Origin of the sequence: Myxococcus hansupus (assembly GCF_000280925.3) — a bacterium.
GTDB lineage: Bacteria > Myxococcota > Myxococcia > Myxococcales > Myxococcaceae > Myxococcus > Myxococcus hansupus.
Genome location: NZ_CP012109.1, coordinates 8,272,021 through 8,502,706 on the forward strand (window position 1 = coordinate 8,272,021; position 230,686 = coordinate 8,502,706).

General features: G+C 69.8%; 191 protein-coding genes and 1 tRNA gene (1 of these 192 cut by a window edge). 91 read left to right on the forward strand and 101 right to left on the reverse strand.

The genetic code is table 11. The annotated features are described in order from the left end of the window. The 6 genes from A176_RS32575 to A176_RS32600 all read right to left on the reverse strand — a co-directional run bounded on the left by A176_RS32575 (position 1) and on the right by A176_RS32600 (position 4,105). Complete coding sequence (locus A176_RS32575; RefSeq protein ID WP_002640204.1) at positions 1 to 525, reverse strand: DUF6484 domain-containing protein; 525 nt, start codon at positions 523 to 525, stop codon at positions 1 to 3. 147 nt (positions 526 to 672) lie between these two features. Further along, positions 673 to 1,647 (reverse strand): TolB family protein, encoded by a 975-nt coding sequence (locus A176_RS32580; RefSeq protein WP_002640205.1) that lies wholly within the window; start codon positions 1,645 to 1,647, stop codon positions 673 to 675. A gap of 90 nt (positions 1,648 to 1,737) precedes the next feature. Then, positions 1,738 to 2,265, reverse strand: a complete 528-nt coding sequence (locus tag A176_RS32585; protein ID WP_002640206.1) for a non-proteolytic archaemetzincin-like protein — start codon at positions 2,263 to 2,265, stop codon at positions 1,738 to 1,740. Positions 2,266 to 2,325: 60 nt separating this feature from the next. Continuing rightward, positions 2,326 to 2,399, reverse strand: a tRNA-Gln gene (locus A176_RS32590). Between the two features lie 192 nt (positions 2,400 to 2,591). After that, entirely contained in the window at positions 2,592 to 3,749 is a 1,158-nt protein-coding gene (locus A176_RS32595; RefSeq protein ID WP_002640207.1) for an RtcB family protein, read from the reverse strand. Further along, positions 3,746 to 4,105 (reverse strand): ribosome-binding factor A, encoded by a 360-nt coding sequence (locus A176_RS32600; RefSeq protein ID WP_044890176.1) that lies wholly within the window; start codon positions 4,103 to 4,105, stop codon positions 3,746 to 3,748. Before A176_RS32600 ends, A176_RS32595 begins: the two co-directional genes overlap by 4 nt. Positions 4,106 to 4,621: 516 nt before the next feature. On the opposite strand from A176_RS32600, the gene A176_RS32605 reads away from it, so the two are divergent. From A176_RS32605 to A176_RS32640, 9 genes are all read left to right on the forward strand, one after another. Continuing rightward, positions 4,622 to 6,013 carry a dihydrolipoyl dehydrogenase family protein gene (locus tag A176_RS32605; RefSeq protein ID WP_002640209.1) on the forward strand — a complete coding sequence of 464 codons (1,392 nt, stop codon included), beginning with the start codon at positions 4,622 to 4,624 and terminating at the stop codon, positions 6,011 to 6,013. Between the two features lie 193 nt (positions 6,014 to 6,206). Continuing rightward, complete coding sequence (locus tag A176_RS40725) at positions 6,207 to 6,770, forward strand: glycosyltransferase family 87 protein (protein WP_250635850.1); 564 nt, start codon at positions 6,207 to 6,209, stop codon at positions 6,768 to 6,770. Beyond that, entirely contained in the window at positions 6,764 to 7,369 is a 606-nt protein-coding gene (locus A176_RS40730; RefSeq protein ID WP_420811421.1) for a hypothetical protein, read from the forward strand. Before A176_RS40725 ends, A176_RS40730 begins: the two co-directional genes overlap by 7 nt. 83 nt (positions 7,370 to 7,452) lie before the next feature. Then, positions 7,453 to 8,223: an energy transducer TonB gene (locus tag A176_RS32615; protein ID WP_002640211.1), complete on the forward strand. Its 771-nt coding sequence runs from the start codon at positions 7,453 to 7,455 to the stop codon at positions 8,221 to 8,223. Positions 8,224 to 8,268: 45 nt separating this feature from the next. After that, positions 8,269 to 9,021, forward strand: a complete 753-nt coding sequence (locus tag A176_RS32620) for a MotA/TolQ/ExbB proton channel family protein (RefSeq protein ID WP_002640212.1) — start codon at positions 8,269 to 8,271, stop codon at positions 9,019 to 9,021. Beyond that, positions 9,005 to 9,412, forward strand: a complete 408-nt coding sequence (locus A176_RS32625) for an ExbD/TolR family protein (RefSeq protein ID WP_002640213.1) — start codon at positions 9,005 to 9,007, stop codon at positions 9,410 to 9,412. The genes A176_RS32620 and A176_RS32625 overlap by 17 nt, the downstream gene beginning before the upstream one ends. Positions 9,413 to 9,423: 11 nt before the next feature. Beyond that, on the forward strand, positions 9,424 to 9,849 hold the full coding sequence (locus A176_RS32630) for an ExbD/TolR family protein (protein ID WP_002640214.1): 426 nt from the start codon (positions 9,424 to 9,426) through the stop codon (positions 9,847 to 9,849). Positions 9,850 to 9,926: 77 nt separating this feature from the next. Beyond that, positions 9,927 to 13,082 carry a TonB-dependent receptor domain-containing protein gene (locus A176_RS32635; protein ID WP_044890179.1) on the forward strand — a complete coding sequence of 1,052 codons (3,156 nt, stop codon included), beginning with the start codon at positions 9,927 to 9,929 and terminating at the stop codon, positions 13,080 to 13,082. A 22-nt stretch (positions 13,083 to 13,104) separates the two neighbouring features. After that, the gene (locus A176_RS32640) at positions 13,105 to 14,484 is read left to right on the forward strand and encodes a hypothetical protein (RefSeq protein WP_002640216.1); all 1,380 of its coding nucleotides are present in this window, start codon (positions 13,105 to 13,107) and stop codon (positions 14,482 to 14,484) included. Between the two features lie 144 nt (positions 14,485 to 14,628). Here the strand turns inward: A176_RS32640 and A176_RS32645 are convergent, their stop codons facing one another. The 4 genes from A176_RS32645 to A176_RS32660 all read right to left on the reverse strand — a co-directional run bounded on the left by A176_RS32645 (position 14,629) and on the right by A176_RS32660 (position 19,372). Further along, positions 14,629 to 15,801 (reverse strand): Fic family protein, encoded by a 1,173-nt coding sequence (locus tag A176_RS32645; protein ID WP_044890180.1) that lies wholly within the window; start codon positions 15,799 to 15,801, stop codon positions 14,629 to 14,631. 616 nt (positions 15,802 to 16,417) lie between these two features. Further along, on the reverse strand, positions 16,418 to 16,933 hold the full coding sequence (locus A176_RS32650) for a hypothetical protein (protein ID WP_002640218.1): 516 nt from the start codon (positions 16,931 to 16,933) through the stop codon (positions 16,418 to 16,420). Between the two features lie 97 nt (positions 16,934 to 17,030). After that, entirely contained in the window at positions 17,031 to 18,143 is a 1,113-nt protein-coding gene (locus A176_RS32655; RefSeq protein ID WP_002640219.1) for a metallophosphoesterase family protein, read from the reverse strand. Beyond that, positions 18,143 to 19,372 carry a hypothetical protein gene (locus A176_RS32660; RefSeq protein WP_044890182.1) on the reverse strand — a complete coding sequence of 410 codons (1,230 nt, stop codon included), beginning with the start codon at positions 19,370 to 19,372 and terminating at the stop codon, positions 18,143 to 18,145. The genes A176_RS32655 and A176_RS32660 overlap by 1 nt, the downstream gene beginning before the upstream one ends. 211 nt (positions 19,373 to 19,583) lie before the next feature. Between A176_RS32660 and A176_RS32665 the strand changes: the two genes are divergently transcribed. Continuing rightward, positions 19,584 to 22,400: a serine/threonine-protein kinase gene (locus A176_RS32665; RefSeq protein ID WP_002640221.1), complete on the forward strand. Its 2,817-nt coding sequence runs from the start codon at positions 19,584 to 19,586 to the stop codon at positions 22,398 to 22,400. 227 nt (positions 22,401 to 22,627) lie between these two features. On the opposite strand, the gene gyrB is transcribed toward A176_RS32665, so the two are convergent. Then, on the reverse strand, positions 22,628 to 25,075 hold the full coding sequence (gene gyrB, locus A176_RS32670) for a DNA topoisomerase (ATP-hydrolyzing) subunit B (RefSeq protein WP_044890183.1): 2,448 nt from the start codon (positions 25,073 to 25,075) through the stop codon (positions 22,628 to 22,630). A 157-nt stretch (positions 25,076 to 25,232) separates the two neighbouring features. Next, positions 25,233 to 25,691, reverse strand: a complete 459-nt coding sequence (locus tag A176_RS32675) for a hypothetical protein (RefSeq protein ID WP_002640223.1) — start codon at positions 25,689 to 25,691, stop codon at positions 25,233 to 25,235. Positions 25,692 to 25,791: 100 nt separating this feature from the next. Between A176_RS32675 and A176_RS32680 the strand changes: the two genes are divergently transcribed. Next, complete coding sequence (locus A176_RS32680; protein ID WP_021781295.1) at positions 25,792 to 26,547, forward strand: GNAT family N-acetyltransferase; 756 nt, start codon at positions 25,792 to 25,794, stop codon at positions 26,545 to 26,547. A gap of 204 nt (positions 26,548 to 26,751) precedes the next feature. On the opposite strand, the gene A176_RS32685 is transcribed toward A176_RS32680, so the two are convergent. The 6 genes from A176_RS32685 to A176_RS32710 all read right to left on the reverse strand — a co-directional run bounded on the left by A176_RS32685 (position 26,752) and on the right by A176_RS32710 (position 34,029). Continuing rightward, positions 26,752 to 27,570 (reverse strand): helix-turn-helix domain-containing protein, encoded by an 819-nt coding sequence (locus A176_RS32685; protein ID WP_002639717.1) that lies wholly within the window; start codon positions 27,568 to 27,570, stop codon positions 26,752 to 26,754. Beyond that, positions 27,570 to 29,717, reverse strand: coding sequence for a cation:proton antiporter domain-containing protein (locus A176_RS32690; protein ID WP_002639716.1), 2,148 nt, complete (start codon positions 29,715 to 29,717; stop codon positions 27,570 to 27,572). The genes A176_RS32685 and A176_RS32690 overlap by 1 nt, the downstream gene beginning before the upstream one ends. Before the next feature lie 101 nt (positions 29,718 to 29,818). Beyond that, entirely contained in the window at positions 29,819 to 30,187 is a 369-nt protein-coding gene (locus A176_RS32695) for a response regulator (RefSeq protein WP_002639715.1), read from the reverse strand. Positions 30,188 to 30,541: 354 nt separating this feature from the next. Then, positions 30,542 to 31,153 carry a DUF2378 family protein gene (locus A176_RS32700; RefSeq protein WP_002639714.1) on the reverse strand — a complete coding sequence of 204 codons (612 nt, stop codon included), beginning with the start codon at positions 31,151 to 31,153 and terminating at the stop codon, positions 30,542 to 30,544. 214 nt (positions 31,154 to 31,367) lie between these two features. After that, entirely contained in the window at positions 31,368 to 32,528 is a 1,161-nt protein-coding gene (locus A176_RS32705; protein WP_002639713.1) for a pyridoxal-phosphate-dependent aminotransferase family protein, read from the reverse strand. A gap of 205 nt (positions 32,529 to 32,733) precedes the next feature. Next, a complete protein-coding gene (locus tag A176_RS32710) occupies positions 32,734 to 34,029 on the reverse strand; it encodes a M20/M25/M40 family metallo-hydrolase (RefSeq protein WP_002639712.1) in 1,296 nt (431 codons plus the stop codon). 177 nt (positions 34,030 to 34,206) lie between these two features. On the opposite strand from A176_RS32710, the gene A176_RS39175 reads away from it, so the two are divergent. Then, positions 34,207 to 34,359: a hypothetical protein gene (locus tag A176_RS39175; RefSeq protein ID WP_158513120.1), complete on the forward strand. Its 153-nt coding sequence runs from the start codon at positions 34,207 to 34,209 to the stop codon at positions 34,357 to 34,359. Beyond that, positions 34,359 to 35,306 (forward strand): ATP-grasp domain-containing protein, encoded by a 948-nt coding sequence (locus A176_RS32715; RefSeq protein WP_044890184.1) that lies wholly within the window; start codon positions 34,359 to 34,361, stop codon positions 35,304 to 35,306. The genes A176_RS39175 and A176_RS32715 overlap by 1 nt, the downstream gene beginning before the upstream one ends. A 7-nt stretch (positions 35,307 to 35,313) precedes the next feature. Here A176_RS32715 and A176_RS32720 read toward each other — a convergent pair whose 3' ends face one another. From A176_RS32720 to A176_RS32740, 5 genes are all read right to left on the reverse strand, one after another. Further along, positions 35,314 to 36,690, reverse strand: coding sequence for a hypothetical protein (locus A176_RS32720; RefSeq protein ID WP_002639709.1), 1,377 nt, complete (start codon positions 36,688 to 36,690; stop codon positions 35,314 to 35,316). Positions 36,691 to 36,901: 211 nt separating this feature from the next. Continuing rightward, positions 36,902 to 38,089 (reverse strand): MlaD family protein, encoded by a 1,188-nt coding sequence (locus A176_RS32725; protein WP_002639708.1) that lies wholly within the window; start codon positions 38,087 to 38,089, stop codon positions 36,902 to 36,904. After that, positions 38,086 to 38,904: an ABC transporter ATP-binding protein gene (locus A176_RS32730; RefSeq protein WP_002639707.1), complete on the reverse strand. Its 819-nt coding sequence runs from the start codon at positions 38,902 to 38,904 to the stop codon at positions 38,086 to 38,088. The genes A176_RS32725 and A176_RS32730 overlap by 4 nt, the downstream gene beginning before the upstream one ends. Before the next feature lie 6 nt (positions 38,905 to 38,910). Continuing rightward, positions 38,911 to 39,720, reverse strand: a complete 810-nt coding sequence (locus tag A176_RS32735) for an MlaE family ABC transporter permease (RefSeq protein WP_002639706.1) — start codon at positions 39,718 to 39,720, stop codon at positions 38,911 to 38,913. Further along, on the reverse strand, positions 39,717 to 40,223 hold the full coding sequence (locus tag A176_RS32740; protein WP_002639705.1) for a hypothetical protein: 507 nt from the start codon (positions 40,221 to 40,223) through the stop codon (positions 39,717 to 39,719). Before A176_RS32740 ends, A176_RS32735 begins: the two co-directional genes overlap by 4 nt. A gap of 283 nt (positions 40,224 to 40,506) precedes the next feature. Here A176_RS32740 and A176_RS32745 point away from each other — a divergent pair, with 283 nt between their 5' ends. After that, positions 40,507 to 40,899 carry a hypothetical protein gene (locus tag A176_RS32745; RefSeq protein WP_002639704.1) on the forward strand — a complete coding sequence of 131 codons (393 nt, stop codon included), beginning with the start codon at positions 40,507 to 40,509 and terminating at the stop codon, positions 40,897 to 40,899. Position 40,900: 1 nt separating this feature from the next. Here A176_RS32745 and recF read toward each other — a convergent pair whose 3' ends face one another. Together recF and A176_RS32755 are read right to left on the reverse strand one after the other, a co-directional pair. Next, positions 40,901 to 42,043, reverse strand: coding sequence for a DNA replication/repair protein RecF (gene recF / locus A176_RS32750; RefSeq protein WP_002639703.1), 1,143 nt, complete (start codon positions 42,041 to 42,043; stop codon positions 40,901 to 40,903). Positions 42,044 to 42,083: 40 nt separating this feature from the next. After that, on the reverse strand, positions 42,084 to 44,027 hold the full coding sequence (locus A176_RS32755) for a PAS domain-containing sensor histidine kinase (RefSeq protein WP_002639702.1): 1,944 nt from the start codon (positions 44,025 to 44,027) through the stop codon (positions 42,084 to 42,086). A 173-nt stretch (positions 44,028 to 44,200) separates the two neighbouring features. Here A176_RS32755 and A176_RS32760 point away from each other — a divergent pair, with 173 nt between their 5' ends. Further along, on the forward strand, positions 44,201 to 45,316 hold the full coding sequence (locus tag A176_RS32760) for a DNA alkylation repair protein (protein WP_002639701.1): 1,116 nt from the start codon (positions 44,201 to 44,203) through the stop codon (positions 45,314 to 45,316). 501 nt (positions 45,317 to 45,817) lie between these two features. Here A176_RS32760 and sitI6 (A176_RS32765) read toward each other — a convergent pair. The 3 genes from sitI6 (A176_RS32765) to A176_RS32775 all read right to left on the reverse strand — a co-directional run bounded on the left by sitI6 (A176_RS32765) (position 45,818) and on the right by A176_RS32775 (position 47,578). After that, positions 45,818 to 46,540 (reverse strand): SitI6 family double-CXXCG motif immunity protein, encoded by a 723-nt coding sequence (sitI6, locus tag A176_RS32765; RefSeq protein ID WP_044890186.1) that lies wholly within the window; start codon positions 46,538 to 46,540, stop codon positions 45,818 to 45,820. A 6-nt stretch (positions 46,541 to 46,546) separates the two neighbouring features. Then, complete coding sequence (gene sitA6 / locus A176_RS32770) at positions 46,547 to 47,206, reverse strand: SitA6 family polymorphic toxin lipoprotein (protein WP_044890187.1); 660 nt, start codon at positions 47,204 to 47,206, stop codon at positions 46,547 to 46,549. Positions 47,207 to 47,284: 78 nt separating this feature from the next. Beyond that, entirely contained in the window at positions 47,285 to 47,578 is a 294-nt protein-coding gene (locus A176_RS32775; protein WP_002639698.1) for a hypothetical protein, read from the reverse strand. 132 nt (positions 47,579 to 47,710) lie between these two features. Between A176_RS32775 and A176_RS32780 the strand changes: the two genes are divergently transcribed. Both A176_RS32780 and A176_RS32785 read left to right on the forward strand, forming a co-directional pair. Further along, positions 47,711 to 48,319, forward strand: a complete 609-nt coding sequence (locus A176_RS32780; RefSeq protein ID WP_226994058.1) for a DUF1990 family protein — start codon at positions 47,711 to 47,713, stop codon at positions 48,317 to 48,319. Between the two features lie 5 nt (positions 48,320 to 48,324). Continuing rightward, entirely contained in the window at positions 48,325 to 49,599 is a 1,275-nt protein-coding gene (locus A176_RS32785; protein WP_002639696.1) for a DUF1990 family protein, read from the forward strand. Between the two features lie 251 nt (positions 49,600 to 49,850). Here A176_RS32785 and A176_RS32790 read toward each other — a convergent pair whose 3' ends face one another. Further along, positions 49,851 to 51,131 carry a hypothetical protein gene (locus A176_RS32790; RefSeq protein ID WP_002639695.1) on the reverse strand — a complete coding sequence of 427 codons (1,281 nt, stop codon included), beginning with the start codon at positions 51,129 to 51,131 and terminating at the stop codon, positions 49,851 to 49,853. Positions 51,132 to 51,216: 85 nt separating this feature from the next. Then, positions 51,217 to 52,323, reverse strand: coding sequence for a DNA polymerase III subunit beta (gene dnaN / locus A176_RS32795; protein ID WP_002639694.1), 1,107 nt, complete (start codon positions 52,321 to 52,323; stop codon positions 51,217 to 51,219). 401 nt (positions 52,324 to 52,724) lie between these two features. Between dnaN and A176_RS32800 the strand changes: the two genes are divergently transcribed. Then, positions 52,725 to 53,048, forward strand: a complete 324-nt coding sequence (locus tag A176_RS32800; RefSeq protein WP_226994059.1) for a DUF6748 domain-containing protein — start codon at positions 52,725 to 52,727, stop codon at positions 53,046 to 53,048. Positions 53,049 to 53,069: 21 nt separating this feature from the next. On the opposite strand, the gene A176_RS32805 is transcribed toward A176_RS32800, so the two are convergent. From A176_RS32805 to A176_RS32815, 3 genes are read right to left on the reverse strand one after another with little or no spacing between them, the layout of a single operon-like run. After that, a complete protein-coding gene (locus A176_RS32805; protein WP_044890189.1) occupies positions 53,070 to 53,681 on the reverse strand; it encodes a hypothetical protein in 612 nt (203 codons plus the stop codon). Next, positions 53,681 to 54,472 (reverse strand): hypothetical protein, encoded by a 792-nt coding sequence (locus tag A176_RS32810; protein WP_002639691.1) that lies wholly within the window; start codon positions 54,470 to 54,472, stop codon positions 53,681 to 53,683. The genes A176_RS32805 and A176_RS32810 overlap by 1 nt, the downstream gene beginning before the upstream one ends. Further along, positions 54,469 to 54,954: an RNA polymerase sigma factor gene (locus A176_RS32815; RefSeq protein WP_002639690.1), complete on the reverse strand. Its 486-nt coding sequence runs from the start codon at positions 54,952 to 54,954 to the stop codon at positions 54,469 to 54,471. Before A176_RS32815 ends, A176_RS32810 begins: the two co-directional genes overlap by 4 nt. Positions 54,955 to 55,247: 293 nt before the next feature. Here A176_RS32815 and A176_RS32820 point away from each other — a divergent pair, with 293 nt between their 5' ends. From A176_RS32820 to A176_RS32835, 4 genes are read left to right on the forward strand one after another with little or no spacing between them, the layout of a single operon-like run. After that, positions 55,248 to 55,910 carry a cobalamin B12-binding domain-containing protein gene (locus A176_RS32820; protein ID WP_002639689.1) on the forward strand — a complete coding sequence of 221 codons (663 nt, stop codon included), beginning with the start codon at positions 55,248 to 55,250 and terminating at the stop codon, positions 55,908 to 55,910. A gap of 7 nt (positions 55,911 to 55,917) precedes the next feature. After that, complete coding sequence (locus tag A176_RS32825; RefSeq protein WP_002639688.1) at positions 55,918 to 56,622, forward strand: hypothetical protein; 705 nt, start codon at positions 55,918 to 55,920, stop codon at positions 56,620 to 56,622. Beyond that, the gene (locus A176_RS32830) at positions 56,619 to 58,667 is read left to right on the forward strand and encodes a hybrid sensor histidine kinase/response regulator (protein ID WP_002639687.1); all 2,049 of its coding nucleotides are present in this window, start codon (positions 56,619 to 56,621) and stop codon (positions 58,665 to 58,667) included. Before A176_RS32825 ends, A176_RS32830 begins: the two co-directional genes overlap by 4 nt. Continuing rightward, positions 58,660 to 60,186, forward strand: coding sequence for a response regulator (locus A176_RS32835; protein WP_002639686.1), 1,527 nt, complete (start codon positions 58,660 to 58,662; stop codon positions 60,184 to 60,186). Before A176_RS32830 ends, A176_RS32835 begins: the two co-directional genes overlap by 8 nt. Positions 60,187 to 60,210: 24 nt before the next feature. Here the strand turns inward: A176_RS32835 and A176_RS32840 are convergent, their stop codons facing one another. Further along, positions 60,211 to 60,570, reverse strand: a complete 360-nt coding sequence (locus A176_RS32840; protein WP_002639685.1) for a helix-turn-helix transcriptional regulator — start codon at positions 60,568 to 60,570, stop codon at positions 60,211 to 60,213. A 484-nt stretch (positions 60,571 to 61,054) separates the two neighbouring features. On the opposite strand from A176_RS32840, the gene A176_RS32845 reads away from it, so the two are divergent. Genes A176_RS32845 through A176_RS32860 form a run of 4 tightly spaced genes read left to right on the forward strand, consistent with a single transcriptional unit; the run spans position 61,055 to position 64,233 of the window. After that, complete coding sequence (locus tag A176_RS32845; RefSeq protein ID WP_044890190.1) at positions 61,055 to 62,686, forward strand: methyl-accepting chemotaxis protein; 1,632 nt, start codon at positions 61,055 to 61,057, stop codon at positions 62,684 to 62,686. A gap of 34 nt (positions 62,687 to 62,720) precedes the next feature. Further along, positions 62,721 to 63,359, forward strand: a complete 639-nt coding sequence (locus A176_RS32850; RefSeq protein ID WP_002639683.1) for a hypothetical protein — start codon at positions 62,721 to 62,723, stop codon at positions 63,357 to 63,359. Next, complete coding sequence (locus A176_RS32855; protein WP_002639682.1) at positions 63,356 to 63,769, forward strand: flagellar basal body L-ring protein FlgH; 414 nt, start codon at positions 63,356 to 63,358, stop codon at positions 63,767 to 63,769. Before A176_RS32850 ends, A176_RS32855 begins: the two co-directional genes overlap by 4 nt. Then, positions 63,766 to 64,233, forward strand: coding sequence for a hypothetical protein (locus tag A176_RS32860; RefSeq protein WP_044890191.1), 468 nt, complete (start codon positions 63,766 to 63,768; stop codon positions 64,231 to 64,233). The genes A176_RS32855 and A176_RS32860 overlap by 4 nt, the downstream gene beginning before the upstream one ends. A 67-nt stretch (positions 64,234 to 64,300) precedes the next feature. Here the strand turns inward: A176_RS32860 and A176_RS32865 are convergent, their stop codons facing one another. Beyond that, positions 64,301 to 65,818 carry an acyl-CoA synthetase gene (locus A176_RS32865; RefSeq protein ID WP_044890192.1) on the reverse strand — a complete coding sequence of 506 codons (1,518 nt, stop codon included), beginning with the start codon at positions 65,816 to 65,818 and terminating at the stop codon, positions 64,301 to 64,303. 186 nt (positions 65,819 to 66,004) lie between these two features. Between A176_RS32865 and A176_RS32870 the strand changes: the two genes are divergently transcribed. The 3 genes from A176_RS32870 to A176_RS32880 are packed head-to-tail and all read left to right on the forward strand — an operon-like array spanning position 66,005 to position 68,471. Beyond that, positions 66,005 to 66,880, forward strand: coding sequence for a TIGR04222 domain-containing membrane protein (locus A176_RS32870; RefSeq protein ID WP_002639679.1), 876 nt, complete (start codon positions 66,005 to 66,007; stop codon positions 66,878 to 66,880). Further along, entirely contained in the window at positions 66,877 to 67,962 is a 1,086-nt protein-coding gene (locus A176_RS32875; RefSeq protein WP_002639678.1) for an MbnB/TglH/ChrH family RiPP precursor modification enzyme, read from the forward strand. Before A176_RS32870 ends, A176_RS32875 begins: the two co-directional genes overlap by 4 nt. After that, the gene (locus A176_RS32880; RefSeq protein WP_002639677.1) at positions 67,959 to 68,471 is read left to right on the forward strand and encodes an SCO6045 C-terminal-like domain-containing protein; all 513 of its coding nucleotides are present in this window, start codon (positions 67,959 to 67,961) and stop codon (positions 68,469 to 68,471) included. The genes A176_RS32875 and A176_RS32880 overlap by 4 nt, the downstream gene beginning before the upstream one ends. A 37-nt stretch (positions 68,472 to 68,508) precedes the next feature. Here the strand turns inward: A176_RS32880 and A176_RS32885 are convergent, their stop codons facing one another. Beyond that, positions 68,509 to 69,546 carry a synaptic vesicle VAT-1 family membrane protein gene (locus A176_RS32885; protein ID WP_021781298.1) on the reverse strand — a complete coding sequence of 346 codons (1,038 nt, stop codon included), beginning with the start codon at positions 69,544 to 69,546 and terminating at the stop codon, positions 68,509 to 68,511. Between the two features lie 155 nt (positions 69,547 to 69,701). Between A176_RS32885 and A176_RS32890 the strand changes: the two genes are divergently transcribed. Further along, positions 69,702 to 70,700: a lipase family protein gene (locus A176_RS32890; RefSeq protein ID WP_002637589.1), complete on the forward strand. Its 999-nt coding sequence runs from the start codon at positions 69,702 to 69,704 to the stop codon at positions 70,698 to 70,700. A gap of 65 nt (positions 70,701 to 70,765) precedes the next feature. Here A176_RS32890 and A176_RS32895 read toward each other — a convergent pair whose 3' ends face one another. The 6 genes from A176_RS32895 to A176_RS32920 form a co-directional block, all read right to left on the reverse strand. Beyond that, positions 70,766 to 71,956: an alpha/beta fold hydrolase gene (locus A176_RS32895; RefSeq protein WP_002637590.1), complete on the reverse strand. Its 1,191-nt coding sequence runs from the start codon at positions 71,954 to 71,956 to the stop codon at positions 70,766 to 70,768. Between the two features lie 2 nt (positions 71,957 to 71,958). Next, the gene (locus A176_RS32900) at positions 71,959 to 73,620 is read right to left on the reverse strand and encodes a hypothetical protein (RefSeq protein WP_002637591.1); all 1,662 of its coding nucleotides are present in this window, start codon (positions 73,618 to 73,620) and stop codon (positions 71,959 to 71,961) included. Between the two features lie 207 nt (positions 73,621 to 73,827). Next, complete coding sequence (locus tag A176_RS32905) at positions 73,828 to 74,469, reverse strand: hypothetical protein (protein ID WP_002637592.1); 642 nt, start codon at positions 74,467 to 74,469, stop codon at positions 73,828 to 73,830. A gap of 101 nt (positions 74,470 to 74,570) precedes the next feature. Then, the gene (locus A176_RS32910) at positions 74,571 to 76,130 is read right to left on the reverse strand and encodes an acyl-CoA synthetase (protein WP_002637593.1); all 1,560 of its coding nucleotides are present in this window, start codon (positions 76,128 to 76,130) and stop codon (positions 74,571 to 74,573) included. 26 nt (positions 76,131 to 76,156) lie between these two features. After that, a complete protein-coding gene (locus A176_RS32915; protein ID WP_002637594.1) occupies positions 76,157 to 77,152 on the reverse strand; it encodes a 3-oxoacyl-ACP synthase III family protein in 996 nt (331 codons plus the stop codon). Positions 77,153 to 77,161: 9 nt separating this feature from the next. Further along, positions 77,162 to 77,896 carry a TetR/AcrR family transcriptional regulator gene (locus A176_RS32920; RefSeq protein ID WP_002637595.1) on the reverse strand — a complete coding sequence of 245 codons (735 nt, stop codon included), beginning with the start codon at positions 77,894 to 77,896 and terminating at the stop codon, positions 77,162 to 77,164. A 363-nt stretch (positions 77,897 to 78,259) separates the two neighbouring features. On the opposite strand from A176_RS32920, the gene A176_RS32925 reads away from it, so the two are divergent. The 4 genes from A176_RS32925 to A176_RS32940 all read left to right on the forward strand — a co-directional run bounded on the left by A176_RS32925 (position 78,260) and on the right by A176_RS32940 (position 82,314). Further along, positions 78,260 to 79,198, forward strand: a complete 939-nt coding sequence (locus A176_RS32925) for a TraB/GumN family protein (RefSeq protein WP_226994060.1) — start codon at positions 78,260 to 78,262, stop codon at positions 79,196 to 79,198. 497 nt (positions 79,199 to 79,695) lie between these two features. Further along, positions 79,696 to 80,172 carry an Lrp/AsnC family transcriptional regulator gene (locus tag A176_RS32930; RefSeq protein ID WP_002637597.1) on the forward strand — a complete coding sequence of 159 codons (477 nt, stop codon included), beginning with the start codon at positions 79,696 to 79,698 and terminating at the stop codon, positions 80,170 to 80,172. 3 nt (positions 80,173 to 80,175) lie between these two features. After that, positions 80,176 to 81,396, forward strand: a complete 1,221-nt coding sequence (locus A176_RS32935) for an aminotransferase-like domain-containing protein (protein WP_002637598.1) — start codon at positions 80,176 to 80,178, stop codon at positions 81,394 to 81,396. Positions 81,397 to 81,567: 171 nt separating this feature from the next. Then, entirely contained in the window at positions 81,568 to 82,314 is a 747-nt protein-coding gene (locus tag A176_RS32940) for an SDR family oxidoreductase (protein WP_002637599.1), read from the forward strand. Between the two features lie 283 nt (positions 82,315 to 82,597). Here A176_RS32940 and A176_RS32945 read toward each other — a convergent pair whose 3' ends face one another. Continuing rightward, positions 82,598 to 84,988: a lytic transglycosylase domain-containing protein gene (locus tag A176_RS32945; protein WP_002637600.1), complete on the reverse strand. Its 2,391-nt coding sequence runs from the start codon at positions 84,986 to 84,988 to the stop codon at positions 82,598 to 82,600. A gap of 350 nt (positions 84,989 to 85,338) precedes the next feature. Between A176_RS32945 and A176_RS39180 the strand changes: the two genes are divergently transcribed. Then, the gene (locus tag A176_RS39180) at positions 85,339 to 86,022 is read left to right on the forward strand and encodes a hypothetical protein (RefSeq protein WP_002637601.1); all 684 of its coding nucleotides are present in this window, start codon (positions 85,339 to 85,341) and stop codon (positions 86,020 to 86,022) included. A 131-nt stretch (positions 86,023 to 86,153) separates the two neighbouring features. Here the strand turns inward: A176_RS39180 and A176_RS38410 are convergent, their stop codons facing one another. After that, complete coding sequence (locus A176_RS38410) at positions 86,154 to 87,059, reverse strand: M91 family zinc metallopeptidase (protein ID WP_002637602.1); 906 nt, start codon at positions 87,057 to 87,059, stop codon at positions 86,154 to 86,156. A 219-nt stretch (positions 87,060 to 87,278) separates the two neighbouring features. Between A176_RS38410 and A176_RS39185 the strand changes: the two genes are divergently transcribed. Further along, positions 87,279 to 87,452 (forward strand): hypothetical protein, encoded by a 174-nt coding sequence (locus A176_RS39185; RefSeq protein WP_002637603.1) that lies wholly within the window; start codon positions 87,279 to 87,281, stop codon positions 87,450 to 87,452. 697 nt (positions 87,453 to 88,149) lie between these two features. Here A176_RS39185 and popD read toward each other — a convergent pair. Together popD and popC are read right to left on the reverse strand one after the other, a co-directional pair. After that, complete coding sequence (gene popD, locus A176_RS32960; RefSeq protein ID WP_193409815.1) at positions 88,150 to 88,566, reverse strand: PopC secretion inhibitor PopD; 417 nt, start codon at positions 88,564 to 88,566, stop codon at positions 88,150 to 88,152. Positions 88,567 to 88,632: 66 nt separating this feature from the next. After that, on the reverse strand, positions 88,633 to 90,063 hold the full coding sequence (gene popC / locus A176_RS32965) for a subtilisin-like protease PopC (RefSeq protein ID WP_002637605.1): 1,431 nt from the start codon (positions 90,061 to 90,063) through the stop codon (positions 88,633 to 88,635). Positions 90,064 to 90,722: 659 nt separating this feature from the next. On the opposite strand from popC, the gene A176_RS32970 reads away from it, so the two are divergent. Then, a complete protein-coding gene (locus tag A176_RS32970) occupies positions 90,723 to 91,529 on the forward strand; it encodes a prolipoprotein diacylglyceryl transferase (RefSeq protein ID WP_002637606.1) in 807 nt (268 codons plus the stop codon). A gap of 201 nt (positions 91,530 to 91,730) precedes the next feature. Continuing rightward, positions 91,731 to 92,309, forward strand: a complete 579-nt coding sequence (locus tag A176_RS32975; RefSeq protein WP_002637607.1) for a class I SAM-dependent methyltransferase — start codon at positions 91,731 to 91,733, stop codon at positions 92,307 to 92,309. A 3-nt stretch (positions 92,310 to 92,312) separates the two neighbouring features. Here A176_RS32975 and A176_RS32980 read toward each other — a convergent pair whose 3' ends face one another. Next, entirely contained in the window at positions 92,313 to 93,278 is a 966-nt protein-coding gene (locus A176_RS32980; RefSeq protein ID WP_002637608.1) for a sigma-70 family RNA polymerase sigma factor, read from the reverse strand. Between the two features lie 454 nt (positions 93,279 to 93,732). Next, positions 93,733 to 95,028 (reverse strand): phytoene desaturase family protein, encoded by a 1,296-nt coding sequence (locus A176_RS32985; protein WP_002637610.1) that lies wholly within the window; start codon positions 95,026 to 95,028, stop codon positions 93,733 to 93,735. A 295-nt stretch (positions 95,029 to 95,323) separates the two neighbouring features. On the opposite strand from A176_RS32985, the gene A176_RS32990 reads away from it, so the two are divergent. Then, positions 95,324 to 96,274, forward strand: coding sequence for an alpha/beta fold hydrolase (locus tag A176_RS32990; protein ID WP_002637611.1), 951 nt, complete (start codon positions 95,324 to 95,326; stop codon positions 96,272 to 96,274). A gap of 22 nt (positions 96,275 to 96,296) precedes the next feature. Here A176_RS32990 and A176_RS32995 read toward each other — a convergent pair whose 3' ends face one another. Both A176_RS32995 and A176_RS33000 read right to left on the reverse strand, forming a co-directional pair. Then, entirely contained in the window at positions 96,297 to 97,211 is a 915-nt protein-coding gene (locus A176_RS32995; RefSeq protein WP_002637612.1) for a DMT family transporter, read from the reverse strand. 57 nt (positions 97,212 to 97,268) lie between these two features. After that, positions 97,269 to 97,550, reverse strand: coding sequence for a rhodanese-like domain-containing protein (locus A176_RS33000; protein ID WP_002637613.1), 282 nt, complete (start codon positions 97,548 to 97,550; stop codon positions 97,269 to 97,271). Between the two features lie 85 nt (positions 97,551 to 97,635). Between A176_RS33000 and A176_RS33005 the strand changes: the two genes are divergently transcribed. Further along, positions 97,636 to 98,151, forward strand: coding sequence for a GreA/GreB family elongation factor (locus A176_RS33005; protein ID WP_002637614.1), 516 nt, complete (start codon positions 97,636 to 97,638; stop codon positions 98,149 to 98,151). A gap of 71 nt (positions 98,152 to 98,222) precedes the next feature. Next, entirely contained in the window at positions 98,223 to 100,739 is a 2,517-nt protein-coding gene (locus A176_RS33010; protein WP_002637615.1) for a sensor histidine kinase, read from the forward strand. 7 nt (positions 100,740 to 100,746) lie between these two features. Here the strand turns inward: A176_RS33010 and A176_RS33015 are convergent, their stop codons facing one another. Beyond that, complete coding sequence (locus tag A176_RS33015; protein ID WP_226994061.1) at positions 100,747 to 102,444, reverse strand: sensor histidine kinase; 1,698 nt, start codon at positions 102,442 to 102,444, stop codon at positions 100,747 to 100,749. Between the two features lie 260 nt (positions 102,445 to 102,704). Here A176_RS33015 and A176_RS33020 point away from each other — a divergent pair, with 260 nt between their 5' ends. The 3 genes from A176_RS33020 to A176_RS33030 all read left to right on the forward strand — a co-directional run bounded on the left by A176_RS33020 (position 102,705) and on the right by A176_RS33030 (position 108,266). Next, entirely contained in the window at positions 102,705 to 105,569 is a 2,865-nt protein-coding gene (locus A176_RS33020; RefSeq protein WP_002637618.1) for a PAS domain S-box protein, read from the forward strand. Positions 105,570 to 105,698: 129 nt separating this feature from the next. Beyond that, positions 105,699 to 107,135: a vWA domain-containing protein gene (locus A176_RS33025; protein ID WP_002637619.1), complete on the forward strand. Its 1,437-nt coding sequence runs from the start codon at positions 105,699 to 105,701 to the stop codon at positions 107,133 to 107,135. A 21-nt stretch (positions 107,136 to 107,156) separates the two neighbouring features. Beyond that, entirely contained in the window at positions 107,157 to 108,266 is a 1,110-nt protein-coding gene (locus tag A176_RS33030) for a hypothetical protein (protein WP_002637620.1), read from the forward strand. Between the two features lie 10 nt (positions 108,267 to 108,276). Here A176_RS33030 and A176_RS33035 read toward each other — a convergent pair whose 3' ends face one another. Next, complete coding sequence (locus A176_RS33035) at positions 108,277 to 108,537, reverse strand: hypothetical protein (protein ID WP_002637621.1); 261 nt, start codon at positions 108,535 to 108,537, stop codon at positions 108,277 to 108,279. Positions 108,538 to 108,838: 301 nt separating this feature from the next. On the opposite strand from A176_RS33035, the gene A176_RS33040 reads away from it, so the two are divergent. The 5 genes from A176_RS33040 (at position 108,839) to A176_RS33060 (ending at position 114,259) form a co-directional block, all read left to right on the forward strand. Continuing rightward, positions 108,839 to 109,666: a sterol desaturase family protein gene (locus A176_RS33040; protein ID WP_002637622.1), complete on the forward strand. Its 828-nt coding sequence runs from the start codon at positions 108,839 to 108,841 to the stop codon at positions 109,664 to 109,666. Between the two features lie 139 nt (positions 109,667 to 109,805). After that, positions 109,806 to 110,201 (forward strand): BlaI/MecI/CopY family transcriptional regulator, encoded by a 396-nt coding sequence (locus A176_RS33045; protein WP_002637623.1) that lies wholly within the window; start codon positions 109,806 to 109,808, stop codon positions 110,199 to 110,201. After that, positions 110,198 to 112,546, forward strand: coding sequence for a M56 family metallopeptidase (locus A176_RS33050; RefSeq protein ID WP_002637624.1), 2,349 nt, complete (start codon positions 110,198 to 110,200; stop codon positions 112,544 to 112,546). Before A176_RS33045 ends, A176_RS33050 begins: the two co-directional genes overlap by 4 nt. A gap of 102 nt (positions 112,547 to 112,648) precedes the next feature. Then, positions 112,649 to 113,707, forward strand: a complete 1,059-nt coding sequence (locus A176_RS33055) for a hypothetical protein (protein WP_002637625.1) — start codon at positions 112,649 to 112,651, stop codon at positions 113,705 to 113,707. Between the two features lie 111 nt (positions 113,708 to 113,818). Then, positions 113,819 to 114,259 carry a fibril protein gene (locus tag A176_RS33060; protein ID WP_226994062.1) on the forward strand — a complete coding sequence of 147 codons (441 nt, stop codon included), beginning with the start codon at positions 113,819 to 113,821 and terminating at the stop codon, positions 114,257 to 114,259. Between the two features lie 9 nt (positions 114,260 to 114,268). On the opposite strand, the gene A176_RS33065 is transcribed toward A176_RS33060, so the two are convergent. Continuing rightward, on the reverse strand, positions 114,269 to 116,047 hold the full coding sequence (locus A176_RS33065; RefSeq protein WP_002637627.1) for a DUF885 domain-containing protein: 1,779 nt from the start codon (positions 116,045 to 116,047) through the stop codon (positions 114,269 to 114,271). Positions 116,048 to 116,349: 302 nt separating this feature from the next. Between A176_RS33065 and A176_RS33070 the strand changes: the two genes are divergently transcribed. From A176_RS33070 to A176_RS33100, 7 genes are all read left to right on the forward strand, one after another. After that, entirely contained in the window at positions 116,350 to 117,828 is a 1,479-nt protein-coding gene (locus A176_RS33070) for an ELWxxDGT repeat protein (protein WP_226994063.1), read from the forward strand. Between the two features lie 428 nt (positions 117,829 to 118,256). After that, the gene (locus A176_RS33075) at positions 118,257 to 120,959 is read left to right on the forward strand and encodes a DUF748 domain-containing protein (protein ID WP_002637629.1); all 2,703 of its coding nucleotides are present in this window, start codon (positions 118,257 to 118,259) and stop codon (positions 120,957 to 120,959) included. 219 nt (positions 120,960 to 121,178) lie between these two features. Continuing rightward, positions 121,179 to 122,450 (forward strand): NAD(P)/FAD-dependent oxidoreductase, encoded by a 1,272-nt coding sequence (locus A176_RS33080; protein ID WP_002637630.1) that lies wholly within the window; start codon positions 121,179 to 121,181, stop codon positions 122,448 to 122,450. 43 nt (positions 122,451 to 122,493) lie between these two features. After that, complete coding sequence (locus A176_RS33085; protein WP_044890198.1) at positions 122,494 to 123,801, forward strand: sigma-54 interaction domain-containing protein; 1,308 nt, start codon at positions 122,494 to 122,496, stop codon at positions 123,799 to 123,801. A 257-nt stretch (positions 123,802 to 124,058) separates the two neighbouring features. Then, positions 124,059 to 124,757 carry an MBL fold metallo-hydrolase gene (locus A176_RS33090; RefSeq protein WP_002637632.1) on the forward strand — a complete coding sequence of 233 codons (699 nt, stop codon included), beginning with the start codon at positions 124,059 to 124,061 and terminating at the stop codon, positions 124,755 to 124,757. A gap of 11 nt (positions 124,758 to 124,768) precedes the next feature. Continuing rightward, positions 124,769 to 125,446 carry a rhodanese-like domain-containing protein gene (locus A176_RS33095; RefSeq protein WP_002637633.1) on the forward strand — a complete coding sequence of 226 codons (678 nt, stop codon included), beginning with the start codon at positions 124,769 to 124,771 and terminating at the stop codon, positions 125,444 to 125,446. Next, entirely contained in the window at positions 125,446 to 126,309 is an 864-nt protein-coding gene (locus A176_RS33100; RefSeq protein WP_002637634.1) for a sulfite exporter TauE/SafE family protein, read from the forward strand. Before A176_RS33095 ends, A176_RS33100 begins: the two co-directional genes overlap by 1 nt. 3 nt (positions 126,310 to 126,312) lie before the next feature. Here the strand turns inward: A176_RS33100 and A176_RS33105 are convergent, their stop codons facing one another. After that, the gene (locus tag A176_RS33105) at positions 126,313 to 127,875 is read right to left on the reverse strand and encodes a sensor histidine kinase (RefSeq protein ID WP_002637635.1); all 1,563 of its coding nucleotides are present in this window, start codon (positions 127,873 to 127,875) and stop codon (positions 126,313 to 126,315) included. A gap of 157 nt (positions 127,876 to 128,032) precedes the next feature. Between A176_RS33105 and A176_RS40360 the strand changes: the two genes are divergently transcribed. After that, entirely contained in the window at positions 128,033 to 128,446 is a 414-nt protein-coding gene (locus A176_RS40360; protein ID WP_002637636.1) for a hypothetical protein, read from the forward strand. Between the two features lie 11 nt (positions 128,447 to 128,457). On the opposite strand, the gene A176_RS33115 is transcribed toward A176_RS40360, so the two are convergent. Beyond that, positions 128,458 to 129,231 carry a tetratricopeptide repeat protein gene (locus A176_RS33115; protein WP_144429660.1) on the reverse strand — a complete coding sequence of 258 codons (774 nt, stop codon included), beginning with the start codon at positions 129,229 to 129,231 and terminating at the stop codon, positions 128,458 to 128,460. An 80-nt stretch (positions 129,232 to 129,311) separates the two neighbouring features. On the opposite strand from A176_RS33115, the gene A176_RS33120 reads away from it, so the two are divergent. Next, entirely contained in the window at positions 129,312 to 130,967 is a 1,656-nt protein-coding gene (locus tag A176_RS33120; RefSeq protein ID WP_002637638.1) for a formate--tetrahydrofolate ligase, read from the forward strand. A gap of 51 nt (positions 130,968 to 131,018) precedes the next feature. Here the strand turns inward: A176_RS33120 and A176_RS33125 are convergent, their stop codons facing one another. Further along, positions 131,019 to 132,608: a methyl-accepting chemotaxis protein gene (locus tag A176_RS33125; protein ID WP_002637639.1), complete on the reverse strand. Its 1,590-nt coding sequence runs from the start codon at positions 132,606 to 132,608 to the stop codon at positions 131,019 to 131,021. Positions 132,609 to 132,908: 300 nt separating this feature from the next. Next, positions 132,909 to 133,298 (reverse strand): hypothetical protein, encoded by a 390-nt coding sequence (locus A176_RS33130; protein WP_002637640.1) that lies wholly within the window; start codon positions 133,296 to 133,298, stop codon positions 132,909 to 132,911. A 182-nt stretch (positions 133,299 to 133,480) separates the two neighbouring features. On the opposite strand from A176_RS33130, the gene A176_RS33135 reads away from it, so the two are divergent. After that, complete coding sequence (locus A176_RS33135; RefSeq protein ID WP_044890199.1) at positions 133,481 to 134,842, forward strand: sigma-54-dependent transcriptional regulator; 1,362 nt, start codon at positions 133,481 to 133,483, stop codon at positions 134,840 to 134,842. A gap of 119 nt (positions 134,843 to 134,961) precedes the next feature. Further along, positions 134,962 to 135,429 carry a hemerythrin domain-containing protein gene (locus A176_RS33140; protein WP_002637643.1) on the forward strand — a complete coding sequence of 156 codons (468 nt, stop codon included), beginning with the start codon at positions 134,962 to 134,964 and terminating at the stop codon, positions 135,427 to 135,429. A gap of 76 nt (positions 135,430 to 135,505) precedes the next feature. On the opposite strand, the gene A176_RS33145 is transcribed toward A176_RS33140, so the two are convergent. The 12 genes from A176_RS33145 to A176_RS33200 form a co-directional block, all read right to left on the reverse strand. Further along, positions 135,506 to 136,015, reverse strand: a complete 510-nt coding sequence (locus A176_RS33145) for a type II toxin-antitoxin system MqsA family antitoxin (RefSeq protein ID WP_002637644.1) — start codon at positions 136,013 to 136,015, stop codon at positions 135,506 to 135,508. Next, positions 136,012 to 136,311 (reverse strand): DUF4258 domain-containing protein, encoded by a 300-nt coding sequence (locus tag A176_RS33150; protein WP_002637645.1) that lies wholly within the window; start codon positions 136,309 to 136,311, stop codon positions 136,012 to 136,014. Before A176_RS33150 ends, A176_RS33145 begins: the two co-directional genes overlap by 4 nt. A gap of 198 nt (positions 136,312 to 136,509) precedes the next feature. Beyond that, positions 136,510 to 138,357: a HAMP domain-containing sensor histidine kinase gene (locus tag A176_RS33155; protein ID WP_002637646.1), complete on the reverse strand. Its 1,848-nt coding sequence runs from the start codon at positions 138,355 to 138,357 to the stop codon at positions 136,510 to 136,512. Next, positions 138,354 to 139,523 (reverse strand): sensor protein KdpD, encoded by a 1,170-nt coding sequence (locus A176_RS33160; protein ID WP_002637647.1) that lies wholly within the window; start codon positions 139,521 to 139,523, stop codon positions 138,354 to 138,356. Before A176_RS33160 ends, A176_RS33155 begins: the two co-directional genes overlap by 4 nt. An 87-nt stretch (positions 139,524 to 139,610) precedes the next feature. After that, the gene (gene kdpC, locus A176_RS33165) at positions 139,611 to 140,246 is read right to left on the reverse strand and encodes a potassium-transporting ATPase subunit KdpC (protein ID WP_002637648.1); all 636 of its coding nucleotides are present in this window, start codon (positions 140,244 to 140,246) and stop codon (positions 139,611 to 139,613) included. Positions 140,247 to 140,260: 14 nt separating this feature from the next. Next, positions 140,261 to 142,321, reverse strand: coding sequence for a potassium-transporting ATPase subunit KdpB (kdpB, locus tag A176_RS33170; RefSeq protein WP_002637649.1), 2,061 nt, complete (start codon positions 142,319 to 142,321; stop codon positions 140,261 to 140,263). Position 142,322: 1 nt separating this feature from the next. Beyond that, entirely contained in the window at positions 142,323 to 144,044 is a 1,722-nt protein-coding gene (gene kdpA / locus A176_RS33175) for a potassium-transporting ATPase subunit KdpA (protein ID WP_002637650.1), read from the reverse strand. Positions 144,045 to 144,053: 9 nt separating this feature from the next. Next, the gene (gene kdpF, locus A176_RS33180; protein WP_044890200.1) at positions 144,054 to 144,143 is read right to left on the reverse strand and encodes a K(+)-transporting ATPase subunit F; all 90 of its coding nucleotides are present in this window, start codon (positions 144,141 to 144,143) and stop codon (positions 144,054 to 144,056) included. A 107-nt stretch (positions 144,144 to 144,250) separates the two neighbouring features. After that, entirely contained in the window at positions 144,251 to 145,354 is a 1,104-nt protein-coding gene (locus A176_RS33185; protein ID WP_044890201.1) for a porin, read from the reverse strand. Positions 145,355 to 145,539: 185 nt separating this feature from the next. After that, entirely contained in the window at positions 145,540 to 146,556 is a 1,017-nt protein-coding gene (locus A176_RS33190) for an NAD-dependent epimerase/dehydratase family protein (protein ID WP_044890202.1), read from the reverse strand. Beyond that, positions 146,553 to 149,264 carry an SDR family oxidoreductase gene (locus tag A176_RS33195; RefSeq protein ID WP_002637654.1) on the reverse strand — a complete coding sequence of 904 codons (2,712 nt, stop codon included), beginning with the start codon at positions 149,262 to 149,264 and terminating at the stop codon, positions 146,553 to 146,555. Before A176_RS33195 ends, A176_RS33190 begins: the two co-directional genes overlap by 4 nt. A 17-nt stretch (positions 149,265 to 149,281) precedes the next feature. Further along, the gene (locus A176_RS33200) at positions 149,282 to 151,195 is read right to left on the reverse strand and encodes an FAD-binding oxidoreductase (RefSeq protein WP_002637655.1); all 1,914 of its coding nucleotides are present in this window, start codon (positions 151,193 to 151,195) and stop codon (positions 149,282 to 149,284) included. 558 nt (positions 151,196 to 151,753) lie between these two features. On the opposite strand from A176_RS33200, the gene A176_RS33205 reads away from it, so the two are divergent. Both A176_RS33205 and A176_RS33210 read left to right on the forward strand, forming a co-directional pair. Next, the gene (locus A176_RS33205) at positions 151,754 to 152,431 is read left to right on the forward strand and encodes a cytochrome b/b6 domain-containing protein (RefSeq protein ID WP_044890203.1); all 678 of its coding nucleotides are present in this window, start codon (positions 151,754 to 151,756) and stop codon (positions 152,429 to 152,431) included. Next, positions 152,424 to 153,122 (forward strand): molybdopterin-dependent oxidoreductase, encoded by a 699-nt coding sequence (locus A176_RS33210; RefSeq protein ID WP_044890204.1) that lies wholly within the window; start codon positions 152,424 to 152,426, stop codon positions 153,120 to 153,122. Before A176_RS33205 ends, A176_RS33210 begins: the two co-directional genes overlap by 8 nt. Before the next feature lie 19 nt (positions 153,123 to 153,141). Here A176_RS33210 and A176_RS33215 read toward each other — a convergent pair whose 3' ends face one another. The 3 genes from A176_RS33215 to A176_RS33225 all read right to left on the reverse strand — a co-directional run bounded on the left by A176_RS33215 (position 153,142) and on the right by A176_RS33225 (position 155,137). Further along, entirely contained in the window at positions 153,142 to 153,576 is a 435-nt protein-coding gene (locus A176_RS33215) for a hypothetical protein (RefSeq protein WP_002637658.1), read from the reverse strand. An 11-nt stretch (positions 153,577 to 153,587) separates the two neighbouring features. Further along, positions 153,588 to 154,373 carry an alpha/beta fold hydrolase gene (locus tag A176_RS33220; RefSeq protein WP_002637659.1) on the reverse strand — a complete coding sequence of 262 codons (786 nt, stop codon included), beginning with the start codon at positions 154,371 to 154,373 and terminating at the stop codon, positions 153,588 to 153,590. Between the two features lie 92 nt (positions 154,374 to 154,465). Further along, on the reverse strand, positions 154,466 to 155,137 hold the full coding sequence (locus A176_RS33225; RefSeq protein WP_002637660.1) for a tetratricopeptide repeat protein: 672 nt from the start codon (positions 155,135 to 155,137) through the stop codon (positions 154,466 to 154,468). 40 nt (positions 155,138 to 155,177) lie between these two features. Between A176_RS33225 and A176_RS33230 the strand changes: the two genes are divergently transcribed. Then, positions 155,178 to 155,930, forward strand: coding sequence for a DNA methyltransferase (locus A176_RS33230; protein ID WP_002637661.1), 753 nt, complete (start codon positions 155,178 to 155,180; stop codon positions 155,928 to 155,930). Between the two features lie 12 nt (positions 155,931 to 155,942). On the opposite strand, the gene A176_RS33235 is transcribed toward A176_RS33230, so the two are convergent. Together A176_RS33235 and A176_RS33240 are read right to left on the reverse strand one after the other, a co-directional pair. Beyond that, positions 155,943 to 156,602 carry a hypothetical protein gene (locus A176_RS33235; RefSeq protein WP_002637662.1) on the reverse strand — a complete coding sequence of 220 codons (660 nt, stop codon included), beginning with the start codon at positions 156,600 to 156,602 and terminating at the stop codon, positions 155,943 to 155,945. A 98-nt stretch (positions 156,603 to 156,700) separates the two neighbouring features. Beyond that, positions 156,701 to 157,591: an EamA family transporter gene (locus A176_RS33240; RefSeq protein WP_044890254.1), complete on the reverse strand. Its 891-nt coding sequence runs from the start codon at positions 157,589 to 157,591 to the stop codon at positions 156,701 to 156,703. 173 nt (positions 157,592 to 157,764) lie between these two features. Here A176_RS33240 and A176_RS38415 point away from each other — a divergent pair, with 173 nt between their 5' ends. The 7 genes from A176_RS38415 to A176_RS40835 all read left to right on the forward strand — a co-directional run bounded on the left by A176_RS38415 (position 157,765) and on the right by A176_RS40835 (position 166,409). Further along, entirely contained in the window at positions 157,765 to 158,193 is a 429-nt protein-coding gene (locus tag A176_RS38415) for a hypothetical protein (protein WP_002637664.1), read from the forward strand. After that, positions 158,190 to 159,548 (forward strand): sensor histidine kinase, encoded by a 1,359-nt coding sequence (locus tag A176_RS33250; protein WP_044890205.1) that lies wholly within the window; start codon positions 158,190 to 158,192, stop codon positions 159,546 to 159,548. The genes A176_RS38415 and A176_RS33250 overlap by 4 nt, the downstream gene beginning before the upstream one ends. Continuing rightward, on the forward strand, positions 159,545 to 160,282 hold the full coding sequence (locus A176_RS33255) for a hypothetical protein (protein WP_002637666.1): 738 nt from the start codon (positions 159,545 to 159,547) through the stop codon (positions 160,280 to 160,282). The genes A176_RS33250 and A176_RS33255 overlap by 4 nt, the downstream gene beginning before the upstream one ends. Continuing rightward, positions 160,279 to 161,160, forward strand: coding sequence for a class I SAM-dependent methyltransferase (locus tag A176_RS33260; protein ID WP_044890206.1), 882 nt, complete (start codon positions 160,279 to 160,281; stop codon positions 161,158 to 161,160). The genes A176_RS33255 and A176_RS33260 overlap by 4 nt, the downstream gene beginning before the upstream one ends. 145 nt (positions 161,161 to 161,305) lie before the next feature. Beyond that, entirely contained in the window at positions 161,306 to 161,641 is a 336-nt protein-coding gene (locus A176_RS33265) for a hypothetical protein (RefSeq protein ID WP_002637668.1), read from the forward strand. Positions 161,642 to 161,925: 284 nt separating this feature from the next. Beyond that, entirely contained in the window at positions 161,926 to 163,179 is a 1,254-nt protein-coding gene (locus A176_RS33270) for a metallophosphoesterase family protein (RefSeq protein WP_002637669.1), read from the forward strand. Then, positions 163,176 to 166,409, forward strand: a complete 3,234-nt coding sequence (locus A176_RS40835) for an AAA family ATPase (RefSeq protein ID WP_002637670.1) — start codon at positions 163,176 to 163,178, stop codon at positions 166,407 to 166,409. Before A176_RS33270 ends, A176_RS40835 begins: the two co-directional genes overlap by 4 nt. 98 nt (positions 166,410 to 166,507) lie before the next feature. On the opposite strand, the gene A176_RS33280 is transcribed toward A176_RS40835, so the two are convergent. The 9 genes from A176_RS33280 to A176_RS33320 form a co-directional block, all read right to left on the reverse strand. Further along, positions 166,508 to 166,975 carry a hypothetical protein gene (locus A176_RS33280; protein ID WP_044890207.1) on the reverse strand — a complete coding sequence of 156 codons (468 nt, stop codon included), beginning with the start codon at positions 166,973 to 166,975 and terminating at the stop codon, positions 166,508 to 166,510. Positions 166,976 to 167,156: 181 nt separating this feature from the next. Then, the gene (locus A176_RS40370; RefSeq protein ID WP_226994064.1) at positions 167,157 to 167,573 is read right to left on the reverse strand and encodes a hypothetical protein; all 417 of its coding nucleotides are present in this window, start codon (positions 167,571 to 167,573) and stop codon (positions 167,157 to 167,159) included. Between the two features lie 110 nt (positions 167,574 to 167,683). Then, positions 167,684 to 168,154, reverse strand: a complete 471-nt coding sequence (locus tag A176_RS38420; RefSeq protein WP_082282880.1) for an NUDIX hydrolase — start codon at positions 168,152 to 168,154, stop codon at positions 167,684 to 167,686. Beyond that, complete coding sequence (locus A176_RS33295) at positions 168,151 to 169,266, reverse strand: DUF2380 domain-containing protein (protein WP_002637672.1); 1,116 nt, start codon at positions 169,264 to 169,266, stop codon at positions 168,151 to 168,153. Before A176_RS33295 ends, A176_RS38420 begins: the two co-directional genes overlap by 4 nt. A gap of 409 nt (positions 169,267 to 169,675) precedes the next feature. Continuing rightward, positions 169,676 to 171,028 (reverse strand): hypothetical protein, encoded by a 1,353-nt coding sequence (locus tag A176_RS33300; RefSeq protein ID WP_021781304.1) that lies wholly within the window; start codon positions 171,026 to 171,028, stop codon positions 169,676 to 169,678. Between the two features lie 120 nt (positions 171,029 to 171,148). Next, the gene (locus A176_RS33305) at positions 171,149 to 172,399 is read right to left on the reverse strand and encodes a serine/threonine protein kinase (protein WP_002637674.1); all 1,251 of its coding nucleotides are present in this window, start codon (positions 172,397 to 172,399) and stop codon (positions 171,149 to 171,151) included. 170 nt (positions 172,400 to 172,569) lie between these two features. Continuing rightward, on the reverse strand, positions 172,570 to 174,387 hold the full coding sequence (locus A176_RS33310) for a serine/threonine protein kinase (protein ID WP_002637675.1): 1,818 nt from the start codon (positions 174,385 to 174,387) through the stop codon (positions 172,570 to 172,572). A gap of 5 nt (positions 174,388 to 174,392) precedes the next feature. Continuing rightward, a complete protein-coding gene (locus A176_RS33315; protein ID WP_002637676.1) occupies positions 174,393 to 175,310 on the reverse strand; it encodes a DUF2381 family protein in 918 nt (305 codons plus the stop codon). Between the two features lie 210 nt (positions 175,311 to 175,520). Continuing rightward, positions 175,521 to 175,706 carry a DUSAM domain-containing protein gene (locus tag A176_RS33320; RefSeq protein ID WP_021781306.1) on the reverse strand — a complete coding sequence of 62 codons (186 nt, stop codon included), beginning with the start codon at positions 175,704 to 175,706 and terminating at the stop codon, positions 175,521 to 175,523. 259 nt (positions 175,707 to 175,965) lie between these two features. Here A176_RS33320 and A176_RS33325 point away from each other — a divergent pair, with 259 nt between their 5' ends. The 8 genes from A176_RS33325 (at position 175,966) to A176_RS33360 (ending at position 194,867) form a co-directional block, all read left to right on the forward strand. Further along, positions 175,966 to 176,652, forward strand: coding sequence for a lysophospholipid acyltransferase family protein (locus A176_RS33325; protein WP_002637678.1), 687 nt, complete (start codon positions 175,966 to 175,968; stop codon positions 176,650 to 176,652). Positions 176,653 to 176,733: 81 nt separating this feature from the next. Then, positions 176,734 to 179,982, forward strand: a complete 3,249-nt coding sequence (locus A176_RS33330) for an MSCRAMM family protein (RefSeq protein ID WP_044890211.1) — start codon at positions 176,734 to 176,736, stop codon at positions 179,980 to 179,982. 49 nt (positions 179,983 to 180,031) lie between these two features. Beyond that, positions 180,032 to 180,886 carry a phospholipid scramblase-related protein gene (locus A176_RS33335; RefSeq protein WP_002637680.1) on the forward strand — a complete coding sequence of 285 codons (855 nt, stop codon included), beginning with the start codon at positions 180,032 to 180,034 and terminating at the stop codon, positions 180,884 to 180,886. A 19-nt stretch (positions 180,887 to 180,905) separates the two neighbouring features. Continuing rightward, a complete protein-coding gene (locus tag A176_RS33340) occupies positions 180,906 to 183,638 on the forward strand; it encodes a hypothetical protein (RefSeq protein WP_002637681.1) in 2,733 nt (910 codons plus the stop codon). Between the two features lie 15 nt (positions 183,639 to 183,653). After that, positions 183,654 to 184,541: a cupin domain-containing protein gene (locus tag A176_RS33345; RefSeq protein WP_002637682.1), complete on the forward strand. Its 888-nt coding sequence runs from the start codon at positions 183,654 to 183,656 to the stop codon at positions 184,539 to 184,541. 84 nt (positions 184,542 to 184,625) lie between these two features. Beyond that, on the forward strand, positions 184,626 to 191,162 hold the full coding sequence (locus A176_RS33350; RefSeq protein WP_002637683.1) for a HEAT repeat domain-containing protein: 6,537 nt from the start codon (positions 184,626 to 184,628) through the stop codon (positions 191,160 to 191,162). Beyond that, positions 191,159 to 193,012 carry a hypothetical protein gene (locus tag A176_RS33355; protein ID WP_002637684.1) on the forward strand — a complete coding sequence of 618 codons (1,854 nt, stop codon included), beginning with the start codon at positions 191,159 to 191,161 and terminating at the stop codon, positions 193,010 to 193,012. Before A176_RS33350 ends, A176_RS33355 begins: the two co-directional genes overlap by 4 nt. 400 nt (positions 193,013 to 193,412) lie before the next feature. Further along, positions 193,413 to 194,867, forward strand: coding sequence for a reverse transcriptase family protein (locus tag A176_RS33360; RefSeq protein ID WP_002637685.1), 1,455 nt, complete (start codon positions 193,413 to 193,415; stop codon positions 194,865 to 194,867). Positions 194,868 to 194,870: 3 nt separating this feature from the next. On the opposite strand, the gene A176_RS33365 is transcribed toward A176_RS33360, so the two are convergent. Continuing rightward, positions 194,871 to 195,764 carry an alpha/beta hydrolase gene (locus A176_RS33365; RefSeq protein WP_002637686.1) on the reverse strand — a complete coding sequence of 298 codons (894 nt, stop codon included), beginning with the start codon at positions 195,762 to 195,764 and terminating at the stop codon, positions 194,871 to 194,873. A 183-nt stretch (positions 195,765 to 195,947) separates the two neighbouring features. Between A176_RS33365 and A176_RS33370 the strand changes: the two genes are divergently transcribed. From A176_RS33370 to A176_RS33380, 3 genes are all read left to right on the forward strand, one after another. Further along, entirely contained in the window at positions 195,948 to 197,438 is a 1,491-nt protein-coding gene (locus A176_RS33370; RefSeq protein WP_338042854.1) for a GMC oxidoreductase, read from the forward strand. Between the two features lie 51 nt (positions 197,439 to 197,489). Continuing rightward, positions 197,490 to 198,374: a hypothetical protein gene (locus A176_RS33375; protein WP_002637688.1), complete on the forward strand. Its 885-nt coding sequence runs from the start codon at positions 197,490 to 197,492 to the stop codon at positions 198,372 to 198,374. Positions 198,375 to 198,441: 67 nt separating this feature from the next. Next, positions 198,442 to 199,053 (forward strand): SMI1/KNR4 family protein, encoded by a 612-nt coding sequence (locus tag A176_RS33380; protein ID WP_002637689.1) that lies wholly within the window; start codon positions 198,442 to 198,444, stop codon positions 199,051 to 199,053. Positions 199,054 to 199,182: 129 nt separating this feature from the next. Here A176_RS33380 and A176_RS33385 read toward each other — a convergent pair whose 3' ends face one another. After that, positions 199,183 to 200,517: a hypothetical protein gene (locus A176_RS33385; RefSeq protein WP_144429661.1), complete on the reverse strand. Its 1,335-nt coding sequence runs from the start codon at positions 200,515 to 200,517 to the stop codon at positions 199,183 to 199,185. Positions 200,518 to 200,655: 138 nt separating this feature from the next. Here A176_RS33385 and A176_RS33390 point away from each other — a divergent pair, with 138 nt between their 5' ends. Then, positions 200,656 to 202,356 (forward strand): GmrSD restriction endonuclease domain-containing protein, encoded by a 1,701-nt coding sequence (locus A176_RS33390; RefSeq protein ID WP_002637692.1) that lies wholly within the window; start codon positions 200,656 to 200,658, stop codon positions 202,354 to 202,356. 84 nt (positions 202,357 to 202,440) lie between these two features. Here the strand turns inward: A176_RS33390 and lnt are convergent, their stop codons facing one another. Further along, positions 202,441 to 204,066 carry an apolipoprotein N-acyltransferase gene (lnt, locus tag A176_RS33395; protein ID WP_002637693.1) on the reverse strand — a complete coding sequence of 542 codons (1,626 nt, stop codon included), beginning with the start codon at positions 204,064 to 204,066 and terminating at the stop codon, positions 202,441 to 202,443. Next, positions 204,063 to 204,716, reverse strand: a complete 654-nt coding sequence (locus A176_RS33400) for a hypothetical protein (RefSeq protein WP_002637694.1) — start codon at positions 204,714 to 204,716, stop codon at positions 204,063 to 204,065. Before A176_RS33400 ends, lnt begins: the two co-directional genes overlap by 4 nt. 95 nt (positions 204,717 to 204,811) lie before the next feature. Here A176_RS33400 and A176_RS33405 point away from each other — a divergent pair, with 95 nt between their 5' ends. Next, positions 204,812 to 205,717 carry a hypothetical protein gene (locus tag A176_RS33405; protein ID WP_002637695.1) on the forward strand — a complete coding sequence of 302 codons (906 nt, stop codon included), beginning with the start codon at positions 204,812 to 204,814 and terminating at the stop codon, positions 205,715 to 205,717. A gap of 100 nt (positions 205,718 to 205,817) precedes the next feature. Here the strand turns inward: A176_RS33405 and A176_RS33410 are convergent, their stop codons facing one another. Beyond that, entirely contained in the window at positions 205,818 to 206,873 is a 1,056-nt protein-coding gene (locus A176_RS33410; protein WP_044890216.1) for an SGNH/GDSL hydrolase family protein, read from the reverse strand. Positions 206,874 to 207,094: 221 nt separating this feature from the next. Here A176_RS33410 and A176_RS33415 point away from each other — a divergent pair, with 221 nt between their 5' ends. Then, positions 207,095 to 208,396, forward strand: a complete 1,302-nt coding sequence (locus tag A176_RS33415; RefSeq protein WP_002637697.1) for a chloride channel protein — start codon at positions 207,095 to 207,097, stop codon at positions 208,394 to 208,396. Between the two features lie 3 nt (positions 208,397 to 208,399). Here the strand turns inward: A176_RS33415 and A176_RS38425 are convergent, their stop codons facing one another. The 5 genes from A176_RS38425 to A176_RS33435 all read right to left on the reverse strand — a co-directional run bounded on the left by A176_RS38425 (position 208,400) and on the right by A176_RS33435 (position 214,945). Continuing rightward, positions 208,400 to 210,253: a putative metal-binding motif-containing protein gene (locus tag A176_RS38425; protein WP_002637698.1), complete on the reverse strand. Its 1,854-nt coding sequence runs from the start codon at positions 210,251 to 210,253 to the stop codon at positions 208,400 to 208,402. Continuing rightward, positions 210,250 to 211,110, reverse strand: a complete 861-nt coding sequence (locus tag A176_RS33420) for a hypothetical protein (protein ID WP_044890217.1) — start codon at positions 211,108 to 211,110, stop codon at positions 210,250 to 210,252. Before A176_RS33420 ends, A176_RS38425 begins: the two co-directional genes overlap by 4 nt. A 60-nt stretch (positions 211,111 to 211,170) precedes the next feature. Further along, positions 211,171 to 213,213, reverse strand: coding sequence for a putative metal-binding motif-containing protein (locus A176_RS38430; protein ID WP_002637700.1), 2,043 nt, complete (start codon positions 213,211 to 213,213; stop codon positions 211,171 to 211,173). A 132-nt stretch (positions 213,214 to 213,345) separates the two neighbouring features. Then, positions 213,346 to 214,665: a CapA family protein gene (locus A176_RS33430; RefSeq protein ID WP_002637701.1), complete on the reverse strand. Its 1,320-nt coding sequence runs from the start codon at positions 214,663 to 214,665 to the stop codon at positions 213,346 to 213,348. 58 nt (positions 214,666 to 214,723) lie between these two features. Further along, positions 214,724 to 214,945 (reverse strand): hypothetical protein, encoded by a 222-nt coding sequence (locus A176_RS33435; RefSeq protein ID WP_002637702.1) that lies wholly within the window; start codon positions 214,943 to 214,945, stop codon positions 214,724 to 214,726. Positions 214,946 to 215,130: 185 nt separating this feature from the next. Between A176_RS33435 and A176_RS33440 the strand changes: the two genes are divergently transcribed. Next, entirely contained in the window at positions 215,131 to 216,447 is a 1,317-nt protein-coding gene (locus tag A176_RS33440; protein WP_002637704.1) for a ferredoxin reductase family protein, read from the forward strand. Positions 216,448 to 216,464: 17 nt separating this feature from the next. Next, complete coding sequence (locus A176_RS33445) at positions 216,465 to 217,028, forward strand: c-type cytochrome (protein WP_049872421.1); 564 nt, start codon at positions 216,465 to 216,467, stop codon at positions 217,026 to 217,028. 51 nt (positions 217,029 to 217,079) lie between these two features. Here the strand turns inward: A176_RS33445 and A176_RS33450 are convergent, their stop codons facing one another. From A176_RS33450 to A176_RS33475, 6 genes are all read right to left on the reverse strand, one after another. Continuing rightward, positions 217,080 to 217,619 (reverse strand): MXAN_0125 family MYXO-CTERM protein, encoded by a 540-nt coding sequence (locus A176_RS33450; protein ID WP_044890219.1) that lies wholly within the window; start codon positions 217,617 to 217,619, stop codon positions 217,080 to 217,082. A 111-nt stretch (positions 217,620 to 217,730) separates the two neighbouring features. Further along, entirely contained in the window at positions 217,731 to 218,366 is a 636-nt protein-coding gene (upp, locus tag A176_RS33455) for a uracil phosphoribosyltransferase (protein ID WP_002637707.1), read from the reverse strand. Between the two features lie 34 nt (positions 218,367 to 218,400). Continuing rightward, positions 218,401 to 219,612 (reverse strand): DUF1688 family protein, encoded by a 1,212-nt coding sequence (locus A176_RS33460; protein WP_002637708.1) that lies wholly within the window; start codon positions 219,610 to 219,612, stop codon positions 218,401 to 218,403. Next, positions 219,605 to 220,858 carry a GTP cyclohydrolase II gene (locus A176_RS33465; RefSeq protein ID WP_002637709.1) on the reverse strand — a complete coding sequence of 418 codons (1,254 nt, stop codon included), beginning with the start codon at positions 220,856 to 220,858 and terminating at the stop codon, positions 219,605 to 219,607. Before A176_RS33465 ends, A176_RS33460 begins: the two co-directional genes overlap by 8 nt. A gap of 78 nt (positions 220,859 to 220,936) precedes the next feature. Continuing rightward, positions 220,937 to 222,463, reverse strand: a complete 1,527-nt coding sequence (locus A176_RS33470) for a CoA-acylating methylmalonate-semialdehyde dehydrogenase (protein ID WP_002637710.1) — start codon at positions 222,461 to 222,463, stop codon at positions 220,937 to 220,939. A 148-nt stretch (positions 222,464 to 222,611) separates the two neighbouring features. Then, complete coding sequence (locus tag A176_RS33475) at positions 222,612 to 223,022, reverse strand: hypothetical protein (RefSeq protein WP_002637711.1); 411 nt, start codon at positions 223,020 to 223,022, stop codon at positions 222,612 to 222,614. 72 nt (positions 223,023 to 223,094) lie between these two features. On the opposite strand from A176_RS33475, the gene sitA6 (A176_RS33480) reads away from it, so the two are divergent. After that, a complete protein-coding gene (gene sitA6, locus A176_RS33480; protein ID WP_044890258.1) occupies positions 223,095 to 223,763 on the forward strand; it encodes a SitA6 family polymorphic toxin lipoprotein in 669 nt (222 codons plus the stop codon). Next, positions 223,760 to 224,485 (forward strand): SitI6 family double-CXXCG motif immunity protein, encoded by a 726-nt coding sequence (sitI6, locus tag A176_RS33485; protein ID WP_044890220.1) that lies wholly within the window; start codon positions 223,760 to 223,762, stop codon positions 224,483 to 224,485. The genes sitA6 (A176_RS33480) and sitI6 (A176_RS33485) overlap by 4 nt, the downstream gene beginning before the upstream one ends. 83 nt (positions 224,486 to 224,568) lie before the next feature. Here the strand turns inward: sitI6 (A176_RS33485) and A176_RS38960 are convergent, their stop codons facing one another. Further along, positions 224,569 to 224,796, reverse strand: coding sequence for a hypothetical protein (locus tag A176_RS38960; RefSeq protein WP_044890221.1), 228 nt, complete (start codon positions 224,794 to 224,796; stop codon positions 224,569 to 224,571). Positions 224,797 to 225,285: 489 nt separating this feature from the next. On the opposite strand from A176_RS38960, the gene A176_RS33490 reads away from it, so the two are divergent. The 3 genes from A176_RS33490 (at position 225,286) to A176_RS33500 (ending at position 230,313) form a co-directional block, all read left to right on the forward strand. Next, positions 225,286 to 228,045, forward strand: coding sequence for a serine/threonine-protein kinase (locus A176_RS33490; RefSeq protein WP_002637716.1), 2,760 nt, complete (start codon positions 225,286 to 225,288; stop codon positions 228,043 to 228,045). 58 nt (positions 228,046 to 228,103) lie between these two features. Beyond that, complete coding sequence (locus A176_RS33495; protein ID WP_044890222.1) at positions 228,104 to 229,444, forward strand: sigma 54-interacting transcriptional regulator; 1,341 nt, start codon at positions 228,104 to 228,106, stop codon at positions 229,442 to 229,444. A gap of 89 nt (positions 229,445 to 229,533) precedes the next feature. Beyond that, positions 229,534 to 230,313, forward strand: coding sequence for a cysteine peptidase family C39 domain-containing protein (locus A176_RS33500; RefSeq protein WP_002637718.1), 780 nt, complete (start codon positions 229,534 to 229,536; stop codon positions 230,311 to 230,313). Positions 230,314 to 230,503: 190 nt separating this feature from the next. Here A176_RS33500 and A176_RS33505 read toward each other — a convergent pair whose 3' ends face one another. Then, on the reverse strand, positions 230,504 to 230,686 hold the 3' end of the coding sequence (locus tag A176_RS33505) for a lytic transglycosylase domain-containing protein (RefSeq protein WP_002637719.1). The gene runs 975 nt beyond the window's last position; only the last 183 of its 1,158 coding nucleotides appear in the window; its start codon lies off the right edge, out of view; its stop codon occupies positions 230,504 to 230,506.

A 230,686-nucleotide genomic window follows, 5' to 3' on the forward strand; every position in this document is an offset into this window, starting at 1 on the left:
TCAGTTGATTTCGACCGTGCCGCCCTTGATGCGGTGGGTGCCCGTGGCGCGCGACTCCAGGTAGGTCCCCTTCACGATGACCTTCCCGTTGCGGCGCAAGGTGATGCTGGCCTCGCCGCACTTGAGGACGACCTCGTCCTGCCCCTCGATGACGACGCGCTTGCCGTCCACGTGCGCCTCGGTGGGGCGCAGCACCGGCTCCGGGGCGGCCGGCTCCAGCAGCGCATCCAGCAGCGGCGTCGCGCTGGGCTCCTGGATGAGCCCCATGACGAAGGGCTGGCGCGGGTCGCCGTTCTCGAAGAGGAGCACCACCTTCTGCCGCTGGGCCACGGCCGCCTGGAGCGCCTTGGGCTCCACGACGACGGCGAGCCGCGCGGGCACCGGGCCCGCGGCGTTGCCCGGGAAGTCCACGAGCACCGCGCCGCTCACATCGAATCCGGTGAGGTGACCGGCGCGGCTCCCCAGGATGGGCTCCTCGGAACGCGCGCCGGAGGCGAGAGACTTGCTGTCGGGTGACACGCTCATGCCGGCATCTCCATGCGTCAGGCTACCGCAGGCGCCCCCCACGGCGCGAATCAGCCCCCGACGCCTCCCTCGTATGCTCGGAGGGCGGCGCCGGCGCCACCCCACCTGACCTGGACACGGCCACGCGGGGGACGCACCGAGCCCGGGTCAGAAGGGCCCGTACGACGGCTCGGCCGCGCTGGGCACCGCGAGCGACACCGAGCCGGTGGAGCCCGCGCCCACGCTCGCGCGGTAGATGCCCGTGTCGCTGCCGCCCGCGCTGACGAGGAAGCCAAGCTGGCTGGCGCCCGTCCACGTCGGCCACGACTCCTCGGAGCCCGGCCCGCTGTTGGTGACGCGCTGGAGCGCCCCCACGTTGGAGCCCGAGAGCTGCCCGACGAAGATGCGCGTGCCACCCGACGTCAGCCGCCCGTCCAACGCCACCTGGGCGCCGCTGGACGACACCGCCACGCGGTTCTCCACGAACTGCACGCCCGCGCTCAGGAAGCTGTAGGTGATGGTGCCGCCGTTGAGCGGAACGTAGGCAATCTGGTCCAGTTGATTGAGGCCGCTGCCCGCGCCCGCCACCACCGCGCTGCCGTTGGGCACGAACGAAGGCGCGCCGTAGGCGATGACGTTGTTGGGCGTGAGCTCCTGGAAGCCACTGCCGTCCGTGTTGATGCGCGCCAGCGCCGTCTGGGAGCTGTTGCCCGGCGAGAAGACGAAGACGACGCTGCGGCCGTCCGGGCTGAAGGTGGGCGTGCGGAAGTTGGCGCAGCCGCGCGCGCACGTCGGGTCGTTCGAGCGGAACAGCGTGGAGGGCGCGCCGCCCGAGGTGGGCACCGTCAGCAGCGCCGTGTCGCCGCCGCTGCGCTGGACGAACACCACGCTGCGGCCATTGCGCGACACGGAGGGCCAGTACGCGCCGCCCACGGTGGTGAGCCGCTGGGGGCTGTTGGCGTCGCCGTCATCGTCCACCACGAAGACGTTGCGGTCGTTGTCTCGCACGAAGGCGAAGCCCCGGGTGAACAGCACGTCCCCGATGCCACCACCGCCACCGTCGTCCAGGGGCTCGCACCCGCCCAGCATCCCCACCGCCAAGACCGCCCCGAGAAACCGCCTGTTGCCCGTCATCGTCGTCACTCCGCTTCCCGGCCGAAAGAGAGCCCCGTACTACAGGGCGCACCGGGTCCGACGTCAACGCGCCGCGGGTGATTCAATGCCCGGCGGCTGTCAGCGATTGAGCTTCTGAAGCTCGTTGCGGCAGAGGTTGCAGAGCGAGAGCTGCTTGCGGTCGCAGTCCTGCGGCGTCTGGGCGAAGAACATCACGCACCGCGGGTCCTCGCAGTAGGACAACCCGAGCAGGTGCCCCGCCTGGTGAACCACCTCCACCTGCGCGCGGCGGCGGAGCGTGTCGCCGGTGGCGCCCTGGGACAGACGGTTGAGGCTCATCACCGCCGTCTTGGACTCACGGTCCGCCTCGCCGAAGACGAAGGGAGAGTCGGGCACGAAGAGGTCCACGTCGGTGATGCCCATCACCGCGAACTGGCCGGCCTCCAGCATGGGCGTGAGCCGCCGCATGATGGCGTTGCAGTGGTACTGGCCACGGTCCTTGTTGAAGGCGTAGGCGGGCGACTGGAGCACCGTCTTCGACACCGCGACGGAGACACCCATGTGTGCCGCCAGCGGGTCCTGCAAATCCCGCTGAAGCGAAGCGGGCGGGCTACCCACGGAGACCAGAAGGAGTGTCTTCTGCGGCATCGGCCCACCGTCCTTCGTGCACGGACAGACGCGTGGCTACCGCGTCCCCCCGGAGCGGAGTGGCTGGGGCGCAAGGATTCGAACCTTGATACTCAGAGTCAAAGTCTGATGTCCTGCCATTAGACGACGCCCCAGCAGGTTCTCTCGTGTACTTCTGGTGGCCGAGTGTACGGCATCCCGACGGGTGCGGGGAACTCCCCTGACGCGGTTCCCTTCACCTGTCAGCCACTGGACCCCTGGCCCGGGCCAAAAGCCGGGCGGGTTGTCGCTCTTTCTTGACACCGGGAGTAAAGCCCCCCGCTTTCACGGGGGGCCCAGGCCCTCGGTCAGCCCTTCAGGACGGCGAGCGGCGTGAGGCGCACCAACGGCCGGACCAGGTCCGCCTCGTCCTCCAGCACCTCGGTGATGTCGCGGTAGGCGGCGGGGGCCTCCTCCACCAGCGCGGCGGTGCGCCCCCGCTCATACACCACGCGTCGCAGCGCCTGCTCCAACGCCGCCGGGCGGATGCGGGCTCGCGCCTCCGTCCGCGTGAGGACGCGCCCGGCGCCATGCGAGCAGGAGCCGAAGGCTCGCGGCTCCCCCAGTCCTTCCACGACGTACGACGCCGTGCCCATGGAGCCGGGGATGAGCCCTCGCTCGCCGGCCTGGAGCCCGACGGCGCCCTTGCGGTGGACCCACACCTCGCGGCCCGCGTGGACCTCCCGGGCCACGTGGTTGTGGTGGACGTCCACGGCGGAGCCGGGCTCGGCGGCCACGCCCAACGCGTCTTCCAGGACCGCCAACGCCCGCGCGGCGAGGGTGTCCCGGTTCGCCCGGGCGAAGCGGCAGGCCCACTGTGTGTCCGCGAGGCAGGCGGCGCCCTCGTCGGTGTGGAGGCTCAGGGCGGGCAGGTGCCCCTCCCCGAGCGCCCGCGCCACGCGGCCGTGGTGGTCCGCGATGGCCGCGCCCACGCCCCGGGAGCCGGTATGCAAGAGGAGCCAGAGGGCGCCCTCCGCGTCCCGGTCCAGCTCGAGGAAGTGGTTGCCACCCCCGAGCGTCCCCAGGTGCCTGGGCGCCAGCCGCTCCCAGGCGTGGCACAGCTTCCGGGTGGACAGGGGTGGCGACGCCAGCGCGGCGGGCAGCGGCAGCCCCTTTCCCCGGTGGACCGCGTCGCCCACGGGCACCACCTCCGCCAGCCGCGCCAACACGCGCTCCAACACGTCGCGGCCGGGCAGCCCTTCGGTGAGCGGGAAACGCCAGGCGCTCACGCCGCAGCCCAGGTCGCCCCCCAGCGCCCCCGGCACCACGTGGTGGTCCGTGGCGAAGACGGTGCCCACGGCGATGCCCGAGGCGACGTGGAGGTCCGGCATGGCGGCGACGTGCTCCACCACGTAGGGCTGGGCGGCGAGGTACCGCAACTGCTTCTCCGCGCCCGGCGGCAGCGCGCGGGCCCAGACGAGGATGGGCCGGCCCCCGGGCACGGCGGGAAGGACGCGAGGCATCATGACTCGCCCTCCGCCGCGCCGGGGACCTGCGCCGAGACGCCGATGAAGATGAAGCGCAACTGCGGCGCGCGCTTGAGGTCGAGGTGCTCCGCGAGCTGCGAGCGCAGGTAGCCGCTGGCGCGGTCCAACGCCTGTTGCACGGGACGCAGGCCGGCGGATTCGACCTCCGGCGTGACGGTGTAGCCAATGCGGACGAGGCGGCCATCCGGCGCCAGCTCGAAGGACGTCAGCGCGACGCCTTCGAGCATCGGGTCGGACAGCTCACCTCGGAAGGTGCGGGCCACTTCTTGAGACAAATGGGACTGCACGCGCAGATGGCGCGCGGCCGGTTGACGGCGATTCCTGGAAGAAGACATGAGCGGACGAACGGTTCCCAAGAGGCCGCGCGGTGCCCCGGCGCGCGCACGGATTCAAACCGTGGGCGACGCACAGGACACACGCCGGCCCGTGGTACGGCGGAAAAGGCTCCGCGCACCTTGGCGTGTCCGAGAACGCTGGGAACGCACTCCGTCCCGCTCAGCTCGAGCGGCTCAGCGAGGGAGGCGGTCCACGCGGTCCAGCACGTTCAGCGCGAAGCGACCCGAGACTCCGTTCGTGACACGTCCCATGGCACACCTCCCGCCGCGCGCGAGACTCCGGCGCGAACCGTGACGCTTCGCGGGAAGGATGCGACCGGCCTCCTGTCCCCGTCAAGCGGCCCACCCCGACGTCAGGACGCGAGCAGACCTGACAGCCAGCCACCTTTCCGACCCAGGCCCTGTGGCAGGTGTCGGCGGGTGACCAACCTCACTTTCCAGCAGCGAACGTGCGTCCCAACGAGGCATGGGCCGCGCCCGCCTTCGCGCTACGGAGCGGGCACGAGGTGAATGCACATGGCGGATGCTTTCGACGTGGTGGTGATTGGCGCGGGGCCCGCGGGCGAGGTCGCCGGTGCACGCGCGGCGGAGGCCGGGCTGTCGGTGGCGTTGGTGGAGCACGAGCTGCTCGGCGGCGAGTGCTCGTACTGGGCCTGCATCCCCAGCAAGGCCCTGCTGCGCCCGGGTGACGCGCGGTGGCTCGCAGAACACGCCGCTGGCGTCCGCGAGACACTCAAGGGCCCCATCGACGCGCGCGCCGTGTTGGCCCAGCGCGACGCCATGGTGAGCCACTACAACGACGACTCCCAGGTGAAGTGGGCCGAGGACGCGAAGCTGAAGGTGATTCGCGGCACGGGCAAACTCACCGGCCCGCGCAAGGTGCGGGTGGAGAGCAAGGACGGCACCGTGCGCGAGCTGGAGGCCCGCAAGGCGGTGGTGCTGGCCACCGGCAGCCGACCCCGCATCCCCGATGTCCCCGGCCTGCGGGACGCGAAGCCCTGGGACAACCGTCAGGGCACCGGCGCCCAGCAGGTGCCCAAGCGGCTGGTGGTGCTGGGCGGCGGCGCGGTGGCGGTGGAGCTGGCCCAGGCCTGGCGCTCACTGGGCGCCGAGGTGACGCTGGCGCAGCGAGGAAAAGGCCTGCTGTCCCGCGCGGAGCCCTTCGCCGGTGAGCAGGTGGCCCAGGCCCTGCGTGACGCCGGCGTCCAGGTCCGGCTCGGCGTGGAGGCCACGCGCGTCCAGCGCCCCGGCGGCAAGGGCGAGGTGACGGTGACGCTGTCCAACGGCGAGGAGGTCCGCGCCGACGAAATCCTGGTGGCCATGGGCCGAGTACCCCGCACGGACGGATTGGGACTGGAGACGGTCGGGCTCCAGGGTGGCAAGCCGGTGGCGGTGGATGACCAGCTCCGCGCCAAGGGCGTGGAGGGCGGCTGGCTCTACGCCTGCGGCGACGTCAACGGCCGCAACCTCCTCACCCACATGGGCAAGTACCAGGCCCGCATGGTGGGGGACGTCATCGCGGGCAAGCAGGCCAAGGCCTGGGCGGACGCCAAAGCCACGCCCCAGGTCGTCTTCACCCATCCGCAAGTGGCCTCCGTGGGACTCACCGAGGCCAAGGCCCGCGAGGCGGGCATCCCGGTGCGCACGGTGGAGAAACACCTCCAGGATGTGTCCGGTACCTCATTGATGGGCAAGGGGCTCACCGGCACCGTGAAGTGGGTGGTGGATGAGAAGCGCCGGGTCCTCGTCGGCGCCACCTTCACCGGGCCCGAGGTGGGCGAGATGCTCCACGCGGCCACCATCGCCGTCGCGGGGGAGGTGCCGCTCGACACGCTCTGGCACGCGGTGCCTTCGTTCCCCACCATGAGCGAGGTGTGGTTGAAGCTGATGGAGGACTACGGCCTGTAGCGCGCCGGGCCCCTCCGTTGCGTGCGCGGCGACGGGCGTGGAATGGTGCCGCTCCCCACCCCACCCCACCGCCCACATGACCGCTGCCGACCCAGGCCCCCTCGGGCCTGCCTCTCCCGTTCCGGACGCCGCGCCGGTTGGCACCGCCGGCTCCGAAGCACAGGCCCCGTGGGCGCGGAGGGCCTGGTGGCTCGTGCTGCTCGTGCTCGCGGTGGCCGCCGTCGCCGTGGGCCAGCACCCTCGCCGGGGCGTGGACTTCCGCGTCTACCTCATGGCCGCGGAGCGCTTCCTCGAGGGCACGGACATCTACCGCCTGTCCGACGGCACCATGCCGTTCAAGTACGCGCCCATCACCGCGCCCCTCTTCCTCCCCTTCACCCTGCTGCCCGCGCGCGCCGCCGTCGCGCTGTGGAACCTTTGCTCCATCGCCGCGCTCGTCCTGGTGGCCCGGCTCACCACCCGCGCCCTCCCCGGAAAGGGAGAAGCCACGCCCTGGACTTGGGCCCCCGTCCTGACGACGCTGGCCCTGCTGCCGGCCTTCACCTACGAGCTGTTCTATGGACAGGTGGACGCCGTCATCCTCCTCCTCATCCTCCTCTCCACGCGCGGCGCCGAGCGCGGACAGGTGTGGCGCCCCGGGGTGGCCTTCGCCATCGCCTTCCTCCTCAAGCCCCCGCGGCGCTCGTCGGACTCTTCTTTCTGTGGCGCCGCCACTGGCGCGTGCTGGGCGCCACCGCCGTGGTGGGCGCCGTGCTGACCCTGCCTTTGCTGATTCACTACGGCGGGGATGGAACATTCCTCCAATTCCACCTCTGGCGAGACACCCTCGCGCGCACCACCCCACCCTGGGCGCTGCAATCCAATACCCAGGGGCTGCCCACTTTGTTGTTGTCACTGGTGTATCCGCCCGAAACCGTGGTGCTGCCGGGTGCGATGTCCTTGGCACAGGCCGCGGCGTTGGGCTTTTTCGTCGCCGCGGTGGTGTGGGCACGCCCCGGACCCGCGGACCTCATCGCCATGTGTTGCCTTGGCGTCACGCTGCTGTCACCGCTGGCGTGGCGCGCGAACTACGTGCTGGCGTGGCCGTTGATCCGCGCGGCGGTGGAGAGCCGGCACCGGCCCAACCTGGTGCTGGTGGGGCTCGTGGCGCTCACGGGCGTCCTGGTTTCCGACTCGGTGCTCGGCGTGGAGTGGAGCCGTCACGTCCTCCTGTGGCGGCCCTTCGCCCTGGTTTACGCCGCGTTGTTGTTGGCGCTGCTGTTACAGACTCGGCGCATGGGCGCACCTCGCGCCACGGTTGAACACAATGTCGTGGCACGCCTGCCACGCTGCTTTGGTGGCCGCCTGTCGCCGTGACGCGTCCGTGATTTTGATGAAGGCAAAGTGTCACGGGCTTCGGACGGGTCCGACACATGGCGTCGCTATATGCGCGTCCAGTCATGTTCGAGACCTTCGACAGTGGCCCGGACGTCCATTCGGCGCGGCGGTTCGCGCTTTCCACCACGGCCTCCGTCGCCGTGTTCGCGCTGATGGGCATTGCCGCCATCACCGCCGCAGGCAAGGTGACGGAAGTCATCAAGGAGAAGAAGGGCACGGATGTGGTGTTCCGTCCGCCGCCCCCTCCTCCGCCCCCCGTCGTCGAGGTGAAGCCTCCACCTCCTCCACCCAAGCCGAAGCTGGCGCCCAAGCCCGCGCCGCCGGCCGCCGCGATGGCGCCGCCTCCCGCCGCGCCCGCCGTGGCGCCGGCCAACATCGTCGTTCCCAAGGAAGTGCCGCTGGAGAAGCCTCCCGAGGCCGCCACGGAGACGGTCGCCGCGGCGCCCATCGCCGTGGGTGGCACCGGCACGCTGGTGCCGGGCGGTGTCGTGGGCGGTGTTCCCGGTGGTGACACCCTGGCGGGCGGTGGCGGGCGCGCCGCGCCCATCAACCTGCCCGAGTCCGGCACGCCGCCGGAGCCGCTGACCTCCAACCTCACACCCGAGTACCCCGCCGAGGCCCGCTCCAAGGGCCTGGAAGGCATGGTCATCCTCAAGGGCGTGGTGGGCGTGGATGGCCGCGTCAGCAATCTGAAGGTGATGCGCGGTGACGAGCCCTTCGCCAGCGCGGCCATGGCCGCCGCGAAGACGTGGCGTTTCAAGCCCGCCATCGTCGCCGGTCAGCCCACCGCCGTGTTCCGCATCTTCAAGGTTCCGTTCCGTCTCAAGTCGTAGGCCGTCACGCCACACCCGCACCTGCCCCCCAGGAGCAAACCCGTCATGAATTTCAATCTCAGGGACATCTACAACCACATGGGTGTGTTCGCGCTGGGTATCGCGTGGACGCTCATCCTCTTCGCCATCGCGTCCCTCGCGGTCTTCTTCGAACGCCTCTTCGTCTTCTTCCGCTCGCGCTCCATCTCCAAGCGTTTCGCGTCCCGCGCCGGCCCGCTGCTCACCCAGAACCAGCACGAGGCGCTGGTGAAGGAGGCCGAGGCCACCAAGGGCAGCCACCTGGCCATGCTGCTGGGCGGCGGCATGAAGCACTACCTCGCCAAGTCCCGCGCTCCGGCCGGCAAGCTGGGCCCGGTGGAGCTGACCCGGCGTGAGCTGGTCCGCGTCAACGAGCGCGTCAGCGCGGACGTGCGCCGCGGCATGTCGGTGCTCGCCACCGTCGGCTCGGTGGCCCCGTTCGTCGGTCTGCTCGGCACCGTCGTGGGCATCATCGAGGCCTTCTCCGGTATCGCCAAGGAGGGCTCGGGCGGCCTGGGCGCGGTGTCCGCCGGTATCGCCGAGGCGCTCGTCGTCACGGCGCTGGGTCTGCTCGTCGCCATCCCCGCGGTGCTGATGTTCAACTTCCTGTCCACCCGCGCGGACGCGCTCCAGCTCTCCCTGGACGCGGCTCGCAGCGAGTTCATGGACTACCTGGAGGACTTGAGCCCCCAGAAGGCCGCCGCCACCAGCGGCGCCGCCGTGGCCACGGGGCCGGAGCTCGCCGCTCGCAAGGAATCCCGCGATGTCCACCCCGCGTAGGAGCCTGACGCCGGAGATGAACGTGACGCCCCTGGTGGACGTCGTGCTCGTCCTCCTCATCATCTTCATGGTCGTCACGCCCCAGATTGAGTCCGGCGCCGCGGTGGAGCTGCCCACCGCGACGAACCCGGACAAGGAGAACAAGGAGCTGACGCCCACCACGGTGAGCCTCTCCGCGACAGGCGCGTTCTACCTGGACCGCAAGGAGCTCAAGCGTGACGCGCTCATGGCCGAGCTGAAGGCCGTGCGCGCCAAGGACCCGGACTCCCCGGTGGTGCTCAAGGCGGACCGCGGCGTGCGCTACTCCGAGGTGCGCGGCCTCTTCAAGGCCATGCAGGAGCTGGGTTTCCCCGGCATCAACCTTCAGGTCGTCGACAAGCCGAAGAACTAGGAGCGCACGCCATGGCATTCGACCTCGGAGGCGGAAAAGGCGGTATCCGCCCGGCGATGAACGTGACGCCCCTGGTGGACGTGGTGCTCGTCCTCCTCATCATCTTCATGGTCGTCACGCCTTTGATGACCAAGCAGATGTGGATGACGGTGCCCGCCAAGGGTGATGACCAGGAGGCGCCTCCGCCTCCTCCCGATGCAGTGCCACCGGTGGTGCTCACGGTGGACAAGTCCGGCGTGCTGCGCATCAACCGGGAAGAAGTCGCCCGCGACCAGGTCGTGGCCCGGCTGCAACGCATGCTCAACGCGCGTCCGGACAAGATTGTGTTTTTCGACGCCAGTGATGATGTGCCGTACGGCGCCGCCATGGACGTGCTGGACCTCGCGCGAGGCGGGGACATCACGGTCGGCGTGTTGCCGGACAAGCTCGCGGATTGATGCAGCGCCGCGGCGGACCGTGACACCAAGTTTGCGGTCCGCCGCCTGAATCGTCACAGCCCCTTCATCCAGATGCCATGCGTGTCGCGTTCTCTACGCGCACCTCGGTAAGGAGTGTCGTGTTGTCTCGCACTGCCAACCTGCGCGCCTTCTTGGCTGCGCTTGTCATTACAGCTACGCCCGTGTTCGCACAGGCGCCCGGTGTTCCGGCCACGGCGCCCGCTCCCGCGGTCGACCCTGTCACGCAACCCCTCCCCGAACCCGAGGAAACCCAAACTCCGCCCGCGACGCAGCAGACTCCCGCCGCGGCTGATCCTTCCGGTACGCCCCCCGCCGCGCAGCAGCCGGGTACGGAGACGTCTCCCACCGCCGCGCAGCCGGGCACTGAAACGCCGCCCACCGCGCAGCAGCCGGGCACGGAGACCGACCCCACCGCCGCGCAGCCGGGCACGGAGACCGACCCCACCGCCGCGCAGCCCGCCGCTCCCGCCGACGACGGTGCCCTGGGCGCCGAGGGCATGGACGACGAGATGCTCGCGGAGTCCTCCGTTCCGCCGCCGGGCTTCACCGGCATCTACGGCCGCGTGGTGGACGAGACGAACGGCGAGGGCCTCATCGAGGCCACGGTGAAGGTCGTCACCGGCGCGCAGAAGCAGGTGCTCACGGACCTGGACGGCTACTACCGGGTGGCGCTGCCTCCCGGGAAGTATGACCTGCGCGTCTTCTATGACGTGTACCAGGGCCGCCGCATCACCGGCGTCGTGGTGACGCAGGGCAAGGCGACCAAGCTGGACGTCGCGCTCAGCGCCGACGAAGGCGCCGTGCAGGAGGTCGTCGTCGAGGCCCGCGCGGACCGCCGTGCCGAGGGCGCGCTGCTCCAGGAGCGCAAGAAGGCCGCCGCCGTGTCGGACGCCATCAGCGCGCAGGAAATCGCGCGCACGCCGGACTCCAGCGCCTCCGACGCCGTGAAGCGCGTGGTGAGCGCCACGGTGGTGGACGGCCGCTACGTGCTGCTGCGCGGCCTGGGTGGCCGCTACAGCACCACGCTGCTCAACGGCGCGCTGCTGCCCAGCCCCGAGCCGGACGAGCCCAGCGTCCCGCTGGACATCTTCCCCACCAACCTGCTCGCCAACCTCAACATCGTGAAGAGCTACACGCCGGACCTGCCGGGCACCTTCGGCGGCGGCACGCTGCTCATCGAGACCAACTCCTACCCCAGCGAGTTCGAGCTCAAGCCGCGCATCACCCTGGGCGGCGACTCCGTGACGACGTTCCGCGAGCGCAACAGCCAGGCCCAGGGCGGCTTCGGCGAGGCGCTGGGCTTCCCCAGCAGCAGCCGCCAGCTTCCGGGCGCGATTCCGCGCAACGCCCAGCTCGGCGCGTCCGGCGAATCCCGCGAGGTGCTCGCGCAGCAGTTCCGCAGCTTCCCCAACATCTGGGAGGCCCGCCGCACCACGGCGCTCCCCAACATGGGCGTGGGCGTGTCGGTGGGTGACACCCTGCGCTTCGGAAACAGCCGCCTGGGCTACCTGGTCAGCGGCAACTACGGCCACCGCGACGGCGTCCAGGAAGGCACCTTCGCCCGCGCCTCCCGCGACGAGAACGACCAGCTCTACGCCTTCGAGTCCGCCAACAACAGCCAGGGCTTCGAGACGGCCAGCCTCAGCGGCCTGGGCAGCGTGGGCTTCCAGATTGACCGCGACAACGAGCTGACCTGGTTTGGCCTCTACACCCGCGGCACCGACACGCGCACGCACACCGCGGTCGCCTCGAACCTCATCCGGAGCGAGCGCCAGGAGAGCACGCGGCTCCAGTTCGTCAGCCGTCAGCTCTTCTTCAACCAGCTCCGAGGCTTCCACCGCCTGGGGCTGCTGGGCGACGCGGAGCTGGACTGGCAGGCCAACGTGTCCCGCGTGGACCGCGACGAGCCCGACACCCGCGACACGCTCTACCTCAACAACTTCAACGTCCCCGACACGGTCCCCACCTTCCCCAACCAGCCTAACAGCGGCGAGCGCTTCTTCGCCGAGCTGGGTGAGACGTCCACGGGCGGCAGCCTCAACGTCACCGTGCCCCTGTCCGCCGTCAAGCTGAAGGCCGGCGGCCTGGCCCAGGTGTCCTTCCGCGACTTCGGCGCGCGCCGCTTCCGCTACCTGCTGGGCACCACGCCGGTGGACCGCAGCCTCCCGCCCGAGCAGCTCTTCGCGCCGGAGAACCTGGGCACCAGCATCAACGTGCGCGACTCCACCCGCGCGGACGACGCGTACGACGCCTACCTGGGCATCTTCTCGGGGTACGTCTCCGCGGACGCCCAGCCCCTGGAGGCCCTTCGCCTGGTGGGCGGCCTGCGCCTGGAGACCTCCAGCCAGGTGCTGACGGTCAAGGACCCGTTCACGGGCGCCCGCGGTACGGAGAGCCGCTCCGACTACGCGAACCTGCTGCCGTCCCTCAACGCCATCTACGCGCTCACCCCGTCGGTGAACCTGCGCGGCGGCTACAGCTACACGCTGGCGCGGCCCACCTTCCGCGAGCTGGCGCCCTTCATCTACTTCGACTTCGTGCGCCGCCGGAACGTGTCCGGCAACCCGGACCTGCAGCAGACGCGCCTCCACAACGTGGACGCCCGCATCGAGTGGTTCGCGGGTGAGAACGAAGTGCTGGCCGCCAGCGCCTTCTACAAGCGCTTCGAGAACCCCATCGAGCGTGTCATCAACAACCCGGAGGCGCAGGACCTCAGCTACCGGAACGCCGCGGGCGCGGACACGTACGGCGTGGAGCTGGAGGCCCGCACCTCCCTGGCGCGCCTCACCGAGACGCTGCGCGACGTGCGCGTGGGCGCCAACCTCACGCTCATCCGCTCCGAGGTGGACCTGGGCGACAGCAACGTGGGCTCGCAGACGAACCGGCGGCGTCCGCTCCAGGGCCAGTCGCCCTACGTCATCAACTTCAACGCCGGCTACCTGCGGCCGGAGAGCGGCACCGAGTTCACCGTCCTCTACAACGTCTACGGCGCGCGCATCAGCGAGGTCGGCGTCCAGTACCTCCCCGACGTCTACGAGCGTCCCTTCCACCGCCTGGACATCTCCGTGGCCCAGCAGTTGGGCTCCGCGCAGCTCAAGCTCACCGCAGCCAACCTCCTCAACTCCTCCGTCACGCTCCGCCAGGAATCGGTGGTCGTGCAGTCGTACAAGCCCGGCATCGCCTTCAGCGCGTCGCTGGGTTGGTCCCTCTAAACCCGCGAAAGGAAGCACTCCCATGAAGCGCCTCTTTGCATCCCTCCTGACGCTCTCCGCTCTTGCCTTCACGCCCGCCTGCGGCGACGACAACACGCCCGACAACCCGAACCCGCCCCCGACCGACACCACCGAGGACGTGTCCTCCAACATCACCCAGGACACCACCTGGAAGGCTGGCTTCACGTACACCCTGAAGAACTACATCTTCGTGGAGAGCGGCACGCTCACCATCGAGCCGGGCGCCCGCATCCTGGGTGACCAGGGCAGCGCGCTCGTCATCACGCGCAACGCGCGCATCCACGCCGTGGGCACGGCGGCGGCCCCCATCGTCTTCACCAGCTCGCGCCCCGTGGGCAGCCGCGCGTCGGGTGACTGGGGCGGCGTGGTGCTCCTGGGCAAGGGCCACGTCAACGTCGCCGGTGGCGAGAACGCCGTGGAGGGCTTCTTCGCCTCCGAGAGCAACCCGCTGACCCGCTACGGCGGCGGTGCCACCCCGGACGCGTCGCACAACTGCGGCTCGCTGAACTACGTCCGCATCGAGTTCGCCGGCTTCGAACTGTCCGAGGACAACGAGCTCAACGGCCTCACGGTGGCCGGCTGCGGCTCCGACACCGACCTGGACTACATCCAGGTGCACCTGGGCGCGGACGACGGCATCGAGTTCTTCGGCGGCTCGGCCAACCTGTCGCACGCCGTCGTCACCCAGGCGGATGACGACTCGCTGGACTATGACCTGGGCTACAACGGCAAGATTCAGTTCTTCATCGCCCAGCAGAACGCGGTGGTGGGCAACTACGGCATCGAGGCGTCCGGCAACCGGAACCAGAACGCGGCCACGCCGCGGTCCACGCCGGAAATCTGGAACGCGACGTTCATCGGCTCGGGCCGTCCGGCGGGCACCAGCCCGGTGCAGTCCGGCATGGTGTTCAACACCGGCGCGGGCGGCAAGCTGAACAACATCATCGTCGCGCACTTCGCCGACTTCGCCATCGACGTGAGCGGCACGGCCTCCGCGGCCCTGTGGAACCAGGCCACGCCGGAGCTGTACCTGCGCAACACGTTCTTCTGGAGCAACCGCGGCGACACGTCCTCCATCCAGTTCGTGCCGAACCCCTCGGTGGACTCCAGCGGCAACATCACCAACCCGGACGTGTCCAACTTCAACGAGCAGGAGCGCGTGCTCGCCTCCGGCCTGAACAACCGCGTGCTGGATCCGCAGCTCACCGACGCTCGCAACCTGACGGCGCCGAACTTCATGCCGGCGGCCGGTTCGCCCGCGCTGAACCCGGACAACGCCGCGTCGCCGCCGGGCGGCTTCTTCGACCCCTCCGCCCGCTTCGTGGGCGCGCTGGGCACCGAGAACTGGCTGGCCGGTTGGACGGCGTTCCCGGAGAACTGAGCAACCTTCGCTGAGTTGAGCCGGGCGCCTCCGCCGAACGCGGGCGGAGGTCCCGGCCCCATGGCCCGGTCGAGTGCGGCGCGCGGAGGGGGGCTCCGGCGACCGCACGCGGCTGGGCCGTGGCCTTTTCGTGAGACGGGTGCGTCAGCGCTCCGCTGGACGCCCCTCTCCGTCACGCTCTTGCGTGCCCAGTCCGTGCTGCTCGAAAAGAGCGAGGTAGGGGTCATACCGATACAACCGGTTGCGCTTCTGACCGGTGGTCTCCCGGAGGAGCCCCGCTTGTTCCAGTTGCTCGATGGCCGTGGCGGCCGTCACATACGAGCACGCCAGGAACTGCTCCGCGGCGCGCACCGAGAGCAGCGGGTATTCGAAGAGGTGGTCCAGGAGGCGCACGGCCTGTGCGTTGCTGGAGAGCTTCTGCCGGGACGCTTCTCGAAGCTTCAGAATGGAGCGCGCGGTGTTCGTCGAGGCGGCACTCACTTCCACGACGCCACGCAGGAAGAAGCGCAGCCAGCCTTCCCAATCGCCTGCGGTCCGGACTGCCGTCAACCTGTCGTAGTACTCGGCCCGATGCGCCTTCAGGTAGACGCTGAGATACAGCAACGGGCGTTCGAGAATGCGGCGCTCACAGAGAAGCAGCGGAATGAGCAGCCGCCCGACACGACCATTGCCGTCGAGAAAGGGGTGAATGGTCTCGAATTGAGCATGGGCGAGCCCACACACGATGAGCGTGGGCAAGTCACCCGGCGCATGGAGGAACTTCTCCAGGTGGCTCAACGCGGCCTCCATCTCATGAGGAGGCGGTGGAACGAAGGTCGCGGTCTTCAGCGTGCAGTTGTGAGGGCCAATCCAGTTCTGGCTCGTTCGAAACTCGCCTGGACTGCGTTCACTGCCGCGCACCCCCTCCATCAACTTCGAGTGGATTTCGCGCAGCAGGCGAAGGGAAAGCGGCAGTGTTTCGAGGCGCTTCAGCCCGTGGTTCATGGCCGCGATGTAGTTGACGACCTCTTCTGCATCATCCTTGGCGCGCTTGGCGCCACGCTCGTCCAACTCGTACTCGAGGACGTCCTCCAACGTGCTCTGCGTTCCCTCAATTTGTGAGCTGAGGACCGCTTCATGCCGCACGTACATGGCGACGAAGAGGTCCGGGTTGGGGAGGATCGATGACACCCCATCCAAGCGCCCCAGTGCACGGTCCGCCTGGCTCAGAAGGGAGGCCAACTCGCCATCGAACCGAACGCTGGGGTCCGGCGGCAACGGCGATGGAATGAAAGCTCGGTACCCCTGAAACTGCCGCACGTACCTACCCGCTCGCATCCCGCCTCCCCCGCCCCTCTTGCGCAACGCGCGCGGTACGACCTGAAGCTCCGCCCCTTATTTCAATAAGGGGCCTCGAGTTAAAATAGCGACCTCCTGAGCGCCTCCTTGTTTCAAACCGCAGCACCACGTTCTTGAGGAGGCACGTTCCCGGCAGAAGCGACCTCCGCTCCAACAGGATTCAGGCACGGCGCTGCACCAAGCAGATGGCGTGCCAGTCAGCACCCTCCCCCGTACAAGCAGGGCTCCCTTGATTCGTCGGAGGGCGTCTTTCATTCCGTGGGGACTCGGTCGCCACGCGCTTCCGGATGCGCGTCCACGGGCCAGGACGGCGAGGTGCCAGTGCCCGACAACATGCGTCGCATCTTGTTGGAACGTGGCGAAGCTTCCCGAGCGCACCGCAGGCCTGCACTTCGGAAACATCCACGGCACGTGTGCGGCGCGACACGCACCGCGTTGGCGCATCCGCCTGATGGAGCAGCGACGACACTTCGGGACGGGACAGAGCGCCTACGCATCCGTCCAGCAGCGACCCGGCTCAACTCGCCCCATGACGTTCATGAGGCCGTCCGACAGCCGAGACCTATCGGACGGCCGTGTACCGCAGGTGGGCCGATCAGGCCTCGGACAGCATGCCGTTGCCCGTCTGGTGCGCGTGGGCGGCGAGCGCCTCCGGCGTGGCGCCGTCCGTGAACAGCGACGCCCCGGACGCGGCGCGGGCCTTGGGCGGACGGCCACGGCGACGGGGCGCGTTCTCGTCATTCCCCTGCGCCGCGCTGACCGTCTCCACCCCACCCGTGGCGCCCTTGCGTGTCGGCTTCGGCAGGTGGATGCCCTCCAGCCGCGCGGCGAGCTCCGCGTTCTCCTCGGAGAAGACGCGCGCGTACGCCAGCGCCCGCTGGCCCTTCTGCAGCAGCGCCTCCTGGCTCTCCTGCAGCGCCTGACGCGCGGACTCCAGCGCCGCCTGGGCGCGGGCCACCGCCTCCGCCTGCTCCCGCACCTGCTCGGCCGCGGCGTCCAACACCTCGCCGTTCATGTCCGGGAAGCGGACCTCCGCCAACTCCGTGGAGAACAGCTCGAGCAGCGCGCGCAGCGCCGGGGAAATGGGGTCGTTCTCGTTCGAGTCGAACATGGGCGGGCCTCCTGGCTCCGTGCGGGAAGGAGGCCCCTATCTGCCCAGATGTTCAGTGTCAGATCAAGAGGGTAGGCTAAAACAGCCTCCCTGCGGATCAATCCACGCGCACCAACGCCGCCTGCTGGAGCCCGTCGTCCGCGCTGACGTCCACTGCCAGATAGTGTCGGCCCACACCGTCGAACGTCTCCGGCAGGGCACCACCGCCCCCCGCGATGAAGGCGGGGATGCCCGCGTTGGTGAACGAGTAATAGGAGTGGATGTGCCCGTAGAGCGTCAGGTCCACGCCCGCGCGCGCCATCTTCCCCACCAGCCCCGCAGCCTCGCCCCGGTTCGCGAAGCCGCCGCCGCGCAGGCCCACCGGGTCCTGCGGCGGCACGTGCATGGACACCACGTGCGTGCCCTGCCGCCCCGACTCCAGCCACCCGTCGAGCTGCTCCTCCACCCACGGGTCCAACGTGCCGTTGCTGGAGTCCAGCACCGTGAAGCGCACGCCCTTGAAGACGAAGCTCTGGCTGCCTCGGCCCACCAGCGCGTGGTACTCGGCCGCGTCGCGGGTGAACGTCTCGTGGTTGCCCAGGGTGGCGTACAGCGGAATCCGTGAGCCCGCCTCCAGCCGCTCCTGGAACTCCAGCAGCTCGTCGCGCGTGCCGGACTCCGTGAGGTCTCCCGCGAAGAGGATGAAGCGCGCCGAGTCATCCCGCCGCATGCGCTCATAGATGTCCCCGACGCGCGGCAGCGCCTCCTGCACGTCCGCCAGCGAGAGGAAGCGGAACGGCTCCCGCGTCTCCGCGTCCGGCGGCGCCACGGAGAGGCGCACCGTCGACCCCGAGCGCAGCGCCACGCGCCACACCTTCACCGTGGGCAAGGCCTGCGGCAGCGCCTCCAGCGTCAGCGCCGCGCCACCCTCCTCCTCGGCCACCAGCACCGCGTCTGGCATCGCGTTGCGCACCGTCACCATCCAACTGGACGGCGCGTCCGCGCCCACCTCGATGCGGGTGGAGAACGCCGGCGCGTTGCCCCAGAACACGAGCGAGCCCGGCGCCAGCTCACGCACCGACGCCAGCCCGTCCGCCACCGCCACCGTCAGGCCACCCTGCTGGGCCTGGCCCACCTTTGAGTCCACGATGGCGCGGTTCTCCGAGGGCCGCATCCCGCACCCCGCCACCACCAGCGACGCCAGCACCCACCCCTTCGCTCCCACGCGCATCACCGCTCACCTCCCAGGGCGTAGATCAAGGACAGCCGTCCCACGAGCGCGCCACCCGCTTGCACCTCGGCGGCCACGCCCCACGACTCCGTCAGCAGCGCGCGGCCTCGCAGGCCAAAGGCGCCGACGATGCCGCCACCTCGAGAGCGGATGCCTCCGGCGAAACCGTCCTTCCGGTGGTCGTAATAGAGCATCGCCTCGCCTCGGAACGGTCCGCCGCCCCGGCCCAGCCACACGCCGTAACCAAAGGTGTAGAGGAGCTGCTCGTGCAGGTTCCCGTCACTCACCGCGCCCGGATAGGTGAACGTCTCCAAGGAGGTGCCCAGGCTGACCTCCGCGAACGAGCCCGCCAGGGCCGGGCTGAGGCGTGACATGGCCAGACGTCCGCGCAGGCTCACCTCGCCGCTGACCATGGCGAAGCCTTCCGTGGGGTAGCGGTGGAACTGGCCAAAGGCCTCCACGTCCAGCGCGCTGCCGTCCGTCCCCACCAGCGAGCGCTCCGGCGCGCCCATCAGACGCCATGCGCCGCCCAGGCGCACCTGCGTGTTGCCTTCGGAGGGGTCCACCCGAACGGTGCCCAGCAGCCGCAGCGATTCAAAGCGGGCCTGCGCTCCCACCGTGAGGAAGTGGCGGTAGTCGAAGGACGTGTCATTCACGTGCTGGTAGCCCACCTCCAGCTCCAGCGGCGGCAGCATGGGCGGCGCCACGCCCGGGTCGAAGGCTGGCGACGTCACCGCATAGAGGTTGGCCAACGCGGAGATGCCCAGCGTGCTGAAGCCCGCCAACGTCACCGCGTACAGCGGAGCGATGGTGCGCCGCGACGCCCCCGTGAGGACGATGGGCACACCGCCCAGCGCGATGAGCCCCAGGCCCGCGCCCTCCAGCGCGAAGAGCCGCTTCGCGGTGTGCGTGTCCCCCGCCACCAGGGGCGCGAGCCCGTGGAAGAGCAACCCGGGCACCACCGCCACCGGCACCGCCCACGGCTTGAAGTCCGGGCGCCTCGGTACGGCCTGGGCATCCAGGGACACCTCCGTGCGCGGTGGCGCGTCGGCCGCCACCGCCGGGTTCCCGAGCGATGACGCGGGCGCGGGCGGGGCCTGGACGGGCGCATCCGCGGGATGGGCGGTGTCCGGCGTCCCCTCCTGGGCCAGGCCCGGAGTCGAGAACAGCCACACTGCAATCAAAGACAGGGAGGCCCACCGCGAACGCAGGGGGTGCTCGGACGCCATCAGCTCCGCCTTTTTCTCAGCGAGGGACCGGCCGCCCCCACCCTCCGGCCGGGCCGGACACAATCTCGTAAATAACCGGAGGGGAGCCTCTCACAGCCGCCCCTTCGATGAAGAAGTGTGAAGGTACGAGACCGGTGGTCGCTGAAAAACTTCGCAGGGAGTGCAATCCGGATCCGGGACTTTCCCCGGAAGGAGGGTATGCTCACGTCCCGTGGCGGAAAACAGCCCTCAGCACTTCGGCAAATACGTCCTCCTCTCGAAGATTGCCGCGGGAGGCATGGCGGTCACCTACCGCGCACGGATGACGGGCGCGGCGGGGGTCACCAAGCCCTGCGTCATCAAGCAAATCCTCCCGCACTTCGTCGACGACACGGACTTCGTCGAGATGTTCATCGGAGAGGCGCGGCTCGTGGCCAGCATGAGCCACAGCAACATCGCGCAGGTCTTCGACTTCGGCGAGGTGGACGGGCAGTACTTCATCGCCATGGAGTTGGTGCAGGGCCAGCCCTTGTCCAAGGTGCTGCGCCGCGCCCAACGCATGGGGATGGGCGTCTTCCCGGAGGCATTGGCCCTCCACGTGGCCAGCAAGCTGTGTGACGGCCTGGACTACGCGCACCGCCACATTGGCGAGGACGGCCAGGCCATGGGCCTGGTGCACCGCGACGTGTCGCCAGACAACGTCCTCATCTCCTACGAGGGCGAGGTCAAGGTCATCGACTTCGGCATCGCCAAGGCGACCAGCGCGGTGGAGGCGAAGACGTCTCCCGGCACGCTCAAGGGCAAGTACCCGTACTTCTCCCCGGAGCAGGCCCAGGGCCGGCAGGACCTGGACGCCCGCACGGACGTGTACGCCGCGGGCGTCGTCCTCTACGAAATGGTGTGTGGCAAGCGCCCCTATGAAGGGGAGTTCGTCACCGTCCTGCCCCGAATCCTCGTCGGAGACTGCCTGCCGCCGTCCGTCCTCAACCCCGCCGTCAGCGCGGACGTGGAGACGGTCATCTCCCACGCGATGGCGCTGGACCGCGAGGCGCGCTACCAGACGGCGAAGGACTTGAGCGAGTCGCTGGTGGAGCTGCTCTACCGCGACAACCCGCGCTTCACCCCCACCCTGCTGTCGCAGCTCATGGCGCACCTCTTCGCCGAGGAGTTGACCGCCGAGGGCCGCAAGGTGGAGCTGTCCGCCGCCTTCCAGGAGCAGCTCGCCGCGTGGCAGACGGGGGCCGTGGAGCCCTCGCAGGGCCGCGCGCGGCTCCCGTCCAGCAACAGCCAGCGGGCCTCCAGTCCCGGCATCCGCAGCCGGCCGGGCAGCGACAGCGGCAAGCCCGGGAGCGAGGGCGGACGCCGCCCCACCACGAGCAACCCGGGGGCTCGCCGGCCCACCAGCAGCGGCGTGCGGCGGGTGACGAATCCGCAGGTTCCGCGCTCCGAGGGCGGCGCGCGGAGGACCTTCACCTCCGAGCGCCCCGCGCTCCCCGCCCCCGCGCTGGACGAGGAGCCGTTCACCGACGCGGGTGACGCGCCGCCCCCCACCCTGGCCGCGCCGCACGACACCCCCGTCGAGGTGCCCGCCGTCTCGCCCACCGAAGGCAAGGAGCCCACCACCGAGGCGCATTCGGTGGGGACGTGGGGCCCGAAGGGCTACCGCACCACCGTGGACGATGCCCGCGACAAGCTGGCGCGCGAGGAGGCCGCGCGCGTGGCGCAGGGCAAGGAGAAGGCGCGCACCCTGACGGTGAGTGTCTTCGCCATCGCCGGGGTGCTGCTCGTCCTCGGCGTGTTCTACAAGCTGGTCATCGCGCGCGACTCGACGTTCGACGACATGTCCGCGTCGTCGACCACGCTGTGGCTGGCCTCCAAACCCGCGGGCGCCACCGTGCGGCTCAACGACCGGACGCTCCAGGGCGTCACGCCGATGATGATTGAAGTCCGCATTGGCGAGGCCAACACAGTGGCCCTCACGATGCCGGGCTACCTGCCCTGGACCAAGCGCTTCACGCCGACCTCCACCCTGGTGGAGCCGCTGACCGCGGAGCTGAAGCGCGCCACCGAGCCCGAGAAGCCGCCGGTCGTGGCGGTCAAGGCCACGCACGTCCCCGGAAACACGGGCGCCACCGTCAGCGACGACGCCGGCGCGACGCCCAGCGACGACGCCGGCGCGGTCGCCAGCGCCGTGACAGGGGAGGACGCGGGCGCGCCGCTGGCCGCGGACAGTGGCGGCGCGGAGCAGGCCGTGGCCCAGGGCGGCCCGGTGCAGGACTCCGCCACCTCGCCCACGGCCCGCCCGATGAACGAGGAGGACTACCCCACGCGCATGCTGGTGCTGCGGCCCCGGCACAATGCGGCGCCCATCGCCGAGTACGCCACCGCGAGCATCGAGCTGAACCCGGCCACCACGTATTCGGTGTGGACGCAGGGCACCGCCGCGCTGGCCGAGGGCCGGGGCACCGCGTCCAACACGCTGGCCTATTACATCGAAGGCGACGTCCCAGCGGACAACAGCTTCGGGCTGCTCGGCGCGTCGACGCGCACCATCAAGGGCGCGCGCAAGCTCCACGTCTTCGCGCTGGACGAGAACGGCCCGGACGACAACAGCGGCGCCGTGCGCATCAACGTGCGCCAGTCCGCCTACGTGCCGCCGCGCTCGTTCACCTTCGAAGCGAAGGAGCACGCGGTGCAGTTGAAGCCCGAGCACCAGATGCTGCTGCGCGGCCTCGACCCCAAGTCCACCTACCTGTTCACCGTTCGGGATGACCTCGCGGAGCTGCGCTCGGGCCCCAACGGCCGCGTGCGCCAGGTGCTGTGTATGGAGCGGCGTCCGGAGCCCGCCTCGGTGCGAGTCACCCACCGCATCCTCCAGGCGGGAAAGCGCTACCAGGTGTCCGGCGCGGAGGACCTGCACTGCACCTTCCCGGACGCGCAGGTGGGCGACAACCGGGGCGCCTTCGAGGTGGACATCGTCGACGTGACGGCCATGTCCCGGAAGGAGCGCGCCGAGGCGCTGAAGGGCTCGGGCCGCTCGGAGCGGTAGCAACCACCCGGGCGAGCGGCGCCGCCGGGGCCTTCGCCTGGAGTGTGGGTGACTACCCTTGGGGAATCGAGGCCCCGCGCGTCGTCCAGCGACGGGGGCCTGGCTTCCTTCCGTAAGGGCTACCGAGGGCCCGGCAACACGGAGGCCCGGTTCGACAAGGACGGGAAAGGCACGTGGGCGCGGGGCCGAGGGGGCACCGGGCCCACGCGTCTTTCCAGTCGGGCTGGCTAGATGTCCAGGTTCTGCACATCCAGGGCGTTGCGCTCGATGAACTCGCGCCGCGGCTCCACCGCCTCGCCCATCAACAGCGAGAAGATTTCGTCGCTCTCCACCGCGTCCTCCACCCGCACCTGGAGCAGCGTGCGCGTGGCGGGGTTCATGGTGGTGTCCCAGAGCTGCTCCGGGTTCATCTCGCCCAGACCCTTGTAGCGCTGCAGGCCCAGGCCGCGCTGCGCGTCCTTGCGCACGGCGGCGAGCACCTCCTGCACCGAGAAGACGGTGATTTCCCCCGCGTCCACGCGGACCTTGTACGGCGGCTTGCCCAGCGCCACGAAGGCGTCGCGCAGCGTCGACAGCTCCACGTACTCCGGCGAGGACAGGAAGGCGTGGTCGAGCACCGTCTCCCGCATGGCGCCGTTCACGTCGGTGTGGAACACCAGCTTCTTCGTGTGGTGCTCGGGGTCCTGCACCAGCTCGTGGCGCACGCGGCCCAGCACGTCCGGCATGCGGCGCTCGAAGGTGTCGTAGGCGGCCTTCACGGCCGTCCCCAGGGCGGCCTCGTCCGCCAGCGTGTCCGCCGACAGCCGCGCGCCCTGCACCAGCGCGTCCACCACCCGCGCGTCACGGCGCTTGGCCTGCTTCTCCAGGCGCTCCTCGTACGTAATCACCTTCTCCAGCAGGCCCTTCAGCTCCGCGCCGCCCAGCTCGCCGTCGGGCGTCAGCACGCGCGCGTGCTCGGACGCGCTCTTGAGCAGGTACTCGTTGAGCGCGTGCTCGTCCTTGACGTACTGGTCCTTCTTGTTGCGCGTGACTTTGTAGAGCGGCGGCTGCGCGATGTAGAGGTAGCCCTTCTGGAGCAGCTCCGGCATCTGCCGGAAGAAGAAGGTCAGCAGCAGCGTGCGGATGTGGCTGCCGTCCACGTCGGCGTCCGTCATCAGGATGATGCGGTGGTAGCGCGCCTTCTCCGGGTCGTAGTCCTCCGCGCCGATGCCCGTGCCCAGGGCTGTAATCAGCGTCACGATTTCGGCGCTGGTGAGCATCTTCTCGAAGCGGGCCTTCTCCACGTTGAGGATCTTGCCGCGCAGCGGGAGGATGGCCTGGTTGCGCCTGTCCCGGCCCTGCTTCGCGGAGCCACCTGCGGAGTCACCCTCGACGATGTAGAGCTCGCTCTCGTTGGGGTCGCGGCTCTGACAGTCCGCCAGCTTCCCGGGGAGCCCGCCGCCGTCCAGCACGCCCTTGCGGCGCACCGTCTCCCGCGCCTTGCGCGCGGCCAGACGTGCCCGGCAGGCGTCGCCAATCTTCGCCACGACCTTCTTGGCGACCATGGGCGTCTCTTCCAGGAAGGAGCCGAGCTGGTCGTTCACCATCTGCTCGACCAGGCCCTTCACCTCGCTGTTGCCCAGCTTCGTCTTCGTCTGCCCCTCGAACTGGGGGTTGGTCAGCTTGACGGAGATGACGGCGGACAGGCCTTCCCGCGCGTCCTCACCGGTGGGCGTCTCCTTGAGGTCCTTCCAGAGGCTGCCCTTCTCCGCGTAGCTGTTGAGCGTGCGCGTCAGCGCCGCCTTGAAGCCGGACAGGTGGCTGCCACCCTCGTGGGTGTTGATGTTGTTCGCGAAGGTGTAGATGCGCTCGTCGTAGCCGTCATTCCACTGCATCGCGATGTCGAGCGTGACGCCCTCGCGCTCCGTGCTGAAGGAGATGGGCTTGTCGTGGAGCGTCTGCTTCGACTTGTTCAGGTACTCCACGAACGAGGAGATGCCGCCGTCGAACTTGAAGTCGTGCTCCTTGTTCGTGCGCTCGTCGCGGATGGTGATGTGCAGGCCCGCGTTGAGGAAGGCCAACTCGCGCAGACGCTGGCTGAGCGTCTCGAAGTTGAACTCCACCATCTCCATCACCGTGGAGTCCGGCTTGAAGGCGATGTACGTGCCGCGCTTGTCGGTGGTGCCCACCTCGCGCGGCGGCGACTCCGAGATGCCCTGCGCGTACGACTGCTCGTAGACCGTGCCGTTGCGCTGGACGCGGACCTTGAACCACTCCGAGAGGAAGTTGACGCAGGTGACGCCCACGCCGTGGAGGCCACCGGAGACCTTGTACGCGCCGTTGCCGAACTTGCTGCCGGCGTGCAGCTCCGTGAGGACGACCTCCAGGGTGTCCTTGCCGGGAAACTTGGGGTGTGGGCCCACGGGGATGCCGCGGCCGTTGTCCTGCACGCTCAAGGAGCCATCCACGTGGATGACGACCTCGATGTCGGTGCAGTGCCCGGCCAGGGATTCGTCGACCGCGTTGTCGACGACCTCGTACACGAGCTTGTGGAGGCCGTAGGCCACCGTGTCGCCAATGTACATGCCGGGGCGCTTCCGGACCGCCTCGCGGCCCTCGAGCTTGGTAATGCTGTCCGTCCCATACTCCGCGGGCGGCGGAGCAACCGCCGAGCCGGTAGCGGGGGTCTTTTCCATGTGAAGCTGTCCTTGGGAAAAGGAGCCTTGCAACAGGTCCGTGCGTACCACTTCAAGGCACGTCGAACAAGGTTAACGAGGACTCGCAAGGCTGCGTAAACATTCGTGAAATCCGCCTGGCCGCCTGCCTGGGAGGCCGCCCCGGGAAACGGGGTGTTCAGGCGTCGAAACGAGGCGGCGGGAGACGCTCCTCCAGCGCCGCGATCAACTCCTCGAAAACAGCCTTCCGGGCGAAGAGATGCCGGGTGACGAGCACTCGGCCTTCCTCCTTGAGGAACAGGGCGAGCACGCCCCCCTTCCGGCCAATCCGGCGCACGTGGTCAATCTGCCCCCAGTGCAGGTCCAGCTCCCGCGGGCTGAAGGGACGGGCCACGCGCACGCCCCGCGCGTCCAGCGTGACGCCCCAACCGGAGCGCGGCCGCAGGCGGTGGAAGGACACCAGGAAGGTCAACATCAGGCCCGCCGAGACGCCGGCGCGGGCCATGGACTGGACGCCGCCTTCGGAGCGGGCATCGGCCAGGGCCCAGGCCGTCAGGACGGCCAGCACGCACGCGCCCACGAACAAGGCGATGCGGGTGGCGCGAGGGTCAAAGGCGTAGAAGCGCGGGCTGCTCATGAGTGCCCCCGCACCCTAATCCTCCCAGCGCCCGGGTGCGCGGTTTTGAGCGCCGCGTGTGTTCTCCGCCGGGCGGAGCGGTCCTACGCTCGGACGCGCCATGACGAATGCCGAGCTGACCGCGCGCCTGTTGCTGAACGTCATCGACTTCAAGCACCTGCAGCGGGAGCGGGGCACGCTGCGGCACCTGGGCCTTCCGGGCGTGGAGGCCTTCTCCATCCCGGAGCGCCCGGACCACCTGCGCTTCCATCAGGTGTACTTCCACGACGCCGGGGCGCTGGCCGTGGCCCTGCCCGCCCTGGAGGATTTTTTCCGGGGGCTGGCCATCCCCGCGTGGCGCGTGGCGCTGCTGCCCGGTGACGCCGACGGCCGACGGGTGCTGGAGGGCGCGGGCTTCCGCCCCGACCCGGTCCGGATGGATGCCATGGGGCTGGCGCTGGAGGACATCCCGGACACCCGGCCCGCCCTCCCCCTGGAGGCCTCCGAGACACAGGACGACATGGTGGCCATCAACAAGCGCACCTGGAGCGCGCTGGGCGGACAGCTCGATGTCTGGCTGCGCCCGCCCCGGCTCGCGGTGCACACGCTGGTGGTGAAGGAGGGCGGCGCCCCGCTGGCGTGTGGAATGGCCCGGGACGTGGGGGACACCACGGGCATCTACATGGTCGCCACGGTGCCCGAGGCGCGGGGCCGGGGCCTGGCCGCGCAGGTGATGCACGGCCTGCACCACCACGCCCGGGCCCGAGGGATGAAGGCCGCGGTGCTCCAGGCCACGCCCGAGGCGAAGCCCCTCTACCAACGCCTGGGCTACCGCGACCTGGGCGCTTGGGAGAACTGGGGCCGCGCGGGTGGGTGAGCCGCCGACGAGGCGAAGCCCCTCTACCTGCGCCTGAGCAACCGCGACCTGCGCGCTTGGAAGAACTGGGGCCGCGCGGGGGAATGAGCCGCCGACGAGGCGAAGCCCCTCTACCAACGCCTGGGCTACCGCGACCTGGGCGCTTGGGAGAACTGGGGACGCGCGGGAGAGTGATTCAGCCGCGGGCCCCGACCGGCGCGTGAGTCAGCGCAGCGCCTCCAGCTCCGACAGCGCGGAGAGCACCTGGGCTGGCTGGCGCAGCTCCATCAGCCGATCCGCCAGTCCGTAGGCGGCCAGCCGCGCCACGTGCGCCAGACGCACCAACCGGACGCTGCCGTGGCCACCATCCAGCGCCGCCACCACCAACCTCAAGGGCTGGCCATCCGGCGTGTCCCCCTTCAGGGGCTTGGCCAGCGTCACCAGGGCAGCCGCGGGCGCCAGCCCCGGCATGAAGGCATGGGGCACCGCCACGCCCGAGCCCACCGCGCACGAGGACTCTTCCCCACGCTCCCGCAGGCCCTTCACCAGCAGCGCCGCGTCCACGCCGGGGCGCCCTGACGCCAGACGCTCGGCGACCACGTCCAACACGTCATCCCAGCCCGAGCAGGACAACTGGAGCACCATCCGCTCCGGCGCCAGGAGCGGCGCGAGCGGCGGCACGGGGGTGTCCGTCCGGGTGCCGCGCACCGGAAACTCCGCGTCCAGGAAGTCACGCACCCGGGCGAGCTGCCCCCCGGACAGCCTCCGCCGGGCAATCTCCAGGAAGAGCGCCCCGGCGCCCGGCACCTCTTCCAGGTACCCGGCGACATAGGGGCTCACGCGGTTGGCCACGTCCATCAACAGCGCGGGCGGAACGTCCAGCTCGCGGGCGATTGCCGTCAGGCGCTCGGGCGTGGGCGGCGCGTCCACGCCGTTCTCCACGCGGCTGAGGTAGGCACTGGACACGCCGATGCGGCGGGCCAAATCCCGCAGGGACAGGCCCGCGTCCACGCGCAACAACCGGAGGGTGGCTCCCAGATGCATCAGCTCCTCACGGGCAGCGCTCGGGCCGCGTGGGGGCCATTGTCGGCGGCCTCGGGGGTGGCCTCCGCCGCCGACGCCGGCGCCGGGTCGCACACCACCAGCAGCGACCCGGGGGCGTCCCGGACGATGCGCTCGCGATGCAGACCGAAGACCTTGTCCTCGAGTCCCCACTGTGCCCCCACGCCTACGATGACCAGGTCATAGCCGTGGCGCGCCTCCTCGAGCGCGGCCTCGTCGGGCGCGTCGCTGCGAACCACCTTCAGCACCACGCCGCCCTCGGTGGACGGGAACAACTCCTCCACCTGCGCCCGGGCCCCACCATGGCCGCCCAGGTCCGCCGTCACGTGCAGCACCGTCACCTCGGCGCCGGACTGCTTCATCAGCCGCCGCGCCAACGCCAGCGCCGCGCGGTCATGCTGGCTGCCGATGAAGGGCACCAGCACGCGCTTGATGTCCGCCAACCCCCGGTCCACCAGGACCGCCACCGGGCCGCTGGCCTCCTGCATCACCTCATGCACCGTGCCGCCCAACACCGTCTGACTGAAGAGCGGCTTGTGCCAGCCCAGCAGCACCAGGTCCGCGCGCCGGGCCTTGGCCGTGCGGCAGATGTCCTGCGCCGGCTCCCCGGAGACGAACGACAGCGGCCGCACGGAGAGCCCCAGGCTTTCGGCCCGCCACAAGAGCGGCGTCAGCGCGCTGTCCTCCTCCGGGTCCCGCTGCTGCTCGGGCCGCAGCGACGCGCGCTCCGGCGACACCAGGTGCAGGGCATGCAACTGCGCACCCTCTTCCGCGCCCGTCAGCGAGCGCGCCAGCGTGGCCATGCCCGGCCCCGCCTGCCCGTGGGACACGCACATCAACACGCTGTAGGGCACAGCCCCTGGCTCCACCGGCATCGGAACCACCACGCGGTCCCGGGCCAGCTCCTCCGTCGGGTAGATCCACCGCAGCAGCGGCGTGGTGATGAACGTCGTCACCAACGCCATCAGCACCATCATGGTGAAGAGCTGGGGCGAGATGACCCCCAAATCCAGGCCGATGTTGAGCACGATGAGCTCCATCAGCCCGCGCGTGTTCATCAGGATGCCAATGGCGCTCGCCTCGCGCCATCGCAGGCCCGTCATCCGCGCCGCCACCGCGCTGCCGCCGAACTTCCCCAAACAGGCCAGCACGATGATGACGCCGCAGGTCACCCAATCCTCGGCGGTGTTCAACAGGCCGATCTGCGTGCGCAGACCGCTGAAGGCGAAGAAGACGGGCAGCAGCAACACCACCGCCACGTCCTCCAGGCGCTCCGCCAGGGACTCCGCCAGCCGGCCCTCCTTCGGAATCACCGCGCCGAAGAGGAAGGCGCCGAAGAGGGCATGGATGCCGATGAGCTCCGTCACGCCCGCGGACGCCAGCAACATCACCAGCGTGACGGCCACCACGTTCTGGGTCAGGCCCTCGCGGCTGGCCACCCGCGCGCCCAGCCGAGCGAGGAAGGGCTTCACCACCATCAACATGAAGACGATGTAGGCCAGCGCCAGCACCGTGGTGAGCCCCGCCTGCGCCAGGCTCGACGCGCGGACGATGGACACGACGAAGGCCAGCAAGCACCACGCGGTGACGTCATCCACCGCCGCACAGGCGATGGCCACCGTCCCCACCTTCGACTGGAGCAACCCGCGCTCGGTCAGGATGCGCGCGAGCACCGGGAAGGCGGTGATGCTCATCGCCACGCCCATGAAGAGCACGAACGACGAGAACGGCACCTCCGGCGACGACAGGCTCTTGTAGAGCCACAACGCGCCCGCGCCCGCGCCCAGCGCGAAGGGCACGACGATGCTCGAGTGGCTGATGGCCACCGACGTGTGCCCCCGGCCCTTGAGGAGCTGGGGGTCCAGCTCCAGGCCGATGAGGAACATGAACAGCACCAGGCCCACCTGGCTGAGCAGCGTCAGCACGGGCATGGATGAGGCCGGGAACAACGAATTCATCACATCCGGCGCCAGCCACCCCAGCAGCGACGGCCCCAGGACGATACCGGCCACCACCTCCGCGATGACCAACGGTTGCCCCAACCACCGCGCGCCACGGCCAATCAGCCGCGACAAGCCAATGATGACGATGAGCTGCAGAATCAGCAGCGCGAGTGCGTTGGTGTGCATCCGGCCCTCCACGTAAAGTGTTAAGCTGGCACTTACCAACCTGATCCACATGCGTCAACGGAGGGCGACTCGCGGCGTCGCCGGGCACACGCCCGCCTGCTTCAGGCCGTCAGATGCTTGCCGACCGCGTCCAGCAATGTCTCCACGTCCACGGGCTTGCGCAGATGTCCGCAAGCGCCAATCTCGTCCGCGACCTGGCGCGCGTTGGCGGACGCGGAGAACACGAGCACGGGGATGTCGCGCCAGGCGGGGACCTGCCGCATGGCCCGCGCGAAACCGCCGCCGTCCATGATGGGCATCATCATGTCCAGGAGGACGAGCCCGGGCAGCTCGGACGCGCCGCCCAGCACCTCCAGGGCGTGTTTGCCGTTGCTCGCTCCCAGGACGGTGTACCCCGCGTCACGCAGTACCTCCTCCAGGGCCTCCCGCAGGTCCGCGTCGTCATCCACCACCAGCAACGGCCGGCTCACTCACGCCTCTCCTTTTCTTCACCAACGGCCACGCTGGACGAGCCGTGACGCGGACCTTGGATACATCCGAGCTTATCGCTCGTCCCGCTCGCGCGAAGCAGTGCTTCGCACGCTCGCCAGGCCCAGGTCCCGCCACACGGAAACAAACACCCCGACACCGGGCACAGTAACGGGGATGCGCCCGTAGCGATGTGACGAAGCGCACGCGCAGCGATTCCGACCGATGGCTGGTGAACGTCCAGGCGGCGTCACACCGGTTTTCCAGGGCCGCACACGGCCCATGGATTCGGAAACGCCCCACGCTGAACGCGAGGCCCGAGGCGTCCGCCGCCTCGAGGGCCCTGAGACATCACGCTACTTCCAGGAAAGCTCGTACTCGCTGTCGAGCAGGCCGACTTGCCGGCCGTGGACCCGGACCTCTCGCGCCCCCACGGCCTCCAGCACGCCGTGCAACACACCCTCGTGGTAGGCGGCCGGCATGAAGTCGCGACGCATGATGAAGCGGGCGCTCGTCTCCCCCGTCCACACCGGGTAGCGCTCGCCGTACGTCACCGCGGCCAGATAGGCCTCGCCCAACGACTCCAACAGGTGCCGCGGCTTGCCGTTGGCCGTGCGCATCAGCTCGCGGCCGAACATGGAGGCCACGAAGTCCACCGTGGCCTGCGTGCCCATGCGGCGCAGCACGCCTTCGAAGCCGTCCAACTGCGGCGCCAGCAACCGCGCCGCCGTCGACGACATCCGGAGATAACGGGAGATGGGGTACAGGTGCAGGAGGTTGATTTCCCACATGCCCGCCACGCCCTTGCAGCGGGCCACGGCGCCATCGCCGCCCAGGAAACCCACGACGTCCAGCGTGCCCTGGAAGAACATGCCCCGGGCCATGTCGTCGTCCGTGGCCGCCAGCCGGCGCAATTCCAGCTCCCAGGCCGCGCCGCCACCCGAGCTCGATTCATAACCCGCGTACATGGTCATCTCCCCGAGGGGACCCAACAGGTCACCCGGGGAACACGCCGCCACCTGACCTCGCGGATGCTTCCGGGCTCCCTGGATTCCCCCCACTTCCGGGAAGCCAACAGTCGCATATTTTTACGGTACTGTCGAACCAAACTCGTTTCGCCCCGGGGGCCGAGAGAAGCATCCACCAGCCAACGTAATCCGGTGGAAAAGCCCCTTTGTCAGCTCACCCCGCAAGCAAGGACGCCTGCGCGGCGGCAACGCCAGCCCCGGGCTCGGCCCGGTGACCCGCGGCGGCCAAGGCGCGCTCCAGCGCCCCCACGGTGGATAGGACGTCCGCGGGGCCCACGCGGTTCATGTGGCCCACGCGGAAGTAGCGCGTCTTCAGGTCCGGGTGCAGGCCACCGGCCACCACGACACCCTGCCCCTTCACCCCGCCCACCAGCGCCGCGTCCACACCTTCCGGGTAGTACACGGCGCTCAAGGTGTTGGCGGCCACGGCCTCGGACGTGGGCAGCAGCCGCAGCCCCAACGCCTTCCACCCCGCACGGAAGGCCCGCGCCATGCGCTGGTGCCGGGCGAAGCGGGCCTCCATGCCCTCGGCCAGAATCTGTCCCAGGCTCACGTCCAGCGCCGCCACCAGGTTCACCGGCGGCGTGGCGAAGTAGGCCGGCTTGCCCGCTTCGTAGGCCTCCATGATGGGCAGCCACTCCGCGAAGTCCGCGTAGACACTGGCCACCGGCGCGCGACGCTTGCGCCACGCCTCCATGGCCCGGGGCCCCACGGTGAGCAGCGCCAGCCCGGGCGGCACACCCACCGCCTTCTGGCTGGCGGTGAGGTACACGTCCGCCTCCCACGCGTCCTGGCGGAAGGTCTCCGCCGCGGTGGCGCACACGCCGTCCACCACCGACAGCACCCCGTGCTTGCGCGCCGCGCGCACCAGCGGCTCCGCCGGCGCGAGCACGCCCGTGGACGTGTCCACGTGGGTGATGGACAGCAGCTTGAAGCCGCCCTGGGACAGGTGCGTCTCCACCTCGTCCAGGGAGGGCACGTCGCCCGGCGGCGCGCGCACGTGCGTCACCTTCGCGCCGTGGCGCTCGAGAATCTTCGCCATCCGGTCGCTGAAATAGCCGGTGTTCACCACCAGCGCCGCGTCACCGGGCTCCACCAGGTTGGCCACCGCCAGCTCCATGGCCAGCGTGCCGGAGCCGGAGACGACGAAGGGCTGCGCGGACGGCGCCAGGCACACCTCGCGCAGCCGCTTCAGCGCCCGGCCGAAGAGGGCGATGAAGGCCGGATCCGTGTGACTGAGCGTGGGCGCGCCGAGCGCCTGGAGCACCTCCGGCTCGAACTCCACCGGCCCCGGAATCATCAGCAAATCTCTCACGGTGTCACCGCTCCTCTCACACGTCCGCCGTGGACGGAGATGCCCACGGCCCCGGTTCGACTGTGGCGGCCCCCGGTCGCGCTGTCCACGCACATGTGCCGCCGGGGGCGGGGCGACCGGGCCACTGTTCGGAAATGTCGGGACATTCGCGGCGCAAAACCCCCGACATTTCCGAACAGCGAGCCGCCCGATGCGCTCCGGAGGCCTACAGGCGGACCAGCAGCTCGCGGAGAATCGCGAAGCCCTGTCGGAAGTCCTCCAGCCGGGCCTGCTCGTTGGGGGCGTGGTAGTACTGCATGTCCCCGAAGCCGGTGATTTGCACGTCGCAGCCCTGACGTTGCAGGTCCCTCACCAGCGGCAGCGAGCCGGTGAGCGAGAAGGGCGTCGCCGCCACGCCGCGAACCACCTGCATCGCCTCCTTCAGCGCGCGCAGGCCGTCGGAGTCCAACCGGCAGGCGATGCCCTCGGTGCCCGTCCCCTGGAAGCGGAACGCCAGCGTGCCGCGCTTGCCGCCCGCCGTGCGCGCGTGAGGAAAGTGGGCCGGGGCGTCGCCGCGCTCCAGCCGCGCGTCCAGCTCCCGCATGAAGCCCTCCACCTCCTGCTGCACCTTCGCCAAATCGTAGAAAGGCGTGAGCCGGATGTCGCCGCGGATGACGACGTCGGCGGGGACCTTCGTCTCCTTGGTATTGGGGGCCTCCACCACCGTGGCCTTGAGGCTGGAGGATGACAGAAAGCCCCAGCGCTTCTCGTCCTCCGTGGGCGGGAAGCGCTCGTGGAAGAAGCGGGCCAGCTCCAGCGACGCGGCCATGCCCAGCTCCAGCGCGTTGACGCAGTTCTGCGGCATGCCGGAGTGGCCGCCCACGCCCGTCACCTTCAGCTCCCACAACGTGACGCCCGCGGTGCCCAGCGTGGGGCCGAAGTTCGCGCTGTCGAGCCAGTACACCGGCTGCCCATCCAGCGGCTTCAACTTCCCCTGCTCGGCCACGTAGTTGAGGCCCAGGCCGGGCAGCTCGGACGACTCCTCGTTGGAGATGAGCACCACCTTCAGCGTGCGGCTGGGGCGCACCTTGCGTTCCGCGAGCTGGGCCACCAGGTCCGTCAGCACGGCGACGTGGCCCAGACAGTCGGTGACGCCACGGCCGTAGAGCACGCCGCCCGGGCCCTCCCACAACGTGAAGGGGTCGCGATCCCAGCCCTCCGCCTTCTGGTCGGCGGGGACGACGTCGAAGTGCGCGCCAACGAAGCCGATGGCGCCCTCACCCTCGCCCGGAATGGTGAGCACCAGACAGGGACGCGCTTGCTGTCCAGGCCCGGCGATGGACTCCGCCTGGATGAAGCCGCTCTCGATGTGCGGCGCCAGGGTGTCCAACACCACCTGCGCGGCCAGGCGCTCCTCGGGCACGAGCCCCGCGCCAGGGTTGTTCTGCAGCTTCGGAGTCAGGGCGATGAGCTTCCGGAGCACATCGAGGAAGCGGTCCTCACGCAGGGCAAGTGCTTTCATGGGCGGGATTGGAGCCCAGGCACCCGGGAGAAGTCACCGGAAAGAATGGCAAACCTTTCCGGGTCGCGAGGGACGAAGCCCCACGGGCGCCCGACCGACCGGTGCCTGACACATCCGAGTCACCGGACACCCCACGCCGATGCGTCCCCACGGGTGCGGCCCCATCGTGTCCTCACCATGCCCAAGCCACGTCCATCGAAGCCGCCTCGCGTGCTGTTCATCCGGGACTGGGCGCCGACGTCCGCCGGGCCTCGCCCCCAGCAGACCGACCCCGTGACGACGATGAAAGTGGGTGAGGAGTCCGACAGCGGCGACGACCTGCAACGCTGATGGCGCCCAGGCGCGGAGGCACGGTGGTGTTGGTGGGCTCGCGCGCGGATGCCCATGTCCAAGAGGTGGCGCGCAGGCTCCACGCCGAGGACGTGGACGCCTTGGTGGTGGACACGCTCGCGTTCCCCGAGGAGACGCGGCTGTCGCTCACGGAGGACCTGGCCGGCATCGTGGTGGACGGGCGCGAAGTGGGACGGCCCGCCGCCGTGTACGTGCGCGGTCTTCATGCGCACCCGCTGGCCGCGAAGGTGGAAGCGCACGACGCCATGGACGCGGACTGGCGCACCACGCTCACCGCGTTTCGAGAGAAGAGCGCGCTGCTGCTCGGCGTCTTGGGACGCTGGGAGCGCCTGGGCGTGCCGCTGTACAACCCGCCCTCCGCCGACTGGGGGATGCACAAACCCGCGCAGCTCGCCGCGCTCCAGGCCGCGGGGCTGCCCGTGCCCCGGACGCTTTGGACGAATGACGCGGAGGCCGTGCGCCGCTTCGCGCGGAGCGGACGCGTGGCCTACAAGCCCATCGCGGGGGGCGCGGCCACGCAGGAGCTGTGTGAGGACGACCTCACGGAGGAACGTCTCGCCGCGCTGGCCGCCGCGCCCGTCACCTTCCAGGAGTTGCTGCCGGGCGAGGACCTCCGCGTGTACGTGCTGGACGGCGCCGTCATCGCGAGCCTGCGCGTCGTCTCGGCGTCACTGGACTTCCGGCAGCACGAGGCACGCATCGAGCCGGTGACGCTGCCCCCGGACATAGCCAGCGCCTGTGTGAAGGCGTGCGAAGTGCTGGGCCTGCGGTGGACGGGGTTGGACCTGAAGCGGGATGGGGACGGCGTGCCCAGGTTCCTGGAGCTGAATGGCTCGGCGATGTTCCTGGGCTTCGACGCGCGCGGCGGCTCGGACGTGGCGGGACAGTTGGCGCGTGCGCTCGCACGGCACGCGCGCGACGTGTAGCGCGTGCTCAGCGACGGCCGAGGAACTGCGGGTCCTTCCAATCCCAGAGCCGCTCCGGGTGTTCGTCCACGTCGAGAGGGAAGCTGTTCCACCGGTACACGGCGCGCGAGCTGGCGCCGTGGACGTGGAGGACCAGGCTCAGCACGGCGAGCACCGCGAAGGTGGCCGTGAGTCCGCGCCGGGCCTCGGGGCCTTGCCATCGCAGCGCACGCACCACCGGCACGAGGAAGAAGACGAGGAAGGGCACCATGTCCGAGAAGAAGCGCGGACCATACGAATGCCCCGCCCACCAATGCGGGAAGGTGGAGATGGCGACCCAGTGCAGCGTCACCACCGCGAGCAGGACCGCGTGCAGCCGCGTGAAGGCGCGGGCGCGGAAGTCCAGCCACAGCCCCCAGGCGCACAGGAGCAGCACGGGGGTGTAGACGAGCAACCCGCGGGCGGGCGACACGAGGTTTCCGGCCAGGGCCTCGGCCACGCGTGACGCGGACAGCTCCAGCCGCTGCGGCTCGTAGTACGGCGCGAGCACGGAGCCGTAGTGAGCGAGGTTCACCGTCACCCACGGGATGGCCACCCCGAGCGCGCCCGCGAAGAACTTCCACGCGTGACGTGGAGAAGTCCCCAGCACGTAGAGGGATAGCAGCAGCACGGAGATGCTGTTGGTGGGCCTCATGACGTAGGCGAGCGCGAGGAGCATCCCCGCCCAGGCCACGTGGCGTGGAGCCTCACGTGCGAGCACGAGCGCCAGCAACACCCCGGTGAGGCACAGCAAGGAGGGGGCGTGCTGCCACAGCGCGCGGCTGGCGGTGGAGAGCAGCGGCGTGCAGAAGACGAAGACGGCGGCCAGCAGCAGCGCGCGGCGGCGAGACAGGTGCAGCGCGGTGCCAAGCACATACATGACGACGCCCGCGAGCGCCGTCAGCACGGAGGCAAAGAGGCGCTGGGGACCGTTCCACGCATCCAGGTCCACACGGCCCGTCGCGTCGTAGAGGTGGCGCCAGTGCGCCAGGGGATGCGCCAGCGCGGGATGGAGACTGCCCGCGGGTGTGGCGAGGCGAACGAAGCCATCCACCAGCACCACCATGGGCACCGCGGCGAGGGAGGGGCCCAGGGGGAAGTAATTGTAGAGGTGGCCGTCGCGTTCGTAGAGGCCGTGGCGATAGGACTCGAAGGTCGGCGCGTACTCGTCCAGGTCGAGGTTCCCCTCCCGCAGCAGCGACAGCGTGGTGGGGAGCGTCAGCTTGGAATCGAAGGGCGTGTGGACAGGGAATGCCGCCAACGCCGCGAAGAAGCCCACGAAGAGCAGCGCCCGCCCGGCCCAAATCCGAGACATGGCGCGCACGGGCGCGGAGGCAACGGGAGCGCAGACGGCGGATGGGTTCATCGCGGTGGAGGGCCGCCGTCTTAATGGCTCAGGCCCACGAAAGCCAGGAGCCACTGCAAAGACTGACACCTGGGCCCACCACGGCGGGCCTGAATAGACTGTCGGGTTCAGGCTTCGGCTTCCACCGGCCCTGTCAGCGCCAAAGCCTCATATCTGGAAGGCAAGTGGCGGGCGGTGCCTGCACTCCACCACCCGCGCCCAGTAAGCCGAATCAGGGCTGAGCCGCCGTCTCCCCAGCAGGCGCCGTCGCGGGCGCCTCGGTCCGGGGCTCCACGCGCTCCACCTTGCCCACCTGGTCCAAATCCTCCCGGTTGCTCAAGGAGAAGCGCACCAGCGCGCGGAGGATGCGATTGCGCTTCACGTTGCCAATCACCTCGCGCAAATCCTCGTACACCGTCGGGTCGCTGATGAGCCCGCCCACCGTGCCGTCGCCCTTCGCCACCGTGGACGTAATCTGCTTCAGGTCCGCCGCCGCGCTGCCCAGGTCCGCGAACATGCCGCTCGCGTCGCCGTACACCAACTGGTGCACCGCCCCGTTGGGGCTCTTCTTCGCGTCCTCGATGAGCCCCGCGAGCTGCCCGGCCGCCGAGCCCAGCTCGGTCAGCGCCTTCGCGCCATCCTGGCCGTAGACGAGCGCATGCGCGGTGCCATCCCCCGTGCGCACCTCGCGCAGAATCCCTTCCAGCTCACCCACCGCGCCATCCACCCGCGCCGCGGCCTGAGAGGCGTTCGCCAACAAGCCCCGCACCTCGCGCCCGGCCTGCTTGTCGTAGATGAGCGCGTGCAGCACGCCCTCGCCCTTCGCCACCTCTTCCAGGAGCGCCCGCAGCGCCGACACACCGCGCGTCACGTCTTCGGCCAGCTCCGGGTTGGCGTAGGTCTCCACCGCGGCCCGCAGCGACTTGCTGATGGCCACCGAGTTCTCCATCACCTGCGAGGCGCCATTGAGCAGCGCCGACAAATCCCCGCTCGTGGACGACTTGAGCACCCCGCCCGGCTCCACCAGCGGCGACGTGGGATTGCCCAGGGAGATGTCCACCGCCTTGTCGCCCAGCACGCCCATGCTGGACAACTGCGCCACCGAGTCCTGCCGCACGCGGTCCGTGTAGCGCGAGGCCACCTGGAACTGGACCTCCAGCCGAGGGTCCTTCGGGTCGGGTGAGAAGACAATGCCCGTCACCCGGCCCACATTGAGTCCGCCGAGCCAGACGGGAGATTCGTCACTCAGGCCCTGCACGTTGGCGAAGTAGGCGCGGTACGTCGTCTTGCTTTCGAACAGCCGCGACTGCTGGCCAATGACCATCACCACCACGCTGGCCACGGCCAGCCCGATGGCGACGAAGAGCCCCGCGCGAAACGCCAGACGGCGCTCGGTTCCAGCGGGAGAGAACAAGCTCATGGCGTCCCTCCGGGATACAGCTCCACGCGGCGCGCGTCGAGGAAGGCCCGCACCTCCGGGACGGTGGAGTGGAGCATCTCCTGCGGATTGCCCACCTGCACGATTCTCCGATTGGCCAACATCGCGATGCGGTCTCCCACGGTGAACGCGCTCACCATGTCGTGGGTCACGACGATGGAGGTACAACCGAGCCGGGTCTTCATCGAGTTGATCAACACGTTGATGGACTGCGTGGTGACGGGGTCCAGGCCCGTGGTGGGCTCATCCCAGAGGATGACCTCCGGCTCCGTGGCGATGGCCCGCGCCAGCCCCACGCGCTTGCGCATGCCGCCCGACAAGTCGGAGGGCATCAGCCGCTCCGTGTTGGGCAGGTCCACCAGCGCCAGCTTCTCCGCCACGCGGGCGCGGACCTCGTCCGCGGGCATGTCCGGGAAGTGCTCGCGCAGCGGATACGCCACGTTCTCCCCGACGTTCAGCGAGTCGAAGAGCGCCGCGCCCTGGAACACCATGGCCACGTGCCGGCGCACCGGCATGAACTGCTCCTCCGAGAAGCGCGTCAGGTCGTGCCCCTGGAAGAGGATGCGGCCGGTGTCCGGCGTCAGCAGACCGATGAGGCACTTGAGCAGCACGCTCTTGCCCGTGCCCGAGCCGCCCATCACCACCAGCGTCTCGCCGGCGCGCACGTCCAGGTCCATGTCGTCATAGACGCGCTTGGCGCCGAACGCCTTGGTCAGGTGCTCGAAATAGATGAGCTGCTCACCCGCGCGGGGCCGGAGGAACTGGAACTCGGTGGCGGACGGAGAGGAGGAGCGCATGGCGCGTCACAGGCTCAGCGTGAGCTGGGTGATGAAGAAGTCCGCCAGACACACGGAGACCGACGTGGTGGCCACCGTCTGCGTGGTGGCGCGGCCCACGCCCTCCGTGCCGCCCTCCACGGTGAGGCCCCGGAAGCAGCCCACCAGGCCGATGATGAGCCCGAACACCGCGCCCTTGAACACGCCCGAGGCGAAGTCCGGCATCAACACCGCGTCCAGCGCACCCTGGAAGAAGAGGTTCAGCGTGATGGCGTACTGGAAGTTCACCACCAGCGCGCCCGCCACCAGCCCCACCACGTCCGCGAAGACGGTGAGCACCGGCATCACGATGAGGCACGCCAGCACCCGGGGAACCACCAGCTTGCGCAGCGGGTCCGCGCCCAGCGCGCGAATGGCGTCCACCTGCTCCGTCACCGTCATGGCGCCCAGCTCCGCGGCGATGCCGCTGCCAATGCGCGCGCCCACGGTGAGCGCGGTGAGCACCGGCGCCAGCTCGCGGAACAGCGTGAGGATGACCACGCGGCCCACGGTGTACTGCACGCCGAAGCGCGACAGGAAGTAGCCGAACTGCAATGAGATGACGAGCCCCGCGAACATCGCGGTGAGCAGGGCAATGGGCAGCGAGCGCACGCCCAGCGACTCGGTGTGGTACACGAGCCCGCGCCAGTCATAGGGCGGACGCACCGCGCGGCTGAACACCTGCCCCGTCATGCGGGACAGCGCGCCCAGCGACTCCAGCCGCTCCTTCGCGCGGTCCATCAAGCTCGGGGGCGCGTGAGGGATGACCGCGTCCAGCTCGGGCTGCCGTGTGGTCATCCGCGGCGCTCCATCTCGAAGCCGGAGAGCAGCCCGTCGAAGTCCGCCATGCGCGCGTCGGCCGCGGCGCCCGGCGGGGCCACGTAGGTGAAGTCAAACACGCAGTTGTCCTTCTTCAGCACCACCAGCTCCAACTGCACGGGCACGCCGTCCAGCTTCGCCAGGTAGCGGCTGCGCAGCGCCTCGCGCCCGTTCATGGGCAGGGGAAGCGCGGAGACCTCCTGCCGGTCCGTGAAGCCCGACAGCAGGTGGCGCGTGAGCACCTGGAGCGACGGGTCATCGTGTCCCGTGCAGGTCGCGTTGACGGAGATGGCGCGGCCAGTGCCCGCCTCGGCGAAGGCGAGGTCGTTGTCCTCCAGCCACACCCGCTCCCATCGCGAGGGGAGCTCGCCAATGCGGTAGCGCACGGCGGACTTGGTGAGGACGGAATCCTTGAACGTCGTCCGATGGCAGCCCGTCAGGGGTGCGACCACCAGCAGGCACAGCAACGTCTTCCGCAGCATGGCACCGTTCTTCGTGGCTCTCTCCCGGCCCTGCGACCGAGTCATGCGTCACAAGTCGCCCCCCTGCAAGGAATTCCATGCCGTGCGGTAGGGAGCAAACGTCCACTGTCACACCTCTGAATCGCCTCGCCGCGTCACATTCCCGTCGCCGCGCGGCAACGGCCGTTCGCCGCTGCAGCAACCAATCTTCGCGGGCGCCTTGTCCCAGGCAGTCCCGGCGGAAGCCACGCGGCCCCAACTTTGTCTCGGCGCGCGCCCCGAACACGAACCCCCGGAGGACCCCATGGACGGCGGACTCGCGATTTTCGGCTTCGGCCTCTTCTTGCTGGGAATCGCCAACCTCTACACACGCCACAGCTACTGGCTGGCGGTCCCCGTGCTGCTCCTGTCCGTGGTGTCCATGGGACTGGCCTTCAGCGAGTCGAAGCGGCTGCGCGAGGTGTCGCTGGGCATGGGCATCGCGCTGCTGGTGCTGACGCTCATCGCCGTGGCCGTTGGCACGCCCTGGTGGCTGCCCATGGCGACCTTCCTCTTCGCGGCGGCATACGGCGTGCTCTGGGCAGAGTACCGCTTCCCCTTCTTCCAGCACGTGTCACCGGGCGAGGAGCCGCGCCACCACTCGGAGCGGCGCTTCCACGTCCACTGGCCCTGGCACCGGCGCCGCGTGACGCCGTGACTCAGGCGGCGGGCGGCGCCGCGTCATCCACGTGCACCGCCACCTGCCCTCCGTGCACGTCCAGCCACAGCGTGTCGTCCGCCGCCGCGCCACGCACCAACGAGCCGTCCGTGGTGGTGAGCACCGTCTGCGCGCCGCTCCGGGCCAGGTAGCCCATGAGGTACGCGTTGCGCTCGGGGTCCAGCTCGCTCGACACGTCGTCCAGGAGCAGCAACGGCAGGAAGCCCATGGCGGCCTCCAGGTTCTCGATTTCGGCAATCTTCCAGCCAAGCACCAGCGCCCGCTGCTGCCCCTGGCTGGCGTAGGCCCGCGCGCTGCGGCCCCCCAGCGTCACCGACACATCGTCCGCATGCGGGCCCACGGAGGTGAAGCCCCGCTCCATGTCCCGGCGCAGGCGCCCGGCGAGGCACTCGCGCAGCAGCGCGGCCAGCGCCGCTTCGTCCGCGTTGGCGAAGTCTCCGTCCAGGTGCGCGGGGCGGTAGCCATACACGGCGGGGTCCACCGTGCGGCCAATGGAGGCGAAGGTCGCCTGCGCGCGCGGCGCCAGCTCCGCCATCAACGAGCGCCGCCGCGAGTAGATGCGCGCGCCCGCCTTCGCCAGCGTCTCGTCGTAGGCGTCCAGGTACGCCGCGTCCACCGCGTGCCCTTCGCGCAGCAGGCGGTTGCGGTTCTTCAGGGCGCGCGCGTACTCCCGGCTCTCGCGCAGGAAGGCGGGGTAGCGGTTGAACACCGCCCTGTCCAGGAAGCCGCGCCGCGAGTCGGGCCCGCCCTTCACCACCTCCAGGTCATCCGGCGTGAAGGCCACCACGGAGACACCGCCGAAGTAGTCCTCCAGGCTGGAGGCCTTCTTCCCGTCCACGAAGGCCTGGCGCGTGCCGCCGCCCACCTCCACGGAGATTTCGCGCTCGGCGCCCTTGAGGAGGAAGCGGCCCGTCACGCGAGCGCCCTGCGAGCCCCAGCGCACCAGCTCCGACAAGCGGCCCGCGCGCAGCGGCTTGAGCGTGGCGAGGAAGTAGAGGGCCTCCAGCAGGTTCGTCTTGCCCTGCCCGTTCTGCCCCACCGCGATGGTGGCGTGGGCGCTGGGCGAAAGCTGGACCTGGGGGAGGTTCCGGAAGTCGTGGACGTGAAGCGCGAGGAGGCGCACGGCCCCCTCCGTATAACCTCTCCGCCTCGCGGTGGGGGACCTATCTCGCGGGCTGGAGCGGCAGCTCCACCAGGAAGGTGGCGCCCTCGTCGGGCTGGCTGACCACCTGGATGGTGCCGCCCAGGGCCTCCACCAGCGTGCGTGTCACGTAGAGGCCCAGGCCCATGCCGCCGTAGTGCCGCTCCGACACGGCGCGCTCGAACTTCTGGAAGATGCGCGCGTGCGCTTCCGGGCTGATGCCAATGCCCTGGTCCTTCACCCACAGCCGGGCACCCAGCCCACCAAGCGCCACGTCGATGTGGACCGGCGCCCCCGCGCCGTACTTGAGCGCGTTGGACAGCAGGTTGGACACCACCTGCTCCAGCCGCAGCCGGTCCCACGCGCCGGTGAAGCCCTCCGTCTGTGTGACGTGCAGCTCGCAGCTCGCGCGGGCGGCCTCCAGCTCGAAGCGCGCGGCCACCTCGCGCACGAGCGCGGGCAGGTCCACCGGCTCATACTGGATGCGCAGCCGGCCCGTGCTGATGCGGGACACGTCGAGCAGGCCGTCGACCAGTTCGGACAGGCGCGTCACCTGCCGGCGCATGGCCTCCACCTCGCGGCCATGACGCCGCGCGAGCTCGGACTCCGGATCCGCCAGCACGGCGCGCGCCATGGACTGGAGCCGCAGCCCCAACGACGTCAGCGGCGTCTTGAGCTCGTGGCTGGCGACGGAGAGGAACTCGTCGCGGGCGCGCACGGCCTCCTGGAGGTGCTGCTCCACCGTCTTCAACCGGGTGATGTCCAGGAAGGGAATCACCACCACGGACGGGTGGCCGTGCATGGCGGGCAGCATCTCCGAGGAGATGCTGAGCGAGCACTGCCCCGCGGGCGTGTGCCAATGGACCTCCACGCCTTCCAGCCGCTCGCCCCGGGCCGCGCGCTTGGAGGGGATGTCCTCCACGCTCAACCGCCGGCCCTCCATGTCCGTCACGTGGAAGTGCTGGGCGTAGGCGGCACGGGGCACGTCCTTGGGAATGTGCCCGCCGTAGAGCCGGTCCGCCGCGGCGTTGGAGAAGTTGAGGTCGCCGGTGCCCGGGTCCGCCATCACCACCGGGACGGGCATCAGGTCCAGCACGGCCTCCAGCCACTTCTGCTGGTTCTCCACCGCCTGCCGCGCGAGCACCTGCTCGGTGACGTCGAACGCGAACGTCACCAGGCCGTCCACCAGGTCCCGCTCGTCGCGCAGGGGCTCGAAGATGATGTTCCAGAACTTCGTCTCGACGCGCCCGTGGCCCTCGTAGTCGATGGTGACGGGGTACTCCCGCACGACGGCGCGCTCGCCTGTCTCCAGGACGCCGCGGTGCAGGCTCAAGAGCTCCGGTGACAGGTCCGGAATCGCTTCTTCCTGGGTGCGCCCGTTCAGCTCGCGTCCGCCCATGAGCTTCTGGAGGAGCGGGTTGGCGAACTCGTAGCGCAGCTCGTAGCCGCGCAGCACGTTGATGGCCACCGGGGCCTGGGTGAAGACCTGGAGCAGGTTGCGGCGCTCGGCTTGCGCCGCTTCTCGGGCCGCCAGCTCCGCCGTCATGTCCTTGTAGGCCACGGCGATGTGCGTGACGCCGCCGCTGGAGGCGACCAACGGGAAGCCGGTGCAGGAGATGGCGATGCGCCGGGCCTCGTCGGGCGCGCGCACGTGCTCCAGCTCCTTCACGTCGTACCAGAAGACGGGCGTCTGGACGCGCTCGCCGGACACCGCGCGCATGAGCAGCTTGGTGTACCCCAGCTTCACCAGCAGCTCGTCGCGGAAGAGGCTGTACTCGGGGGGCGGCCCCGCGCCGAACATCTCGAGGAAGGCGGGGTTGGTGAGCAGGCAGTGCCCATCCGCGGTGAAGATGGCGTAGGGCACCGGCGAGTGGGTGAACAGGCTTTCGAGCAGCGCGAGCGAATCCGGCACCGAGGCGAGTTGTTCGCGCAGGGAACGCGGCTCCGGGGCCACCGTTCCGCTCAAGGGGTCCTGACTCCAGTGCTGCCCGATTCGCGTCGCCACGGGCGAGGGCCTACCAGAGCCACCGCGAGCTGCCCAGTGCGCCTTCAACAGGCTTCGCCGGCAGACCCACTGGCGCCTCCTGGCACGCACATCCCACTGGAGTGCCGCAGAGCCCATGCCAGGATGCACGCACCATGGCGGACTCCCTGAAAACCTTCTTCGATGCCCGGCTCGTCGAGCGGCTCGCCGCGTCACTCCACCAGGCCGCCCCGTCCTTCCCTCGCGCGAACTTCATTCGGGAGGCGGCGAAGGGGCTGGACGGACAGGAGTTGATGGACCGGGCGCGTCATATCGCTGGCGCACTGCACCGTGCCCTCCCCAGTGATTACCCGGAAGCCGTGGAGGTGCTGCTGCGCTCGCTCGGCGCCCAGGCGAAGCTGACGGAAGGCGGCGCCATGGCGTCGTTCTTCTACCTGCCGCACACGATGTTCATCGCGGAGCACGGGCTGGCGCTGGCGCACTTCGAGGCGTCCATGCGCGCGCAGCACGCGCTGACCCAACGGTTCACCGCGGAGTTCTCCATCCGCCCGTACCTGGAGCGACACACCGCGAAGACGCTGGCGCGTTTGCGCGAGTGGACAGAGGACCCGAGCGAGCACGTGCGTCGACTGGTCTCGGAAGGTACGCGCACGCGCCTGCCGTGGGCATCACGGTTGCGTGAGTTCCAGAAGGACCCCACGCCGGTGCTCGCGCTGCTGGAGCGGCTGAAGGACGACCCGGCGCTGTACGTGCGCCGCTCGGTGGCCAACAACCTGAATGACATCGGCAAGGACCACCCCGCCCTGCTGGTCCAGGTGGCGAAGGCGTGGATGCGGGACGCGCCTCCTGAGCGGAAGTGGCTGGTCCGACACGCGCTGCGCTCGTCCATCAAGCGCGGGGAACCGGCGGCGCTGGAGGTGGTGGGCGCGAAGCCGCCGTCGGGCATCGAGGCGCGGGTGACGAAGCTGCCGCGCCGCGCGTCGCTGGGGGGAACGGTGGAGGTCCACTTCGAGGTGGCCAACCGTTCGAAGAAGCCGCAGACGCTGGTGGTGGACCTCGCCGTGCATTTCCAGAAGGCGAATGGCGAGACGCGCCCCAAGGTGTTCAAGGTGCGCGAGCTGACGCTGGGGCCGGGACAGGCGGAGGAGGTGTGCAAGCGCGTGTCCTTCGAGCAGCTCACCACGCGCAAGCACTACGCGGGCCCGCACCGCTTCGAGGCGCTGGTGAATGGGCTCGGATTGCCGCTGGGTGTGGTGGAGGTGGGCAGGTAGGCGGTGAGGAAGCGCCATCGTCCCGCGGTGCCGACTCCGTACCTCCCAGGAGGGAGGGCGGCGCGGCCTCAATAGGCTCTACCGTCGCAGCCATCGCCAATCCTCGGGGGGCGCATGGCAGCGAAGACGCAGACAGGAAGTGGGTGTGTCACCACCATCGTGACGGTGGTGTTCATCGGTTGGGTGGTCTCGTTTTGCGGTGGGAACCAAGGCACACGGCCTCCAAGCCCACCACCCCAGGCGGACAAGGCCGCCGTCCCCGCGCCGCCACCGATAGCGCCGCCGCAAGCGCCAGCCGAGCCCACCCGGCAACGAAGCACCACCACGATACCCGCGAAGTACTCAACGGAATCTCCCACCGAGACCACGCCCTCGAGCGGATGCTGCAAGGTGTGCCGCCGCGGGTGTGCCTGTGGAGACACCTGCATCTCCTGCAGCAAGACGTGCCGCCAGCCTCCCGGCTGCGCCTGCTGAATGGGCGCCCGGTAGCGGCTCTGAAAGTCAACGGACAGGCAACTCCTCAGCCGAGAGCCCTGGCAACCCAAGGCGCTTCACAGCGTCCACGAAACGGTCCGTACCGACAATCATCGTCGTGAAGTTGGCGAGCCGGAAGATGTCGACGTCGCTCGGAAGCGAGGCGGCGTCGAGCACGGGCTCTTCCGGCCTGTCAAAGGCACGCCGCCCACACGTCTCGCACGGCGGGGGCGTGTCGGAAGGGATGCAGTCTCGATGCAACAGGCCATGCGGCTCCAATTGAAGGTCCATCAACTCTGGCGGGTCCTTCTTTCGGAATCGAAGTTCCGTCCGGGCGCCCACGAGGCCGTGCACCCCTGTCGCTTGCAACCGCTCCAAGGCATCCCGGCGCACGAGCAACAACGAAGTGCCCTGCCATGTGAACGGGCCAAACTCACCCGAGGCGGTCCCCATCAACGGGCCGAAAGCCGCGCCCGGTGGCAGCACCGCATTCACGGGAGCAAGCGGGCGCACCCGTTCTCGGAGACGCGCGAACTCAGGGTATGGCTCGGGACGGGCCCTTTCGAACTCCGCGCGCTCCGGGAGCTTCGACAGGTCTACGCAGGGATAGTGACACCCCCAAGAACTCCATGTCGCGCCGCAGTCGGAGCACGTCACTCCGGGCAGACTCCACTTGTGCACGGCATTGAAGGCCCCACTGAAAGCGGACGTCGCCGCTTCGTCTTCGCGAAGCCAGAAGAATCGGGTCATGGGTCCTTATGCTCCGGGCCGGGCATAGTAGGGCTGAATGGGCCCTCCGATGAGCTCGAAGCGATGGATGAGCTCTCCTGCGAATTTGAAAATCTCATCAGGGCGCGCGTTCTGCTTCCGGTCCCTGAATTCACGCCATGCATTGTTCCAGGCGCCGCCATTTCCGCCGGGCCCGTGAATTCTCCGGTGGACCTCGCGAGGAATGGGCATCGTGTAGTCATGAATCTTCACCCCTCGCCCTTCAAACCACCGGGCGAGATCCTCCGCTTGAGGAAAAATGTGGTGCTTCTCCCAGCGTCCTGGTGTGAGCCGACGTGATGGAGGGATGACCTGCTGGGGCGCGCCGTCCCAGTTGGGGAAGACCATGACCGCGCCACGGGGAAGCGATTGCCCACCACCCCAGTTGCGCCGAGGACCTCGCCCTGGAGCTGCCGCGGCCGCGGGAGGACGCGCAGGAGGAAAGCGCGCCAACTCCACTTCAACGGGCAGCTCCTCGCAGCGGTAGAAGCCACACATGGCTCCCTGGCAAAGAAGGCCGACGCAAACGTCGTCACCCGGAGCATCGCATTCGTTCCAGGGCGGCCTATCGTGGACCTCTTGGACGGAGGCACACCCAAGCCACGGCACGGCGAACAGCAGGAGGTAAACGGCCCATGTGCGCCACATAGACGGCACACTTTAGTGTGCGCCGCCCACGCTGAATGGGAATGCGTGTGCATTCCCTTCTTGAGACAGGCCCGCGCTTCACCGCTGCCCGAAAATCTTCACCAGTTTGTTGTACACGCCCATCACCAGCAGCGGTGACACCCACTGCCCGATGAAGCGGCTCGGTCGCGAGCGGCCACTGACTTCCAACGCGAAGGACACCCCCATCGCGGCGAGGCTCGCCACCAGGAACACGTGCGATGGCACCTTCGCGGTCTGCTGTTCAATCAGCCGCGTGAAGGAAGCCTCCGCGTGCTCCCCGCGCACCACCGGCGGCGCGTCCTGATAGTCCCGCTCCGAAAGCCTGCTCGCCGGATTGACGTCCGTCTCCATGTCCTCTCCCTGGGCGGGCAGGCAAGCCCGCCGGCTCCCTCGGACTTCCCCGCGCGCCTCATGCAGCCCGGGGTCGAGGTCCCCATCATGGTGTGACCGATGGAGGCAAAGGGCGAGATGGCGAGCGGATCCATGCACACAGACGCCGGGCAGGCAGACGAGCTCCAACTCCCCGAAGAAGGTGCGGGCCCTCTGCTTCAACGCGACTACTGGGCCGTCATCCGGAACAGCCAGGCCTCCCCATCGGAGCTCATGCACTGGGTCGCCCAACGCTTCCCCGAGTTCGCCCCGTCGGACATCTGCGTGTTCGAACACCGAAGACCGGTGAGCGCGAACGCCCCGTTGCGGATGGATGACGAGCTGACCGTGAAGATTCACGGTGCGGGCACCTTCGGCGTGCGCGTCATCCACCTGGACGACCAGAGCTTCACGCTCGGCACGCTGCACGGGCACCCTGAAGCGGGCCGCATCACCTTCGGCGCTTACCGGAACCTGCGCGGCGATGTCATCTTCCACATCCGAAGCCGGGCGCGCTCCGGCTCCACGTTCCACTACCTCGGCTTCGTCACGGCGGGAGATGCGATGCAGACCAACACCTGGACCGAGTTCGTGCTGCGCGCCGCGCTCACGGCCGGCGACGGGGTGGTGGGCGCCATCCACGCCCAGACGACGGAGCTGAAGGACGAGCCCTCCGGCGGCGACACCGCGCACGGGCCCACCTTCTTGGCGCAGGGAGATTGAAGACAATGATTGAGTGGCGCTGGTTCTCCGGCTGGACGGAAGCGGAAATGGTGCCCCGGCTGGCGAAGGCCCGCACGCTGGAGCGCAACTTCCCGGAGGTCTCCGGAGAGATGACGCTGGAGGCGGGCTGGAGTCAGGTCCGCTCGGAGAGCGTGCTCGGCCACGAGGCGCCGGGGCGGCCCGTCCCAGGCAGCCTCTTCGAGCGCGCCCAGCAGGTGCTGGAGACCTTCGACTTCTCCGACCCGCGCATCGTCGCGTGGCACTTCTCCGCGCATGAACCCTTGCAGGGCCGCACGGTGCTGCTGGAGCTGCGCTCCCTGGGACAGAAACTGCGCTACCTGTGCGGCGCGCGCGTGGGCGGCACCCGCGAGGAGCATGGCGACACCTGCAGCATCTACGGCTTCAGCTTCGAAACCCTGCACGGACACATCGAGGCCGGGCGTGAGTGGTTCCTGCTCCGCAAGAACCACGAGAGCGGCGCGGTGAGCTTCCACATCGAGGCGGCCTGGCGCCCCGGCCAGTTCCCCAACTGGTGGAGCCGGCTGGGCTTCGCCATGGTCGCGCCGCGATACCAGCGCGCGTGGCACCGGCTGACGCACGTGCGGCTGCGCGAGCTGGTGTTGAAACATCCGGAGCTGGTGGGTCATCACGCCAGCAGCGGCCAGTTGGAGCACTCCGGCCACGATGTGAAGACGGCCCCGGTGCAGTTCTACGCGCAGCGGGCGCGCGGACACCGTGAAACCCAATTGGAGGAGGAGACAGAGGCCATGAATCGAGGACACGGATTGACGGCTCTGGGAATGGGCATCCTGGCGGGCATGCGGAGCATGAGCGCGCCGACGCTCGCGAGCCGATGGCTGGCGACCACGCAGCCACCACCGGAGGACCGGCTCGCGCGGGCCATGGCGCATCCGTGGGCGCCTCGCGTGCTGGGGCTGCTCGCGGTGGGTGAGCTGATTGGAGACAAGCTGCCGATGGCGCCCGCGCGGGTGATGGTCGTGCCGCTGACGGGCCGGATGCTCTCGGGTGCGCTGGCGGCGGCCAGCGTGACGCCGGAGCGCCAGCGGGGACGCAGGCTCGCGGTGGCGGCGCTTGGAGCGGTGGCGGCACTGGCGTCGAGTTGGGCCTTCTATGCGCTGCGGCGCACCGCCACGAAGAAGCTGGGCGTGCCCGACGTGGCGGTAGCGCTGACGGAAGACGCCCTGCTCGCGGGCCTCGCCTCGCGGCTGCTGCCCACCTTCGAGGCGCCGACAGGACGCGTGGTCACGCTCCCAACGTAACGCGCCGATGGCGCGCGCGATGCGCATACCGCCCGCGCTACTCCGCCGCGTGGGCGATATGCCTCTCGCGAGGCCACGCCGCCAACGTCACGAACCGCATGCGTCGCTACCGCCCACGCCACGCCGCCGCGTGGGCGATATGCCTTTCACAAGGCCACGCTGCCAACGTCACGAACATCAAGCGTCGCTACTGCCCACGCCACGCCGCCGCGTGAGATGCCTCCGCTCGCGAGGCCACGCCGCCAGCGTCACTACCGCCCACGCCACGCCGCCGCGCGCGCGGCGTGCACCAGCGTGGGCAGGTCCTTCCCATCCAGGCCCGCGTCGGCGTCAGCATCCGCTGTGGGTACCCGCACGCGCTCGGGTGAGAACAGGCGCGCGGGCGTCTGCCCCTGCCCACGAAGCAGGATGAACAGCCGCAGCGCGTCCCGCAGCCGCTCCACGTCGGGGCCCTGCTCGTCCCGCGCCCGCTGCGCCGCGGTCCACAGCCGCGCCCACGCGGTCTCCTCGTCCCAGGTCCCCACGGGCCGCTCACGCGACAACACCGCGAGCCGCGCGGCCACCTCGAACAGTCCCGCGCGGCCTTCGCCAAATGCCTCACACGCCGGAAGCCGGATGTCTCCAGACGCGTCGACCTCCGCGGACTGCGACGGCACCTCACCGCCAGCACGCCCCAGGTCACCGGACACAGCGCGCCCCAGCTTCGCCTCACGCGCCGCCAGCCACACGAGCAGCGCCGGCACCTCCGCATCGAGCGGCACCACCGGCTCCAACTGCGTCTCCATCAACGCCCGCAGCCGAGCCCAGGCCACCCCGCGCCAGAACGCCGCGTGCAGCAGCAGCTCCGGCCCGCTGCGAGGCACCCGCTGCGGCGCCCGAGACGCACGCGCCTCCAGGAACCGCTTCACCTGCCCGCGCGTATCGAAGTGATCCAGCCGCTGCCACAGCGCCGCCAGCGAGCCCTCCGCCAGGGGCAGCGCCCGCTGGAGCGCCTCCGCCTCCTCCACCGTGAAGGGAAACAGCCCCTCCGGCGCGGGCCGCTTGAACACCTGTTCGAACACGTCCGCGGCGGCGCACGCGGCGCGCAGCTCCGGCAGGTTGCGCGGCAACAGCTCCACCGCCCGCGCCCAACTGTGCCGCCCCAGGAGCGGCCCCGCCTCCAGCACCGTCTCTTCCAGCTTGAGCAGCGCCTCGCCCAGCGTCGCCGGACGCGCCGCCACGGGCAGCCGCTTGAAGGCCGCGTGTTCCACGGCCTCGCGCAGGCGCTCCACCTCGCGCATCAGCTTCAGCGGCTCGGCTTGCTCCGGCCAGCCCTCCGCGGCGGCGCGGCGCTTCAGCGCGGCCAGGGTGGCGTCCACCTCCGGCTGCGCGCGCGCCACCTCCAGCAGCAGCTCGAACTGCGCCCGCACACGGTCCTTCCAGAAGAAGGCCGTCAGCATCCCGCGCAGCGCGCGGTAGCGCAGGCGCGTGGCCTCCAGGAGGTCCGCGCGGTCCTCCAGCCGGGCGCGCAGATTGTCCGGATGCGTGGCCATGCCTTCACCATAGGAAGGCACCGGCCCCGTGTCAGGCCCCCCAGGGGGCCGATCGCCTCACGAGTGAACGGAAGGCGCCGTCCGCTCACACCCGCATGGGCATGACCACGGCGGTGAAGCTGCGGTCGCCAGGGGCGTGCAGGACGCCCGGGCTGTGCTCGTCACCCAGCTCGAAGGACACCTCGTCCGTCTCCGTGACGGCGAGCACGTCCATCAGGTAGCGCGCGTTGAAGCCGATGACGACGCTGTTGCCCTGGTAGGCCAGGTCCAGCACGTCCTTGGCCTCGCCCAGGTCCGGGTTGCTGGCGGTGATGATGAGCTGGTTCGTCTCCAGCCCGATGCGCACCGCGTTGCTCTTGTCCGCCGACAGCAGGGCGATGCGCTTGAGGCTCTCCAGCAGGCGCACCTTGGGCACCAGGACGACCTTCTCCCCTTCCTTGGGGATGACGCGCTGGTACTCGGGGAACTGGCCGTCGATGAGGCGCATCACCATGGTGAGGCCCGGCTTCTTGAACAGTGCCGAGTTCTCCGCGAAGCCCAGGTGGCACTCCGCGTCGGGCGCCTCGTCCAGCAGGCGCTTGAGCTCCATCAGGCCCTTGCGGGGGATGATGACACCGCTCTTGAGCTTGAAGTCCCCCGGCAGCTCGCGCTCCACCAGCGCCAGACGGTGACCGTCGGTGGCCACCATGCGGACCTTGCCGGTGGACTGGGGCTCGAAGAAGACGCCGTTGAGGATGTAGCGCGTCTCGTCGCTGGAGATGGCGAACTGCGTCTTCTTGATCATCTCCAGCAGCGTGTTGCCCCCCACCTGCACCAGGGGCGCGTTCTCTTCCTTCGGCAGCTTGGGGTACTCCTCGGCCGCCATGCCCACGATCTTGAAATGGGCCGAGCCGCTGGAGATGTCCACGTAGTTGTTGGCCAGCTTCTTCAGCGTGACCTGGGCGTCCGGCAGGTTCTGGACGATGTCGAAGACGTACTTGGCGCTCAGCGTGACGGCGCCCGTCTTGATGACCTCGGCCGGGTGCTCGGACACGATGCCGATGTCCAGGTCGAACGCGGTGACCGTGATGCCGCCCTTGTTCGCGGTGACGAGCACGTTCGCCAGGATGGGCATCGTCGTCTTGCGCTCCACGATGCCCTGGGCGCGGTAGAGGGCCTTCTTCAGCTCGTCGGCGGCGATGCGGAATTCCATCGGAGGGCGTCCTTACAGGTCACGGCCCTGGAGGCCGATCATGCAGGCCGGATGTAGCCCCTGCACTCCTCTCCGTCAACGCGCGGAGTGCAGCGCCACGACAACACTGTGGGAGGCGAAGCACCCCACCCACCCGCTGCAACTGACCGCCAGTCACCAATCCAGCCCCCGGGCTGGCCCCCAGCCGCGAGCCGGAGCACACTGGCGCCTCTTTTCCGCTGGAGCCCGTCATGAACAGCCGCCCGCTGCTGCTCGCCGCTCTTATCCTTGGCCTCGCATCCGGGTGCAGCAAGCCGCCCGGCGCCTCGTCCGCCCCGCCGCTGGCGAGCGAGAATGGAACCCCCTCCTCGGAGCCGGCCGGCAACGCCGCACCCCGGGACAGTGAGAACGGAACGCCCACCATGAACGCCCCCACCAACGGTTCCCAGCCCAAGCAGGGTGAGAGCACTTCCTACATCGTCAAGGACAGCGGCGTGCGCTGCTTCGCCCCGCCCTGCCCCACCTACAACGCCTTCCCGGCGGACAAGCCGGACGCGGAGCCCATCCCCGTGCACGAGCTGGAGCTGTCCAGCGTGGCGGAGGGCTCGGACGAGAAGATGGAGTCGTTGATCCGCAAGACGCTGGACGGCACGGGGCTCAAGGTCCAGGGCACCCTGGAGACGCGGCCCAACGCGGGGCCCGCCGGGGCGGCCACCGTCCTGCGCGCCAGCAAGGTGGAGAACTGAGCCAGCCCACCCGGGTGGGACTCAGATTTGGATTCCCACCTGGAGGCCGGGCCAATGCTGGAGGCGTTGATCCGGCTCCGGGTTGCTCTCACTGAAGGGCATCCGGGTGATGCTGTCGAAGTCCGACGCGCCCCAGGAGAACCAGGCGTTGTACGTGGGCCCGGCGAACACGGCCAGGCGCGGCAGGAGCTGGAAGCCCACCATCAACCGGGCCTGCCCCAGCACGTTGCCGCCGTCGCCCTCCAGGGGGTTGCGCACCGGCTGCACCGCGCCGCCGGTGACGTCCAGGTCCACCCAGAGCCGCCGGGCGAGCGTCATGTGCCCGCCCACGCCCACCGCGAAGTTGAAGCGCGCGTCGCGGCCGGGCTCCAGGCCCGCCATCAGCGTCAGGTAGATGGGGCCGCCGCCAATCTTCACGCCCATGTTGGCGACCTGGATGTCGCTGGCCCAGAACTCCATGTGCGCGCTGCCCCGACGCAGCCCACGCGAGGCGGACTCCGGGGCGCCGTCACCCGCCTGCTGCGCGAAGGTGCGCTCGCGTCCGTCGAGAAGCGTGAGGCGGTGCGCGAACAGGGACTCGGCGGACGCCGCTCCCGCCCACAACCCGAATGCGAGGAGGGCAAAGGATTTCATCACTCATGCTTTTCCAGCGTGAGGGACACCTGCGTCAAGTTCCCGGGCAATGACAGTGCTGCCGAGGATGCGTCGGGTTTTCCCGACAGCGCCCGCGCGGCGGCCAGCACCGGTTCCACGTCGAAGGGCGCGTCGGAAGCGACGAAGATGAAGCGCTCGAAATGGGGCGCCGCGTCCAACTCGTAGGCGCGGGAGAGCGCCTGCGTTCCGGAGGGCGCCAGGGGCATGGCCTGGGTGCCGCCCTCCTCCGGCGCGTGCAGGGTGACCGCGCCGTTGCCGTCCACCGAAACGATGACGCCATGCGAGCGACCCGCGGCCACGTACGCCACCTGCACCACGTCACCCGCCGCGGCGGCGGCTCCGTCTGCGAGGCGCTCCGGGCGGGCGGCGGCCTGCCGGTGGATGACGAGCTGCGGTGCCAGGCCCTTGATGCGCGTCACTTCCGGGAAATCCCCGGGCGCCGTGCGGGGCTCCACCTGTCCGGCGGGCCAGACCACCACGAAGAGGGCCACCGCGGCGAGCGCCGGGACCAGGCCCCACGCGGGCGACAGGTGGAAGGAAGGGCGCGGCGCGTCCTGGCGCGACGCGCGGGCCTCCACCTCGCGGACCACGCGCGCGGGCGGCAGCGTCTCCAGGGTGGCGCGCGAGTCCGCCTCCAACGCGGCGAGGCGGGCGGGGCCGTCGGGCTCCTCGGCCAGCCGGGCACGGGCGGCGGCCAGCTCCGTGGGCGGCAGCTCGCCCAGGGCGATTCGTTCCAGCAGCCAATCCGGGGTGCGGTGGGCGGATGTCATGCGGCCTCCAGCTCCAGCTCTTGCAACACTGCGGACAGCGCGCGCAGACGCTTGCGCACGCCGGACACGGACAGGCCCACCTCGCGGGCCGTCTCCTCCAGCGTCATTCCATCCACCAGGTGCAGCACGGCGATGTCCTGACTGGACGCGGGCACCCGGCCGAAGAGGCGATCGAGCAGCCCCCGCGCGGCGGTGCGCGCCTCCGTGTCCTCGGCCGCGGCAATCTGCAGCACCAGTTCGTCCTCCCGATCCTCCGGGCGCCGCTTCGCCCCCCGCAACTTGTTGAGACACACGGTGGTGGCGATTCGGTGCAACAAGCTGGAGGGCGCGGCGTCCTTCAGCGCGCCCTGGTAGCGGAGCAACTGGACGAACACGTCGTGCATGGCGTCCACGGCCTTCTCCTCGTCACGCAGGAGGAAACGGCAGCGCCGGAGCACCTGGGGGCCGTAACGCCGGTAGTAGGCCTCCACATCGATTGACACCGGTCTCACGCCTCCCTCGGTTGCCGTGACAAGGGGAACACCGCCCGCCCGGAGAACTGTCACCCGGGCTGTTCCTTTTCAGGGCCCACACTGGCGCGTGCGGAAGCGCGACCCTAGTACCCAGGTACAATGCGGCCCACGGAATCGGTAAAAGCTACAAGCAAGCAGGCATGCAGGCGCGAGAAAGAAGGACTGGCCTGTGTCGGGTTGGCGATGAAATCGGGGCGCATTCGCTGTAACTGAGAAACGCAATCCCGCTACCGTCACCCCTTCGCCCCCCTGCGCCCGACTCCGTGCTGACCTCTCACGACTCCGCCCTGACCGGACTGCTGAACGCGTACCTGTCCGCGCAGCTCGCCGGCAACCGGCGGGAGGCGCTGCGGCTGCTCGTGGACGAGGGACTCCTCCAGGGCATCCCCATCCAGACGCTGCACCTGGAGGTGATTCAGCCCGCCCAATACGAGATTGGCCGGATGTGGCAGGAGAACCTCATCTCCGTGGCGCAGGAGCACCTGGCCACCGCCGTCTCGCAGCTCGCGCTGGCGCACCTGTATCGGCACCTGCCTCGGGACGCCTTCAACGGCAAGGTGGTGCTCGTCTCCTGCGTGCAGGGGGAGTTGCACGAGGTGGGCGCGCGCATGGCCAGCGACTTCCTGGAGATGGCGGGCTTCGACGTGCGCTTCCTCGGCGCCAACGTCCCGCCGGAGCACCTGGCCCGCATGGTGAACGAGATTCAACCCGACCTCGTCGCCCTTTCCGTGACGATGTCGTATCACCTCCCCGCGCTCCGGGAGGCCGTGGCGCACGTGCGCAAGACACGCCCCAACGTCCCCATCGCCGTGGGAGGACTGGCCTTCCGCTGGGCCCCCGGGCTGGAGACGGAGCTGGGCGTGAACTTCTTCGGCAAGGACGCGCGGGAATTCGTCGCGTCCGCCTGCCGGGTCCTGGGAGTCTGAGAACCGCATGGAGAGCGTGAGCAAGAGCGTGGAAGCGCGGGCGGACCGGCTGGCCACCGCCTCGCAAGAGGCGCTCTACCAAGACCCCTTCTGGGCCGCCCGCTACGGCCTGGAGCGGGCGCAGCGCTTTGGTGACGAGGACGCGCGCTTCCACGTGCGCTACCTGGTGCAGGCGCTGGAAGAGCAGCGCCCCTCCGTCATGGAAGGCTACGCGCGCTGGCTGCGCACCCTGCTGGTGACTCGGGGCATGTGCTCGCGGCACCTGGATCAACACTTCGCCGGCCTGGCCACCGCGCTGGAGGCGGAAGGTTGGGGCCCGGGCACCGCGCCCCACGACTACGTGGGCGCCGCGCGACAGGCCCTGCGCTACCTGGACGGGCCTGCTCGCCTGCTGGAGGAGGAGGCGCCCGGGCTCTCGCGCGCCGCCACGTCCCGCCTCACGCTCTACATCATCCCCGAGGACCAGCCGCGCCTCGAGGAAGAGCTTCAGTTGCAGTTGTCCTACCTCGCGGACGCGCTCGCCGCCGGCAAGCCCACGCTCATGGGAGACCATGTGCGCTGGTACGCCGGCTTCTGGCCGCGACGCGGTTTTGGCCTCCTGGCATTTCCCAGTGTGCTGGGCATGTTGAAGTCCGTGCTGGGCTCACGTCACCCCGAAGCACGGGCGCTCCTCGCGGAAGCGGGAGTGTCCTGGGAGGAGACCCGTTCATGAGGCATTCCGCCTCTCCGGAGCCGCAGTTTTTCGACGACCTCAGCCGAGAGGTCGCCCTGGTCTGCGACGCGGGGGGTACGCTGACGTGGGTAGACCCCCGCGCTCGCAACCTCCTCGCCGCCGAGCCTGGACAGACGCTGCGCGCCCTGGCCGCACAAGGCACCGAGGAGAAGGTGGACCGGCTGCTGGTCCAGGCCCGCGACGAGAAGGTGGAGGGTTGGGAGCTCATCCTCTGCCGCGACCAGATGCCCGCCACCTTCGCCTTCCGCGCCCGCCCGCATGAGGGCGGCGTGTTGATGGTGGGCAGCCTGGTGCCGGAGGACTACGGCGTCGCGCTCGAGCGGGTGAGCACCACCCTGAGCGAGCTGTCCATGCTCCACCGGGAGACGGAGCGCCAGCAGCGCGAGCTCAAGCGCCGCGCGGACGAACTGGCGCGGCTCAACTCCGAGCTGGAGGAGTCCAACCGCGGCGTGCGCAGCCTCCACGCCGCCCTGGACGAGAAGGCGGAGAGCCTCCAGCTCGCCGCTGAAATCAAGAGCCGCGTGGTGGCCAACGTCAGTCACGAGTTCCGCACGCCGCTGCACTCCATCCTCGGTCTGTCGAAGGTGCTGCTCAATCCCATCAACGGCCCCTTGAGCGGCGAGCAGGAGAAGCAGGTCCAGTTCATCCGCAACTCGGCGGAGGCCCTCTTCGAGCTGGTGAACGACCTGCTGGACCTCTCCAAGATGGAGGCCGGCAAGACGACGCTGCGCCACAGCCGCTTCGTGGTGCGCGACGCGCTCAGCGCGCTGCGCGGCATGATGAAGCCGCTGCTGCCGCCCGGCTCGCCCGTGGAGCTGCGCCTGGTGGAGCCCGCCGAGCCCCTGGAGATGGAGACGGACGAGTCCCGCCTCAGCCAGGTGCTGCGCAACCTGGTGTCCAACGCGCTGAAGTTCACGGAGAGCGGCCACGTCAGCGTCTCCGCGGAGCCCGGTCCCCGCGACACCGTGGTCTTCACCGTCCAGGACACGGGCATTGGCATCGCGCCGGAGCACCACGAGCGCATCTTCGAGGAGTTCTCCCAGGTGGAGAGCCACCTGCAGCGCAAGGCGAAGGGCACCGGCCTGGGCCTGCCCCTGGCGCGCCGGCTGACGGAGCTGCTGGGCGGCACCCTCTCCGTGAAGAGCACCCTGGGCCAGGGCGCCACCTTCACCATCACCATCCCGCGCGTCCACGTGGAGATCGCGGAGATGACGGGCCTGACGGAGCGCAGCGAGCATCTGGACCCCAGCCGCGCGCCGGTGCTGGTGCTCGAGGACGACCGTCAGACGCTCTTCCTCTACGAGAAATACCTGGCCCGCTCCGGCTTCCAGGTGCTGCCGGTGCGCAGCACGGACGAAGCCCGGCGGGTGCTGGAGCGCGTGCGGCCCGCCGCCATGGTGCTGGACGTCATGTTGGAGGGGGAGACGAGCTGGAGCTTCCTCGCCGACATGAAGAACAACGAGTCCACCCGCGACATCCCCATCCTCGTCGTCACGGTGACGGACCGCGAGCAGAAGGCCCGCGCGCTGGGCGCCGACGAGTTCTGGCTCAAGCCGGTGGATGAAATCCAGCTTCAACGCAAGCTGCAGGCCATGGCCCGCACGGGGCCGGTGGAGCGCATCCTCATCATCGACGACGATGACGTGCACCGCTACCTGCTCAAGCAGCTCCTCAAGGACATGCCCTACTCGCTGCTGGAGGCCGCCGGTGGCAAGGACGGCGTCCGGCTGGCCCGCGAGAAGTCGCCGCACCTCATCTTCCTGGACTTCGTGTTGCCGGACATCACCGCCTTCGACGTGCTCGACGAGCTGAAGGCGGACCCCCGCACGCGCGACGTACCCGTCATCCTCCACACCTCGCACGAGTTGAAAGAGGACGAGCGCACCCGCCTGGCGAAGGAGACCGCCGCCATCCTTTCCAAACACACCCTGAGCCGCGAGGTGGCGATTACGCGCATCCGGGACGCCCTGTCCAAGGCGGGCCTCGGCGCGAACGCCATGATGGAAGGGAGCCGCCGTGGTTGAATCCCGTCTGGCCACCGTCCTCAACGTCAACGACGACGACGCGAACCGCTACCTCGTCAACCGGCTCCTGTCGCTGGCGGGCTACAACGTGCTGGAGGCGGCCACCGGCATGTCCGCGCTGCTGTTGGCGCAGCAGCACCGACCGGACGTCGTCATCCTGGACGTGAAGCTGCCGGACATCAGCGGCTACGAGGTCTGCGAGCGCCTGCGCGCCGACCCGAACACCTCCGCCATGGCGGTGCTGCACACCTCCGCCACCTTCGTCACCTCGGACAAGAAGGTCCGCGGCCTGGATGGCGGCGCGGACGCCTACCTCACCCAGCCCTTCGAGGGCGCCGAGCTCATCGCCACGGTGAAGTCCCTGCTGCGCCTGCGTCACGCGGAGCAGGTGGCGCGCAACCGCGCCAACGAGCTGGCCGCGATGGACCGGCGCAAGGACGAGTTCCTCGCCATGCTGGGCCACGAGCTGCGCAACCCGCTGGCCGCCATCATGACGTCCATTGGCATCCTGCAGCGCAGGCCGGCGACCGATGACAAAGAAGCGCGCATGCGCGGCATCATCCAGCGACAGACGAATCACCTGGCGCGGCTGGTGGATGACCTGCTCGACGTCAGCCGCATCACCCGTGACAAGGTGGAGCTGCGCCCCGGCCGGCTGGACCTGATGCCGGTGCTGCGGCACGTGCTCCAGGTGACGCAGCCGCTGGCGGATGCGCGCGGGCTGGCCCTGGACGTCACCCTGCCCGCCGGCTCGATGTGGCTGGACGCGGACGCCACGCGGCTGGAGCAGGTCTTCACCAACCTGCTCGACAACGCCGTGAAGTACACGGACCAGGGCCGCGTCACCCTGCACGTGGCGCAGGAGGGCGTGGACGGCTCGGCGCGCGCGGTGGTGCGGGTGAAGGACACCGGCATCGGCATTCCGCGGGACGTGCTGCCCCACATCTTCGAGCTCTTCGCCCAGGCGGACACGTCCCTGGAGCGCTCTCGCGGCGGGCTGGGCATTGGCCTGACGCTGGTGCGCAAGCTGGTGCAGCTCCACGGCGGCGAGGTGACGGCGCACAGCGGCGGCCCCGGCCTGGGCAGCGAGTTCGTGGTGAAGCTGCCGCTGGTGGACGCGGTGGGCCTGCCCCACGCCGCGCGCAACGCCGCGGACCTCCGGCGAGGCCGGCGCATCCTCCTGGTGGAGGACAACGTGGACGCGCGTCAGGCCATGCGCGACCTGCTGGAGCTGTGGGGCCACCAGGTGGCGGTGGCGCCGGATGGCCTCCAGGGCGTGGCGCTCGCGGTGTCGAACCCGCCCGAGCTGGCGCTGGTCGACATCGGCCTGCCGGGCCTGGACGGCTACCGGGTGGCGGAGACCCTGCGCCACCGCGTGGGCAACGGCATCCGGCTGGTGGCGATGACAGGCTACGGAGGCCCCGAGGGACGGGACCAGGCGATGCGCGCTGGCTTCGACCGACACCTCGTCAAGCCCGTGAAGCCTGACGAGTTGGACCGAATCCTCTCCGAGCTGTGAGGGATTGAGGCGGCGGGCCGGGGCTCAACGGCGGTTCAACGCGTTGGCCACCAGGCCCAGCAACTTCACCTTGGCGGGCTCCAGCGGGCGCACGGTGCGCAGCAGGCGCCGCACCTCGGGGCGCTCCTGCGTCGCCACCGGCGGCTCGCCGGGGCGCGGCGCGCCATTGCTGGCGAGCCCCAGCAATTCGTCCGCGGAGACGTGCAGCTCGTGGCACAGCTTCATCAGCGTCTGCACGCTCGGCAGCATTCCGCCGCGCTCCAGACGCCCATAGACCTCGGTGGCCACATCGATACGCTCCGCGACGTCCGCCTGGGTGAGCTCCAGACGGTTGCGAGCGACACGCGCTGCGGCTCCGATGGTGGTTGCGAGTTTCTTGTCCATGCCTTACCGACCCGGAACGTTTGGCCGCTGGCATAGGACGTACGGGGGCAGACAGACAGAACTTGCCGGGTCAGTCTCCCGTTGTTCACCCATAGGGTTGCTGTGCATGCGGTGGACTCGCGGGGTCCATCCACCGTGCGCGGCCCGCGCGTTTTCTCGACGGAGAAGGGCACAGGGCTGGCCCGGATGGGCCCCCGCGCCGCACCCACCGCACCTGTCAGCGAGGGGACCTGATACGTTGGGCGGCGAATCTCCTACGGTTCCGTCGAGTCCTGCACGCTGTCCCGCCCTCTAGGGTTGGTTCATGTTTTCAACGTGCGCGTAAGGGCTCAGCCGGGCTCCATATCTATCCGGAAATACAGGGCTTGGAACATCCGGGAAAACCTCACCGGGTGTGCGAAAGCCGCTGGGAACCCAGACTGGGGGTATTTCCAGACTCAGGTAACAGAGCGGCGCGGCGTGCTGGGGGCTACGCTGCGCGGCGATGTCAGTCGGCCGGAATCTGCTGGTGAAGCTGTGCGTGGCCATGGGCGTGGTGGCGTTGCCATTGCTGCTGGTCATCCTGGGGTTCGTGCTGCCGGAGCTGCGCGAGCAGCTTCGCGAGGACCGCATCCTGGGGCTGAAGCAGGCGGTGGAGACGGCCTATGGCGTGCTGGAGGTCTACGAGGCCCGGGAGCGCGACGGCTCGCTGACGCGACAGGAGGCGCAGGAGCAGGCGGCGGCGCTGCTGGCGCGGCTGCGCTACTCCGGGGTGGAGTACTTCTGGGTCAACGACCTGGACACGCGCCTGGTCATGCACCCGCACCTGCCGGACATGCTGGGCAAGGACCTGCGGGGCTACCGCGACGTGCGCGGCAAGCCGGTGTTCGTGGACATCGTCCGGTTGGCGCGGGCGCAGGGCGCGGGCGCGGTGTCCTACGAGGCCACGCGGCCGGGCTCGCCAGAGGCCATTCCGAAGGAGAGCTACGTGAAGCTCTTCGCGCCCTGGGGCTGGGTGCTGGGCACGGGCGTGTACGTGGAGGACGTCGAGCGGGAGGTCGCGGCGGTGCGCCAGCGCATCCTCGTGGCGGTGGGCGGCGCGCTGCTGCTGGCGCTGCTGGCGGGCGTGTACCTGTCGCGGCGGGTGGTGCGGCCGGTGCAGGAGCTGGCGCAGGCGGCGCGGCGCGTGGCGCGGGGGGATTTGGACGCGCGGGTGGAGGTGCGCTCCTCCGACGAGGTGGGCCAGCTCTCGGCGGCCTTCAACACCATGGTGGGCGGGTTGCACGAGGTGGTGCGCGCGCTGGTGGAGGCGGCGGGGGCCACGGCGTTGGACGCCGAGCGCATCCGCACGTCCGCGGACACGCTGACCGTGGCGACGCGGGAACAGTCGGACTCGCTGCAGCGCGCGGCGGAGACAGTGCAGGGCATGAGCGCGCGGGTGTCCCAGGGCGCGGAGACGGCTCGCACGGCGGCGAAGACGGCGGTGGCGACGGGCGCGGTGGCGCGCGAGGGCGGCGAGGCGGTGGGGCAGGCGCTGAGGAAGATGGAGGAGATGGCCGGGGTGGTGGAGCGCTCGGCGACGACGGTGGAGCGGTTGCAGGCCTCGGGCCGGGTGACGGCGGAGATGCTGCGGCTCATCCAGCAGGTGGCGGAGGAGACGCAGTTGCTCGCGGTGAACACGGCCATCGAGGCGGCGCGCGCGGGCCAGCACGGCAAGGGCTTCTCGGTGGTGGCGGGCGAGGTGCGCAAGCTGGCGAACCGGACGCGCGACGCCGCGGGGCAGGTGCAGACGATGCTGGCCCGGAGCGAAGCGGACATGCGCGCGGCGGCGGAGCTGATGCGCCAGGGCACCACGATGGTGCACGAGGGCCTGGGCATGTCCTCCACGGCGGGCAACGCGCTGTCACGGCTGCTGGCCAGCGTGAATGAGATTGGCGGGACGGTGGAGCGGATGGCGGACGAGAACACGCGCCAGTCCGAGTCGGGCGAGCACATCGCCGGACGCATCCACGCGCTGTCGGCGCGCTCGACGGAGTCGGTGGCCGGCGTGCAACAGATTGCCCGCGCAGTGGAGGACCTGCACGCCCGGGCCTCCAAGCTGAAGGAGCTGGCCGCGCGCTTCACCGCGCGGGCTTGAGAGCCGGTGGGCGCCCGCTGGTATCCTGGCGGGCATGCGCCACGAACGAGGTGTGCTGCTCGCCAGCGTCTTGCTCGCAAGTTGCTCCAGCGCACCGTGGATGCCTCGCGAAGCCGAGCACTATGGATTCACGACGTCCGCCTCCCGGCGCGTCTGGGTCCGAGGGCCGTGGGAGGCCATCGTTCCCTCCAACGACATCGACGAGGTCATCGACCAGCTCTGCCCCGCCATCATGAAGTTGCCGGGCGCGATGGACCGCGACTATGGCCAGGAGTATTGCGGCGCGCTCTACACCCTGGGCGATGGGGTCTACCACGCCAGCTTCCCCTCACCACTCGGCCCCAGACGCCCCGTGGGGCCCAGCAAGCGGAAGACTTGTTATGCCCCCATGAGCATCCGCGATGAGCGTGGGCGGGCCTCGGTCATCGCGGACTACCACAGCCACCCGTGGTTCCCGTCCCCCATGTCCGAAGAAGACCGGAGAGCGAACACCCAGCGATACTTCATTCGCATCCAGTTCGACGCCCGGTGCATCATCCACAAGCTCGTCCCCTACGCGAACGAGCCTCGGCCCGGCGAGCTGTACGTCCGGGTGGACAAGCAGTGGCGGCTCGTCGGACACATCCTGCCTGACGATAAAGCCACGGGCCGCATCACCACGGTGACGGAATGAAGCTCAAGGTGCTCCTGTCCTGCATCATGCTCGCCGGCTGCGCCACCCGGCCCGGCCCTCTACCTCGTGTTCCTCCTGCGGAAGCGGCGTGGTTCAAGTTCCCCGATGCCTTGCCCGCGGATACCCGGCGCGAGGTCCCCGCGGCAACGGCGGCCGCCATTCAACTGGCCATGGATGATTTCCGGCCACGACATGTCCGCTTGCCCGAGGACGCGTCCGCCGTGGAGGTGTGTCTGAACCAGCGGCAGTCCTACGACGTGCGCACGGCGCCTTCGACAGAGGGAATCCTGCTCGTCCGATTCTCCGTCAGCCCCGGTGCCTGCATGCAGGAAGGCGCCGTCAACGACATGGGCGCCACCTACGCGGTGGACACGCAAGCCTGGCGCATCCTGGCGGTGCAACTGCCATGACGCCCATCCGCCCCTCTTCGCTTCTCGGGCTCGGTGCCTTGTCCCTGGCCTGCGTCACGGCTCCCGCGCCCATTCCCCGGGCGCCGGCTCAAGAAGCGGCACGCTTCAGCTTCCCACTCGAGCTCCCAGCAGAAGGGATGCTCCATCTGGATGGAAACACCGCCGCCGCCATTCAGCTCGCCCTGGAGGACTTCCTCCCGCGCGGGGCGCCGCTGCCCGCCGGCATCCCACCCGACGAAGCCTGCCTCCATCAGCAGCAGTCCTACGACGTGATGTCCGCGCCAGGGCCGGAAGGCGTGGTCCTCGTCCAGTTCACCCCAAATGATGCGGTCTGCCCTCCCCCACCCGGCCTCTCTGTCGAGGCCCGCTCCGGCAAGCCACTCCTGGACGTCACGACCTACGCCGTGGATGTTCGCACCATGCGAATCCTGTCCGTCGGCGTGCACGTTCGTCCGCGCTCATGATTCACGTGGCCGCGCGCTTCACCGCGCGGGCTTGAGAGCCGGGGCGCGGGGAGAACTTGTGGGCAACTCAGGGCGCGCCGTGCGTGGCGCTCAGGGCCCGCCGGTCGACCTTGCCCGCCGAGGTCCTTGGTAGCGCATCGATGAAGCGCACCGACTTCGGCGTCTTGTAGCGGGCCAGCCGTCCGTCGCAGAACGCCAGCAGCGCCTCGGCGGACGGCGCGGTGCCCGGCCGGGCGACGACGAGCGCTCGCGGCGTCTCGCCCCACTTCGGGTCCACGACGCCAATCACAGCCACCTCCGCCACCTCGGGGTGTCCCGCGAGGACACTCTCCACTTCCGACGGATAGATGTTCTCCCCACCCGAGATGATGAGGTCCTTGCTCCGCCCCACGATGCGGAAGCACCCTTCCGCGTCCCGCACCGCCAGGTCCCCCGTGTGCAACCAGCCCCCCGCGAACGTGCGCGCGGTGTCCTCGGGCCTGCGCCAATACCCCGCGCACAGGTGCGGCCCCCGCAACAGCAGCTCCCCCACGTCCCCCGGCTGCGCTTCCCCTTCGATGCGGGCCTCGACGTGGAACAGCGGCACGCCCACCGCCCCCGGCTTGCGGCGCACGTCCTCCGGCGGCAGCCAGAAGTTGTTGGGCCCCGCCTCGGTGAGGCCGTAGCCCGTCTTGAAGTCCACGCCCCGCGCGAAGAAACGCTCGAACACGGGCTCCGGGCACGGCGCGCCGCCGCTGATGACCAACTTGACGCGCGACAGGTCCACCGCATCGAAGCGCGGGTGGCGCTGCATCTCGATGAACATGGTGGGCACGCCGAACACGAGGTTCACCACGCCGCGCTGCACGAGGTCGAACACGCCCTCCACATCGAAGCTCCGGCACACCACCGACGCGCCGCCCACGTACACCAGCGGCGCGGTGAAGACGCTCAGCCCTCCCGCGTGGAACAGCGGCGCGTTGAGCAGCGCCACATCCCCCGCCGTGAGCCCCCACCCCATGACGGTGTTCACCGCGTTCGCGGTGATGGAGCCATGAGTGAGCACCGCCGCCTTGGGCAGCCCCGTGCTGCCGCCCGTGTAACAGAGCACCCACGGCGCATCCGCCTCCAACTCCAGCGCGGGAAGGGAAACATCCTTCTGCCCGTCGCGCTCGGAGAAGGCCCGCTCCCCTAGGCCCGGTGACGCCAGACTCAGCCAGTGCTTCACGAACGCCGCCCCAGGCCGGACCGCCTCCGCCTGGGCACGGAACTCAGGGCCGAAGACGAACACGGAGGGCTCGGCGTCCGCGAGCAGGCTGCCCAGCTCCGAAGCGCTCAACCGCCAGTTGAGCGGCTGGAGGATGGCGCCCAACTTCGCGCAGGCGAAGAAGAGGTCGAGGAACTCGACGCCGTTGTACGCGAGCACCGCGACCCGGTCGCCCCGCCCCACGCCCAGCGCATGGTGCAGGAACGCCGCGGTGCGGGAGGCCGAGGCATTCCACTCCCGAAAGGAGATGTGTCGCTCACCGTGTTGGGCGTCGATGAGCGCGGTCCGCTCGGGCGCCAGTGCCGCACGGCGGGCCAGCCAGTCGTGAACGATGGGCATGGCCTCCACGCTAACCCGGTTCGTGACGGGAAGACGCGTCCCACCGCCCAGGCTATGCTGCACGATTGGCGCCACCCCGTGGCGCTCCAGTGGCACCCGGATGTCACGAAACTGTCGCGGGCGAGGACTGTCACTCCCGCCCGACAGCATTTCATCAGGGAGCGAACCGACTGGGAGGGCGCACCGATGGACTTCCTGAACCTGCCGGGCCCGCAGTTTCTGAAGGTGTTCATGGCGTTGAGCCTCGGCGCCATGGCGCTGGGCTTCACCCTGAGGTGGCTGCTGCGCGCTCCCGGGGGCAGCCTTCAGCCGCTGCCGGCAACGTGGGACCCCTTCGAGGTCGCGATGCTGTCAGGACCCAAGGCCGTCGTGCATACGGCCCTGGCCAAGCTGCTCCACCAGAAGGCGCTCAAGGTGGAGGACGGTCTCCTGGTCACGACGGGCGCTCAAAGCAAGTTCGCCTCGCCCGTGGAGCGGCTCGTTCATGAAGCGATCAAAGAGCAGGAGGACAGCAACGACAAGCTCGTCGAAAGGGTCCAGCCCGCCTTCGGGCGGCTCAAACGCAACTTGAGCCAGCGCGGCTGGTTGGTCAGCGGCACCCAGGCGCTCTGGGCCCGGTGGCTTCCGCCCCTGCCGATGCTCTTCGTGCTCCTGCTGGGATTCTCCAAGATTCTCCTGGGCGTGGAGCGCGGCAAGCCCGTCCTCTTCCTGTGCCTCCTCTGCGTCGCCGGAGTGGTAGGGCTCGTGATCCTGATGCGTCCGGTGTGGACCAGCCGACTGGGAGCCTCCGTCTACCGAACCCTGCGCGAGGAGCAGAGGCCGCTCCAGGAATCGAGCCGTGGCGCGGAGTCCCCCCAGGCCCTGAGCAGTAACGCCTTGTGCTTGGCGGTGGCCCTCTACGGCCTGGACGTGATGACCGTGGGTGACTTCGCGCTGCTGCCCCGTCACCTCCTGGGCAATTCGCTCTCGACGGGCACGTCATCGTCGAGCGGCGGCTGTGGGAGTGACAGCAGCAGTTGCGGTGGAGGGGGCGGTTGTGGGGGCTGCGGAGGTGGGGATTGACGGCGCTCGGGCTTCGGGGCGTCGGCATTGGTTGGCGCCGGGAGCTGGCGCACTTCATCGACCGCTGGCAGGGGCTCGGCTTCGTCGAGGTCCTCGCCGAGCACCTCTCACCAACGGGTCCCCTCCCCGAGCCGCTCGTCCGGCTTCGCGAGCGCGGCGTCCCCGTGGTGTTGCACGCCGTCTCGTTGGGGCTGGGCTCGGCGGAACCTCCCGAGCCGCGCCGCCTCGACGGGTTGGCGCGGCTGTCAGAGCGGCTGGGCGCCGTCTGCGTCAGCGAGCACCTGGCGTTCGTCCGCGCGGGAGGACTCGAGTCAGGACACCTGCTGCCTGTGCAGCGCTCCGAGGAAGCATTGGAGGTGCTGACCGAGAACATCCGGCTCGCCGAAGCCGCGCTGCCAGTGCCGCTCGCGCTGGAGAACGTGGCGTCGTTGTTCGAGTGGCCCGACGCCGCTTTCCATGAGGCGGACCTGTTGCGAGGGGTGCTCGCGCACACCCAGGCGTCGCTGCTCCTGGACGTGGCCAACCTCCATGCCCAGGTGCTCAACCACGGGACGGACGCGGACGCGGTGCTCGCCGCCGTGCCTCGGGAACGGCTGGCCTATGTGCATGTGGCTGGCGGCATCCAGCGCGGTGGGCTGTACCACGACACCCACGCGCATCCGCTCCCCGAGGGCCCGCTCGCGCTGCTGGAGCGACTGGCCGCGCGGCTGGGCCCCGTGCCCGTGATGCTCGAGCGCGATGACCGCTTTCCGCCCGAGGCCGAACTCGCCGCCGAGCTGACGTGGATGGAGCAGGCGCTCGAGCGCGGCATCGCTCGCCACGCAGAAGCGAAGCACGCACGCGCCCATCCGCACACCGAGCCGTCAACGACGCCCGGCGGCGCCCGGAACCCCGCGCCGCCCGCTACGCGTGATGGTGCTCATCCGCACGCCGAGCCGACAACGAAGCTCGGTGGCGCCCGCAGCACCGAGCCACACGCCACGCGTGATGGCGCTCATCCGCACACCGAGCCAACAACGAAGCTCAGTGGCGCCACCCTCGGACGCGAGTTCATCCCCGAGGACAGGGAGCGCCATTCATGAGCGCGAGGGAGCGACTGGCGCGGGAGCAGGAGGAACTGGTGCGCGCGCTCGGAGTGGGCGCTCCCGTGCCAGCCGGGTTCGACGCGTCCCGTGTCCTCGCGGCGGCGCAGTCCTTGATTTCCAAGCGGCGTCGGAGCGTGGAGCGAGCCTGGCCCGTCCTGGCGGCGGCATTGGGCCCGGACTTCGCGCACAACTTCGAGACATGGGCCCGGGCCCATCCCATCTCCGTGAACCCAGACGCACACGCGGATGGCCGCCGCTTCGCACAAGCGCTTCAAGCCGAAGGCCGACTGCCGGGCAGGCTGTCCAGGAACCTCCTCGACTTCGACATCACGTGGAAGATGACACCCGCGGGCGAGGCGGTGCGACGCCGGGGCTTCGCACTCATCATCCGACGTCACGACACGACGCACCGATTCCTGTGGGCCTTGAGGCTACCCGGAGGACGCGTGCTGCGATGGGCCCCGGAGCCTCCGTCCAGCCGCGGGGCGGCGCTTCCACAGGGATGAGCCCAAGGCGCGTCCTGGCCACACCCCGCGCCCGCGCTCACGGCACCAGCACCAGCTTCCCCACCGTGCCACCGGACTCCAGCGCCCGATGCGCTTCCGCCACCGCGTCCAGCGGATACGCCTTCACCGGCGGCGGCACCAGCTTCCCTTCGTCCAACCAGCCCAGCAGCCGCGCCATGGACTCCTCCAGCACGGCGCGCTGCTCGAACAGGTACGACAGGTTGAACGCCATCACACTGGTGTTGTCGTTGGTGAGCGAGAGCGGATCGAACCGAGGCGTCCGCAGCCAGTCCCAAGCGAGCTTCGCGTAGTTCGGCCGTCCACCGGTGCGAGGCAGCATGGAGTGGAAGCCATAGATGACCAGCTTCCCAGGCGACGCCAGGTGCTTGTAGCTGTCGCGCAGCGTGGACGGCCCGTTCGCGTCCAGCACCACGTCATACCCCTTGGGCGCCGCCAACTTCGCCGCGCGCCACAAGTCCTCCCGGCTCTTGTCGATGACGACCTCCGCCCCCTGCGCGCGGGCCGTCTCCACCTTGTGCGTCCCACCCACCACCCCCACCATCCGGCACCCGGCGATGCGCCCCAGTTGGAGCAGCGCCCCGCCCACGCCGCCCGCCGCCGAGTGCACCAGCACGTTGGCCCCCGGCCGCGGGTGCGCCAGTTCGAACAGCGCGTAGTACGCGGTGAGGAACACCGTGGGGAACCCCGCGGCCTGCTCCATGCTCAGCCGCGCGGGCAATGTGAACAACTGGTGACGGGGCACCGTGACGTGGGTGGCGTAACCCCCAAAGCGCGTCACGCCGAACACCCGCGCTCCGGGTGCCAGGTCTTCCACTCCCGGCCCCACGGCCTCCACGTGGCCGGCGAACTCGAAGCCGGGGGTGATGGGCCACCCCACGTACTCCTTCGCGGAGGCGTACAGCCCCATGCGGATGACGCAGTCCGCATAGTTCACCCCGATGGCCTCGGTGGCCACCCGGACCTCACCGAATCCAGGTGAATCCTGATTCACCTCTTCAAGGTGGAGCTGCTCGTACCCACCCGCTTTGGGGATGACGACCTTGCGTGCGCGCATGGCCCGTTGATTACCACGCGACGCAACGCGACAACGTCCGCGCACGTCCAGTCAGCGGAAGACGCGAGAGCGAGATGTCTCTAGACTGTGTATCGCGCTCGAGAACACGACTCGTTCCGGACGCGTCTTCCAAAAACAAACGAAGGAGTATGCCCATGCGACTGAGGCCTTCGCTGTATATCGCGAGCACGCTGCTGCTTGGCATCACCACTGGCTGCGGCGAGGACATCGCGCCGCACGAAGAGGAACTCGGCGCGGTGGAGGCCGCAGCGGTCTCCACCTCCGGCGCCACGACGCACTTCCGGAGCTGGCTGTCCGCCAACGGGTACAACAGCTACGACTTCGTTCGCGCGGAGCTCTCGGGCGGAAGCTTCGGCGGCAAGGAACACGCGAATGACACCGTGACGAAGCAGCCCGTCATCTTCATCCACGGCAACTCGGACAAGGCGGTGGGCTCGGTCTTCGGCCAGACGGGCTGGACGAACTCCATCGAGTACTTCCAGTCGCGGGGCTACAAGACGAGCGAGCTGTACGCGACGACGTGGGGCCCGGCGAACGCGCTCCAGTCGCCGAACCAGTACCACTCGAAGGCGAACGTGATGAAGGTTCGCAAGTTCATCGAGGCGGTGAAGGCGTACACGGGCGCCTCGAAGGTGGACATCGTCGCCCACTCCATGGGCGTGACGCTGGCGCGCAAGGCCATCATGGGTGGAACGGCCCACGACGCGGCGGACGGCGGCTCGTACAACGTGGGAGCGCCGCTCACGTCCTCGGTCGACACCTTCGTCGGCATCGCCGGCGCCAACCTGGGCCTGACGTCTTGTTACATGTCCGGCCCGTCCACGCCGACCTGCGGCTCCACCAACGGCCTGTACCCGGGCTACCTCCTCTGGGGCAGCGTCACCGGCCGCTCGACGTACCTCAATGACCTGCGCTCCAAGAGCCGGTACGAGGGCGCGTACATCTACTCCATCTACTCCACGGCGGACGAAATCATCGGCTTCGATGGCATCGTCTATGGCGAGTACACGTCGCGCATCCCCGGGCAGAACGGCGAGAAGCGCTACACGGGCTACCCCTACGGCCACTTCAACTCGAAGGACCTGACCGAGGCCGTCCAGTACGAGATGGTGGTCAACCACCGCGTCCCGTAGCCCTCCGCACCCGGCACCTCCACCCTCGATGCAGGGTGGAGGTGGACCGGTCCAACACGCCCCGGCTACGGCACGGGCAGCACGCCCGGCGTCGGCTCGCCTTCCTGGCCCGGCGTGGGCGGAGGCAGCGTGCCCGGCGACTGCGGCTCGGACGACGGCGTGGAGGGCGAGTCCGGCGTCGGCGCCTCCTGCTTCTCTGGAGCGGCCGGCACCGGAATGCTCCCCGCCACCGCTTCACGCACGAAGGCGAAGGCCGCTTCGTTGAAGCGCTCCGGGCAGTCGAGTTGCACGGTGTGGCCGCAGCCCTCCATGGCCACCAGCTTCGCCCCCGGAATGTGGGACGCGCCGTACTCCATGATGCCGCGCGCCTCGCCGCCGTGGAGGAAGGGGTTGGGGATGAGCCGGTCATCCGTGCCGTAGATGATGACGGTGGGCACGGTGACGCGGTGCAGGTTGCCGCGCACGAAGTCGTTGTTGGACAGGCCCCGCACCGTGCGCACGTTGGCGTAGGCGTAGGCGTCGAACTCGGGTGACTTCGTCAGCCGCACGCGCTCTTCAATCAACCACTCCAGCTCCGGGCGCCAGTGCATGAAGTTGCCCTGGCGCACGCTGCCCCAGATGGCGGACTCGGGCGCGGCCTTGATGAACTCGGTGCTCATCACCCGCGCGAACCACTCCTTCTCCCGCCAGGTGAACTTCTCGAAGCCGGCGGGCGACGCCAGCACCAGCGCGCTCAGCGAATCCGGGTAGCGGATGGCGTAGGAGAGCGACGTCTGCCCGCCCATGGAGTGGCCGGCCAGCACGGGCTTCTCCACGCCCAGGGTGTCCACCAGCTCCAGCACCGCGTCCGCCATGGCCTCCATGGTGTACGGGAAGCCGCCGGGCTTGTCGGACTTGCCGAAGCCGGGCAGGTCCACCGCGATGACGCGGTAGCCCTGCTGCTGGAAGGCGTCGAGCTGCGCCCGCCAGAACTTCAGGTACGAGCCCAGGCCGTGGATGAACACGACCGTCTTGGCGTCCGGGCCGCTGCCGGGCATGTCGACGTAGGCCATCTCCGGAATCACGGCCATGCCGTACTGATTCGCGGTGCGCGGCAGGGGAATCCGGTTCACCGGCCAGGGCTGCTTCGTGCCCTCGGAGGTGTAGTCCAGGTCCTGGAACGAGAGCGCGGGCTGGTGCGCGAACGAGCGCACGCAACCGGCGGAGGAGAGCCCCGCCGCGAGGAGCAGGGCGGTGAATGCGCGGGAGGTGCTCATGGTCAGAACGCGTACCAGGTGAAGGTGGTGAAGGCGGAGAAGGGATTGGTCCGGATGGTGGGCGAGCCGTCGTAGAAGCTGCCCCGGAACAGGTAGCCCGCGTGCAGGCCCACCGTCATCAGGTAGCGGATGTGGTAGCGCAGCTCCGCGTTGACCTCGGTGCCGATGTACCGGCCGCGCTCGACCTCCGGCGTCCAGCGCACGGGCGTCGCGTCGGACGTCGCGGTGCCCACGCCCAGCTTGACGTTGAACTTGTTGGGCACCACGTCCCACGCCGCGGTGGCGATGGCGGCGCGCATGCCGTAGCCCTGGTTGGAGATGTCCGTCACCGCGCCCGTGTAGTTGTTCACCGTGCTGGTGAACGGGAACAGGATGAGCATCTTGTGGTTGAACCACACCGCGCCCGGCAGGCCGTACTGGTTGAGGGTGAAGGCGCCGGTGTAACGGCTGTCGGACAAGTCATCGTCGCCGGTGGTGTACATGCCCTCCAGCGTGAGCATGTCCGCGGGGCCGCGGCCCCACTGGTACATCAGCTCCAGGTTGGCGGAGAGGCCGGAGATGGTGAGCTCGGAGAGGGCGGAGCGCTCCGGGTCGTCACTCACGAACTTGCCGCCGTTGTACATGACGAAGCCGGACGCGCCGAAGCGGCCGTTGCGGAAGTCGATGTTGTGGTTGAAGTTGGCGCCCGCGTAGACGACGTTGCCCGTGGGCCGCGTGATGTCGAAGCGCGCCGTGCCCGTGAAGGTGTTGAGGCCCGTGGAGGATGGACCGCTCTTCACCAGGCCCTCGAAGGCGTAGGCGTCACCCTTCGTCTGGTCGTTGAGCAGCCACAGCGACACGCCCACGTTGGTGTTGGGCCGCACCGGGTACACGTAGTCCGCGGTGAGGAGCCAGATGAACTTCAGGCGCGGGTCGTTGCGCGTGGCCTTGTCCGCCTGCGCGCTGCCCAGCGGCATCAGGCTCAGCTTGGCCAGGCCCTTGTAGCCGCTGAAGATGGAGATACCCGTGGCGTCGCTGCCCACGAAGCTCATCTTGTAGCCGGTGCGGGTGATGTCCGACAGCGGCGTGCGCGTGGGGTCGTAGACGTTGTCGTAGAGGGGCTGCGTGCCCACCAGAATCGTCAGCTCGCGCGGCTTGCGCGTGGGGTACAGCGCGACGTTGACGTTCTTCGTCTGGATGTTGACCTGGTCGGCGTTGAAGCCGCCGCCCTCGTTCTGCTGGAGCGCGTTGGCCGACCGGCCCCACATGTAGTCGATTTCGAACTGCGCCCGGAACGACGCCAGCCCGTCCACGAAGTGGGGGCTGTACTCGATGACGGGAATCCACCGCTGCTCGATGAAGTACGCGGACAGGCCGGGCTCGGCGCGCACCGCGCTTCCGGCGGGCAGGCCAATGGGGCCCAGCGCCACGCCGCGAAGGCCGGCCGGGTCGCCCACCTGGTTCTGCACCGAGAGCCGCGTGAAGAAGTAGTTGATGAGGGTGAACTCGCGCGGCTTCGCGTCCTCGTCGCGGTTCTCCTCGTTGTTCCACTCACCGAAATACAAGCCGGGAACCGGCGTGCTCTGCGCCGCGGCCGGGAGCGACACACCCGCCAGCGCCAACGCCAATACGCCCGCGGAGCGCCGCGCCGTCCTGCGTGCCTCGGACAACCACCACCGTGCCATAAACACCTCGGCCCCACGCCAGGGGGCGCTTCCGGCCGTCACGCCGGACTGCGAACGTCTGCGAGCTCGTTGCTTCCATGGCCCGCGGACTGCCCGCCTCGCGAGGCCGTTTTCCACCCCTGCGCCCGCGCCACACGGAAGTCCCTCCGGGCACGGGCCCCACACGGAAGGGAGGAGGAGCACGCCTCCCTTCCGGAGAGACTCAGGCTAGCTGCCGCTGATGACGTAGCTCTGCACCGCGTTGCCGGTGAACGGCTGCGAGTTGCCGCCGATGACCTGGTTCACCGAGGCCGAGCCGACGCCGCCCGCCGCGCAGTTGGCGCCCGTGGCGCCGCCCTCGAAGAAGAGCTCCAGGTCCAGCTTGCGCTGATCCGCGGAGAACGAGCCGCGGCCCACCTGACGGAAGCCCGGGAAGGTGAACGCGACGTCGAAGCACTCGCCGTCCGCGGACACGTTCTCGATGCTCACCACGGTGGAGGTGAAGGACAGCGGGTTCTGCGCGACCTCCGGGTTGCAGGTTCCCGTCTGGCCCGCGTTCGGCGCGCCTTCGATGGTGCCCGGAACGCTGTCGACGCGGAAGTTGCCGCCCTGCACCGTCATGGTGACGCTCTGGTAGCACTGCGAGCTGGCACCGAAGTTGACGTCTTCGCTGAAGCCGTTCGGATGGCTGGGAATGTCATCCCCGCGCATCGTCAGCGTCTTGCCTTCCAGGAACGTCTGGATGCCCTGCGCCGTGCTCAGGTTGGGGGAGTTGTTGCCGTCGGGGCCAGGGTTGATCGGGTCCGCCTCACCACAACCGACCAGACACAGCGCAGACGTCATCACCGCGGACAGCAGCTTCTTGTTCATGGTTGCTCCTCCTCTTCCGGCGGCATCGCCGGGCTGACGCGACAGTCGACAGGTAGCGAGCCACCGGTGGCGGTGGCCCGTCCATCAAGGTGCGTTCACACTCAATGACGCGGCTTGTCCGTGTCCGAGGCGACCGCCGCCTCGCGAAGCTCGCGCTTGAGAATCTTGCCGGCCGCGGAGATGGGCAGGCGCTCCAGCAGCTCCACGCGCTTGGGCACCTTGAAGCGCGCCACCCGGCCGCGCAGGTGCTCCAACAACGCCTCCGCCGAAACCTTCCCATCCGGTTTCAGCACGACATAGGCCCGGCCCACTTCGCCCCACTTCTCGTCGGGCACGCCGACCACGGCGCATTGCGCCACCTCGGGGTGCTCGTAGAGCGCGGCCTCCAGCTCCAGCGGGTAGATGTTCTCGCCGCCGGAGATGAACATGTCCTTCTTGCGCCCGGCGATGGTGAAGAAGCCGTCCGCGTCCATGCGCGCGAGGTCGCCCGTGTGCAACCAGCCGTCCGGGTCGATGGCCTCGCGCGTGGCCGCCTCGTCCTCGAAGTAGCCGGAGCACATGGAGGGCCCCTTGAGGATGAGCTCGCCCACCTCGCCCGTGGCCACCTCGCGGCCGTCGTCATCCACCAGCTTCGCGGCGATGAAGTAGTTGGGCCGGCCAATGGAGCCCGCCTTCGACACCGCGTACTCCGGCCCCATGCTGAACAGGCCCGGGCCGAACTCCGTCATGCCGAAGCCCTGCTTGAAGGGCACCGGGTGCACCGCCTGCCACGCCTGGATGAGCGGCACCGGCAGCGCCGCGCCGCCGCTGGTCATGAAGCGCACCGAGACGAAGTCCGTCGTCCTGAAGCGCGGCGACTCCATGAGCTGCTGGTACTGCGTGGGCACGGCGAAGAAGAGCGACACCTTCTCACGCGGGATGAGGTCCAGCAGCGCGTCCGGCTCCCACCGCCGCATCAACACCACGGTGCCGCCCACGGTGAGCAGCGGCAGCGTGTACACGAGCAAGCCGCCCGTGTGAAACATGGGCGTGTGCGTCACCGTGACATCACCGGGCCGCACTTCGTGGACGAGCGTGTTGAGCGTGTTCCACGCCACCATGCGGTAGCTGACGCGCGCGCCCTTGGAGCGCCCGGTGGTGCCGCCCGTGAAAATCAGACACAGGATGTCCTCCTCGGACACCGCGTCCTGTGTCACCGGCGACGCCGACACATGCGACAACGTTGTTTCATACACGTCCGCGCCGGGCAGCCCCTGGGGCTCCAGCGCGACCAGGCGAGGGCCGCCGCCCAGGCGCTCGCGGACGTCCGCCACGGTGTCGCGGAACTCGTCGCCGAAGAGGAGGACGCTGGGGCGGATGGAGCGCACCAGGTCCGTCAGCTCGGCGGCGTGCAGCCGCCAGTTGTACGGGACGAAGACGGCGCCAATCTTGGCGCAGGCGAACAGCGCGTCCAGGTACTCCACGCCGTTGTGGGCGACGATGCCCACCCGGTCACCCTTCTTCACGCCGGCCACGTCCCGCAGCCAGCCGCCCAGCGCGGTGGCGCGCGCGTTCATCGCGCGGTAGGTGAAGCGGCCCGCGTCGCCACGGGCCACGTCCACCACCGCGACGTGGTCGGGCCAGTACAGGGCACCACGGCCCATCCAGTCACCGATGAACATGTGAGCGCCCTCCGTCATGGCGTGACTCAGGCCGTCCAGCGGTAGAGGGCGGAGGCCATGGCGAGCCCGCCGCCGCTGGCACACAGGGCCACGAGGTCACCGCGCTGCACCTTGCCCTGCACCACCGCGTCATCCAGCGTCATCGGGATGCAGGCCGAACCGGTGTAGCCCCACTTGTCCATGGTGTAGTGGGCCTTCTCCATCGGCTGGCCCAGGATCTTCATGGTGGCTTCGATGGTGCGCAGGTTGAGCTGCGTGAAGACGAACTGCTTCACGTCGTCCAGCTTCAGGTTCTGCCGCTTGAGGAGCTGGTCCAGCAGCATGGGCCAGCGCTCGGTGTTGAACGTCGCCGGGAACTTGCGGACGAACTGCACCGCGGGCTTGCCGTTGGTCAGCTCCAGCGCCTCGGCCGTGGCCGGGCGGTTGGTGCCGCCGGTGTAGACGCCCAGCGCGTCGTGGTACTCGCCGTTGGCCAGCAGCTTCGCGCCCAGGAAGCCGGGCTTGTCACTGGCGCCCAGCACCACCGCGCCCGCGCCGTCCGCGAACAGGGTGGCGGTCTTCTTGTCCTTCCAGTTGATGTAGCGCGACATGCCGTAGGCGCCCACGACGAGGATGCGCTGGTAGCTGTCATCCGCGGCGATGGTCTTGGAGCCCACGTCCAGCGCCGTCACCCAGCCCGCGCACGCGCAGTTGAGGTCGTAGGTGCCGGCGTTCACCGCGCCCAGCTTCGCCTGCACCACGGAGGCGGTGGCGGGGCTGAGGTAGTCGGGCGTGTCGGTGGCGATGATGATGAGGTCCAGCTCCTCCGGCTTCGTGCCCGAGCGCTCCAGCGCCTGACGGGCCGCGCCCACGCACAGGTCGGAGGTGACCTGGTCATCCGCCATCATGTGGCGCTCGCGGATGCCCACATTCTGCTGGAGCCACTCATCCACCTTCTCACCGAGAATCTTCTCGACGTCGGCGTTGGTGAGGACCTTCTCGGGGACGTAGCGGCCAGTGGAGAGAATCTGGGCGTATCGCATGGGTGTTCGTCAGCTCCGGGCGCCGCGCGCCGGACGGCGGGCGGAACGCAGGGTGTTCTTCTTCGGGGTCTTCGGTTTGGGCTTCGCCTTCGAAGCCGTGGAGGACTTCACGGTGTTGCGGCCCGTGGACGGCGCACGCGGGTCCAGGCCGTGGGAGATGAGCGTCATCGCGGTGTCGAGGACGCGGTCGAGCCCCGGGTCTTCCTCCCAGAGGACCCAGCGCATGCCGAGAAAGTCACTGATGCCCATGAGGCAGTAGGCGAGCGCCTCCGGGTCCATGCGGCGCACCTCACCGGCCTCCATGGCGCGGGTGAGGCCACTCACGTAGCCGCGGGCGAAGCGGTCGTAGTAGCGGCGGTAGCACGCCTCGTCCACGAACTCCGCCTGCCGCACCACGCGATAGAGATTGGGGTGCTGGCGCACGAACTGGAAGAAGGTGCGCAGGCCCTGGCGCTCCACGTCGACACGGTTTTCGCATCCGGCCACCGACTCCGCGATGAGGCGGCGCAGGCGCGTGCCCAGCTCGTCCACCACTTCCACGAAGATGGACTGCTTGTCGGGGAAGTAGACGTAGAACGTTCCGAGCGCCACGCCACCCTTGCGCGTGATGTCCGCGATGGAGGCGCGCTCGTAGCCCTTCTCACCGAAGACCGACTCAGCAGCCTTCAACAGCTTCGCACGCGTCCGCTGGCCTCGCGGCGTGACGGGTCCGGAGCGGTCTGGAGAAGCTGAAGCCCGATTCATGTTTCACCTAGCGGTAGCACCCGGCAAGGAGGGTGTCAAAGCACGGTCGATGGCTCCGCGCGTCAAAGCGCACATACGACGCAGAGCGTCAGCGTTCGTGCGGCGCTGACGGATGCGAAGCCTACCCTGAATGTTCAGTACAGGTGGCCCCGCAAGGGGCGCCGTTCCATGTCTGGCCATGCCGCGCGGCGCGTGGCGGAACGGGCGCGACCGGCGCGTGCGCGAACCGAGGTAGAGTGAAGCTTCGCAGACGCCCCGCCACTGAACGCGGGCTCCGAGGAACGCCGCGCTCTCGCGGCGCCTCGCACGGTGCGTCCTCGTGACGTCCCCGCGCAACGGAAACACCGCCGGTCCATGCACGCCATGAAGTCATCCTCCCTGCTGACCTCCCTGCTCCTCTCGACGTGGCTTGGCCTGGGCTGCGCCTCGACTCCGGCGCCAACGCCCGACGCCGCCGCGCCCACCGACACGGGCCTCGCCTTTCTCTGGGAGGTGACGGACTCGAAGGGCGGGCTCGCCTACCTGGTGGGCTCCGTGCACCTGGGCAAGGAAGGAACCTTGCCGCTGACGCCCTCCATGGAGACCGCGTTCGAGAAGTCCGACGTGCTCGTCGTCGAGGTCGACGTGGGCAAGGTGGACACCGCGGACATGCAGCGGCTGCTGCGTGGGCTGGGCCTGCTGCCCAAGGGTCAGCGACTGACGGACCGACTGGAGCCGGAGACGATGATGCTGCTCGGCAGCACCGCCGAGCGCCTGGGGCTCGAGCTCCGCAATCTGGAGCGCCTGCGCCCCTGGCTCGTGGGACTGACGATTGGCGTGATGGAGTTCCAGCGCGCGGGCTACCAGCAAGGCCACGGCGTGGACCGCGCGTTCCTCGACCGCGCGCGCGGCGTCCAGATGGACATCGTGGAGTTGGAGACCGCGGAGTCCCAGCTTCGCCTGTTGGCCGAGACGCCGGAGCCGCTGCAGGACCTGATGCTCCGGGACCAGCTCCGCCGCGAGCGCCCTGTCGCGGAGGTGCTCGAGCTGCTCATCGGGACTTGGAAGGCCGGTGACGCGGAGCGGCTCGCCCAGTTGCTCCTCGAAGGCGCGGAGGACCCGACGTACCGCCCTGTCTACGAGCGCATCTTCTTCGAGCGCAACCAGCAGATGGCCCGCAGCATGGAAGCGATGCTCGCTGAGCCCCGCACGCACTTCGTCGTCGTGGGCGCGGGCCACGTCGTGGGGCCGGGCGGCATCGTGGACCTGCTCCAGAAGCGCGGCTTCACGGCGCGCCAGCTCCCTCGCGACGTCTCCAGGTAGTACGCGCGGCGCGGCACGCCAGCTAACGCGCGACGTCTCCGGGTAGTGCGCGCGGCGCGGCGCAGCCACCGCCCGCGCGTCGTCTCCAGGTAGTGCGCGGCGAGGCGCTCCAGCCCCCGCGCGTCGTCTCCCAGTAGCACGCGCGGCACGGCGCGCCAGCTAACTCGCGTCGTCTCCAGGTAGCACGCGCGGCACGGCGCGCCAGTGCCCGCGAGATGTTTCCAGGCAGCACGCGCGGCGCGGCACAGCGTTCACCCGCACACGCCACACGGCGTCATCACGCCCTCGGGCAGATGACGCCACGCCCTTGGCGCGACACGTTCCCGCCGTCCAGCCGAGGCCTCGCCCGGCGGCAGCCCCGCACACTCCCAGCTCCCGCCGCCCGCACCGTTTCGCGGGCGACCCTCGGCCACCCCCGGAGTTGCATCCTTGGGGCTTCAAATATAAATTATCTGAGTTCTTGCCGAAGCGCTTATAAAATCAAGGCGATGCGCCCCATGTACCTGGACGAACAAGACCTCCGCATCATCGACCTGTTGCAGCGCGACGCCCGCGCCACGCAATTGGAGATGGCGCGCGCGGTGAAATTGTCCCAGCCAGCGGTGGCGGAACGGATTCGCAAGTTGGAGGAGCGCGGCGTCATCTCGGGCTACTCGGCCCGGGTGGACGCGGCGAAGCTCGGCAAGGACATCACCGCCTTCATCGGGGTGAGCATCGAGCACCCGAAGTACTTCGACGAGTTCCTCAAGAAGGTCTTGTCGCTGCCGGACGTCCTGGAGTGCCACCGCGTGGCGGGCCAGGACTCGTACCTGCTGAAGGTGAAGACGGCGAACACGAGGTCGCTCGACTCGTTGCTGGTGGGGACGTTGCGCACCATCGCGGGGGTCACCCGCACGCAGACCACCATCGTCCTGACGTCCATGAAGGAAGACACGCATGTCCACGTGTCTCCAGAACCCCCGAAAGGAGCGTGAGCCATGAGCGCTGACGCGATGAGCGCCCCCCTCCCCCCGCCGCCCGTCTGGCGGTTGGCCCAACGGATGTCCCGCATCAAGACCTCCGCGGTGCGCGAAATCCTCAAGGTCGCTGAACGGCCGGACATCCTCTCCTTCGCGGGAGGCCTGCCCGCCCCGGAGCTCTTCCCGCTGGAGGCCATCGCGGAAGCTCACGCCGAGGCCCTGGCCACGGAAGGCCGCGCCGCGCTCCAGTACAGCACCACCGAGGGCTTCGCCCCGCTGCGCGAGTGGATTTGCAGCCACCTGCAGAAGCGTGGCCGTCAGTCCAACGCGGACCAGGTGCTGATCACCAACGGCTCGCAGCAGGGCATCGACCTGGTGGCCAAGGTGCTGCTGGACCCCGGTGACCTGGTCATCGTGGAGAACCCCAGCTACCTGGCGGCGCTCCAGACGTTCGGCGCCTACGAGGCGCGCTTCGCCACCGTGGGCAGCGACGACCAGGGCATGCGCACCGACGACCTGGAGCGCCTGCTGGCCACACACAAGCCCAAGCTGGTGTACGTGGTCGCCAACTTCCAGAACCCCAAGGGCACCACGCTCTCCCTGGAGCGGCGGCGCGAGCTGGTGCGGCTGGCGCAGCAGCACCGCTTCCTCATCCTGGAGGACGACCCGTACGGCGAGCTGCGCTTCCGCGGCGAGCACCTGCCGTCCCTGGCCTCCTTCGACGACGAGGGTGTCGTCGTCTCGCTGGGCACCTTCTCCAAGACGCTGGCTCCGGGCATGCGCCTGGGCTGGGCGGTGGGTCCGCGGGACTTCGTGCGCAGCCTGGCCGTCGCCAAGCAGTCCACGGACCTGCACACCGCCACGCTGGCCCAGCGCGCGGTGGTGAAGCTGCTGGCCCGCTTCGACTACGCGGCCCACCTGGAGGCGCTGCGCCCCGTCTACGGCGAGCGCGCCCAAGCCATGCTGGACGCCCTGGAGAAGTACATGCCCGCGGGGACGCGCTGGACGCACCCCGAAGGCGGCATGTTCCTGTGGGTGGAGCTGCCAGGCGGGCTGGACGCGCAGGCCCTGCTGGCCAAGGCGGTGGAGGAGAAGGTGGCCTTCGTGCCCGGCGGCCCCTTCTTCGCCAACAACCCGCGCCCGGAGTTCATGCGCCTCAACTACTCCAACCGCCCGCCTGACCTGATTACCGAGGGCATGCGCCGCCTGGGCGGGGTCATCACCGCCGCGCTGGGGTAGCTCGCGAACGGGGTGTCCTTGCCGCGCCGCGTCGGAGACGACGCGGCGCTTTTCGTTTCCAGGAAGTTGAAGCTTGATTCAGGTTTCAAATCGCTCGCCGCTGGCCAGCGGGGGCGGGGTTTCGTAGCCTGCGCGGCATTTCGTACCACCCCACCTGCCGGAGAGAGACACATGCAGCTCAAGGACCTGAAGATCATCGTGACGGGCGGCGCCCAGGGCATGGGCGCGCACTTCGCGCAGCGCCTGCACGAGGCGGGCGCCCAGGTGGCCGTGGGTGACGTGGCCGAGGAGCGCCTCGCCGCGCTGCCCGCCGGCATCCACCGCCGCAAGCTGGACGTGTCCTCCGAGGAGGACATCGTCTCCTTCGTCAACTGGGCGCAGGGCGAGATGGGCGGCCTCAACGGCCTCATCAACAACGCGGGCATCCTGCGTGACGCGCTGCTGGTGAAGAAGGACCGGAACACCGGCGAGGTGAAGAAGCTGTCCACGGCGGACTGGAACGCCGTCATCGGCGTCAACCTCACGGGCGCCACGCTGATGGTGCGCGAGGTGGTGGCGAAGGTCGCCGAGTCCGGCCAGAAGGGCGGCGTCGTCGTCAACATGTCGTCCATCGCCCGGCACGGTAACCGCGGCCAGTCCAACTACGTCTCCGCGAAGGCGGCGCTGGCGGCCAACACCGTCACCTGGTCGCGCGAGTTCAGCCCCTTCGGCGTGCGCGTGGGCGCGGTGGCCCCGGGTATGATCGAGACGCCGATGACGCAGGGCATGAACCAGAAGGCCCGCGACGCGCTGGTGTCCAACATCCCCGTGGGCCGCATCGGCCTGCCCGAGGACATCTGGCTGGCCGTGAAGTTCATCCTGGAGTGCGACTACTTCAACGGCCGCACCATCGACGTGGACGGCGGCCTCAACTTCTGAGGCCCAGCTCCCGGCGGCGCGGCGACGTGCCGCCGGAGTTCCCGGCGGACGGCGGAGGCGTGAGGCATCCGCCAGCGCACCGTCGACTCGCGACGCACGGCGGAGGCTTGTGGCCTCTGCCGGTGCGCGACGCAAGGCGGAGGCGCGAGGCCTCCGCCGGCACACCGCCGACTCATGGCGCACGGCGGAGACTTGTGCCCTCCGCAGGTGCGTAGCGCGAGACATCCGCCTGCACACAGCCGACGCGTGGCGCACGGCGGAGACCCTCGCCTCCGCCGGTGCCTCACCGCCGGCTGGCGTCACTCAAGCGCAAGTCGCGCAGCACCGCGGGCTCGTCCGCGTAGAGCAGCTTGTAGGCGCTGTAGCTGCCCAGCACCTTCTTCACGTACTCGCGCGTCTCCTCGAAGCCGATGTGCTCCACCCACTCGTCGAGCTCCGCTTCGGGCAGCGCGTGCCGCCAGCGCTCCACCGCACGCGGCCCGGCGTTGTAGGCCGCCACCGCGTAGGCGACGTTGCCTCCGAAGTGCTTGAGCAACTGTCCCAGGTACGCCGCCCCCAGGCGGATGTTCGTCGTCGGCTCGAGCAGCGCGGCCTCCCCCGGCGCCGGCATGTCCAACGCGTCCGCCACCTGCCGCGCCGTGGCCGGCATCAACTGCGCCAGACCCAGCGCACCCGTGGCCGAGCGCGCGCGCGCATTGAACCGGCTCTCCTCGCGAATGAGCCCCTGAAGCAGGTCCGGGTCCACGCGGTGGGCGCGCGAATAACGGGCAATGGACGTGCGGAAGGCCAGCGGCCACGTCGCCTCCCAGACGGGCCGCGACGCGGCGCTCAGCGGGCCGTGCACCTCTTGCTTCAGCGAGGTGCGCGCCACCTGCCTCGCGGCCCGGTTGCGCCCTGTGCGCTTCAGCGTCTGGTACAGCAGCCGCGCCGGCGACTCGGACAAGCCACGCGCATCCACGGCCAGGAACTCCTCCACCGCGCCCGGCAGGCCCAGCCGCATCAACTCCACGCCCGCGAGGAAGCGCGCGTCCCGGGCGAGCGTCCCGGGCGGCAGCGGCCAGATCTCCTCGGACTCCCCCACCTCATCCAGGGCCTCCTCATCCGGCTGCCCCGAACCGCCCGTGCCTTCTTCCAGGGCCTCGGCACTGGCGGGACGGGCATGCAGCCGCGCCACGCGCTCCGGCGACAGCAGCGCGAGCCGTGAACGGGCGAGCATGCCGTACCAGGCCGCGGGCCGCTCGGTGGCGATGTTCGCGTAGCTGTCCATTGCGGCCTGTGCGGTGGGCCCGGTCTCCTGCATCCGCGCGCGCCAGTACCGCGAGCGCCAGAGGGCCTCGTCCGTGCGCGCCGCCTCGGGCAGGTTCTCCACCGCCGTCAGCGCGGCCAGCGCCGCGGGCGCATTCGCCTTGCGCGAGTGCAGCCAGAAGGCACGGAACAGCGACTCCGAGGCGAAGTTCCCCGCCGGATAGCGGCGCGCGGCCTCCTCGTAGCGCACGAGCGCGGTGTCCACGTCCCCGAGCCGCTGGAGAATCCACGCCTCGAAGAAGAGCGCGTCATCCGCGTAGCCGTGCTCCGGGTAGTCCCGCGCCAGCGTGGCATACGTGCCAACGGCCGCCTTCGGGTCCACCACCGACTGGGAGTAGCCCAGGATGTAGAGCGCCTGGGGCCGCAGCTCCGACGCCGTGCACCCCGTCACCATGGGCTCGAGGACATCGATGGCCCGGCGGTGCTTGCGCTCCTTGCGCAAGGCCCGGCCATAGGCGAGGTGCGAGCGGCAGGCCAGCTCGTCCGGCATCTCCACGTGCGGCAGCACCTTGTCCAACAAGGCCACGCCCGCGTAGTTGCGATGCAGCTCCACCAGCGCCTCGGCGCGGCGGACCCGCCACTTGAGCGGCAGGGGCAGACCCTTCAGCCGCTGCTCGGCGCGCTTCGCCTCGCGCGACAACGGACTGGTGGCCCACACCTCCAGCAGCGCGCGGTGCTCCGCGTTGTACTGGCCCTGCGCGCGCGCCAGGTCGCAGATGGCCAGCAGCGCCTTCATCCGCAGCGCGTCCGGGCCGCGCGACTGGCGGCTGTCGATGAGCTCCTGGAGCGCCGTCAGCGCCCCCGGGATGTCCCCTCGGCGCTGGAGCACCCGCGACAGGCTGAAGCGCGCCTCCGGATACAGCGGCGAGCCCGAGCTCACCGCGCGGTAGTGCTCCGCCGCTCGCTCCAGCTTGCGGAGCCGCTCATTCGACTGGGCGGCCCGCAGCAGGGCGTGGTCCTTCAGCGCGGCGTAGTCCTGCGACAGCGCGGAGAACTCCTCGGCCGCGACCGCGGTGTTGCCGCCCTGCAGGGCGCTCTGGGCCATGAGGAAGCGCACCTGCGGCGTGGCCTCCTCCTGGGACAGCAGCGCCCGCGCGCGCGTGTAGCGGCCCCGCCGGAACTCCGCATACGCCTTGGCCAGCGAGCCTTCCGCGAAGTACGGCGTCAGTTGCTCCGGCCCGAAGGCTTCGGTGGACAGCTCCCCGTCGGAGGGTTGCGCCACCGGCGAGTCGAGCAGCGCCTCCAGTTGGTCCTCGGAGAGCACCTCACCGGGCTCTTCCTCCAGGGGCGCCTGTGCCCACGAAGGGGATGCGCCCAGCATGCCCGCGCACGCAAGGAACACCACGGCACCCGTTCGAAGTCCGTCCATGACCGCCCTCATTGTTGAACCAGGGGCGGCAATGCATCGTCACTCGGCGTGCGATTGGGACGGGGACATCACACGACTTTCGCCGCGCGCGTCAGCCAGCGGATACAGCGCGGCCCAGGGCCCGAGCGCGGTTGCTCGAAATCCAACGAGTCGCCGCGGGCGCACGTAGGCACGTCTGCGGGCAGGTGGCCGGAGGCACCACCGCCCCATGGGACGCTGGCGGCGAATCTGGCACCACGGATTCTTTTGCAACACGATTGCACATACGAAACGACCGTGCCATATGCGGTGACGCGCTGAAGTCGCATGAAGGCTTCGCGCCATTCATCCACCCTGTGCCGGAAACCGTGATGCTCCTTCGACCCTTCTCACTGGCCTTCGTGGCCGCGGCGGCGCTTGCCCTGACCGCCTGCGGCGATTCCGATTCTGATACCGACCCCGTCATCGAGTGTGGCGGCTTCGGCCACCTGCACGGCGACCACTGCCACTGTGACGAGGGCTACACCGAGCAGGGCGACACCTGCGTCGTCGCCGAGGAGCCCGTCGAGGAGTGCGGCGGCTTTGGCCACCTGCACGGCGACCACTGCCACTGTGACGAGGGCTACACCGAGCAAGGCGACACCTGCGTGCCCGCGGAGACGCCGGTGCTGGACTGCGGCGAGCACGGACACGCGCACGGCGACCACTGCCACTGTGACGCGGGCTACGTCGAGCAGAACGGCACGTGTGTCGCGGAGGCGCCAGTGCTGGACTGCGGCGAGCACGGACACGCGCACGGCGACCACTGCCACTGTGATGAGGGGTATGCCGAGGAGAACGGCACCTGCGTTCCCGCCGAGTGCGGCGGCCATGGACACCTGCATGGCGACCACTGCCACTGCGACGAGGGTTACGTGGAGCAGGGCGACACCTGCGTGCCCGAGACGCCGGCGCTGGACTGCGGCGAGCACGGACACGCGCACGGCGACCACTGCCACTGCGACACCGGTTACGTCGAACAGAACGGCACGTGTGTCCCGGCGACCACGCCATAGGGACTCGGGCCCGTACGGCTGAAGCCCTCCCGGGCTCGCGCGCCCCGGTGCGCGAGCCCGACTGAAACGACACGGGGCGGGCTCCCTCCCCGGGAAGCCCGCCCCTGCGCGATGCGGCCTCGCCGCCCGTCTCAGCCCTCCAGGTCGTTCACGATGCGGCCCATGGGCGACGGCTCGCCGAGCACCCGCCTCTGCAAGAAGGTGCGGTTGTCGGTGCCCTGGTCGTAGATCTTGAAGCTCTCATCGATGCTGTTGTTGCCAGGGCGGAAGCCCGAGTAGTCCTGCCGCGAGGGCAGCCCGTGCTCCGCGCGAATCGCGTTCTCGCTGGGCGCCCAGCCCGCGGGCGTGTGCGGCGTGGGGCGCAGGCCAATCGTCTCGAACTCCTCACGCAGGCGCAGGCGCTCCTCGACCGTCTCCTTCATGGGCGTGGTGTACTGGGGGTGCTGGTTGAAGACGGGCGCGTTGGCGTGCTTGCTGGCCGCCAGCGGGCTGACCTGGAGGCCGTTGGACGCGCGCCACGCGTGGACCGACTCGTGGCCCAGGCTGTTGAAGCGCTGCGCGCCGCCCTGCTCGTTGTAGTTGATGTTGCTGGGCCGGCCCGCGCCCGGCATGCCGTCGTAGCGATACGCCGGCCGCGTCGAGGCGTACGTGCCGTCGTTCCGGGGCACGTGCGAGTTGGGCATCCCGGCGTTGCGGCCCGAGTAGATGTCCGCCACCGTCAGCGGCTGGCGCTGCGTGCCCGTCACGCCCGGGTTCACCGCCTGCGTGCGGCCGTTGAGCTCCGTCATCATCCGCCGGCCGTTGGGCTGGCTCATCAGCGTGTCCGTGGAGACACGCGTGTCCCGCGTGAAGTCCGCGAAGTCCGCGCCGGACTGGCCGTTGTCGCGGCGCGTGCGGATGCCCTGGAGGTCCGGATGCGTCACGCCGTAGTCCGTGCGGCGCAGGTTGTCCTTGCCCGTCTGCAGCTCGCTGGGCGTCGGGCGCGGGGCGCCGGGCCTCGACGAGGCCTCCGTCTTCGGCGTCTTGCTCGTGTCCACTCGGGAGGGAGCGCTGTTGGCGCGGGGCCGAGAGGAAGAGGAGGACGACGAGGAGGGAGTGGAGAAGGAGGACTTCGGGCGGATCTTCATGGGGAGCCTCGGGAGCAGGAGGACTGCGATGCCCTGCCCTAGAGCAGCTCCCGTGCCTACCGCGTCGCGTCAGACCCCAGCGTCCAATCCCTGTTGTTTCAAGGAGTTACAAAGGCCCATGAGGTCCCCATGGGCCTGGGCGCCGGTGACGCGGCTCACCGGCTGGTGACGGGCGTCACCAGTCACCACCACTGCCGCGCCTGGCGGCGGATGGGCTCCACGCGGCGCCGGACGCTCCGGGGTCGAGGCGTCGCGCAACCACAGCGCCTGCCAGCGGTGCACCGCGTGGCACCGGTGACGTGAGGACCTGGACGAGGCGCCCCCGCCGTCGTGTTGGAGCGAGACACGCGGGGGGCGCGCTTGCGGCGGCGGCAACGGCACGAAATTCCAGGTTTCCAGGTCCTCATCGCGCCACCTCCCGGTGAAGGGGGCTGCACGCACCACGGCGCTCCGCTGCGAAAGGGGGCTTCGACGCCAGTTCCATGGATGGACTCCGGGGGCACACGTCCACATCCAAACGGCCCAGATGAACCGTGAAAGGCAACCTTCATGCCTTTCAACGGACAGACGCAGGCCCCCGGTTTTCCTGGCGACGCCGGGATGAGATTGGGACGAACGGACTGTGCGCGTGTGCAATGGACATCACACCGCGTGGCGCGGGTGACAGCGAGACACTGCGCAAGTCACTGACACGCACCGCGAGACACACGGCGGAACGCACAAACCCATACGCAGACGCCACGCGCCGTCCAACACCCGACGTCGTGATTCGACTCAGGGGTCACTGGCGGTTTCACGGGGTAATCCTGAGATTCAAAGCTATTCAGGAACAAGCCGAGAAGCCGTCGGTTTCCCTGGCGAAATCAGAGGTCCGAACGCATCTTCCAGGAAAGGCGTGAATTAGCGCCGCCTCCAGGTGGCGGGAACGCCACCCGGGCAGCCCTCTTCAAGCAGGGAGGGAGTCCCAGACCAGGGGTGCGCGGCGAGGAGCACCCACCGTTTAGATGAGGTCGAGGGGCATCATCGTGCCCGCCTCGAACTCCGGGGCACGGCGGAGCTGGTCCAGCACGCGCGGCGCGCAACGCAGGTGGAGCATGGGCATGGAGCCCGGCTCGCTCACCGAGCGCACCGCGCCTAGCAGATGGTGTGCCTCCAGCCAGCGCATGAGGCTCTGGTGGAAGCGCGCGCTTTCCGCGAGCCCGGCCTGGTGGATGTCCGTGCGGGAACGCATGGGCGGCCGTGGAGGCGTGCGTCCACGAGATACCGCCGCGGGTTCCTCGCGGGGCATCACCGTCACGTCAATCCAGTCAGGCTGGGTGTCCGAACCCGCGCCGCCCGGCAAGGGGCGTACCCGCGCGGACACACTGGGGACGCCGCCGGCCCGGACGTCCCCCCAATCGCCAGTCTTCCTGCTCATGGCCTCCTCCTCCTCCCCCGGGTCCGGCGCGCGCAATGGCGCCGACCCCGGCATCAACCACCACCGTCACCTGAATACGGCCAGGCCCTTGCCTGTCTTGTGCGTGCCCGACCGAGGGAGCTTCACCGCATTCTCCAGGATCAAATCCCTCACCTCGAGCGCCGTCAAGTCAGGGGCACGGCAACGATACAGCGCTGCAATACCCGCTACATAAGGCGCGGCCATGCTCGTGCCACTCATTCGCTCGTAGAACGCCTGGTTGTTACAACGGCGCTCCGTGCTGGAATAGACATTCACGCCATACCCCATGATGTCCGGCACGACGCGCCTACCCACGGTGCCACTCGCGGAGAATGTGGCCACATTACGCTCGAAGTCGACCGCGCCGACAGCCAGTGATTCTGGAAAGGCGGCTGGATAACCAACCGTGTCGGGGCCACTGTTGCCTGCCGCCACAACCGGGAGGACGTTGCTGTCGAGCAGGCGACGAATCATCGTCTGCAGCGCGCGCAGGTTGAGGTTGTAGTCCGCCTCCGAGATGCCGGGCGGCGGCATCAGCGGGAAGCCGAGCGACAGGTTCACCACCGCGGGCCGGGTGGAGTTCTCCGGGCGGCTGAACTGGTGGAGCAGCCACTCCATGCCCGCGGCCACGCGGCCCAGGCTGGTGCGGATGGTCTCCGATTCGATGACGGACGCGACGTAGAGGTCCACCTCCGGGGCGACGCCGTGGTGCACGCCCGCCGCGATGCCGCACACGTGCGTGCCGTGGCCATCCGGGTCGAAGCCGCGGATGTCCCGCGCCGGGTTGTGCGGCGAGTTGGGGAAGAGCGACACGTAGCGGAACTGGATGACGCGCGCGGCGTGCTCGGGGTGGTCGGCGTCCACGCCGGTGTCGAGGATGCCGAGCATGACGCCCGCGCCGCGGATGCCCTGGGCGTGGGCCAGGGGAACGCCGGACTCGTCGGGCCACTCGCGCTCCGCCAGCGAGGACATGCCCCGGTTGCGCGGCCCGGGTTGTCCCGCCGACACGGGGCCGGGGAAGGACAGCGGGACGACGTCGGGGATGAACTCGAAGTCGCGCTCCAGCTCGCCGCGCGCCTCCTTCTCCGTGTGCTCTTCATAGAAGTGGGCCATCGTGGCGCCGATGAGCGGCATGTACCGGTAGCTGCCCGGCTCCGCGCCCGTCTGCTCGGACACCGTCGCGCCCGGCATGGGCGGGGTGGTGGAGTCCGCGCCCCGCGTGCCGATGCCCTTCGCGGGCTTCGCGCCCTTGCCCTTGCGGCGACGCTCCTCCTGTCCACTGACGGCTGGACGCGGGCCGGGCAGCGTGGCGGACCGCAGCCCGAGCGAGAAGAGCGTGTCCGGTGCCTTGTTCGCCACCGCGAAGCGCAGCGCCGTCGTGCGCGACAGCACACGCTCGCCCTGCTCCGTGCCGCGAGGCCCCACCCGAGCCTGCGTCTCGATGGACTCCTTTGGAACCAACAGGTAGGACTTCATGAGTTGTGTGCTCCTTGAACCACCGTGCAACACCAGACGCATTCAGCGAGGGCGTCCAGCACCAGGTCAGCGCCCATCGCGTGCGGAGCCTCTCGCGTGCGACGGGGGCGATGGGGGCGCGCGCGCGGCCGCGCGCCTTCGACAGGGTTGGCCCGACGGCGCGACGCGCGCACCGCGTGCCTGTGACGGGCACCCACCGGGACCTCCGGGCCGGCGGGTGGAGGTGTTGAATCCCTGGCGGCCTCCCGAGGCTGGGGATGGCGCGGCCACGAACGCGCGCACCCCGGCTTCACGCGCCCATGCGCGACCGGCCTGTGGTGACGTCCTCTGCGCGGCGTCATGCCTGTCCCCCTTCCTCTGGATAGGCCCTGGGCTTCCCGTTCGATTGGACAGGAAGGGCCTGACAAAAAACCACGGATTTCCCGCAGTACACGCACGAATGGGGTAATTCGGTTCTAACTGGCCTTGCTCGAACGTCTGGAAGTGGGAGTGATTCCCTCCCCGGTACGAGCGGGGTGCCCAGAGGCACACAGGAGCGGTGTCCTCCATCCGACCTCGATGGGATGGGGCCGGGAAAGACTCCGTTCCGACAATTGTTCGCTCACATCCCTCCGCCCGGATTAAGGGTGGGGTGTTCGCTTCCCCTGGAGCCGCCTGACGTGATTCCTTACTGGCAAGCCCCCTCCCTGGAGTTGGGGCCTCTCAAAATCGAGCCCTTCGGCATCTTCGTCGCGGCGGGCATCCTGCTGGCCGCTCGCCTGCTTGGCCGTCAGGCCGAGAAAGAGGGACTGAACCCGGAACCGCTCGCCGACTTCGCGCCCTGGGGCGTGGGCGTCGGTGTCGTCGTGGGCCACTGGGTGCACCTGTTCTTCTACCACCCGGAGGAACTGTCCAAGAGCCCGTTCCAGATTCTGAAGGTCTGGGATGGCCTGTCCTCCTTCGGCGGACTGCTCGGCGGCATCCTCGCGGCCGTCGTGTTCTTCAAGGTGAAGAAGCTTCGCTTCTCTGACTACGCGGACGCCTTCGCCCTGGGCGTGGCGCCGGGCTGGGCGGTGGCGCGGCTGGGCTGCTTCGCGGTGCATGACCACCCGGGCGTGCCCACCGACTTCTTCCTCGCGGTGGCCTTCCCCGGCGGCCCCCGGCACGACCTGGGCATGTATGACGCCATGGCGCTCTTCGCCATCAGCGGCGCGCTGTACGCGCTGCGCAACGCGGGGATGCTGAAGGGACGGCTCTTGCCACTGCTGGCGGTGCTCTACGCCATCTGCCGCTTCGGCTTCGACTTCCTGCGGGCCACGGACATGGCCTACGTGGATGCCCGTTACTTCGGGCTGACGCCCGCGCAGTACGGCTGCATCGGGCTGGCGCTCTATGGCCTCTGGGGCCTGCTGCGCCGGCGCGAGGCGGGCTCGGCGTCCTCCCCGCCCTCGGCGCCCAAGAGCCCGGGGACGGTGGGCGCGCGGTAGGGGCGGCCTCCGCCCCACGCAACCTCGGGCGGCCGTGTCATCGGCCCGGAGCTCCGGCGCATGCGCTCGGGCCTCCGGGCCGTTTCGTTTCCTGCAACGAACACGGGGCTCGGACGGCCGTATCATCGGCCCCGGGCTCCGGCGCATCCTCCCGGGCCCCCAGGCCCTCTCGCGGCCTGGAACGCACATGGAGGCTGCTGCATGAAGGCGCTCGCCTATGACGCGGTCATGACGCCCCTGGGCTGGCTGGGCCTCACCGCCGCCCGGCGCAAGCTGGTGCACGGACTGTCCGGCGAGGTGCTGGAGGTGGGCACCGGCACGGGGCTCGCGTTGCCCGGCTACCCGGACACCGTCACCTCCGTCACCGCCATCGACGTGGACGACGAAGCGCTCGCGCGAGCCCGTCAGCGGCGCCCGGACGCCCGGCTGCTGTCCGCGAGCGTCGAGTCCCTGCCCTTCCCCACGGCATCCTTCGATGCCGTGGTGTCCAGCCTGGTGTTCTGCAGCGTGGAGTCCCCGGCCCGCGCGCTGGCGGAAATCTTCCGCGTGCTCCGGCCGGGAGGCGCGCTGCGCATGCTGGAGCACGTGCGCGCGCCGTCGCCCGCGCTGGCCGCCGTGCAGGACCTGCTCACGCCCGCGTGGATGCGCGTGACGGGCGGATGCCGGCTGGACCGGGAGACCTTCTCCCTGGTGGAGCACGCGGGCTTCCAGGTCGAGCGGCGCGTGCAGCGGCTCCAGGGTGTCAGTGAGCTCATCATCGCCCGGCGTCCGCGCGACTGACGCTCATGCGGGAACGGGCATGCGCAGGCCCGCGAGCTTGCGGTCCGTGAGGACGGAATGGACCTGGGTGATGCGCCCGTCCGCGCCCAGGTCCACGCGCATCACCACCCGGGTGCTCAGCATGAGGTCGCGCTTCGGCGGCGGGTAGACGATGACGATGGCCGGCAGGCCGTTGAGCATCCGCGGCTCCACAGCCACGGGTGCACCGCGCATCTCCATCAGCCTCCGGTACATCAGGAGTACGCGGGACAGGCCCACCACGGGGACGTGCGCGGCGCGCACCTGCCCACCGCCGTCCGTCAGCGAGGCCACGTCGCTGGCGAGCACGGCCTCCGCCGCGGCCACGTCGCCCGACAGCAGCGCAGCCAGGAAGCCCTCCAGCGCCTCGCGCGTACGCGCCTGGAGTTCCCGCGTCGGTACGCAGCGGGCGCTGTCATACGCCGCCATGGCCGCCCGCGCGCGGTGGTGCACCACCTTCACGTTGGGCTCGCTCATGTGGAGCGCCTCGGCCACTTCGCGCACCGAGTAGTCGAACACGTCGCGCAGCAGCAGCACCGCGCGCTGCTTGGGCGTCAGTGCCTCCAGCGCCAGCAGGAAGGCGAAGGAGACGCTCTCCAGGAGCGCGTAGCGTCCTTCCGTGGAGCCGCCGCCCGGCAGCCGCGCCTCCACGCCAGGAGGCGGCACTTCGTCGTCACCTGTGTCCAACGGGGAGGGCAGCCATGGCCCCACGTAGACCTCGCGCTTGCGGCGCCGAAGGAAGTCCCGGGCGAGGTTCACCGCCACCCGCGTCAGCCACGGACGCAGGTCCTCATGCCGCGCGGGAGGAGAAGCCAGGGCGCGCGCGTAGGTCTCCTGCACCAGGTCGTCCGCGTCCGCCGAGACGCCCGTCATGCGGTAGCAGAGCCCCCACAGGAAGCGCTCGTGCTCGCGCGCCGCCTCGGCCAGTCCTCCGTGCAGGGGGCCCGCCATGGGTCAGGTCCTCGGCGCCCGGCGCGGCGCTGATGGCGGGTGCGTGAGGAGCACATGCGCAGCGGACGTGTTCAGTCCTCCGTTCACGAACTTCACCATCGAGCGGCCCTCCACCGTGCGATGCGGCGATGAGGCGTGGTGCGCGAGGCCGTGCACCGTCGCATCACCCGACTTCTGCTCAAGAATGTCACCATCGAGCGGCCCTCCACCGTGCGATGCGGCGATGAGGCGTGGTGCGCGAGGCCTTGCACCGCCGCATCGCTCGGCCTTTGCTCCCAAGCATCACCATAAGACAGGCCCTTGTGCGTGGCGCAGTGGTGCTGGCGGGTGCAAGGAGGGCGCGCACGGATTCCGTCGACCCTCGTTCACGAACCGAACCATGGCCTGGGCGACGCTCGCGAGGTCCGTGCACCACCGAGCCCCTCCGTCCTCGATGCGTGAGCCTCACCATGAATCAGCCCCCCGCCGCTCGGCGCGGCGCCGCTTGTTGTCCCACGAGCAGCGCGTGCGCCGCTGCCTCGGCGCTCGCGAAGACGCCATCCGCGAGGATTCCCTCGGGCCCCACCCAGTCCCCCACCCGGTACAGCCCGCGAACATGCGGCACGGCCACCGAGGGGCGCCCGGAGAGTCCCCCCGTCTCCGCCGTCGGCAACCAGTTCGTCACTCGCAACGAAGGCCGGTAACGGCGCGCCACCACGTACTCCCGCCAGCCGGGTTGCAGCGCGTCCATCACGTCCTCCAATCGAGCCTCGCTCGCCTCCGGGCCACGTCCCCCCAGGTATTGCATCACATGCACCATCGCGCCGCCCTCCGGCGCCAGCTTCGCCACCGCGGAGTGCACCGAGGCATACCAGGGCCCATCACTGCCGAGCGCGAACAGCGCGTCCGGCCGAGGCAACCGGGACAATCCCAAATCCAGCGTCGCCGCCATCACCGGCACCGCCCGCGCCGCGTCTCGGGCCAGCGCCGCGTCACCGGGCACCAGCTCCGCGACGTCACCGGGGCCCCCCGTCGCCACCACCGCGTCCACCGCGTGCTCCGTCCCATCCCCGAGCCGCACACCGCGAATCGCGCCCCCGTCCTCCGTCAACACGACGGCGCTCACCTTCGCGGAAAGCTCCAGCCGCGCCCCCGCCTCCCGCGCGCGGGACTCCAACATGGAGACGAGCGTGCTCCAGCCACCATTCAGGTAGAGCACCTTCGGCATCGCCTGGAGCTTGGCGACAGCCACCTCGGCGCTCAGCCGGTCCATGTCCGCGCAGTAGGTGGACACCCGCGTGAACGCCATCAGGAAGTCACGCGCATCCTCGCGCGAGAGTCGCTGCTCCAACCACGCGCGCATCGACGTATGCGCCAACGTCGACGCGTCCACGCCGCCCAGGCTCGCGAGCAGCTTCGCGAGCTCCAGCTTCCCCGAAAGCCCCAGCGCATCCGTGGTCATGATGGAGACCAGTCCGCGCGGCATCGTCTGCAGCCGCCCACCGCGCAGCAGGTATGAACCCGCGCCGGGCGAGCCGCCCTCGGGCTTCACCTCCAGCCGCTCCAGCACGCGCATCGCCGCGCCGCCCTGGTACAGCGCGTGCGCGCCGAGGTTGAAACGGAAGCCCTCCACGTCCGAGGTCTGTCCACGACCGCCAAGCTGCTTCGAGCGTTCGTACAACGTCACCGCGCAACCGCCGCGCGCCAGCAGCGCCGCCGTCGCGAGGCCGCCCAGGCCCCCGCCCATCACCGCCACTCGAGGTGTCCGCATCCGCTGCCCTCCGCCGAAGAGGCCCGGGAAAATCCGGGCGTCTGGCGGCACCACGAATGAGCGCGGCGAAAGGTTACGCGCGCCGATTCAACATGACCGTGACAGCCTCACCACCGTCGCGAGAACCTTCCGTTCACGGTGCGTTTTTCGAGCGGGTTCATGCGGACACCCCCTCTGAAAAACGCACGCGCGACAACCCCGAGAGTCACTTCGGACGAGGCAATGTCAGAGGTAGTCGTAGACTTTCGAATGCACCGGCGGACTTTCCCGCCGGAGCGCCCCGAGGCATTCCCGCATGAGAAAGCTCCTCGCTGCCCTGCTCGCCCTTCCCGTCCTGTCCGCCTGTGGCCCCGCGCCGGAGTCCGACTCGAATGACCTGCCGCAGACAGCGGTGCCCGAAGGCGCCGAGCTGACCTCCACCGAGCAGGAGCTGTTCCTCATCCCGCGCGAGCGCTCCGTGCGGCTGCGCACCGGCGTGACGCTGCGCTACGTGGAGCAGGGACTTCCGCTCGGCACCCCGGTGGTGTTCCTCCATGGCTACACGGACTCGAACCACACGTGGGACTTGAACCTGCGCACCTTCCCGCGAAGCCACCACATCTACGTGTTGGACCAGCGCGGCCACGGTGACTCGACGCGCCCCGCGTGCTGCTACACGCAGCAGGCCTTCGCCGCGGACGTGGCGGCCTTCCTCGACGCGGTGGGCGAGCGGAGCGCCATCCTCGTGGGCCATTCCATGGGCAGCTTCATCGCGCAGCAGGTGGCGCTCGACTTCCCCCGGCGCGTGGAGGGGCTGGTGCTCGTGGGCTCGGCGCCCACCGTCGCTGGCAACCCGGTGGCGCTGGAGGTGAAGTCCATCGTGGACACGTTCGAGGGCACCGTGGACCCGGAGTTCATCCGCGCGTTCCAGGAGAGCACCTTCGTGCGCCCCGTTCCCGCGTCGTACATCAACACGCTCGTCTCCGAGAGCGGCAAGGTCCCCGCGCGCGTGTGGCAGGACGCGATGGACGGCCTGCTCGCGGAGGACCACTCGGCGCGGCTGCACCACATCCGCGTGCCGGTGCTCGTCGTCGGCGGTGACCAGGACGGCTTCTTCCCCGTCGCCGAGCAGCGGGCGCTGGTGGACGCGCTCCCGAACGCGGACTTCGTCCTGTACTCGAACACCGGCCACGCGCCGCACGCGGAGCAGCCGCAGCGCTTCAACCAGGACGTGCAGCGCTTCCTGCGCTCGGTGACGCGCTGGTAGTGGCCCCCGGCCGCGCCCGGAACTAACCGGGCACCGGCCCCGGGGCACCGCCCCCCGCGGGCGGCTCCGGAGAGGCGCGGGGCATGTCGGCCCGCGCCAGCAGCACCGCGGCCCCGAGGATGAGCATCCCGCCCAGCACCTGGCGCGGGGTGAGCCGCTCACTCAGGAAGATGGCGCTCAGCACCACCGCCGTCAGCGGCTCCAGGTTGGACACCAGCGACGTGTTCACCGGGCCGATGCGCTGGATGCCCACGAAGAAGAGCAGCACCGCGGCCACCGTGGACACCAGCGCCAGTCCCACCACCGCGGCCCAGCCGGTAACGGAGGCGGGAAAGGCGGGGCCTCGCACCAGCATCGCCACGCCGAAGGCGCAGCCCGCCGAGCAAAGGATGACGGTGCTGGAGGCCAGCGGCCCCGCGCTGCCGGACACCCGGGCGCTGGCGACGACATAGACGGTGTAGAAGAGCGCGGCCAAGAGGCCCAGCAGCACGCCCGGCAGCGTGGCGCCGCCCTGGGACAGGTCGGCCGTCAGCACCGTGCCGCCCACCGACAGGACCACCGCCAGCCACTTCACCCGGCCCAGGTGCTCGCGGAAGACGATGCGCTGCACCAGCGCCACCAGCGCGGGAAAGGAGTACAGCAGCAGCGACACCAGCCCCGCGGGCGCGTGGTGCAAGGCGGAGAAGTAGGCCGCGGACTGGCTGAAGTATCCAGCGGCCCCCAGCAGCACCAGGCCCAGCAGCACGCCGCCGCGAGGCCACCGCTGGCGGCGCCACGCCATGACGCCGGCGAGCACCCCGCCCGCGAGGGCGAAGCGCAGGAAGAGCAAGGTGGCCACGTCCGTGCCCGCCGCATACGCGAGGCGGGCAAAGAGGCCGAGCGCGCCGAAGCAAACGCCGGACAGCACCACGATGAGGAAGCCAGCCGTGCGGCTCATGCGCCGAAGGGCGAAACCTGCTCCAAGCGGGCGCCGGTGTCACCTGCCCCCGGTGGGCTACCAGTTCCTCACTGATTTGAGGTCAAAGACATCCGGGTAGCCGCTGGTGCGCAGGAGCTGCGCGGCCTGGGCGCTGCGGCCTCCGGCGGCGCAGTACACCACCACGCGTGTGCCGGGCGGGCCCACCTCGCCCAGCCGCCGGGGCAGCTCCTGCACGGGGATGTTCCGGGCGGGCTCGGGGTGCCCTTCCTGGAATTCCTGGGGGGTGCGGACATCCAACAGCACCGCGCCTTCCGCGACGAGCTGCCGGGCCTTCTCCGAAAGTTCCTGAGGCGTCATGCCTCCACTCTATGGCCGGGCGGGGCGCGGGGCGCGGACCGAAAATTGGAGGTGTCCGCCACGGGCGCTACAGTCCTGTACAATCATGCGACTCGACAAGCATGCACTCCTGGGCCAGCTCTCCGAGCGCCTCCAGCAGAGCGACCGGCTGGCCCACCGGGCCGAGGCCGACGCCCGCGAGGCGGCCCGCAGCCTGGCCACGGAGTCCGAGAAGAAGGAAGACGGCCGCGCCGCCCTGGAGTTCGGGAGCCTCGCCACGGGCCAGGCCCACCGCGCCCGGCGCGTTCAGGAGGAAATCCAGGCGCTGACGAAGTTCGGCGAGGGCGCGCTGCCCCGGTTCACCCGGCAGGGGCCGGTGGCCCTGGGCGCCATCGTGGACGTCAGCACCGAGGACGAGGACGGCTTCTCCGAGCGCACCTTCTTCGTGCTGCCCGCGGGCGCCGGTACCGAGCTGACGGGCCCCGGCGGCGACGGCTTCCTGTCCGTCATCACCCCGGCCTCGCCGGTGGGACGGGCCCTCATGGGACGTAAGGCAGGCGACACCGTGGAGGTGATGCTGGCCGGTGAGGTTCGTGAGTGGACGGTGCTCGAGGTCGCGTGATGTCGAGCCATTGACGAAAGCCCGGGGGGCAGTAGTACCGAAGCCGCCCGCCGCGCGTGAATCCGGGAAAGATGTCTTCTTCGCCTTCACCGCAAATCCAGGCGTCGTCCCCGCCCTCCCATCTCCCGCTCACCTGGCCCGCCGCCGTCGTCGGGCTGATGTTCGGGGTGCTGATGACGTATGTCCCGTACGAGTTCCGGGTGGCCTCGTTCCGGCCGCTCTACCCGTACGTGCGCCTGCTGGGCGTCACCTACCTGGCGGGCAGCATCCTCCTCATGGGCGCGCTGTTGTACCCGCGTGCGCCGCGCTGGCTGGACGCCCTGGGGCGCCTGCTGCTCGGCGCGGCCATGGCGCTCTACTGGTGGGTGCTCAACGTGCTGCCCGGCAGCTTCACGGGCATCATCCTCTACCCGGTGCTCTTCGGCGGCGTGGTGCTGGAGGCGTGGCCCGCCATGCGCCAACGGCCCGTGCTGCGCACCTTCTCCGCGCTCACCGGCGCCGCGTTCGGCGTGGCCATGCTGGTGGTGCCCGAGCGCTTCCCGCTGTCCGTCTACGCGCACCTGGCGCCCCTGCGGCCCGGGGTGGGCCTGCTGTTCGCCTTGTGCGGCGTGGGCCTGCTCTTGCCCACGCACTGGCTCCACCGGCGGCTGCCCGCGCTGCTGCTGGGCGGACTCGCGGTGCCCTTCGCGCTGCTGGCGTACGCCCTGGGCCGGGGCTCGTCGTGGCTGGGCGCGTCCGTGTACACGGTCCTCACGCTGGCGTGCCTCGCCCAGGCGCTGAACTGGCGCCCGCGCGCGCCGCGCACAGTGGGCTGGAAGCTCCTGCGCGGGCTCGCCTTCGCGGGGTTGGTGCCGCTGCTCGCGCTGGGGGGCCTGGCCGCCTATCTGGCGCAGAAGGCCATCGAGCAGCAGGTGCGCGACGACACGCAGCGCGCCGCCGCGGGCGAAGCCGACTTCCTGCGCCGCTACCTGGACGACGCGGGCGAGGCGCTGGCGCTGATGCTGGAGTCCCCAGGCTTCCGCGCCGCCTTCGTCTCCGCCGAGCGTGACAAGCTGGAGCCCTACCTCGTCACCCTGGCCGCGCAGGCGCGCGCGTTCGACGCGGCGCTGGCGGTGGACACCCAGGGCACGGTGCTGGCCGCGTCGCCGGGCACGGAGGGCTGGGACCTGGAGCCGCGCGACTTCCTGCCCGCGTCCTTCACCCACGGCGCCGAGGTGTCACCGCCCTTCATCCGCCCGCCGGGTCAGCCGCTGGTCGCGGTGACGCAGCCCTTCCGCGAGGACGGCGTGGTGCGCGGCATGCTGGTGGGCCTGCTGTCGCTGGAGCGGTTGAGCCAGGACACCACGCCGGCCTCGCGCCGCTTCCGCGTGCAGGTGCTGGACCGGCGCGGGCTCAAGGTGCTGCGAGACACCGCGCCGGGCGCGCCGCTCTTGGGCGAGGCCCACCTGCCGGAGGCGCTGAACCTGGAGCTCGTCCGCCCTGGCAACGGCGTGCTGGAGGCCTTCGACGCGGCCGACCGCCGCATGCTCGCCGCCGAGGCGCCGGTGGACGGCACCGAGTGGAGCGTGCTGGTGACGCAGGAGCTGGTGGTGGCCTACGCGGCGATTACGCGCATGAGCGCCGCGGTGGTGGGGCTGGTGGTGCTGGGCGTCCTCCTGGCGCTGGCGCTGTCACAGCTCGTCGCGCGCGACATCATCCGCCGCCTGGACCACCTGCGCACCGCCACCGCCGCGCTCACGGCGGGCGACTGGTCCCAGCGCGTGGACATGGAGGAGGACGACGAGCTGGGCGAGCTGGCCCGCGGCTTCAACGAGATGGCGGCCCGCACCGGCGCCACGCAGACGGAGCTGAAGGAGGCGGTGCGCGCGCGCGAGGAGTTCCTCAGCGTGGCCAGCCACGAGCTGCGCACGCCGCTCACCCCACTCAAGGGCTTCGCCGCGCTCACGCTCCAGCGGCTGGAGAAGAGCGGCGACTTCCCGGAGCGCGAGCGGCTGCTCAAGGCGCTGCGCTCCATGGCCCGCCAGACGGAGCGGCTGACGCGGCTGGTGGATGACCTGCTGGACACCGCCCGCATCCAGGGCGGCCGGCTGGAGCTGGAGCGCAAGCGGCTGGATTTGGTGCCCCTGCTGAGCGAGGTGGTGGAGCGCTTCGAGCTGCGCACCGAGTCCGGCATCACCTTCGAGTTCCAGGCCCCAGGCCACCCGGTGGAAGGCGACTGGGACGCGCTCCGCCTGGAGCAGGTGCTCACCAACCTGGTCAGCAACGCCGTGCGCTACTCCCCTCACGGCGGCGCGGTGCGCCTGTCGCTGGAAGAGGCCGAGGACCACGTCCTGCTGCGCGTGCGCGACGAGGGCATCGGCATTCCCCCGGAGAACGTGGCGGACCTGTTCCGACCCTTCGCCCGCGCGTCCAACGCCCAGGCGCGCCACTTCGGCGGGCTGGGCCTGGGCCTCTTCATCTGCCGCGAAATCGTGGAGCGGCACGGCGGGAGCATCTGGGTGGAGAGCCCCGGGCCCCAGCGCGGCAGCACCTTCCACGTCCGGCTGCCGCGCAACCTCGGGGCGGCCGTCCCAGCGACCGCCGCCTGAGCGCGGCTCAGACGGGCGAGGGCTCCGGGGCGCTGTGCCCCACCAGCCACTCCTCGGGGATGTCACCGCGCGGCAGCTCCAGCACGAAGAGGGAGCCCTGCCCGGGCTCGCTGGTGGCGCGCACCGTGCCTCCGAAGGCCTCCACGATTTGCCGGGTGATGTAGAGCCCCAGGCCCAGGCCGCCGTAGTGCCGGTCGCTCACCGCGCGCTCGAAGCGCTCGAAGATGCGCGGCAGGTCCTCCGCGGAGATGCCGATGCCGCCGTCGCGCACCGTGACGCGGGCGGTGAGCCCCTCGGACTCCACCACCACCCGCACGGGGTGGCCCGCGCCGTACTTCAGCGCGTTGGACAGCAGGTTCGTCACCACCTGCTCCAGCCGCAGCCGGTCCCACCGGCCCATGACGGGCACGGGCGCGTGCAGCTCCAATTCACACTGGAGCTGCGAGGCGGACGGCGCGAAGCGGAAGAGGATGTCCGCCGCCACGCTGGCCAGGTCCAGCTCCTCCACCTCCAGCCTCAGGCGGCCCGCGGTGATGCGCGACACGTCGAGCAGGTTGTCCACCAGCGTCGTCAGCTTGCGCACCTGGCGCTGCACGACATCCAGCGTCTCCGACACGCGCTCGGCGGACACCGGCTGCTGGTGCGCGGCGAGGCCGTCCACCTGCCGTTGCAGCAACTGCACCTTGAGGTGCAGCGGCGTCAGCGGCGTCTTCAGCTCATGGCTGGCGATGCCCAGGAACTCGTCGCGCAGACGCACCGCCTCGCGCGCTTCCTGGAGCAACTGAGCGTTGTCCACCGAGAGCGCGGTGCGACGGGCCACCTCCTCCGCCAGCCGCACCTCCTCCGCGCTGAAGTCCCTCGCCGCGTCACACCGGAACAGGGCCAGCGTGCCGATGACGCGCTCGCGCGCCACCAACGGCACGCCCAGGTAGGTGCACGGCCCCAGGCCCTTCAACAACCGCGCGTGCGTCGCGTCCCGCGCGGCGGCGTCGAGCTGCGCCTCCGTCACGTGCAGCCGCTCCAACTGGCCCAGGCCGAACAGCGGCAACACGCGCTCGGGCGGCAGCAGGTAGTCGCGCAGCACCTCCTCCAACATGGCGTGGCGCTGCGCGTCCGTGTGCAGCGCCGCCACCGGACGCGGCGGCTCGCCGGGCGCGCCCAGGTACAACACCGCGGCCTCGCCCAACGCGGGCACCAGCAACCGGAGCAGTTGGGGCGCCGCGGCCTCGTCGAAGGCGGCGCCGAGCAACGCCCCGGCCTCCGCCAGCAGCCGCGTGGAGTCCACCGCGTCCAACCCGGAGGGCACGGCCTCCTCGCGAGCACGGAGCAGCGCGCCCGCGGCCAGTCCCTCCGGCGTGCCCAGCGGCATCGCCGAAGCCCGCATCACCAACTGCGTGCCATCCGGCCGGCGCACGCGCCAGCGCGACTCCGCGACCCGCTCACCGGTGAGCGCCCGCGCCAGAGGCGGCACCTCCACCGACATGGATGCATCATCCGCACGCATCCATACACAGCCGGGCAGCCAGCCGTGCTCGGCGCGCTCGGGCCGGCTCATGCGGAAGTGAAGCCCGGCCTCTCTGTTGAATGCGAGCACACGCCCGGTGACATCCACCACCACGAGGGCATCGGACGACTGCTCGAGCAGCAACTGGAGCACCCCGTCCTTCACCAGGGTCTCCACTTCTTCGGAGTCCGGATGAGTCATCGAAAGCGGAGCGCTTCCAGAGGCCATGAGGGACGTCCCGCAAGTAGAGGCGGCATGGAGGCAAGTCCGCCACCGCGGAAGAAAGTAAGCCTCCGTGCATCCACACAACAGCAGGAGGGGCACCATCCCCATCCCGAGCCAACCAGGGTCATCGAAGCCCCCCTTGCTTGCCTGCCCGGAAATCCAGATTCTCTGGCCCTTTGTAGCGCAACCGGGTGACCTTGCGTCCACCCGTGCGGCCCACTTTCTCGAGCCCCATCATGCCGAAGCCGCAGACCACGCCTGACTGGGCCTCCAGCGAGCATCGCTACCGCCTGGTCATCGACAGTCTGAAGGAAGTCGTCTTCCAGACGGACCTGGCCGGGACGTGGACCTTCCTCAACCTGACGTGGACGGACATCACGGGCTTCAGCGTCGAGGAGAGCCTGGGCCGCCACTTCATGGACTTCGTCCATCCGGAGGACCGGGAGAAGAACCCGGAGCTGGAGACGCTGCGCAGGCTGTTCGCCGGCGAGGTGGAGTACATGCGCCACGAGGTGCGCTACCTCACGCGCGATGGCGGCTACCGCTGGGTCGAAGTTTTCGCCCGGCTGATGCACGACAGTGACGGCACCATCCTGGGCCTGGCGGGGACGCTCAACGACTTCACCGAGCGCAAGCACGCGGACGGCGCGCTGGCGCGGCGCGAGCGCTACCTCACGGCGCTGGTGGACATGCAGCAGCGGCTCTTGGCCACGCAGGACGGCGGAGACCTCTACGGCCCCGCGCTGGCGCCGCTGGGACAGGCGTCGGGTGCCAGCCGCGTCTATGTCTTCGAGCTGCACCGGGCGCAGGACGGCTCCGTGCTGTGCAGCCAGCGGGCGGAGTGGTGCGCGCCGGGCGTGCGGCCGGAAATCGACAACCCGGACCTGCAGAGCCTGCCCATGGAGCCGGCGCTGCGGCGGTGGATGGAGACGCTGTCGCGCGGCGACGTCATCGAAGGGTTGGTGACGGACTTCCCCGCGTCGGAGCGCGAGCTGCTGGAGCCGCAGGGCATCCTGTCGCTGCTGGCGCTTCCGCTGCGCGTGCGCGGCGTGCTCACGGGCTTCGTGGGCTTCGACAACTGCAACGAGGCGCGGCGGTGGGACCGGCTGGAGGTGGACCTGCTGTCGGCGGCGGCGGGCGCCATGTCCATGGCGTTGGAGCGGCGCGAGTCGGAGCGCGCGCTGCGTGAGCGCGAGCGGCGCTTCCGGCAGTTGGCGGAGAACGCATCGGACGTCCTCTACGTCTACCGGCGCGAGGCCCCGCGCGGCTTCGCGTACGTCAGCCGCGTGGCCCACGCCAAGCTGGGCTACGGGCCGGTGGCGCACTACGCGGACGCGGAGCTCTGGTACCGGCGCGTGCATGAGGAGGACCGCGCGCTGATGGAGCAGCTCCTGGAGGCGCCCGAGCCCTTCCAGGGCGCGCCGGTGGTGGTGCGCTTCCTCCACCCCGACGGCCGCACGCTGTGGCTGGAGCACGTGGTGGCGCCGGTGACGGACGCCTCCGGGCGGATGGTGGCGGTGGAGGGCCTGGCGCGCGACATCACCGAGCGGCGACAGGCGGAGGAGGCGCTGCGCCTGTCCGAGGCCAGCTTCCGCGCGCTGCTGGAGGGCGTGCCGGACGCGGCGGCCATCGAGCGACACGACCACATCGTCTACGCCAACGCGGCCATGGTGGCCACGCTGGGCTTCGAGCGCGCGGACCAACTGGTGGGCCGGCCCCTCACGGAGTTCGTGCGTGACATGCGCAGCCCGGAGGCGGTGAGGGCCGGCGCGCTCACCGGCGAGCGGCGGCTGGTGCGCCGTGACGGGCGCACGCGGGTGGCGGAGGTGGTGTCGCTGCCGCTGCGCTTCGACGGACAGCCCGCGGTGGTGTCCATTGCCCGCGACGTGACGGAGCAGCGCCAGCTCCAGGCCCGGCTGACGCTGGCGGACCGGCTGGCCTCGGTGGGCACGCTGGCGGCGGGCATCGCGCACGAAATCAACAACCCGCTGGCCTTCGTGCTGTCCAACCTGGGCTTCCTCACCGACGAGTTCCACCGCAGCCTGCCGCCCGGGGACGGCGCGGCGGCGCTCCAGGCGCGGCTCAAGGGCGAGCCCGACCTGGGTGAGTGGCAGGAGGTGCTGAACGAGGCGTGCGAGGGCGCCGAGCGCGTCCGCCAGATTGTCCGCCAGCTCAAGACGTTCTCCCGCCCGGACGAGGAGAGCGTGTCGCCGCTGGACGTGCACTCGGTGCTGGAGTCGGTGGCGATGATGGCGGCCAACGAAATCCGCCACCGCGCGCAGCTCCGGCGCGACTACGGCGACATCCCGCCGGTCATGGCGAACGAGGGCAAGCTCAGCCAGGTGTTCCTCAACCTGGTGGTGAACGCGGCGCAGGCCATCCCCGAGGGCGCGGCGCACCGGCACGAAATCCGGCTGGCCACGCGGCTGGACAGCGTGGGCCGCGTGGTGGTGGAGGTGGGCGACACGGGCGTGGGCATTCCGCGCGAGGTCATCGACCGCATCTTCGACCCCTTCTTCACCACCAAGCCCGTGGGCGTGGGCACCGGCCTGGGCCTGTCCATCTGCCACAGCATCATCAACGGGCTGGGGGGCGACATCACCGTGGACAGCGAGCCGGGGCGCGGCACGGTTTTCCGCGTGATGCTCCCCACGCCGCAGACGCTGGCGCGCGCGCACACCGCCGAGGCGCCCGTCCCGCAGGCGCCTCGCGTGCCGCGCGGACGGGTGCTGGTGGTGGACGACGAGCCCGCGGTGGGACGGGTGCTGCAACGCATCCTGCGGGGGCACCAGGTGGACGTGGCGTGCAGCGGCCGGCAGGCGCTGGAGCTGCTGGACCAGGGGCTGGAGCCGGACGCGGTGCTGTGCGACGTGATGATGCCGGACCTGACGGGGCGCGACGTGTACGAAGCCGTGCGCCGCGAGTACACGGGCTTGGAGCGCCGCTTCGTCTTCGTCTCCGGCGGCGCGTTCACCACGGGCGCGCGGGACTTCCTCGCCAGCATCCCCAACCTCCTGTTGGAGAAGCCCTTCGACGAGGCCCGCGTGCGCAGCGTGGTGGAGGACATCGTGCGACAGCGGCAACCCCAACCGCAGGCCTGAGCGATGGGGTCGTGGGGACATCGGACAACGGGCGGACCCTCCTCCCGGTGACCGATGCGCGAAAGACAGGCCCCGGGCGAGTGTGCCGTTCCAACACCCCTGACACCCGCTCCAACCCCGAGGCCCTGAATGAACCGCTCGCTGCTGCTGGTCGCCGCCACCGGAGCGCTCGCCGTCGGCGCACTTCTGCTGGGCAAGCCCCCACCGCCTCCCGCGCCGCCAGCGCCCGTCGTCACCGACACCAGCCACACGGTGCGCAGGCCGGAGGACCCTCCCGCCGTCCACACCCTGCCGCGGGTGTCCGCCGAGCCCGCGGGCGGCGCCGTGACGATGTACGGCAAGCTCTCCGGAGGCTACGTGCAGACGGGGCCGAGCGAGGCCTTCGCGTGGCTGGAGCTGCAGGCGCGCCCGCCCGACGCCCAGCAGCGCGTGCCCGTCAGCCTGGCGCTGGTGCTGGACCGCTCCGGCTCCATGGCGGGCAGGAAGCTGGAGGATGCCCGGCACGCCGCCCGGGAGCTGGTGATGCGACTGACGCCGGAGGACCGGCTCGCCTTCATCGACTACGGCACCGACGTGCGCGTGCACCACAGCCGGAAGATGACGCCCGAGGCGCGTGAGGAGCTGCTCTCCCTCATCGCCTCGCTGAGCGGCGACGGCAGCACCAACATCAGCGGCGCGCTCGAAGCGGCGACCGAGGCCCTGCGGCCCCACATGCACGAGTACCGCGTCAGCCGCGCCATCATGCTGAGCGACGGGCAGCCCACCACCGGCCTCACGAATGACTCGGACCTGTTCCAGCAGGCGCACCGGCTGCGCCGCGACGGCGTCACCATCAGCGCGCTGGGCGTGGGCCGGGACTACCAGGAGCTGCTGATGCGCGGCATCGCGGAGCAGGGCGGCGGCTTCTCCGGCTTCATCGACGACTCGTCGCGGCTCGCGGAGGTCTTCGCCCGGGAGCTGGACCAGGCGACCAGCACCGTGGCCCGGCAGTTGGAGCTGCGGCTGGACGTGCCCCCGGAGGTGCAGCACGTGGACGTCATGGGCATGGCGTCCTACCGCGAGGGCAACGTCCTGAAGGTGCCGCTGTACGACCTGGCCGGCTCTCAGACTGTGCGCGTGGTGACGAAGCTGACGCTGAAGACGGAGCAGACCGCCGGCACGCTGGCGCTGGTGAACGCCCGGCTGCACTACGTGGACGTGGTCCGCGACATGCCCATTGAGACGGGGCTCCAGCTCAGCGCGCAGGTGACGAACGACATGGAGCGCGTGCGCGCCCACCTGGACAAGGAGGTGCGTGTCCATGCCACGCGCGCGTTGGGCACCCAGCAGATGGTGGCCGCCGCGGAGGAGATGAAGCTCGGCAACAAGGCGAAGGCCCGTAGCCTGCTGGACAACGCCCGGACGATTTTCGGAACCTCCGCGGATGCGCTCTCCGGGGAGCTTGCGGACGTGCACTCCTCCCAGGCAGCCTTGCAGGGTGCCGCCAACGCGGAGCAGGAGCAGGCCGAGTCCCGCAACCTGCTCAAGAAATCCATCCGGAACTTTGGCCAGAACAACACGTACTAGCCGCGCAGGACGGTGAACCCCATGGCCCTCTCCCTGCAGTTCTTCCACCGCGAAGAGTTCGAGTCCCGCACGCTTCGCGCGCTGGGAGGCGCCGCCTGCATGGGCCTGGTCGCGGGCGCCGCCGAGCGGCTGCACGTGAACCTGGGGCCGGGGTACCTCGCCGTCGCCGCCGCCGCGCTGGCCTGCGCGAAGCCCACGGGCGTCCACCCCATGGCGCTCCGGCTGGCGCTGGCGGTGGTGCCCGCCCTGCCCTACTTCTTCGAGGCGCCCGACCCGGTGCCGCAGAGCATCGGCGGCGCGCTGGCCGCGGCGCTGGTGGGCTGGGTGGGCCTGGGGCGTGAGCATCCAGGCAAGCCCGCCACCGTGGCCGCGAGCGCCGCCGCCGCGGGCGTGCTCGTGCCCCTGGGGCTGTACGTCCAGCAGGTGCTGGAGGCGCGCTTCCTGGGCAGCACCGGCATGCTGTCCGCGCTGGTGAGCTTCCTCGTCGTGGGCCTCTTCTGGGGCATTGGCACGCTGCCGGCCAACGTCACCGTGGAGCTGGACGCGGTGGAGGCGCGGGGTGGGCGGCTGGAGGGCGGCCTCCAGGGCGAGGCCCGGGATTTGTCCGCGCGGGCGCTGTCGCTCTACCGACAGTGCAAGGCGTCGGTGCTGAAGCTGCCCGCGAGCCCCGAGCGCTCGGAGCTGCTCGGCGTGGTGGAGAAGCTGGCCGGCGAATGCTTCTCGCTGGCGGAGGCCCACCACGGGCTGGCGGCGCAGCTCGGCTCCGTGGTGGCCAACGACGTGGACGCACAGGTGCGCGAGCTGCGCCAGCGCGCCGCCGCCACCCAGGACGCGGTGGCCCGGCGGCAGTTGGAGCTGGCCGCGTCCTCATTGGGCGAGGAGCTCAACCACCTGGACGTGCTGGCCCGCCGCAGCGAGCGGCTGCTGGCCCAGCTCCACGCGCAGGTGGCGCTGATGGAGCGTGCCCGCGTGTCCTTCATTGGCGTGCAGGGCAGCGAGCTGGGAGCCAAGGGCGCTCAGGCCGCGGACCTGGCGCGCAAGCTGAAGCAGTTGGGCGAGGCGCCCTCGAGCGCGCCCGCCGAGGAAGCCGCGCCGTTGGTGCCGCCGCAGTCCACGCGCCTCACGCCCTGAGACGCGGGGCCTACTTGCCGCGCGAGGCCGTCCGGCTCGCGCGCTTGCGGCGCGCGGGCGGCGGCTTGGGACTCACCGGCGGCGCGTGGAGTTGATCCGCGATGCGCTGCTCGATGGCCTCTCGCGTGCCACGGGCCACGACGAGCGCCGCCTCGATTTCCTCGCGCACGCGCGCGGCCTGCTCCTCCGCCGTCACGCGGTACTCCGACGCCGTGCGCCGCAGCGCGATGCTGCCCCGCTCCGGCGGCGTCTTTCGTTCACCAGTGCTCACAGCCCTGGAAACGCTCCTCCGCCTGCGCCCTTGCGTCCTGGGTGTCTGCTGTCCTTCGTGCTCCGCCATCCGCGCCTCCCGGCAAGTCATCCTCGCTTCCAGGAAAGTGGGCTGCTATCCGACGCGAAGGAAGCCCGTGCCTGGGCCGGCCTCTCCCCAGGCAGGCGACATGCCGTCTGTTCACTCAGCAGGGTTGCTTCTTGGGTGAACCAGAAAAACGCTACAGGGCGCCCATCTGGATGCAGCATTTTCGAACGCGCTGGGTACTGACAGCACCGCAGCGATTCTTTGCGAGGATACCGTGGCCGTCAGCGCACCCTTTTCGTTCCTGAAGAATCGGAAGCACAACCTGGACCGGATGACGCTGGGCGACCTGGTCTACTCGTTCTTCACCTACTACGCCGTGGTGGCCTACATCACCGTGGGCGTCATCAGCCTGGCCCTGGCGGTGAAGTGGTTCGAGAACCCGCTGCGCATGCTGCTGGCCATGCTGGCCGCCAGCGTCGTGTTCCCGTTCGGCTGGTACCTGGTCCACAAGCACATCCTGCACAGCCGCTTCCTCTACAAGTCGCCCCTCACCGCGTCGACGTGGAAGCGCATCCACTTCGACCACCACCAGGACCCGCACGACCTGCGCGTGCTCTTCGGCGCGCTGGCCAACGTGCTCCCCACCGTGGCCGGCGTCATCGCGCCCATCGGCTACCTCATCGGGGGCAAGGCGGGCGCCGCCGCCGCGCTGGGCTGGGCCATGGTGATTACGTGCTTCTACGAGTTCTGCCACTGCATCCAGCACCTGAACTACACGCCCAAGTCCCGGTTCCTGAAGGACATCAAGCGGCTGCACCTGTCGCACCACTTCCACAACGAGCAGGGCAACTACGGCATCACCAACTACTTCTGGGACCGGCTCTTCGGGACGCTCTACGAGAAGTCCGGTGACAGGCCCAAGAGCCCCACCGTCTTCAACCTGGGCTACACGGCCGAGGAGGCGCAGCGCTACCCCTGGGTGGACCGCCTCTCCGGTGGCACCCGCGGTGACGGCCACCCGCGCCGCTTCTGGGACAACGCGGGCACGCCGGGCTCGACCCCGCAGGCCCCAGCCGAGCCCGTGACGCGCCAGGAAGGCTGAGCACCCGGCGGTCCCCTCGCCCCCTCCCTCACCCAGAGGCAGGGGGCTTTGACGGACCGTATCTACGAAGGGCTTCGTTGACATCTACGAACCGATTCGTAATATGGCTTCAGGCAATCGAGTCGCAGAGGGAAACGTCATGAGCGAGACGAAGCTGCCGCGACCCACGGATGGGGAGCTGGCCATCCTGCGGGTACTCTGGGAGCGCGGCGACAGCACGGTGCGTGAGGTGCATGAGGCGCTGACCCGGAACGACCCGGAGGGCACCGGGTACACGACGGTGCTGAAGCTGATGCAGATCATGACGGAGAAGGGCCTGGTGGAGCGCGACGAGTCCCAGCGCGCGCACGTGTACCGCGCCCACGCCACGGAGCAGCGGACGCAGCGGCAGTTGGTGACGGACCTGGTGGATCGCGCCTTCGGGGGTTCCCCGGCGCGGCTGGCGATGCAGGCGCTGTCGTCGAAGCGGACGCGCCCCGAGGAACTGGCGGAGCTGCGCCGCCTGCTCGATACCCTGGAAGGAGACGAGGAATGAGCCGGCTGCTGATGGAGTCCATGGGCTGGGCGCTGCTGCATTCGCTCTGGCAGGGAACGCTGGTGGCGCTGATGCTGGCGGTGGCGCTCATCGCCGCGGGCCGTCGCGCGGCGCATGCGCGGTATGCGCTGGCGTGCGGTGCGCTGGTGCTGGCGCTCGCGCTGCCGGTGGCCTCGGGGTGGAGGCACTTCCACGGCGCGCCCGCGCCAATGGACGCGGCGGCCACGGTGGAGACGCCGGCGCCTCGCACGGTCGTGACGGTGGGCCTGCCCATGGACGCCGCCGTCCTGCCCACGCCCGAGTCGTGGGCCCGGACGGTGATGGCGCACGAGGCCGCGACGGAGGAGTGGATTGACGCGGACATGGCCGAGGACGGCCCGGCCTTCGGCGTCGAGAGCACCTTGCTGGCGCGCATGGGGCCGCTGCTGGTCGTGGGCGGCTTGCTGCTGCAGCGCGCGCTGTCCGGCGTGGAGGCGCATCTTCAATGGCTGGTGCTGGCCTGGGTCGCGGGCGTGGGCCTGTCCTCGGGGCGGATGGCGGCGGAGTGGATGAAGCTGCGCCGGCTGACCGACCGGGCCGTGCCGGCGCCGGAGCCGTGGCAGGAGCGGATGGACGCGTTGGCCCGGAAGCTGGGGCTGCGCCGCGCGGTGCGGCTGCTCCAGACCTACGACGTGGACGTGCCGTCCGCGGTGGGCTGGCTGTCGCCGGTGGTGCTGCTGCCGGTGTCCACCCTGTCCGGCCTGCCCGCCCGGCAGTTGGAGATGGTGCTGGCGCACGAGCTGGCCCACATCCGCCGCCACGACTTCGCGGTGAACCTGGCGCAGGTGATGGTGGAGACGCTGCTCTTCTTCCACCCGGCGGTGCGGTGGATTTCCAGCGTCATCCGCGTCGAGCGCGAGAACTGCTGTGATGACGTCGCGGTGGCCGCCAGCGGCAACTCCGTCTCCTATGCCCGCGCGCTGACGGCGCTGGAGGCGCTGCGCATCCTGCCGGAGACGCCGAGCCCCGCGATGTCCGCGCTGGGCGGCTCGCTGCCGGAGCGCGTGCGCCGGCTCATCACCCTGCCCACGTCGCGCTGCGCGTCACGCTGGGCGGCGGGCGCGTCCGTGCTCACGCTCATCAGCAGCCTCGCGGTGGCCGCTCCGCTGACCTCGCTGGTGCTGGGACAGTTGGGTGTGGGGACGGATGCGGACCTGGAAGACCGCGCGGAGACCGCGGGCGCTCAGGCGACGGACGCGAGCCTCCCCGGCACGGCGACCCTGCACCGGGCGCCACGCGCGGTGCACGCCCCTGAGATGCACGGCGCGCCCGTGGGCGTCGCGGCCTTCGCCTCGCCAGTGGTCGCCGCCACGCCGGGCGCCCTGCCCGCGGGCATCGCGACGCCGGCCCTGGCTCCCGCGCCAGTCGCCGTGCCCGCCGCCATCGCGGCCCCCGCCGCGCCGCCGGCGCCTCCCGCTCCGCCCGCGCCCCTGGCGCCGCCCGAGCTGGACAGCCTGTCCTCCTTCTCCACGAGCATCGCGCTCACGGCGCTCACCGCGGCCGAGGTCGCCCTGGGCAACCTCGCCCAGTTGGACGCGGAGACGCCGCGAACGCCGCGTGAGCGCTCCCGCCGGAGCGTGGACACCCAGACGCAGGTCGGCGCGGGCCAGCAGCTCTCCGTGAATCAACTGGTCGAACTGAAGGTCGCGGGTGTCACGCCGGAGCACGTGCAGCAACTGACGGACCTGGGCTACGCGCCCACCGTCGCCAACCTGGTGGGCATGAGCCATGCGGGCGTCACGCCGGACTACGCGAAGTCGATGAACGCGCGCTTCGGCCGGAAGATGGAGGCGCGCGAGCTGACCCAACTGCGCCACATGGGCGTCACGCCCGCGTACATCGAGTCGCTCCAGTCCGCGGGCTTCTCCGTCGACGACCCGAAGGCCCTGGTCCACGCGCGCGCCGTGGGCGTGGACGAGGCCTATGTCCGCGAGCTCAAGGCCACCGGCTACACGAACCTGTCCCTGCACGAGCTCGCCCAGCTTCGCGCCGTGGGCGTGGACCCGGCCTTCATCGACGCCATGAGCAAGAACGGCTTGTCCAAGCTGAGCCCCAAGGAGCTGATGCAGCTTCGCGCCATGGGCATCTCGTCCGACTGGCTCGCGGAGATACGCAAGGCGGGCGTGGAGACGAAGGACGCGAAGACGCTGCAGCGGCTGCGCGCCACCGGCGTGGACGCCGGCTTCATCCGCGAGCTCGCGGACGCGGGCATGAAGGACCTCTCCGTCGACGAGCTGGTGCGGCTGCGCAACGGCGGCGTGGACGCGGAGTTCATCCGGAAGATGCGCGGCAACGGTTCGAAGTAGCCGCATTCCCCCACCTCACTGACCTGCCCCACCCCGCTCGGCGCGCATCCCTCCGGATGCGCGCCGCACGGGAGGGGTCTACCCGAAGCGAAGGAGCCCGCCATGCATCGCCTGTCGTCCCCTCTGTCCCTCGTGGCCGCGCTGCTGGTGGCCACCGCCGCGTCCGCCGAGTCCGCGGCCTTCGAGCCCCGTGGCACCTGGACGGGCTCGCCCAGCCGCCGCCAGGACAACGCACTCCAACTCCAGCTCCACCAGTCGCCGGGCCACAACATGGGCTTCAGCGAGCCCCTGGCCTCCTTCAAGGGCCTGTCCACCACCGGTGGCGCCACCACCTTCACCCTGCCGCGCGAAGCAGGCACCTTCCACTTCGAGGGCCAGTTCCGGGACGGCCAGGGCGCGGGCCACTTCCGCTTCGACGCCAGCGCCGCCTTCGCCAAGACGATGGCCTCGCTGGGCTACAAGGACCTCACGCCCAAGGCCCAGTTCCAGCTCGCCAGCACCAATGTGACGACCCAGCGCATCCAGGGCCTGGCGGCGCTGGGCTACAAGGACCTCAGCCTGGACGCGCTCATCCAGGCGGGCATCTTCGACGTGACGCCGGAGTACGCGCGCGCCCTGGCCGACGCCGGATACCCCAAGCTGACCTTCGACCAGCTCGTGCAGGGGCGCATCCACAAGGTCACCCCGGAGCGCGTGAAGGAATTCACCGCCGCGGGCCTCAAGCCGGGCAACTGGGACGAGCTGACCTCCATGACGATTCACGGCGTCACGCCCGACTACGCGCGGGAGATGCGGAGCATCGGCTTCAAGGACCTGAGCAACGAAGACCTCGTGGCCTTCCGCATCCACAAGGTCACCCCCGAGTTCGTGAAGCAGATGGGCGAGCTGGGCTTCAAGAGCACGGACTCGGACGACATCGTCGCCCTCCGCATCCACAAGGTCACGCCCGAGTTCATGAAGCAGATGCACGAGCTGGGCTTCAAGGACCTCACGCGGGACCAGGCGCTGGCCTTCCGCATCCACAAGGTCACGCCCGAGTTCGTGAAGCAGATGCGCGAGGCCGGCTACACGAACATCACCGCGGATGAACTGGTGAACCTGCGCATCCACGGCATCGACAAGGTCTTCATCCGGTCCATGTCGGAGAAGCCGAAGAAGTGACGAAAGGGCCGGCCAACGTCCGGCGCTGAACGCCACTGGCCCCGCAGGCGTGCACGATGCGCTACCCGAACACATCTTCCCCACGGGACGGTGGTGGTGGGGAGGGTCGGAATGTCGCGACTGTGGGCAGCTTGCGCCGGGATGCTCTTCCTGGCGGCGTGTGCATCATCCAACAAGGCGGTGGTTCCGGAGCCGCGCGCTTCGGCCTCCACGTCGCCGCGGGTCGAGGTGGTGGAGTACGGCTTCCACCCCCAGGACCCCATCCGCGTCGGCTGGGGTGACCGGGGCCTGATGGCCTTCCTCGAGCTGCTGCGCGGTCCACGCGGCGAGCGCATCGCCTGGAAGCGCGTGGGCCCCTGCTGCGGCACCGGCATGCCCACCGAGTTGGAGGTGTTCGAGGTGTCGTACGACGGGCTCACCACGCCGGTGAGCCTCTACCTCGACCCGAACACCGCGGGCGCCGTGCACCCGCCCAACGGCTTCAGCCTCCAGGGGCTCGCCAGCAGGACGCATCCCGCGCCGGAGGAAGCCCCTCGGGTCATCGAGCTGTAGCCGCTCCGCTCACTCCAGCGACGGTGACGTGTCGCCCGGCAGGAAGACCTCCCGCGCGAGCGACACGGGCAGCCCGAGCTGGAGGAGCCGGTCGTGGAAATCCTTCAGCACCCACTTCTTGCCGCGCGACTCGAGATGGCGGCGGTAGTCGTCGCGCAGCTTGAAAATCTGCATGCGCCCCACGGCGTAATACAGGTACGTGGGGTTGAGCGTGCCACGCTCCACCTCGCGCAGCGCGGGGAAGGGCTCGAAGTACGCAATCTCCGCGTAGCGCTTCGCCACCGCCTCGATGGGCTCGTCGTACACGTGCAGCGCCAGCGCCGCGTACCAGCGCGCATGCCGCTGGAGCGCGCGCCGGAGCTGGCCCAGCCGCACGGCCGGGTCGCCGTCGCCCAGGCCCTCGTCGACCATCATCTGCTCGCTGTAATGCGCCCAGCCTTCCACCAGCGACGCGGGGGTGAAGACCTTGCGCACGTCCGTGGGAATGCGCGCGCCGTAGAGCAGTTGCACGAAGTGTCCCGGCATCGCCTCGTGGACGGTGATGCCCAACAGGCCCGCGCGGTTGAAGTACGTCAGGTGCTGCGCCTTCTGTTCGGGCGTCCAGCCGGGCTCCACGTTGGTGATGTTGTAGAAGGCCTCGGTGTCCTTCGTCTCGAAGGGACCGGGCGAGTCCATGGACGCGAAGCCCAGGCGCGCATACGGCGGCGTCTCCCGCACCACCGGCAGCCGGTCCGACGGCAACGTGAGGATGTTCCGCTCGCGCACGAAGCGCTGGAGCTCCGACAACTGCGCCCGCGCCGAGGCCACCAGCTCCTCCGCCTTCGGGTGGTCCTTCACCAGGTCCGCCATCACCTGCGCGGGTGTCTTGGAAGGGTCCACCCGGGCGGCCTCACGCGCCACCCAGGCCTGGTACTCGCGGATGGCGCGCTCGTTGATGTCGCGCAGCTCATCCGCGCTCAGCGTCACGTGCTCCTCCAGCGCCAGCTTCCGCTCGAAGCGCTCGCGGCCCAGGCGGAAGTCGCCGTCCGCCTTGGGCAGCAGCTCGCGCTCCAGCCACACGGCGAAGGCGTCCAACTGCCGCGCCGTCTCCTCGCGCGCGGCGGTGAAGGCGGCGCGCTCGCTCAGCGGCACCTTCGCGAAGCCCTGCGCGCTCAAGGCCCGGGGCAGGTCCATGCGCAGCCACGCCACGGTGCCATGCGTGTCGCGGATGGCGTACTCGACCCACAGCTTCGGCACGCCGCCCAGGTTGAACTGCGCCGCGTCGAGCACGCCCGGGATGCGCGTCATCCGGGAGCGCATGGCGCGCAGGCGCTCGGGCAGCGGCGCGAATTCGCGGGACGACAGGCTGCTGAGCCCGGTGGAGATGACCCCCACGTAGTACCCCGGGTCGCGCTCCCAGGGCCGCTCCTCCTCCAGCACCAGCAGCTCGGCGCGAATGGCGTTCTCCAGCACGCGCACGTCCACGGCGGCCTCTTCCGACAGCCCGCCGCGCTCCACCTGCTCCAAGCGCGTCAGCCAGCCACGCAGCGCCTCTGACTTGCGCCCCAGCGCGTCGGAGGAGAGGTCCGGCAGGTGGGCGTCATGCATGTGGTAGCCGAGCTGCGTGGCCCGGGTGGGGTTCGCCGCCGCGTACCAATCCAGGTACTCGCGGGCGAGCAGGATGTAGTTGGCATCCGCCCGCGACGGCGCGGCCTTGGACAGGGCCTGGGATTCCTCCGGCCCGGCGGCCGGGCGTGAAGCGCAAGCGGAGACACAGGACAACAGGACGAGAGCGGAGCGGATGCGCATGACGGCCCGAGTCTCGTTACGAACGCGCGGTTCGGAAAGCGGGAAGCGCGTCCGGGACGTTTCTGTCGCGAACACCTGTCCTCGCGGATGTCCGCTGAGCGGCCCCGGCCTCGTACGCGGAGGCGCCCGGTGAGACAGCGTTTCAAAGGACTGTCACGCAATGACAGACCTGGACCGACTCGCGGACGGGTTGGGTTTCGTCAAATCTCAGCCAGATTGCGCGACCGCGGCACCCCACCGCAAGCCAGCCACCGCCACATGGAGCGTGTATGCGTCTTCGCGCAAAGAGCCTTCCTTTGCTGTTGTCCGCCGTCTCAGGCATCGCCGTCACCGGATGCGGCATCGAAGCCCCCCACCCGGTCCGCCTGACGCACGTGGAGGCCGAAGTCCGCGGCGACGACACCACGCCCATGGCGGAGCCCTCCAGCAGTTGGGACCTGTGTGACATCAACGCCCGCCTGGTGCGGGACATCATCCCGGGCGCCGGTGACTCGGACCCGCGCCACCTCCACCACGGCAACGACGTGCTGCACTTCTCCGCCACGGATGGCGTCTGGGGCCGCGAGCCGTGGATCAGCTCGGGCGTGGCCTCGGGCACGCGCCCGCTGCTGGACGTCCACTCCGGCGGCCGGGGTTCGGACGCGGGGCCCTTCGTCCAGGCGGGGACGACCACCTTCTTCGCGGCGACGAACAGCGTGCTGGGCCGCGAGCTCTGGAAGACGGATGGCACGCCGGGCGGCACGGAGCTGGTGCGAGACATTTCGCCGGGCATCGCGAGCTCCAACCCGGAGCACCTGACCGTCTTCAACGGCATCCTGTACTTCACGGCGAACAACGGCACCAACGGCCGCGAGCTGTGGCGCAGCGACGGCACGGAGATGGGCACCTATCTGCTGCGCGACTTCAGCACGGTGGGGGACCAGGTCACCAACCACTTCGAGCTGGTGGCGGGTTCGAACGCGCTCTTCGTCAAGGTGAGTGTCTTCTCCTCGTCGAGCAGCGCGCTGAGCCGGGTCCAGCTCTTCCGCACCAACGGCACCAGCTTCGTGCGGTTGGCGGACGCGCCGGAGGACAACACCATCAGGCACCTGACGACGGTGGGGGACAAGCTGTACTTCACCTGGAACTTCGACGCGCCGGAGACGCATCTCTACGTCACCAGCGGCACGTCGAGCTTCGCGCGCTTCGTCTACACGTTCACCGGCACGCCGTCCGGGATGGCCGCGTTCAAGGACAAGCTCTTCCTGGGCGCGACCACGGACTCCATGGGCATGGACTTCGAGCTGTGGCGCAGCGACGGAACGACGTCGGGCACCATGCGGGTCCGGGACATCTACCCCGGCCCGGTGCCGTCGCAGCCGGAGAAGCTGACGGTGGTGAAGAACCGGCTCTTCTTCACCGCGGATGACGGCGTGCATGGCCGCGAGCTGTGGAGCAGTGACGGGACGACCAACGGCACCCGGCTGCACGCGGACATCCTGCCGGGCGCCATGAGCTCGTCACCGTCGGAGCTGACCGCGGTGGAGGAGTACCTCTTCTTCAGCGCCCACACGGACGAGGGCGGCCGCGAGGTCTGGGTGAGCGACACCCGCGAGCAAGGGGCCTTCGAGCTGATGGGCATCGCGCCGGGCATGATGAACGCCGACCCGAAGAACTTCGTGCGCTCGGGTGGGACCTCTACTTCACCGCGACGGATGCCACCGACTACGGCCGTGAGCTGCGCGCCCTGCGCATCCGGCCGCAGGGGATGTGTGGCTCGGTTGGCGGGCGCTGAACGGTAGGTAGGCGTTACGCTCGACATGCCGGAGGAGCGGAGCGGCGCCCGGGCAACCCGGGGGAACCCGCCTGCTCCCCCCAGGAGCACCCGCCATGGGAGGCCGGCCGGGACGGCGGTGGCCCCCTTCCCTTCCTGGCGCCAGGTGCGCACCTGGAAATGTGTCGAGTGGCAGGGGGCGCCAGGAGCCGGCTGGCGCCCCCGTTGTTTTCGCTCCCGGAGCAGCCAGACGCCCTCTGAAATGTACGCCTCCGTGCATTTCCCCCCGCCTCCCCCGTCCTCTCGGGCAGAACTGACATGCTGCTGTCCCGAGGCGGGCCAGCGCGCCGGAGGCGTGCGGACGAGCCAGGGCTGGGCTAAGCGTCTGCTTATCCCGCCGGGTACCGCACACCAGGCCGGCCCCTGCGGCCCGCTCGCTGGAGGAGGTTTCAAGCGATGTCCGACACCGTGGTGAAGAAGAAGCGCCGTTGGCCGTACGTGCTCGGAGGAGTCTTCGCGCTCCTCGTCATCATCGTGGCCGTGGCCCTCTGGCGCCTGGACGCCATCCTGCTCAAGACGGCCCGAGACCAGGCCGCCACCTATTCCACACTGCTGGGCCGCCCCATCGAAATCGGGGACATCTCCACCAAGCTCTTCCCCACCATCGGCGCCCAGGTGGAGAACGTCACCGTCGGCCCCGCCGAGGGCGAGGACCTGCCCCTGGCCCAGCTCGCCCTCATCGACGTGCGCGTCGCCGCGGGCCCGCTCCTGTCCTCCAGCGGCAAGGACATCCAGGTGAAGAACGCCGAGGTCACCGGCCTCACCGTCAACCTGGTCCGCTTCCCCGACGGCACCACCAACGTGCAGCGGCTGCTCCAGCGGTTGGAGGAGCAACAGCCCAAGGAGGAGGCCCCGCCCGAGGAGGCGTCGCAGCCCATGGACCTCTCCGGCGTCCACGTGGAGCGCGCGGCCCTCACCGACGGCGCCATCCGCTTCGTGGACCGCGGCGCCGGGCAGCAGGCGCGCGAGCTGGGCGTGAAGGACCTGGACATCGAGGTGAAGGACCTGCGCGCCGGCAAGCCGCTGGTGGTGAACCTGTCCGCCGCGGTGCTCGCGGACACGCAGAACCTCCAGGTGTCGCTGCACGCCGCGCCGCTGCCCCCCACCCTGATGCCCACGCCCGAGCGCGTGACGCTGAAGGCGCAGAAAATCGACCTCGCCCCGCTGGGGCCCTTCCTGCCGCCGGACATCGGCCTGCGGGCGGGCACGCTGGACGCGGATTGGCAGGCGGACCTGGGCGGCGCCGTCCCCGGCGGCCAGGGCCCCACGAAGCTGGTGGGCATCATCAAGGCCCTGGGCCTGAGCTTCACGGGCTCCGAGGGTGGCAAGGCGCTGGACGTCGTCATGGACACCGACGTCGCGGGCGACATCACCACCGGTGACCTGGCGCTCAACAAGCTGAAGGTGGACCTGGGCCCCGCGAGCCTCAGCGGCAAGGGCAGCGTGAAGGGCCTGCTCACCGACAAGCCCACGGTGGAGGGCTTCGAGCTGACGGGCCGCAACCTGGACCCGGCCGTGCTCGCCGAGTACTACCCGCCGCTGCGCAAGCAGCTCAACGGGATGATTGCCGGCCCCATTGGCCTGGACGTGCGCGGCAGCGGCACGCAGGACACGCAGGCGCTCGACGTCAACGTGGACCTGACACCGGTGCGGCTGCGCGTGCCCGCCCAGCTCACGAAGGACGCGGGCGGGGTGATGAAGCTCTCCGCGCGAGTCTCCGGCGCGGCGGCCTCGGGCGGCGCCCTGCGCTTCGACGCGAAGGCGGACCTGGGCGGCATCAACCTGCGGCCCGGCCTGCTGGTGGACAAGGCCCCGGGACAGCGGATGGACCTGGCCGCCGCGGGCACCTACGCGCCCGGCAAGGGCTCCGGCATGAAGGTGGACATCCCCAAGATGACCGCGAACGTGCTCGCGGACACGATGACGGGCAGCGCGTCCTTCGCGCTCGCGGGTCAGGGGAAGAAGCAGACCACCACCTTCGCCGCGGACCTCAAGAGCGCGAAGCTGGACACGGACGCGCTGATGATGAGCGAGGAGGAGGTCCAGGCGCGCGGTGGCCCGCCGCCGGAGGCCCCGCCCTCGGAAGACCCCGCGCGCTTCAATGGCTACCGGGGCGACATCCGCTTCACGGTGGGCACGCTGCGCTACATGGCCATGGACATGACGAACGTGACGGGCGTGGTGAAGATGACCGACGACCTCATCACGGTGGAGAAGTTCTCCACGGGCGTCTTCGGCGGGAGGATTGCCGCCGACGGCACCACCATGCGCCTGGGGCCCCTGCCCGCGCAGCGTCCCTTCGAGGCGAAGGTGAAGGTGGAGAACCTCGCGGTGGAGCAGGCCCTGCTGCAGGTCTCGCCCAAGAAGGCGGTGACGGGCAAGTTCAACGGCAACGTGGACGTGAAGGGCGTGGGCTACACGCCGGACCAGCTCCAGCAGACGCTGCTGGGCGGCATCAGCGGTGACCTGCTGGATGGTGAGCTGCTGGGCAAGGACCTGATTTCGGCGGTGTCCGAGCCGCTCGCGAAGGCGCTGCCCTTCGCGGCCAAGGGCCTCAAGAACGAGCAGGTGACGAAGCTGGGCGGCGATTTGCCCTTCAGCGTGCAAATCAAGAACGGCGTGGCGCAACTCTCCAAGCCGCTGACGTGGACGCGGCCGGAGGCGGCGATGAGCTTCGACGGTGGCATCCGGCTGGACGGCACGCTGGACCTGACGGGCTCCGTGTCGTTGACGCCTTCCACCGTGAAGACGCTCACGCTGGGCAAGGTGACGCCGCCGTCCGCCATCCCCGTGGGCCTGAAGCTGACCGGCCCCGCGTGGAAGCCGGACGTCTCCAGCCTGGACGTGAAGCCGGCGGTGACGCTCATCGCGAAGCTGGCGGCCTCGTCGCTGGCGGGCAGCCTGATTGGCGGCGAGCGCGGCCAGCAGGTGCAGGGCCTCATCGAAGGCGGCGAGGACAAGATTCGCGCCGAGGCCGAGGCCAGGCGCAAGGAGCTGGAGGCCAAGGCCGCCGAGGAGAAGGCGCGCCTGGAGGCCGAGGCCAAGAAGCGCGCCGAAGACGAGGCGAAGAAGCGCCTGCGCGGGCTCCTCGGGAAGTAGTCGCGCCGCATCGCACCGCGCGCGAGGGCCCGGACTTCACGGTCCGGGCCCTTTTTCGTGCCCGGAGCGCCGCGCCTGGGCGCCCTGCTGAAACACGCTGAAACGCCAGGGAAACACCCTGTTCACCGCGCCACCCAGGGGACGTACCCGGGGCCGAGTGTGGCCCGCGCGCCGCTGGGGCTTCCTACGTGTTTCTCGTTACACGCGGGAGCGAGCGACATGCAGACGCGCGAGGACTTGGGCCGAAAGGATTCGGTGACGCCGTCCAGCCCCGTGGTGATGCCCGTGCGCGAACACCACCGGGTCCTCATCATCGGCGGAGGCACCGCGGGCATCGCGGTGGCCGCGCGGCTGGCGCGGGCGGGCCAGAAGGGCATCGCCGTGCTCGAGCCCTCGCAGCACCATTACTACCAGCCGCTGTGGACGCTGGTGGGCGCCGGCGAGGCTCGCATCGAGGACACCGTGCGCAACCAGTCCCGCCTCATCCCACGCGGGGTGCGGTGGGTGCGCGACGCCGCCACGGACGTGGACCCGGAGGCCCGCGAGGTCCGCACCCGAGGCGGCCTGCGCCTGGGCTACGACTTCCTCGTCGTCGCCCCGGGCATCCAGCTCGACTGGGACAAGGTCGCCGGCCTGCGCGAGGCCCTGAAGACGCCGCACGTCAGCAGCAACTACGACGTGCAGTTCGCCCCGAAGACGTGGCGGCTCATCCAGGGCTTCAAGGGCGGCACCGCGCTCTTCACCCAGCCCTCCACGCCCGTGAAGTGCGCCGGGGCGCCGCAGAAAATCATGTACCTGGCCGCGGACCACTTCCGCCGCGTGGGCGTGCTGGAGCGCACCAGCGTCGTCTTCGGCTCGGGCGCGAAGGCCATCTTCGGCGTGAAGCCCTTCGCCTCCGTGCTGGAGGGCGTGGTGCACCGCTACGGCATCACCCCGCGCTTCCAGCACAACCTCGTCTCCGTGGACGGGGACAAGCGCGAGGCCACCTTCGAGTTCACACGCGACGGGCGGACCGAGCGCCTCACGCTCACCTACGACATGATGCACGTCACCCCGCCGCAGAGCGCGCCGGACTTCATCAAGCGCAGTCCCCTGGCGTGGCAGGAGGGCCCGAACACCGGCTGGGTGAAGGCGGACAAGTACACGCTCCAGCACCCGGACCATCCGAACGTCTTCGCGCTGGGAGACGCGTCCGACCTGCCCACCAGCCGCACGGGGGCCGCCGTGCGCAAGCAGGCGCCGGTGCTGGTGCAGAACCTCCTCGCCTGCATGAGGGACCGGCCCCTGCCCTCGCGCTACAACGGCTATGCGTCCTGTCCCCTCACCACCGGGTACGGGCGCCTGCTGCTCGCCGAGTTCGACTACGACGGGCAGCCCGCTCCCACCCTCCCCTTCATCGACACCTTCAAGGAGCGGAGCGACCTGTGGTTGCTGAAGAAGTACGGCCTGCCCTTCTTCTATTGGGCGTTCATGATGCGGGGCCTTGCCTGAGCCGCCTGGGGCCGGGCTATGCAACAGCATCCCGGCCCCGACGATGCCCTCCTCCCGCGCCCACCCCACCTCCCGCCTCGTGCTCCCCGCTCTGGATGCACTCGCGGGCCCCGTGCTCCTCGTGGACGAGGCCCGGAAGGTGGCCGCGCTCTCGCCCGCGCTCGAAGCCGCGCTGGGGGGAACGCTCCGCGTCGGCACGCCGCTGGCGCGGGTGTTGGTGCCCGGTGACGGCGTGGAGCCGCTGGAGGCGCTGCTGACGGAGGGGCGTGAGGCGTCCGCGCACCTGCGGGTGGGAGGTCGCTCCAAGGCGGTGCGGGTGCGAGCCCTGTCGCTCGCGCAGGGACCTCGGGCCGCGGGCTGGGTGCTGCTCGTCGCGCCGGAGCCCACGGCAGGGCCTTCTCGCCGCGCCGAGCTGTTCCACGGCCTGTGGACCCAGTCCCCGGAGTTGCAGCGCGTCTTCCGCATCGTCGAGAAGGTGGCCCGCACCGAGTCCAGCGTGCTGGTGCGCGGCGAGTCCGGCACCGGCAAGGAGCACATCGCCCACGCGCTGCATGCGCTGTCCACGCGGACCCGAGGTCCCTTCCGCGCCATCAACTGCGCCGCGCTGCCGCCCAACCTGCTGGAGAGCGAGCTGTTCGGTCACGTGCGCGGCGCCTTCACCGGCGCGGTGCGAGACAGCCCGGGACACTTCCGGCTCGCGGACAAGGGCTCGCTCTTCCTCGACGAGGTGGCGGAGATGCCGCTGGACCTCCAGGCGAAGATGTTGCGCGTGCTGGAGACCCGCAGCGTCATCCCCGTGGGCGGCCGGCAGCCCGTGCCCGTGGACGTGCGCATCCTCGCCGCCACCCACCGGCCGCTCCGCCGCGAGGTGGAGGCGGGCCGCTTCCGCGCGGACCTGATGTACCGCCTGCGCGTGGTGCCCCTCTTCCTGCCCGCGCTGCGCGAGCGCCGGGGCGACATCCTTCCGCTGGCCCTGCGCTTCCTGGAGGAGCTGCATCAGCGCGGCACCCGGCGCGTGGAGCGCTTCTCCCCGGGCGCACGCAAGCTCCTGGAAGAGCATCCCTGGCCCGGCAACGTGCGCGAGCTGCGCAACGTCATGGAGTACGCCTTCGTCATTGGCGAGGGACCGGTGGTCCGCGAGGCCGACCTGCCGCCGGAGTTCTCCGAGCCTCGCGCCCCCGTTCCAGCGACACCGCCCGCGTCGAGGGACGTCTCGCTGGAGCCCGGACGCGTCCAGGCCGCGCTCGCACAGACAGGTGGCAACCGCTCCGAGGCCGCGCGCCTGCTGGGCGTCAGCCGCGTCACCCTGTGGCGCCGCCTGCGCGACCTGAACATGGCCGTGAAACGCTGAGCACCGTTTCACGGCGGCGTCCGTGCAACGCAGGGCGAGGCGCGCGGGGCCGCGTCACGGAAGCCTGGCGCGGGCTGGCGTTTCGCAGGCCGCTCACTGTTTCACGAAGCGTTTCACGACTGTTTCTCGCGGCACGCCCCCTCCGCGAGACCTACACCGGCAGGGAGGCCCCTTCCCTCTGGGAGCCTCGTGCCGGAAGGGCTGGCACGGCCCTGGCAATTCATCGCGGTCGGCCCCCGACATTCGTGAGGCAGACCATGCTCTTCCGGCAGCTCTTCGACGCGGACTCGTCGACGTATACGTACATCCTGGCGGACCGGAGCACGCGTGCCGCCGCGTTCATCGACCCAGTGTTGGAGCAGGTGGAGCGAGACCTGCGGCTCCTCGAGGAGCTGGGCCTGAAGCTGACGGTGGTGCTGGAGACGCATGTCCATGCCGACCACGTCACCAGCGCGGGCATTCTCCGCGAGCGCACGGGCGCCACGGTGGTGGCGTCACGTCGTGGCGCGCCCTGTGTGGACCGGCCCGTGGCCCACGGCGACGTGGTTCGCGTGGGCAACCTGGAGGTGCTCGTGCTGGAGACGCCAGGCCATACCGATGACAGCCTCAGCTTCCTGTGCGAGCACCGGCTCTTCACCGGTGACGCACTGCTCATCCGGGGAACTGGCCGCACCGACTTCCAGAATGGCGACCCGGGTCAGCTCTACGACGCCATCACGGGCCACCTCTTCACGCTGCCCGAGGAGACGGAGGTGTACCCGGGCCACGACTACGCCGGGCACACCCAGTCCACCGTGGGCGAGGAGAAGCGGCACAACCCTCGCCTCGCGGGACGGACGCGCGAGGGCTTCATCACCCTGATGAAGGAGCGGAACCTGCCTCCGCCCCGGAAGCTGGACGTCGCTGTTCCTGCCAACCGCGCATGTGGCCGCGCGCCTTCCCCGGTGCAGGCCTGAGGTCCATCGCCATGTCTTCACTCTTCGACACCGCCACGCCCCATCCCGCGGGCTATCGCGAAGTGGAAGTGCGCCCGTTGTTCGATGCGCCTCGGGATGACCTCGCGCTGGTCGACGTGCGCGAGCCCGCCGAGCTCGACGGCCTCCTTGGGCACATCGCCGGCGTCCAGCGCGCGCCGCTCTCGACGGTGCCGGAGGTCGTCCGAGACTGGCCACGGCAGGCGCCCGTCGTCCTGGTGTGCCGCTCCGGCGCGCGCTCGGCGAGGGCGGCGGTTCAACTCGTGGGGCTTGGGTTCACGCGGGTGATGAACATGCGCGGTGGCATGCTCGCGTGGAACACGGCGCAACTGCCCGTGGTGCGCGCCGACCCCGCGCCCCTTCCCAGCGTGGAGGCGGTGCGGGATGCCTTGTTCCAGGGCCTCCATCAGCTCCTGGCCCATGCCGTGTTGCCTGCGCGAGAAGCCACGGACGCGCATGAGCATCGAGATTCCTCCAACGCTGCGACTCGCGACGCCCATTCCCCCTCGACCGCCGCCCCGCTCTCGCGACTGGCGCTCGCCGCGGTCCTCGACGCGCTCCAGGCGGCGCGACCCCCGGACATCCGAGACGCCGCGGCCTTCGACCTGCTGCTGCGCGATCTCAAGGACCAGCTCGCCGTAGCGCGAGCGCGGCCCGAAGGCCTCACCTGATGTTGTACGCGGGCATCGCGGGTTCGTTGCTCGTCGGCATCCTGCTGGGCCTGCTGGGAGGCGGCGGCTCCATCCTCACGGTGCCTCTGCTCGTCTACGTCCTGGACGTGGAGCCCCGGACGGCCATCGCCATGTCGCTCGTCGTCGTGGGCATCACCAGCGCCAGCGGCGCCGTCCTCCATGCCCGAGCCGGACGCGTGCGGTGGCGCACCGGGCTCGTCTTCGGCGCGGGTGGGATGACGGGAGCCTTCCTCGGCGGAAGACTCAATCCCCACCTCTCGCCCGACACGCTGCTCGTCCTCTTCGCGGGCGTCATGGTCGCCGCCGCCGTGGCCATGCTGCGGCGCAAGGACGCCGCGCCGTCCCTGCCCGCGCCAACCCCTCCGCCCTCCACGCCACGCGTCCTGGCGCAAGGCGCCGCCGTGGGCGCGCTGTCAGGGCTCGTGGGCGCGGGCGGCGGCTTCCTCATCGTGCCCGCCCTGATGCTCATCGGGCTCTCCGCGCCCACGGCCACCGCCACCTCGCTGGTGGTCATCGCGCTCCAATGCACCGCGGGCTTCATCGGCCACCTGGGCCACGTCGAGCTTCCGTGGGTGCTCACCTGCGAGGTGCTGCTGGCGGCGATGACCGGCACCCTGCTGGGCGGAAGGCTCGCGGGACGCATCCCCCCGGCGCACCTGCGCAAGGGCTTCGCCGTCTTCGTCCTCGCCACCGCGACCTTCCTCCTCAGCGCACAGGCCCCCGCCCCCCTGCGCGAGCAACTGACACACGCGGGCGCGTGGCCCTGGGTCGTGGCCTCCCTGGCCTTGGGCCTGCCCATGACCTGGTGGCGCCTGCGGTCGGCCCGGCAGCGCGCGCCGTGAGCATCACCGCGCCAGCGGCACCGTGAAATGAAAGGTGGCGCCCTGGCCCAGCTCGCTCTCCACCCACAGCCGGCCCCCGTGTCGTTCGACGATGTCACGGCAGATGTAGAGCCCCAGCCCCAATCCGCCGAAGCCGGAGATGGGCGCGTTGCTCGCTCGGAAGAACCGCTCGAACAGGTGCGCCTGCTGGTCCTGGGGAATGCCAATGCCCTCGTCCTGCACGGAGACGCGGACGTGGCCGTCGTCCCGCAGCACTCGCACACGAACCGTCCCGCCACTGGGGCTGTACTTGATGGCGTTCTCCATCAGGTTGACCAGCACCTGCGCGAGCCGGTCCCCGTCCCCCAGGACCATCAACGGCTCGCTGGACGCATCGAGCTCCACGGCGTGGTGCGCGCTGGACAGGCGCAGCTCCGAGGCGACCTCTCCGGCCAGCTCCTGGAGCTGGATGGGCCCGTGCTTCAGCGTCAGCCGGCCTGCCTGGATGCGCGAGGTGTCCAGCAAGTCATTCACCAGCCCCGTCAACCGGGCCACCTGCATGAGCGACTTGTCCACATGACGCGCATGCGACACACCGCCCGTCGCCCCTTCCTGACGCATCCGCTGCAGATGCAGCTTCAGCGGCGTGAGCGGCGTCTTCAGCTCGTGCGCGGCGATGGAGAGGAAGTCATCCCGCACGCGGATGGCCTCCTGGGCCTCGCCCAACAACCGCTCGCGTTCGGCCTCGGCATGCCGCTCCGCGGTGACCTCCCGGTAGCTCCAGACGCGGCCGATGATGGCTTCACCCAAGCGCTGCGGCAGCGACTTGCGCTCCAGGATGCGCCCATCCAGCAGCTCCACGGTATCGACGTCTTCCTGCGCGGAGGGCTCGAACCGCTGCCGGATGCGGGAGGTGAACCACTCCGGGTTCTTCACACTCCGCGCCGCGCGCACCAGCACCGGCTCCGCGTCACGCTCCTCCATCATCTCCTCGGTGAGCCCCCAGATATCGAGGAACCGCTTGTTGAAGGCGGTGACGCGCTTGTTCAGGTCCACCACGATGACGCCTTCCGCGATGGAGTCGAACGTGGCGCGCAGCACCGAGTTCATGTGCTCCAGGCTCTCGGGCGCGGGCGACGGTCCGTCCGCCGCCGCACCGCGCGCGGCCTCGTCCGTCACGGGCTCCGGGAGTTGAAGGCGCGCACAGGCGCCCAGCAACGAGCCCTCGTCACTGAAGAGGGGGAGCACGAAGGCCTTCAGCCGCTGCCCCTCACCGTGCCCCTCGTGGACACCGGCCTTGCCCTCGAGCGCCGTCGCGAGCGCTCCGGTCAACCAGGGCAGCCCCTCCAACGCCTCCTCCATGGGACGGCCTTCCCGTGTTCCCTTCCGCCCTCCCGTCGCATGGACCAGCGCATCGTCCATGAAGACGACGCGGCCGCTGGCGTCGACGACGAGCGCGGCTTGGAGGTGGGTCCCCATCTGGAGCAGCACCGGCGACACGGAAGGCGTGCCCGGGCGCAGGACGTCCGCTCGCGTGGCCGCCCCCCATCCGCTTGGGGTTCCGTCGTGGATGTGGGCCTTCGTCATGGACACTCCTCGGCGGCGGACTTGCCCCATCCGGGAAACATGCGGCCCTCGATGAACCCATCAAAGTGTCCGCGAGCACGCCTTGCCTGCCCGCCGTGGGAAGCAAGGCTCCGACCCTGGGACCGAGTCCTGTCCGAAAGCGCTAGGCTGCCGGCGCATGAAGACCTCGCGACTCGCGTTGCACCTCCTCGCGCCCGCCCTGATGGTGGGGTGCGCCTCGTCCACCGCCAGCACCCGGCCCACCGAGCCCACGCCCACCACCGAGGTCGCGGCCACGCCCGCCGCGCCTTCCGGCTACGGCTATAGCGAGGACGAGCCCATCCACGTGGGCGGCGGCGTCGACGGTGAGATGGAGTACCTGGAGCACCTGCGCGGCCCACAGGGCCAGAAGGTCCGCTACGAGCGGCGCGGGAGCTGCTGCTTCTTCGAGTCGAAGGAGTCCCCCTTCGGCAGCGGCATGCTCGACGTGTACGACGTCTCCTACGACGGCCTGGCCCAGCCGGTGACGCTGTACCTCAACATGTATGAGCTCAAGGAACCTCGCGCTCCCGAGGGCTTCACCCTGGACTGACGTGACGCGCGTCAGCCGCAGTCGTGGACGAGCGGACCCGCGACGAGCGGGCCCTGCATCCACTCTTCGGAGGGCGCCTCCACACGTCCCTCGGGCTCGAGGGTCAGCTCGTGGAAGTAGGCCGCGCCCTGGTTGAAGTAGGACTCGCGCACCTTCAGCTTCCAGGTGCGTGCCTTCTCCCCCGCCGCCACCGGGGTGAGCTCCACGTCCGTCCCCACGCGGCGCCATTTGGCCGGGGCATGCGGCGTCATGCCCATGCGCGACGCGACGACGCGCTGGTCCGCCGCCATGTCCACCGACTGGACGACACGCCCCGGCGGCGCGTACGCCCACTCCGACTTGGAGCCGAGCACCGCGTCCACCGCGCCCTTCTCCTCCGCCAGCACGGCCACCGCCCGGCGCCACTTCTTGTATTCCTCGCGCGCCTTGAGCACCTTCAAGCCCTGCTGGTCCTCGTCGATTTTCGGGAGGAGGGCCTCGCGGTTCAGCTCCACGGCCTTCGACAGGTCCGCCAGCGCCAGGTACAGCCAGTTCTTGGCGAAGTCGCAGTAGTCGAAGTCATCCCCGTCCTCCATCTTGTGCTGGAGCAGGGTGCGGGTCCGCGCCCGGTTCAGCCGCGCGTAGGGATTGGCGGGGTCCTTCTTCAGCGCCTTCTCGAAGAGCGCGTGGGCCTTCTTGTAGTCCCCCTTTTCATACGCCTTGAAGCCCTGGACGTTGGCGTCGGGCGCGGCGGCCAGCACCGGGCCCGCACCGAGACAGAGCAACAGGCACCACGAAGCACGCATGGAATCCCCCATGAACCCGGTTTCTAACATGCTTCACTCCGGGTGTTGCCCTCACCGAAGAGCGCGAGGAGAGTCCCGGCATGAAGCTGCGAGCCATGAGCGAAGTGGGCGCCGAGTTGGGGCTGGCGCCCGAGGACGTGCTGCCGTGGGGAACCCACCGCGCCAAGGTGTCATTGGACGCGCTCGGCAAGCGGAGCGGAAAGCAGGGCCGCCTGGTGCTGGTGTCCGCCATCAATCCCACGCCGCCGGGTGAAGGCAAGACGACCATGTCGGTGGCGCTGGCCATGGGCCTGCGCAAGCGGGGACGCCGCGCGGTGGCGGCCCTGCGGGAGCCGTCGCTCGGTCCTGTCTTCGGCGTGAAGGGCGGTGGCACCGGTGGCGGTCAGGCCAGCCTGGAGCCCGCGGCCGACATCAACCTGCACTTCACCGGCGATTTGCACGCCATCACCAGCGCCAACAACCTGCTCGCCGCGCTGGTGGACAACGCCGTGTTCTACGGCCAGCCAGTGGCGCTGGACGCCACGCGCGTGCGGTGGCGGCGCGCGCTGGACATGAACGACCGCTTCCTGCGCAACGTCATCGTCGGCCTGGGCGGCAAGGCGCAGGGCGTGCCCCGCGAGGACCACTTCGACATCACCGCCGCCAGCGAGGTGATGGCCATCCTCGCGCTCGCGGAGGGACTGAAGGACCTGGAGGCGCGCCTGGGCCGCGTCATCATCGGCCACAGCCGGGACGGCCAGCCGGTGCGCGCGCAGGACGTGAACGCGGCGGCGGCCATGGTGGCGCTGCTCAAGGACGCGCTGATGCCCAACCTCGCCCAGACGCGCGAGGGCGGCCCGGCCCTGGTGCACGCGGGGCCCTTCGCCAACATCGCCCACGGGTGCAGCTCCGTGCTGGGCACCCGCATGGGCCTGGCCTACGCGGACGAGGTCATCACCGAGGCGGGCTTCGGCTTCGACCTGGGCGCGGAGAAGTTCCTCGACATCAAGTGCCGTGGCGCCGGCATCTGGCCCCGGGGCGTGGTGCTGGTGGTGACGCTGCGGGCGCTGAAGCACCACGGCGGCGCGGCGCCCTCCCGCGTGGCCGAGCCGGACCGCGAGGCCCTGGTCCGCGGCTTCGCCCACCTGGAGAAGCACCTGGAGTCGGTGGCCGCTTTCGGCCTGCCCGCGGTGCTGTGTGTGAATCGCTTCCCCCAGGACCTGGACTCCGAGCTGGAGGAGCTGCGCGCCTTCGGCAAGGCCCGCGGCGTGGAGACGGCGGTGTGTGACGGCTTCTCGCGGGGCGGCGACGGCGCGCTGGAGATCGCGGACCGCGTGCTGGAGATGCTGGACGCCACGGACGCCGCGCCGCCCCAGCCGCGCTTCCTCTACGACGTGACGCAGACGCCCGAGGAGAAGGTGGCCGCCATCGCCCGCACCGTCTACGGCGCGGACGACGTCGCCTTCACCGCGAACGCGAAGAAGGACTTGGAGGCGGTGCGCGAGCTGGGCGGCGCGCAGCTCCCGGTGTGCATGGCGAAGACGCACCTGTCGCTGTCGGACGACCCCACGAAGCTGGGGCGGCCGCGCGGCTTCACCCTCACCGTGCGCGAGGTGCGCCTGTCCGCGGGCGCGGGCTTCCTGGTGGCGCTCACCGGCGACATCCTCACCATGCCCGGGCTGCCGCGTGAGCCAGCGGCCCGCCGCGTCACCGTGCACGACGACGGCCGCGTCACGGGACTGATGCAGGGGGAGTGACGCGCACGCCGGACCGCGGGTGCCACCCAGGACGGTGGCACCCACGCGGGGTCAGGCGCGGAAGCGGGTGGACAGCTCCTGGAGCTGCCCCAACGACGCGTTGATGCGGGTCACCGCCTCCTCGGCGGTCATCGTGGCCGTCACCACGTCCGCCATCATGGAGGACAGCGTCGTCATCACGTCGGTCATCTGCGCGATGCCCGCGTTCTGCTGGGTGACGGAGGCGACAATCTGGCGCGCGGCCTGGCTGCTCTCCTGCACCACGGTGGTGATTTCCTTCAGCGTGTTGGCGGACGCGAGCACCTGCTCGATGCCCTCCTCCATCTTCTCGCTGTCCCCCTCCGCGATGCCCACCGTCTGGCGGATGGCCTGGTTGATTTCGAGGAGAATCTTGCCGATGCGCTGCGTGCTCTGCAGCGACTGGCCGCTGAGCGACCGCATCTCCCGCGCCACCACCGCGAAGCCCCGGCCCTGCTCGCCCGCGCGCGCCGCCTCGATGGCCGCGTTGAGCGCGAGCACGTTGGACTGGTCCGCCAGGTCCTTCACGCTGCCGATGATTTCACCCGCGTGCACGGCCTGGTCGCTCAGGTGCGCGATGCTGCCCACCAACGTGCCCACCCGCTCACGAATCTGCGTGAGGCCCTCGGCGCTCTTCTCGATGGACTCCTGACCCGACACGCCGAACGCATCCGCCTGTCCGGCGACGCGGAGCACCATCTCCGCGCGGCTGGCGGCCATGCTGGACGTCTGCGCGATTTCAGCGATGGTGGTGCTCGCCTCCGTGAGGCTGCGCGACTGGTTGGTGAGGAAGTCCACCTGCTCCTTGCTCGCCTGCGTCAACGTCTGCGCCGCGGCCGTCAGGTCGTCCACCACCTGCTGGATGGTGGTGGGCACCTCGCGCAGCCGGGTCACCATCACCTGGAAGCCGCGCGCCAGCTCGCCCACCTCGTCCTGAGCGCTCACGTCCAGGTCCTGCCGCAGGTCGCCCTTCTCCGCGATGCGCGTGGCCACGTGGGTCAGCTTCGCCAACGGCAGCGTCACCTCCCGGTGCAGCCAGATGGCGAGCCCCACCGTCAGACCGATGCACAGCAGCACCAGCACGCTCACCGTCCACGAGGTGGCGCTGTGCAGGCCGGCGAGCGACGCGTACGAATCCACGATGGCCTGGCCGTCCTCGGCCGCGGCCTGCTCCAGGGCTTCACGCAGCGAAGCCGCCTGGGCGTCCAGCGCCGTCCGCGCCACCTGCGCGTCGCCCGCCACGGCGGCGGCGAGGGCCTGCTCGGCGGCGGCCCAGTACGCGGTGAGCGACGCCTTGAGCGCATCCACCCGCTCCACGTTCGCGCCGGGCACGTCCCGCGCGAGGTCGAGCTTCGCCTGCAACCCGCTCACCTCCGCGCGCAGGGGCTCGAGCCCCCCGGCCACCTTCCCCGCCACCGCGGCCGTCACCCCCAGGTGCAACCCCGGGTAGCGGTGCATCACCTCGCGGCTCAACTCGACCGTGGGAACCTGCGAGTCGCTGATACGCGCGTAGACACCACCGGAACGCGAGCCCAGGGCCATGAACGCGATGAAGATGGCCACCAGGAACACCGCGACGACCGCGGGCAACACCATCATCTTCTGCTTCAGCTTCAAACGCACCGGGCGACCTCCCCACTACCGTGAGCGCACTCCCACCGCCGTTGATTCGTGCCGTGCGTCATCCCGCGGGCGCCTCGAATCCGTGCGGACGGAGTTCACGCCGCGCGAGACGCAGGATAGCCAACTGTGCGCGGACAGGTAACTCTCACGGTCCGTGTCACCACTGTCGACACAGGGAGCCCCGCAATCCGGGTGGGTTCGGGCCCCACCCAGAGCGTGAAACACCCGGTGTTTTCTGTATCGCGAGCTCACCGGGCGGGCGGCCAGGGCCCCAGCGCCCCGGCAGCAGCCCACGCGGCGTCAGCGCACGGCGCGCTGGAGCGCGGGGGCAATCTCCTGCCGGCAGGGTTCGTCACACTCCGTGAAACGGGTGAGGAACTCCGCCATCTGCGCGCAGCGCTTGGGGAAGCGGCTGGTGCCCGCATCACCCGTGCACATCTCGCGGTAGGACTCGCGCGTCTCCTGGAAGAGCGAGGCGCGCTGCACCGGCGACAACGCGTTCAAAGCCCGGTTCTCACCGCCTTGCAGGTACAGCCACACGCCGCCGACGAGCAGCAGCACCAGCCCTATCAGCAGGACCTTGCGCGTCCGCCGCTCCGACGCCGAGGGGCCTCGGGCCCGGGAGAAGACATTCTCCTCCTCGCCATCCTCCGGGGGCGGACCGCCAGCCATCATCCCAATCAAGCGCATACCCCCCTGTTCCATCCCAATCCGGAGGGTAAGGCCAGCACGGTGTGCAGCGGGTGTGCGGCAACCGCCAACAGGGCGGCACGCCTGGGCCGGGTCATCTTCGACATTGCGTGTGCTCCCGCACGCTGGGCGGAAGTCCGGCCGCGGAGCCACGCGGGTCCGTTGCCCCTAGGATGGAAGCCATGGACATTCGGGAGCGCCCCATGCGGGTGCTGGTGGTGGACGACGAACGGAACATCCGCCACACCTTGCGGGTGTGCCTGGAGGGGTTCGGCTGCGAGGTGCGCGAGGCCGCCACGCCGGACGCCGCGCTGGCCGCGCTGGCGCAGGGCCCCGTCGACCTGGCCTTCGTCGACCTGCGGCTGGGCACGGCCAGCGGCCTGGAGCTGCTGCCGAAGCTGCTGGCCGAGTCCCCGCACCTGGACGTCGTGCTCATCACCGCCTACGCCACCTTCGACACCGCCGTGGAGGCCATGCGGCGCGGCGCTCGGGACTACCTGCCCAAGCCCTTCACGCCCGCGCAGATTCGCCACGTGGTGGACCGGGCCCGGCGGCACCGGGAGCTGGCGTCCCAGTTGGAGGATTTGGAGGGGCAGCTCTCGCAGGCGGTGCCGGAGGCCACGCTGGAGACGGCCTCCCCCGCGATGCATGCGGCCATCGGCTTGTTGACGCGCGCGGCGACGTCCGACGCGGCGGTGCTGCTGCGCGGGGAGAGCGGCACGGGCAAGGGCGTGCTCGCCCGGGCGCTGCACTCGATGAGCGCGCGGCGGCGCAGGCCCTTCGTCACGGTCAACTGTCCCACGCTGTCGGAGCAGTTGCTGGCGAGCGAGCTGTTTGGCCACGTGCGCGGCGCCTTCACGGGGGCGGTGAAGGACCAGCCCGGCCGGGTGGAGGCGGCGGAGGGCGGCACGCTGTTCCTGGACGAAATCGCGGAGATGAGCCCGGGGCTTCAAGCGCAACTGTTGCGCTTCCTCCAGGAGAAGCAGTTCGAACGGCTGGGCGAGGGTCGCACGCGCAAGTCGGACGTGCGCGTGGTGGCGGCGACGAACCGCGACCTGGAGAAGGACGTGGCGGAGGGGCGCTTCCGCGAGGACCTGCTGTACCGGCTCAACGTCATCGAGGTGAAGCTGCCGTCCCTGCGCGAGCGGCCGGAGGACCTGCTGGCGCTGGCGCTGCGGTTCGTTGCGTTCTTCTCGCGCGCGGCGCAGCGACCGCCGCCGGAGCTGTCTCCTGCGACGGAGAAGATGCTGCTCGCCTATGGCTGGCCGGGCAACGTGCGAGAGCTGCGCAACGCGATGGAGCGAGCGCTCATCGTCTGGCCCGCCGCGGTGCTGGAGCCGCAGGCGTTCCCAGACCGCATCGCCGCGGCCGGCGGCCCGGGGATGGCGCTGGGTGGGCCGCATTCGCTGGAGGACATCGAGCGCGAGCACGTGCTGCGCGTCATGGCCTCGGCCCCTACCTTGGACGAAGCGGCGAGGGTGCTGGGTATCGATGCGTCCACGCTGTGGCGGAAGCGGAAGAAGTACGAGTCGGGCGAGGGCTGACCGCGACGGCGAGGGGTGGGAACCGGGCGGGGCCCCGCGTGCCTGGAGTGGTGATTGCGAGGCCTTGGAGACGTGCGGACCGTTGCGGGACACGGGAACCGATTCCAAGGAGCGCAAACGTGGACGTGATTGACCTGTTGATGCAGCAGCACCGCGAGGTCGAGGCGCTGTTCGACGCGTGTCGCGCGGCGAAGGACGACGCGAGCAAGAAGGAACTCTGTGTCCAGCTCGCGGAGGCGCTCACGTTGCACTCCACCATCGAGGAGCGCTGGGTGTACCCCGCGGCCCGCCGGGTGGTGGGCAACGCGCTGATTCAAGACTCCATCGAGGAGCACGGGGAGATGACGCAGCTCATCGCCCAGATGATTCGAGCCCGCAACGACGTGAAGAAGCTGACGTCACTGGTGGGCGAGCTGGAGAAGGTGGTGAAGGACCACGTGACGATGGAGGAGCGGGACGTGCTGCCCAAGCTCGGCCAGAAGGTCACCGAGGAGGACCTGGGCATGTCGTGCAAGGACATCGTCCGCACCGCGTCCGAGGTCCGCCGCGAGGAGATGCGGAAACTGGAGGGGCAGGCGAGCGTCTGAGGCCCAGGCGTCACCTCGCACATCGAAGGTGCGGCGAGCGGCCCCGGGAGGGATTCGCTCGCCGCAGCCGCACTCCTCAGTTGGCCGTGACAGTCAGCATGCCGCTGCTGTCGGGGCGCCACGCGGACTTCTCCGCGAAGATGCGAACAGGCGCGGCCGTCCGCTTCGCGGAGACGTCATCGAACGACTTCACGGTGTAGTTCCGTTCGTGAAGCTCCAACATCACCATCAGCCGAAGAAGCAGTTCGAAATGCCAACTGAACTCCTCGGCGCCGGTCTCCCAGCGGGAAACCGCCTCGGGCCGTACGTTGATGCGCTTGGCGAAGTCCGCCTGCGAAAACCCCAGGTGCTTGCGCAAGAACCTCACTTCGGATGGCGTCAGCAGGCTGTTCTTCGCAGCCAGGGCCTTCGCAATCGTCCGGTGCAGCTCCTTCAACTTCGGAAGCACGACCTCGCGTTCGTGGCACTTCTCGCACCGGCGCTCCGTCACCCCCACGAGAACCACATCCTCCAGCCCACTCTCGTCGAAGTGGTAGCTGTCGAGCCGTGTCTCCAAGACCTCCCCGCCGCAGCTTTCACACTTCATGACTTCCTCCACACCGACACGATGACCAATTCGTGCGCCTCGCCAGCTTCGTCACAGCGAAAAGCCACCGCGAGCCCCATGCGTGGGGTTTCGATGACGTAGGTCCACCGCCCATCCCTTTGCTCGCCCTCGCTGTTGATGAATCCGCCTTCGATGATGTTCTCGATGTCCGTCGTCGCGAGGCGCCGCTCCTTCATCCGGTCCTTCGCGTGTTGCTTGAGAACCACCGAGCCCTCGTCCAAGAGACGACGCGCGAACTTGAGCGCATCGGAACGCTTGAAGGGTTCCTTGCTCAACGCCCTGCCCCCTCGACCACGGCGACCCAAGACTTGCGGTCACCGCAAGTCCAATTAACAATACCCACCCTGACCACGCAAGGGCGCTACTCCACCGACCGTGGCCATTGAAGTCTCGCCCTACCGTTCGCGGCTATAGCAGGGCGGTCCCACGCGCCAGGTTCCCTGGGAACGCCAACACGTCCTACCTGCAGTCCCTCACGTCGTCACAGGTGCAGGCTCTTCTCGCCGGGGCACGGTGAACCAGAACGTGCTGCCCTGACCGGGCGCGCTCACTACGCCGATGTCGCCGCCGTGCGCCTGGACGATGTCCTTCGCAATCGACAATCCCAGCCCCGCGCCGCCCGATGGCGCGCCCGGCGCCCTGTAGAACTTCTCGAAGATGCGCGCCTGTTGCTCCGGCGCGATTCCCTCCCCGGTATCCCGCACCTCGAAGCGCACACCTCGCGCCTCCCGTGACACGCGGACCTCCACCTCCCCGCCCGGGGGCGTGTACTTCACCCCGTTGCCCACCAGGTTCCCCAACACCAACCCCAAGCGCTCCGGGTCCACGTCCACCGGCTCCACATCCAGCGCCACCTGCTTCGTCAGCCGAACCCCGCGCTCGGCCGCCGCTGACCGCTGTGCATCCAACGCCGCGTCCACCAGCTCCTCCGCCGGCACCCGGCGAATCTCCAACTGAAGCTGCCCCGCCTGGATGCGCGACAAATCCAGCAGGTCATCCACGATGCCCTGCAACCGCTCACAATCCTCGCGCGCCGCGAACAGCAGGTCCGCCTGCTTCTCCGTCACCGGTCCCACCACGCCCTCCGTCACCAGGTGCAAGGCCATGCGCAACGACGTGAGCGGCGTGCGGAACTCGTGCGCCACCGTGGCCACCAGGTCGTTCTTCAACTCGTCGAAGCGCCGCAGCCGCGTCACGTCCTGGAGAATCACCGTGGCCCCCACCACCTCGCCCGACTCCCCGTACACCGGACTGCCGCGCGCCAGCAGCCACCGGTCGCCGTCCGGCAGCGGCGCCCGCACCGCCTCCTCGTAGCCGCGCGGCTGGTAGGCGCCCTTCCCCGACAGCACATGCTCGCGCACCCGCTCCAGCACCCCACGAGCCTCGGGCACCACGCGCCCCAACATGTCCCCGCCCGACTCCAGCGACACCCTCAGCACGTCCTCCGCCGAGCGGTTCACGTTGAGCAAGCCCCCATCCGCGCCGAACACCACCACCGGGTCCGGAAGGCTGTCGATGGCCGCCTGCGACGCGGCCTGCGCCTGGAGCAGCTCGCCCAGGCTGCTGCGCCGGTACTGCTGGAGCGCCTCCGCCATGGCGTTGAAGTCCTTGCCCACCTGCGCGATTTCGTCCTTCCCCTCCACCACCGCGCGCGCCGCGTAGTCGCCTTCGCCCAGGCGCCGCACCGCCTGCGACAACACCGACACCGGCCGCAACGCTCGGTGCGTCAGCGACTGCGACGCGAGCAACCCCACCACGAAGGCCACCAGCACCGCCGTCACCATGACCGTGTTCACCCGCGCGCTCTGGATGCGCAGCGCCTCGCTCTTGCGCACCATGGCGTCCTGGTTCAGGTCCAGGATGGCCCGCGCCGCGCCCGTCACCTCTTCATACGCGGGCTCCAGCTCGCGGAAGTACAGCTCCCTCGAGGCCTCCAACGTCGACTGTGACAGGAACACATCGTAGACCGCCTGGTAGCTCCGCCAGCCCTCGCGCAGCCGCGCCGTCGCCGCATCTTCATCGGGCTCGGTGACGTTGCCCTCCTGAACTCGAAGCTGAGCCTCCACGCGCCCGCGCTGCGCTGTCTGCTGCGCCAGTCCCCGCTCCCGCTCCCCCGCGAGGATGAAGAGCGCCGCGCTGTCCATGCGCTCCAACTGCGCCATCAGCTCCTGCGCGGCCAGGACACTGCGGTAGTTCTCCTGCAACACCCGCGGCCCCGCCTGCCCCAACCGGGACAACGTCACCACCGCCACCACGCCCACCAGCAACAGCGCCACGGCCAGCGGGGCTTGTGCCAGCATCAACCGTCCGCGCAGCGTCATGGCCGACGTCCTTCCTGCGGGGACTCGAAGGCGACGACGTGGATGTCGAAGCCTCGGCCCTCACGCACCAGGCGCACGTCCACCGCGCGTCCCAGCCGCTGCTTCCACCAGGGTTGGTGCGAACGCCCGACGATGATGTGCCCCACCCCGTGCGAGCGCGCGAAGTCGAGGATGCCCTCCACCGGGTCCGTGGCCCGCAGGCGAACCACCTCCGCGCCCAGCTCCTTCGCCTTCTCGATGTTCGCCAGCAGGTGCCGCTGCGCCTCCGCGTCGATGAGGTGCGGCGCCTCGCGCGGCGTCTCCACGTACACCACGAACCAATCCGTGTTCAGCCGGCCCGCCATCCGCGAACCCCGACGCAAGAGCGTCGCCGCGTGCCGGGGGTAGCTCGACAGCGCCACCAGCACCCGGCCCCAGGCCGCGCCTCGCTGTGAGCCTTCGTCACCCGCTCCCTGCTGCGGTCGCGAGGTGGCGCGCTCCAGGCTCTCCGCCACCTCGCGCAGAGCCAGCTCGCGCAACGTCGCAAGGTTCTCATCCCGGAAGAACCGCTCCAACGCCTGCGGCACCTTTTCCTTCGCGTAGATTTTCCCCGCCCGCAGCCGCTCGTGCAGGTCCTCCACCGCCAGGTCCAAATTCACCACCTGGTCGGCGGATTTGAGGAAGCTGTCCGGCAGCGTCTCGCGCACGGTGACGCCGGTGGCGCGCTCCACCAAATCGTTGAGGCTCTCCAGGTGCTGGACGTTGAAGGCGCCAATGACGTTGATGCCGGCGTCCAGCAGCGCCTGCACGTCCTGGTAGCGCTTGCGGTGGCGGCACACCGGCAGGTTGGTGTGGGCCAGCTCGTCCACCACCGCCACCTGGGGCTTGCGCGCGAGCACCGCGTCCAGGTCCATCTCCTCCACGGTGACGTCGCGGTACGTGTACTGCTTGCGAGGCACCACCTCCAGGCCCTCGACCAAAGCCTGCGTCTCCGCGCGCTCATGGGGCTCCACGAAGCCGAGCACCACGTCCACGCCTCGGCGCTTCAGCGCGTGCGCCTCCTCCAGCATCCGGTAGGTCTTCCCCACGCCGGCCGCGAAGCCGATGTAGAGCTTGAGCCGGCCCCGGCGGCCGCGCTCCACCAGCTCCAGGAAGTCTTCCGCCCGCGTGCGCCGCGTTGTCGTCATTCCCTACCCATCCGGTGAGACGCCGGGCGGAGGATGCCCTCGCGCCCGGCGAAGCTCATGTGGTGACTGCGGGTGCCCCCGCAAGGCTCAAGGTGCGTCCTGGAGCGGAGGCGCTCCTCCACCCACGCCTGGCGCCTCGTCCGAAAGCGGCCCGAAGCGACGGTCCAACGCCAGGTTCAACAGCAGGACGTTGACTCGCGGTTCACCCAGCACGCCGAAGGTGCGCCCCTCCACGAGCGCATCCACCACGGCCGTCACCCGCGCGGGCGCCACACCTCGCGCGCGCGCCACCCGGGGCACCTGCCAGCGCACCGCGTCCGGGGACAGGTGCGGATCCAGCCCCGACGCGGACGTCGTCACCAGCTCGGCCGGCACGGCCCCGGGGGCATCCGGGTTCTCCCAGCGCAGGCGCGCCACGGTCGCCGTCACGCGGTCCTTCAGCTTCTGGGACGTGGGGCCCAGGTTGCTGCCCGAAGACGCCGCGCCGTCGTAGCCGGAGCCCGCGGCGGAGGGACGAGAGGCGAAGTACCCCGCCCGCGTGAAGCCCTGGCCAATGAGCGCGCTGCCCACCACGCGGCCCCGCTCGTCCTTCACGAGCGAACCATTGGCTTCAGTGGGAAAGAGAAGCTGGGCCAATCCAGTGACGGCCAGCGGATACAGCAGGCCCGTGAGCACCAGCGTGACGAGGCAGGTGCGCAGGCCGGTGAGCAGTGTGGAGAACATGAGGATGACGCCTTTCAAGCCAGGCCCACGGTGCCGAGCAGCACGTCGATGACCTTGATACCCACGAAGGGAACGATGACGCCACCCACGCCGTAGAGGAGCAGGCTGCGCCGCAGCAATGCCTCGGCGCCCAGGGGGCGGTAGCGCACGCCCTTCAGCGCCAGGGGGATGAGCAGGATGATGATGAGTGCGTTGAAGATAACCGCCGACAGCACCGCGCTGAACGGCGAGGCCAGCCCCATCACGTTGAGTGGCGCGATTTCGGGAAACACGCCCATGAAGAGCGCCGGGAGGATGGCGAAGTATTTCGCCACGTCATTGGCGATGGAGAAGGTGGTAAGCGTGCCCCGCGTCATCAGGAGTTGCTTGCCCACCTCCACCACCTCCAACAGCTTGGTGGGGTTGGAGTCCAGGTCCACCATGTTCCCGGCTTCCTTCGCCGCCTGGGTGCCGGTGTTCATCGCCACGCCCACGTCGGCCTGGGCTAGCGCGGGCGCGTCGTTGGTGCCGTCGCCCGTCATGGCGACGAGCTTGCCCTTGTTCTGCTCCGCGCGGATGAGCGCCAGCTTCGCTTCGGGGGTGGCTTCCGCGAGGAAGTCGTCCACGCCCGCCTCGCGGGCGATGGCCGCGGCGGTGCGCGGGTTGTCGCCCGTAATCATCACGGTGCGGATGCCCATGGCGCGGAAGCGCTCGAAGCGCTCCTTGATGCCGCCCTTCACCACGTCCTTCAGGTGGATGATGCCGAGCAGCCGCGAGCCATCCGCCACTGCCAGCGGCGTGCCGCCCGCGTCACCGATGCGGCCAGCCGCCTGCGCCAACTCGTCCGGCACGGCGCCACCCTGGGACTTCACGTGCACGACGATGGCGTCCACCGCACCCTTGCGGATGCTGCGCGGCAGTGGGTCCACCAGGTCGCACCCGCTCATGCGCGTCTGCGCGGTGAAGGGCACGAAGGTGGCGTGGTGCGCCTGGAGCTCGCGCGGGCGCATCTTGTAGGTGTCCTTCACCAGCGTGACGACGGAGCGGCCCTCAGGCGTCTCGTCCGCGAGGCTGGCGAGCTGCGCGGCCTCGGCGAGCTCCTCCATCCGTACGCCCGGCATGGGCAGCAGCTCCGTCGCCATGCGGTTGCCCAACGTAATCGTTCCTGTCTTGTCCAGGAGGAGCGTGTCCACGTCTCCCGCCGCCTCCACCGCGCGCCCGCTCATGGCCAGCACGTTCTTGCGCAAGAGCCGGTCCATGCCCGCGATGCCAATGGCGCTCAGCAGGCCGCCAATCGTCGTGGGGATGAGGCACACCAGCAGCGCCACCACCGCCGTACCCGACAGCGGTACGCCCGAGTAGAGCGCCAGCGGCACCAGCGTTACGCATGCCAGCAGGAAGATGAGGGTGAGGCCCACCAGCAGGATGTGGAGCGCCACCTCGTTGGGTGTCTTCTGCCGCGCCGCGCCCTCCACCAAGCCAATCATCCGGTCCAGGAAGGACTCGCCCGGGTTGGCGGAGATGCGCACGCGGATGCGGTCGGAGAGCACCTTGGTCCCGCCCGTCACCGCCGAGCGGTCACCGCCCGACTCACGAATGACGGGGGCGGACTCACCTGTAATCGCGGACTCGTCCACGCTGGCGATGCCCTCCACCACCTCGCCGTCACCCGGGATGAGGTCCCCGGCCTCGCAAATCACTTCGTCGCCCTTGCGCAGGTCGGGAGCGGGCACGTGCTCCTCGCGGCCGTCCTTCCAGCGTCGCGCGGTGGTGTCCTTGCGCATCTTCCGCAGCGCGCCGGCCTGGGCCTTGCCACGGCCCTCCGCTACGGCCTCCGCGAAGTTGGCGAAGAGCACGGTGAACCACAGCCACAGCATCACCTGCACGGTGAAGCCTGGCGGCGCGGCATCCGCGCGCGGCGACACCACGTCCTTCACCACCAGCACCGTGGTCAGCAGGCTCCCGGCCCACACCACGAACATGACGGGGTTTCGCGCCACGTCGCGCGGGTGGAGCTTGCGCAAGCTGTCCAGCAGCGCGGGTTTGAGCAGCGACGCGTCCAACAGCGACGCCGGTTTCGAGGCAGGCGAGGACATCTCAGTAGACCTTTCCAACCCCGGCGAGGAAGTGCTCGACGATGGGGCCCAGGGAGAGGACAGGGAAGAACGTGAGCGCGCCGACGATGACAATCACGCTCGCCAGCAAGCCGGTGAAGAGCACGCCATTGGTGGGGAAGGTGCCCGGGCCCGCCGGCACCACCTTCTTGCCCACCATGGAGCCGGCGATGGCCAGCGCGGGCACCATCATCAGGAAGCGCCCGGCGAGCATCGCCACGCCCAGGGTGATGTTCCAGAAGGGCGTGTTGGCGTTGAGGCCCGCGAAGGCGCTGCCGTTGTTGGCCGTGCCGCTGGTGTACGCGTAGAGGATTTCCGACAGGCCGTGCGGTCCCGCGTTGTTGAGCGAGGACACGCCCTGCGGCAGCGCCGCCGCAATCCCGGCGAAACCCAGGACGAAGAGCGGGAAGATGAGCACGTACAACATGGCGAGCTTCATCTCGCGGGCTTCGATTTTCTTGCCCATGTACTCGGGCGTGCGGCCCACCATGAGCCCGGCGATGAAGACGCTGAGCACCACCATGACGAGGATGCCGTAGAGACCCGCGCCCACGCCGCCGAAGACGACCTCACCCAACTGCATGTTGACCAGGGGCACCAGGCCACCCAGCGGCGTGAAGCTGTCGTGCATCGCAATCACCGCGCCGCACGAGGCCGCGGTGGTGATGGCGGCGAAGAGCGCGGAGGCGGTGATGCCGAAGCGCGCCTCCTTGCCCTCCATGTTCCCCATCTGCGCCACCTGACCGGCGGCCGCGACTGCGGGGTTGCCCTGGGACTCAGCCGCGTACACCGCCGCCACGCCCGCGAGGAAGAGCACGGACATGGCCGCGAGCAGGGCCCAGCCCTGCCGCGTATCCCCCGCCATCTTCCCGTACGTGTACGTGAGCGCGGCGGGGATGGCGAAGATGGACAGCATCTGCACCAGGTTGGTGAGGGGCGTGGGGTTCTCGAAGGGGTGGGCGCTGTTGGCATTGAAGAAGCCACCGCCGTTGGTGCCCAGCATCTTGATGGCCTCCTGCGAGGCCACCGGTCCCTGGGCCAGCGCCTGGCTGGTGCCCTCCAACGTGACGAGCTGGGTGTAGGGCGCGAAGTTCTGGAGCACGCCCTGCGACACCAGGAAGAGCGCGTAGACGACGCAGAAAGGCAGCAGCACGTAGAGGGTGGCGTTCATCAGGTCCACCCAGAAGTTGCCCAGCGTCTTCTGGCCTTCCGGCCCGTGCCGGCGCGTGAAGCCGCGCCCCAGCGCCAGAGCCACGCCGATGCCCGCGGCGGCGGAGACGAAGTTCTGCCACGCCAGGCCCGCCATCTGCGTGAAGTAGCTGAGCGAGGACTCTCCTCCGTAGGCTTGCCAGTTGGTGTTGGTGGTGAAGCTGACGGCGGTGTTGAAAGCCAGCTCCGCCGGCACCGCGGCCATTCCCTGCGGGTTGAGCGGCAGCACGTGCTGTGCGCGCTGGATGACATAGACGATGAGGACGCTGAAGAGGCTGAACGCCAACAGCGAGCCGGCGTAGTCAACCCACGACTGCTCGCGCCGGTCCGCGGCGCCGCACAGGCGCAGCAGCACGCGCTCCACGGGGCCCAGCACCCGAGACAGCGGGCGGGTGTCTCCTTCAAAGACACGGAAGAGATAGGCGCCCAGCGGCTTCGTCACCGCCAGCACCAGGGCGAAGAACAACAGGATTTGGGACAAACCGATGAGGGACATGGCAGGGGCCTAGAAGCGCTCCGGGCGGAGCAGCGCATAGATGAGGTAGGCGCCGAGCAGCACGGCCAGTACGGCGCCCGCGGCGTATTCGAAGGTCATGGTGAGTGCCTCACAGGCGCTCGCAGCCGTGGACGTAGGCCCAGGCGAGCGCGAAGAAACCGGTGACGGAAAGGACAAGCACGACGTCCATGGGGCTCAACTCCCGTTCAGAAGTAGGCGACGGCACCGAGCACGATGAGCGTCTCGGAGTCCTTGAAGGTGGGCACGCCCTCCACGCCAGTGGCGCGGGCGGTGAAGACTTCTGCGGTGGAGGTGTCGTGCCGCGCCTCCAGCTTCAGGACGAGGTGTTCGGCGGGCTTCATCTCCAGGGTGAGCGTGCCGCTCGCCAACGTCTGCGCGGTGCCAGAGATGACGCCGTCCCGGTCGCGATACGCCTCCACGCGGGCCGCCAGGGCCACGGGCTCCGTGAGCTGCACGCGTGCGTTGAAGCCCGCCGCGTACCAAAGGGCCGCCTCCTGTCCGGAGCGCGCCTGCCGGCCCACGTCGGCCGTGGCCGCCAGGGAAAATGCCCGCGTCACCTTCCAGGTGGCGACGACGTCCGCGAAGAGGCGCAGCCCTCCATCACCCTCCTCGCCCACGAAGGTGTTGAAGGCCGCGGACAGCCTCGGCCCCGAGTAGGCCACCTGGGTGCCCAGCGCCTTGCCGCGGTTGTTCTCGCCAATCGTCTGCCAACCGTTGAGCAGGTGAAGCTGCGCGCTCCACGCGTCATCGAAGGCCCAGGTGCCCTTGAGGCCTGACTGGTAGTAGGGCGACATTTCGCCCATCCACGAGCGCGTGTAGTTCCAGTTGAGCTGCGATTGGAAGGACTCCAGGCCGATGTGGCTGGGATAGACGCCCGCCTCCAGCGTCAAGGGACCCGTCGCGTATGAGACGGTGGCTTGCTGGAGATGGCGCCACACGTCGGGGCCGATGGCAACGCCTTCGGGTTCGGCCTGGTGCAGCACCTCGATGCCCGTGCCGAAGCCCAGCAGCACCTTGAAGCCCACGGGCGCGGGCGCCAACGACACGCCCAGTGAGGCGAGGTTGATGGAGACTTCGTTGTCCCGCTTCGCGGTGGTGCCGGCTCCCGCGATGAAGTTGCCACCATCGGAGGGGCGGTTGAGGTTGCGCGCGTAATACACATCCACCCCGCCCTCCACCTTCAGGCGGGACAGCACACCTGGGGGTTCAGTGACGGGAGCGGGCTCGGGTGAAGGAGCCTGGGACAGGAGGACCGCGGACAGCAGGGGGGACAAGGATGTTGGGAGCATGGGTCGTGCCCCTGCCTTGAGCATCCGCCGTGCCTCCCCCGAGCACGGGTCCCCTGTCACATTTCAAGGGCTTGCGGGCCCACGTGCGCAGCGCGGATTGCAATCTGCACGAACTGGGTCGTCGGGCTCGTGCGGACTGAAAGCCCGCCCGGCCGCGCGCGAAGGCGGCCGGGCTTGCCGCAGACCTAGCGGTGCGCCGCCTTCCGCGGCGCGTGCTCACGCAGCCACGAGACGGTCTCCACCAGCGTCTGGCGCGGCGGACGCACCGTGTGGCCCAGCTCGCGCTCACTCCACAGCGATGACAGGCCCCAGTAGCAGGTGCTCATCTCCAGGACGACGGGGTCCGGGAGCCAGCGCGGCGAGGAGCTCCGAGCGACCCGGGCCACGCCCTCCAGCAACCAGTTGGGCACCTGCCGCTCGGTGACGGAGGTGTACGACACCTCGCTCACCATCCGGAAGAAGGCCCCGAGCGTCGAGGCCGTCCCGGGCAGGTGGTAGATGGAGCGTGGCTGCTCCAGCTCCGTCAGCCGCGTGAGCGACGCCGCCACGTCCCGCACGTCCGTGAAGTGCATGCCGCCCCGAGGCACCACGGGCAGCCGGTGCTCCAGCACACGCAGCACATGCCCCGTCGAGCGAAAGCGGTGGTCGCCCGGCCCCAGCAACACGGGGGGCCGCACGATGACCAGCTCGACGCCCAGCTTGTCCGCCAGCCGCCGAGCCTCCTTCTCCGCGCGAATCTTCGACGCGTAGTACGGCCAGCGGCCCGCCAGCGCCTCCGCGTGAGGCGCGTGCTCGTCCGCGACGACGTCCGGGAAGCGGAAGCAGCCCACCGTGCCGGAGCTCGAAACGTAGACGAGCCGCGCCCCCAGCGCGCTCGCCACGCGCACCATGTGGAGCGTGCCCTCGACGTTGAGCGTCTCCATCTCCTCCGGCGCCACGCGCGAGTGCTTCACCTGCGCCGCCAGATGGAACACCGTCTTCACGTCCGCGAGCGCCGGGTCCCGCATCCACGCATCTGGCGCCAACGGCCCGCCCTCGACGACGTGGACGGGCCCCGCTTCGGAGACCCAGTCCTGCCGCACCCATTCGTCCGGACGCCGTACCAAGACGGCGGCGGGGACGTTCCGCGCGCGCAGGGCCCCCAGCAGATGCCGTCCGAGAAAGCCCGTCGCTCCAGTCACCAACACGCGAGGCGTACTCATGATGCCACCCTCCGCTGCGCCAACTCATCCGCCGCCGCGCCCTTGAGCACGCAGCCGTCCAGGAAGTCTTTCAAGGCCTCCGCCCGCGGACCCCACGCGTGGGCACCCGACTCCATCCGGACCAGGATCTCCCGCTCCACCAGCGCCTGGAAGGCGTCCTCCAGGTGCGGCAGATGGGCGGAGGGATACGTCTCCAACACCGCCCGCGCGGTGGTGTGCGCGGGTGCCGCGGCGTCCGGCGAACCCAGGCCCCGCGCGACGAGCGCGTAGTCGAACGCCACCGGCGCGAAGAGCGCCTCCACCACCCGCTGCAACCGGACGTCCTCCGTGGGCGTCTCGGCGGCGGGCGGCATCCAGCCCTGGCGCTCCACGTGCAACCGCAGCGCGAGCGAGTCCGGGAAGAGCGCGAGCGCATCCCCATGGAACCAGTGCATCCACTGGTTGCGCAGCGACTGGTGGAACGCGGCCGACGTGTCCTCGGGGACCGGCAGCGCGCTGTCGAGCACCCGCCCACCCCGGGCCCGGATGGCCGCCGAGAGCCACGCCACGTCGACCCCTTCCAACTGCGTCTGCGCGAGGAAGGCGCGAAGGTGGAAGGCCGTGGTGGTGATGCACCGCTGCTGCTCGGCCACGAGCTTGCGGCTCAGCGCGCCCACGTCCGCCGACGGCGCCAGCAGCAAGGGCTCACCACAGGCCAGGTGGATGCGGCCCAGGCGCACCTGCCCCCGCGCGAGCTGCGCCAGCCACTTGAGGATGGCCGGCAGCGACATGCGCGAGCGCGCGCCACCGCCCAGCTCACGCTCGAACGCGGCCTCCTCCGGCACACGGTCGTAGGAGATGGCGATGGGCAGCACCGTGAAGGCACCGCCCGTGTCCTGAAGCCCGCGAAGCAGGCCGCGCCGGGGCGCCAGGACGCGACGCGCACGGCTGCGCTCCCCTTCCACGAAGAACATCAGCGAGGCCCTCGCGCCGACGAGCCGCCGCAGCTCCTCGCCCACCGCCGGGTCCGCCTTGCCCACGCCCCGGCGGATGTAGAAGGCCCGCGCCTCGCGGAGCAGGTTACCCACGACGGGGATGCGGGAGAACTCCTCCGCCGCGGCGATGTGCGGCACCGCGATGCCCAGCTCGGGGTGCTGGAAGCAGAGGTAGCTCATCAACAGGAAGTCGAAGTAGCTGCGGTGCGTGGGCGCCAACACGAACAGCGTGTCGGGCGGCGCCGCCGCCACCGCGCGCTCGAACGACGGCCGGTCGAAGGTGACGGTGGCCGTGCATTGGCGCAGCGTCTTGCGCAGCGCGATACCCAGCGAGCGGATGGCCCACGGCGCGGCCGGCTTGGTGCGCAGCCACTCCACGTCACCCAGCGTGTCGTCGTGCGCCTTGCCCGCCAGCGGCATCTGCGTCTCGTCCAGGCGCAGCAGGTGCTGGTAGAGGCTGCGGTTGACGATGTCCAGGTACGCCTGGGGGGTGTAGCCCTCCAGCGCCGCGGGGATGGACGGGCGGAAGTCGAAGGTGTGGTGCGTGAAGTACTCGAACGCCGCGTTCATGTACCGCACGCGCTCGTCCACCTTCTCCAGCTTGCGCCGCTGCTGGTTCTTCTTCGTCGCCGTCAGCAGCGCGCTCATCGCGGCCATCGGCAGGCCTCGCCGCAGCAGGTCCTCGCGCGAGAAGCCGTGCTCCTGGCGGCCCACGAACATGCCCGGCCACGCCTTGGCGCCCGGACGCTCGCGGAAGAAGCGCGTCGTCGTGTCCACGGACAGGTCCACGCGCAGCGCCTTCTCCACGCCCATCACCGCGTAACGGATGGGCACGGGCTCACCCGGCGCGGGCATCCTCCCTTGGAAGGCCGCTTCCACGATGCGGTTCGACACCACGTCCACCGGCACCACGTCCAGCCGCACGCCCGGGTCCGCCACCCACGCCTTCACGATGCCCAGGCCGGCGTACAGCAGGCAGCCCGCGAAGGCCGCCGCGCTGTCCAACCAGCCCGGGAACGGCGCGCGCCAGGACGCGGAGATGATGCTCGGCCGGACGATGGTGAGCGGCACGTCGCCACGGCGCTCGCACAGCAGGTGCTCGGCCAGGCACTTCGTGTACGTATAGGTGTTGGGGTGCCCCGTCTCGGCCTTGAGCTCCTGCTCGGAGCGCGAGCCGTCCAGGATGGCCTGGTACAGCGCCTCCGCGGGACGCGGCAGGTGCGCCAGCGTCTCCGGGATGGGGCCCGGCCGCCACGCCGTCACGTACGCGGTGGACACGTCCACCATGCCCACGAGCGAGCGACAGGCCCGCGCCAGCTCCAGCACGTTGAGCGCGCTGGTGATGTTCGACGCCGCCGCGACCTTCACCGGCAGGTCGAAGTCCACGCTGGCCGCGCAGTGGATGACGTGGGTGGTGCGCGCCGTCACCGCGGCGAAGTCCGCCTCGGAGAGGCCGCAGCGCGGCTCCTCCAAATCGCCTCCCACCACCGACACCCACTGCTCCCAGCCGGTGGGCAGTCCGCGGAACACCTCGGCCTTCCGCACCCGCTTCTGGAAGCGCGTCTCCGGGGTCGTGACACGTCCCGCCTGCCCCTTCTCCGGGCGGATGAGGACGCTCACCGCGCCCAGCCCCAGCTCCTCCCGGCGGCGCAGCAACTCCTCCAGGACGACCTTGCCCACGAAGCCCGTCACGCCCGTCAGGAGGACGTGGGCCTTGTTCGTTGTATCAACCATGGTGTGCAGCCCTTGTCTCAGGATTCCGAGCCCGGCTCGCGCTCGAGCTCCACCTGCCCGAGCACGCCGTGGTTGGACGCGCCGAAGAGGTTGTCGGGGTCCACCGCCTTCTTCACTTCGCGGGTGAAGGTGCGCGCGCCCTCGGAATAGATGTCCTTCATGAAGCGCTGACGGAGCTTGCCCACGCCGTGGTGGTGGGACAGCGAGCCGCCCGCGGCGAGCATCTCCTCGCGCGCCGCGTGCTCCATCTCCGTGTACTCGCGCACCGGGTCCTCGACGCCCTTCGCGTAGAAGCCCATGTAGAAGTAGATGCAGACCCCCGTCGGGTAGACCTGGGTGATGCGGCCGGTGAAGAACGGCTTGCCCGGCAGCTTGCGGCGCTCGTGCTCGCGGGACACGCGCTCACGGACGCGCTCGTAGAGCTCCATGGCGCGGCTCCACGGCACGCTCGTCTCGAAGCTCTCCGCGATGGCCCAGTGCTCGAAGGTGAGGTCGCGGATGTACGCGATGCCGAAGGTGAGCTGGTAGCCGCGCTCGCCATTCGCGCCGCCCGCCTTCATGCCGCCGTGGCGCTCCGCGATGGGGTAGAGGATCCGCTCCTGGAACTCGACCTCCGCCTCGGTGCCCTCGAACACCAGCGTCGCCACCGCGAGCGTGTCCGGGTCGTACCCCTTCACCTGGGTGACGAAGAACTTCTCCACGTCACTCTTCAGCTTGTCACCCAGGCCGTCCTTCTTCGGCTTGAGCGCCTGACCGAAGTGGAACTGGGTGTTGTCCATGACGCGCACGCTGGCGGGGACGGCGCCCGCGCTCTGCAGGTCGTAGAGGAACGCCAGGCCCGCGGCCAGGTCCGGGAACAGGACGCTGCCGTAGCGCTGCACCTCGGGCAACGGGAAGAGCTTCACCACGGCGCTGGTCACGATGCCGTAGTTGCCCTCGCTGCCGAACATGAAGTTCTTCGGGTTGGGGCCAATGCTCTCCCGGGGCCCCACGCGCGGACGCTCGACGACCCCGTGCGCGGTGACGACCTTCATGTCGAGCACCAGGTCCTCGATGTTGCCGTAGCGGTTCTTCTTCATCCCGCTCGCGTTGGTCGCAATCCAACCGCCGAGCGTGGAGAACTCCACGCTGTCCGGCTCATGGCCCATGGTGAAGCCGTGCTTCGCCAGCTCCGCCACCAGGTGCCGGCCCGTCGCGCCCGCCTCGATACAGGCCATGCGGTTGACGGGGTCGATCCACAGGATGTGATTCATCCGCCGCATGTCCACGGCGATGACGAAGCGCTGCTCGTCCACCGACAGGCGCAGCGCGTCCGTGACGTTCGTCCCGCCGCCGAAGGGGATGAGACAGGCGCCGTGCTGCTTCGCCGCGTCGGTGAGCTGGACGACCTGCTCGTGCGACGCGGGAAACACCACCAGGTCCGGCACGCGCTCCAGGCGCTCGTAGCGGATGGCCCAGATTTCCGCGCCCGTGTGGCCGTGCCCGCGGCGCAGTCGCACCAAGGGGTCACTGGAGAGCTGGTCCTCGGCCAGGAACTCGCGCAGCGCGGTCAGCAGGGCCGGAGCCTGCTTCGGCTCGGGGACGACGGGAGGGTAGTGCGGCTCGTTGCGGTTGTCGTAGCCCAGCGGCGACGCGAGCATCTTCGAGAACCAGGGCATCAGCGACGGCAGCTCGACGTTGCTGATGTTGTAGCGCGAGCCCGTCAGCACCACGTTGCCGTCCGGCTTCACGACGAAGCGCGTGTCCTTGAACCCCCAGCCGTCCAGGGACTCCTCGTCGCTCGTCACCTGGGACGGCGGTGGAACGAAGCGCGTCTCGCCTGTGCCGACATCGCGCCGCTCCGGCTTGAAGCCCGCGAGCACGTCGCGCGCCTCCTTCGCCAACGACGCGCTCGCCTGTCCAAGCTTCTGCGCCAGGGTCTTCTCCGACATTCCGGCCTCCATTGCCGTCGAGAGGGCCCTGCACCGCGGTGGCCGTCCCGAATCTGTCCGCGACGTACGCGGGGTGAAATCAGGCCCGAATCGGGACAGCGCCACGAATCGCGGCGGCTCCGTCATCCAGGCGGTTGAAACAAGCGCGGCCCCTCGGCGCGGCACCTGGGCTGGCGACACGGCCATCCCTGGCGGACCCTGTCCGGCGCAGGTGCCGGCGGGCGCCCTGCACGAGGGGCGACGCGAGAGAGGATGAATCGAGGAAGCCGTCAGTCATGCCCGTGAATCCAGCGGCTGAGATTCACCCACGACCGCCGAGACAACCCGCCAACGCGGGCGGCTCGCGGTGGGCACCCAGCCCGCCGCCATCGCACCGCCGAGTGGCAGGGTCCGGTTGCTAACACGATTCCTGAAACGGGAGCTACTTTTCGGGACCTCGGCCCCTGCCCCACGGGCCCGTATCGCGTCCTTCCGGCGACGTGCCAGCGCGCATCACGTGGACACAGTGATGGCTGCCCACCACCGGGGCCTCGCCACCCTCACGCCGCGTGACATCGGGTGCTTTCTTCCGGCCGCGTGCGCGCCCCCGAACAACGCAGACCCCAGCCGTGGCCCATCCGCGTGAGCCACTGGCTCAACGTGCCGCTGCTGCTCATCATGGCGGCCAGCGGCCTGCAGATTCTCGTCGCCTATCCACTGCTCGGGCCACGCGGCAGGCCCTATGGCTGGTACCCGTTCCAGGGCGTCTCACCACCCGAATGGACACGGCTGGGAGACTGGCTCGCGGGCGCGAGACATTGGCACTTCGCCTTCGCCTGGTTCCTCACGCTCAACGGCGTGGCGTATGTGCTGTATCTCGCGCTCAGCGGGGAATGGCGCCGCCGCCTCTTCCTGCCCCGGCGCGATACGCGCAATGCCCTGGCCACGCTCGCCTTCTATCTGCGCGTGCGGAGGCAGGCGCCCACGCAGGGCCTCTACAATGGACTCCAGCGACTGGCGTACACCGGCACGCTGGCGCTGGGACTGCTCGCCGTGCTCTCCGGGCTCGTCCTCTACAAGCCCGTGCAGCTCGGCGCGCTTACCGCGCTGATGGGTGGCTACGACGCCGCTCGCGCCGTGCATCTCATCGTGCTCGCGCTGCTCGCACTCTTCACCGTGGGCCACATCGTGATGGTGCTGCTCCACCCGCGAAGCCTGGGCGAGATGGTGACGGGCGGAAGGAAGCCGGATGCCTAGGCATCGTCTCCTCACACGGCGCACGGCCTTGCTCGGCGCCACCGTGCTCACTTCGAGCGCATGCGATAGCAAACGCCCCCGCGAAGGGTTCCTCGGCGCCATGGAGCGCTTCAACGCCCGCGTCCAGGCGGCGCTGTTCGACCCGGACCAACTGGCACCGGAACTGAGCCCCGAGGAGACGACGCCGCCCGGGAAGTTCCCCGAGTACTTCGTCTCCGACACGGTCCCGCTGGCGCCCGAGGGTTGGGCGCTGCGCGTGGGCGGGCTGGTGGCGCGTCCGTCGGTGCTGACACTGGAGGCGCTCCAGCGAATGCCACGCACCGACCTGCGCATCCGCCACCACTGCGTCGAAGGCTGGAGCGCGGTGGCATCGTGGCACGGCGTGCGCCTGAGCGAACTCGCCAGACACGTGGGCGCGGACACGCGCGCGGGCTACGTGGAGCTGCGCTCCTTCGACGCGGGCTACCACTCATCCTGGGACAGACCCAGCGCCTTCCATCCCCAGACGATTCTGGCCTACGGGATGAATGGACAGCCGCTGACACCGGGACACGGCGCGCCGCTGCGCCTCTATTCCGGCGTGAAGCTGGGCTACAAGATGGTGAAGTACCTCACCGAGGTGAACTTCCTCCCAGAGCCCACTGGCGGCTACTGGGAAGACCGCGGCTACGAGTGGTTCGCTGGCGTGTGAAGCGAACCACCCGAGGACCTCAGGCCTTGCTGCCCACGAAGCCGCCGCCGAACGGCGAGAAGCCCCGCTTGCGCAACGCCTCGCGCTCCGCGGTGAGGGCGGCCAGCGCCTCGTCCCGCGTGTTGTAGTGATTCACGGCCGCGCCGTTGATGGCGCCGCTGGTGAGCACGAACATGCGCGTCATCTCGTCGCCGCCGAAGCGGTACGAGCGATGCGTGTAACGCTCCAGCACCTCGCGCCGCTCCTTCCCGAAGACACGGCCCGCGGTGAACTTCACCACCAACCCATCCAGGTTGATGAGCAGGTCCACCCGGGAGGGGTACTTGGAGAGGTGCGCCTCCACTTCCGTCCTCCAACGGAGGACGTCCGCCTCATTGACCAGGACGCAGTCAGTGAAGTTCGCGGTGACGACGTCGTTCTGCACGTCGTAATCGAAGGACATGCTCCAGGCCATCTGAAGTCTCCTCAGGCCGTGGCGGAGCCGGCGAGGAAGGCGGACACCAGGGCCGCCGTCTCCTCGGGACGCTCCACCTGCGGGTAGTGGCCGGGGCCAGGGAGGTACGTCAGCCGCGCGCGGCGGATGGGCGCCACCACCGCCTGACGCAGGAACGCGGGCGGCAGGAAGGCGTCATCCGTGGCCACCACCAGCGTGGGCGCGGCAATCGCAGCCAGCTTCTCGGCGAAGCCACCCGTCGTCCAGGCGTCGTAGACCTGCTCGATGCACTCCGGGCTGACGTCCATCGAGTCCTTCAGCAGCGACTCCAGCGACTCCGGCGAGAGCTGCTTGCACGCGAGCCCAAGGATGGTCTGCTTCTGCTCGCGGCTCGAACCCGAGGTGCGGAACAACCCCGCCGCGTCCGGCGGCAGCGGCAGGCCCGTGGCCGGCACGGTGTTGAGCGCCACCACCCCGTCCACCCGGTCCGGCACCTCCGACGCCACCCACTGCACGAGCTGGCCGCCCATGCTGTGCCCCACCAGCGTGAAGCGATGCGCGCCCGAGGCGTCCACCACCGCCAGCACGTCCGAAGCCAGCGTCTCCAGGCCATAGCCCGTCTTCGGCCGGTCCGACTTGCCCGTGCCGCGCATGTCCGGAATCACCAGCCGCAGCCCGGTCAGGTCCAGGCGCTCCACCAGCGAATCCCACACGGCGCCGGACACCATCCAACCGTGGACCAGCACCACCGTCCGGGGACCGTCACCCACGACCCGGTAGTGGAGCGAAGTTCCGTCTTTCGCTGATGTCGAGGGCATGTGGGTATTCTCCGGAGAAAAGTTGATAAAGCAGGATTGTAGAAATCCGAGGAAGCACTAGCAAGCCACGGTTTCGAAGTGTTGGCTACCGCCTACGCGGAGAGTGTGGCCAGCAGTCGGCGGGCCTGCGCCGCGACGTCCACATCGTCCGACCGCGTCGCCTGCTGGGCGTGGGCCCTCGCCGCAGCTACGTCCGTGTCAGCCAGGGCCAGGGCCAGGTTGAGGTGGGCCGGGGTGCACTGGGGGTGCGCGGTCAGCACCCGCTGCAACAGCGGGACGGCGCGGCGCTTCCCTTCCACGCCCTGCTGGCAGAGCAGGACGGCGCAGTCATTCACCGGATCAGGCTCCGTGGGCCGCAGGGCCACCGCCTCTTCCAGCAACGCGAGCGCGCGCGCGGGTTCCCCCAGGGCGCCATGCACCTGGGCCAACGCGCGGCGCACCTCCACGGAGTCCGGAGCCCGGGCCAGCGCGTCGCCCAGCGCGGCGAGGGCCTCCTCCACCTGCCCGTCCGCCAGCGCCGCGATGCCGTGCCGGTAGGCGAAGTCCGCGCTGTGCGGCGCCAGGCGGCGCAGCTCGGCGGACGCGAACAGGGCGCTGCGCGGTGAGCCCGCGAGCATGCACAGCCGGTACATCTCCTCCCAGAGGGAGAGGTCCTCCGGCTCCAGGCCCAGGGCCTCCTTGAGCACGTGCACGGCGCGGCCCACCTCCCCCTTCTCCAGGTGGGCGTGGGACTGTTGGAGGAGCCTGCGGGCGGCGGCCTTCATGCGCGCGAGTGTACTCCCGCTCTGGCAGACTCCGCGCCTCATGGTGGACGAACGGGACGGCGACACGGGCGCGGCGCGGCGGGAACCCCAGCGCACGGTGGACTGCGAGGACGCACTGGCGTGGTTGGAGGCGCGCCCCGTGTTGGAGGGCAGCTCGGCCATCGCCTCCCTGCCTGACTGGTCGGAGTTCCCGACCCTCTCCCTGGCGGACTGGAAGGCGTGGTTCATCCGCGCGGCGGCGCTCATCCTCGCGCGCGTGCCGCCGGAGGGCGTGGCCATCTTCTACCAGACGGACGTCAAGGAAGAGGGCACCTGGGTGGACAAGGGCTACCTGGTGTCACGCGCCGCGGAAGAGGTGGGCGTGGACCTGCTCTGGCACAAGGTGGTGTGCCGGCGGCCTCCCGGGACGGTGACGTTCGGACGGCCCGCGTACTCCCACATGCTGTGCTTCTCGCGAGGCGTGCGCGTGGACATGGGGAAGTCCACGCCGGACGTCCTGCCCGAAGCCGGTGAGGTGACGTGGACGCGCGGCATGGGCGTGGAGGCCTGTCTCATCGCGTGCCGCTTCATCCTGGAGCACACCCGGACGCGCACGGTGGTGGACCCCTTCTGCGGCCACGGCACCGTGCTGGCCGTGGCCAACGCCCTGGGCCTGGACGCGGTGGGCGTGGAGCTCAGCCGCAAGCGGGCCCGCAAGGCGCGCAACCTCCGCGCGGAGCTGAGGGAAGGCACGCTGGTGCTCTCGGGCGCGTTCGGGACGGGCGCGCCCGCCGAGGAGGGAGAGTCGCTGTAGGCCCGCCCCGGGTTACTCGCCGGCCCGAGCGGTCTCCGCGTCCACCGGCGCCGGAACGAAGGCCGCCTGGGCCCCCAGCTCGCGCGCCACGGTGGCTTCCAGCTCGCCGATGAAGGCCGTGAAGAGCCGCTCCTCCAGCGCCAGCGCGTCCTCCAGCGAGGCGCCCACGGCGGTGAGCCGCGCGACGCACGCGTCCTCGATGGTGCGCCGGTGGCTCTGCTCCTCGGTGACGACGCGCCCCAGCTCCTCGCGCACGCCCGGGTGGCGCGAAGCCGCCTTGTAGAGCGGGTAGAGCACCATGGCGCGCCGCTCGATGGCGGTGGTGGTGAGCAGGTAGTGCAGGTACACGTCCGGCCCGCCGGTGAAGCCCGTGGCCCAGGTGGCCAGCTCGTGGTCCAGCGCCTGGAAGTAGCGGCCCGCCGCCTCCGGGCAGAGGAACGTGGTGATTTCCGCGCCGGCGACCTCGGCCGACAGGCGCTTGAAGGCGAACGCGTGGCGCGTCTCGTCGGCGAGGTGATTCAAGACCTCCAGCGACGGGTGCCGGTCCGCCACGGTGCGCGAAATCTTCCGCGCGCCGATGAACTCCATCAGGGAAATGGTGTGCAGCCAGCGCGCCTCCATGTCGGGCGTCTGGGCCAACTGGCGGAGCACGGACAGGATTCGGTCACGCATGCGCCGACCTCTAGCGCGCCGCCGCGTCCCTTGCGAGCACGAAGACGGGCCCGCCCGGTGCCTCCTCGCTATCCGGCGGAGGACATCCCCCCGCGCCGTCAGGCCGGAGCGGCCTTCTCCTCCGCCGCCTTGCGCGACGTCGCGGAGCTGCCCACCGAGGCCAGGATGATGCAACCGATGGCCGCCCACTGCCTCAAGGATAGGCGCTCGTCGAGCAGCAGCAGGCCCGACAGGGCCGCCAGCGCCGGCTCCACGCTCATCAGGATGCCGAACGTGCGCGTGGGCAGCGCCTTGAGCGCGTACATCTCCAGGGAGTACGGCAGCGCGCTCGACAGCACCGCCACGCCCAGGATGATGGGCAGTAACGTCACGTCCAGGAGCTTCGTGCCCGCGTGCGCGATGCCGAAGGGCATCACCAGCAGCGCCGCGGTCACCATGCCCAGCGACGCCGCCGTGCCGCCGTGGACGGAGCCGCCCGCGCGCTGGCCGAAGAGGATGTAGAGCGCCCAGCAGGTGGCGGCCACCAGCGCCCAGAAGACCCCCATCCAGTCCAGCGCGCGCGAGGTCTCCGACAGCGGAAGAATCAGCAGGATGCCGGCCACGGCCAACAGCGCCCACACGAAGTCGAGCGCCCGCCGCGTGGAGAAGATGGCCAGCGCCAGCGGCCCGGTGAACTCGATGGCGACGGCGATGCCCAGGGGGATGCGCTCCAGCGCCAGGTAGAAGGTCAGGTTCATCCCGCCGAGCGCCGCGCCGTAGATCGCCACGGACAGCAGGTCCTTGCGCGTCAGCCGCTGCCGCCACGGCCGGAACACCGCCGCCAGGATGAGCGCCGCGAAGAACACCCGGAGCGCCGTCGCGCCCGACGCGCCCACGACGGGAAAGACTCGCTTGGCCAGCGATGCCCCCGTCTGGATGGAAAGCATCGCCACCAACAACGTCAGGACGGCCACCGTCACGGGGCCGGGCCTCGTCAACCTTCGAGACATGCCGCGAACCTCTTCCGCCACGCCCACTGTCCACCCCGTACCACCGTCCCGCCCCGCAGGGTGAGGAGAACACGCTGGACAACACTCGCCGGGCCAGGAGTTTGACGAGACGGACGACGCTTCGCTTTGCTCGGGGGTGAAACGACTGTGCCAGGCCCCGGGGGGGAGCCAGCATGACGACGCCCAGAGTCCGAGAAATACGGTTTCATCCGCTTCGCACGCGACGAGAATGTCCTCCACGCTGGGACGCCCGCACGGGTGCGCCCACGCCCGCGCGGCCCCGGAGCCGCGCCAACACAGTCGAGGCGGACACGCCGAGGAAGCGGCCCATCTCCGCCAACGCGCTGGTGGACTACCTGGCGCGCAGCCATGCGCTCGGCGCGACGGAAGGCCCGGTGGGAGCTCGCGCGCTCAACCCCGCGCTCCGGCCACTCATGGAGGCGCTCCACCACGTGCTCGCGGGCGGCGAGGTGGCGGTCCACATCGTCCGGCCCGGAAACGCGGACCTCGTCGACGAACTGAACCACCGCGCCGAGCGCGCCACCGAAGCGTCCACCACCCTTGGCATGGCGGCGGGTGACACCCTCTCCGCCACCGTATGAGTGTGCGCTCCGCCGGACGGCAGGCCGTGCGGGCCTCGTTCCGGCGGTGGACACGCGCCCAGAACGCCCCGGAGGTGATGGCCGCCGCGGCCCTGGGCCCGTGGCTGGCGCTGTGCGCCCTGGTGCCCTGCATGCTCGCCATGGCCGCCTGGGCGCCGGGCGCGCGGAGCTTCTTCGGTCTCCACTTCGGGAAGGCGCTCCTGTGCGCCGCCCCGATGCTGCTCAGCGGCGTCATCTTCTCGCTGGTGCACCGGAAGCGGCGCCGCATCGAACCCTGGGGGTGGGCGTGGCTCGCCGTGGGCGTGGCCGCCATGCACTTCTTCGTGGCCGCGCTGATGGCGATGTCGGCGCTGCCCGGAGCGGCCGTCATTGCCTCGCTGTTCCTCTTCACCACCGCGTTCCACGGCCGGCTGCACCGGGTGACGCCGCACCAACCCTTCCTCGCGCTGGGCACCGCGCTGGCCCTGGGCCTCGCCCTGCCCCTGCGCGGCAGCGACGACCACCTGGCCCTCTTCGGCGTCATCGGCCCCGTGGCCCTCACGGCCGAGCTGTACCTGGGCACCTTCGCCGTGCAGCATGACCTGGCCCGCGCGGACGCCGAGCGCCTGCGCGCCGCCGTGCACGCGCAGCTCCTGGAGCAGCAGGAGCGCGACGTGGGCCGGCTGTCCCAGGCGCTGGCGGAAATCCTCGGCTACCACCACGACATCGACAACGCGCTCATGGCCGCGGGCAGCGCGGCGGACATGCTGGCCGTGCTGGGCGCGCCCCGCCTGCCGCCGGGCCGCTCCGAGTTCGAGGAGCTGCTGCGGCGGCTCAACGACAGCCTGACGCAGATTCGGGACATGGTGACGGACGCCCGCACCAAGGGCCGCCGCCACGCGGGCACGGAGCCCGAGCCGGTGGACCTGTCGCCAGTGCTGGACTCGGTGCAGGCCAGCGTGGGCCTGCGCTTCCCGGACGTGGACATCCAGGTGGAGGTGGAGCAGCCCCCGTCGCCCTTGCGCGCGCTCATGCGCGGCGGCGCGCCCACGCTGCGCCGCGTGGTGGAGAACCTGGTGCTCAACGCCTGCGAGGGCGACGGCGAGGAGGGCGCGGCCCGCGTCCACATCCTCGCGCGCGTGGAGCCGCTCAGCGGCCGCCTGGAAGTCACCATCACCGACGACGGACCGGGCTTCCCGCCGGGACAGCTCGGACGTCCCGCCGAGGCGCTCTACACCAGCAAGGCCCACGCGACGGGCCTGGGCCTCTACACCAGCGAGTGCCTGCTGCGCGCCAGCGGCGGGATGCTGCACCGGCAGAACGCGTCCGAAGGCGGGGCCGTGCTGCGCATGGTCCTCCCCAGGGAGTACCCATGAGCGGCGGCGCCCTGTATCAGGAGTCGCTGCGCGCGCTCCGCCGGCTCTCGCTGCCGGACGTGTCCGAACGGGACGTGCTGGCCGCGTTGGAGGCGGGGCAGCCGGGCCCGCTCGCCCTCTTCTATGAAGCGGGCGCGGAGGCCGGCCTGCAGCGCGACGCCCTGATGGCGCGTGGCGCCGGGCTCTTCCTCAGCTTCTGCGCGGGCAACCTCGCCGACGACCTCATCGACGGCGAATGCACGTACCACGACCCGCCGATGCGCGTGGGGCCGTGCGTGCAGTTCATCCTCCAGAACCTCGCCTTCGCCACGCTGTGTGGCGCGCAGGCGCAGCTTCCGGGCCCGGTGCTGGCGGAAGCCGTCCGCACCCTGGCGGTGGCCGCCGGGCCCCAGGCGCTGGAGGTGCGCGCGCGGACGTGGACGGCGCCGCTGTTCCGCCAGGTGGCGGAGGGCATCGCCGGCCAGCAGTGGGCCGCGTACCTGCAGGTGTTGTGGGCGGGCACCGTGCTGGAGACGCGGGCCGCCCTGGCGGGCCGGGCGCTGGGCGTGGCCGCGCACGTGGCGGAGGACATCCGCTCGCGCGACGTGCGCTTCACCAGCATGCCCGAGGCGGACCGCTACGAAATCGTGGATTGGGCGCGCGCCGCCGCGCAGTCGCTGCGCCGCTTGGACCTGCGCTGTCTGGACGCGGCGCTGCGCCGCATCGAGCCGGTGTTGCCAGAGGGGGAATCATGAGGGCCGAAGCCGTGGAACCCGAGTGGGTGCGCGACGAGGTGAGCGCGTACTACGAGGCGAAGACGGAGCGGCTGCTCCAACGGTACGGGCCCGGGCCCCGGGTGCACTACCACTCCGGGCTGGTGGATGTGGTGCCGCCCCCCGGCGCGTCACCCGCGACGCTGCGGGCGACCGTCCACGGCGCGCAGGAGGCAATGCTGGCGGAGCTGACGCGCGCCGTGGGCCGCTTCCCGGACGGCGGCGAGGTGCTCGACATCGGCTGCGGCCTGGGCGGCGGCTCGCTGTACTGGGCCATGGAGCACCGCGCCCATGTGACGGCGGTGACGAACGTGCCCTCGCATGTGGCGCTGGTGCGGGGCTTCGCGGAGGTCGCGGGCGTGGGAGCACGCGTGCGCCCGATTCTCTGCGACGCCCTGTCGGTGCCGGGCCGTGCCAGCTATGACGCCGTCGTGGCGGTGGAGAGCGCCTGCTACCTGCCTCGCGCCGAATGGTTCCGCCGCACGCGCGCGCTGCTGAAGCCAGGCGGCCTGGTGGCCATCGCCGACTGCTTCCTCGGCCGCGCCGAGCTGGCCGCGCCCTTCGACCGGTACTGGCGCACGCGCATCGGCTCACTGGACGAGTACCTCTCCGCCGCGCACGCCGCGGGGCTGGAGCTGGAGGTGCGCGACGACGTGTCCTCGCGCGTCGTGGGCTTCTGGTCGCTCACGCTGGAGCTGCTCGTCCATGAGCGGGCCCTGGCCTCCCCCACCCAGCACCCGCTGCGCGCCCTGGCCCGGGCGGGCCGCGGCGAATCCAGCCGCGAGCACCTGCGCCTGCAACAAGCGCTGATGGACGGTGGCCTGGAGTACGCGCTGCTCGTGCTCCGCCGGCCCGACTGAGGACACGCGATGCATCCCCCCGAGGCGAGCGCCTGCCCGGTTGGCAGGTGCCTGGACGGTCATGCGCAACGGTCGAGGGGACGGGGTGCGCCTGGGGGAGACAGCCTCCAGCCTTGGGCGAGTCGCTACTCAGGGAGGAATCGCGATGCAGGCATTCAAACGGTGGATGGTGGTGGGTGCAGTGGCCGCGATGGTGGGCGTCACGGGGTGCAGGGAGCAAAACCGCGACCATCGGGGGACGACGACCACGCCGGGCATGGAGGGCACGGGCGGCAGCGGCCAGGGCACGACGCCGCACCCGAGCGACACCATGGGCGGCACCGGCGGCACGGGCCAGGAAATCCAAGGTACCGACGCGGGCACCGGTGGCTCCGGCATGATGGACAACGGCTACGACGCGGGCACCGGCGGCTCCGGCATGATGAACGAGGGCCACGACACCATGGACCGGGGCACGCACAGTCCCGACGGCCAGCAGTAGGCCACACGGCAGGCCATGGCGGGCACGCCTCGGGGTCCGGGAACTTCCCGGACCCCATGCCGTTTCAAATCCCGCGAGGACGAGACACGACCTGGCCGGTGAGGTGCGCCGCGCTCGCGGTGAGACCCGGCGCGAAATGGGCTCTGTCCTACCCCCCACACCTGGTCTGGCGGCGAGTCGACGCATCCCGGGAACAAAGGGCGGGTCGCTGTCGGCCAGCGTTCGTGCGCCCGGACTGGAAAGTCGGGTCGTCTGGCCGCATCGGGTACGTTGGGCGGCGCGCCATGCCCTTCAAGTACGTTCATGCCGCCGACCTGCACCTGGACACGCCCTTCCGAGGTGTCGCGACCCAGGGGCCGCTTCTCGGACGCTTCCAGGACGCCACGTTCCGCGCCCTCACCCGCATCACCGACCTGTGCCTGCGCGAACGCGTGGCCTTCCTGCTGCTCGCCGGAGACCTGTTCGACATGAAGGACCGCTCCGTGCGCGCGCGGCTGGCGCTGCGGCGTGAGCTGGGCCGGCTGGACGCCGCGGGCATCTCCACCTTCATCGTCCACGGCAACCATGACCCGCTCAGCGGCGACACCGGCGCGCTGGGGCTGCCCGCGTCCGTGAAGGTGTTCGGCCCGGACTGGGAAGAGGTGGAGGTGAAGCGCGAGGGCCGGCGCCTGTGCCGCGTACAGGGCATCTCCTATCCGGACGTGGAGGTGCGTGACGACCTCTCCGCGCGCTTCCGCCGCACCGGCGACGGCTTCACGGTGGGCCTGCTGCACGCCAACCTGGGCGGCGTGGAGGGCCACGCCAACTACGCGCCCTGCACCACCGCGGGCCTGGGCGCGCGCGGGCTGGACTACTGGGCTTTGGGCCATGTCCACACGCGCGCCGAACACCTGCTGCCGGGCGGTGGCGTGGCGGTGTACCCGGGCAACCCGCAGGGCCGACACGCGAACGAGACCGGGCCGCGCGGGTGCATGTTGGTGGAAGTGGAGGACGGCGGCATGCGGCGCCGCTTCGTGCCCGTGGACGGCGTGCGCTGGCACAAGCTGGAGGTTCCGCTGTCCGGCGTCGGCACCCTGGATGGGTTGATGAGCACCGCGCTGGAAGGGGTGGAGTCCTGCTGCGCTCCGGAGCTGGACGGCCACGCGGTGCGGCTCACGCTCACCGGACGGGGCCCCCTGCACCGCGAGCTGTCCCGGCCCGGCGCGCTGGCCCAGTGGGAGAGCGACCTGCGCGACCAGCTCGCGCGCGGCCATCCCCCGGTGCTGCTGGAGTCGCTGCGGGACAGCAGCCGTCCGGAGGTGGACCTGGAGGCGGTGTGCGCGGCGGGCGGCTTCGCGCGCACGCTGCTGGATGAGGTGGGCCACCTCGCGGAGCACCCGGAGGACCTGGCGCGGCTCTGGGAAGAGGAAGCGCTGGGCACGCTGGGCCAGCGGCTGAAGCGACTGGGCGTGGACGCGCTGGAAGCACCGCGGGCGGAGTGGATGGTCCAGGCGGGACTGCACGGCGTGGAATCCCTGCACGAGGAGGAGTCCTCATGAAACCGGGGCTGCGCATCGACGCGCTGCGAGTGCTGGGCTTCGGCCGCTTCTCCGGCCTCACGCGGGAGCTGGGCCCGGGCCTCCATCTGCTGTACGGCCCCAACGAGGCGGGGAAGAGCACCCTGCTGGCCTTCCTGCGCAGCATGCTGTTCGGCTTCGAGAAGCGCGGGCAGCCGGAACGGTATGAGCCGGCCCACGGCGGCGCCTTCGGCGGCGAGCTGACGCTGGCCACCAGCGCGGGCTCGCTGCTGGTGCGCCGCATCGCGAGCCGGCGCACGTCCGAGGGCGAGCTGTCGGTGCGCGACGCGGACGGGCAGGAGCTCTCCAAGGAGTCGCTGGAGAGCGCGCTGGCGCACGTGTCGCGTGAGCTGTTCTTCGACGTGTTCGCCTTCCGGTTGGATGAGCTGGCCGGCTTCGAGCGGCTCACCGAGGAGCGTGGCGCCTCCGAGGCCCTGGTCGCCGCCAGCATGCGCGGCGCGCGGCGACTCCCGGAGGTGATGGACCAGCTCCGCAAGAGCACCGAGCTCATCTACAAACCCAACGGCGTGAAGTCGTCCCTCAACGTGACGATGAAGGCGCTCGAGGACGTGCAGGCACGGCTGCGGCTGGAAGGGGACCGGCCCGCGCGTTACTTCTCGGAGAAGGCGCGGCTGGGCGCCCTCGTCGAGGAGCAGCGGGTGCTGGAAGCCGACCTGCTGGAGCTGGTCGCCCGACTGGAGCGGCTGACGCGGTTGGAAGCGGCGCTGGGCGACACGGGAGCGCTGGCGCAAGCACGGGCCGAACTGGAGACGCTGCCCGCGCTGGAGTCCTTCCCCGAGGCGGGTGAATCGCGGCTGGAGGACGGGCTGCACCGGCGACGGAACTGTCGCGCCGAAGGGGCCCGGCTGGCGCTGCGGTTGGCGACGGCGGACGCGGACCTGGAGCGCCTGTCCGCGCCCTCCGGGGTGCGGGGACGTGAGGAGGCGCTCGGGCTGGCGTTGGCGGCCTACACCGAGCGCGCGGTGCTGCTGCGCGCCCTGCCCTCCCGCCGCGCCGCGTTGGCGGAGAAGCAGCGGCAGGTGGAGCTGGCGCTGCGGGAGCTGGGCCTTCCGGTGGATGGGCCGGGCCTGCTCGCGCTGGACTTGAGCGCCAGCGTCCGCGTGGCGCTGGAGGAGCTGGCGTCGCGACTGTCGGCGGCAGAGGCCACGCACCGCGAGGCGGAGGGCACGCGGGCTCGGGCCGTGTCGGAACGGGAGCGGCTGGACGGCGCGCTGCGACGGGTCGACGCGGAGCTGTTGGCGCTGCCCCAGGAACGGACGTCGCAGCTCCGTCAGCAACAGGCGGGCCTGGGACGGCTGCGCACAGTGCGCGGGGACCTGGAGCGCCTGTCGGAGCAGCGCGCCGAGCTGCACCGGCAATTCGAAAGCGTCCGCACCCAGGGCGAGCCCCACCTCACGACGGCGGTCCTCCCTCTCTGGTGGGTGCCCGCCGTGGCGGTGGTCGCGGTGGCCCTCGCGGTGACGGCGTGGTTGCTCGCGGGCAACCTCGTGGGCGCGCTGTGCCTGGGCGTCGGGCTGTTGCTCACGGGGGTGTTGGAGCTGGCACGGCGGCGCGTGGAGGCGGCGCGCGACGCGGACGTGGCGGCGCAGGGGGCGCGTCAGCGTTGGCGGCAGCAGGAGGAGGAGCGCCTGCGCTCGGCGCTCATGGCGCTGTCGGCTCGAGAGGAAGTCTTGCACCGGGAGCTGCTGTCCGCCGCCACCGAAGCCGGTCTGAATCTGGTGGCGACGGCCGCGGACATGGCGGCGCGAGAGGCCACGCTCGCGGATGCGCTGGAGCGGGCGGGCCGGCGCGAATTGCTGCAACGCGAGCAGGAGAAGCTCCACGCCGAGCACACCGCCGCCCTGCGCGAGGAGCACCGCGCGAGCGAGGCGGTGGGCGAAGTGGAGGCACGGCGAGGGAACCTGGAGGCGGAGCTGGCGGAACATCTGTCCGCGCGGTGCTTCCCGCCCACGCTGGCCGCGTCCGCGGCGCTGACGCTGTGGCGAGACGCCGCGGCGCTGCGGCAGCGGCTGCTGGACGTGGGCGCGGAGGCGGCGGCGCTCTCCGTGGATGCCCAGGCGTGCGCGCAGGTGACGGCGCGGTTGTGGGCGGAGGCCGTGGCGGCGGAGCTCGTCCCGGGCTCCGCGAAGGCGCACGGGCTGGACTCGGGGGCGATGGAGCCCATCGCCACGCGGGTGGCCTCGGCGCTGGAGCAGGAGCGCGCCCGCCGTCTGGAGCTTCGGACGGTGGAGGCGAGCCACCACGAGCTGCTCGCGGAGAAGGCGCGCCTGGATGGGCTGTCCCATGACGAAGAGGCGGCCCTGGCGGCGCTGCTGGCCGAGGGCGGCAGCGCTGACGAGGAGACGTTCCGCCGCCGGGCCGCGCAGTCGCGCCGCTACGTGGAACTCACGGGCCGGACGCGCGAGCTGTCACACCGCATCGAGGCACGCACGGGCTTGTCGGAGACGTCGGCCCGGCAGGCGCTCATCGACGTGGGCGGAGAGCAGGGCCTGCGCGCGGAGCTGGAGTCCTTGCGCGAGAAGCACGCCGAGGCCCAGGAGCGACAGAAGGCCGTGCTCACGGAGTGCGGCGCGCTCCGCCACCAACTGGAGCAGTGGGAGAACGACGACGCACTGGCGCAGCTTCGCATCGTCGAGGAGTCCCTGCGGGCCAAGGCCGCCGAGCTGGCGCGGCAGTACGCGGCGGACCGGCTGACGCTCGCGCTGCTGTCCCGGGCCCGCCGCCGCTTCGAGGAGGAGCAACAGCCGCGCGTGGTGCAGCTCGCCTCCGAGCACTTCGCCGCGCTCACCCAGGGCCGCTACCCGCGCGTCTTCATCCCCACGGGCGAGGAGCGCGAGCTGCGCGTGGGCGACGGACAGCGCGACTGGAGCGCGGCGCAGCTCTCCCGAGGGACACGGGAGCAGCTCTATCTGGCGTTCCGCTTGGCCGTGGTGCGCGACTTCGGTGAGACGCGCGGAGCGCTGCCGCTCATCGTCGACGACGTGCTGGTGAACTTCGACCCGGAGCGGGCACGCGGCGCCATCCACCTGCTGGCGAAGCTCTCCGAGCACCAGCAGGTCATCGCCTTCACCTGCCACCCCTGGCTGCGTGACGCCTTCGCCGCCGAGGGCGCCCGGGTGCAGACACTGGACGCCACGCCCCATGAGACGACGCCCGTCCCCGTCTCCGTGCCCGTGTTGAAAGCCGGGTAGCCGCGTCCTGGGCTCGGCTCATGGCAGCCCCGTGTTGCGCTGCCCGGGTGCGGCGACGAGCCGGTGGATGGAACACGGAAGGATCCTGCCACTGCGCGTCAGGCCTCGTCGTCGGGAAGGAGCGTCCGGAGAAGCTCGTCGTCAGGCCCAATCGGGCGCCAGCCAGCAGGGGGAGGGTTGGCATGAAGTGCCACCCTGACCAGTCGGCCCCGCTCCTTATGGGTTTCTGGGGTGTATGCGGACCACGAGCCGAGTGCCTTAGCAACCTTGAATCGGTTCGCGTCATCCAGCACGTCCGGCCAACCATTCGGGAGGCTCTGCGACAAGAGGCGCGCAAGCACGTCACGGACAAAGCGCGTGACCTTCTTGCTTTGCTCCGCCTCGTACAGCAAGCCGCTTAGAATCTGCACCGCAGCAACGTCGTTGCCAAGCTCGTCGGCCAGGGCATACAGAGGAACGGCAGGGCGCGCCTCGGCAAAAGCGGTGAGCGACTCGAAGCCCCGTTCCCGGACCCTTTCGTAAAGACGTGCCTTGATGTTGCCCCGCCAAGCTTCTCCACCGCTCATCGTCTTCTCCCGGGGGTGAAGTTCATCGGGATCCTGTAGTCCGTCATGCGGTCCGCGACGGTGTCCAGGAACTCATTCCGCGTCAACATCCGGCCAGCCGTAGCTCCAGCATCACGGAGAGCGTGCATGACCAGCCGGTTCCACTTGCGGGCCATGTGCGCTCCAGCTTCCAGTTCCCCTCTCAGTGAAGCGCCTCGTGGTGGGACCTCTTCAGGCGGACGCAGAAGTTGTCGATGTCCATGTCGCCCTTGCAGCCGCGCTGCTCGAACCCCTCCCGGTGCTCTTGCGGCAGGACGTAATGCTTCGGCGCGTCGGACATGCCCGCACCGGCATTGCCCGTCATCTGCATGCCTCGCACTTCGAGACTGTCGCCCAGCACACCTCCCGAACTCATGACGAGTCCCACGCCGAGCGTCGCGGGTGGTCTGGGGAGTGACATCTTCAGCATGGAAATCAGGGCGAGCAGTTTCATCACCTGCGCCCCCACCATGACCTTGCCGCCCACCTCCATGGTCGAGCGCGCCTCCCGACGAATCGGGTCGAACTCGTAGGACGCGCTGTTACCCGCTGGAACCTCGGTTTCACTCGGAGACGTCATCCCGCCCCGACCCATGTTGCTCCCCGGTGTGCCACCTCGAACCACGATGGAGGAGCACACTGGGGGCACATGGCGGCTCCGTTTCTGACTCGCGGGGCTACCAACTCCGTTCAGGCCTCGTCGTCGGGAAGAAGCGTCCGCAATAGCTCGTCATCAGGCCCTAGCGGGCGCCACCCAGCAGGGGGTGGGATCGCGCGAAGTGCGGCCCTGGCCTGCCGAACCCGCTCCTTGTGCGTATCCGGAGTGTCGGCAGACCAGCATCCGAGTGCCTTGGCCACTTGGAAGCGACCTTCGTCGTCCATCACGACTGGCCAGCCGTTTGGGAGTGTCGCGGACAGTTCGCGCACGAGTACGTCACGGACGAAACGCGTGACCTGCCTACGCTGCTCCGCCTCGGCAAGCAGCCCGCTCATCACCTGAACACCCGAAACATCGTCCTTGCCAAGCTCCTCAGCAAGAGCGTTCAACGAAACGGCGGGGCGTGATTCGGCAAAGGAGGTCAGCGAATCAAAGCCACGTTCACGGACCCGCGCATAAAGGCGGGCTTTCCAGTTCCCCTGCCATGAACGACCGTCAGTCATTGGCTTCGTCCCTTCGTGAACTTCATAGGGACGTCGTAGCGCTTCATGCGAGACGCGACAATGTACAGAACCTCGTTCCGCGTAAACATCCGGCCAGCTTCGACCTCGGCTTCGCGGAGCGCTTCCATGATCATCCGGTTCCACTCTCCGGGCCATGTGCGCCCCATGCGCCAGTTCCCCCCACCGTGAAGGGCCTCGTGGTGGGCCTGCTCCAGTCGAACGCAGAAATTGTCGATGTCCATGTCACCCGTGAAGCCGCGCCGCTCGAACCACTCCCGGTGCTCTTTCGGCAGGACGTGATGCTTCGGTGCGCCGGACATGCCCGCACCAGCCCTGCCTGTCACATGCATGCCTCGCACCTCGGGGCTGTCCCCCAGCGCTTCCCGCACACCCTCGGGCAAGTCCTGGTGGGCCTGGGCCATCATCACCTGTCCACCGTGGATGCGGACGGCCGCGCTCACGACGGGAAGCGAGATGACGCCCGCCCGCACCAGCCTTCGCATCATCTCCACCCACTCCGCCGAGACGACGAGCCGCGAGCCCGCCATGACGCCCCCTGAACTCATCACGAGGCCCACGCCGAGCGTCACGGGTGCGGCTGGGGGCGGCCGGGGGAGTGACATGTTCAGTGTGGAAATCAGGGCGAGCAGCTCCATCACCTGCGCCGCCACCATGACCTTGCCGCCCACCTCCATGGCCGAGCGCGCCTCCCGACGAATCGAGTCGAACTCCTGGGTCAACTCCCCCATCAGCACCGGCATCGCGGTCGCCGCCGCCTCGATCCGCGCCGAGTCCCCCGATGCGAGGTCCGCCAGCGTCGGAGTCAGCTTGCTTTGAACTCGATGCAGGTCCGCGAACAGCTTCTCGGAGCCGCACATCGGACAGTCGCGGAGCACGGCATCAGCGAGTTGCAGGAAGTCCACCCACGTCGCCAGCAGCAGGGTTCCGAACATCGCGGCCTGGATTCGAGGTCCCGACATGCGGAGGATGCCCAGCTCCATTTCTGAATCCCCCACCTCCGACGCCACTCCCGCCAGCGCCGTGGCACTCCCCAGCGTTCCTCGGAGCCACGTCAGTTGCGTGGAGCCGTGGTCGAGATAGCGCGTGAACACCCCGTCGAGTCCCCGGCCACCGAGAGCGGATGGACGCGACGAAAGTCGAGAGCGCGTGGCATCAATTCCCTGCAGGGAGCGCTTCACTTCATCAATGGCGCCGAGGGTTGCCTGACGCACCGCTGCGGCGCTCTGCACTCCACCTCCGACAGCGACGGACGCAGTGCCAGGCACGGCCCCTGTTGCGTCGTGCCGTGGCCCTCGCTGGCGCGCTCGCCGTTGGTCCACCTCCGGCCCGGAGATAGAGAACGAAGAAGCGTCCACGGAATGCGGAGGCCCATCGTTTGGCGTGTCCTCCCACTCGGGGGATGTGGCCACGCGCGGCGCATCGTGCAGTGTTCCGCCAAGCCCGGAGGCATGCGCCACCGAAGCGGCCCCCGTGGCCAATACCGCCACCAACAGCAAGGGGTTAGCGCGCATTGTCCACCCCCAGGCCCACCGACGCGAAGGCTCCTGGACGCAGCGTCCCTTCCGCTGTGGGGAAGAGCAGCGTGCCGCCCGTCCCCATCGCGTAGAGCTTCCCGCCCAGGAATCGCCAGCGCACTTCCGCGGCCCCCAGGTAACGCGCCCCAGGCTGTCCCATGCCCACGCCCAGGCCCTTCAACGCCACTTCCAGGCTGCGCTCGAAGAGCTGCACCGCGACGCGCCCGTCCACGTCGAAGCGCCCCCAGGAGAACGCCTCCGCGCCCAGCGACAGCTTCAGGTGTCTGTAGAGGCCCCCGTAGCTGATGGCATCCCAACCCACTTCGGCCTCACCGAATGCGGAGTAGCCGTCTGGGAAGCCAGCATTCGCGAGCGGTACGCCATCCGTACCCGCAGACTGGAAGCGCGCCAACTCGTAGTCCGCCCCGAAGAAACCTTGCCGGAATCCGCCACGCTGGTGCCGCGCCTCCAGCCGCAACCGCAGGTTGAGTGTCTCCGTCCCCGCGTCCAACCCCGCGCCCGCCACAGCCCCCCATGCACCGCCCTCGCCGGGACGCCCGCCCCAGCCCACGACCAGGTAGACCTCGTAGTCAGGTCGCACCACCACCACCGCCGTTGCATCCGCATGCGCCAGCGTCACCGATGGCGCGCGTCCACCCGCTCGCCCCCAGTCATGCACGGCGGACAGCGCCAGGGTGTACCGACTGTGCTCCTTGGCCTTGCCGAAGAAGACGTGCTCCAGGTCCAGGGAGAACTCCGCACCCATCAACCGCGCGCCCAGCACGTCCGAGACAAACGCCTCCGTGTAGAGAGGCCCCAACGTGCCCGTGAGGAAGCCTCCCGCCGGGTGGTAGTCCGGATTCGCGCGGTTGGAGTAACGGCGGACCAGATGCCCGGAGAGCAGGCTGTAGCTCTCCAATCCACCGAACCACACCCCCAGCGGCGCGTTGTCCGAGCCGAACTTGAGGCCACGGACCAGTTGCCCCCAGTCCGAGAGAGAGTCCCAGTCCTCCCGCCGCACAATCCCCGCGCCCTCGGCACCACCCCACATCCGAACGCGCACGGGAGCGCCCACGTTGACGCCGAATTCGGGACCACCGTCGATGATGAAGGTGGGCTCCACCTGGACGAAGCCATCGTCACCACCAGCGCCCGCGCGAGGAAGCAACGCAAACGTCGTCGCCTCCAGGCGCGTCAGGTAGTACCACCTGCGCGCGGGCGAGGCCGCTGGGGTGGACGGCGCCGCTTCCTCGGGCAAGGGAGGCTCCGAGGCCCGCCCCGGCCAGGGCAACAAGACAAGCAACAACAGCACGGACAGACACCTTCGCTTCCTGTGCATACACGCCTCCCGTGCGTGCCCCGGAATGAGGCACGAGAAACACACGTCTCCCGGTCGGACTCGCGGCTTGCGCCGGGCCGGCAGAAAACCCAGTCAGGGTGAAAGGAATTGAGGCTGCCGTTAAACGGCCGGCGGCTTCTTCGCCCGGCGCGCACCCGCACCAGGCTCCGTCGTCAGCTCATCCGAGATAGCGCTCCCCGGCAGCGTCTCGATGGAGTCCGGGTGCGAGCGCCAGTCAGCCGGGACGAAGCCGCCTTCATCGTCCATCAAGGTCAACTCTTCCATCGCCTCGCCCGCTTCGAAGAGTGCCTGCTCGACCTCCTTCACCGCGTCGTCCGCGCCGTAGGGCGCCAACTGCGACAACCGGGCCCGCAGGGCCACCTCCAATTCGGCGGCCGACGCGAAGCGGTCCGCGGGCCTGCGGCGCAGCAGCTTGTAGAAGAGGGTGCGCAGGGGCTTGGACACACCGAAGGCCGCACGGCCAATGTCCTGGGGGCGGTACACCATGGCGCACCAGATGGCGTCCTCCACATGGAGCGGCTGTCCCGTCTCCATGTGCCGGATGGAGGCGTGCAGGACACGCTGATGCTCCACGGGAGAGAGTCGCGACTCCGCCTCCGAAATCTTCAAGTCCGCCGGGTCGTACAGGTGACGGCCGGTGGCGAACTCCAACATCGTCAAGCCCAGGGAGAAGAGGTCCCCACGCGCATCCACGACCTCCCCGAGCAACGCCTCCGGGGCGGCGTAGAGGACCTCTCCCTTGAGACGCGGCAGTGATGTGGCGATGCGCCCCGCGAGCCGTGAGAAGGCCACGCCGAAATCCGTCAGCGCCACGGAGCCATTCGGGCGCAGGCGGATGCGTGCGGGATTGACGTCGCGATTGACGATGCCCAGTGGCAGCCCCGCGTCGTCCGTCCGAGAATGCGCGTAAGCCAGTGCCGCCGCGACCTCAGCGAACACATACAGGACGAAGGACTCCGAGAAGTAACCACCCCGCGTCTGGGCAATGGTCAGCAGCGCGTCCAGGCTGAAGCCCTCCACGCACTCCATGACGGAGCACAGGCCCTGCTTCGTCTCGAAGAGGCCATGGACGCGGGCGATGCCGGGATGCTGGAGGAACCGAGCCAACCGCGTCTCCTCCTCCAGTCGCACCCGGGCGCGTGGGTACTGCTCCAGAAACTTCGTATCCGGCAGGGCTACGCACTTGAGCAGCACCTTGCCCTGGTAGCCAGCCGGGGTGCGGGGCCGCGCGAGCATGAGGCGCTCACCATTGCGGCCCAGGCCGAGGTGCTGAAAGAACTCGTAGGCGGTGTCCCCATTACAAAAGAGGACCGCGCCCTCGGAGGGCCGAGGGTCATTACCATGGGACATGAAGGGGGTCTCCGTGACGCCTTCGCAAGCGATGCCTCGCAAAGACAGACGGCAAGCTATCTCCCGTCCCTTCTGGAGTGAACGACGCCACGGGTCCCGAGCGCCGCGCGCCCGACTTCACCCAGAGTCCGTGGCCCTTTCCGAAATGCAAATCCTCTTTACGCTCGCGCTCAGGGCCAGCGCGTCACCCAATAGGCATGGTAGGACCTGGGGAAGACCACGGCGCCCGGCTTCGATCCTTCCCGCCCGTCCTCCGGCCCCCAGCCTCCAATCACGATGCACACGGGATAGCTCTTCCCATCCGGATACCGGGCCCGGGTGTAGCGGGCATAGAATCTCCCGTCCCCCGTCCAGAGCTGGCCATCAAGGATGGTGCCGTTAGGCATTCTCCGGTCCCCATCGGTAACGATGCCACGCACAGGCCCATCGCCAAACACGCCCATGTCAAATTCCTCCCCGGGCTGTTCCATGTCGATGTTGAGGTAGGTGCTGCTCCCTCGAACCAGATGCAGCTTCTCGAACATGGCGTCAATCGCCTCGGCGGGGCACTCAGAGGACGTGGGACGCAACTGAGCGCTGCTGGGGCACCCGAGCTGCAAAGCCACGGCGGCGCTGGCGGCCGCGCACTTCTTGAGGAACTCCGCCCCGTTTCCTCCAGAGGAAAGGGCCTTCTTGGCCGGGGCTTCGGACGGGCTGGCGACGGTGGGGGCACGCTTCACGGCGGGGCTTTCCTTCTGGACGGGGACTGGAGGGGGCAACGCTACCCCAGCGGGTGAAGACGCGGGCACACGCGGCGGGGATCTCGCATCCCATGACACGCCGGCGTCCACCTCGGGCGGAGTCAGCAACGTCGACGATTCGACCAGGGCCACGGGCCCCGTATCGCGCGGCGGACTGCTCGCGGGGACAGAACCATCAATCTGAGCGGGCGCTTCTGGCGGAGATGACCTCGTCATCGTGACAGCGGCGGCCCCCCCCATGGCCAACACCGCTCCGAGCAGGACCACCCGCCTCCAGGGGCGCGGGCGGGAAGGCAGGGGCGCCTCGGTGCCTGTCGCTGGATCGAACCGTGGCTTCGTCGCGAGGTGATGGAGAGGTGTCGTCCACTCCGGCCCCGCCTCCGTGGCGAAGGCTTCCAGCTTGCGGCGCATCACCTCCGCCGTGGGCGGCCGGTGCTCGGGCTTGCGCGCGATGAAGTTCATGGCCGCGTCGCTCAGCGACTCCGGCACCCGTGGATTCAAGACCCGCGCGGGCGGAGGCATCCATCGTCCCTCGACGGGCGCCTTGAAAGAGCCACTTGTCGGCTCGGGCGCGGTCAACACGTCGAAGAGGCAGACGCCCAGCGCGTAGACGTCGTCCGTCACCTTGAACTCGTAGCGCGCGGCCCGGTTGTCACCGTTCTCGCGCAGGAAGCGGTAGGCCTCCGGCGTGCGGTAGCGCCGGGTGCCGGGCGGCAGCGGCGCGTCCGTCAGGTCCTCGGCGTTCGTGTAATCCCCCGCGCTGAAATCGAGGATGAGCGGCGCTCCGTCGGAAGCGCGCACCATGATGTTGCCGAGCTTCAAATCGCGGTGGAAGACGCCACGCCCGTGCATGTAGTCCAGGGCCGCCGCGAGCTTCCCGAAGACGCGAGCAACCTCTTGGGCGGTGGGGTGCATGCGCTCCACCCACTCGGCCAGGGTATACCCCTCCACGAGGTCGAGGATGACGTAGAGCCAGCCGGTGACGAGGTCTGGCCACCGTCCGTGCGCACGCGAGGCGATGATGTTGGGGTGCGACAGGTGGACCAGGCACCCCAGCTCTCGTTGCAGTCGCGCGTCGGCCTGCTCCGCGTCGCCGCTGCTGGCGCGGTGCATGGCCAGCTTCATCGCGAAGTGCCGCCCGTTCTTCTCCACCCGGTACACGGCGCCGTAGGTGCCCGCTCCCAGCAAGCACACCACGCGCCACCCGTCCACCCACTGACCGGGCTGGAGTTGCGCGGGGTGGTACATGGCAATCAAGGGGACCTCCCATCGAACGTCATGGTGCAAGAGAGCCTTCGCCCGCTCTCGGCGTCGTCACCAAGCTCCACGCTGAACTTCTCTCCGGCCCGCTCCTCGATCGCCGCCACCTCGATGATGATGCGCCCCGTCTCGCCCGGAGCAATCACTTGCGGCTGCGTCCTGACGGCCACCACCTCAACACGCTCTCCGCGCGCGAGGCTGCGCAACTTCGCCGTCGAGGCTTTCCACGGCGCGGGGCCTTTGTTCCGAACGAAGAAAGACACGACGGACCAGGAAGCGGAATGGAGTGCCTCGCCGCGCACGCAGTCAAGGCTCCCGTCGGACTTCAGCGTCGTCTCCCACTTGATACGCCCCCCTCGCACACCCTCCGCCCTCAAGCTTCCGGCCATCACGAGGCCCGCCGGGCCACTGGCCTGACAGCGAGCCTGGAGCGCGCGCAGCTCAACCTCCTGTGCGGTCAATTGCGCGCGAACATCCGCGAGTTCTGCCCGCAGCACCTCGACGGAGTCACGCTTTCTAAAGACATTCACCCGGGCATCCACCTCGGATGCGTGAGAGACGAGCGCGAAGACGCCCTGCGCGGGAGCGGCATCATCCGCGTAGCGCACGCGAAGCATCAACCGCTCGCCGGGGCCCAGGTCCATCGCGGGCTCCAGAACGAGGATTCGCTCGCCCACTTCCACCAGATGGAAACGCTCGCGCCCCTCCACTTCAATCGCGTCGCGTTGGAGGAGCGCGTCAAAGCGCAACAAGGTGGCGGCGCCAGCGGCGATGCGCACCTCCGGCACCTGCGCTGAGGAATCACCAGACAGGACGACGCGCCGCTCGATGCGCTCGCGGACGGCCGGGAGGGATTGCGCCGGGGCGGCGAATCCCAGCAACAGGGAAAGAATGGCAACGAGTCGAGGCAATGCGCGCTCTCCAACATTGACCCTACCAAAGCCGGCAACCCGCACTGCATGGAAAGCCAACTGAGTCCAACAACGTCCGTGGGCCTCGGCGCCACTCGCGTGCGCGGCGGAGCCGCCTGGACGGGGGCGCCGACGTTCAGGAGGCTTCGCCGCCCGGCGGGAGTTGAGCGGACTGCTCACGGAGGGCTTCTCCCAGGGGCGCCCGTGTCGCTACGACACGTCTTCGAGGTCTTCGAGCTGCCCGGCCGCAACGTCGCGGTAGAAAGGCACGACTTCGGCGGAGAGAACGTCCCGCATTTCCTGGCGTGCGCTGTCGAGGTCACCCGCGCGTTTGTGCTGATACATCCGATTCAGCGCACGCATCAGGCGCCAGGAGCCCTCTTTGATCTGGCGCATGGACTCCCTCAGGAGTTCTGTTGCACCTGCGTCGGTGCGCACGCAGCGCGGCCTCCGCGTCGCTGTTGTGTGCAGCAACCGGGCTTGCACATTGGGCTGGCAGCTCCACGGTTGTAGAGCCCACGACTGAACTCCGACAAGGCCGACTTCGTGACATCACGAAGTCGAGGAACACGGGCCACAGCCGTGTGGCACACTGCGCGCCATTCGACTCCTATTCTCCATCGTCTTCTGGGCGTTCCTGGCGCTCTCCAGCCTGGTGCTCTTCTTGGGCGCCGTGCTCGTGTGGGCCGTCACGCTGCCGTTCGACCGGAACGGGCGCGTCCTGCACCTGTATTCGTGCTTCTGGGCGCAGCTCTATTTCTACGTCAACCCGCTCTGGAGCCTGAAGGTCGACGGGCGCGAACACCTGCCCTGGAAGGGCGCGGCGGTGCTCGTGTCCAATCACGAGTCGCTCGGCGACATCCTCGTCCTCTTCGGCCTCTACCGCCCCTTCAAGTGGGTCTCCAAGGCGGCGAACTTCAAGCTGCCCCTCATCGGCTGGAACATGCGGCTCAACCGCTATGTCCCCCTGGTTCGCGGTGACAAGGCGAGCATCATCAAGATGATGGCGGCCTGCGAATACTGGCTGTCTCGCGGCGTGCCCATCCTCATGTTCCCCGAAGGCACACGCTCCTTCGACGGCGTGGTGAAGCCCTTCAAGGACGGCGCCTTCGCGTTGGCCCTGAAGCAGCGCTGTCCCATCATCCCCGTGGTCCTCACCGGCACCGCGCGCACCCTGCCCAAACATGGCCTGGTCCTGGAGACCAACTCCCGCTGCCACGTCCAGGTCATGCCCCCCGTCGATCCCAGCGGCTTCACCGACGTGGCGTCCCTGCGTGAGCACGTCCGGGATCTCATCATCTCGGAAAAGGCGCGCATCGAAGCGCTGACGCCGGGCGCGTAGGCCCCTCTTCCACCCGAGCGAACCCCTGGTGGAAGATGCACGCGGGATTCGAGGCGGAGACGCCCCGGGGGACACCGCATCATGCGCAAGCAGCCAGCAGTCCTGGTAACACTCGGCGTGCTCGCGCTCGTGTTGGCCGTGGCACTCGTCCGCAGGCAGGAGGGCACGGACACGCGACCGACGCCCTCCACCGCACAGCGCGGCCCGGCGCGGAGAGACCTCGGCAAGCCCACGCCTCCGCCACGAGGTACCCACTCGCTCAAGGGCCGCGTCCTCGACCCGCAGCGCCGCCCCGCCGCGGGCATCCAAGTCACCGCTACGAGAGACATGCCCGGCGAGTCCCTGTCCGCGCGCCCCTGTGACCTGCGCTTCCCGGAGCTGAGGCTGTCCTCCAGCGGATGCATCGGCGAGCCCGAGGAGCTGGTGCGCGAGCTCGTCGAAGCCGGCCACGGCGCCGCGCCCGTGGTCGCCCAGGCCGTCACCTCGGCGGATGGAACGTTCCTGCTCGAGGACCTCCCCGAAGGGCAGGTGGCGCTCTGGGCCATCGGAGACCGGCACGCCACGCTGACGCGGGAGGTCCGCACCGACGCGCGGGATGTGCAACTCGTGCTCGAAGCGGGCCGCGCCATCCACGGCCGCGTCATCTCCGAGGACGCCACCCCGCTGCCCGGCGCGCGCCTGACGCTCTTCCACCAGGACCACACCCGCTTCTTCGATGCGCGGGCCGGCGACGATGGGCGCTTCGCCTTCGGCCCCCTCCCTCAGGGCGACTACACCGTCGTCGCCAGCCACGAGGGGCTGCTGACGGACTCCCTTCAGGAAGTGGTCTCGCAGAATCTCGACCCGATCGTCCTGCATCCCCCGCGGCGACTGTCCGGCCGCGTGCTCGCACAGAACACGCCCGTGGCCGGAGCCGAAGTCCACGTGACGTACACCTCCCACGTCACCGTCACGGACGCCGAGGGCCGCTTCTCCTTCGAGCCCCTCTCCCCCGGCGACTACGAGGTGCGCGCCGAGCATCAAGGGGAGCACGGCTTCGCCACGGCGACACTGGCCGAGGAAAGCGGCGACACGGAGACCACCGTGCAACTGGGCACCCTCATCTATATCGAGGGCAGCGTGCGCGACGAAGCCGGGCGCCCCATTGCCCGCGCCAAGGTGGGCGCCGCGGCGCCTCGGGGCATGGCCCCCCCTGCGGAGTACGTCTTCACGGCGGAGGACGGCCTGTTCCGAATCGGCCCGCTGCGCAAGGAGCCCTACATCTTCAACGCCTTGGCCCCCGGCTATCGAGGCCAGCTCCATGACGCGGTCGCCAGTCCAGGCGCGCGCGTGGATTTCACCCTGATGCCCGCCCACCTGCTTCGGGGCACCGTCACCGACGCCCAGGGCACCCCCCTGTCCGGCGTGGACATCGACGTCGACGTCGACGTCGAGATTCACGCCGAGACGGAAGAGGTCCGCCAGGACGTCGACCCCACCACGACAGACGAACACGGCCGCTTCGAACTCACGTTCGCGGACCCCGGGGACTACACGCTCGTCATCACCCGCGACGCGTTCATGGAGGAGCGAAAGGTGGTGAAGGTGCCGGGCCCGGCGCTCCACGTGACGCTGAGCGCGGGGGCCCGAGTGGAGGGCACCGTCACGAACACGCAGGGCGTGCCCATCCCCGCCATGACGCTCAGCCTCGTGGACGACAGCGAGACGTCCCCCGCCCAGCAGGTCGAGACCGACACGGAGGGACGCTTCTTCATCACCAGCGTGGGGCCGGGCACGTACAGCGTGATTGCCGGAGTCCACCTCGGAATCGACAAGGTGGAGCGCGACGAGGCGCTGCGCATCATCACCGTGAAAGGAACGGAGACCGTGGAGGCGTCGATCCGCCTCGCGACCGGAGCACCTGTGTCCGGCATCGTCGTGGACGAACACGGACGCCCGGTGGCGAACGCCCAGGTGAGTGGAATCACCGACAACAAACAGCACGACGGCCTCGGGGTCACCACCCTCACCGACGCGGAGGGCCGCTTCACCCTGCACCACCTGGCGGAGGGCGAATGCCTGCTGCTCGCGTCAAAGGAGGGATATGTGTTCAAGGCCACCCGGCCCCAGCCCCTCCCCAATCCCATGGTCCGCGCGAGGTCTGGCGTACAGGACGTGCGGTTGGTGCTGACCAGCCAGGGCCACATCCGGGGCCGGGTGGTGCGCGCGGATGGCGCCCCCGTCACCCGCTTCACCGTGGACCATAAGACCCTCCGGGACCCTGATGGCGCCTTCCGGCTCGCCGTCGAGAGCGCTGGCTTCCAGCGCTTCACCTTCGAGGCCCCCGGGCTGATGCGCACGGTACGCGAGGTGAAGGTCTCCGAGGGCGAGGATGTCGACCTGGGCGAGGTGCGGTTGGACGCCGGACGCATCATCCGCGGGCGCGTGGTGGAAGCGGAGACGTCACAGCCGCTCGAGGACGCCGTCGTCGAACTCCGCCTGCCCGTGACAGACGAAGCCTGGGACGAAGACGCCCCGGTGGCCGCGGAAGTCACCGACAGGAACGGCGCCTTCGCCTTCACCCCCATGGAAGCACGCCCGTTGAACGTGCGGGTCCGGACGAACCGGGGCCACCCCTGGATGCACCAACGCATTGGCACGGGTGATGAAACCTTGGAGCTTCGGGTGTACCGAGGCGCACAGTTGGAAGGCACCCTGACGGACCGGGACGGGAAGCCCGTGGAGGCCCTCGTTCAACTCGTGCCCGACGGCCTCGACATGCCCATCGCGGTCGACGAGCAGCCGGGCTCCTTCACGGCCCGGAACCTTCGGGCGTGGAAGTACACCCTGTCGGTCCACAGCGCCCGGACGCTGGACGGCCGCGGCGTGACCATCCATCCGCGGCGCGTGGAGCTCCCGCCCACGGGCACGGTGAAGCTCGCGCTCACCGAGAGCACGGGCAGCGGAACGATGCGGCTCGGCATTCACATGCCGCCGCTCCCACCCGAGGAAGCGCGAGCCCCAGCGGAGCCCCACCCCATGTTCCGCCGCCACGCCAGCGGCATCCGCGCCATCCACTATCAGGGGCTGCTGGAGGGGACGGTGCCCCCCACCCTGTCCGCTGAGCAGCTCCGCTCCCGGCTCCGCTTCGCGGACATCCGCGCCTCCCCTCGGAGCCACCCGGAGACGAAGGTGTACGAGGACCTCCCCGCTGGGCAGTACACGTACGTGGTCCTGGTACAGGAGCAGGGACCGCCTCGACGGTACCTCGCCCACCGGGAACCCCTCTTCCTCACGGAGGGCGAGACGCTGGAGCGAGACATCCAGGTGACGCTGCAGCCCCTGCCCTGAATCCGGGGCCGATTATCGCCGTGGGCCGCTCACGCTTAGAGTGAAGCCCATGAGCCACAAGCCCCCCTCATCGGACACGACCGGGCTGGAGCTGGACTGGGGCGGACGCAGCCGCCGCCAGCCGGAGCCGACCGCCAGCGCGGCGCTGGAGCCGCTCTCCGAGGTCGAGGTGCCCTCCGGCGCGGGCAAGGGCCTCCCGGGCGACCCCAAGCACATGAGCACCGAGATGCGCCTGGCGCTCCAGGGGATGATGGAGACGCCCGCGCTGCGCATGCGGCAGTTTCGCGAGGGCATGGAAATCATCTTCGGGGCCCAGACGCGCAACCGCTACGAGGTCTGCGACGACACGGGCCGCGTCGCGCTGTACGTGGAGGAGGAGGCCCGCGGCTTCGGCGCCATGCTCCGGCGGACCTTCTCGCCCTTCTACAAGGCCCGGATGGAGTGCATGACGCTGGGCGGCGTCGTGGCGCTCGTCGTGGAGCGCCCCTGGAGCCTCTTCCTCACGAAAGCGGACGTCCTCGCGTGGGATGGCCGCTTGATGGCGCGCATCGAGCAGCGCTTCACCCTATTCGGCCGCCGGTTGGACATCGTCACGCCGGGCGGCGCCGTCATCGCCACCGTGAAGGGGCCGGCCCTCAGGCCCTGGACCTTCCGCATCTTCCAGAATGACGTGGAAATCGCCGCCATTCGCAAGCGCTGGGCCGGCTTCTTCCAGGAGAGCTTCACCGCCGCGGACAACTTCAGCTTGGACTTCCAAGCGCCATGCACGGATTTCCGGCTGAGGCAATTGGTCCTGGCCGTCGCCGTGCTCGTGGACCTGCTGTACTTCGAGGACAACAGCCCCAGCTCCGCCCTGGGGCCCGGGCTGGACCTGCTCGACACGCTGATGTTCTGGAAGAAGTAGCGTGGTAAATCCCCCCTCCATGTCCACGTCCACGAGCGATGCGCTGAGCGCGGCAGACCTGGAGCGGCTGGTTCGCGCCGAGTCCCCTGACCTGGCCGATGCCATCATCGCCCTGAACGACCAGCCCGAGCAGGCGCCAGAGAAGCCCCTGCCCAAGGGGGCCTTCACGTTCGAGGCCCTCCTCCGGACGCTCACCCAGGCCCGGGCGCAGTACAACTCGGACGGACGGCGTCAGGCGTCCGCCGAGGCGTGGCAGCGCTACCTCGCGCAGAAGGACATACCCCACCCGCCCCGGCTGGCCCTGGCCGACCTCCTGGTGGCCCTGTACCAGCACGGCTCCCAGGCCTCGCGCGCGGCGCTGATGGACGTCGCCAGCGGCGCGGACCTGCGCTTCGGCCTGTGGGGCGGCCTCAAGCGCATCTACAAGCTGGCGGAGGCCAACCACGACGCGGAGCTGTTCGGCGTGCTCGCCTGGCGCTTCGACGTGGAGCGTCACCGTCCGAGCGGTGGCCGTGAAGTCTCCGGCGGCACCCTCACCTACCTGCGCCGCCGCGCGTGGCGCTACCTGCGGCACCTGGGCGCCGCCGTGCCGGAGCTCTACCCGCAGTTCGCGGTGGAGGTGCTCCGTCACTACCGGCCGGACACCTCCTGGTACGGCGTCTGGGTGGCCCACCACGTCTGGGCCCACGGCAGCGGCAAGTACACGCAGGACTCCTTCGGCATGCAGCCGCCGGGCGACATGGTGAAGCACCGCGCCTACCCGGACGCGTGGAAGCGCTCGCCGGACGCGCTGATGCGCCTGCTGGACCTCTGCGAGTCCGACCCGGCCGCCAGCTTCGCCATCCAGGGCCTGCGCAAGGACTTCCCGGAGGCGCTGCGCAAGGTGACGCCCGCGTGGCTGGACCGGCTCGCCCGCCGCCCGCTGGGCAGCGCGCACGACTTCCTGGTGGAGACGTTGCAGGGCTCGCCCGAGTTCCACCAGGGCCGGCTGCGGGAGCTCGGCCTGCACGAGGCGGTGCTGGCGCTGCTGCTCTCCCCCAGCACCAAGGCCCGCGCCTACGCCATCGAGTACGCCCGCGCCCAGGCGCAGGACCTGTCCGCGGAGCGGCTGCTGGAGCTGGTGGCCCAGGGCGCGCCGGACGTGAAGGCCTTCGCCGCGGCCACGCTGGAGAAGCAGAACCCGCGCACGCTGGGCGTGGCGATGCTGGGACGGATGCTGGCGTACAAGCCCACCGCGACCTTCGCCTCCGCCGCGCTGCAACAGTCCTTCGACCGCGCGGAGCTGACCGGCGAGTTCCTCCGGGACATGTACCTGGGCACCGGCGAGCAGTTGAACTGGGTGAAGGGATTCGTCTCCGCGAAGTACGGCGCCACCGAGCTGCCGGTGGACTTCTGGAAGGCGCTGCTGGACGACCCCCGGTTGGAGAAGAAGCCCCACCCCGTGGAGGGGCTGGTGGTGAAGGCGCTGTCGGGCTACCCGGCCGCTGCCATGGGGCCGGAGTGGCTGCTGGAGAAGTCCACGCACGCGCGCATCGGCCACGCGGTGAGCCAGTGGCTCCTGCGCGCGGACAGCCTGCCCGGGCTGGACGTGGAGCAGGTGAAGGCGCGCGTCTTCAGCGCCAAGTACCGGCACGTGGCGCTGTCCCTGCTGGGCAACCGCAAGCTGTTCACCGCGCGCCAGCTCACCGTGCCCTGGCTGCTCGCGCTGGCCCGCCGCGCCGACCCGGCGCTGCACGGCTTCGCGCACCGCTACCTGCTGGAGAACGTGGCCCCCGCGGACTTCAGCGACTCGGGCGACGCCGCCGCGGGCCTGGAGCGCCTCTTCGAGCTGGCCCTGGGCGCCAAGCAGCCCGCGCCGGTGCGCGCCTTCGCGCAGACGTACCTGCGCTGCCACCACCCCGTCATCGGGCCGGAGCAGCCGGAGTCGCAATCCTACAACCTGAAGCCCCGCGCCCCGCGCAAGGCGTACACGCCGGAGCTGCTGTGGCCCGCGCTGACGGACGCGCGCGATGACGTGCGCCGCTTCGCCCTGGCCATCGCCCGCGCGGAGCTGCGCGCCTGGGGCTGGCACACGCGCGTGTACGAGCTGGCGGACGCCGAGGCGAAGGAGATTCGCAACCTGGCCTACGACGCCCTGCTGCGCGCGGGCGAGGACGGCGCGGACGCCCGGCACACGCTCCAGCCGGAGGAGTTGGACCCCGTGAAGGTGTTCTCCCTCACGGAGAGCACCAAGCGCAGCACGCGCGAGGTGGCGGTGGAGCTCATCCGCCGGCACTACGCGCGGCTGGGCGGCGCAGAGCGGCTCGCGTGGCTGATGCAGAGCGCGGACCGCGAGGTGGGCCTGTTCGCCGTGCGGCTCCTCTGGGAGAAGCACCGCCCCATGCACCTGCCGGAGGGGTGGAAGCCCGCGGGCGCCAAGGAGGCCGTGGCCCTGGGCGGCACGGAGCGCTTCGCCAACGTGGACGCGCTGCGCACCTTCCTGCGGAAGATGCTCTTCGGCCTGCCCCCGGGGCGCGCGAAGGAGGCTCGCGAGGGCGAGGTGCAGAAGCGCCTGTCCGCCAGCGTGGCCAAGCGCCGCGTCATCGAGCTGGTGCGCGATTTGGGCCTGGAGGACGCGGCCTTCGCGCGCGTGGTGGCGCCGGTGCTGGAGGAGTTCACCGGGTCGCTGGCCAAGGGGGAATGGCAGAGCTGCCTCGCCTCGCTGGTGCAGTTGCGGGCCGCGCATCCGGACGTGCAGCTCGGCGGCGCCTGAGTCATTGAACGCGCCATGCTGCTCGATGAACTGCTGAACGGTTTTCCGCGGGAGCGCTTCCTCCAGGAGCACTACCAGCGACGTCCCTTCACCGGCGCCTCCTCCGCGGAGCGCCTCCAGCGCCTGGGGACGTGGGAGACCATCGACTTCCTCGTGGAGGAGACGGCCTGCGACGTCCTGCTCGCGCGCCAGGGCGTACCCTACCCGGGAGGCAGGCCCAGGACGGCGAAGGAGGCCCGCGAGCTGTTCGCGCAGGGCTACACGCTGGCGCTGCGTCAGCCGGACCAGCACCACCCGGACCTGGCGCAATTGGCGCGCGCGTTCAGCGCGGAGCTGCACGGCCGCATCAACCTGCACATCTACTGCACGCCCGCGGGGCACCACGGCTTCGGCTGGCACTGCGACCCGGAGGAGGTGTTCATCCTCCAGACGGCGGGCCGCAAGGAGTACCTGCTGCGGGAGAACACGCTCCACCCCGTGCCCCTGCCGGAGTCGGTGCCCAGCGGCACCCTGGCCGCGCAGGAGAAGACGCCCGTGGAGACGCATGCGCTGGGCGCCGGGGACTTCATCTACATCCCGGGCGGGTACTGGCACATGGCCCAGGCGTCGGACGAGGCCCTGTCCATCTCCATCGGGCTGATGCCACCCACCCTGCTGGACCTCCTCGACGGCGTGAGGGCCACGCTGGCCGCCAGCCCCGTGTGGCGGCGGCGGATGCCCTCGCTGGGGCGCGCCTCCACGCTGGACGACCCGAGCAAGCTGGAGCTGCTCCGGACGTTGATTGCGGAGCTGGGGGGTGAGCTCCAGAAGCAGCTCGCCGAGCCCGGATATCCGCTGCGCTTCCTGGCGCAGACGGCCCGGTTCTATCTGCGCTCCACCGGAATCCGGGGCAACGGACGATAACGGTCCGCGGCACCGCTCACATCCACACTGCGCGCTCTCTTATCGCGGGCGCCGGTGCTAAGAAGGCAGCCACTGGGGAACGTGATGCCCGTACTCGCCATCGGCAACTTCGAGAAGGTCCGTGCACTCGCCGCCAACGCGCGCGTGCTGCTCGTGGGTGGCGCTCGCGCCTCCGCCGCCAGCCGTCTCACCGCGTTCGAGCCCGGCACCAACAAGGTGTTGTGGAGCGCCGAGCTGCCCTCCGCCGTGCTCGCGCTCGCCATCTCCGGCGGGCAGTGGGCCGCCGCGGGCGCGGATGGCACCTTGCGCATCGGCACGCTGTCCGACGGACAGGTGCAGTTCCAGCTCCATGACGTGCACCCCGGCGGCGTCACCGCGCTGGCGTCCAGCGCGGACGGCACGCGCCTCTTCAGCGTGGGCGCGGACGGCGCCGTGCGCGCCTGGGATTGGGAGTCCACGCGCAAGCTGCACGAGTGGAAGGCCTCCACCCAGCCCCTGCGCGCCGTGGCCGTGGACCCGTCCGGCACCTACGCGGCGGGCGCGGGTGACGACGGCGTGGTGCGTGTCTTCACGGTGGCCACCGGCGCTCAGCGCGACATGGCCGGGCACGAGGGCCCGGTGCGCGCGCTCGCCTTCACCCCGCGCGACGGGCGGCTGGTGTCCGCCGGCGACGACGGCAAGCTGCGCTTCTGGTACCTCGTGGGCGCGGTGGAGTTCGAGGTCCGTGGCGAGAAGGACAGCGGCCACGCCGGCCCGGTGCTCGCCCTCCTCTTCCCGCCCACGCCCGCCACGAAGCCCGGCGAGGAAGAGTCCGGGGACCGCGTGTGGTCCGCGGGCAGCGACGGACAAATCAAGGTCTGGCGGCTGGATGTGCGCCGCAAGCCGCGCTCGCTGGACGCGGGCGGCAAGCCGGTGCACGCGCTCGCCTTCGCGCCGCCCGCCAACCCGCGGGTGGCGAAGACGTCGCTGGGTTCCATCTTCACGGGTGGAGAAGACCGCCGCACGCACCGCTTCGGCCTCGCGCTGGACGGCTCGCCCGCGAGCGACCACGACACGTCCCAGCACGGCTTCGACCTGCTGACGGAGTCCCTCAAGGCCGGACGTCCGCGCCGCGAGGCGGCGGTGCGCGAAGCCGCCGCACTGGAGGAGACGGAGGCGCTGGACTTCCTCCTCCAGGTGCTGGCCACGGACAAGGACGCGGAGGTGCGCCGGCTCACCCTGCGGGAGCTGGCGAGCCATGGCCGCACCGCCGCGCGCCCCAAGCTGCGGGAGGCCCTGAACGACGGGTATCCTTTCGTCCGCAAGGAAGCGCTGGAGGCGCTCGCCACCCTGGAGCTCGATTCTCCGCTGGCCGCCCCGCGCGCCGCGCTGGAGTCGAAGCACCCGGACATCCGCGTGCTGGGCCTGGAGCGGCTGGCGAAGCTGGGTGGCACCTCTCCGTTGGTGCCGGGCCTCATCTCCAGCCAGCTCGCCGACCCGCAGGACACGGTGGGCCTGGCCGCGCTGGAGGCCCTGCTCCAGGTCATCCCGGGCGACGGCGCGGAGCCGCTGCGCACCGCCTTCGAGCGTGGACCCGCCCTGTTGAAAATCGAGGTGCTCGCCCGCACCGCCGCGCGTGGAATGCTGGGGCATCCCCAGCTCCAGCCGTTGGTCGCTCGCGCACTGGATGACGCGGACGCCGGCGTGCGCCGCGCGGCCTTCACGGTGCGGGTGATGGAGCGCCGGGCCCTGGCTCACGCGCTGGCGTCGCGTGACGAGGATTTCGCCCGAGGCGTGACGGAAGTCGCCCGCTGGCTGGCCCAGCTCGAGCGCCGCGCCCAGGGTGGCAAGGGCACCCCGACCCCCCCCATCTCCGACGCCGAGCTCCAGGCCGCCCGGGACGCGATGCCCGCCCAGGGCAAGGCCGGCGCGGACATCACCGAGAGCGACGTGGAGCCGCTGCTCGCCGCCATGGCCTGTCGCACGCCGGACACGGCCGTGCGTGGCGCGCGGGGCTTGGCGCAGCTCGGTGACGCGCGGGCGCTGGGCGCCCTGCTGCAGCTCTCCCGTGAGGCGGAGCCCGTCATCCGCCGGGTGGCGGCCTCCTCGCTCCAGGCCCTCCAGGACGCTCGCGCCCGCGAGCGGCTGGTGTGGATGCTGGACGACGAGAACGCGGACGTGCGCGTCACGGCGATGGACGCCGTGGTGGCGCTGGACGAGGACGCGCCGTTGGCGTCGGCGGAGGCCGCGCTTCGCTCCGGCCACGAGGACGTGCGGGTCCGCGGCCTGGACCGGCTGGTGAAGCTGGGCGCGTCCGCGCCGGGCGCGGAGCCGCTGCTGGGCGACGCGCTGGAGGACGAGTCCGGCAAGGTGCGCGGCGAGGCCTTCCGCACGCTGTGGGCCTGGAACGAGAAGGCGCCGGAGAAGGCGCTGGACCGCGCGCTGGCGGGCCGCTTCCCCGACCTGCGCCACCGCGCGGTGGAAGTGCTGGCGCAGCGCGCCGCGGAAGGCTGGGCGCTGGAGCGGCTGAAGAAGGCCGTGGAGGACCGCGACACCGGCGTGGCCACCGCCGCGTACGACGCGTGGGTGAAGCACGTGGGCAAGGAGCACGCGGAGGCCCACCTGGCCGCGCTCGCCACCACGCACGCGCCGCTGCGGGAGCACGCCGCGAAGGGCGCCGTCCACGCCCCCATCGAGCCTTTGCGCTCGCCGCTGCTCAAGCGCGTGCAGGACGAGGAGGTCGCCGTCGCCGTCGCCGCGCTGGAGGCCCTGGACAAGCTGGTGCCCAACGAGAACGGGCCCCTGCTGGCCGGGCTCGCCGCGGCGCCGCTGCCGGTGCGCGTGCGGGCGGTGGAGCTGCTCGCGCCGCGCGGCGCGGAAGACATCATCGAGCCGATGCGCGCGTTCATCACCGACAAGGACCTGGAGCGGATGTACCCTCCGGCCTTCCTGGTGCCGCTGCGCATCCGCGCCGCCCGGGCCCTGGCCTCGCTGGGCTCGCGGCGCCTGCTGACCTTCTTCGCCACCACCCTGCTGCCGCACGAGTCGGGCGACATGCAGGAGCAGGGCGCCCGCGGGCTCGCGACCGCCGCGCGCCGCGGTGACGAGGGCTTCCTGCTGGACGCGCTGAGCCACGCCAACGTGGCGGTGCGCTCCTGGGCCGCGGACGGCCTGTCCCGCCTGGGTGACGCGCGCGCCCTGCCGGTGCTCACCGGCAACCTGCGCCACGACCACCTCCCCATCCGGCTGGGCGCCATCCTCGCCTTCGCGGCCCTGGGCCCCGAGGGTGACGGCGGCCTGCTGCACGGCCTGGAGGACCGCACCCGCGAGGTGCAGGAGTTCGTGTTCGCCATCGTCCTGTCGCGGGACATGCGCGCCAGCCGCCGCGGCGAGCCGCCCGACCTGCTCGCCAGCGCCCTCTCCAGCGGCCGGCCGGAGGTCCGCTACGCCGCCGCCCGCGCGCTGGAGCTGCGCACGGAGCCGGACGCGGCGCGCGCCCAGTTGGTGGAAGCCCTGATGCCGACGCGCCCCGAGAAGGCCGCCGACATGAAGGACTGGCCGCCCGAAGAGGAGCGCGCCAAGTACGTCATCGGGCTCGCGGAGGCGCTGTCCAGTCAGCAGCCCGAACAGCGCTACGCGGCGGCCCAGGTGCTGCTGCTGGGCGACAAGCCGCTGGAGTACTTCCGGCACGCGAAGCGGGTGGCGCGGCCCAGCACGCTGGAGTCCCCCTGGAAGCCGGAGACGGCGCCGCCAGCCTCGCCCGTGTCGGAGGCACCCGCGAAGAACTGGCTGCGGCGCATCTTCGCCACCGTGAAGCCGGGCGCGCCCGCGCCGTCCCCCGAGGCCTCCGCCCAGGCCGAGCGGCAGCACCTGCGGAAGCTGGCCTTCGGCGCCTACGTGGGCCTGCTGCGGCAGGTGTCCGCGGGTGACGACGAGGGCCACCGCGTGCGCCGCGACGCGGTGGACCGCGTGGTGAAGCTCACGCAGGAGGGCTTCGCCGGCACGCCCGCCGCCGTGGCCGCGCTGCTGCGCGCCCTGGAGGACCCGCACCAGCTCGTGCGCAAGGCCGCGCTGACCGGGCTGAAGGAGCTGTTCCCCGCCGGCAGTGACGAGCCGCTCGCCCTGGCCCTGGCCTCGCTGTCGCCGGACGTGGCGCGCGCGGCGCTGGATGAGCTGGCCACGCGGGGTGACGCCGCGAAGCCGCGCATCAGCGCCGCGCTGAACTCGCCGCTGACGGACGTGCGCCGCTACGCCTTCGAGCTGCTGGAGAAGCTCAGCCCGCCCGGCAGCCTGGAGCCGCTGCTGGCCGCGCTGAGCAGCGAGCACGCCGACCTGCGCGTGGGCGTCATCGAGCGGCTGGCCGGCGCCAACGACTCGCGCGTCACCGAGGCGCTGGGCCGGGCCATGGCCAGCGAGCACGAGGACCTGCGCCTGCGCGCGTCCGAGCTGCTGGCGTGGCGCGGAGATGACCGCGCGGTGGAGGTGCTCGCCACCTTCCTGCGCGCGGAGAACGCCAGCGTCGCCAAGCGCGCCACGGAGGCCCTGGCCCGGCTGGCCACGCCCGCCGCCGTGGCCGCGCTGGCCGCCCGGCTGTCCTCCGCCCCGGAGGTCCATGAGCGCAAGCGGCTGGTGACGGCCCTGGGCGCCACGCGCCGCCCCGAGGCGCTGGAGGTGCTGGCCCGCCAGTGCCAGACGGACACCGAGGGCGTCATTCGCAGCGAGTGTGTCACCGCCGCCATCACGGTGGCGGGCACCGACGTGAAGAAGCGCGACGTGAAGCTGGCCGTGTCGTTCCTGCGGCAGGTGGTGAAGAGCCTCGACGTCGCCGTGCGGCTGGAGGCCGTGCGGCACCTGGAGCACGGTGCGGAGGCCGGCCAGGCGGAGCTGCTGACCAACCTCTTCTCGGACCGCTTCCCCGCCGTGAGCGGCGCGGCCATCGAGGCCTATTCGAAGCGCGTCATGGAGCACGGCGCGCCGGTGGAGCCGCTGGAGGCCGTGCTGCGCGGCGGCGCGCGCGACCTGATGCTGCCGGCCGCCGAGGGCGTGGCCTTCAAGGGCGGCGTCAGCGCGCTGCGGCCCCTGATGCTGTACGCCCGCGCGGGCGAGGACGGCCAGCGCGAGCGGGCCCTGCTGGCCCTGGGCACGCTGGGTGACGCGCGCGCCCTGGCGGAGCTGGAGACGGTGGCCGCGGGCGGCACGGCGGAGGCCCCCGTCGAGCCGAGCATGGTGTCGGCCGCCATCGAGGGCCTGGGCCGGCTCGCCTCGAAGTTGCCGGAGGGCGAGGAGCGCCGCCGCATCGAGGAGAAGGTGGAGGCCGCCGCGGTCGAGGGCCCCTCGCTGACGCAGATGGAGGCCGGCGTGAAGGGCCTGCGCGCCATCGGTGGCGAGCGCGCCCGCGTGAAGCTGGAGGCGCTGCTCGGTGACACCGGCACGCCGCAGTCGATTCGGATGCTCTCCGCCACGGAGCTGGGCAAGCTGAAGGACCCGGCGGCGGAGCCCGCGCTCGCCGCGGCGCTGGACGCACAGCCGCAGCTCCTGCGCGAGTCGGCGCGCAAGGCGCTCGACGTGCTGTTCCCGAACGAGCGCACGCGCGTGGAGTTCCTCGCCGTGGCCAGCCAGTTCCAGGACATCTCCGCGCCCGCGGTGTCCTTCCTGGCCAACGAAGGCGACCCGGCGCTGCTGGTGCCGCGCCTGGCCACGCTGGACAACATGGTGCTGCGGCAGCGCCTGCGCCGGGGACTCGCGCGGCGCGGTGCCCTGCCCGTGCCCGAGGTGGTGGCGCTGCTCGGCCACGCGAAGCCCGAGGCCCGCGAGGAGGCGGCGCTGATGGTGGGCACCTGGACGGGCGAGGCCCGCGAGCCCGGCGCGGTGGACCTGGCCGCGCTGTCCCGCGCCCTCGTCACCGCCGAACGCCGCACCGCCGCCGACTGGAGCGCGGCCCCGCCGCCCGAGCGGCACCGCCTGTCCAACGCCTGGGAGCGCCTGCTGTGGGCCGCCTCCCGCCTGGGCACCGCGGGCATGTCGGACTCCGCGCGCACCATCCTCCAAAGCGGTGAACAGGCGGCCCCGGCCACCGTGCGCCAGGAAGCCGCGCGCGCCCTGGGACGGTTGGCGACGCCGGGCGGAACGGTGACGCTCACGGGCCAGGCCCCGGCCGCCGTGCTGACGCAGGAGAAGGAGCGCGCCGCCGCGGCCGAGACGCTGCGCAAGGCGCTGGTGGACCCGGACGCGCGGGTGCGGGCGGCGGCGGCGGACGCGCTGGCGAAGCTCGCCCCCGAGCGCACCGCCGCGTGGGCGCTGGAAGTGAAGCCCTTCGACGCGGTGGCCTTCGGGCCCATGGGCGGCAAGCCCTCGCACGAGGTGCTGGCCACCTCCGAGGGCCGCCGCCTCGCGGTGCCCGCGCTGCTGGGTGCTCGCGCGATGGAGCCCTTGAAGCCCCTGGCCACCGACGCGAAGCCGGAGACGCGGCAGGATGCGTGGGCCGCCCTGGGCCGGCTGGGCGGTGACGAGGCGGCGAAGCTGCTGCACGCGTCCGCCTTCGACAAGTCCCAAACCGTGGAGCTGCGCAAGGCCGCCTGGCGCGCCCATAAACGTGCACGCCGCGCCGCGGAGCGCGCCCGGAAGGAAGGCAACCCGTCATGACGACCGCCACCCGGCATCCCGTCGAGCTGCGCTACGCCACCACCAGCGACGTCGACTCCAGCACGGACAGCTCCCGCGTGCGCCTGGCCCTGGAGGGTTCGCGCGGCACCGTGGGCGTGAGCGGCCGCGTCACCGACGCCGCCCTCTTCCGCGACGCGCTGGCGGCGACCTTCGGCGTCCTCTCCAGTGACTTGCGCTACCGGGGCAAGGACCGCACCGCGTACCTCGCCTACCTCATGAAGCAGGGGAAGCGGGCCAGCGCGCTCATCTGGGAGGCGCAGAAGGCGTTCCTCGACAACGCGCTGGACGGCGAGAAGCAGCAGGACGCCGTGCTGGACCCCGTGCTCACGGTGGACCCGGACAGCGTGTCGCTGGAGGTCTTCTCCCGCGACGAGAGCGCCTACGCCCGGCTGTCCTTCGACAACCGCCTCTTCGAGGGCCGCGAGGCCGCGCACGGCTCCACCTTCCTGGACGTGCCGCCGGAGCTGCCCGCCCGCGTGGACCGGCTGCGCACCTACGTCCCGCTCTCGCTGGAGGCCCACGTGGCGCCGGCCACGCCCGCCGCCCAGCCGGCCCGGGCCCCGCGCAACGTGGAGGTGCCGCACGCCTGGCTGCGCGGCTTCCTCCAGGTGCAGTCCGCCGCCACGCTGCCCGCGAGCACGTGCGAGCTGGCGCCCATCGACCTCTACAACCTCCTCTTCGCCCTCCGCGCTCGCAAGGCGAAGAAGGCCCCGCGCGCCCTGCGCTTCGAACTGGTGCCCGGCGCCGCGCCGCGGCTGGTGCTGGAGCCGTGGGAGCTGGTGCTGGAGTGCCACGGCGGCTCGTACAACGGCACGTCCCCCGCGGTGGTGCGAACCTTCGGCCGCCAGCGGCTGGCCGCGCTCGGGCGCCTGCTGCCCCACGCGAAGTCGGTGAAGGTGCAGTTGCTGGGGCCGGGCCTGCCGGTGTTCTGGGTCATCGACATGGGCGCGGCCACGCTGACGCTCGGCCTCACGGGCTGGACGGAGAGCGGCTGGTCCTCCGCGGCGGCCTTCGACGTGCTGATGCCCCGCGCGGTGCCGGACGGCCTGGCGGAGCAGCTCCGCGGCCGGCTGCGCACCGAAGGCCCCCTGCCCTTCGAGACGCTCGTCGCCAACGCGGGCGCGGCCAAGGAGTCGGTGCGCGCGGCGCTCCAACTGGAGTGCCTGCGCGGACGCATCCTCTTCGACGTGGCGCGCGGCCAGTACCGTCCGCGCGAGCTGATGCCCACCCCGGTGGACGCCGCCGACATCCGCTACGGCAGCGAGCTGGAGGCCCGGGCGCACCGCCTGCTGGGCGGCGATGGCGCCCCCGGCGCGGGCGAGGTGAAGCTCACGAAGGTGCACGACGTGGTGGGCGAAGGCCTGCGCATCCACGGCGAGGTGGTGGACCGCGAGGCGATGCGCAGCTTCTTCCCCAGCTTCACGCTGGATTTGGAAGGCCGCGTGAAGGACGCGAGCTGCGGCTGCCCCCACCACCGGCGCTCCGGCCTGCGCGAAGGCCCCTGCGAGCACCTGCTGGCCCTGCGCCTGGCCTACGCGCGCCGCCGCGCCGAGGAAGAGGCGCTGCGCCAGACGCCCGAGGGCCGCAAGCTCATCCGCGCCGAGACGCGGGCCTACGTGCGCCGCGACGCGGACAGCGGTCTGGAGACGGTGTACCGGGTATCCCTGGATGGGCAGGTTGTCTCGGTGGAGTGGGGCCCCCGGACGGGCTCTCCGCGCCACCAGCGGCTCTGGTTCGACTCGGATGCGGAGGCGCGCGGGGCCTATTTCGCGCGCCTGGAGAAATTGGCGGCTGACGGCTACATCGACGCGGCGTCGGCCTTGGTGTAAACCCTTCAACCACGGCCCGGCCGCCACACGCGGCCGGCAGGATAGGTGCGACGAAGAGACGACGACGTGCGCTTCAAGCGCGAGCAGCCGAGAGAGGTCTGGAGTGCATCAGCCTGAGCGCCTCGAGCGCGGGAGCGGCGTTGCGCCGCTCTGGTTGGAATGCAGGACACTCTCCGCAAGGTAGCCTGTTCTTGGCTCTCTCCCTCCTAGGCACTACTGCCGGGGTGGGTAGCGGAGCCAACGACGCGACCGCCGTTTACCCACCCCGGCAGTAGTGCCTAGGAGGGGAGAGCCGGTGAGGCTACCGTGCCCCAGGTAAGATGGTGGTGCTTTCCCGGCCTCCCTCGACTGCTCGCGACATGTCCCGTTTCCCGCCGCCGCGCCCATCCAAGGTGCAGACATGACCGCCAGGCTGGACCCCTTCGTCCCCGCAGCTTCGCCCCAGGCCGTGCCCACGCCGGAGCCCACCCCGCCCGCGCCCGACGCGGCCGCGAAGCGTGAGGCCCGCCGGCTCGCGCACGAGGCGTTGCTCGCCCGGGCCAAGGCCATTGACGAAGCGGGCGGCGCCGACGACTGGGTCCAGGCGCAGCTCGTCGCCAAGGGCCTCTCGGTGGACGACCTCGACTTCTCCAGCGCCTCCGAGAAGGACAAGAAGGCCTGGAAGGAGAAGAAGAAGGCCGAGGCCGTCGAGCGCCGCGCGCTGAAGCGACAGGCGCACGAGGCGTGGAAGGCCACGCACGTGGGCCACCTGGGCGCGGGCGTGCACTGGACGGAGGACCGCCCGGCGGACGCGTTCGACGTACCGAACCGCGAGGAGCGCGCCCGGGCCAACGGCCTGACGGAGCTGGACTCGACGGAGGCGCTGGCGAAGGCGCTGAAGCTGAGCGTGCCCAAGCTGCGCTGGTTCGCGTTCCACCGCGAGGTGGACACCGCCACGCACTACGTGAGCTGGACGATTCCGAAGCGCGACGGCAGCAAGCGCACGATTACGTCGCCCAAGCCGGAGCTGAAGGAAGCGCAGCGCTGGGTGCTGTCCAACATCGTGGAGCGGCTGCCGGTGCACAGCGCGGCGCATGGCTTCGTGGCGGGACGCTCCATCCTCACCAACGCGCTGGCCCACCAGGGCGCGGACGTGGTGGTGAAGGTGGACCTCAAGGACTTCTTCCCCTCCGTCACGTGGCGGCGGGTGAAGGGCCTGTTGCGCAAGGGCGGCCTGGCGGAGGGCTCGGCCACGCTCCTGTCGCTGATGTCCACCGAGGCGCCGCGTGAAGCGGTGCAGTTCCGCGGCAAGCTGCTGTACGTGGCCAAGGGCCCGCGCTCGCTGCCGCAGGGCGCGCCCACGTCGCCGGGCATCACCAACGCGCTGTGCCTGAAGCTGGACAAGCGGCTGTCGGCGCTCGCGAAGCGGATGGGCTTCACGTACACGCGCTACGCGGATGACCTGACCTTCTCCTGGACGAAGGCGAAGCAGCCCAAGGCGCGGCGGACGCAGCGTCCCCCGGTGGCCATGCTGCTCTCCCGCGTGCAGGAAGTGGTGGAGGCGGAGGGCTTCCGCGTGCACCCGGACAAGACGCGCGTGGCGCGCAAGGGCACGCGGCAGCGGGTGACGGGGCTGGTGGTGAACACGGCGGGCAAGAACGCGCCGGCCGCCCGTGTCCCGCGGGATGTCGTGCGCCAGCTTCGCGCCGCCATCCACAACCGGAAGAAGGGCAAGCCGGGCCGCGAGGACGAGTCCCTGGAGCAGCTCAAGGGCATGGCCGCCTTCATCCACATGACGGACCCGGCGAAGGGCCGCGCCTTCCTGGCGCAGCTCGCCGAGCTCGAGTCCGCGGCCCCGGCCACGCCCGCGCAGTGACGTTCAGCGCGCTTCCGAGGCGGCGCTCCCCCTCGGAAGCAGCGCGGCGTCCAGGAAGTCCCGCAGCCTCCGGGGGTACGCCTCCGGCTCGGTGACGCTGAAGTTCCCGTGCCCCGCGCCCTGGATGCGCCACGTCTGGGCGTACTCGCGCACCTTCGCGAAGAGCTCATCTGCCAGCGGCTGCCCGGACTCCTCCGTGCCCATGACGATGAACAGCGGACGGGGGCGGATGCGCTCCACCGCGTCGATGGTGCGCACCTCGTCCAGGGCGATGCCGCGCCGCCAGAAGGGCACCAGCGCGCCAGCTTGTGACACGGCGCCGAAGCGGCGGAAGTCATACGCGGCGGCCAGCCACAGCGTGTTGAACGGCGACAGCAGCACCACCGCGCGCACGCCCGGGTCCGTGGCGGCCACCTCCGCGACGGCGGCGGAACCAATCGAGAAGCCGAGCGCCCCCACCCGCTCCGAATCCACGTCCGGCTGGGCGCGAACGAAGGCGAGCGCGGCCCGCACGTCCCGCCGCTCCAAGTCCCCCCAGGTGGAGAACGCGCCCTCGCTCTCACCGTGGGCGCGCAAGTCGAAGAGCAGCACGCCGTAACCCGCGGCGCGCAGGATTTGCGCCTCGGGCAGCAAGTCTGCGCGCGTTTGCGACAGCCCGTGCGCCAGCACCACGGCGGCGCCGTTCCGGGACGGCACGTACCACCCTCGCAGCGTCAGTCCGTCCTCGGTGCGCAGCGATACATCCTGCGCCTCGTCGAAATCGGCGGGCCGTACGGCCTGATGGCGCGGATAGTGAAAGTAGGCCTCGGAATGACGCAGCGCTCTACCGAACACGGCCAGCGCGGACAGCAGCCCCAGCGCGAGCACACCCACGAGCAGCCACCGCCGCCAACTCATGTCCGTTGGACCTCCTCGAAGGCAACTGGGGTGATTGAACCCCAGGCGTGCAGACGGGACCCACATTGCTACGCCCTGCACCGCGCAGCTTACACTCGGGCAGACAACTCACAGTGCCATCAAAGACGGCACTGTCGCGCCAGGGAAGCTGTGGGCACATCCAGGACGACGTTTGATGTGGTGGTGGTTGGCGGGGGCGCTTGTGGTGGTTGGACGGCCAAGCAGCTAACGGAAGCGGGCTTGCGCGTGCTGGTGCTCGAAGCGGGCCGAGGCATGGGCGCGGACCGCATGCTGTGGATGCTTCACCGTCTGCGTCAGTCCTTCGGTTACCTGGCGGAGACGGATGACGCGCGCAAGGTGCGTCAGTCCGTGCAGAGCACCACCTTCGCGTGGCCCTTCCATCCGCACGCCTTCGTCGACGACGTCGACAACCCCTACACCACGCCGGAGGACCAGCCCTTCACGTGGATTCGTGCACGGCAGGTGGGCGGGCGCACGTCGGTGAAGGCGCACGGCCGCCAGTTCTACCGGCTGTCGGACTTCAACTTCAAAGCAGGCACGCAGGACGGACTGGGGCCGGACTGGCCGCTGACACTGGCGGACCTGGCGCCGCACTACGAGACGGTGGAGCGGTGGATGGGCATCCACGGCAACGCGGACGGGCTGGACATGCTGCCCGACTCCGTCTTCGCGGGCGCCATCTCGATGACTGCCGCGGAGCAGCGGCTGAAGGCGCACGTGGAGCGCCGCTGGCCCGAGCGCCGCGTCATCGTCCGCCGCACGGCGGGCGCGCCCACCACCATGCCCGCGGCGTTGAAGACGGGCCGCCTCACGCTGCGCACGAACGCGGTGGTGGACCAGGTGCTGTACGACGCGAACACGGGCCGCGCCACGGGCGTGCACTACCTCGATGCGAAGTCGGGCAAGTCCTACGAGGCCCACGCGCGGGTGGTGGTGATGGCGGCCGGCGCGATTGAGTCCACGCGCCTGCTCCTGCACTCCCGCAGCAGCGCGTTCCCGGACGGCCTGGCCAATTCGTCGGGGCAGTTGGGCCGCAACCTGATGGACCACACGTACATGCTGGGCATCGAGGCGAAGATGAACCTGCCGCCCGAGGCGCAGCAGCAGGAGCAGAGCTGGGCGTACATTCCCCAGTTCCGCAACGTCGCGAAGAAGGAGCAGGACTTCGCGCGAGGCTATGGCGTGCAGGTGTTCACCTTCGGCGATAGCTGCCACTTCGTCCCCTTTGGAGAGATGGTGCCGCGCGCGGAGAACCGCGTGACGTTGAACCCCACGGTGAAGGACCGCTGGGGCATTCCGGCCGCGCACATCGAGTGCCGCCACTCCACCAACGAGCTGAAGATGGCCGAGGACGCGGTGGCCACCTGCAAGGAGATGATGGAGGCGGCGGGCTTCACCGTGGAGAAGGCCAACGGCACGCTGTCCACGCCGGGCATGGCCATTCACGAGGTAGGCACCGCGCGGATGGGCTCGGACCCGAGGACGTCCGTGCTCAATGCCCACAACCAGAGCTGGGACGTGCCCAACCTCTACATCAACGACGGCGCGTGCTTCCCGTCACAGGGCCCGCAGAACCCCACGCTGACGATGATGGCCATCGCCGTGCGAGCCAGCGCGCACATCGTGGAGGAGCTCAAGGCCGGGCGGCTGTGACAGGGGCACAAGCGTTGCGGCTCCAGCGCGGCCTGCCGTAGCGTGCTCGCAATGAGTCACATCGACGAACTGGGTGAAGAGACGACGTTCGAGGAGGTCTCCAGGCGATTCGCGGGGGCGAGCTGGCTCGCTTCGTTCCTGGAGACCGAGGAGCTCAACGACCCGGAGACGAACGGCATCGTCGTGCCTCGCATCGTCAGTGGGAGCCTGCGCTTCGACGACACCCTCGAAAGTGGGTCCGGCCCCTGGGCCGTCATCGTCGTCGGCGACCTGGAGACGCGCGGCGACCTGGTGTGTACGACCGACGATTACCTGACGAGCACGCTGATTGTGACGGGCGACGTGCGCGCGCGGAACGTGCGCTTCGCCGCGAGCGCTCGCGTCGGCATCGAGGGCGACTTGGTCGTCGGCGGGGGGCTCGGCATCGTGAGTGGAACGTGGGGCGATGGCGGCGCGGTGCTGTGGGCGCGCTCATGCGAAGCCGCGCTCGTGTTGCTCGACGACAACACGAGCATCAGCGCGGACCGGTGCCGAAGAACGCTGGTGTGTGGGTCAACCAGTTGGCGCGAGTTCACCCCGGACATCCACGGCCACGAGACCTTTGAGGCGCTGTTCGAGCCCGCCGCGTTCGATGCGCGCGGCAACCTCGACCCCGCGCGGGCGATGGCGCTCGCGAATGAAGGTCGCTCCGCGCTGCGGCCCGACGTCGAGAATCGGCTGCGAGGAAGCAAGGGACTCGCCCCTCGCGAGGCGCTCACGTGGCTGGCGAGCGCCCCCGAGTGCCGCGAACTCCTGGAGCGCGGCGATGACGCGGCGATGAAGGCGCTCTCCGAGCAGTTGGCGCAGCGCGGCCATACGGTCTCCATCGAAAGCCTCACGCGCTCGGTGCGCGCCCTGCGCGGTGCGCGGCTCGATTCGCATGTGACTGGGTCCTGAGAGGCGCGCTCACCCTCGCGAGGAAATCGAGCGGAGTCCGTTGAAGTGCGCCTTAGGCTTTCCGTCCATGAGCACCATCTCCAAGTGCATGGAAGTCCTGAGCGGCGCGGAGCACCTCACGGTGAAGAAGCGTGCCGCCATTGAATCCAGCGCCCTGGTGGAAGCGGTCACGCCCCACTTCGGCACCATCGAGTGGGCCCCTCCGGCGAGCTATCGCGAGGCCCTGGCCTCGGGCCTGAGCGCGGTCACGCGCCACCTCGTGTCGGTGGGCATGAACCAGGGCTTCTGGCTCTACGACGCGGACAACCTCGGGACGGTGAACGAGGACCTGGTCCACATGCCGGAAGGCGTGTCGTTCGACGAAGGCGTCGACCTCTCCACCAATCACCTGGTGGGCTTCGCCGAGGCCGGTGGAGAAGCTGTGTGGTGCTTCGACGTGAGCGCTCCCGGCGCGGATGGCGAGTACCCCGTCTACTATCACCACCAGGACACGCCTCGCGCGAAGGTGCGCGCGACCGGCGCATGGAACGAACCGCAGGATGAGACGCCAGACTTCGAGTCCTTCTCGCAGTGGCTCGAAACCATGACGGTCGCCCTCACCGCCGAGGAGCCGCCCGAGTGGCTCGAACGGCTGGGTGAGCCGGGGCTTACCTTCGTCGAGAGCCGCCGCACCCTCTAGCCCACGCCAGGACGAGCGTCGGCAGCGACGCCGTCCCTGGCACATGCAGGGCGAAGTCCGGCGCGCGGGTTGTCATCCACCCCGCCCCACAACAGGGGTTTGCAACGCCGCTGACGTCACATCACGGCGTCAGCGGGCCGCATCGTCGTCCAGGATGACGCGCTGGAGACGAACCAACTCGCCTGCCCCATTAAGCGTCGCGACCAATTCGATCCCTGCGGTTTGAGAACCGTGCTCCAAGCCGAGCTTGGATTCCAGAGCAGCCACCGCAGACGCAACGGGCTTCTGAGTGGCATCGAGTGTGCCTCGCACCGCGTGGAGCTTTTGAGACAGAGCGCCCCGCGCCGTCTTGTTCGTGGACTTCCAGGACAACTTTCCCTTGAGTTCGGGAACGCGTCGGCCCAGCAGGCTCAGGAACTCTTGACGCTGCATTACGTGACGGGCCATGTCGGCCTTGAGTCCCTCCAAACGACGACTTGTCACACCGCTGCTGAGCGGCAATGCGGCCCGCACCTGGATGGCCGCCGCCCGCACGCTGCAAGCGAGCAGGAACTCCTTCGAGCGTGACTCGAACGTCTCCGCAGCCTCATCCGCTCCGCGAGCAAAGCGCTTCACGCGTAGCCCCACCATGCCCATTTCCGATGCTTGGAGCGAGCACGTATCCAGCGCCTCCTCGACCGCAGCGCTCACCCCCTGACATTCGCGCTCAATGGACTCCAACTGCATCGTGAACGCCAACAGGTCTGCCTCGCCAAAGTCACTCGCGTGGATCGACGCGACCAACTGCTTGAGGTAGGCGAGCGCTCCCACCAATTGTCCACGGCGTTCCTGTTCCAGCCATTGCTGGAGCCTCGTGATTCCTTGCTCGATAGATGCCAGCTTGGCGTTGATATCCGACAGGTACTTTTGCGCGGTAACAACGGCGAGCACCTGCCACACCAGCAGGGACGCCGAAGCGGCTCGGCTCACATTCGACAAGCTGGCCTGACTACGAATGACGCCCCGGTCATCAATGACATTGCCACGAAGCCCTCCCATCTTCGAGGGCATCATCGTCAATGCCCCGTCACGCAATCCCTGGGCAATCTTCGGGCTGAACGTCAAGGTGTAGGCCTGCGACAGCACCTGCTGCGATGCCACGGCAAGCGAAGGCACTGCATGCAAGAGGGGCTGGAGCCCGGCGGCCAGCCGTGCGTCCAACGAAACCTCTTCAAGGCGGTGCCCGGGCTGCGGCACGGACCGGGAAACCTGTGCAAGCGGCTCATCGCCCAGGAACCATTCGATGCGCTCCGGAGATGCATGCCCACGCTCGCCAAGGGCGGTACTTGAACGAGGCATCCGCTCACCTGACGGCTGGAGCGCCCGCTCTGGAGCCCGCCTCCACCGGGAGCGAATCGCCACGACCGCCACCACAACCACCACGCCTACTGAGATCCCCATCAACAGGTCAGCAAAAGCGTTCATGCTCGGCTCCGGTCGAGAGCCTCAGGCATCCACCAAGCCGAGGCATGAGGCCGTCCCTCCCCGGTGGTATATCCCGGGTGCCCACCCTTCTGTACTGCTCCGGGAAGTCTATTCCCGCCTGACTGAAGGTGAAGCCTGATGAAGGCACCCAAGCATTCGTTGCGGAAGATCGTCTCATTCCTCAATAACCCCGAGGAAGAAGGCGGCTTCTGGCTCCCCAACATCCAGCGCCCGTTTGTGTGGAGCGAAGAGCAGATCTGCCGGCTCTTCGACTCCATCCTTCGCGAGTACCCCATCAGCACGCTGCTCGTGTGGAAGACGCGCAGCCCCATTCGCCGCCGCCGCTTCATCGACAACTACCGGGTGTCCTTCAGCCACGAGCTCAGTAAGTTCTACGTACCCGAGGACGACAAGAAGAAGTGCTTGGTGCTGGATGGCCAGCAACGTCTGCAGAGCCTCTTCATCGGTCTGAAGGGCAGCTACGAAGGAAAGGAGCTGTACCTGGACATCCTGAGCGGCCAACTCGCCGCGCCGGATGATGTGAAGTACCGCTTCGAGTTCCGCCTCGCTGAGGACTCCGAGTTCCCCTGGATGAAGTTCAAGGATCTCGTCTACAGCACGAGGACACCCATGGGCGTCGCCCAGAACATCATCTCGAACGCGGGTCGGACGCTCACCTCGGAGGAAGCCGAGCGCATCTCGGAGCACGTCTCCCTGGTGTTCAAGGCGTTCCACTCCGACGACGGCCTTGCCTACCAGGAGCTCGACAACACTGAGAACGTCGAGCTGTACGCCGAGGACGACGTCGTCGAAATCTTCATCCGCGCAAACTCCGGCGGCACACGGTTGGGCAAGTCCGATTTGCTCTTCTCGCTGCTCAGCACGAGCTGGGACGAAGCGGACGCGCGAATGGAGGAAGTACTGGAACGGCTCAATCGGCACGGATTCAAGTTCACCCGCGACTTCGTCTTGAAGACCTGCCTGACGCTGCTCGGTCAAGGCGCGAGGTACGAGGTCGACAAGTTCCGCAAGCCGGACGTGCAGCAGCGCATTGAAAAACACTGGGACGACATCACCGCGGCGATGCTCGACGTGCTCGACTTCGTCCGCGGCAAGACCTTCATCCGGTGTGACAAGGCCATCCCCTCCTATCTGGCCCTCATCCCGCTCATCTACGCGCGCTTTCGTTACAAAGCCGCCTTCCGGGCCGCGAAGAACGTCGATGCATTCCTGTTGCGCTCCCTCCTGGGGGGTGCGTTCAGTGGAATCCCCGACCAGATGATTGACGCGTTGGTGGCCGAAATCGACTTGTCACAGGACTTCAACACCGACGCGCTTTTCGGAGTGATGCGCGAGAAGAACCGCAGCCCGGAGATTGCACCAGAGCGGCTATGGACCATGGGCTATGGCTCCGACAGCATCCATCTACTCCTCAACCTCTGGTACCGCGGCTTCAACTACACGCCCTCCTACGAAAACAACCTGCCGCAGGTGGACCACATCTTTCCGCAGAGCCTCCTCAAACGGGCCAAGGTGGAAAACCCCCGGACGTTCCGCAAGGACCTGATGCGCTACCGAGAGCCTGAGCGGAACCAGCTCGCCAATTGCATGCTGCTCACCGCTGAGGAAAACGGTGGAGGTGGCAAGGGAGACATCGCACCGGTGCGATGGTTGAGGGACAAGCCCGAAGAGTACTTCGCACTCCATCTCATTCCGACGGATCCCGAGCTGTGGAAGCTCAAGAACTTCGAACAGTTCATCGAAGCCCGGAAGGCGCTCCTGCTGGAGCGGCTTGGGCCCATCGTGGGCCTCACGAACGTCCGGTCTGAAGCGGCCTGACGGTCACCCGAGGTATCCCCGAGTGCTGGCTCAGGCCCACGGCCCATCCATCAGCGCGGTGCCACTGAGTGGCCCACGCGGGCGTCACGGGCGCGGGGCGCTTCGCCTCCGCCTCGCGCCAACGAGCAGCACCACCGTGCCCACCAGCGCCAAGGGGCTCAGCCAATCCCCCCACGCCAGGGCGAGCGTCGGCAGCGACGCCGTCCCGGGCACACGCATCGTCAATCCGGCTCGCTGGTCGTCATCCACCTCGGCCACCACGGCGCCCGTCGTGTCGATGAGCGCGGACACGCCCGAGTTCGTCACCCGGACCTGCGGCCGCCGCGTCTCGATGCTGCGGAAGGCCGCGTGCATCAGGTGCAACCGGGGCGCCGGCGTGCCCATGAACCACGAGTCATTGGACAACGTGAGCAGCAGCTCCGCGCCCTGCCGCACGCCCCCCGCGACATACGCGGGGAAGATCGTGTCGTAGCAAATGAGGGGCGCCACGCGGAGCAGCCGCCCGTCACGCAGCTTCAAGCTCACGGACTGAGGCCCAGGCCCGCGCTTCCATCGCCCCGTCCACGGGAACCATTCCCGCAGCGCGGGTGAATCGATGGCATCCGGCACCCACTCCGTCAGCGGGAAGAGCATCGTCTTGCGGTACACCGCGCGCTCAAGCACTCCACCCACCGAGGGTCCCAGGAACATGGCGGCGTTGAACTCGCGCTCCCCCTCCAAATCATAGGTACCGAAGACCAGCGGCACGCCGCGCTCGGAGACGAAGTTGGCGATCTCCGCGTCCAGCCTCGCGCCCGTCTCGCTGCGAGGCGATCCAAAGGGCGTCGGGTACACCGTCTCCGGCCACACGAGCAGGTCCAGCGGCCCGTCACGCAGCAGCGCATCCGACATCGCGTAGTGCGTGTCGAGCACCATCCGCACGACCTCGTAGGCCCCCATCTCCGCCCTCAACTTCTCGTAGCGGGTGATGTTCGCCTGGACCGCGCCCACCACCAACCCACCGTCATCACGCGTCGCCGCTCGCACCTGCGCGATGCGCAAGGTGCCATAGCCAGACAGCATGAGCACCAGCGCGGCCAGCCCAGCCACGGGCCGCCAGACCTGCCGAGCCCCCTGCCCTCGCCACGCACGCAGCGCGGCGAGCACGCACTCATTGCCCAAGAGCAACACCAGCGTGAGCCCGGGCGCGCCCGCCACATCGGCGCCCTGGCGCAGCCACTCGGAGGCGTACAGTCCGTGCCCCAGCGTGTCCGCGAACAGCTTCGGCGTGATGCCCTCCGTCCCCACGTACGCGAGCGTCCCCGCGAGCGGCGGCAGCCAGGTGCGCCCCTCCCCGACCAGACGCCGAGCCGCGTACCGGGCCAGCGCCGCGGCGGCGAACTGAAGCTGGAGCAACGGCGCCACCATAAGGAACAGCGCCCAACCGACCACCGTGGGCGCCCGCGAGTACGCCTGGAGCGCGGCGGGGAACCAATGAAAGACAACGGCGGTGAACGTCACGCTGAGCAGCACGCCCAGGCCCAGCGCCTCACGCGACGAGCGGGCCCGGTCCAGCGCCGCGAGCCAGGGCACCATCGCCACCCAGCCGAGCGCCAGCCAGTGCGCCTCCAGCCGGGCGAAGAGCGCGAACAGCACGGTCGTCCCCACGACACCGAGCAGCGCCAGGCCCAGGTGTCGCCCGCGTCCCCTCCCCACTTGAACGTCGGTCACGGCGACTGCGACGGCGCCGCGTGCTCCGCGCCCTCGGCCATCTCCAGGCGCTTGATGGGCATTCCCGGTGGGGCCAGCTCCTCGGGTACCAGCCGGTCGGGAGGCATGGGAACGGGCTGCCCGTTCGCATCCGTGGGCTGGTGGTCGGGATGGAACGTCAGCACGGCCGCCACGAGCTCACCCGAGTCCGTGTATTGGAAATGGCGCACGTACCCCGGCGGCAGCTCGAAGTCGTCGGGGACGATAAGGCCCCGCTTGATGGGCTTCGTCCCTGGGCGATAGAGCTGGAGACCCGTCGGTTGGGATTCCATGTCGGGCTCCTGGACTTCGGTGTCGGTGGCCAGCTCGGGCTCGGCGACGGGCTGCGGTGCCACGGCCGCGACGGGAGGCGGCCGAGGCCGGGGCGCCCGCGCACGAACCTCGGGCGCCGGAGACGGATGGGACGGAGGCACCTCCGCGAGCGGCGGCGGCGCCTCCACCTCGATGTCGCTAGAGCCCCACCAGACACTCAAGCCAATGCACGCGAGCGTGAAGACACACGCGCCGCCCACGAGCCACGCGCCCAGGCCCTTGTTCGTGCGAACGGGCGTGATGTGCGTGACGCCGTCGCTGTCGACACGACGTTCGGATTCAGGGGACTGCGGCCTCATGTTCGCGCGACGACCTCCGGGCTGCGTATGCTACGGAGCCACTCCCCCCGAGGCAAACACAGCGCATTTCGCTCACCCTCATGCGCTCTCCATCCATGCTCGTCACTGATGCCCCTGGCGGCACGCCACCGCCCGCCACCACACCCGAGCCCGCTCGCTTCGTCGTGCACGCCTGGACCCCAGGACTGCGAGGGCTCGCGGTGGTGACGCAGCTCGCCGTGCTGGGCGCCCTGCTCCACTTCACCGCGCAGCTTGCATCGGACCTCTTCCAGGGGACCCAGAACATGCAGCCCGTGCCCGTCGCCATCGGGCTGGTGCTGCGAGTCGTGCTTCCGCTCGCGTTCGTCGCCGTGCTGCGCCGGAGCCGCCGGGCCACCGTGGACGTGGACACCCACCAGTGGACCCTAGCGCTGCGCGGCGGCGCGCGGATGGAGATTCCCTTCGCGGCCGTGGCCGCGGTGCGCCCCTGGCGGCTGCCCCTCCCAGGTCCCGGCCTGACGCTGCGGATGCAGTCCGGCCGCGCGTTCAGCCACGCGCTGGAGGTGGAGGACGCGGTGCCCCTGCTGCGCGCGCTGAGCCACCACGACTCGCTGGGCGCCGCGCAAACCCACCCGCTGGTTCGCTACGGCCAGGCACGCCATGCCTTCTGGGGCCGGCGCTGGTACCACCTGCTGGTGAAGTACGTGCTCTTCCCGCTCGTGCCCACGGCCATCCTCTTCTACTCGTACCAGTCCATCTCGTTTGGCGGCCCGATGGGTGAGTACAAGATGTACGGCCTGGACGCGTACCTCCGCTCGTTCGGCCGGTACTACGCGCCCATCGTGTTGTGCCTGCTGCTCTTCGCCTGCTTCTGGCGCGTCCTCGCGGAGGGCGCGTCGCTCCTGGCCGCGTGGCTGCTTCCCAACTGGGCCCGCGGCGTGCGGCGCACGGCGGAGTGGATTTGCGGGCTCGTCTACTTCGTGGGCGTCCTCGCGTTGATTGGCCTGCGCTTCATGATGTGACGCGCGCGCCGGGCGCTGGAAACGACAAGGCCCCCGGTTCCCGAAGGAAGCCGGAGGCCCTGGCACCGCGCTCACACCCGAGGCGTGGACGCGGACGTCACTACGGCCGAGCGGGGTTGAACTTCGCGCTCTCCGTGCCCATGCGGTCGTGGCCCGTGCGGTTCCAGTTCGGGTTCGTGCCGGTGTAGGGCATCGGGCCGGTGCCATTGCCGGAGATGGTGCCACCGGTGTAGGTCGGGTGGACGTTGTCGGACTGGATGTAGTCGAAGCTGGTGCTCGCGTTGACGAAGTGCGTGTTCGCGTCGCGCAGCGTGGAGCGCAGCGTGACGGAGATGCGCTGGACGTACGCGGCCTCGGACTCACCCTGGATGTAGCGGATGGCGGCGGAGTCCACCTGGCCATCGCCGTTGGAGTCATAGTCCGCGGCCATGTACTCGGCGAACGAGTCCGCGCACTTGAAGCCGTAGCGCGCCGCCAGGCTGCACGCGCGCCAGTTGCTGCGCGCCAGCAGCGGCAGGAAGCGGTCACGCTTGTTCACGACCCGGCCCGTGGCGGAGTCCGTGCAGCGGGTGTTCACGTTGTCCGCGTCGAAGCCCGGGTAGTAGATGTTGGAGATGATCTTCGTCGCGGTGGCGGGCGCGTTCTGGTTGATGGTCTGCATCGCACGCTCCATGAACGTGGTGCAGGTCGCCAGGGCGTTCTCCAGGCCACTGTAGTTACAGGTGCCCGTCTGGTCCGTGAAGGCGTCGCGCGCCTGGAGGTAGTCGTTGCCACACATCTCGAACATGACGACGCGGGTGTTGGCCGCCTGCATGTACGAGCGCTCGGCGACAATCTTGTTGTTGAAGATGTCGTCCGCGCGCGCGCCGGACTTGGTGCGACGGATGACCTCGATGTCCGCGTTCCACTTCTGCGCCAGGTCCTCGCCCTGCACCACCGGCGCCGCGCGGCGGGCCACGTTCCAGAAGAAGACGGTCCCGTTATAGCCGGCGTAGATGGAGTCGCCGTAAGCCACCACCCGGTACTTCGTCGTCGTCGACGGCTGGTCGATGGTCCACGACGTGTTCTGGTTGAGGGTGCTGGCCATCGCGCTACCACCGACCGTAACGGCCGCGCACACGGCAACGAAGGACATCCCGCTGTGACGGAAAGACATGCCCCGCTCCTTTGGAATCCCACTGGGGGGTTGTTGGGGGAGCGCGCAGGCTACATGGCGTCGACTGGCAAATCACCCCGAAACAGGAATAACGCGCCAAGTCATAAATACTGGTGTTGATATGACCTCACCCCTCCTTGAAGCAATGTCGTAACAATGACGCGACTTGCACCGTTGACGCGGTGTTTCATCATGTTTCACCCAGGTCCGGAGTGTTTCACGTGAATCTTTCCCGTGGCACGAGAGCGCTGATGCAGTGGTTGCTCCTGGGCGGGCTCGTGGGTGTCGTGTGTGGCGTGGCGTCTGCGGTCTTTTTGTACCTCCTGGAGGAAGCCACACACTTCCGCGAAGGGCACCGTTGGCTCGTGTACGCGCTCCCGGTGGCGGGAGGGGTGCTGGGCGCGGTGTACGCGAAGTGGGGCGGGCCCATTCGCGGGGGCAACAATCTGGTGTTGGACACGGTGCATGCGGACGACGCGCAGGTGCCGGTGCGCATGGCGCCCATGGTGCTGGTGGGGACGGTGCTGACGCACCTGTTTGGTGGCAGCGCGGGCCGCGAAGGCACGGCGGTGCAGATGGGCGGCAGCCTCGCGGACCTGGTGGCGCGGAAACTCCGGGTGGCGCCGGACACGCGCCGCGAGCTGCTCGCCGCGGGCATCGCGGGTGGATTCGGCTCGGTGTTCGGCACGCCGGTGGCGGGCGCGGTGTTCGGGTTGGAGGTCGTCGTCGTGGGGCGCATGGGCTACGAGGCGCTGCTGCCGGCACTGATGGCCTCGGTGGTGGGCGACCTGGTGACGCGAAGCCTGGGGATTCACCACACGCCGTATCCCGCGCCTGCCGCATTGCCGCTGTCCGCGGGGGTGTTGGGCAAGTGGCTGGTGTTCGCGGTGGCGGTGGCCATGGTGGCGGTGGTGTTCGTGGAGTTGCTGCACCGGTTGAAGAAGCTGCTGGAGCACCGCGTGCAGGCGTTGCCGCTGCGGATGGCGCTGGGCGGTCTGGCGGTGCTGCTGCTGTGGCTGCTGGCCGGAACGGATGACTACCTGGGCCTGGGCGTGCCGGGCATCCAGCGGGCCTTCGAGGACCCGGCGCTGCCCGTGTCCGCGTTCGCGTGGAAGCTGGCCTTCACGGTGGTGACGCTGGCCGCGGGGTTCCTGGGCGGCGAGGTGACGCCGCTGTTCTTCATCGGCGCATCCCTGGGCAACGTGCTGGCGAGGCTGTTGGACCTCCCGTTGGATTTGGGCGCGGCGGTGGGCATGGCGGCCCTGTTCGCGGCGGCGGCGAACACGCCCCTGGCGCTGTCCATCATGGCGGTGGAGCTCGTGGGGGCGAACGTGCTGCCCCACGTGATGATTGTGTCCACGCTGGCGTACCTGCTCACGGGACACCGGGGCATCTATCCGTCACAACGGATTGCCCGGTTGAAACACGGCGGGCCGCTGCTGGAGAAAATCGTGGCGCTGAAGGATTTGGTCCGAGAGGGCCGCTCCCCGCCCCCCGGACCTGGAGGGCGGGACGGGGACTGAGGGCTACTGCGTTGCCCCCTCCGGGAAGTGGTAGACGTGGCCGTCGTCTCCGACGATCCAGAAGTTCCCCGCCGAGGTCATGGCGAGGCTGCGGAGTGAGACAGTCGGATTGCCTTGAGCGAAGGTCGGAGCCTTGGCCCAACCATGCTGCGTCAGCCGATAAAGCCGCTGCCCGGAGCCACCGTTTCCGAGGATGTAAGCACTGATAGGCCCAGAGGGTACGGAAACACTGACGAAGTCAGGCGCGCCGCCACGTGGAGGAAGGATTCGCTCCCAGTTCGGCGATAAAGCACTTCCTGCCATTACGAGGCCGGCATCACCCACTGCGAAGACGAGTAACGGACTTACGGCCCACACCGCGCGCAAGCTACCGTTGTAGCCTGAAACGCCCTGGAGAATCTGAGTGGTCGGGTTGCTCCAATTCGATTGGTGGAATTGATTTATCACCGGGCTGAACGGTGCTCCTTCCCCAGCCGACCCCACCGCGTACAGCATGTCCTGACCCGCCGCATGAAGGCCCCAGTACCTGCCATCCGAGTTATGGCGCAGCACCGGCCCTGACCCCTCGTACAAATGGCCCAGGGTGGAGGCTGCAAACACTCGAAGAGGGCTCCCTACGCCAACAACCCCAGAGAAGTAGTCATTATCACCTGGGAGGTCGTACTTCAGGGGGGAGCTACAGAAGCCCATGTTGTGTTCGGCAATCCAACCGTCCTCACCAGCCACGACAGCATACGCATTGCCTGGATGAACCCACACTGCATGCCAATCTGGGCTGTTTCCCTGATGGCTACACCCGGTGGCCAAACCACTGTCGTGACTTACGAACGCTGACGTCGCGCTCATCTTCACCGCCAGCTTACCGTCCATTCCCGCCACCCAGACCGGATAGCCATCCGGGTGCACCGCCACCGCCCTCCACTGGCGCCCTGTCAGGGCTGGGTCAACAACCCGCCTCAACTGACCACAGGACATTCCCTCGTCCACACGGCCGTCACAGTTGTTGTCCAAACCGTCGCAGATTTCCATTCGCTGGGAACTCGTGCCGTCATCGTTGTCATCGCAGTCCAGGCTGTTCGCGACCATCCCCGCCGGAGGCGTCTCTCCCGGGCACCCCTCCCCGAGTGGTGCGCCATTCCTGTCGCCCTCCCCGTCCCCATCCACGTCCGCGAAGTACTGCGTCCGTGGCGTTCCTTCGCACACCGTCCCATCCTGGGTCGCGTTGCACATAAACCGCCCACCACAAGCTGCTGTGCAGGCCATTCCGACCTCTGGGAACGACTCGTCCACGGTGCCGTCGCAGTTGTCGTCCAGACCGTTGCACAGCTCCTGGGCATTCGGGTGGACCGCTGCCCACTCGTCGTCGCAGTCGCCCGAGACATTGACATGGCGCTCGCTGGGCGGATCACACGCCTCCACGCCAGGCCCATTACGTCCGAACCCATCCCGATCTTGGTCCAGATACCAGGTCCGGGTCACCGACCCCTGCTCCATCTGCCCATCGCAGTTGTCGTCCCGTCCGTTGCAGAGTTCCAACGCTCCCGGATACACCTGCGCGTTGGAGTCATCACAGTCACCACGGTTCGTGGCATAGCCCGGTGGCACCGCATCACAAAACACGCGTGACGCCGCGTCATCTGCGGCGTATCCGTCCCCATCCGCATCGACATACGCCGTCGTTGGAGTCCGCGTGCCGCAGGGCGAATCCTGACACGCGCCGAAGAGACATACCTGTCCCGCGCCACAGCCGCGTTGCGCATTACAGGCCCGCGGACGGTCCCCTTGGAGTTCCTCCAGGCTCGGCACGGAACACGCGGTGAGCATCAGTGCCAGCAGCGCCACGCTCCAACGAATCATCGCGCACCTCCCTCTTGCGACGCGGCGGCGTCCGTTTCTCCCAGAAGAAGCCAGGTCACCAGGGCACCGACAGCAGCGCCGGCCGCCGTGCCGAACAGCACGTTGGCCGTCCGCGCACTCCGCTGTGCCTGACCGTGATGATCCACGAACTGGTCGTAGAACGGAGCTTCCCGTGCATCTGCGATCTTCCCGCGAGAAGACAATCCGAACGCGGCTCCCGTGCCTCCCGCCACGATGCCCGCGCCCAGCAACGCCACGCTGGTCAGGGGAACCCGACGCCCCCCCAAGCGAATCCCAGGTTTGCTCGACGTAGCCACCCGTGCCGGAGAAACCGTCGACGATGGCGCCGCGAGTCCTTCAGAGGGTGTCAGCGCTGCGGGCAAGCTGGCGGCAGCATCCGCCGTCGACGGGGGAGCCTCGTCCCCGCGCTCTCCGAGGGAGGCCTCGACCGTAGGCGAGTCATTCCGCCGCCGCGCCAGCTCCGTCTTCACCCGGCCACGCTGGGCTTCGAACTCTCGCGACACCTTGGGGGAGACACGGAGGGGCAAGCGCGCGTCGGGCTCCAGCAAGAGCGCTGAACGAAATTCATCGCGCGCCTCCTGCCACTTCCCCAGGTCCGCGCTGATGATGCCCTTGTGCAGCGCAAGCGTGACCCGGTCACGTGTCCCCTTAAGGCTTCCACGTGCGCGCTCCAACTGCTTGAGCGCCAACTCGTATTCGAGGTCGTCGTAGAGGCGGACTGCCTCCTCGATATGCCGTTCGAACTCACCCTCCGCCCTGGCCGCATGCACGGGAATGACAATCCACATACATGCGGCAAGCATCAGGCACCGCCCCCAAGTCCTGGCATCGAGCATGCCAGGACTCTAAACCACACAACCGCCCAGAGCAAAAGCTGCGCGAAATACACCGTCAATCTACTCTTGAAAAGAGGGAGGAGGCTCGGGGAAATGATAGACATGGCCATCATCCCCGACGATCCAGAAATTTCCCGCCGAAGTCATAGCGATACTATGGAGGTGTGCGATTGGTCCGCTTGAAGCAAACGTTGGATTCGCCGCTCGGCCATGACGGGTAAACCGATGCAGATACCCCCTAGCGGCATCATTGCCTACAACATATGCACTCTCGGAACCTTGCGGGACAACGACACTGACATAGTCGATTTCGTCCTCATCCAGAGATGACACCCGCGCCCAGTCTATTGACTGGCCACTTCCCCGTAAGACAAGGCCGCCATCGCCCACAACAAAAATGAGTCCTGGATCAACAGCGCCTACCGCTCGCATCCCACCATCATATCCAGACGGCACCTGAAGACTTTGCCTCGTCGGCGAATTCCAGCTAGGGCGAGTATATTGGTTCACCACTGGGGAAAGCGCCCCCGACCTGTTCACCGTTCCCACCGCATACAACGCCCCCGGTCCGAGTGAATGCAGTCCCCAGTACCTGCCTTCCGACTGATGCCTCAGCGGGGGATCGTGAGCCAACTCAAACAGGTGCCCCAATGTGGAGACTGCAAAGGTCTGAAGAGGTGACCCTACACTCACAATGCCTGAAAGGTAGTCACCAGGACTATTCAGATTGACTTGGAGGAGGGGGCCGCATGTGCCCCTATTATGGTCCGCGAACCGTCCGTCCCCCCCCGCGATCGTGACATACCCATTTGTAGGGTTGACCCACGCCGCACGCCAATCCGGCCTCTCACCTCCAGTGGCGGGGCAACCGCCTGTTGTGCCACTGTCATGATTCACGAACAGCGAATTCGCATCCAATTTCACGGCTAACGCACCGTTCATTCCCGCCACCCAGACGGGATAACCGGACGGATGAACAACAACTGTCCTCCACTGACGCCCCGCGAGTGCCGGTTCAACAATTCGCCTCAGCTCTCCGCAGGACGTCCCTTCGTCCACCATCCCGTCGCAGTCATTGTCGAGACCATCGCAGACTTCCACGCCCCGGATGTTCGTGGCGCTATCGCGATCATCGCAGTCCAGCGTGTTCTCCGACATCATCGGAGGAAGCGTCTCACCTGGGCACAGGTTCCCCACCGAAGCACTGTCTCTCAGGCCGTCCCCGTCTCCATCCGCATCGGTGTAGAGCAAGGTCGGAGCGGGAGCCACGCACTCCGTTCCAGTCTGAGCGGCATTGCACGCATACCTGCCAGGGCACGCGGCCGAACAGGGCGCATCCAGAGCCTGCTGCCCTTCCCTAAATGTCTCGTCTATCTGGTCATTGCAATTGTCATCACGGCCATTGCACGCCTCAAAGGCATCCGGATGTACATTACGGTTCCCATCATCGCAGTCACCTGCATTGGCGACGTACTTCCCTTCGGGCTTCGCGCATGCCTGCACCACTGCCGCGCTGTTCCCAAAGCCGTCCTCGTCGTTGTCCTCGTACCAAGCTTGAGTCTCCAGCCCGTCGTCCACGACACCGTCACAGTTGTCGTCGCGACCATTGCACCGCTCGGCTGCGGAAGGATAAGCCTCCCGGTCGTCATCGTTGCAATCCGAGCCCAGACCGCTCACGGCGTCCCTGGCGACATAGCCATCGCCATCCTCGTCCACGGTATGCAACTCGCCGACGTCCCACGTCTGCTTGCCAGCCTTCGCGAAGCTGAACGTCTGCTTCTGCCGGGCTGCGACTCGGTCCGAATCGCAGTTCAGTTCGTACGCGGTGACCGTGATTTGCACGTCCCGTGACCAACCCTCTTGACGGAAGACCGCCACATCCAACGCCGGTTCCGCCTCGTTGAAATGCTCCGTCATCGGGAGGGACTTCTCGGCTCGGTTTCCCGTCCCACCTTCCGCCAGCACCTTGATGCAACCCTGCTTGAAGGTGGTGGAGTAGCGCATCTGAACGTGGACAGCGGCCTCCTTCAGACCGGGCTCTTTCGAGTCCTTCTTGCAAGCCAACAACAGCAGGGGCAGGAGCAGCAGGGCGGATTGACGCATAGGGACCACTCTAACCCAGGCGCCACCGTGACTTGCTCAGAAGCGGACTCACCCTGCGGTCCCCTGAAATGAAAGACCATGGACATATCACAGCCACAATGAACGCAGGCCCACCCGCGCGTGCCTTTGCCCTCAGGGATGGGGCGCCGAGGCCCTCGGCGCCAGCGCCTCGGGGCCGCGCTGCCGCAGCTCAGGTGAAGCCACCGCGAAGCCCTCCGGCAGCATGCGAAGGATGCGCTCCCGCCGCTGCTTCGAGCCCTCCAACCGCCGCTCCAGCAGCGCCTTCTGCGTCCGCGCCTCCTTGTCCAAAGCCGAGCGCGCCGACAGCCACGCGAGCCGCTCCGTCACCGCCTCCACCTCCCGGTCGATGAGCACCGGCTGGATGTTCCGGACCTCCTTGCGCGCCCGCCCCACCGCGTTGTTTTCGACCCACACCGGCAACACCGCCACCTCGCCCAATGCCACCGGCGTCCCAGGCCCGGCCCGCTCCAACGACAGCCGCAGCAACATCGAGTCCCGCTTGTCCCCACCCGCCCCCTTCTTCCCCACCGGGTGCCGGTAGAAGCGGTCCTGGTTCGACACCAGGTTCCCCAACGAGAACGCGATGAGCCCCTTGCGCCCATCCTTCGTCGGATACGACTCCAGCGGCTGAAGCACGTGCGGGTGATGCCCGATGACCGCCAGCGCCCCCGCATCCAGCAGCGCTTGTCCCAACGCGCGGTCCTCGGGGCGCGGCGTGGAGGTGTACTCGGTGCCCCAGTGCACCAGGACGATGAGCGCGTCACACCGCGCCGCCGCGGCGCGCACGGCCTCCACCGCCTGCTCGGGCAGCTCGCCCCGGTGGGCCTCGTGCCTGGAATAGGGCACCAGCGCGACCTGCGGCGCCTGCGCGTCCTTCGGATTGCTGAAGCCGTTCAACAGCCGCGTGAACGACAGGAAACCCACCTTCATCCCCCGCACGTCCACGAAGGCGGGCTCCCACGCGGCGGACTTCGACGCGCCTGTGCCCGCGTGGCGGATGCCCGCAGCGTCCAGGTGCTTCAACGTCTCCAGGAGGCCCGCGGGGTGCTGGTCCCTCGCGTGGTTGTTCGCGGTGGAGACCACCTTCACCCCGGCCGAGGCCAGCGCGTGCACCATGGCCGACGGCGCGTTGAACAACAGCTCGCGGGCCACCGCCTTCTTGTTGTCGGTGACGGGCGTCTCCAGATTGACGACGCCCACGTCCGCGGTGCGCAGCACGTCCGCGATGGGGCCGAAGACATGGCCCCAGCCCTCATGGTTGAGCGAGGGCCCCTTCCCACCGGGCAGGGCCGGGGGCCCGTTGCGCGCGTGCAGCCTCGCGACCGCCTTCACCTCCCCATGGGGAATCACATCCCCGCCAAACACCAGCTCCACGCGCGTGGGGGTGACGGCGGACAACAGGGGCAGCAGCAGGAGGACGGAGGCGGACACACCCCCAGCCTAATGCAGACACCCCACGCCCCTGGAAGGGTGTCCGGAGACCCTTGGGCTACGGCTTGCCCTTGTCGCTCGAGGCGTCGCCCTCACGGGGGTAGCCCCGCTCCTCGCGCGAGTTACCCTCTTCCCCCCAGCGGTGGGCCTCGTTGGTCACCTCGCGGTCCTCCGCGTCACGTCGCTCCGTCTCCGGGTCGCTCATGGCTTCGCGCAGGCGGGTGTCCGGCTGCGGAGAGTCGGACGGCTCACGTGACTTCGGCGTGCGTTTTTCGGCCATCGTTGCCACTCCTTTCACGGCATGCGTTCCGCTCAACGGTGTGCACGGACCAACGAAGGGACCAGTCAGGCCCGTACGCCTGGTCGCAGGGGTGAGCAGCCTCGGTCGCGTCGTCAACAGTGCGTCAAACACGTCGACCCTCCGCGTTCCCCGCCCGCGCTACGGGACCTGATGGGAGTTTCCGCATGAACCGCGTGATGTCTGGCTTCTTCTGGATCAGCCTCTACCTGCTGGTCGTGCTGGTGCCCGTCTTCTTGATGCTCATCCCCCCCGCGCCGTCGGGCCGCTCGTTCTGGCTCGAGCTGTCGGTGGCCCTGGGCTTCGTGGGGCTGACGCAAATCGCCGTGCAGTTCGTGCTCATCGCGCGCTTCAAGCGCATCACCGCGCCCTACGGCATCGACATCATCCTCCAGTATCACCGGCAGATCGCCATGGTGGCCGTGTGCCTCGTGCTGGCGCACCCGCTCATCATCGTCATCGACAACCCGTCCCGTCTGAAGCTGCTCAACCCCCTGGGCGGAAACTGGGCCAGCCGCTGCGCGCTGATGAGCGTGCTCATGCTCGTCCTCCTGGTGGTGTCCTCGATTTTCCGCCAGCGGCTCAAGCTCAGCTACGAGCGCTGGCGCCTGCTGCACCTGGTGCTGGGCGTGGCGGCCATCGTCTTCGCCCAGCTCCATGTCTCGTTGGCGGGCCTCTACACCAACACGCCCTGGAAGCACGCCATCTGGGTGGTGACGTCCGCCGCCATGGTGGGACTGGTCATCTTCCTGCGCGTCATCCGCCCGGCGTGGCAGCGCAACTACCACTGGCGCGTCGCGGAGGTCCGCGCCGAACGCGGGGGCACGCACTCCCTGGTGCTGGAGCCCGTGGGCAACCACGGCATGCGCTTCCTGCCGGGCCAGTTCGCGTGGCTGAAGCTGGAGGGCACGCCCTTCACGCTGGAGGAGCACCCCTTCAGCTTCTCCTCCAGCGCCGAGCAGTCCAACCGGGTGGAGTTCGGCATCAAGTCCCTGGGCGACTTCAGCGGACGCATCGGGGAGGTCGGCCAGGGCACGCGGGCCTTCCTCGACGGGCCTCACGGCGCCTTCAGCATCGACCGCTATCCGGCCGTGGGTTACGTGTTCATCGCCGGAGGCGTGGGCATCACCCCCATGCTGTCCTTCCTGCGCACCATGGCGGACCGGAAGGACCCGCGGCCCGTCACGCTCTTTTACGCGGACAATGACTGGGACGGCGTGGCCTACCGCGAGGCCCTGGCCGAGCTGGAGAAGCAGCTCGACCTCCACATCGTCTACGTCCTGAGGGAGCCCGCCGACGACTGGGACGGTGAGCGCGGCAACCTCACGGGCGAGGTGCTCGACCGGCACCTGCCGAAGGAGAAGCTCGCGCGCTTCTTCTTCATTTGCGGCCCGCCGCCCATGATGGACGCGGTGCACGAAGCCCTCCAGGAGCGGGACGTCCCCGAGGCCCGCATCCACCTCGAGAAGTTCAACCTCGCCTAGGCCGGAGACTTGCCACCATGAGACACCTCGTGGCGAACATCGCCACCTACGCCATCGCGGCGCTGCTCATCCTCGGCGCCGCGCTCTTCGCCTGGATGCGCTCCGCGCAGCTCGTGCTCTCCGACGAGCAGTACACGCTGGCCCGCTACGAGCCCGCCCCCGCCCACGACTTCGAATGGCAGGAGGTGGGCGAGCACTCCTACGCGAGCAACTGCCGGAACTGTCACGGCCGCGACGGGCAGGGCTGGGACCAGTACCCGGGCCTCTCCGACACCGCGCGCCTCTTCGCCGCGCCGGGCGGACGCGAGTACCTGGTGGAGCTGCACCTCCACGGACTGACGAGCCCGCGCTGGGGCGCGCCCATGCCATCCATGGGACATCTCCAGGACGTGGAGCTGGCCGCGGTGCTGAACCACGTGCTCACGCACTTCGGCAACACGCCGCCCGCCGGGACGCGGCTGTACATCCCGGAGGACATCGCCAAGCTCCGCGGCCCCAAGCGCACGCCGTGGGAGGTGAATGAGCTCAGGCCCGGCGAACAGGCCCTCGCGCCGGGGCGGCCCGCACCTGAGAGCCCGTGACAAGGCGCCTCACGCGACCTGGCCTTGCGCCTTCCGGGCGCCCCTCACCGCTCAGCCCGCGTGTGCTCGGGCGCGACGCCGACGCGCCACCACGCCCGCGAGCAGCGTCAGGCCAGCCGCGCCCCAAGCGCCTGGCGCGGCCGAGCAACCCTCGTTCGGACGCGGAGGGATGTGCGCCACGCACAATATCTCCGCGCTGATGGCGACCTGGTGCGCCACACCGTCCCTGCGCACGGTGCCCGACTGCACGTGGAAGGGTTCCTCCCTGTTCCTGATGCCAGTGAAGACGAAGTCCGCCGCCTGCTCCGGCAACAGCTCCACGCTGCACACGCCATTCGGGCAGGACGCCAGCGGCCAGTCGACGAGCGTCACCGCCTCGTCACAGGCATTGCGCACATTGCTGTACTCGCAGGAGCTGGCGGAGGCCCGGATGACGAGGCATGGCACCTCGGAGACAACGCTCTGGTTCGACATGGTGCACGCACACGGCTCCGACTCTGCCCGCGCGGGGCTCGACAGGCCCAGCGACACCATTCCGGCACACCCGAGCCAGGCGGCGAGGCCTCGGGCTCGAAGAGACACGTCTCGCATGGATGACTCCTCGACCCCGTGGCGTCGGCCCCGGACGCGGCGCGCATCCTGTTCCGGACGCGGCCGGCCGCCAACGCATCGTTGCCGGTTGAGGGATGTCTCCACGCCGGACTACTTCGTCCCGAAGAGCCGGTCCCCCGCGTCGCCCAGGCCCGGGAGGATGTAGCCGTGCTCGTCCAGCCGCTCGTCGACGGCCGCGGTGTAGACGTGGACGTCCGGGTGGTGCTCACGCAGGTTCGTCAGGCCCTCCGGGCACGCCAGCAGACACACGAAGCGCAACGAGCCGGGCTTGCTCTTCTTCAGTCGCTGGAGCGCGGCCACCGCGGAGTTGCCCGTGGCCAGCATCGGGTCGCACACCACCACGTCCCGGTCCGCGAGCTGGCCGGGCACGCGGTAGTAGTACTCCACCGGCGAGAGCGTCTCCGGGTCGCGGTACAGGCCGATGTGGCCCACGCGCGCGGAGGGTACGAGCTGCAGCATCCCATCGAGGATGCCCTGCCCCGCGCGCATGATGGCCACGAGCACCAGCTTCTTGCCGTCCAGCACCGGCGCCGAGGTGCGCGCCATGGGCGTCTGGATGTCCTCCTCGCGCACCTTGAGGTCCCGCAGCGCCTCGTAGGCGAGCAGCAGCGAGACCTCCTGGAGCAGCGCCCGGAAGGAGGCGGTGCTCGTCTCCACCCGGCGCATCTGCGTGAGCTTGTGCTTCACCAGCGGGTGGTCCACCACCGTGCAGTTCGGAAAGTCCATCGCATCCTCCTCGGGGGTCAGCAGTCGCGTCGTGTCAGAACACCGTGCCGTCACTGTCCACGCGGATGGGCGGCCCGCCGCCGGGGCGCCGCTCCGCCGCCACGCGCCGGCCCGCGGTCCACGTCCCGCCCTGGAGCACCTTGCCCAACGGCAGCTCCTCCGCGCTCAGGCCCAGCCGGCCCCGCACCAGCGCCGCCACCCGGTCCAACAGCGCCACCGTCAGCGCGCGCCACTCGACGATGGGCTCGTCACCGGGATGGAAGGACTGCGTGATGATGCGCGGCTCGCGCGGCGACAACACGCCCAGGTCCACCAGCAGGCCGCCGTTGCGGTACTCGGGCAGCCCGGTGAGGCCGTCCAGCTCCGTCACCAGCACGCCGGCCTCGGACAACGGCTCCACCAGCGAGTACGTCAGCCACTGGGACAACTTGTGGAAGGGGACCAGCGCCTCCAGGCTCTCCACCGGCCCCAGCGCGGGGTGCGGCCACACGTCGCCCAGGTTCACCGCGTCCACCATCACCCGGCCCGGCCAGATGGGGCCCAGCACCTCCAGCACCAACCCGAGCAGCTCCGCGGCGCGGACGCTGCGCTGCTGCGCGGTGATGATGTCCAGCAGCGCCCCGGGCCTGGGCAGCACCTTGGCCAACCCGTGCAGCAGATGCAGCCGGCCGTCCAGCCCGTCCACGGGATTCGCGTCCGTCACCTGCATGCCCTGCGCGAGCGACTCCCGCGTGAGCCGGCCCAGCGCCTCCGCGTCCACGCGCAGCGGCCGGTCCGGGTCCGAGGAGAAGCGCCCCTCCATGAACATGCGGAAGCTGGCCACGGCCAGTCCCTCGGAGCGCACCCACGTCTTGCCGCCGGCCTCCTGGTAGCGCCAGTGCGGACCACTGCCCGCGTCCAGCAGCACGCTCACCACCACCAGGTCCAGCTTGGCGCGCGCCCGCTCCTGGAGCGTCGCGTCCTTGAGCCGCGCCTCCAGCTCCTCCAGACGCGCCACCCCGCCCACGTCGAAGTGGCGCCAGCGACTGTGCAGCGGCACGTCCAGCGTGGGGTAGTGCTCGCGCGTCACATGCAGCACCGTGTCCACCACGATGGGCAGCCGCGACGGCTCGACGCGGAAGTGCTCCAGCTTCCCCGCCAGCCCCAGGTCCAGGAGCTGGTGGCACCGCTCGCGGATGGCGGAGGGCGTGCGCAACCACGCCACCGCGGGGGAGAGGTCTGACTTCGCCAAGGCGGAATCAGACATCGAGGCCTCGCCCCTTCACCTGCGCCAGCTCCGCCGCGTCCGCCACCGGGCCTTGCGTGAAGTAGCCCGCCGCCTTCTTCGCCTCCATCTCCACCTTCGCGTCAGCGGGGATGAGCTCGTCGGGGATGGGGACGCGCTCCAGGATTTCGATGCCCGAGCGCGTAATCGCGTCGTGCTTCATGTCGCTCATGGACACGAAGCGGTGGATGCGGGTGATGCCCAGCCAGTGCAGCACATCCGGCATCAGCTCCTGGAAGCGCATGTCCTGCACGCCGGCCACGCACTCGGTGCGCTGGAAGTAGGTGGCCGCGGAGTCGCCCCCTTCCTGGCGCTTGCGCGCGTTGTAGACGAGGAACTTCGTCACCTCGCCCAGCGCCCGGCCTTCCTTGCGCAGGTAGACGATGAGCCCCGCGCCGCCCGCCTGCGCGGTGCGCACGCACTCCTCGATGCCGTGCGCCAGGTAGGGCCGGCAGGTGCAGATGTCGCTGCCGAACACGTCCGAGCCATTGCACTCGTCATGCACGCGCGCCGTCAGCGGCACGTCCTTGTCCGCCAACGTCTCGATGCCGCCGAACACGTAGAGCGTCAGCCCGCCAATGGGCGGCAGGAAGATGTGCAGGTCCGGGCGGGTAATCAGCTCCGGGAACATGCCGCCCGTCTGCTCGAAGAGGCCGCGGCGCAGGGCGCTCTCCGTCATGCCGAAGCGCTTCGCGATACCGGGCAGGTACCACACCGGGTCCACCGCGGCCTTGGTCACCTTGATGTCGCCGTTGTCGCGCAGCAGGTCGCCGTCGGGCTTCAGGCGGCCAGCCTCGATGGCGTCGCGCACCTCGGGGAAGTTGATGTGCGCCTTGGTGACGGCGATGGTCGGCCGGAAGTCGATGCCCTGCTCCGTGAAGGGCTTGAACGCCTGGGGCGCAATCGCGCCCCACGGGTCCAGCGACACGATGCGCTGCGGGTCGCTCCACGACGGATGCGGCCCCACCTGCGCGGCGGGCGCGGTGTTCTTCAGGTCCGCGCGGTGGTCCTGCGGCAGCATGCCCGCGGCCACGGCGAGCGCGCGGTACACGGCGTATGCGCCGGCGTGCGTGCCAATGACGTTGCGGTGCCCCGGCTCGGTGAGCGTGGCGACGACGGGACCCCGGCGCGTCGGCTCGCCGTCACCCCAGCGGATGGGGACGCTGGGGACGTCACCATCCGGGTGCGAGGTGAGGCGGATGTGATTGGGATTCTTTTTCTCGGCCATGGGAGCGCCCTCCTTGCGGGCGCGAGAGCAAAGTCGGGGGGGCGGGAGATGCCGGGGCTTCGGGACGTGGAGCGCGACTCAGCTCATCCACGAGCCATCGGTGCGGGCCGACCACTTGCGGGTGACCTTCTTCACCTGCGTCCAGAAGTCGAGGCTGGACGGTCCGGTGATGTCCCCGTGCCCGAAGCGCGAATCGCCCGTGCCCCCGAAGGAGAACGGCTCACGCGGCACAGGCACGCCCACGTTGACGCCCACCATGCCGGCGCGCACGCCCTCCACCACCGTCTGCGCCACCCCACCGTTCGTGGTGAAGATGGACGCCGCGTTCCCATAGGGCGACGCGTTCTCCACGGCCAACGCCGCGGACAGCGTGGGCACGCGGACGATGGAGAGCACCGGACCGAACAGCTCGCGCCGGGCCGCCTCCATCTCCGGGCGCACGCCGTCCAGCAGCGTGGGGCCCAGCCAGTTGCCACCGGACCACGGCTCGCCCTGCGGCTTGCGGCCACGCCCGTCCAGCACCACGCGCGCGCCCTCGGCCTCGGCGCGGGAGATGGCCGTCTCCAGCCGATCCAGCGAGCCCCGGTCGATGAGCGCCCCCATGCCCGGGCCCACCTCCAGCTTCGCCGCGCGGCGGATGACTTCCTGGAGGAGCGACTCCACGTTGCCCACGGCGAGCAGCACGCTGGCCGCCATGCATCGCTGCCCCGCGCAGCCGGTGAACGAGTCCACCACCGCCTGCGGCGTCAGCTCCGGGTCCGCGTCCGGAACGACGATGAGGTGGTTCTTCGCGCTGCCCAGCGCCAGCACGCGCTTGCCGCGCTTGCAGCCCTCCGCGTACAGGTGGCGCGCGACGGCGGACGAGCCGACGAAGCCCACGGCCTGCACGTCCGGGTGCGCCACCAGCGCGTCCACCGCCTCCCTGTTGCCATGTACGACGGAGAAGACGCCCGCGGGGTAGCCGGCCTCGCACATGAGCTCGCCCAGCGCGCACGCGGTGAGCGGCACCTTCTCCGACGGCTTGAGGATGAAGGCGTTGCCCAGCGTGACGGCGATGGGGAACATCCACATCGGCACCATCGCCGGGAAGTTGAACGGGGTGATGCCCGCGACGACGCCCAGGGGCTCGCGGCGGTATTCACACGACACGCCGCGACTGACTTCCAGGTGCGCGCCCGTGTCGAGGTTCTGCAGGGACAGGGCGAAGTCGCAGACCTCCATGCCCTTGAGCAGTCCCGCGCGGGCCTCCGCCACCGTCTTCCCCGCTTCGCTCGCGGCGAGCTGGGCCAGGGAATCCAGGTCGCGCTCCAGGAGCTGGCGGAAGCGGTAGAGGTACTGCGTGCGCTCCCGCAGCGGCGTGTCCCTCCAGGAAGCCGACGCCACCTTCGCGGCCTCCACCACCTGGGCCACTCCTGACGCGGGCGTGAGGGGAACCTTGCCAATGACGGTGCCCGTGTAAGGACTCCGCACATCGAGCTGCACCGCCCCTGGGGGCACCTGCCAGCTTCCTCCAACGAGGTTACGGCACGAGACGACGCTCCGCGGAAGCTGGATGAAGGACACGCACACCCCCCAGGTGTCTGGCGTGAAGAAATGGCCTACCATTGTAACCAGGGGAATGGCCTGACACGCAACCCAGGGGTCCCCGAGGGTGCCTTTGGACACGCCCAATGGAAGACATCCGGGCGTCCGGGATGTCGACTGGCCGACCGACTCCGCGAGTCATCCGCCGTGGGGATGACAGGGATTGGACTCAGCGGGAATGCGGCTCGGCCAGCCAGGCGTGCATGCGGGCGATGGTGGCGGTGTCGTCGCCGTCCGGCGCGAGCCCCAGGGCCTGGACCTCGTCATACAAGGCCAGTGCATACTGGAAGCGGGCGGTGGCCGTGGCGGTGTCACCTTGCTCGGCGATCAACTCGCCGTCCTCCGCCACCAGCCGGGCCAGCACCTTCACGCGCGTGGGGGCACCCAACAGTTTCGCGGTGGACACGGGGTCCGCCATCAGGAGGGCGGCGTACTCCATGCCCAACGTGGACAGCGCCGTCTCTTGAATGAGGTTCTGCGCATCCGCGAGCTTCTTCTCCCGGCGCGCCTTGATGATGCGGGAGAGGGCGGCGGCGAACTCCTCGATGAGCCGCTCGATGTAATCCTTGCGAAGGGACATGGCGGCGCGAAGGTAGCCGGGCCGGCGCGTGCGTGCACGTGCTGGTACTCCTTCGGAGAGGGTTCGGTGACTGTGCGACGCTCCGATGCGCTCTTGCTGCTGCTGGCTGTGGCCGTGGTGGGCTGTTCGACTGTCGCGCACGACGAACGCAGGAGCGCGCCAGGCGAGCTATCGGAGGCCTGCCTCCCAGCCCATGAAGACCCCTGCGTTTCGCTCCAGTGCGACCAGGACACGTGCGGGCTCTATCTCTGCGAGAACCTGGCTCCTGAAGTGAGGCCGGCGCGGCTTCCTCCCGCGCGACCTCCCGTTGCCGCAGCGCCAGGAAGCGGACCCAGGCGGAACAGGGGGCGCGACCCCAGGCATCCCAACAGCGCGGCACCCGTGATGGTGTTTCCGAACTGGAATGGCGCGCGTGAGCGCACCGTGCCGCCCACGCATCAACTCCCCGCCGGCCGCTTCGAGAAGCACCACATCTTCCCGCAGGCCGAACTCCTCGCGAGGTGGTTCGAGCGCCAGGGCGTCAAGATTCATAACTACACCCTGCCGATACCTCGCGATCTCCATCGGAAGATTCACGGAGGGGATGGCCGAGGCGGCGCCTGGAACCAGGCGTGGCGCGACTTCATGCTGGCCCACCCCAGAGCCACGCCCGCGGACATCTACAAACACGCGGGGGAGCTCATCTACCGCTTCCAATTGCTGGGCGGCCCCATCCAGTCGTACTACTCGACCCAGCGATGACACGGTTCTTCTGGCTTGGCGAGGACACATCGTCCGCGACACATTCGGGCGGCACCATCGATGCGTGGCACAAGTGGGGCCTCCCTGGAGTGCACTGCCCCACGTGCGGCGCCACGTGGAGCGACGTCGGGTACGACTACCCCTGCGTTGATTTGTCGCGCCTCCCCGAGCGAGCGCTGTTCGAGCGTCCCCGTCCCGAGCCCTTCTCCGAATTCGCACGCCTCCGGGAGCTGGTGCGTCCCCTCGTGCCTCCGCATGCCGTGCTCCCCCCTGGAACGGGCTTCGGTCCCTTGATGGGCAAGGCGACGGGCCGATTCGGCCCCACCGCCTGGGTCGAGCAACTGCTGCTGCTGGTCCAGCCCGGCGTGTTGTCACGTCTTCAAGCAGACGGTGTCGAAGGACTGGTGGGCTGCCGAACCGAGCTGACGTTCCGGCAGAAGTCCCCGCCCGAGCTCCTGGAACTCCAGATGGAACCGCTGGGCCGCCTGCACCCTGACTGCATTCCCTCGGAGGTACCGCCTCCGTGCGAAACGTGCGGCCGGCATGGCTTCTCGCGTCCGGAAGCGCCCATCCTGGATGCGGCCTCGCTCCCCTCGGGAGTCGACCTGTTCCGCGTCGGCAACTTCGCGACCATGGTCATTGGCACAGAGCGATTCATGGAGGCCGCGCGGCGGCAGCAGCTCGACGGCATCACCTACCGGGAAGTGCCCGCGCGAACGTAACCGCACCGCTGGGGGCGTGCACGCGGGCACGCCCCGACAGCGTCTTTATTCGCGCAGGAAGGGCTTCCCCGCCTCGGCCAGATTCAGCAGCTTGCGGAAGTCCACCTGCGGGACGCCCATTTCCTCGTCCTCGGGTTCGAGAACACCGCGAGCTGACTCCGCAGCGTGCCCGCCACGCCGAACTCACCGGCTTCGTAGTAGTCACAGACCAGGCCCGCGTCGACGTCCCCCTGCACCAGAGTCCACCCATCCCCATCCAGCCGGCGTGCCTTCAAACTCCCACCCACGGCCAGGCTGCCACGCTCCCCCACGGTGACACTCCCCGCCTCGAGGTTCCCGACGACGACCAGGCTTGGCGCCCAGCGACTCCGCGTCCTCCGCCAGCGACTTGCTTCTTGAGCAGCCAGTCCTTCTTCAGTGCCGGCCCACGCGCCTTGAGCTGCGCGCTCAATTCATTGCACTGCAGCGACATCCTCCTTCCCCTCTCAAGAGCTGACCCGCCCGAACCGCGACGCGCCTTCGCATGTCGCCTGTCATGCAGTCGACGTCATCCCTCTCACAGCCCCACCAGGCCGCTTCGCGCATTCCCGAATCGGGAGAGTGCCTCTCTACCGAAGCGCCGCGCCGTGCCGCCGCGCAGGGACACATGCTCGCGCGTCATTTCAAGCGGTTGTCCCCGCTCCTCCGGATGCGCGTCGGTCACAGCCGACACCCGCCTGGTGCGTGACCAACCATTCGGGCGGGCTGGAACATGGGCCTGATGGGCGAGCACGGATAGAGTCACGCCGGGTGCACCGGCCATGACCATGAAAAACAGCGGAAGAGGAAACGCGGGCACGGGCCGCGAGGACGACGCCTACGGCACCGGCCCGGGTTCACGGCGCGAGGACGCGCCCCCCGTCCCCCAGGTGGGGCGCTACTTCCTCCTCAAGCGCCTGGGACAGGGCGGCATGGGCGTGGTGTACGCGGCCTATGACCCGGACCTGGACCGCAAGGTGGCCCTCAAGCTGCTCCACGCGGACAGCCGGACGGACACGGAGGAGGCCCGAGCCCGGTTGCTGCGCGAGGCGCAGGCCATGGCGCGCGTCTCGCACCCCAACGTCATCCCCATCTTCGACGTGGACGTCTGGGGTGACCGCGTCTTCCTCGCCATGGAGCTGGTGGACGGCGGCACGCTGGCCTCGTGGGTGAAGGAGGGCCAACGCTCCTGGCGCGAAATCCTGGCGTCCTTCCTCGACGCCGGCCGCGGACTCCAGGCCGCGCACGAAGCGGGGCTGGTGCACCGCGACTTCAAGCCCGCCAACGTGCTGGTGAGCAAGGCGGGCCGCGTCTTCGTCACCGACTTCGGCCTGGCCCGGCCCGTGGGCACGCTGCCCCAGGAAGAGCCCCTGCCGGAGGAGGCGCAGTCCCTGGTGCCCTCCGAGCGGCGCATGCTGGACACGCCCCTCACCGAGGCGGGCCTCATCATCGGCACGCCCAGCTACATGTCGCCGGAGCAGTTCCGCGGAGCGGACCTGGACCCGCGCTCGGACCAGTTCAGCTTCTGCGTGGCGCTGTACTGGGCCCTCTTCCGCCAGCGCCCCTTCGAGCCGTCGAAGATGGAGGCCTACGCCTCCTCGCTGAAGGCCCAGGGCCAGCCCGCCGTGGAAGTCACCGAGCCGCTCCAGGTGACCGCCCCGCTGGAGCGCGAGCCCGCCAAGCCGCTGCCGCCCCCCGTCGTCATCCAAGAGCCGCCGCGCGACGCCAAGGTGCCCGGATGGGTGCGCCAGGCGATGATGCGCGGCCTGTCGCTGGACCCGGCCGCGCGCTTCGCGTCGATGACGGAGCTGCTCGGCGCCCTCTCGCAGGAGCACCGGCTGACGAAGCGCCGCCGCTGGGCCGCGGGCGCCAGCGCCACGGCCATGGGCGTGGCCCTGGTCGGCGGCGTCCTCTTCCAGCAGTCCCAGGTCTGCGCCGCGGCGGGAGCGCGCATGGACTCGGTGTGGAGCCCGTCGGCCCGGCAGCAGGTGGAGGCGGCGTTCCTCGCCACCGGCAAGCCCTACGCGCAGGACCTGGCCGGCAAGGTCACCCAGGTGCTGGACGGCTACGCGAACGAGTGGAAGCGGCAGAGCACCGAGGCGTGTGAAGCCACCCACGTCCACGGCGTGCAGACCGAGGAGCTGCTGACGCGGCGGACGGTGTGCCTGGCGCGGCGGCAGAAGGACTTGCGCGCCACGGTGGACCTGCTCTCCAGCGCGGACACGGCGCTGGTCACCAAGTCCCTGGACGCCGTGCACGCCCTGCCCTCCCTGGGCGAGTGCGAGGACGAGGAGTCCCTGGCCGAACAGCAGCGCCTGCCCTCGGACCCGGAGAAGCGCGCCCACATCGAGCAGTTGGAGGAGCAGGTCGCGGGCGTGAAGGCCATGGTGGACGCGGGGCGCTACCCGGCGGCCCTGGAGGCCGCGCGCGCGTTGGAAGCGCCGGTGCTCGCCACGGGCCACCTGCCACTGGTGGCGGAGCTGCGCTTCCACCTGGGCTGGCTCCACGAACAGAACGGCCAGTCCCCCGACGCCTCGAAGCTGCTCTTCCACGCCGTGCGCGACGCCGAGGCGGGACGCGCGGACCGCTTGAAGGTCGCCATCCTCAACAAGCTCCTCTTCGTGGAGGACGGGCAGCAGCACTTCGCGCAAGCCGCCGGCTGGGGTGAGCTGGCGCACGCCACGCTCCAGCGCGTGGGCGGCGAGCCCGTGCTCGAGGCCGACGTGCGGATGAACGAGGCCAACCTCGCCGTGTCGCAAGAGCGCTTCGAGGACGCGCGCGCGTTGCTGGAGCAGGCCAAGGCGCTTCAGGCCCGCGCCCTGCCCCTGGGCCACCCCAAGCGCGCGCGCACCAGCTTCCTGCTCGGCGGCGTCATGCTCGACTTGGGGCAGACCGAGAAGGCCGTGGAGCTGCTGGAGGACGCCCTGGCGCTGACCGAGGCCGCCGTGGGCCCCTGGCACCCGGACATGGCCCAGCGCCACGGCATGCTGTCGCTGACGCTGCGCGAGCTGAAGCAGGACGCCAAGGCCCTGGAGCACGCCCAGGCGGCGGCCCGCGTCCGCAAGGCGGCCCTGGGCGACAAGAGCATCCCCTACGCGGAGGCCCTGGACGAGGTGGGCATGTGCCTCCAGGGCCTGAAGCGCTACGACGAGGCGCTCAAAGCCTATGAGGAAGCGCTCGCCCTCAAGCGCGCGGCGCTGCCCGCGGACGACGAGCGGCTCCAGTACTCCTACGACGGCGTGGGACAGGCGCTGCTGGGGCTGGGCAAGGCGCGGGAGTCGGTGGAGCCGCTGCGGCAGGCCGTCGCCTTCGCCTCGGCACCGCCGGACGTGCTGGCCGAGTCGGGGTTCGCCCTGGCCCAGGCCCTGTGGCAGACCCAGCAGCCTCCGGAGGCCCGGGGGCAGGCGGTCCAGGCCCGGGCGCGCTTCAGCGAGGCGGGCATGGACGAGCGCGTGGCGGACGTGGACGCGTGGCTCGCGACCCTCCCGCCCGAGCGGACCCCGGCCCCCGCCCGGTCGCCTGTTCGAAAGCTCCAGAGGTAAGGGCTCCTGGGGCGCAACGGGTGGCGGGCCGCGCCGGGCGTGTTAGCGTCCCGCCACCGTGGCCCCGCCGACTGAAGAGGAACCGCAGCTTGACCCGACGCTGACGCTGAGCCGCGCGCGGCAAGGCCGGGTCCGGTTGAAGCTCATGGTGCTGTCAGGCCCGGAGTCCGGCCAGAGCCATGCGCTCACCAAGTCCGAATACGTGCTGGGCAAGGCGCCCACGTGCGACATCGTCCTCACCGACAAGACGATTTCCCGCGAGCACCTCAAGCTGACCGTCCACGAAGAGCACGTGGTGGCCACGGACCTGGGTTCGCGCAACGGCTCGTCCTGTGATGGCCGGCGCTTCACCGAGCTGGAGCTGCACCCGGGCACCGTCATCACCCTGGGCACCACCGAGCTCAAGCTGGTGCCGGAGGAGACGGCGAAGCGCACGCTGCTGCTCTCCAACCGCGACCGCTTCGGCGCGCTGGTGGGCGGCAGCCGCCGCATGCGCGAGGTGTTCACCCTGCTGGAGCGCCTGTCCCCGGGCGGCGCGGACGTGCTCATCCAGGGCGAGACGGGCACCGGCAAGGACCTGTGCGCGGAGGCCATCCACAACGCCAGCCGCCGCGCCAACGGGCCCTTCGTCATCGTGGACCTGGCGGGCGTGGCCCCCTCGCTCATCGAGTCCGAGCTCTTCGGCCACGTGAAGGGCGCCTTCACCAACGCCCAGAGCGACCGCGCCGGCGCCTTCGAGCGCGCCAACAACGGCACCGTCTTCCTGGACGAGGTGGGCGAGCTGCCGCTGGAGCTCCAGCCCCGCCTGCTGCGCGTGCTGGAGCGCCGCCAGGTGAAGCGCGTGGGCGCCAACGACTACATCACCGTCAACATGCGCGTGGTGACGGCCACCCACCGGGACCTGGAAGACGCCGTGAAGCAGGGGAAGTTCCGCCGCGACCTCTTCCACCGGCTCGCCGTGCTCCGCGTGACGATGCCCTCCCTGCGCGAACGCCCCGAGGACATCCCCCAGCTCATCGACAACATGCTCGAGCAGACGGGCCGCCCGCCCAGCGCCCTGTCGGACCAGACGCGCGCGCTGCTCTCCCAGTACCCCTGGCCCGGCAACGTGCGCGAGCTGCGCAACGTGGTGGAGCAGGTGGTCAACCTGGGCGAGGAGGCCCTCCCGGAGCTGGAGTCCGCCGACCCCGAGCGCGGCCCCAGCGCCGCCGACCTGGACCTCCCCTTCAAGGAGGCCAAGGAGCGGCTCGTGGAGGGCTTCGAACGGGACTACCTCCGCAACCTCCTGGAGCGCTGCGAGGGGAACATCTCCCGGGCCTCCCGCGAGGCCGATATCGACCGCGTCTACCTCCGCAAGCTCTTGAAAAAGCACGGAATTGAACCGACGGGCGGCCTTTAAAAGGCGCCGGAAACAACTTTCTCCAGACTTTGGAGATAACCTCGGATTGGAGCCATCCGGGCTCCGCCCAGCCCCCAGGGAAGACCGCCATGCGAGTGAACCTCTTCCAGTCCATCGCGCGGCTCGCGGAGACCCGTCCGCAGCAGCCCGTTGAGCCCGCAGCGCCTGGTCAGGAGAAAGCCCAGGCCCCCGAGCAGAAGCCGGTCGTGCCGGAAATCCTGGCCCAGTACTTCGCCGACAGCTTCGAGCCGGCGGCGGGCGCTTCCGACGACGTGGTCAAGCAGACCAAGGACGCCAACTGCGGCGCCGCGGTGGCCACCATGCTGTCGCGCACCGCGGGCAAGGACGCGGTGTCGGCGTCGCAGAAGATGGACTCGCTGGAGTCGCGCTTCACCGACGGTGGCGGAACCACGCCAGCGGAGCTCGCGAAGATGCTCGCGCACGAGAACCTGGAAGTGAAGAAGGGCACCTCGAACTTCGACATGCCGTCGGTGGACGAGGCGCTCTCCCGCGGCCAGCAGGTCATCGTCCAACTGGACACGAACCGGCTCGCCACGGGCCAGGACACCAAGGTCGCCGGGGGTTCGCACTGGGTCGTCGTCGACGGCAAGGACGACCAGGGCAACTACCAGGTGAAGGACACCAACAACGGCTCGAAGTACTCCGTGTCCGGCCAGCAGATTGCCGACGCCGTGGGCTCCGCGTGGGAGCTGCACAAGGGCGGCGGCATGCTCGTCGTGGGCGACCCGCAGGTCGCCATGGACGAGAGCACGCTGGTGGAGAAGGCCAACCTGCACACCAGCGTGCTGGGTGACACGGACGGCGGCGGCTCCCGGGCTCGCACCAGCTTCGGCCGCGAGTCTTCATAAGCAGGCGGCTTCTCCGCCGCCCCCCGCTCCCCGCGACGAGGAGCAACAGCACGGACCCGCATCGAAGGCAGTCCTTCGAGGCGGGTTTCTTCGTGGCCCCGCACGAAAAACGACGAGGCCGACCGGGCCGTGAGAGGAACTCCCTCACGCACCCGCCGGCCTCGCGACTGGCGTCATGCCCTGACGGACCTCAGGCGGGCAGCGTGCCCTGACCCGAAGCCAGGGTGTCCATGAACTGCGACACCTTCTTCACGTAGTTGGCATCCCCCGTGCCCGCGGGAATCGCGTGCGGGTTGCTCTTGTCCACGCCGTTCGGGCCGGAGTTGTACGCGCGCAGGGCCAGGTCGATGCTGCCGAACTGCTCCTTCATGTC

Coding starts and splice junctions, on each gene's coding strand:
- A176_RS32575 (WP_002640204.1), bottom strand. CDS start 525: ATGAGCGTGTCACCCGACAGCAAGTCTCTCGCCTCCGGCGCGCGTTCC.
- A176_RS32585 (WP_002640206.1), bottom strand. CDS start 2,265: ATGCCGCAGAAGACACTCCTTCTGGTCTCCGTGGGTAGCCCGCCCGCT.
- A176_RS32595 (WP_002640207.1), bottom strand. CDS start 3,749: ATGATGCCTCGCGTCCTTCCCGCCGTGCCCGGGGGCCGGCCCATCCTC.
- A176_RS32600 (WP_044890176.1), bottom strand. CDS start 4,105: ATGTCTTCTTCCAGGAATCGCCGTCAACCGGCCGCGCGCCATCTGCGC.
- A176_RS32605 (WP_002640209.1), top strand. CDS start 4,622: ATGGCGGATGCTTTCGACGTGGTGGTGATTGGCGCGGGGCCCGCGGGC.
- A176_RS32615 (WP_002640211.1), top strand. CDS start 7,453: ATGTTCGAGACCTTCGACAGTGGCCCGGACGTCCATTCGGCGCGGCGG.
- A176_RS32620 (WP_002640212.1), top strand. CDS start 8,269: ATGAATTTCAATCTCAGGGACATCTACAACCACATGGGTGTGTTCGCG.
- A176_RS32625 (WP_002640213.1), top strand. CDS start 9,005: ATGTCCACCCCGCGTAGGAGCCTGACGCCGGAGATGAACGTGACGCCC.
- A176_RS32630 (WP_002640214.1), top strand. CDS start 9,424: ATGGCATTCGACCTCGGAGGCGGAAAAGGCGGTATCCGCCCGGCGATG.
- A176_RS32635 (WP_044890179.1), top strand. CDS start 9,927: ATGCGTGTCGCGTTCTCTACGCGCACCTCGGTAAGGAGTGTCGTGTTG.
- A176_RS32640 (WP_002640216.1), top strand. CDS start 13,105: ATGAAGCGCCTCTTTGCATCCCTCCTGACGCTCTCCGCTCTTGCCTTC.
- A176_RS32645 (WP_044890180.1), bottom strand. CDS start 15,801: ATGCGAGCGGGTAGGTACGTGCGGCAGTTTCAGGGGTACCGAGCTTTC.
- A176_RS32650 (WP_002640218.1), bottom strand. CDS start 16,933: ATGTTCGACTCGAACGAGAACGACCCCATTTCCCCGGCGCTGCGCGCG.
- A176_RS32655 (WP_002640219.1), bottom strand. CDS start 18,143: ATGCGCGTGGGAGCGAAGGGGTGGGTGCTGGCGTCGCTGGTGGTGGCG.
- A176_RS32660 (WP_044890182.1), bottom strand. CDS start 19,372: ATGGCGTCCGAGCACCCCCTGCGTTCGCGGTGGGCCTCCCTGTCTTTG.
- gyrB (WP_044890183.1), bottom strand. CDS start 25,075: ATGGAAAAGACCCCCGCTACCGGCTCGGCGGTTGCTCCGCCGCCCGCG.
- A176_RS32675 (WP_002640223.1), bottom strand. CDS start 25,691: ATGAGCAGCCCGCGCTTCTACGCCTTTGACCCTCGCGCCACCCGCATC.
- A176_RS32680 (WP_021781295.1), top strand. CDS start 25,792: ATGACGAATGCCGAGCTGACCGCGCGCCTGTTGCTGAACGTCATCGAC.
- A176_RS32685 (WP_002639717.1), bottom strand. CDS start 27,570: ATGCATCTGGGAGCCACCCTCCGGTTGTTGCGCGTGGACGCGGGCCTG.
- A176_RS32690 (WP_002639716.1), bottom strand. CDS start 29,717: ATGCACACCAACGCACTCGCGCTGCTGATTCTGCAGCTCATCGTCATC.
- A176_RS32700 (WP_002639714.1), bottom strand. CDS start 31,153: ATGTACGCGGGTTATGAATCGAGCTCGGGTGGCGGCGCGGCCTGGGAG.
- A176_RS32710 (WP_002639712.1), bottom strand. CDS start 34,029: ATGAAAGCACTTGCCCTGCGTGAGGACCGCTTCCTCGATGTGCTCCGG.
- A176_RS39175 (WP_158513120.1), top strand. CDS start 34,207: ATGCCCAAGCCACGTCCATCGAAGCCGCCTCGCGTGCTGTTCATCCGG.
- A176_RS32715 (WP_044890184.1), top strand. CDS start 34,359: ATGGCGCCCAGGCGCGGAGGCACGGTGGTGTTGGTGGGCTCGCGCGCG.
- A176_RS32720 (WP_002639709.1), bottom strand. CDS start 36,690: ATGAACCCATCCGCCGTCTGCGCTCCCGTTGCCTCCGCGCCCGTGCGC.
- A176_RS32725 (WP_002639708.1), bottom strand. CDS start 38,089: ATGAGCTTGTTCTCTCCCGCTGGAACCGAGCGCCGTCTGGCGTTTCGC.
- A176_RS32730 (WP_002639707.1), bottom strand. CDS start 38,904: ATGCGCTCCTCCTCTCCGTCCGCCACCGAGTTCCAGTTCCTCCGGCCC.
- A176_RS32735 (WP_002639706.1), bottom strand. CDS start 39,720: ATGACCACACGGCAGCCCGAGCTGGACGCGGTCATCCCTCACGCGCCC.
- A176_RS32740 (WP_002639705.1), bottom strand. CDS start 40,223: ATGCTGCGGAAGACGTTGCTGTGCCTGCTGGTGGTCGCACCCCTGACG.
- A176_RS32745 (WP_002639704.1), top strand. CDS start 40,507: ATGGACGGCGGACTCGCGATTTTCGGCTTCGGCCTCTTCTTGCTGGGA.
- A176_RS32760 (WP_002639701.1), top strand. CDS start 44,201: ATGGCGGACTCCCTGAAAACCTTCTTCGATGCCCGGCTCGTCGAGCGG.
- sitI6 (WP_044890186.1), bottom strand. CDS start 46,540: ATGACCCGATTCTTCTGGCTTCGCGAAGACGAAGCGGCGACGTCCGCT.
- sitA6 (WP_044890187.1), bottom strand. CDS start 47,206: ATGTGGCGCACATGGGCCGTTTACCTCCTGCTGTTCGCCGTGCCGTGG.
- A176_RS32775 (WP_002639698.1), bottom strand. CDS start 47,578: ATGGAGACGGACGTCAATCCGGCGAGCAGGCTTTCGGAGCGGGACTAT.
- A176_RS32780 (WP_226994058.1), top strand. CDS start 47,711: ATGCACACAGACGCCGGGCAGGCAGACGAGCTCCAACTCCCCGAAGAA.
- A176_RS32785 (WP_002639696.1), top strand. CDS start 48,325: ATGATTGAGTGGCGCTGGTTCTCCGGCTGGACGGAAGCGGAAATGGTG.
- A176_RS32790 (WP_002639695.1), bottom strand. CDS start 51,131: ATGGCCACGCATCCGGACAATCTGCGCGCCCGGCTGGAGGACCGCGCG.
- dnaN (WP_002639694.1), bottom strand. CDS start 52,323: ATGGAATTCCGCATCGCCGCCGACGAGCTGAAGAAGGCCCTCTACCGC.
- A176_RS32800 (WP_226994059.1), top strand. CDS start 52,725: ATGAACGCCCCCACCAACGGTTCCCAGCCCAAGCAGGGTGAGAGCACT.
- A176_RS32805 (WP_044890189.1), bottom strand. CDS start 53,681: ATGAAATCCTTTGCCCTCCTCGCATTCGGGTTGTGGGCGGGAGCGGCG.
- A176_RS32810 (WP_002639691.1), bottom strand. CDS start 54,472: ATGACATCCGCCCACCGCACCCCGGATTGGCTGCTGGAACGAATCGCC.
- A176_RS32825 (WP_002639688.1), top strand. CDS start 55,918: ATGGAGAGCGTGAGCAAGAGCGTGGAAGCGCGGGCGGACCGGCTGGCC.
- A176_RS32830 (WP_002639687.1), top strand. CDS start 56,619: ATGAGGCATTCCGCCTCTCCGGAGCCGCAGTTTTTCGACGACCTCAGC.
- A176_RS32840 (WP_002639685.1), bottom strand. CDS start 60,570: ATGGACAAGAAACTCGCAACCACCATCGGAGCCGCAGCGCGTGTCGCT.
- A176_RS32845 (WP_044890190.1), top strand. CDS start 61,055: ATGTCAGTCGGCCGGAATCTGCTGGTGAAGCTGTGCGTGGCCATGGGC.
- A176_RS32850 (WP_002639683.1), top strand. CDS start 62,721: ATGCGCCACGAACGAGGTGTGCTGCTCGCCAGCGTCTTGCTCGCAAGT.
- A176_RS32855 (WP_002639682.1), top strand. CDS start 63,356: ATGAAGCTCAAGGTGCTCCTGTCCTGCATCATGCTCGCCGGCTGCGCC.
- A176_RS32860 (WP_044890191.1), top strand. CDS start 63,766: ATGACGCCCATCCGCCCCTCTTCGCTTCTCGGGCTCGGTGCCTTGTCC.
- A176_RS32865 (WP_044890192.1), bottom strand. CDS start 65,818: ATGCCCATCGTTCACGACTGGCTGGCCCGCCGTGCGGCACTGGCGCCC.
- A176_RS32870 (WP_002639679.1), top strand. CDS start 66,005: ATGGACTTCCTGAACCTGCCGGGCCCGCAGTTTCTGAAGGTGTTCATG.
- A176_RS32880 (WP_002639677.1), top strand. CDS start 67,959: ATGAGCGCGAGGGAGCGACTGGCGCGGGAGCAGGAGGAACTGGTGCGC.
- A176_RS32885 (WP_021781298.1), bottom strand. CDS start 69,546: ATGCGCGCACGCAAGGTCGTCATCCCCAAAGCGGGTGGGTACGAGCAG.
- A176_RS32890 (WP_002637589.1), top strand. CDS start 69,702: ATGCGACTGAGGCCTTCGCTGTATATCGCGAGCACGCTGCTGCTTGGC.
- A176_RS32895 (WP_002637590.1), bottom strand. CDS start 71,956: ATGAGCACCTCCCGCGCATTCACCGCCCTGCTCCTCGCGGCGGGGCTC.
- A176_RS32900 (WP_002637591.1), bottom strand. CDS start 73,620: ATGGCACGGTGGTGGTTGTCCGAGGCACGCAGGACGGCGCGGCGCTCC.
- A176_RS32905 (WP_002637592.1), bottom strand. CDS start 74,469: ATGAACAAGAAGCTGCTGTCCGCGGTGATGACGTCTGCGCTGTGTCTG.
- A176_RS32910 (WP_002637593.1), bottom strand. CDS start 76,130: ATGTTCATCGGTGACTGGATGGGCCGTGGTGCCCTGTACTGGCCCGAC.
- A176_RS32915 (WP_002637594.1), bottom strand. CDS start 77,152: ATGCGATACGCCCAGATTCTCTCCACTGGCCGCTACGTCCCCGAGAAG.
- A176_RS32920 (WP_002637595.1), bottom strand. CDS start 77,896: ATGAATCGGGCTTCAGCTTCTCCAGACCGCTCCGGACCCGTCACGCCG.
- A176_RS32925 (WP_226994060.1), top strand. CDS start 78,260: ATGAAGTCATCCTCCCTGCTGACCTCCCTGCTCCTCTCGACGTGGCTT.
- A176_RS32930 (WP_002637597.1), top strand. CDS start 79,696: ATGTACCTGGACGAACAAGACCTCCGCATCATCGACCTGTTGCAGCGC.
- A176_RS32935 (WP_002637598.1), top strand. CDS start 80,176: ATGAGCGCTGACGCGATGAGCGCCCCCCTCCCCCCGCCGCCCGTCTGG.
- A176_RS32940 (WP_002637599.1), top strand. CDS start 81,568: ATGCAGCTCAAGGACCTGAAGATCATCGTGACGGGCGGCGCCCAGGGC.
- A176_RS32945 (WP_002637600.1), bottom strand. CDS start 84,988: ATGGACGGACTTCGAACGGGTGCCGTGGTGTTCCTTGCGTGCGCGGGC.
- A176_RS39180 (WP_002637601.1), top strand. CDS start 85,339: ATGCTCCTTCGACCCTTCTCACTGGCCTTCGTGGCCGCGGCGGCGCTT.
- A176_RS39185 (WP_002637603.1), top strand. CDS start 87,279: ATGGGCCTGGGCGCCGGTGACGCGGCTCACCGGCTGGTGACGGGCGTC.
- popD (WP_193409815.1), bottom strand. CDS start 88,566: ATGAGCAGGAAGACTGGCGATTGGGGGGACGTCCGGGCCGGCGGCGTC.
- popC (WP_002637605.1), bottom strand. CDS start 90,063: ATGAAGTCCTACCTGTTGGTTCCAAAGGAGTCCATCGAGACGCAGGCT.
- A176_RS32975 (WP_002637607.1), top strand. CDS start 91,731: ATGAAGGCGCTCGCCTATGACGCGGTCATGACGCCCCTGGGCTGGCTG.
- A176_RS32980 (WP_002637608.1), bottom strand. CDS start 93,278: ATGGCGGGCCCCCTGCACGGAGGACTGGCCGAGGCGGCGCGCGAGCAC.
- A176_RS32985 (WP_002637610.1), bottom strand. CDS start 95,028: ATGCGGACACCTCGAGTGGCGGTGATGGGCGGGGGCCTGGGCGGCCTC.
- A176_RS32990 (WP_002637611.1), top strand. CDS start 95,324: ATGAGAAAGCTCCTCGCTGCCCTGCTCGCCCTTCCCGTCCTGTCCGCC.
- A176_RS32995 (WP_002637612.1), bottom strand. CDS start 97,211: ATGAGCCGCACGGCTGGCTTCCTCATCGTGGTGCTGTCCGGCGTTTGC.
- A176_RS33000 (WP_002637613.1), bottom strand. CDS start 97,550: ATGACGCCTCAGGAACTTTCGGAGAAGGCCCGGCAGCTCGTCGCGGAA.
- A176_RS33005 (WP_002637614.1), top strand. CDS start 97,636: ATGCGACTCGACAAGCATGCACTCCTGGGCCAGCTCTCCGAGCGCCTC.
- A176_RS33010 (WP_002637615.1), top strand. CDS start 98,223: ATGTCTTCTTCGCCTTCACCGCAAATCCAGGCGTCGTCCCCGCCCTCC.
- A176_RS33015 (WP_226994061.1), bottom strand. CDS start 102,444: ATGACTCATCCGGACTCCGAAGAAGTGGAGACCCTGGTGAAGGACGGG.
- A176_RS33020 (WP_002637618.1), top strand. CDS start 102,705: ATGCCGAAGCCGCAGACCACGCCTGACTGGGCCTCCAGCGAGCATCGC.
- A176_RS33025 (WP_002637619.1), top strand. CDS start 105,699: ATGAACCGCTCGCTGCTGCTGGTCGCCGCCACCGGAGCGCTCGCCGTC.
- A176_RS33030 (WP_002637620.1), top strand. CDS start 107,157: ATGGCCCTCTCCCTGCAGTTCTTCCACCGCGAAGAGTTCGAGTCCCGC.
- A176_RS33045 (WP_002637623.1), top strand. CDS start 109,806: ATGAGCGAGACGAAGCTGCCGCGACCCACGGATGGGGAGCTGGCCATC.
- A176_RS33050 (WP_002637624.1), top strand. CDS start 110,198: ATGAGCCGGCTGCTGATGGAGTCCATGGGCTGGGCGCTGCTGCATTCG.
- A176_RS33055 (WP_002637625.1), top strand. CDS start 112,649: ATGCATCGCCTGTCGTCCCCTCTGTCCCTCGTGGCCGCGCTGCTGGTG.
- A176_RS33060 (WP_226994062.1), top strand. CDS start 113,819: ATGTCGCGACTGTGGGCAGCTTGCGCCGGGATGCTCTTCCTGGCGGCG.
- A176_RS33065 (WP_002637627.1), bottom strand. CDS start 116,047: ATGCGCATCCGCTCCGCTCTCGTCCTGTTGTCCTGTGTCTCCGCTTGC.
- A176_RS33075 (WP_002637629.1), top strand. CDS start 118,257: ATGTCCGACACCGTGGTGAAGAAGAAGCGCCGTTGGCCGTACGTGCTC.
- A176_RS33080 (WP_002637630.1), top strand. CDS start 121,179: ATGCAGACGCGCGAGGACTTGGGCCGAAAGGATTCGGTGACGCCGTCC.
- A176_RS33085 (WP_044890198.1), top strand. CDS start 122,494: ATGCCCTCCTCCCGCGCCCACCCCACCTCCCGCCTCGTGCTCCCCGCT.
- A176_RS33090 (WP_002637632.1), top strand. CDS start 124,059: ATGCTCTTCCGGCAGCTCTTCGACGCGGACTCGTCGACGTATACGTAC.
- A176_RS33095 (WP_002637633.1), top strand. CDS start 124,769: ATGTCTTCACTCTTCGACACCGCCACGCCCCATCCCGCGGGCTATCGC.
- A176_RS33100 (WP_002637634.1), top strand. CDS start 125,446: ATGTTGTACGCGGGCATCGCGGGTTCGTTGCTCGTCGGCATCCTGCTG.
- A176_RS33105 (WP_002637635.1), bottom strand. CDS start 127,875: ATGACGAAGGCCCACATCCACGACGGAACCCCAAGCGGATGGGGGGCG.
- A176_RS40360 (WP_002637636.1), top strand. CDS start 128,033: ATGAAGACCTCGCGACTCGCGTTGCACCTCCTCGCGCCCGCCCTGATG.
- A176_RS33115 (WP_144429660.1), bottom strand. CDS start 129,231: ATGCGTGCTTCGTGGTGCCTGTTGCTCTGTCTCGGTGCGGGCCCGGTG.
- A176_RS33120 (WP_002637638.1), top strand. CDS start 129,312: ATGAAGCTGCGAGCCATGAGCGAAGTGGGCGCCGAGTTGGGGCTGGCG.
- A176_RS33130 (WP_002637640.1), bottom strand. CDS start 133,298: ATGCGCTTGATTGGGATGATGGCTGGCGGTCCGCCCCCGGAGGATGGC.
- A176_RS33135 (WP_044890199.1), top strand. CDS start 133,481: ATGGACATTCGGGAGCGCCCCATGCGGGTGCTGGTGGTGGACGACGAA.
- A176_RS33145 (WP_002637644.1), bottom strand. CDS start 136,015: ATGAAGTGTGAAAGCTGCGGCGGGGAGGTCTTGGAGACACGGCTCGAC.
- A176_RS33155 (WP_002637646.1), bottom strand. CDS start 138,357: ATGACGCTGCGCGGACGGTTGATGCTGGCACAAGCCCCGCTGGCCGTG.
- A176_RS33160 (WP_002637647.1), bottom strand. CDS start 139,523: ATGACGACAACGCGGCGCACGCGGGCGGAAGACTTCCTGGAGCTGGTG.
- kdpC (WP_002637648.1), bottom strand. CDS start 140,246: ATGTTCTCCACACTGCTCACCGGCCTGCGCACCTGCCTCGTCACGCTG.
- kdpB (WP_002637649.1), bottom strand. CDS start 142,321: ATGTCCTCGCCTGCCTCGAAACCGGCGTCGCTGTTGGACGCGTCGCTG.
- kdpA (WP_002637650.1), bottom strand. CDS start 144,044: ATGTCCCTCATCGGTTTGTCCCAAATCCTGTTGTTCTTCGCCCTGGTG.
- kdpF (WP_044890200.1), bottom strand. CDS start 144,143: ATGACCTTCGAATACGCCGCGGGCGCCGTACTGGCCGTGCTGCTCGGC.
- A176_RS33185 (WP_044890201.1), bottom strand. CDS start 145,354: ATGCTCCCAACATCCTTGTCCCCCCTGCTGTCCGCGGTCCTCCTGTCC.
- A176_RS33190 (WP_044890202.1), bottom strand. CDS start 146,556: ATGAGTACGCCTCGCGTGTTGGTGACTGGAGCGACGGGCTTTCTCGGA.
- A176_RS33195 (WP_002637654.1), bottom strand. CDS start 149,264: ATGGTTGATACAACGAACAAGGCCCACGTCCTCCTGACGGGCGTGACG.
- A176_RS33200 (WP_002637655.1), bottom strand. CDS start 151,195: ATGTCGGAGAAGACCCTGGCGCAGAAGCTTGGACAGGCGAGCGCGTCG.
- A176_RS33210 (WP_044890204.1), top strand. CDS start 152,424: ATGCCTAGGCATCGTCTCCTCACACGGCGCACGGCCTTGCTCGGCGCC.
- A176_RS33215 (WP_002637658.1), bottom strand. CDS start 153,576: ATGGCCTGGAGCATGTCCTTCGATTACGACGTGCAGAACGACGTCGTC.
- A176_RS33220 (WP_002637659.1), bottom strand. CDS start 154,373: ATGCCCTCGACATCAGCGAAAGACGGAACTTCGCTCCACTACCGGGTC.
- A176_RS33225 (WP_002637660.1), bottom strand. CDS start 155,137: ATGAAGGCCGCCGCCCGCAGGCTCCTCCAACAGTCCCACGCCCACCTG.
- A176_RS33230 (WP_002637661.1), top strand. CDS start 155,178: ATGGTGGACGAACGGGACGGCGACACGGGCGCGGCGCGGCGGGAACCC.
- A176_RS33235 (WP_002637662.1), bottom strand. CDS start 156,602: ATGCGTGACCGAATCCTGTCCGTGCTCCGCCAGTTGGCCCAGACGCCC.
- A176_RS33240 (WP_044890254.1), bottom strand. CDS start 157,591: ATGTCTCGAAGGTTGACGAGGCCCGGCCCCGTGACGGTGGCCGTCCTG.
- A176_RS38415 (WP_002637664.1), top strand. CDS start 157,765: ATGACGACGCCCAGAGTCCGAGAAATACGGTTTCATCCGCTTCGCACG.
- A176_RS33250 (WP_044890205.1), top strand. CDS start 158,190: ATGAGTGTGCGCTCCGCCGGACGGCAGGCCGTGCGGGCCTCGTTCCGG.
- A176_RS33255 (WP_002637666.1), top strand. CDS start 159,545: ATGAGCGGCGGCGCCCTGTATCAGGAGTCGCTGCGCGCGCTCCGCCGG.
- A176_RS33260 (WP_044890206.1), top strand. CDS start 160,279: ATGAGGGCCGAAGCCGTGGAACCCGAGTGGGTGCGCGACGAGGTGAGC.
- A176_RS33265 (WP_002637668.1), top strand. CDS start 161,306: ATGCAGGCATTCAAACGGTGGATGGTGGTGGGTGCAGTGGCCGCGATG.
- A176_RS33270 (WP_002637669.1), top strand. CDS start 161,926: ATGCCCTTCAAGTACGTTCATGCCGCCGACCTGCACCTGGACACGCCC.
- A176_RS40835 (WP_002637670.1), top strand. CDS start 163,176: ATGAAACCGGGGCTGCGCATCGACGCGCTGCGAGTGCTGGGCTTCGGC.
- A176_RS33280 (WP_044890207.1), bottom strand. CDS start 166,975: ATGAGCGGTGGAGAAGCTTGGCGGGGCAACATCAAGGCACGTCTTTAC.
- A176_RS40370 (WP_226994064.1), bottom strand. CDS start 167,573: ATGACGTCTCCGAGTGAAACCGAGGTTCCAGCGGGTAACAGCGCGTCC.
- A176_RS38420 (WP_082282880.1), bottom strand. CDS start 168,154: ATGACTGACGGTCGTTCATGGCAGGGGAACTGGAAAGCCCGCCTTTAT.
- A176_RS33300 (WP_021781304.1), bottom strand. CDS start 171,028: ATGCACAGGAAGCGAAGGTGTCTGTCCGTGCTGTTGTTGCTTGTCTTG.
- A176_RS33305 (WP_002637674.1), bottom strand. CDS start 172,399: ATGTCCCATGGTAATGACCCTCGGCCCTCCGAGGGCGCGGTCCTCTTT.
- A176_RS33310 (WP_002637675.1), bottom strand. CDS start 174,387: ATGTACCACCCCGCGCAACTCCAGCCCGGTCAGTGGGTGGACGGGTGG.
- A176_RS33320 (WP_021781306.1), bottom strand. CDS start 175,706: ATGCGCCAGATCAAAGAGGGCTCCTGGCGCCTGATGCGTGCGCTGAAT.
- A176_RS33330 (WP_044890211.1), top strand. CDS start 176,734: ATGCGCAAGCAGCCAGCAGTCCTGGTAACACTCGGCGTGCTCGCGCTC.
- A176_RS33335 (WP_002637680.1), top strand. CDS start 180,032: ATGAGCCACAAGCCCCCCTCATCGGACACGACCGGGCTGGAGCTGGAC.
- A176_RS33340 (WP_002637681.1), top strand. CDS start 180,906: ATGTCCACGTCCACGAGCGATGCGCTGAGCGCGGCAGACCTGGAGCGG.
- A176_RS33345 (WP_002637682.1), top strand. CDS start 183,654: ATGCTGCTCGATGAACTGCTGAACGGTTTTCCGCGGGAGCGCTTCCTC.
- A176_RS33350 (WP_002637683.1), top strand. CDS start 184,626: ATGCCCGTACTCGCCATCGGCAACTTCGAGAAGGTCCGTGCACTCGCC.
- A176_RS33355 (WP_002637684.1), top strand. CDS start 191,159: ATGACGACCGCCACCCGGCATCCCGTCGAGCTGCGCTACGCCACCACC.
- A176_RS33360 (WP_002637685.1), top strand. CDS start 193,413: ATGACCGCCAGGCTGGACCCCTTCGTCCCCGCAGCTTCGCCCCAGGCC.
- A176_RS33365 (WP_002637686.1), bottom strand. CDS start 195,764: ATGAGTTGGCGGCGGTGGCTGCTCGTGGGTGTGCTCGCGCTGGGGCTG.
- A176_RS33375 (WP_002637688.1), top strand. CDS start 197,490: ATGAGTCACATCGACGAACTGGGTGAAGAGACGACGTTCGAGGAGGTC.
- A176_RS33380 (WP_002637689.1), top strand. CDS start 198,442: ATGAGCACCATCTCCAAGTGCATGGAAGTCCTGAGCGGCGCGGAGCAC.
- A176_RS33385 (WP_144429661.1), bottom strand. CDS start 200,517: ATGAACGCTTTTGCTGACCTGTTGATGGGGATCTCAGTAGGCGTGGTG.
- A176_RS33390 (WP_002637692.1), top strand. CDS start 200,656: ATGAAGGCACCCAAGCATTCGTTGCGGAAGATCGTCTCATTCCTCAAT.
- A176_RS33400 (WP_002637694.1), bottom strand. CDS start 204,716: ATGAGGCCGCAGTCCCCTGAATCCGAACGTCGTGTCGACAGCGACGGC.
- A176_RS33405 (WP_002637695.1), top strand. CDS start 204,812: ATGCTCGTCACTGATGCCCCTGGCGGCACGCCACCGCCCGCCACCACA.
- A176_RS33410 (WP_044890216.1), bottom strand. CDS start 206,873: ATGTCTTTCCGTCACAGCGGGATGTCCTTCGTTGCCGTGTGCGCGGCC.
- A176_RS38425 (WP_002637698.1), bottom strand. CDS start 210,253: ATGATTCGTTGGAGCGTGGCGCTGCTGGCACTGATGCTCACCGCGTGT.
- A176_RS33420 (WP_044890217.1), bottom strand. CDS start 211,110: ATGCTCGATGCCAGGACTTGGGGGCGGTGCCTGATGCTTGCCGCATGT.
- A176_RS38430 (WP_002637700.1), bottom strand. CDS start 213,213: ATGCGTCAATCCGCCCTGCTGCTCCTGCCCCTGCTGTTGTTGGCTTGC.
- A176_RS33435 (WP_002637702.1), bottom strand. CDS start 214,945: ATGGCCGAAAAACGCACGCCGAAGTCACGTGAGCCGTCCGACTCTCCG.
- A176_RS33440 (WP_002637704.1), top strand. CDS start 215,131: ATGAACCGCGTGATGTCTGGCTTCTTCTGGATCAGCCTCTACCTGCTG.
- A176_RS33445 (WP_049872421.1), top strand. CDS start 216,465: ATGAGACACCTCGTGGCGAACATCGCCACCTACGCCATCGCGGCGCTG.
- A176_RS33450 (WP_044890219.1), bottom strand. CDS start 217,619: ATGCGAGACGTGTCTCTTCGAGCCCGAGGCCTCGCCGCCTGGCTCGGG.
- upp (WP_002637707.1), bottom strand. CDS start 218,366: ATGGACTTTCCGAACTGCACGGTGGTGGACCACCCGCTGGTGAAGCAC.
- A176_RS33460 (WP_002637708.1), bottom strand. CDS start 219,612: ATGTCTGATTCCGCCTTGGCGAAGTCAGACCTCTCCCCCGCGGTGGCG.
- A176_RS33465 (WP_002637709.1), bottom strand. CDS start 220,858: ATGGCCGAGAAAAAGAATCCCAATCACATCCGCCTCACCTCGCACCCG.
- A176_RS33470 (WP_002637710.1), bottom strand. CDS start 222,463: ATGGTAGGCCATTTCTTCACGCCAGACACCTGGGGGGTGTGCGTGTCC.
- A176_RS33475 (WP_002637711.1), bottom strand. CDS start 223,022: ATGTCCCTTCGCAAGGATTACATCGAGCGGCTCATCGAGGAGTTCGCC.
- sitI6 (WP_044890220.1), top strand. CDS start 223,760: ATGACACGGTTCTTCTGGCTTGGCGAGGACACATCGTCCGCGACACAT.
- A176_RS33490 (WP_002637716.1), top strand. CDS start 225,286: ATGACCATGAAAAACAGCGGAAGAGGAAACGCGGGCACGGGCCGCGAG.
- A176_RS33500 (WP_002637718.1), top strand. CDS start 229,534: ATGCGAGTGAACCTCTTCCAGTCCATCGCGCGGCTCGCGGAGACCCGT.